General features: G+C 67.5%; 220 protein-coding genes and 1 tRNA gene (2 of these 221 running past the window's edge). 118 read left to right on the plus strand and 103 right to left on the minus strand.

The features are described from left to right. The 3 genes from RCAP_RS20060 to RCAP_RS10580 all read left to right on the plus strand — a co-directional run. Positions 1–101, plus strand: partial view of an AAA family ATPase gene (locus tag RCAP_RS20060; RefSeq protein WP_013067843.1) — the 3' end only. Its footprint begins 3,616 nt before the window's first position; the window shows 101 of its 3,717 coding nt (coding positions 3,617–3,717); its start codon lies off the left edge, out of view; the stop codon is at positions 99–101. A gap of 94 nt (positions 102–195) precedes the next feature. Continuing rightward, positions 196–1,098, plus strand: a complete 903-nt coding sequence (locus tag RCAP_RS10575; RefSeq protein WP_013067844.1) for a bifunctional 5,10-methylenetetrahydrofolate dehydrogenase/5,10-methenyltetrahydrofolate cyclohydrolase — start codon at positions 196–198, stop codon at positions 1,096–1,098. 351 nt (positions 1,099–1,449) lie between these two features. Next, positions 1,450–2,214, plus strand: a complete 765-nt coding sequence (locus tag RCAP_RS10580; protein ID WP_013067845.1) for a hypothetical protein — start codon at positions 1,450–1,452, stop codon at positions 2,212–2,214. A 10-nt stretch (positions 2,215–2,224) separates the two neighbouring features. Here RCAP_RS10580 and RCAP_RS10585 read toward each other — a convergent pair whose 3' ends face one another. From RCAP_RS10585 to RCAP_RS10605, 5 genes are all read right to left on the minus strand, one after another. Continuing rightward, a complete protein-coding gene (locus RCAP_RS10585; RefSeq protein ID WP_013067846.1) occupies positions 2,225–2,692 on the minus strand; it encodes a threonine/serine exporter family protein in 468 nt (155 codons plus the stop codon). 2 nt (positions 2,693–2,694) lie between these two features. Then, positions 2,695–3,489 (minus strand): threonine/serine exporter family protein, encoded by a 795-nt coding sequence (locus tag RCAP_RS10590; RefSeq protein WP_013067847.1) that lies wholly within the window; start codon positions 3,487–3,489, stop codon positions 2,695–2,697. Between the two features lie 76 nt (positions 3,490–3,565). Beyond that, entirely contained in the window at positions 3,566–6,373 is a 2,808-nt protein-coding gene (locus RCAP_RS19340) for a methyl-accepting chemotaxis protein (RefSeq protein ID WP_013067848.1), read from the minus strand. Between the two features lie 19 nt (positions 6,374–6,392). Continuing rightward, positions 6,393–7,595, minus strand: a complete 1,203-nt coding sequence (locus RCAP_RS10600) for an ABC transporter substrate-binding protein (protein WP_013067849.1) — start codon at positions 7,593–7,595, stop codon at positions 6,393–6,395. Positions 7,596–7,666: 71 nt separating this feature from the next. Beyond that, the gene (locus RCAP_RS10605; protein ID WP_013067850.1) at positions 7,667–8,239 is read right to left on the minus strand and encodes a hypothetical protein; all 573 of its coding nucleotides are present in this window, start codon (positions 8,237–8,239) and stop codon (positions 7,667–7,669) included. 224 nt (positions 8,240–8,463) lie between these two features. Between RCAP_RS10605 and RCAP_RS10610 the strand changes: the two genes are divergently transcribed. Beyond that, positions 8,464–8,916, plus strand: a complete 453-nt coding sequence (locus tag RCAP_RS10610; RefSeq protein ID WP_013067851.1) for an Rrf2 family transcriptional regulator — start codon at positions 8,464–8,466, stop codon at positions 8,914–8,916. Positions 8,917–9,100: 184 nt separating this feature from the next. Beyond that, complete coding sequence (locus RCAP_RS10615) at positions 9,101–9,316, plus strand: hypothetical protein (RefSeq protein WP_013067852.1); 216 nt, start codon at positions 9,101–9,103, stop codon at positions 9,314–9,316. A gap of 87 nt (positions 9,317–9,403) precedes the next feature. Here RCAP_RS10615 and RCAP_RS10620 read toward each other — a convergent pair whose 3' ends face one another. Together RCAP_RS10620 and RCAP_RS10625 are read right to left on the minus strand one after the other, a co-directional pair. Continuing rightward, complete coding sequence (locus tag RCAP_RS10620; protein ID WP_013067853.1) at positions 9,404–9,787, minus strand: cell division protein ZapA; 384 nt, start codon at positions 9,785–9,787, stop codon at positions 9,404–9,406. Further along, positions 9,780–10,361 carry a hypothetical protein gene (locus RCAP_RS10625; RefSeq protein WP_013067854.1) on the minus strand — a complete coding sequence of 194 codons (582 nt, stop codon included), beginning with the start codon at positions 10,359–10,361 and terminating at the stop codon, positions 9,780–9,782. Before RCAP_RS10625 ends, RCAP_RS10620 begins: the two co-directional genes overlap by 8 nt. 275 nt (positions 10,362–10,636) lie before the next feature. Between RCAP_RS10625 and tkt the strand changes: the two genes are divergently transcribed. From tkt to RCAP_RS10640, 3 genes are read left to right on the plus strand one after another with little or no spacing between them, the layout of a single operon-like run. Next, a complete protein-coding gene (gene tkt / locus RCAP_RS10630; protein ID WP_013067855.1) occupies positions 10,637–12,655 on the plus strand; it encodes a transketolase in 2,019 nt (672 codons plus the stop codon). Further along, a complete protein-coding gene (locus RCAP_RS10635) occupies positions 12,652–13,608 on the plus strand; it encodes a DMT family transporter (protein ID WP_013067856.1) in 957 nt (318 codons plus the stop codon). The genes tkt and RCAP_RS10635 overlap by 4 nt, the downstream gene beginning before the upstream one ends. Positions 13,609–13,613: 5 nt before the next feature. Next, a complete protein-coding gene (locus tag RCAP_RS10640; RefSeq protein ID WP_013067857.1) occupies positions 13,614–14,498 on the plus strand; it encodes a lysophospholipid acyltransferase family protein in 885 nt (294 codons plus the stop codon). 9 nt (positions 14,499–14,507) lie between these two features. Here the strand turns inward: RCAP_RS10640 and RCAP_RS10645 are convergent, their stop codons facing one another. After that, complete coding sequence (locus RCAP_RS10645; protein WP_080675565.1) at positions 14,508–15,458, minus strand: DUF1223 domain-containing protein; 951 nt, start codon at positions 15,456–15,458, stop codon at positions 14,508–14,510. Positions 15,459–15,755: 297 nt separating this feature from the next. Here RCAP_RS10645 and acnA point away from each other — a divergent pair, with 297 nt between their 5' ends. The 5 genes from acnA (at position 15,756) to RCAP_RS10670 (ending at position 21,257) form a co-directional block, all read left to right on the plus strand. Beyond that, on the plus strand, positions 15,756–18,464 hold the full coding sequence (gene acnA / locus RCAP_RS10650; RefSeq protein ID WP_013067859.1) for an aconitate hydratase AcnA: 2,709 nt from the start codon (positions 15,756–15,758) through the stop codon (positions 18,462–18,464). Between the two features lie 168 nt (positions 18,465–18,632). Next, positions 18,633–19,652, plus strand: a complete 1,020-nt coding sequence (locus RCAP_RS10655; RefSeq protein WP_013067860.1) for a methyl-accepting chemotaxis protein — start codon at positions 18,633–18,635, stop codon at positions 19,650–19,652. A gap of 125 nt (positions 19,653–19,777) precedes the next feature. Continuing rightward, positions 19,778–20,137 (plus strand): TM2 domain-containing protein, encoded by a 360-nt coding sequence (locus tag RCAP_RS10660; RefSeq protein ID WP_013067861.1) that lies wholly within the window; start codon positions 19,778–19,780, stop codon positions 20,135–20,137. Between the two features lie 169 nt (positions 20,138–20,306). Further along, entirely contained in the window at positions 20,307–20,879 is a 573-nt protein-coding gene (locus tag RCAP_RS18535) for a CAP domain-containing protein (RefSeq protein WP_013067862.1), read from the plus strand. A gap of 63 nt (positions 20,880–20,942) precedes the next feature. After that, positions 20,943–21,257, plus strand: coding sequence for a TM2 domain-containing protein (locus tag RCAP_RS10670; RefSeq protein WP_013067863.1), 315 nt, complete (start codon positions 20,943–20,945; stop codon positions 21,255–21,257). On the opposite strand, the gene mprF is transcribed toward RCAP_RS10670, so the two are convergent. Both mprF and RCAP_RS10680 read right to left on the minus strand, forming a co-directional pair. Further along, positions 21,258–23,864, minus strand: coding sequence for a bifunctional lysylphosphatidylglycerol flippase/synthetase MprF (gene mprF / locus RCAP_RS10675; RefSeq protein WP_013067864.1), 2,607 nt, complete (start codon positions 23,862–23,864; stop codon positions 21,258–21,260). A 225-nt stretch (positions 23,865–24,089) separates the two neighbouring features. Beyond that, positions 24,090–24,494, minus strand: a complete 405-nt coding sequence (locus RCAP_RS10680; protein ID WP_013067865.1) for a DUF6314 family protein — start codon at positions 24,492–24,494, stop codon at positions 24,090–24,092. An 81-nt stretch (positions 24,495–24,575) separates the two neighbouring features. Here RCAP_RS10680 and purB point away from each other — a divergent pair, with 81 nt between their 5' ends. The 5 genes from purB (at position 24,576) to RCAP_RS18960 (ending at position 28,824) form a co-directional block, all read left to right on the plus strand. Further along, positions 24,576–25,880, plus strand: a complete 1,305-nt coding sequence (gene purB / locus RCAP_RS10685) for an adenylosuccinate lyase (RefSeq protein WP_013067866.1) — start codon at positions 24,576–24,578, stop codon at positions 25,878–25,880. Positions 25,881–26,037: 157 nt separating this feature from the next. Next, positions 26,038–27,096, plus strand: coding sequence for a flagellar motor switch protein FliG (locus RCAP_RS10690; protein WP_013067867.1), 1,059 nt, complete (start codon positions 26,038–26,040; stop codon positions 27,094–27,096). A 101-nt stretch (positions 27,097–27,197) separates the two neighbouring features. After that, the gene (locus tag RCAP_RS10695) at positions 27,198–27,341 is read left to right on the plus strand and encodes a hypothetical protein (RefSeq protein WP_013067868.1); all 144 of its coding nucleotides are present in this window, start codon (positions 27,198–27,200) and stop codon (positions 27,339–27,341) included. 138 nt (positions 27,342–27,479) lie between these two features. Then, the gene (gene gap / locus RCAP_RS10700) at positions 27,480–28,481 is read left to right on the plus strand and encodes a type I glyceraldehyde-3-phosphate dehydrogenase (protein ID WP_013067869.1); all 1,002 of its coding nucleotides are present in this window, start codon (positions 27,480–27,482) and stop codon (positions 28,479–28,481) included. A 178-nt stretch (positions 28,482–28,659) separates the two neighbouring features. Then, positions 28,660–28,824 carry a DUF1127 domain-containing protein gene (locus RCAP_RS18960; RefSeq protein ID WP_013067870.1) on the plus strand — a complete coding sequence of 55 codons (165 nt, stop codon included), beginning with the start codon at positions 28,660–28,662 and terminating at the stop codon, positions 28,822–28,824. 311 nt (positions 28,825–29,135) lie between these two features. Here the strand turns inward: RCAP_RS18960 and RCAP_RS10705 are convergent, their stop codons facing one another. Both RCAP_RS10705 and RCAP_RS10710 read right to left on the minus strand, forming a co-directional pair. After that, positions 29,136–31,697 carry a penicillin-binding protein 1A gene (locus tag RCAP_RS10705; protein ID WP_013067871.1) on the minus strand — a complete coding sequence of 854 codons (2,562 nt, stop codon included), beginning with the start codon at positions 31,695–31,697 and terminating at the stop codon, positions 29,136–29,138. Between the two features lie 111 nt (positions 31,698–31,808). Beyond that, positions 31,809–32,567, minus strand: a complete 759-nt coding sequence (locus tag RCAP_RS10710) for a cytochrome c biogenesis CcdA family protein (RefSeq protein WP_013067872.1) — start codon at positions 32,565–32,567, stop codon at positions 31,809–31,811. 91 nt (positions 32,568–32,658) lie between these two features. On the opposite strand from RCAP_RS10710, the gene RCAP_RS10715 reads away from it, so the two are divergent. Then, on the plus strand, positions 32,659–32,916 hold the full coding sequence (locus tag RCAP_RS10715) for a sulfurtransferase TusA family protein (protein ID WP_013067873.1): 258 nt from the start codon (positions 32,659–32,661) through the stop codon (positions 32,914–32,916). 58 nt (positions 32,917–32,974) lie between these two features. Here RCAP_RS10715 and RCAP_RS10720 read toward each other — a convergent pair whose 3' ends face one another. From RCAP_RS10720 to purC, 6 genes are all read right to left on the minus strand, one after another. Further along, complete coding sequence (locus RCAP_RS10720) at positions 32,975–35,830, minus strand: Rne/Rng family ribonuclease (protein WP_013067874.1); 2,856 nt, start codon at positions 35,828–35,830, stop codon at positions 32,975–32,977. Positions 35,831–36,405: 575 nt separating this feature from the next. Then, complete coding sequence (locus RCAP_RS10725; RefSeq protein ID WP_013067875.1) at positions 36,406–37,731, minus strand: sigma-54-dependent transcriptional regulator; 1,326 nt, start codon at positions 37,729–37,731, stop codon at positions 36,406–36,408. A 3-nt stretch (positions 37,732–37,734) separates the two neighbouring features. Next, positions 37,735–39,534, minus strand: a complete 1,800-nt coding sequence (locus tag RCAP_RS10730; RefSeq protein ID WP_013067876.1) for a sensor histidine kinase — start codon at positions 39,532–39,534, stop codon at positions 37,735–37,737. Positions 39,535–39,579: 45 nt separating this feature from the next. Continuing rightward, complete coding sequence (gene purQ / locus RCAP_RS10735; RefSeq protein ID WP_013067877.1) at positions 39,580–40,248, minus strand: phosphoribosylformylglycinamidine synthase subunit PurQ; 669 nt, start codon at positions 40,246–40,248, stop codon at positions 39,580–39,582. 69 nt (positions 40,249–40,317) lie between these two features. Further along, a complete protein-coding gene (gene purS, locus RCAP_RS10740; protein WP_013067878.1) occupies positions 40,318–40,557 on the minus strand; it encodes a phosphoribosylformylglycinamidine synthase subunit PurS in 240 nt (79 codons plus the stop codon). 181 nt (positions 40,558–40,738) lie between these two features. Further along, complete coding sequence (gene purC / locus RCAP_RS10745) at positions 40,739–41,500, minus strand: phosphoribosylaminoimidazolesuccinocarboxamide synthase (RefSeq protein ID WP_013067879.1); 762 nt, start codon at positions 41,498–41,500, stop codon at positions 40,739–40,741. A 229-nt stretch (positions 41,501–41,729) separates the two neighbouring features. Between purC and RCAP_RS10750 the strand changes: the two genes are divergently transcribed. From RCAP_RS10750 to bmt, 3 genes are all read left to right on the plus strand, one after another. After that, positions 41,730–42,044, plus strand: a complete 315-nt coding sequence (locus RCAP_RS10750) for a DUF1476 domain-containing protein (RefSeq protein WP_013067880.1) — start codon at positions 41,730–41,732, stop codon at positions 42,042–42,044. Between the two features lie 217 nt (positions 42,045–42,261). After that, entirely contained in the window at positions 42,262–44,280 is a 2,019-nt protein-coding gene (locus RCAP_RS10755) for a phosphatidylglycerol lysyltransferase domain-containing protein (RefSeq protein WP_013067881.1), read from the plus strand. Positions 44,281–44,349: 69 nt separating this feature from the next. After that, positions 44,350–45,366, plus strand: a complete 1,017-nt coding sequence (gene bmt, locus RCAP_RS10760) for a betaine--homocysteine S-methyltransferase (protein ID WP_013067882.1) — start codon at positions 44,350–44,352, stop codon at positions 45,364–45,366. Positions 45,367–45,463: 97 nt separating this feature from the next. Here the strand turns inward: bmt and RCAP_RS10765 are convergent, their stop codons facing one another. Next, positions 45,464–46,570 (minus strand): PA0069 family radical SAM protein, encoded by a 1,107-nt coding sequence (locus tag RCAP_RS10765; RefSeq protein ID WP_013067883.1) that lies wholly within the window; start codon positions 46,568–46,570, stop codon positions 45,464–45,466. 166 nt (positions 46,571–46,736) lie between these two features. Here RCAP_RS10765 and RCAP_RS10770 point away from each other — a divergent pair, with 166 nt between their 5' ends. The 3 genes from RCAP_RS10770 (at position 46,737) to RCAP_RS10775 (ending at position 48,342) form a co-directional block, all read left to right on the plus strand. Further along, positions 46,737–47,435: a corrinoid protein gene (locus RCAP_RS10770; protein WP_013067884.1), complete on the plus strand. Its 699-nt coding sequence runs from the start codon at positions 46,737–46,739 to the stop codon at positions 47,433–47,435. Between the two features lie 113 nt (positions 47,436–47,548). Then, positions 47,549–47,716: a hypothetical protein gene (locus RCAP_RS19625; protein WP_013067885.1), complete on the plus strand. Its 168-nt coding sequence runs from the start codon at positions 47,549–47,551 to the stop codon at positions 47,714–47,716. Further along, positions 47,713–48,342, plus strand: a complete 630-nt coding sequence (locus RCAP_RS10775; protein WP_013067886.1) for a DUF1638 domain-containing protein — start codon at positions 47,713–47,715, stop codon at positions 48,340–48,342. Before RCAP_RS19625 ends, RCAP_RS10775 begins: the two co-directional genes overlap by 4 nt. Before the next feature lie 233 nt (positions 48,343–48,575). Here the strand turns inward: RCAP_RS10775 and RCAP_RS10780 are convergent, their stop codons facing one another. Further along, positions 48,576–49,466, minus strand: coding sequence for a bestrophin family protein (locus tag RCAP_RS10780; RefSeq protein WP_013067887.1), 891 nt, complete (start codon positions 49,464–49,466; stop codon positions 48,576–48,578). Positions 49,467–49,665: 199 nt separating this feature from the next. Between RCAP_RS10780 and RCAP_RS10785 the strand changes: the two genes are divergently transcribed. From RCAP_RS10785 to RCAP_RS10795, 3 genes are all read left to right on the plus strand, one after another. Beyond that, the gene (locus tag RCAP_RS10785) at positions 49,666–50,358 is read left to right on the plus strand and encodes an AzlC family ABC transporter permease (RefSeq protein WP_013067888.1); all 693 of its coding nucleotides are present in this window, start codon (positions 49,666–49,668) and stop codon (positions 50,356–50,358) included. Further along, positions 50,355–50,693 (plus strand): AzlD domain-containing protein, encoded by a 339-nt coding sequence (locus RCAP_RS10790; RefSeq protein ID WP_013067889.1) that lies wholly within the window; start codon positions 50,355–50,357, stop codon positions 50,691–50,693. Before RCAP_RS10785 ends, RCAP_RS10790 begins: the two co-directional genes overlap by 4 nt. A 62-nt stretch (positions 50,694–50,755) precedes the next feature. Continuing rightward, entirely contained in the window at positions 50,756–51,418 is a 663-nt protein-coding gene (locus tag RCAP_RS10795) for a GntR family transcriptional regulator (RefSeq protein WP_013067890.1), read from the plus strand. Between the two features lie 24 nt (positions 51,419–51,442). Here RCAP_RS10795 and RCAP_RS10800 read toward each other — a convergent pair whose 3' ends face one another. Beyond that, positions 51,443–52,834 (minus strand): aspartate aminotransferase family protein, encoded by a 1,392-nt coding sequence (locus RCAP_RS10800; RefSeq protein WP_013067891.1) that lies wholly within the window; start codon positions 52,832–52,834, stop codon positions 51,443–51,445. Between the two features lie 326 nt (positions 52,835–53,160). Between RCAP_RS10800 and RCAP_RS10805 the strand changes: the two genes are divergently transcribed. The 6 genes from RCAP_RS10805 (at position 53,161) to RCAP_RS18540 (ending at position 61,355) form a co-directional block, all read left to right on the plus strand. Beyond that, positions 53,161–54,222: an ABC transporter ATP-binding protein gene (locus RCAP_RS10805; RefSeq protein WP_013067892.1), complete on the plus strand. Its 1,062-nt coding sequence runs from the start codon at positions 53,161–53,163 to the stop codon at positions 54,220–54,222. A gap of 1 nt (position 54,223) precedes the next feature. Beyond that, positions 54,224–55,132 carry an ABC transporter permease gene (locus RCAP_RS10810; protein WP_013067893.1) on the plus strand — a complete coding sequence of 303 codons (909 nt, stop codon included), beginning with the start codon at positions 54,224–54,226 and terminating at the stop codon, positions 55,130–55,132. Further along, positions 55,125–55,931, plus strand: a complete 807-nt coding sequence (locus RCAP_RS10815; protein ID WP_013067894.1) for an ABC transporter permease — start codon at positions 55,125–55,127, stop codon at positions 55,929–55,931. Before RCAP_RS10810 ends, RCAP_RS10815 begins: the two co-directional genes overlap by 8 nt. A 31-nt stretch (positions 55,932–55,962) precedes the next feature. Then, positions 55,963–56,988 (plus strand): extracellular solute-binding protein, encoded by a 1,026-nt coding sequence (locus RCAP_RS10820; protein WP_013067895.1) that lies wholly within the window; start codon positions 55,963–55,965, stop codon positions 56,986–56,988. 72 nt (positions 56,989–57,060) lie between these two features. Then, a complete protein-coding gene (locus tag RCAP_RS10825; protein ID WP_115503970.1) occupies positions 57,061–58,734 on the plus strand; it encodes an amidohydrolase in 1,674 nt (557 codons plus the stop codon). Positions 58,735–58,859: 125 nt separating this feature from the next. Further along, positions 58,860–61,355 (plus strand): putative bifunctional diguanylate cyclase/phosphodiesterase, encoded by a 2,496-nt coding sequence (locus RCAP_RS18540; RefSeq protein ID WP_013067897.1) that lies wholly within the window; start codon positions 58,860–58,862, stop codon positions 61,353–61,355. A gap of 6 nt (positions 61,356–61,361) precedes the next feature. Here RCAP_RS18540 and RCAP_RS10835 read toward each other — a convergent pair whose 3' ends face one another. Further along, positions 61,362–62,123 carry an NYN domain-containing protein gene (locus RCAP_RS10835; protein WP_238530194.1) on the minus strand — a complete coding sequence of 254 codons (762 nt, stop codon included), beginning with the start codon at positions 62,121–62,123 and terminating at the stop codon, positions 61,362–61,364. 72 nt (positions 62,124–62,195) lie between these two features. Then, positions 62,196–64,472, minus strand: coding sequence for a heavy metal translocating P-type ATPase (locus RCAP_RS10840; protein WP_238530195.1), 2,277 nt, complete (start codon positions 64,470–64,472; stop codon positions 62,196–62,198). 75 nt (positions 64,473–64,547) lie between these two features. Here RCAP_RS10840 and RCAP_RS10845 point away from each other — a divergent pair, with 75 nt between their 5' ends. Then, the gene (locus RCAP_RS10845; RefSeq protein WP_013067900.1) at positions 64,548–64,994 is read left to right on the plus strand and encodes a MerR family transcriptional regulator; all 447 of its coding nucleotides are present in this window, start codon (positions 64,548–64,550) and stop codon (positions 64,992–64,994) included. A gap of 5 nt (positions 64,995–64,999) precedes the next feature. Here the strand turns inward: RCAP_RS10845 and RCAP_RS10850 are convergent, their stop codons facing one another. Then, entirely contained in the window at positions 65,000–66,217 is a 1,218-nt protein-coding gene (locus RCAP_RS10850) for an MFS transporter (protein ID WP_013067901.1), read from the minus strand. 81 nt (positions 66,218–66,298) lie between these two features. Between RCAP_RS10850 and RCAP_RS10855 the strand changes: the two genes are divergently transcribed. The 4 genes from RCAP_RS10855 to RCAP_RS18545 all read left to right on the plus strand — a co-directional run bounded on the left by RCAP_RS10855 (position 66,299) and on the right by RCAP_RS18545 (position 70,647). After that, positions 66,299–66,931 (plus strand): DNA-3-methyladenine glycosylase family protein, encoded by a 633-nt coding sequence (locus tag RCAP_RS10855; RefSeq protein ID WP_013067902.1) that lies wholly within the window; start codon positions 66,299–66,301, stop codon positions 66,929–66,931. Continuing rightward, complete coding sequence (locus RCAP_RS10860; RefSeq protein WP_013067903.1) at positions 66,928–67,590, plus strand: alpha/beta hydrolase; 663 nt, start codon at positions 66,928–66,930, stop codon at positions 67,588–67,590. Before RCAP_RS10855 ends, RCAP_RS10860 begins: the two co-directional genes overlap by 4 nt. 402 nt (positions 67,591–67,992) lie before the next feature. Continuing rightward, entirely contained in the window at positions 67,993–68,559 is a 567-nt protein-coding gene (locus tag RCAP_RS10865) for an HNH endonuclease (protein ID WP_013067904.1), read from the plus strand. 165 nt (positions 68,560–68,724) lie between these two features. Next, positions 68,725–70,647 (plus strand): FkbM family methyltransferase, encoded by a 1,923-nt coding sequence (locus RCAP_RS18545; protein ID WP_080514612.1) that lies wholly within the window; start codon positions 68,725–68,727, stop codon positions 70,645–70,647. 50 nt (positions 70,648–70,697) lie between these two features. Here the strand turns inward: RCAP_RS18545 and RCAP_RS10875 are convergent, their stop codons facing one another. From RCAP_RS10875 to RCAP_RS10950, 16 genes are all read right to left on the minus strand, one after another. After that, a complete protein-coding gene (locus tag RCAP_RS10875) occupies positions 70,698–71,750 on the minus strand; it encodes a response regulator (RefSeq protein WP_013067906.1) in 1,053 nt (350 codons plus the stop codon). A gap of 8 nt (positions 71,751–71,758) precedes the next feature. After that, positions 71,759–73,099 carry a sensor histidine kinase gene (locus RCAP_RS10880; RefSeq protein WP_013067907.1) on the minus strand — a complete coding sequence of 447 codons (1,341 nt, stop codon included), beginning with the start codon at positions 73,097–73,099 and terminating at the stop codon, positions 71,759–71,761. 270 nt (positions 73,100–73,369) lie between these two features. Further along, positions 73,370–74,287: a glycyl-radical enzyme activating protein gene (locus tag RCAP_RS10885; RefSeq protein ID WP_013067908.1), complete on the minus strand. Its 918-nt coding sequence runs from the start codon at positions 74,285–74,287 to the stop codon at positions 73,370–73,372. A gap of 44 nt (positions 74,288–74,331) precedes the next feature. Further along, the gene (locus RCAP_RS10890; protein WP_013067909.1) at positions 74,332–74,631 is read right to left on the minus strand and encodes a BMC domain-containing protein; all 300 of its coding nucleotides are present in this window, start codon (positions 74,629–74,631) and stop codon (positions 74,332–74,334) included. A gap of 21 nt (positions 74,632–74,652) precedes the next feature. Further along, positions 74,653–76,254, minus strand: a complete 1,602-nt coding sequence (locus RCAP_RS10895; protein WP_013067910.1) for an aldehyde dehydrogenase family protein — start codon at positions 76,252–76,254, stop codon at positions 74,653–74,655. After that, on the minus strand, positions 76,251–76,724 hold the full coding sequence (locus RCAP_RS10900; protein WP_013067911.1) for a GlcG/HbpS family heme-binding protein: 474 nt from the start codon (positions 76,722–76,724) through the stop codon (positions 76,251–76,253). The genes RCAP_RS10895 and RCAP_RS10900 overlap by 4 nt, the downstream gene beginning before the upstream one ends. Before the next feature lie 3 nt (positions 76,725–76,727). After that, positions 76,728–77,009, minus strand: a complete 282-nt coding sequence (locus RCAP_RS10905) for a EutN/CcmL family microcompartment protein (RefSeq protein ID WP_013067912.1) — start codon at positions 77,007–77,009, stop codon at positions 76,728–76,730. A gap of 8 nt (positions 77,010–77,017) precedes the next feature. After that, positions 77,018–77,716 (minus strand): hypothetical protein, encoded by a 699-nt coding sequence (locus tag RCAP_RS10910; protein ID WP_013067913.1) that lies wholly within the window; start codon positions 77,714–77,716, stop codon positions 77,018–77,020. After that, positions 77,716–78,552: an ethanolamine utilization protein EutJ gene (gene eutJ / locus RCAP_RS10915; protein WP_013067914.1), complete on the minus strand. Its 837-nt coding sequence runs from the start codon at positions 78,550–78,552 to the stop codon at positions 77,716–77,718. The genes RCAP_RS10910 and eutJ overlap by 1 nt, the downstream gene beginning before the upstream one ends. 9 nt (positions 78,553–78,561) lie before the next feature. Next, positions 78,562–79,209, minus strand: a complete 648-nt coding sequence (locus tag RCAP_RS10920; protein ID WP_013067915.1) for a phosphate propanoyltransferase — start codon at positions 79,207–79,209, stop codon at positions 78,562–78,564. Positions 79,210–79,227: 18 nt separating this feature from the next. Next, entirely contained in the window at positions 79,228–79,785 is a 558-nt protein-coding gene (locus RCAP_RS20065) for a BMC domain-containing protein (RefSeq protein WP_013067916.1), read from the minus strand. A 20-nt stretch (positions 79,786–79,805) separates the two neighbouring features. Further along, positions 79,806–80,615: a propanediol utilization microcompartment protein PduB gene (gene pduB / locus RCAP_RS10930; RefSeq protein ID WP_013067917.1), complete on the minus strand. Its 810-nt coding sequence runs from the start codon at positions 80,613–80,615 to the stop codon at positions 79,806–79,808. A 22-nt stretch (positions 80,616–80,637) separates the two neighbouring features. Then, positions 80,638–80,922: a propanediol utilization microcompartment protein PduA gene (gene pduA, locus RCAP_RS10935; RefSeq protein ID WP_013067918.1), complete on the minus strand. Its 285-nt coding sequence runs from the start codon at positions 80,920–80,922 to the stop codon at positions 80,638–80,640. 89 nt (positions 80,923–81,011) lie between these two features. Next, positions 81,012–82,151 (minus strand): 1-propanol dehydrogenase PduQ, encoded by a 1,140-nt coding sequence (locus RCAP_RS10940; protein WP_013067919.1) that lies wholly within the window; start codon positions 82,149–82,151, stop codon positions 81,012–81,014. A gap of 112 nt (positions 82,152–82,263) precedes the next feature. Next, complete coding sequence (locus RCAP_RS10945; RefSeq protein WP_013067920.1) at positions 82,264–84,786, minus strand: glycyl radical protein; 2,523 nt, start codon at positions 84,784–84,786, stop codon at positions 82,264–82,266. A 58-nt stretch (positions 84,787–84,844) separates the two neighbouring features. Continuing rightward, entirely contained in the window at positions 84,845–85,435 is a 591-nt protein-coding gene (locus tag RCAP_RS10950) for a DJ-1/PfpI family protein (RefSeq protein ID WP_013067921.1), read from the minus strand. A gap of 641 nt (positions 85,436–86,076) precedes the next feature. On the opposite strand from RCAP_RS10950, the gene RCAP_RS10955 reads away from it, so the two are divergent. The 3 genes from RCAP_RS10955 (at position 86,077) to RCAP_RS10965 (ending at position 89,401) form a co-directional block, all read left to right on the plus strand. Continuing rightward, positions 86,077–86,988: a hypothetical protein gene (locus RCAP_RS10955; RefSeq protein ID WP_013067922.1), complete on the plus strand. Its 912-nt coding sequence runs from the start codon at positions 86,077–86,079 to the stop codon at positions 86,986–86,988. Positions 86,989–87,102: 114 nt separating this feature from the next. Next, complete coding sequence (locus RCAP_RS10960) at positions 87,103–88,347, plus strand: acetate/propionate family kinase (RefSeq protein ID WP_013067923.1); 1,245 nt, start codon at positions 87,103–87,105, stop codon at positions 88,345–88,347. A 232-nt stretch (positions 88,348–88,579) separates the two neighbouring features. After that, the gene (locus tag RCAP_RS10965; protein WP_198525884.1) at positions 88,580–89,401 is read left to right on the plus strand and encodes a sulfotransferase domain-containing protein; all 822 of its coding nucleotides are present in this window, start codon (positions 88,580–88,582) and stop codon (positions 89,399–89,401) included. Here RCAP_RS10965 and RCAP_RS10970 read toward each other — a convergent pair. The 4 genes from RCAP_RS10970 to modA form a co-directional block, all read right to left on the minus strand. Then, complete coding sequence (locus tag RCAP_RS10970; RefSeq protein WP_013067925.1) at positions 89,356–90,198, minus strand: hypothetical protein; 843 nt, start codon at positions 90,196–90,198, stop codon at positions 89,356–89,358. The genes RCAP_RS10965 and RCAP_RS10970 overlap by 46 nt on opposite strands. Positions 90,199–90,235: 37 nt before the next feature. Continuing rightward, positions 90,236–91,153, minus strand: a complete 918-nt coding sequence (locus tag RCAP_RS10975; RefSeq protein ID WP_013067926.1) for a glycosyltransferase family 4 protein — start codon at positions 91,151–91,153, stop codon at positions 90,236–90,238. A gap of 82 nt (positions 91,154–91,235) precedes the next feature. Beyond that, positions 91,236–91,919 carry a molybdate ABC transporter permease subunit gene (modB, locus tag RCAP_RS10980; RefSeq protein ID WP_013067927.1) on the minus strand — a complete coding sequence of 228 codons (684 nt, stop codon included), beginning with the start codon at positions 91,917–91,919 and terminating at the stop codon, positions 91,236–91,238. 3 nt (positions 91,920–91,922) lie between these two features. Next, positions 91,923–92,630, minus strand: a complete 708-nt coding sequence (gene modA, locus RCAP_RS10985) for a molybdate ABC transporter substrate-binding protein (RefSeq protein WP_013067928.1) — start codon at positions 92,628–92,630, stop codon at positions 91,923–91,925. Positions 92,631–92,738: 108 nt separating this feature from the next. Here modA and RCAP_RS10990 point away from each other — a divergent pair, with 108 nt between their 5' ends. The 6 genes from RCAP_RS10990 (at position 92,739) to RCAP_RS11015 (ending at position 98,548) form a co-directional block, all read left to right on the plus strand. Continuing rightward, a complete protein-coding gene (locus RCAP_RS10990; protein ID WP_013067929.1) occupies positions 92,739–93,446 on the plus strand; it encodes a sulfate/molybdate ABC transporter ATP-binding protein in 708 nt (235 codons plus the stop codon). Between the two features lie 15 nt (positions 93,447–93,461). Beyond that, positions 93,462–94,178 carry a type 1 glutamine amidotransferase gene (locus tag RCAP_RS10995; protein ID WP_013067930.1) on the plus strand — a complete coding sequence of 239 codons (717 nt, stop codon included), beginning with the start codon at positions 93,462–93,464 and terminating at the stop codon, positions 94,176–94,178. Between the two features lie 303 nt (positions 94,179–94,481). After that, positions 94,482–95,852 carry an LLM class flavin-dependent oxidoreductase gene (locus tag RCAP_RS11000; RefSeq protein WP_013067931.1) on the plus strand — a complete coding sequence of 457 codons (1,371 nt, stop codon included), beginning with the start codon at positions 94,482–94,484 and terminating at the stop codon, positions 95,850–95,852. Then, on the plus strand, positions 95,853–96,704 hold the full coding sequence (locus tag RCAP_RS11005) for an ABC transporter permease (RefSeq protein ID WP_013067932.1): 852 nt from the start codon (positions 95,853–95,855) through the stop codon (positions 96,702–96,704). Between the two features lie 43 nt (positions 96,705–96,747). Then, a complete protein-coding gene (locus RCAP_RS11010) occupies positions 96,748–97,728 on the plus strand; it encodes an ABC transporter substrate-binding protein (protein ID WP_013067933.1) in 981 nt (326 codons plus the stop codon). A gap of 7 nt (positions 97,729–97,735) precedes the next feature. Then, complete coding sequence (locus RCAP_RS11015; protein ID WP_013067934.1) at positions 97,736–98,548, plus strand: ABC transporter ATP-binding protein; 813 nt, start codon at positions 97,736–97,738, stop codon at positions 98,546–98,548. 48 nt (positions 98,549–98,596) lie between these two features. On the opposite strand, the gene RCAP_RS11020 is transcribed toward RCAP_RS11015, so the two are convergent. The 3 genes from RCAP_RS11020 to RCAP_RS11030 form a co-directional block, all read right to left on the minus strand. Beyond that, on the minus strand, positions 98,597–98,902 hold the full coding sequence (locus RCAP_RS11020; protein ID WP_148214851.1) for a hypothetical protein: 306 nt from the start codon (positions 98,900–98,902) through the stop codon (positions 98,597–98,599). A 114-nt stretch (positions 98,903–99,016) separates the two neighbouring features. Next, a complete protein-coding gene (locus RCAP_RS11025; protein ID WP_013067936.1) occupies positions 99,017–99,205 on the minus strand; it encodes a hypothetical protein in 189 nt (62 codons plus the stop codon). Continuing rightward, a complete protein-coding gene (locus RCAP_RS11030; RefSeq protein ID WP_013067937.1) occupies positions 99,202–99,456 on the minus strand; it encodes a hypothetical protein in 255 nt (84 codons plus the stop codon). The genes RCAP_RS11025 and RCAP_RS11030 overlap by 4 nt, the downstream gene beginning before the upstream one ends. A 376-nt stretch (positions 99,457–99,832) precedes the next feature. On the opposite strand from RCAP_RS11030, the gene RCAP_RS11035 reads away from it, so the two are divergent. The 3 genes from RCAP_RS11035 to RCAP_RS18550 all read left to right on the plus strand — a co-directional run bounded on the left by RCAP_RS11035 (position 99,833) and on the right by RCAP_RS18550 (position 102,804). Continuing rightward, complete coding sequence (locus RCAP_RS11035) at positions 99,833–100,381, plus strand: RBBP9/YdeN family alpha/beta hydrolase (protein WP_013067938.1); 549 nt, start codon at positions 99,833–99,835, stop codon at positions 100,379–100,381. Between the two features lie 230 nt (positions 100,382–100,611). Then, on the plus strand, positions 100,612–101,949 hold the full coding sequence (locus tag RCAP_RS11040) for an FAD/NAD(P)-binding protein (protein WP_013067941.1): 1,338 nt from the start codon (positions 100,612–100,614) through the stop codon (positions 101,947–101,949). 303 nt (positions 101,950–102,252) lie between these two features. Beyond that, positions 102,253–102,804, plus strand: a complete 552-nt coding sequence (locus RCAP_RS18550) for a hypothetical protein (RefSeq protein ID WP_013067942.1) — start codon at positions 102,253–102,255, stop codon at positions 102,802–102,804. A gap of 289 nt (positions 102,805–103,093) precedes the next feature. Here the strand turns inward: RCAP_RS18550 and RCAP_RS11050 are convergent, their stop codons facing one another. From RCAP_RS11050 to RCAP_RS19345, 8 genes are all read right to left on the minus strand, one after another. Beyond that, positions 103,094–104,413, minus strand: coding sequence for a nitrogenase component 1 (locus RCAP_RS11050; RefSeq protein ID WP_013067943.1), 1,320 nt, complete (start codon positions 104,411–104,413; stop codon positions 103,094–103,096). Next, a complete protein-coding gene (locus tag RCAP_RS11055) occupies positions 104,413–105,768 on the minus strand; it encodes a nitrogenase component 1 (protein WP_013067944.1) in 1,356 nt (451 codons plus the stop codon). The genes RCAP_RS11050 and RCAP_RS11055 overlap by 1 nt, the downstream gene beginning before the upstream one ends. Before the next feature lies 1 nt (position 105,769). Further along, on the minus strand, positions 105,770–106,642 hold the full coding sequence (locus tag RCAP_RS11060; RefSeq protein ID WP_013067945.1) for a nucleotide-binding protein: 873 nt from the start codon (positions 106,640–106,642) through the stop codon (positions 105,770–105,772). Between the two features lie 49 nt (positions 106,643–106,691). After that, complete coding sequence (locus RCAP_RS11065) at positions 106,692–107,918, minus strand: radical SAM protein (RefSeq protein WP_013067946.1); 1,227 nt, start codon at positions 107,916–107,918, stop codon at positions 106,692–106,694. 242 nt (positions 107,919–108,160) lie between these two features. Beyond that, entirely contained in the window at positions 108,161–109,933 is a 1,773-nt protein-coding gene (gene xsc / locus RCAP_RS11070) for a sulfoacetaldehyde acetyltransferase (RefSeq protein WP_013067947.1), read from the minus strand. A gap of 84 nt (positions 109,934–110,017) precedes the next feature. Then, positions 110,018–111,472: a MocR-like taurine utilization transcriptional activator TauR gene (gene tauR / locus RCAP_RS11075; RefSeq protein ID WP_013067948.1), complete on the minus strand. Its 1,455-nt coding sequence runs from the start codon at positions 111,470–111,472 to the stop codon at positions 110,018–110,020. Between the two features lie 51 nt (positions 111,473–111,523). Continuing rightward, positions 111,524–112,903: an aminotransferase family protein gene (locus RCAP_RS11080; RefSeq protein ID WP_013067949.1), complete on the minus strand. Its 1,380-nt coding sequence runs from the start codon at positions 112,901–112,903 to the stop codon at positions 111,524–111,526. 57 nt (positions 112,904–112,960) lie between these two features. Then, on the minus strand, positions 112,961–113,203 hold the full coding sequence (locus RCAP_RS19345) for a hypothetical protein (protein WP_148214852.1): 243 nt from the start codon (positions 113,201–113,203) through the stop codon (positions 112,961–112,963). Between the two features lie 25 nt (positions 113,204–113,228). On the opposite strand from RCAP_RS19345, the gene RCAP_RS11085 reads away from it, so the two are divergent. The 3 genes from RCAP_RS11085 (at position 113,229) to RCAP_RS11095 (ending at position 116,375) form a co-directional block, all read left to right on the plus strand. After that, positions 113,229–114,224 carry a taurine ABC transporter substrate-binding protein gene (locus tag RCAP_RS11085; protein WP_013067950.1) on the plus strand — a complete coding sequence of 332 codons (996 nt, stop codon included), beginning with the start codon at positions 113,229–113,231 and terminating at the stop codon, positions 114,222–114,224. 85 nt (positions 114,225–114,309) lie between these two features. Next, positions 114,310–115,125 (plus strand): ATP-binding cassette domain-containing protein, encoded by an 816-nt coding sequence (locus tag RCAP_RS11090; RefSeq protein WP_013067951.1) that lies wholly within the window; start codon positions 114,310–114,312, stop codon positions 115,123–115,125. Beyond that, positions 115,122–116,375, plus strand: coding sequence for an ABC transporter permease subunit (locus tag RCAP_RS11095; RefSeq protein ID WP_013067952.1), 1,254 nt, complete (start codon positions 115,122–115,124; stop codon positions 116,373–116,375). The genes RCAP_RS11090 and RCAP_RS11095 overlap by 4 nt, the downstream gene beginning before the upstream one ends. A 58-nt stretch (positions 116,376–116,433) precedes the next feature. On the opposite strand, the gene RCAP_RS11100 is transcribed toward RCAP_RS11095, so the two are convergent. From RCAP_RS11100 to RCAP_RS11120, 5 genes are all read right to left on the minus strand, one after another. Continuing rightward, entirely contained in the window at positions 116,434–118,212 is a 1,779-nt protein-coding gene (locus RCAP_RS11100; RefSeq protein ID WP_013067953.1) for a family 2A encapsulin nanocompartment cargo protein cysteine desulfurase, read from the minus strand. Next, on the minus strand, positions 118,187–119,005 hold the full coding sequence (locus tag RCAP_RS11105) for a family 2A encapsulin nanocompartment shell protein (RefSeq protein WP_013067954.1): 819 nt from the start codon (positions 119,003–119,005) through the stop codon (positions 118,187–118,189). Before RCAP_RS11105 ends, RCAP_RS11100 begins: the two co-directional genes overlap by 26 nt. 191 nt (positions 119,006–119,196) lie before the next feature. Continuing rightward, positions 119,197–120,156, minus strand: coding sequence for a serine O-acetyltransferase EpsC (epsC, locus tag RCAP_RS11110; RefSeq protein WP_013067955.1), 960 nt, complete (start codon positions 120,154–120,156; stop codon positions 119,197–119,199). An 81-nt stretch (positions 120,157–120,237) separates the two neighbouring features. Then, entirely contained in the window at positions 120,238–120,705 is a 468-nt protein-coding gene (locus RCAP_RS11115) for a rhodanese-like domain-containing protein (protein WP_013067956.1), read from the minus strand. A gap of 307 nt (positions 120,706–121,012) precedes the next feature. Beyond that, positions 121,013–122,047 carry an aldo/keto reductase gene (locus RCAP_RS11120; RefSeq protein WP_013067957.1) on the minus strand — a complete coding sequence of 345 codons (1,035 nt, stop codon included), beginning with the start codon at positions 122,045–122,047 and terminating at the stop codon, positions 121,013–121,015. Positions 122,048–122,217: 170 nt separating this feature from the next. On the opposite strand from RCAP_RS11120, the gene RCAP_RS11125 reads away from it, so the two are divergent. After that, complete coding sequence (locus RCAP_RS11125) at positions 122,218–123,114, plus strand: AraC family transcriptional regulator (protein ID WP_013067958.1); 897 nt, start codon at positions 122,218–122,220, stop codon at positions 123,112–123,114. Between the two features lie 12 nt (positions 123,115–123,126). Here the strand turns inward: RCAP_RS11125 and RCAP_RS11130 are convergent, their stop codons facing one another. After that, positions 123,127–123,474: a YigZ family protein gene (locus tag RCAP_RS11130; RefSeq protein ID WP_013067959.1), complete on the minus strand. Its 348-nt coding sequence runs from the start codon at positions 123,472–123,474 to the stop codon at positions 123,127–123,129. A 260-nt stretch (positions 123,475–123,734) separates the two neighbouring features. On the opposite strand from RCAP_RS11130, the gene RCAP_RS20195 reads away from it, so the two are divergent. Genes RCAP_RS20195 through RCAP_RS11155 form a run of 6 tightly spaced genes read left to right on the plus strand, consistent with a single transcriptional unit; the run spans position 123,735 to position 131,574 of the window. Then, the gene (locus tag RCAP_RS20195; RefSeq protein ID WP_013067960.1) at positions 123,735–123,821 is read left to right on the plus strand and encodes a potassium-transporting ATPase subunit F; all 87 of its coding nucleotides are present in this window, start codon (positions 123,735–123,737) and stop codon (positions 123,819–123,821) included. 18 nt (positions 123,822–123,839) lie between these two features. Next, the gene (kdpA, locus tag RCAP_RS11135) at positions 123,840–125,549 is read left to right on the plus strand and encodes a potassium-transporting ATPase subunit KdpA (RefSeq protein ID WP_013067961.1); all 1,710 of its coding nucleotides are present in this window, start codon (positions 123,840–123,842) and stop codon (positions 125,547–125,549) included. A gap of 10 nt (positions 125,550–125,559) precedes the next feature. Next, on the plus strand, positions 125,560–127,608 hold the full coding sequence (kdpB, locus tag RCAP_RS11140) for a potassium-transporting ATPase subunit KdpB (RefSeq protein WP_013067962.1): 2,049 nt from the start codon (positions 125,560–125,562) through the stop codon (positions 127,606–127,608). Positions 127,609–127,618: 10 nt separating this feature from the next. Continuing rightward, positions 127,619–128,179, plus strand: a complete 561-nt coding sequence (gene kdpC, locus RCAP_RS11145) for a potassium-transporting ATPase subunit KdpC (RefSeq protein WP_013067963.1) — start codon at positions 127,619–127,621, stop codon at positions 128,177–128,179. A gap of 12 nt (positions 128,180–128,191) precedes the next feature. Beyond that, entirely contained in the window at positions 128,192–130,885 is a 2,694-nt protein-coding gene (locus tag RCAP_RS11150; protein WP_013067964.1) for a sensor histidine kinase, read from the plus strand. A gap of 2 nt (positions 130,886–130,887) precedes the next feature. Continuing rightward, complete coding sequence (locus RCAP_RS11155) at positions 130,888–131,574, plus strand: response regulator (protein ID WP_013067965.1); 687 nt, start codon at positions 130,888–130,890, stop codon at positions 131,572–131,574. A gap of 23 nt (positions 131,575–131,597) precedes the next feature. Here the strand turns inward: RCAP_RS11155 and RCAP_RS11160 are convergent, their stop codons facing one another. Then, entirely contained in the window at positions 131,598–132,644 is a 1,047-nt protein-coding gene (locus tag RCAP_RS11160; RefSeq protein WP_238530196.1) for a DegT/DnrJ/EryC1/StrS family aminotransferase, read from the minus strand. A gap of 108 nt (positions 132,645–132,752) precedes the next feature. On the opposite strand from RCAP_RS11160, the gene RCAP_RS19930 reads away from it, so the two are divergent. Genes RCAP_RS19930 through RCAP_RS11195 form a run of 7 tightly spaced genes read left to right on the plus strand, consistent with a single transcriptional unit; the run spans position 132,753 to position 138,563 of the window. Then, positions 132,753–133,421, plus strand: coding sequence for an acetyltransferase (locus RCAP_RS19930; RefSeq protein ID WP_013067967.1), 669 nt, complete (start codon positions 132,753–132,755; stop codon positions 133,419–133,421). A gap of 18 nt (positions 133,422–133,439) precedes the next feature. Then, complete coding sequence (locus tag RCAP_RS11170; protein WP_013067968.1) at positions 133,440–134,090, plus strand: WbqC family protein; 651 nt, start codon at positions 133,440–133,442, stop codon at positions 134,088–134,090. Between the two features lie 53 nt (positions 134,091–134,143). Beyond that, complete coding sequence (locus RCAP_RS18555; protein ID WP_013067969.1) at positions 134,144–135,061, plus strand: class I SAM-dependent methyltransferase; 918 nt, start codon at positions 134,144–134,146, stop codon at positions 135,059–135,061. Continuing rightward, positions 135,058–135,717, plus strand: coding sequence for a sulfotransferase family protein (locus tag RCAP_RS11180; protein WP_013067970.1), 660 nt, complete (start codon positions 135,058–135,060; stop codon positions 135,715–135,717). The genes RCAP_RS18555 and RCAP_RS11180 overlap by 4 nt, the downstream gene beginning before the upstream one ends. Positions 135,718–135,721: 4 nt before the next feature. Beyond that, positions 135,722–136,702 (plus strand): hypothetical protein, encoded by a 981-nt coding sequence (locus RCAP_RS11185; protein WP_013067971.1) that lies wholly within the window; start codon positions 135,722–135,724, stop codon positions 136,700–136,702. Beyond that, complete coding sequence (locus RCAP_RS11190) at positions 136,699–137,607, plus strand: glycosyltransferase family 2 protein (RefSeq protein ID WP_013067972.1); 909 nt, start codon at positions 136,699–136,701, stop codon at positions 137,605–137,607. Before RCAP_RS11185 ends, RCAP_RS11190 begins: the two co-directional genes overlap by 4 nt. A gap of 11 nt (positions 137,608–137,618) precedes the next feature. Further along, a complete protein-coding gene (locus RCAP_RS11195) occupies positions 137,619–138,563 on the plus strand; it encodes a glycoside hydrolase family protein (protein WP_013067973.1) in 945 nt (314 codons plus the stop codon). Between the two features lie 21 nt (positions 138,564–138,584). On the opposite strand, the gene RCAP_RS11200 is transcribed toward RCAP_RS11195, so the two are convergent. The 5 genes from RCAP_RS11200 to RCAP_RS11220 are packed head-to-tail and all read right to left on the minus strand — an operon-like array spanning position 138,585 to position 143,348. Then, positions 138,585–139,349: an SDR family NAD(P)-dependent oxidoreductase gene (locus RCAP_RS11200; RefSeq protein ID WP_013067974.1), complete on the minus strand. Its 765-nt coding sequence runs from the start codon at positions 139,347–139,349 to the stop codon at positions 138,585–138,587. A gap of 10 nt (positions 139,350–139,359) precedes the next feature. Continuing rightward, positions 139,360–140,166 (minus strand): ABC transporter permease, encoded by an 807-nt coding sequence (locus tag RCAP_RS11205; RefSeq protein WP_013067975.1) that lies wholly within the window; start codon positions 140,164–140,166, stop codon positions 139,360–139,362. Between the two features lie 7 nt (positions 140,167–140,173). Beyond that, a complete protein-coding gene (locus RCAP_RS11210; RefSeq protein ID WP_013067976.1) occupies positions 140,174–141,031 on the minus strand; it encodes an ABC transporter permease in 858 nt (285 codons plus the stop codon). A gap of 10 nt (positions 141,032–141,041) precedes the next feature. Beyond that, on the minus strand, positions 141,042–142,196 hold the full coding sequence (locus RCAP_RS11215) for an ABC transporter substrate-binding protein (RefSeq protein WP_013067977.1): 1,155 nt from the start codon (positions 142,194–142,196) through the stop codon (positions 141,042–141,044). Positions 142,197–142,220: 24 nt separating this feature from the next. Continuing rightward, positions 142,221–143,348, minus strand: coding sequence for an ABC transporter ATP-binding protein (locus RCAP_RS11220; protein WP_013067978.1), 1,128 nt, complete (start codon positions 143,346–143,348; stop codon positions 142,221–142,223). Positions 143,349–143,470: 122 nt separating this feature from the next. Here RCAP_RS11220 and RCAP_RS11225 point away from each other — a divergent pair, with 122 nt between their 5' ends. Next, complete coding sequence (locus tag RCAP_RS11225) at positions 143,471–144,262, plus strand: helix-turn-helix transcriptional regulator (RefSeq protein WP_013067979.1); 792 nt, start codon at positions 143,471–143,473, stop codon at positions 144,260–144,262. Positions 144,263–144,396: 134 nt separating this feature from the next. Next, positions 144,397–145,362 (plus strand): agmatinase, encoded by a 966-nt coding sequence (locus RCAP_RS11230; RefSeq protein WP_013067980.1) that lies wholly within the window; start codon positions 144,397–144,399, stop codon positions 145,360–145,362. 57 nt (positions 145,363–145,419) lie between these two features. Here the strand turns inward: RCAP_RS11230 and RCAP_RS11235 are convergent, their stop codons facing one another. Beyond that, the gene (locus tag RCAP_RS11235; RefSeq protein ID WP_013067981.1) at positions 145,420–146,286 is read right to left on the minus strand and encodes a LysR family transcriptional regulator; all 867 of its coding nucleotides are present in this window, start codon (positions 146,284–146,286) and stop codon (positions 145,420–145,422) included. 98 nt (positions 146,287–146,384) lie between these two features. Here RCAP_RS11235 and RCAP_RS11240 point away from each other — a divergent pair, with 98 nt between their 5' ends. From RCAP_RS11240 to RCAP_RS11265, 6 genes are read left to right on the plus strand one after another with little or no spacing between them, the layout of a single operon-like run. Further along, positions 146,385–147,308: a serine hydrolase gene (locus RCAP_RS11240; protein WP_013067982.1), complete on the plus strand. Its 924-nt coding sequence runs from the start codon at positions 146,385–146,387 to the stop codon at positions 147,306–147,308. After that, positions 147,305–148,324, plus strand: coding sequence for a prolyl aminopeptidase (gene pip / locus RCAP_RS11245; protein ID WP_013067983.1), 1,020 nt, complete (start codon positions 147,305–147,307; stop codon positions 148,322–148,324). Before RCAP_RS11240 ends, pip begins: the two co-directional genes overlap by 4 nt. After that, positions 148,321–149,904 (plus strand): peptide ABC transporter substrate-binding protein, encoded by a 1,584-nt coding sequence (locus RCAP_RS11250; RefSeq protein ID WP_013067984.1) that lies wholly within the window; start codon positions 148,321–148,323, stop codon positions 149,902–149,904. Before pip ends, RCAP_RS11250 begins: the two co-directional genes overlap by 4 nt. Before the next feature lie 57 nt (positions 149,905–149,961). Next, positions 149,962–150,885: an ABC transporter permease gene (locus RCAP_RS11255; protein WP_013067985.1), complete on the plus strand. Its 924-nt coding sequence runs from the start codon at positions 149,962–149,964 to the stop codon at positions 150,883–150,885. Continuing rightward, a complete protein-coding gene (locus tag RCAP_RS11260; protein ID WP_013067986.1) occupies positions 150,878–151,987 on the plus strand; it encodes an ABC transporter permease subunit in 1,110 nt (369 codons plus the stop codon). Before RCAP_RS11255 ends, RCAP_RS11260 begins: the two co-directional genes overlap by 8 nt. A 1-nt stretch (position 151,988) precedes the next feature. Beyond that, a complete protein-coding gene (locus RCAP_RS11265; RefSeq protein ID WP_013067987.1) occupies positions 151,989–153,581 on the plus strand; it encodes an ABC transporter ATP-binding protein in 1,593 nt (530 codons plus the stop codon). 75 nt (positions 153,582–153,656) lie between these two features. Here RCAP_RS11265 and RCAP_RS11270 read toward each other — a convergent pair whose 3' ends face one another. The 7 genes from RCAP_RS11270 to RCAP_RS11300 all read right to left on the minus strand — a co-directional run bounded on the left by RCAP_RS11270 (position 153,657) and on the right by RCAP_RS11300 (position 160,765). After that, complete coding sequence (locus RCAP_RS11270) at positions 153,657–154,547, minus strand: dimethyl sulfoxide reductase anchor subunit family protein (protein ID WP_013067988.1); 891 nt, start codon at positions 154,545–154,547, stop codon at positions 153,657–153,659. Continuing rightward, complete coding sequence (locus tag RCAP_RS11275) at positions 154,547–155,263, minus strand: 4Fe-4S dicluster domain-containing protein (protein WP_013067989.1); 717 nt, start codon at positions 155,261–155,263, stop codon at positions 154,547–154,549. The genes RCAP_RS11270 and RCAP_RS11275 overlap by 1 nt, the downstream gene beginning before the upstream one ends. Next, the gene (locus tag RCAP_RS11280; RefSeq protein WP_013067990.1) at positions 155,260–158,022 is read right to left on the minus strand and encodes a molybdopterin-dependent oxidoreductase; all 2,763 of its coding nucleotides are present in this window, start codon (positions 158,020–158,022) and stop codon (positions 155,260–155,262) included. The genes RCAP_RS11275 and RCAP_RS11280 overlap by 4 nt, the downstream gene beginning before the upstream one ends. Positions 158,023–158,186: 164 nt before the next feature. Further along, complete coding sequence (locus RCAP_RS11285) at positions 158,187–159,233, minus strand: AI-2E family transporter (protein ID WP_013067991.1); 1,047 nt, start codon at positions 159,231–159,233, stop codon at positions 158,187–158,189. Between the two features lie 9 nt (positions 159,234–159,242). Then, positions 159,243–160,154: a hypothetical protein gene (locus RCAP_RS11290; protein ID WP_013067992.1), complete on the minus strand. Its 912-nt coding sequence runs from the start codon at positions 160,152–160,154 to the stop codon at positions 159,243–159,245. A gap of 80 nt (positions 160,155–160,234) precedes the next feature. Beyond that, on the minus strand, positions 160,235–160,564 hold the full coding sequence (locus tag RCAP_RS11295; protein WP_013067993.1) for a hypothetical protein: 330 nt from the start codon (positions 160,562–160,564) through the stop codon (positions 160,235–160,237). Positions 160,565–160,567: 3 nt separating this feature from the next. After that, positions 160,568–160,765, minus strand: coding sequence for a PLDc N-terminal domain-containing protein (locus tag RCAP_RS11300; protein WP_013067994.1), 198 nt, complete (start codon positions 160,763–160,765; stop codon positions 160,568–160,570). A gap of 177 nt (positions 160,766–160,942) precedes the next feature. Between RCAP_RS11300 and RCAP_RS11305 the strand changes: the two genes are divergently transcribed. After that, positions 160,943–162,724 (plus strand): SLC13 family permease, encoded by a 1,782-nt coding sequence (locus tag RCAP_RS11305; RefSeq protein ID WP_013067995.1) that lies wholly within the window; start codon positions 160,943–160,945, stop codon positions 162,722–162,724. Between the two features lie 117 nt (positions 162,725–162,841). Then, entirely contained in the window at positions 162,842–163,402 is a 561-nt protein-coding gene (locus tag RCAP_RS11310; protein WP_013067996.1) for an NADPH-dependent FMN reductase, read from the plus strand. Between the two features lie 89 nt (positions 163,403–163,491). Here the strand turns inward: RCAP_RS11310 and RCAP_RS11315 are convergent, their stop codons facing one another. Both RCAP_RS11315 and RCAP_RS11320 read right to left on the minus strand, forming a co-directional pair. Beyond that, positions 163,492–164,043 (minus strand): hypothetical protein, encoded by a 552-nt coding sequence (locus RCAP_RS11315; RefSeq protein WP_013067997.1) that lies wholly within the window; start codon positions 164,041–164,043, stop codon positions 163,492–163,494. A gap of 86 nt (positions 164,044–164,129) precedes the next feature. Beyond that, complete coding sequence (locus tag RCAP_RS11320) at positions 164,130–164,939, minus strand: response regulator (protein WP_013067998.1); 810 nt, start codon at positions 164,937–164,939, stop codon at positions 164,130–164,132. A 67-nt stretch (positions 164,940–165,006) separates the two neighbouring features. Between RCAP_RS11320 and RCAP_RS11325 the strand changes: the two genes are divergently transcribed. From RCAP_RS11325 to RCAP_RS18975, 4 genes are all read left to right on the plus strand, one after another. Beyond that, positions 165,007–165,213, plus strand: a complete 207-nt coding sequence (locus RCAP_RS11325) for a NepR family anti-sigma factor (protein ID WP_337999035.1) — start codon at positions 165,007–165,009, stop codon at positions 165,211–165,213. Beyond that, positions 165,210–165,779, plus strand: a complete 570-nt coding sequence (locus RCAP_RS11330; RefSeq protein WP_013068000.1) for an RNA polymerase sigma factor — start codon at positions 165,210–165,212, stop codon at positions 165,777–165,779. The genes RCAP_RS11325 and RCAP_RS11330 overlap by 4 nt, the downstream gene beginning before the upstream one ends. Then, positions 165,776–167,539, plus strand: coding sequence for a sensor histidine kinase (locus RCAP_RS11335; protein WP_013068001.1), 1,764 nt, complete (start codon positions 165,776–165,778; stop codon positions 167,537–167,539). Before RCAP_RS11330 ends, RCAP_RS11335 begins: the two co-directional genes overlap by 4 nt. A gap of 91 nt (positions 167,540–167,630) precedes the next feature. After that, on the plus strand, positions 167,631–167,804 hold the full coding sequence (locus RCAP_RS18975; protein WP_013068002.1) for a DUF1328 domain-containing protein: 174 nt from the start codon (positions 167,631–167,633) through the stop codon (positions 167,802–167,804). Between the two features lie 54 nt (positions 167,805–167,858). Here the strand turns inward: RCAP_RS18975 and RCAP_RS11345 are convergent, their stop codons facing one another. The 12 genes from RCAP_RS11345 to RCAP_RS11400 all read right to left on the minus strand — a co-directional run bounded on the left by RCAP_RS11345 (position 167,859) and on the right by RCAP_RS11400 (position 180,824). After that, the gene (locus RCAP_RS11345; RefSeq protein WP_013068003.1) at positions 167,859–168,866 is read right to left on the minus strand and encodes a sensor histidine kinase; all 1,008 of its coding nucleotides are present in this window, start codon (positions 168,864–168,866) and stop codon (positions 167,859–167,861) included. Between the two features lie 216 nt (positions 168,867–169,082). Continuing rightward, complete coding sequence (gene proB, locus RCAP_RS11350) at positions 169,083–170,192, minus strand: glutamate 5-kinase (protein WP_013068004.1); 1,110 nt, start codon at positions 170,190–170,192, stop codon at positions 169,083–169,085. Next, positions 170,189–171,214, minus strand: coding sequence for a GTPase ObgE (gene obgE, locus RCAP_RS11355; protein WP_013068005.1), 1,026 nt, complete (start codon positions 171,212–171,214; stop codon positions 170,189–170,191). The genes proB and obgE overlap by 4 nt, the downstream gene beginning before the upstream one ends. 182 nt (positions 171,215–171,396) lie before the next feature. Next, complete coding sequence (locus RCAP_RS11360) at positions 171,397–171,909, minus strand: GNAT family N-acetyltransferase (RefSeq protein ID WP_013068006.1); 513 nt, start codon at positions 171,907–171,909, stop codon at positions 171,397–171,399. Next, on the minus strand, positions 171,906–172,445 hold the full coding sequence (locus RCAP_RS11365; RefSeq protein WP_013068007.1) for a GNAT family N-acetyltransferase: 540 nt from the start codon (positions 172,443–172,445) through the stop codon (positions 171,906–171,908). The genes RCAP_RS11360 and RCAP_RS11365 overlap by 4 nt, the downstream gene beginning before the upstream one ends. 212 nt (positions 172,446–172,657) lie before the next feature. Then, positions 172,658–172,927 (minus strand): 50S ribosomal protein L27, encoded by a 270-nt coding sequence (gene rpmA, locus RCAP_RS11370; protein WP_013068008.1) that lies wholly within the window; start codon positions 172,925–172,927, stop codon positions 172,658–172,660. Between the two features lie 6 nt (positions 172,928–172,933). Next, positions 172,934–173,380: a 50S ribosomal protein L21 gene (gene rplU / locus RCAP_RS11375; protein ID WP_013068009.1), complete on the minus strand. Its 447-nt coding sequence runs from the start codon at positions 173,378–173,380 to the stop codon at positions 172,934–172,936. Between the two features lie 381 nt (positions 173,381–173,761). After that, positions 173,762–175,261 carry a ribosome biogenesis GTPase Der gene (gene der, locus RCAP_RS11380; RefSeq protein WP_013068011.1) on the minus strand — a complete coding sequence of 500 codons (1,500 nt, stop codon included), beginning with the start codon at positions 175,259–175,261 and terminating at the stop codon, positions 173,762–173,764. Positions 175,262–175,336: 75 nt separating this feature from the next. Next, positions 175,337–176,647, minus strand: coding sequence for an outer membrane protein assembly factor BamB family protein (locus tag RCAP_RS11385; RefSeq protein WP_013068012.1), 1,311 nt, complete (start codon positions 176,645–176,647; stop codon positions 175,337–175,339). 46 nt (positions 176,648–176,693) lie between these two features. Further along, entirely contained in the window at positions 176,694–177,338 is a 645-nt protein-coding gene (locus tag RCAP_RS11390) for a hypothetical protein (RefSeq protein WP_013068013.1), read from the minus strand. 256 nt (positions 177,339–177,594) lie between these two features. After that, positions 177,595–179,433: an ABCB family ABC transporter ATP-binding protein/permease gene (locus RCAP_RS11395; RefSeq protein WP_013068014.1), complete on the minus strand. Its 1,839-nt coding sequence runs from the start codon at positions 179,431–179,433 to the stop codon at positions 177,595–177,597. A gap of 119 nt (positions 179,434–179,552) precedes the next feature. After that, positions 179,553–180,824 carry a LysM peptidoglycan-binding domain-containing protein gene (locus RCAP_RS11400; protein ID WP_013068015.1) on the minus strand — a complete coding sequence of 424 codons (1,272 nt, stop codon included), beginning with the start codon at positions 180,822–180,824 and terminating at the stop codon, positions 179,553–179,555. Between the two features lie 127 nt (positions 180,825–180,951). Between RCAP_RS11400 and RCAP_RS11405 the strand changes: the two genes are divergently transcribed. Next, complete coding sequence (locus RCAP_RS11405) at positions 180,952–181,512, plus strand: LOG family protein (protein WP_013068016.1); 561 nt, start codon at positions 180,952–180,954, stop codon at positions 181,510–181,512. A gap of 10 nt (positions 181,513–181,522) precedes the next feature. On the opposite strand, the gene rarD is transcribed toward RCAP_RS11405, so the two are convergent. Continuing rightward, positions 181,523–182,407 carry an EamA family transporter RarD gene (gene rarD, locus RCAP_RS11410; RefSeq protein WP_013068017.1) on the minus strand — a complete coding sequence of 295 codons (885 nt, stop codon included), beginning with the start codon at positions 182,405–182,407 and terminating at the stop codon, positions 181,523–181,525. A gap of 224 nt (positions 182,408–182,631) precedes the next feature. On the opposite strand from rarD, the gene RCAP_RS11415 reads away from it, so the two are divergent. Continuing rightward, positions 182,632–183,996, plus strand: coding sequence for a tryptophanase (locus RCAP_RS11415; protein WP_013068018.1), 1,365 nt, complete (start codon positions 182,632–182,634; stop codon positions 183,994–183,996). A gap of 284 nt (positions 183,997–184,280) precedes the next feature. On the opposite strand, the gene RCAP_RS11420 is transcribed toward RCAP_RS11415, so the two are convergent. The 6 genes from RCAP_RS11420 to RCAP_RS11445 all read right to left on the minus strand — a co-directional run bounded on the left by RCAP_RS11420 (position 184,281) and on the right by RCAP_RS11445 (position 190,522). Further along, entirely contained in the window at positions 184,281–184,883 is a 603-nt protein-coding gene (locus tag RCAP_RS11420; protein WP_013068020.1) for a superoxide dismutase, read from the minus strand. 111 nt (positions 184,884–184,994) lie between these two features. Next, entirely contained in the window at positions 184,995–185,171 is a 177-nt protein-coding gene (locus RCAP_RS19630) for a hypothetical protein (RefSeq protein ID WP_013068021.1), read from the minus strand. A gap of 193 nt (positions 185,172–185,364) precedes the next feature. Next, positions 185,365–185,919: a sarcosine oxidase subunit gamma gene (locus RCAP_RS11430; protein WP_013068022.1), complete on the minus strand. Its 555-nt coding sequence runs from the start codon at positions 185,917–185,919 to the stop codon at positions 185,365–185,367. Next, complete coding sequence (locus RCAP_RS11435; protein ID WP_013068023.1) at positions 185,912–188,866, minus strand: sarcosine oxidase subunit alpha family protein; 2,955 nt, start codon at positions 188,864–188,866, stop codon at positions 185,912–185,914. Before RCAP_RS11435 ends, RCAP_RS11430 begins: the two co-directional genes overlap by 8 nt. After that, complete coding sequence (locus RCAP_RS11440; RefSeq protein ID WP_013068024.1) at positions 188,863–189,186, minus strand: sarcosine oxidase subunit delta; 324 nt, start codon at positions 189,184–189,186, stop codon at positions 188,863–188,865. The genes RCAP_RS11435 and RCAP_RS11440 overlap by 4 nt, the downstream gene beginning before the upstream one ends. Positions 189,187–189,277: 91 nt before the next feature. Next, positions 189,278–190,522, minus strand: a complete 1,245-nt coding sequence (locus tag RCAP_RS11445) for a sarcosine oxidase subunit beta family protein (protein WP_013068025.1) — start codon at positions 190,520–190,522, stop codon at positions 189,278–189,280. A gap of 234 nt (positions 190,523–190,756) precedes the next feature. Between RCAP_RS11445 and ccmI the strand changes: the two genes are divergently transcribed. The 4 genes from ccmI to RCAP_RS11465 all read left to right on the plus strand — a co-directional run bounded on the left by ccmI (position 190,757) and on the right by RCAP_RS11465 (position 193,988). Beyond that, positions 190,757–192,031, plus strand: coding sequence for a c-type cytochrome biogenesis protein CcmI (gene ccmI, locus RCAP_RS11450; protein WP_013068026.1), 1,275 nt, complete (start codon positions 190,757–190,759; stop codon positions 192,029–192,031). Beyond that, positions 192,028–192,507 carry a Holliday junction resolvase RuvX gene (gene ruvX / locus RCAP_RS11455; RefSeq protein ID WP_013068027.1) on the plus strand — a complete coding sequence of 160 codons (480 nt, stop codon included), beginning with the start codon at positions 192,028–192,030 and terminating at the stop codon, positions 192,505–192,507. The genes ccmI and ruvX overlap by 4 nt, the downstream gene beginning before the upstream one ends. Then, complete coding sequence (locus tag RCAP_RS11460) at positions 192,500–192,751, plus strand: DUF1289 domain-containing protein (RefSeq protein ID WP_013068028.1); 252 nt, start codon at positions 192,500–192,502, stop codon at positions 192,749–192,751. Before ruvX ends, RCAP_RS11460 begins: the two co-directional genes overlap by 8 nt. 241 nt (positions 192,752–192,992) lie before the next feature. After that, positions 192,993–193,988, plus strand: coding sequence for a Hint domain-containing protein (locus tag RCAP_RS11465; protein ID WP_013068029.1), 996 nt, complete (start codon positions 192,993–192,995; stop codon positions 193,986–193,988). A gap of 1 nt (position 193,989) precedes the next feature. Here RCAP_RS11465 and RCAP_RS11470 read toward each other — a convergent pair whose 3' ends face one another. Then, positions 193,990–194,202, minus strand: coding sequence for a hypothetical protein (locus RCAP_RS11470; protein WP_013068030.1), 213 nt, complete (start codon positions 194,200–194,202; stop codon positions 193,990–193,992). 203 nt (positions 194,203–194,405) lie between these two features. On the opposite strand from RCAP_RS11470, the gene RCAP_RS11475 reads away from it, so the two are divergent. Next, positions 194,406–196,001, plus strand: coding sequence for a peptide chain release factor 3 (locus RCAP_RS11475; protein WP_013068031.1), 1,596 nt, complete (start codon positions 194,406–194,408; stop codon positions 195,999–196,001). A 93-nt stretch (positions 196,002–196,094) separates the two neighbouring features. Next, positions 196,095–196,259 carry a hypothetical protein gene (locus RCAP_RS19635; RefSeq protein WP_013068032.1) on the plus strand — a complete coding sequence of 55 codons (165 nt, stop codon included), beginning with the start codon at positions 196,095–196,097 and terminating at the stop codon, positions 196,257–196,259. A 119-nt stretch (positions 196,260–196,378) separates the two neighbouring features. Here the strand turns inward: RCAP_RS19635 and RCAP_RS11480 are convergent, their stop codons facing one another. Continuing rightward, positions 196,379–197,527: a deoxyguanosinetriphosphate triphosphohydrolase gene (locus RCAP_RS11480; protein WP_013068033.1), complete on the minus strand. Its 1,149-nt coding sequence runs from the start codon at positions 197,525–197,527 to the stop codon at positions 196,379–196,381. A gap of 73 nt (positions 197,528–197,600) precedes the next feature. Here RCAP_RS11480 and RCAP_RS11485 point away from each other — a divergent pair, with 73 nt between their 5' ends. The 14 genes from RCAP_RS11485 to RCAP_RS11545 all read left to right on the plus strand — a co-directional run bounded on the left by RCAP_RS11485 (position 197,601) and on the right by RCAP_RS11545 (position 207,531). Beyond that, on the plus strand, positions 197,601–197,930 hold the full coding sequence (locus tag RCAP_RS11485) for a HesB/IscA family protein (RefSeq protein ID WP_013068034.1): 330 nt from the start codon (positions 197,601–197,603) through the stop codon (positions 197,928–197,930). A gap of 140 nt (positions 197,931–198,070) precedes the next feature. Further along, entirely contained in the window at positions 198,071–199,879 is a 1,809-nt protein-coding gene (locus tag RCAP_RS11490) for a site-specific integrase (protein ID WP_013068035.1), read from the plus strand. Positions 199,880–199,956: 77 nt separating this feature from the next. After that, positions 199,957–201,162, plus strand: coding sequence for a phage portal protein (locus RCAP_RS11495; protein WP_013068036.1), 1,206 nt, complete (start codon positions 199,957–199,959; stop codon positions 201,160–201,162). Beyond that, complete coding sequence (locus RCAP_RS11500; protein ID WP_013068037.1) at positions 201,155–201,475, plus strand: gene transfer agent family protein; 321 nt, start codon at positions 201,155–201,157, stop codon at positions 201,473–201,475. Before RCAP_RS11495 ends, RCAP_RS11500 begins: the two co-directional genes overlap by 8 nt. Then, complete coding sequence (locus RCAP_RS11505) at positions 201,472–202,983, plus strand: phage major capsid protein (protein WP_013068038.1); 1,512 nt, start codon at positions 201,472–201,474, stop codon at positions 202,981–202,983. Before RCAP_RS11500 ends, RCAP_RS11505 begins: the two co-directional genes overlap by 4 nt. Positions 202,984–202,986: 3 nt before the next feature. After that, positions 202,987–203,625, plus strand: coding sequence for a phage tail assembly chaperone (locus tag RCAP_RS11510; protein ID WP_013068039.1), 639 nt, complete (start codon positions 202,987–202,989; stop codon positions 203,623–203,625). A gap of 2 nt (positions 203,626–203,627) precedes the next feature. Beyond that, positions 203,628–203,972 carry an HNH endonuclease gene (locus tag RCAP_RS11515; protein WP_013068040.1) on the plus strand — a complete coding sequence of 115 codons (345 nt, stop codon included), beginning with the start codon at positions 203,628–203,630 and terminating at the stop codon, positions 203,970–203,972. Then, positions 203,965–204,231 carry a hypothetical protein gene (locus tag RCAP_RS11520; protein WP_013068041.1) on the plus strand — a complete coding sequence of 89 codons (267 nt, stop codon included), beginning with the start codon at positions 203,965–203,967 and terminating at the stop codon, positions 204,229–204,231. The genes RCAP_RS11515 and RCAP_RS11520 overlap by 8 nt, the downstream gene beginning before the upstream one ends. A gap of 490 nt (positions 204,232–204,721) precedes the next feature. After that, positions 204,722–205,207, plus strand: coding sequence for a hypothetical protein (locus RCAP_RS19350; protein WP_131618310.1), 486 nt, complete (start codon positions 204,722–204,724; stop codon positions 205,205–205,207). 191 nt (positions 205,208–205,398) lie between these two features. Continuing rightward, positions 205,399–205,683: a head-tail connector protein gene (locus RCAP_RS11525; RefSeq protein ID WP_013068043.1), complete on the plus strand. Its 285-nt coding sequence runs from the start codon at positions 205,399–205,401 to the stop codon at positions 205,681–205,683. A 1-nt stretch (position 205,684) separates the two neighbouring features. Then, a complete protein-coding gene (locus RCAP_RS11530; RefSeq protein ID WP_013068044.1) occupies positions 205,685–206,164 on the plus strand; it encodes an HK97 gp10 family phage protein in 480 nt (159 codons plus the stop codon). Beyond that, positions 206,157–206,579 carry a DUF3168 domain-containing protein gene (locus RCAP_RS11535; protein WP_013068045.1) on the plus strand — a complete coding sequence of 141 codons (423 nt, stop codon included), beginning with the start codon at positions 206,157–206,159 and terminating at the stop codon, positions 206,577–206,579. Before RCAP_RS11530 ends, RCAP_RS11535 begins: the two co-directional genes overlap by 8 nt. A gap of 2 nt (positions 206,580–206,581) precedes the next feature. Beyond that, positions 206,582–206,893 (plus strand): phage head closure protein, encoded by a 312-nt coding sequence (locus tag RCAP_RS11540; protein ID WP_013068046.1) that lies wholly within the window; start codon positions 206,582–206,584, stop codon positions 206,891–206,893. Next, positions 206,890–207,531, plus strand: a complete 642-nt coding sequence (locus RCAP_RS11545; RefSeq protein WP_013068047.1) for a hypothetical protein — start codon at positions 206,890–206,892, stop codon at positions 207,529–207,531. The genes RCAP_RS11540 and RCAP_RS11545 overlap by 4 nt, the downstream gene beginning before the upstream one ends. A 5-nt stretch (positions 207,532–207,536) precedes the next feature. Here RCAP_RS11545 and RCAP_RS11550 read toward each other — a convergent pair whose 3' ends face one another. After that, positions 207,537–207,941 (minus strand): hypothetical protein, encoded by a 405-nt coding sequence (locus tag RCAP_RS11550; protein ID WP_013068048.1) that lies wholly within the window; start codon positions 207,939–207,941, stop codon positions 207,537–207,539. A gap of 62 nt (positions 207,942–208,003) precedes the next feature. Here RCAP_RS11550 and RCAP_RS11555 point away from each other — a divergent pair, with 62 nt between their 5' ends. The 8 genes from RCAP_RS11555 (at position 208,004) to RCAP_RS11585 (ending at position 215,437) form a co-directional block, all read left to right on the plus strand. Beyond that, positions 208,004–208,399: a phage terminase small subunit P27 family gene (locus RCAP_RS11555; RefSeq protein WP_013068049.1), complete on the plus strand. Its 396-nt coding sequence runs from the start codon at positions 208,004–208,006 to the stop codon at positions 208,397–208,399. A 3-nt stretch (positions 208,400–208,402) separates the two neighbouring features. Then, positions 208,403–210,016 (plus strand): terminase large subunit, encoded by a 1,614-nt coding sequence (locus RCAP_RS11560; protein WP_013068050.1) that lies wholly within the window; start codon positions 208,403–208,405, stop codon positions 210,014–210,016. A 13-nt stretch (positions 210,017–210,029) separates the two neighbouring features. After that, positions 210,030–212,396: a hypothetical protein gene (locus RCAP_RS18560; RefSeq protein WP_013068051.1), complete on the plus strand. Its 2,367-nt coding sequence runs from the start codon at positions 210,030–210,032 to the stop codon at positions 212,394–212,396. A 494-nt stretch (positions 212,397–212,890) separates the two neighbouring features. Then, the gene (locus RCAP_RS11570) at positions 212,891–213,337 is read left to right on the plus strand and encodes a hypothetical protein (protein WP_013068052.1); all 447 of its coding nucleotides are present in this window, start codon (positions 212,891–212,893) and stop codon (positions 213,335–213,337) included. A 102-nt stretch (positions 213,338–213,439) separates the two neighbouring features. Beyond that, positions 213,440–214,084: a hypothetical protein gene (locus RCAP_RS11575; RefSeq protein WP_131618312.1), complete on the plus strand. Its 645-nt coding sequence runs from the start codon at positions 213,440–213,442 to the stop codon at positions 214,082–214,084. A 100-nt stretch (positions 214,085–214,184) separates the two neighbouring features. After that, on the plus strand, positions 214,185–214,346 hold the full coding sequence (locus tag RCAP_RS19640; protein WP_023911644.1) for a hypothetical protein: 162 nt from the start codon (positions 214,185–214,187) through the stop codon (positions 214,344–214,346). Between the two features lie 76 nt (positions 214,347–214,422). Next, positions 214,423–214,935, plus strand: a complete 513-nt coding sequence (locus RCAP_RS11580) for a hypothetical protein (protein WP_013068054.1) — start codon at positions 214,423–214,425, stop codon at positions 214,933–214,935. A 109-nt stretch (positions 214,936–215,044) separates the two neighbouring features. Continuing rightward, a complete protein-coding gene (locus tag RCAP_RS11585) occupies positions 215,045–215,437 on the plus strand; it encodes a hypothetical protein (protein ID WP_013068055.1) in 393 nt (130 codons plus the stop codon). Positions 215,438–215,617: 180 nt separating this feature from the next. On the opposite strand, the gene RCAP_RS11590 is transcribed toward RCAP_RS11585, so the two are convergent. The 4 genes from RCAP_RS11590 to pdxH form a co-directional block, all read right to left on the minus strand. After that, positions 215,618–215,694, minus strand: a tRNA-Pro gene (locus RCAP_RS11590). A gap of 47 nt (positions 215,695–215,741) precedes the next feature. Then, positions 215,742–216,290, minus strand: a complete 549-nt coding sequence (locus RCAP_RS11595) for a DUF192 domain-containing protein (RefSeq protein ID WP_080514615.1) — start codon at positions 216,288–216,290, stop codon at positions 215,742–215,744. Then, entirely contained in the window at positions 216,209–216,742 is a 534-nt protein-coding gene (locus RCAP_RS11600; RefSeq protein WP_013068057.1) for a cold-shock protein, read from the minus strand. Before RCAP_RS11600 ends, RCAP_RS11595 begins: the two co-directional genes overlap by 82 nt. A 184-nt stretch (positions 216,743–216,926) precedes the next feature. Next, on the minus strand, positions 216,927–217,550 hold the full coding sequence (gene pdxH / locus RCAP_RS11605) for a pyridoxamine 5'-phosphate oxidase (RefSeq protein WP_013068058.1): 624 nt from the start codon (positions 217,548–217,550) through the stop codon (positions 216,927–216,929). 125 nt (positions 217,551–217,675) lie between these two features. Between pdxH and fabI the strand changes: the two genes are divergently transcribed. From fabI to trpE, 6 genes are all read left to right on the plus strand, one after another. Beyond that, positions 217,676–218,497 carry an enoyl-ACP reductase FabI gene (gene fabI / locus RCAP_RS11610; RefSeq protein ID WP_013068059.1) on the plus strand — a complete coding sequence of 274 codons (822 nt, stop codon included), beginning with the start codon at positions 217,676–217,678 and terminating at the stop codon, positions 218,495–218,497. A 1-nt stretch (position 218,498) separates the two neighbouring features. Further along, positions 218,499–219,116: a LysE family translocator gene (locus RCAP_RS11615; protein WP_013068060.1), complete on the plus strand. Its 618-nt coding sequence runs from the start codon at positions 218,499–218,501 to the stop codon at positions 219,114–219,116. Between the two features lie 10 nt (positions 219,117–219,126). Continuing rightward, complete coding sequence (gene gpt, locus RCAP_RS11620) at positions 219,127–219,633, plus strand: xanthine phosphoribosyltransferase (RefSeq protein ID WP_013068061.1); 507 nt, start codon at positions 219,127–219,129, stop codon at positions 219,631–219,633. Between the two features lie 148 nt (positions 219,634–219,781). Then, positions 219,782–220,960: an aminotransferase gene (locus tag RCAP_RS11625; RefSeq protein ID WP_013068062.1), complete on the plus strand. Its 1,179-nt coding sequence runs from the start codon at positions 219,782–219,784 to the stop codon at positions 220,958–220,960. 64 nt (positions 220,961–221,024) lie between these two features. After that, entirely contained in the window at positions 221,025–222,863 is a 1,839-nt protein-coding gene (locus RCAP_RS11630; RefSeq protein ID WP_080514616.1) for a SurA N-terminal domain-containing protein, read from the plus strand. 11 nt (positions 222,864–222,874) lie between these two features. Continuing rightward, positions 222,875–224,083, plus strand: partial view of an anthranilate synthase component I gene (gene trpE, locus RCAP_RS11635; RefSeq protein WP_013068064.1) — the 5' portion only. The gene runs 300 nt beyond the window's last position; only the first 1,209 of its 1,509 coding nucleotides appear in the window; its start codon is at positions 222,875–222,877; its stop codon lies beyond the right edge, outside the window.

Consider the following 224,083-nt stretch of genomic DNA (forward strand, 5'->3'; position numbering starts at 1 on the left):
GCCATGTCGAGGCGATGCAGGCCCGCATCGCCACCCGCATCGCCGTGCGCAAGGAGGGCGGCGGCCGGTCGAGCCTGCGCGTCGAAGGGCCCGGGGTCTGACGCTTTTTTCCGCCGATGCGTCGGCGCCGAAACGCGGGCGGCGGCGGCGGCATGCAAGGATCGGCCAAGCCGCGCAGCAAGGAAGGAACCCGCCATGGCCGACAGACGCGATCACCGGATCATCGACGGCAAGGCGGTGCAGCAGCGCCTTTTGGCCGGGATCCGCGCCGAGCTGGAGGCGGCGGCAGAGACCCATCCGGTCGGGCGGCTGGTGTCGATCTCGATCGGCCCCTCGCCCGAGATCGAGGTCTATGTCCGCAATCAGGCCCGCGCCGCCGCGACCGCCGGTCTGCCCTTCGAACAGGTGGTCTGGGAGGCCTCGGCGACGCAGGAGGCCTGCAAGCGCAAGATCGCGGCGCTGAACGATGACCCCTCGGTGCTGGGGATCATCCTGCAACGCCCGGTGCCCGCGCATATCCATGTCCGCTCGCTGCAATCGGCGATCCATCCGCTGAAGGATGTCGAGGGGATGAACCCCGCTTCGATAGGCAATATCGTTTACAATGACATCGCGCTCGCGCCCTGCACCGCGGCGGCGGCGGTGGAGATGGTGCGCGCGACCGGGCTGCCCTTGCCGGGGCTTGAAGTGGTGATGATCGGGCATTCGGAAATCGTCGGCAAGCCCGTCGCCTTCCTGCTGATGGCCGAGGGGGCGACGGTGACGGTGTGCCACCACATGACGCGCTCGGTCGCGATGCATTCGCGGCGTGCCGATGTGGTGATCGTGGCCGTCGGCAAGGCGCATCTGATCGGGCCGGAGATGATCAAGCCCGGCGCGGCGGTGATCGACATCGGGATCAATCAGGTCACCGATGCGGCGGGCAAGGTGCGGATTCTGGGCGATGTGGACACCGAGGCCGTGCGCGAGGTGGCGGGCTGGATCACCCCGGTTCCGGGCGGCGTCGGGCCGGTGACGGTGGCGATGCTGATGCGCAACGCGCTGACCGCGCATCGCCGTCAGGTGGCGGCGGGCTGGCTGGAAGCCGCCAAGGCCTGACCGGGCCGGAGCTGGAACGGAGGCGGAACGGCGGGTGCCGATCACGGGAAAGTGGTCTGACCCCGGTCCATTGCGACGCTTTTCAGCCGCAAGGCGTCGCATTTGGGCCACCTTTCCGCGCGACACAACGTTAGCGAGAGTTGATTTTTCCGTCAATCAAGATACCCGAAGGGAGAGTGCCCTCACGCCCCCCCTTCACCCGGCGGTGCGCGCCCCGAAGGGACGTGCGCGCACCGCCGCAAACCCGGATCGGTCGAAAGCTCAAATGCGCCGGAAATTCGGCGCGATCTTAGCGCCGTCTTCACCTTCGCCCGCGATGGTGCCCCCGATGTGGCCGGTCAGGATCCTGCAGTGACGTGGTTTTGCCCTTCCCCTGGCGTCCTTGGCTGGACCGGCCCCGCTCTGGCGGCGCTGGTCGGGCTGGGCTGTGCCACGGCGGCTTTCGCGGCCGAACCGGGCACTGCGACCGATTACCAGGGCGCCTGCAGCCTGACCGCGGCCGGGGGCGAGACGCTTTTTGCGGGCGATTGCGCCATCAGCCGCCGCCCCGCCCCCCCCGCCTCGGCCGAGGATCGCTGCGCCTATCAGCGCTATGAGGTGCTCTTTCCCGGCATCGGCCTGGCGGTGGTGGAACGCGGCAACGACCCGGACTGCCCGCCGCGGTTTCAGGACCGCCCGGCCGCCTTTCTTGCGCGCGACCGGCAGGGTCAGCTGGTTCTGGCCACGGCCGAGGGGGCGCTTTTGCGCTTTTCCCCCGGTCCGGCCGATCCGCCCGCGCCGGTGCCGGTTCTGGACGATCTGTTCCGCGGCTTCGAAACCTGCCGCCCCGGGCCGGAATATCAGGCCTTTGCCCGGCAGCTGCGCAAAGTGCTGGCCTCCGGAGAGGACGGGCCGGGCGCGATCGCCTGGCCCGCCGGAAACCCGCCGCCGGGCCAGAAGCTGCGCAGCCGCCAAAGCGGATCCTGGCAGCAGATCGACGTTCCGCTGCGCGGGCGCTATCTGGGTCTTGCCCTGGCCGGGCTGCGGCTGGAAACCGGGATCGGCACCGGGCAGCGGCGCGACACCCTGATCTTCGCAGGCCCGCCCGGACCGCTGGTCTGTCCGGGGCTAGACTGAGCGCCCGGGCTCAGAAATCCTGATTTCGCAACAGCTGCGCCGGGATCGCCAGACCCGCGCCGATCGCCGCCAGGGTGAAGATGACGCGGATGATATGCTCGGCCGCCGAGACGAAGATCTCGACCGCATTGCCGGGATGGGGCGCGGTCAGGGCAAAGAACCCGAGCAGCGCCTCGCCGAAAAAGGCGCCCGGCACCATCGGGATGCAGCCCGCCAGCGCCACCGCGTTGCAGGCCGGGCCCAGCTGGCCGCGCAGCGCGGAGACCGTGCAGGAGGTGACGATGGCGGCGGCAAAGGTCGCCCCCTCGAGGCTCCAGGCGAGATCGAGCCCGCCGGTGCGGACCATCAGCGCCAGCGCCCCGGCCGCGGCGCACCAGGGCAGCGCCCGCAGCCCGAAGTTGAACAAGACGCCGAAACCGGCGGCGGCGGCGGCGCCAAACAGCGCCTGATGCAGCAGATGCGGCAGGAAATCCCACATGATCAACTCCTCATCCCCAGAAGTTCCTCGGCAAACCAGATCCCGGTCGCGGCGAAAAGCATGATCATCAGCACCCAGACCGCGCGGGCGCTGCCCATCGTCGGATAGCCGTCCATGATGTCGGTCTGCGCATTGGTCGAGGGCACGCCCGGCACCAGAAGCAGGATCGAAGCCATCATCGCCAGCTGCACCGTGCCGCTTTGCAGCGCGATCGCGCCCAGCCCGCCCAGCGTCGCCGACAGGAAGGCGATCGCCCCGGCGACGATGAAGATGTTCACGCCGCGATGCAGCAGGTGGTGGCGGATGTATTGCCCGATCGCCCCCGCCAGCCAGACCGGCCCGAAGGCCAGCCAGTCGACGCCCAGAAGCCGCCCGAAGGAGGCGCAGGCCAGCCCCACCGCCAGCGCGGTGAACCAGGCCGCATGCCGCGGCGTCTCGCGCACCAGACGCGCCAGTTCCGCCTCGACCTCCTCGACGCTCATGCCGCCCCTTTCGGCGCGCGAACAAAGCTCGCGCACCGCCAGATCCAGCCGGTGGTTCACCCCCAGCCGCCCGACCTGCAGCATCCGCGTGATCGTCTGATCGGCGACATGCACCGTCATCGCGATCGAAGTATAGCCCGAGCGCAGCCCGATCGTCTCGACGCCGAAGCCGCGCGCGATCATCGTGATGCCGCGGTGCACGACGCTGACCGAGGCGCCGCTTTCCATCATGATCCTGCCCGCCTTGAGCGCCGCATTGGCGTAACGCTCCAGCTCGCGGTGGCGGATGACCACCGGATCGTCCCGGCTCTCCATGAGCTTCCCCTTCTTGCAACCGGCCCCCCGTAGCAGCCCGGGCAAGGCGGGGCAACCATCGAAACGGCCCTGCATATCAGCTATGCCCGCCCTCCCGGCGGACAAGGGCAAGATCCTGATAATCTTGCGCAAAACTCGGCCGGATCCGGCCTGTCAGCCGGCCTGCCGCAACGGCGGCGCCGGTGGCGCCCTGCATGCGAAGACCGCGTACGCTCCCGCAGGTCTGCGCCTCGCCCAGCAGCGCCTGCGTCGCGGCCGCGTTTTCCTCGAACATCGCCGCATTGTGCTGGGTGACCTGATCAAGCTGGTTCACCGCCGCGGTGATTTCCGAAATCCCCGCCGATTGCTCGCCCGCGCCGGTCTCGATCGCGGCCAGCAAAGCATCGAGCCGCGACACCAGATCCTCGATCCGGCCAAGCGCCGCATCCGAGCCGCTGGCCAGTTCCACCCCCTCGCCGACCTGCCGCACCGAGGTCGCGATCAGCCCGGCGATCTCGCGCGCGGCCTCGGAAGACCGCTGCGCCAGCCCCCGCACCTCTGACGCGACGACGGCAAAACCGCGCCCGGCCTCGCCCGCCCGCGCAGCTTCCACGCCCGCATTCAGCGCCAGAAGATTGGTCTGGAAGGCGATGTCGTCGATGACACTGGTGATGCGGGAAATCTGCTCCGAGCTTTGCGCGATGTCGGTCATCGCCTGCAGCGTGCGGCGCACCACCTCGCGCCCGGCGGCGGTGGTCTCGCGGGTCTGGCCGACCGCCCGCGCCGCCTCGCGCGCGCCCTGCAACGCCTGCGCGACCGAGGCCGCCATCTGGTTCATCGCCGCCGCGGTTTCCTCCAGCGAGGCCGCCTGCGTCTCGGTCCGCCGCCCCAGCTCGCCCGAGGCCGCGCCGAGCTGATGCGCCTCCGATTGCACCGAACCGCTGGCCCGGACGATCTCGCTCAACAGCTCGGCCATCCGCGTCACCGCCTGGTTGAAATCGCTGCGCAGCCCCTCGTAAGCCGCGGGGAAAGCGGTCTCGATCCGCGCCGTCAGATCGCCCGCCGACATCGCCCGCAGCGCCTCGGCCAGCCGCGACACCACCAGCTGCTGCTCCTGCAGCTGCGCCGCGCGCTCGGCCTCGGCCGCGTCGCGCAGCCGCCGCCGCTCCTGCCGCTCGGCTTCCTGCCGGGCCTGCTCCTGCCGGTCGCGGTCGCGCTCGGCCTCGGCCGCCGCCAGCGCCGCCTGTTGCGCCGCCCGCTCGGCCGCCGCCGCCGCCTCGGCCCGGTCCATGTCCTCGCGCATGCGCCGGGTGCGGTCGTTCAGCGCGTCGCGAAACACCGTCAGCGCCCCGGCCAGCGCGCCGATTTCGCCCGCCCCCGGCCGCAGCCCGTCCACCGCGCCGGTGTCGCCCGCCGCCAGCCGCGCCGTCGCCTGCGTCACCCGCTGCAGCGGCCGCACGATGCCAAGCCAGGCCAGAAGCGGTGCCAGAAGCCCGAAGATCGCGCTCAGCCCCGCCAGCGCCAGCAGCGTGCCGATCGCCCCGGAGGTGCGGTCATGCACCGCGCCGCTGGTGCCGTCGATCCGACCGAGCACCGTTTCCGCCGCCGCCGCCGCCCCGGTGGTGATCGTGTCCATCGCCGCATTGGCGGCGTCAAAGGCGGTCTCGGCGGCGGCCCGCGCCTTGATCGCGCGCAGATGCGCCTGCGCCAGCCCCCTGGCCGGATCGGTCCGGTCCAGAAGATCGCGCAGCAAGGGCCGCAGATCCGGCGGCAGCTGCGCCATCTGCCCCGCCACCACCGCCCGCGCGGCCTCCAGCGCGGCGCTTTCGCGGTCATAGCTTTCCAGACTGCGGCTCAGCGCCAGCCGCAGCGCCGAGGCGACCAGATCGCGCGCCCGCGCCTCGATCCGCGCCGCCTCGATCATCGGCGCCACGTCGCGGGTCAGAAGCGTGTCGATCGTCGTCGCATTGGCCTTGCCCGCCTCGATCGCATTCAGCGTCAGCGCGAAGGCCAGATCATCGACGGCAGAGCCGAGCCCCAGATCGACCTTTGTCGCAAGGCTTTGAATCTGCTGACGCAATTGCGGATCATCGCGGCTGCCGGGCCGCGCCAGATCGCGGGCCAGACCGGCCAGACGGGCCAGATCGGCGCGCAGCGGCGCCAGCGGGCCCGTCGGCTCGATGGCGACGATCTTGTCCTGCATCCGGCTTTCGCCGGCGGCCACGCTGTCGCGCACGATCGCCTGACCGGCGACATCGAGCCCCGGCACCATCGCCAACGCCGCGCCGCGCAGCACGTTCACCTCGACCCGCAAGGCCAGCGCATCGCTGAGCCGGGCGAAATCGCGGTCGACCAGATCTTCCAGCGTGGTCTTCACCCGGCCCGAGGCCGCCTCGCCGCCCATCACCATGTTGAAATAGGCATCGTCGCCGATCTCGACCAGCCGTTCGGAAATGCGGGTGTTCACCTCGAAGATGCCCGCCACCGCCGCATCCGTCTCGGCCAGCGCGGCAAAGCCCTGCTGCCGGGCATCGACCAGATCGCCCGCCCGCGCGCCGATCGTGCCGACCGCCTCGCGCAGCCCCGCGGGGGCGTCGCGCAGCGCGGCGTCAAGCCCGGCCAGCGTCCGCTGCAGGTGCTGTCGCGCCGCCTGCAGATCCCCGGGCGTTCCGGCCGAAAGAATGTCGACCATCGCCTGCGCCAGATCCCCGGTCGCGCCCGAAAGCGCCATGGTCTGGCGCAGCTCCGGCACCTCCTGCTCGGTCAGATCGCGGACGACGGTGTCGGTGTCGCGAAAGACATCGAGGCTGATGCCGACCGCCAGCGCGGTCAGCGTCAAAAGCGCCAGAACGATGCCGACGATCTTCGCGCCGACGCTGGCGAAAAGGCGGGTAAGACGGGTCATGCGCATTCCCCCGGGCCGCTCAGCCGCCGGTCCCGGGCGCGGGCACGGGGGTCGCCGCGGGCGTGAGTTCGGCAATCGTCCCCGCCGGAGAGATCTCTGTCAGGAACACCTGATCCAGACCCTGATTGTCGCCCGGACCGAACTGCAACTGCAGCCCGTCCAGATCGACGTCGCGCAGATCTTGCAGCGCCGTCAGATAGCTGGAACGGGTCGGGTTCGGCCCCGCCGCGGCCAGCGCCGCCAGCGCCAGACGGCCGGTCAGATAGCCCTCGAAGGAGACGAAGCCGCCGTTCGCCGCCGGATCCAGCGCCGCGAGCGCCGCCTGATAGCGCGCCACCACCGGAATGTCGGTGTCGAACGGATAGGGCACGACCTGCGAAATCACCACCCCCGCGCCCTCGGCGCCGAGTTCGGCCAGAAGCGCATCGGTGCCGACAAAGGAGATGTTGACCATCTCGGGGCGATAGCCGATGCGATGGGCGACGCGGGCGAATTCGGCCACCGGCTTGTAGGCGCCGACGAGCACCACCGCCTCCACCCCGGCGCGGCGCAGGCCCAGAAGCGCGGTCTTCACCGCCAGGGTGTTGCGCACATAGGCACCGCGCGCCGTCAGCTGCAGCCCGCGTTTCGCAAGCGCCGCCTCCAGCGCCGCAAGCCCGGCCCGGCCGAAACTGTCGTCCTGATAAAGGAATGCCGATCTTCTGCTTGCCCGGGTCTCGACCAGATGTTGCACCCAGGCCTCGGCCTCGGCGCCATAGGAGGGGCGCAGGTTGAAAACATTGCGCAATTTCGGATCGCGCAGGAAGGCCGCGCCGGTAAAGGGGCCGATGAAGGGCAGCCCCGCCGCCTCGGCCAAGGGCTGCGTCGCCTGCGAGGTCGGCGTGCCCACCGCCCCGATCAGCGCCAGATGGGCATTGCCCGCAATCACCGCCCGGGTGCGCTCGGCCGAGGTTTCGGGCTCGTAGCCGTCGTCAAAGGCCTCCAGCCGCAGCTTCCGCCCCAGCACGCCGCCCGCCCGGTTCGCCTCTTCGAAAGCGGCGCGGATCCCGAGGTTCATGCCGGTGCCAAGCGCCGCCGCGGGCCCGGCCAGCGGCGCCACCTGCGCGAAGGCCAGATCGCCCCCGCCCGGGGCCTGCTGCGCCGCGACCGGCGCGGTCCCAAGGCCCGAAACCAGCGCGCAAAGCGTCAGCAGGCGCGCGGCAAGAACAAGCGGCTTTGGCATCCCGGTCTCCTGTGTCAGTCGGGGTTCAGGACTAAAGGCGAAGGCTTTCCATGCGATTAACGGCCCCCGGATCAGCCGCGCAGCGCCCCCAGAAGCAGCGACACCGAGACCAGCGCCAGCCAGCCCGAAGCGATCCGGCGCAGCCCGCCCGCCCGCGCCTCACCCGCCCGAGCATGCGACAGCGCGCCGAACCCGCCCCAGAGCAGCGCCACCGCGACGACCAGCGCGCAAAAGACAAGAAGCCGCGCCGCGATCTCGGCCGGGCTCGGCGCGGGCAGCAGCACAAGGCCGAAGATCAGCGCCTTGGGGTTGAGTGCCGTGGTGACGAAGATCCGCCCGGCGCCGATCGCGAAGCCCTCGGCCCCCGCCGCCGCCGAGCACCACAGCCGCACCGCCAGCACCATCACCCAAAGCGCCGCCGCCAGCTTCAGCAGCAGCGCCGCCCCGGGCGCCCGGGCCATCAGCCCCGCCCCCGCCAGCGCCAGCGGCACAACCGTGAGCAGATAGCCCGCCAGCTCCGCCGGAACCAGCCGCAGGACCCGGGCCAAGCCATGACTGGCGCCCGCGACCGCCATCAGCGTGTTCGTCGGCCCCGGCGCCAGCAGCAGCGCCAGCACCGCAAGGGAAAAAGCCGCAAGGGTCATGGGGACGATCCGCATCTTTGGTGGCGCGACCGGGCTACGCCGGAACCGCGGCCCCGGCAACAGCAAAAGCGTCGAAACGTCGCAGCTTCGGAGGGCAGTGTCGGGGGGCAGCCCCGGCCGCAACCGGACCGGGCCGCCACGGGGCCCCGATTTCGGGTCGAAATGCCCGAAACCCCGACAAGATCGACATTGATAAACGCCCCGCGCCCCCGTAAGGCTGGGACATGATCACGCAGAAGATGAAATACGCGCTCAAGGCGCTTCTGGAGCTGGCCGACGAGGCCCGGCGCGACAGCCCGCAGGCGCTGACGATCGAGGAGATCGCCACCCGGTCCGGCACGCCGAAGCGGTTTCTGGAGCATATCCTGCTGGATCTGCGCAAGGCCGGGGTCGTGGCCTCGATCCGCGGCCGGTCGGGCGGCTACAGCCTGCTGAAGGCGCCGCGCGACGTGTCGATTTCGGAACTCGTGCGCCGCATCGACGGGCCGATCGCGCCCTTGCCCTGCCTGTCGCGCAGCGCCTATCAGCCCTGCGACGATTGCCACGACGAGGCCGCCTGCCGCATCCGCAAGGTCTTTGCCGAGGTGTTCTGGTCCTATCTGGTGCTGATCGACTCGCTGACGCTGGAAGACATGCTGGCGGCGGGCAATCCCGCGGCGAAGCTGCTCGAAGACTGATTACCCCATATCGTCAATGCCTTGCGGGTCGATCTTCGGGTCGGCCCCTGGTTTTGCGCGGCGCGGCGCAGAAGATTCCCGCTTAATCACGATGAAATAGAGCGTGATTATTCCCTTGATATACACGACTTATGCGGTAGATTTTAGGGAAGATCTTCCCGTGCCCCAAGGAAAGGAGCCCGCCATGAGTACCGCCCTTGCCTTCGCCCCGCTGCCGCGTGCCGCCCTGCCGCCTCATCCGGCCGCGATGCCCGCCGAGCCGCCCATCGCGCTGAGCCTTGCGCCGTCGCTGCGCCGGGCCTGGGCGGCGGTGCTGCGCAGCGCGCCGCCCTCGCATCTGCTGACCACGGCGATTCTGGCGCTGCTCTGGTCGGGCGTGTTCCTGTGGCGCTTCGCCTGACCTGACGGACCCGAAGGACGGGCCTGAAACGAAAAGGGGTGTGACGGGACCGCCGTCACACCCCTTTTTCCGGGGCGAGGCACCGGCTCAGCCGGCCGCGGCCTCTTCGACCCGGTCGGCCAGCGCCTCGGCGCGGGCGGCGATCTCGGCCAGGGTTTCGGTCACCGCCGCGGGCACCACCGGCACCTCGATGCGGACCGGATGCGCCTTTGCCGCCGCCAGCTGCGATTCGAGCGCCTCGACCCGGGCGCTCAGCACCCGGACATTGTCCTCGGCCCCGGCGGCCTTGTCGGCCAGCATCAGCCCCGCCATCAGCAGCATCCGCGCCTCGGGAATCCGGCCCAGCTGCTGCGAGAGCGACTGCGCCTCATTGTCGAGCATCGCCGCCGCGGCGCGCAGATATTGTTCCTCGCCCTCCTGACAGGCCACGTCGAAATCGCGCCCGCCGATGGTGATGCGCAACTCAGCCATTGTCCGATCCCCCCGCCGGTTGTCCCTTCACATGCGCCGCCACGATCGGGGCCAGCCCGGTGACGATATCCGACAGCTCCGAGGCCTCCCAGGCCCGGGCCGCCCGCAGCGCCTCCAGCTCGGCCTGCATCGACAGGTTGACCAGGGCGGGATCGATCCGCCCTGCCCCGTCGATCAGCTGCCGGTTCACCTCGATCAGGTCGTTGTTCGCCCGCTTCAGCCGGTTCGCCTCGACCTGCACCGCCTCGAGCGCCCGCGTCGCCTGGCTGAGCCGCTTTTCCAGCGCGGCCAGCATGGTTTCCTGCTTTTCGCGGATCGCCAGAACCCGTTCGGTCAGCTGCGCGCTGGCCGCCCGTTCGGCCTCCAGTTCCGCCTGCAGCGCCAGCACCTCGGCCGAAGGCCCGGTGTCGACGGGCGCCAGATCGACCGGCGCCACGGGATCGGGTTCCGGCGCAGGCGCCGCCGCCTGCGCGGCCAGAGCCGCCGCGCGCAGATCGCCCAGCGTCTCGACGCCGCGCCCGATGCGTTCCAGCGCAAAGGCGATGCGGCGCTCATATTCGGCCAGTTCGGTCATGCCATCCTCGCTAACTGCCCTTGGTCTTCGTTCTTGTCGTTCGTCTCGTTCATCCGGTCGCCACCGTCAACACTCCGGCCCGGCCCGGGGCGCCCGCGCGGTGCGAAAAGGCGCCGCGGCGAATCGCATCCGCCCGGTGTCCCGCCCCATTCTAGCCGCTGCGTCGCGCTCCTCCCACCTTTTTGCATCAAGCACTTGGGAGCCAAGCTTGAATCTGCCCCGATCCCTGTTATCACCGTCACCGAAGATTTCGGCGCAACAAAGGACGCACCCTCATGGATCTCGCCGCTCTGCGGGCCAAGACCCCCGATCACTGGAAGCTTGCCACCGCGATCCGCGTGCTGGCGATCGATGCCGTGCAGGCGGCCAATTCGGGCCACCCCGGCATGCCGATGGGCATGGCCGATGTCGCCACGGTTCTGTTCCGCAACCACCTGAAATTCGACGCGAAAGCGCCGAACTGGGCGGATCGTGACCGGTTCGTGCTGTCGGCGGGCCATGGCTCGATGCTGCTTTATGCGCTGTTGCACCTGACCGGCTATGAACAGGCGACGCTCGACGAGGTGAAGAACTTCCGCCAATGGGGCGCGCGGATGGCGGGGCACCCGGAATATGGCCATCTGGAGGGGGTCGAGACCACCACCGGCCCGCTGGGTCAGGGGATCTCGACCGCCGTCGGCATGGCGATTGCGGAAAAATCCATGGCGGCGCGGTTCGGCAAGAAGCTGGTCGATCACAAGATCTGGGTCATCGCGGGCGACGGCTGTCTGATGGAGGGCATCAGCCAGGAGGCCATCGGTCTGGCGGGCAAGCAGGAGCTTGATAACCTGATCGTGCTTTGGGACAACAACAACATCACCATCGACGGCCGGGTGACGGTCTCCGACGTGACCGACCAGAAGGCGCGCTTTGCCGCCTCGGGCTGGGATGTGCTGTCCTGCGACGGCCATGACGCCGAAGACATCGACCGCGCGCTGACGGCGGCGAAAAAGGCCAAGCGTCCGGTGCTGGTCGATTGCAAGACGCTGATCGGTTTCGGCAGCCCGAACAAGGCCGACAGCTATGCGGTGCACGGCGCGCCGCTGGGCGATGCCGAAATCAAGCTGACCCGCGAGGCTTACGGCTGGGAGCATGGTCCCTTCGTGATCCCGGCCGAGATCAAGGCGGAATGGGAAGCGATCGGCGCCAAGGGCGCCGCGGAACGCGCCGAATGGGAGGCCCGTCTGGCCGCCCTGCCCGCGGGCAAGCGCGCCGAATTCGAACGCCAGATGGCCCGCGGTGTCGCGCCGAAACTGGCGGGCGCCATTCGCGCCTTCAAGAAGGCGCAATCGGAAGCCGCGCCGAAGGTTGCCACCCGCAAGGCCAGCGAAATGGTGCTGGCCGCGGTCAACCCGGTGGTGCCCGAAACCATCGGCGGCTCGGCCGACCTGACCGGCTCGAACCTGACGAAAACCTCGGATATCGAGGATTTCATGCCCGGCAACCACAAGGGCCGCTACATGCGCTACGGCATTCGCGAACATGCGATGGCGGCGGCGATGAACGGCATGTGGCTGCATGGCGGCGTGCGGCCCTATGGCGGCACCTTCTTCTGCTTCACCGATTATGCGCGCGGCGCGATGCGGCTCTCGTCGCTGATGGGCGTGCCCACCGTTTACGTCATGACCCATGACAGCATCGGTCTGGGCGAGGACGGCCCGACGCACCAGCCGGTCGAGCATCTGGCGATCTGCCGGGCGACGCCGAACACCTGGACCTTCCGCCCCGCCGATGTGATCGAGACCGCCGAAGCCTGGGAACTGGCGCTGTCGTCGGAACGCACGCCCTCGGTGCTGGCGCTGTCGCGGCAGAACCTGCCCACGCTGCGCACCAAGCACGAGGCGAAGAACCTGACCGCCAAGGGCGCCTATGTCATCGCCGAGGCCGAGGGCAAGCGCCAGGCGATCCTGATGGCGACCGGCTCCGAGGTCGAGATCGCGCTGAAGGCCCGTGCGCTGTTGCAGGCCGAAGCGATCGGCACCCGGGTCGTCTCGATGCCCTGCATGGAGCTTTTCGCGGCCCAGGACGAGGCTTACCGCAAGCGCATCCTGCCCGCGGGCGGCGTGCGCGTCGCGGTCGAGGCGGCGATCCGGCAGCCCTGGGACCGCTGGCTTCTGGGCGAGCGCGGGATGGAGCGCAAGGCGGGCTTCGTCGGCATGGAGGGCTTTGGCGCCTCGGCCCCGGCGGAACGGCTTTACGCCGAATTCGGGATCACCCCCGAGGCGATCGCCGCCAAGGTCAAGAGCCTGCTGTGAGCGATCTGCGCGACACGGCGACGGGACAAGCGGGGGGGCCGGAGACGGCCCCCTCCTCCGTTCGGCTGGCGGCCGAGGCGAAGGCCAAGGCCACGGCGCAGGGCATCGGGCTTTTCCTGCTGGCGCTGATGCTTTTCGGGCTGATGGATGTGGCGGCGAAGAAACTGGCGCAGGATTACCCGCCTGCGATGGTGGTCTGGGCGCGGTTCGCGGTCAATCTGGCGCTGGTGACGCTGCTCTTTCGCGGCAAGCTGGCGACGCTCGTGCGCTCGCAGCAGCCGGGGCTGCAATTCCTGCGCGGCTGTTTCCAGATGGGCACGGTGGCGCTCTTCTTCATCGCGATCCGTTATATCGGGCTGGCCGATGCGGCGGCGCTGGGGGCGCTCTCGCCGGTGCTGATCACGCTGGGCGCCGCGCTGTTTCTGGGCGAGAAACTGGGCGCGGGGCGGATCATCGGCATCGTCGCGGCCTTCACCGGCGCGCTGATCGTGCTGCGCCCGGGCGCGGGCGTGATGCATCCGGCGGCGATCCTGGCGCTTCTGGCCTGTTTCACCTATGCGGGCGGCGCGCTGTTGACGCGGGTGGTGCGGTTCGATTCCACCGCCACCTCGGTCCTGTGGTCGGCGATGGTCGGCACCGGGCTGTCCTCGCTGGCGCTGCCCTTCTTCTGGCAGGAGGTGGCGCCCATTGACCTGCCGCTGTTTTTGGCCGTCGGCGCGCTGGGCGCCGTGGGGCAAGCCGCGCTGATCGTTGCCTTTCGCAAGGCCGAGGCCGGCTCGATCGCGCCTTTCGGCTATTCCGATCTGATCTTCTCGGGGCTCTGGGGCTGGGCGTTCTTCGCGCAACTCCCGGATTTCTATACGGTTATCGGCGCCCTTGTGATCGCGGCGGCGGGTGTCTATGTCTGGTCGCGCGAGCGGGCAGAGGCCCGCGCCCCCGCAAGCAACGAGTGACGAAGATGTCCGAAGACGACGGCTTTCCCCGGCAACGGCTGCGCGATCTGCTTTCGGCGCAGGCCTTTGGCGCGACGGTCCGGGTGCTGGGGCTTCTGCCCTATCGGCCGCGCGTCGCGCTCTCGGGGCGGTTCTTTGCCGAGGTGGTGGCGCCCTTGGCGGGCTGGCGCAAGCGCATCCGCGCCAATCTGGCCATCGCCCTGCCCGATCTGCCCGCAGCCGAGGTCGAGCGTCTGGTCCGCGCCGTGCCCGACAATGTCGGCCGGACGCTGGCCGAGATCTTTTCGGGGCCGGACTTCGTCGCGCGCTGCCGCGATCTGCCGCTCACCGGCCCCGGCGCGGCGCTGTTGGAACAGCGCAACGCCGAGGGCAAGGGCGTCGTCCTCGTCTCGGGGCATTTCGGCAATTACGATGTCTTTCGCGGCGGGCTGGTCGGGCGCGGCTACCGGATGGGCGCGCTTTACCGGCCGATGGACAACCGCGCCTTCAACACCCGCTACATCGCCGCGATCGAGCGCATCGCCAAGCCGCTGTTCCCGCGCAACCGCCGCGGCATGGCGCAGATGATGCGCTTTTTGCAAGACGGCGGGATGATCGGCCTGGCGATCGATCAATATCTGAGTTCCGGCGCCGATCTGACCTTTTTCGGCCGCAAGGCCCGCACCGCGCTTTCCGCGGCGGATATCGCGCTGCGTTACGACGTGCCGCTGATCCCGATCTTCGCCACCCGTCAGCCCGACGGCTTCAGCTTCGTGATCGAGGTCGAAGACCCGATCCCGCCCGCCACGCCCGAGGCGATGTGTCAGGAGTTCAACGACCGGCTGGAGGCGCGGGTGCGCGCCCATCCCGGGCAATGGTTCTGGATTCACCGGCGCTGGAAGAACCTGTAGGGCGGCCGCTCAGCGCAGCCAGCCCGCCGCCAGAATCGCGCCCGGCAGCGGCACGGTCTTGCCCGGCAACGCGGTCTGCACGATCACCACCGCCGGATCCTCGCCCTCGATCTTCGCATTCAGCCGCACCGGGGTCTTGCCGTCCCAATCGGCGACCGCATGCCAGGCCGTCACCACATTGGCGAAATCCAGCACCTGACCGGCGTTTTCGCCGCGCAGGATCTCGACCCGGGCCTGCGGCACGTAGCGCACGATCTGCACCACGGATTTCTGCTTGAGCGGACGGGGCGCCGACAGATCGATGGCGAACTGCCCCGGCTCGGCACCGCGGCTGACCGTCATCGCGACGACCGGCGGCACGGCGGCGGCCGTGGCGATGGCGGCGTCCAGCTCGGGATCGGCGGGCGAGACCAGCGATTGCGTGCCCGCTACGATCACCTGCGGCGTGTAAAGCGTGCGCAGACCGGCGGCACGGGCATAGGCCTTTTGCCGCGCGGTGAAGGCGGGCTGGGCAAAGGGATCTTCCCAGCCCAGATAATCCCAGTAATCGACATGCAGCGACAGGGCGAGCACATCGGGCCGCGCCGCCACCTTGGCCAGCGCCGCATCGGCGGGCGGACAGGCCGAACAGCCCTGCGAGGTGAAAAGCTCGACCACCACCGGCGAGGGCGCGGGCGCCGCCGCGGGCGCGATCAGCGCATTCGTCTGCGGTTTTGCCCCCGTCTGCCCGATCGCGCGTTCCAGCGCCCGGTTCAGCGTCTCGACCAGCGAGGCCCCCGGCAGCGATCCGGGCGCGGGGGCCGAAAGCTCGGCCTGGACCAGACGGCCATCGCCCGCCTGCGCGGGCGGCAAGGGCGCCGGGCCGGAGCCGCCGAGAAAGGCACCGCCATAGGGGCTTGCGGCCCCGGCCGGGCCTGCGCCAAAGCCCCCCGTCGGTCCTGCCTGCCCCCATGCCACCATGGGAGCAACGGCAAGAAAGCCCGACAGGATCATGCCTTCAATCCCGGCGCTGAAGGGTCGCGCGTGCCATGATGCCTCGCTCTTACTGCAGCCCCCCTCCTAAACCGGCGCCGCGCGCAGGGCCAATCAAGGTTTTGCGATGATGCCTGCCGGTTGCAGTGCGACGCAGCGTCGCGGCGGCTGCGGCAAAATCGGTGTGCAATGGTATACAAAAATGCAGAGCCCCCCTTGAACGACTCCGCCGCATCGGGCAAACACGCGATAACGCATTCTTTCAGCCATGGGAGGCCCACCCAGATGACCGTCGTCACCGGCAAGGATACCGCCAAGACCCGTCGCCAGCTTCAGGTCGGCGCACAGAGCTACGCCTATTATTCGATCCCGGCCGCCGAGGCCGCGGGTCTGGGCGATTTCTCGCGCCTGCCCGCCGCGCTCAAGGTGGTGCTGGAAAACCTGCTGCGCTTTGAAGACGGCGGCTTTTCGGTCTCGGTAGAGGATATCAAGGCCTTTGGCGACTGGGCGAAACTGGGCGGCAAGAACCCGCGCGAAATCGCCTATCGCCCGGCGCGCGTGCTGATGCAGGATTTCACCGGCGTTCCGGCGGTCGTTGACCTGGCCGCGATGCGCGACGGCATCAAGGCGCTGGGTGGCGACGCGAAAAAGATCAACCCGCTCGTCCCGGTCGATCTGGTCATCGACCATTCGGTGATGATCGACGAATTCGGCACGCCGCGGGCGTTCCAGCGCAACGTGGAGCTGGAATATGAACGCAACATGGAGCGCTACCAGTTCCTGAAATGGGGTCAGGGCGCGTTCGAGAACTTCCGCGTCGTGCCGCCCGGAACCGGCATCTGCCATCAGGTGAACGTGGAATATCTGGCGCAGACGGTCTGGACCGACACCGACCAGAACGGCGATCTGGTGGCTTACCCCGATACGCTGGTGGGCACCGACAGCCACACGACGATGGTCAACGGCATGGCCGTGCTGGGCTGGGGCGTCGGCGGGATCGAGGCGGAAGCCGCGATGCTGGGTCAGCCCGTCTCGATGCTGATCCCCGAGGTCGTCGGCTTCAAGCTGACCGGCGCGCTGCGCGAGGGCTGCACCGGCACCGACCTGGTGCTGAAAGTCGTGCAGATGCTGCGCAAGCACGGCGTTGTGGGCAAATTCGTCGAATTCTGGGGCGAAGGCCTTGACAAGCTGCCGCTGGCGCAGCGTTCGACCATCGCCAACATGGCCCCGGAATATGGCGCCACCTGCGGCTTCTTCCCGATCGACGACGAAACCCTGCGCTACCTGCGCCAGACCGGCCGGTCCGAGGACCGCATCGCGCTGGTCGAGGCCTATGCGAAAGAAAACGGCTTCTGGCGCGGGGCGGATTACGCGCCGATCTATTCCTCGACGCTGGAACTGGACATGTCCAGCATCGTTCCGGCGATCTCGGGGCCGAAACGGCCGCAGGATTATCTGCCGCTGACCGATGCGAAATCGACCTTCGCCAAGGTCGTCGCCGATTACCGCACCGCCAAGGGCGCGGCGGAGACGGCGGTCAAGACCGTGTCGGTCGATGGCAAGGACTATACCGTCGGCGATGGCTCGGTGGTGATCGCCTCGATCACGTCCTGCACCAACACCTCGAACCCCTATGTGCTGATCGGCGCGGGGCTTGTCGCCCGCAAGGCCCGGGCGCTGGGGCTGAAGGCGAAACCGTGGGTCAAGACCTCGCTCGCCCCCGGGTCGCAAGTGGTTGAGGAATATCTGAAAGCCGCCAACCTGCAGGAAGACCTCGACGCGCTTGGCTTCAACATCGTGGGCTTTGGCTGCACCACCTGCATCGGCAACTCGGGCCCCTTGGGCACGCCGGAAATCTCGAAAGCCATCAACGAGAACGACCTTGTCGCCGCGGCCGTCCTTTCGGGCAACCGCAACTTCGAAGGCCGGATCAGCCCGGATGTGCGGGCGAACTTCCTCGCCTCGCCGCCCTTGGTCGTGGCCTATGCGATCGCGGGCGACATGAACATCGACCTGACCACCGAAGCCATCGCCACCACGCCCGAGGGCAAGCCGGTGTTCCTGAAAGACATCTGGCCGTCGGACGCCGAAATCGCCGAACTGGTGGAAAAATGCGTGACGCGCGAGGCGTTCCTGGCGAAATACGCCGATGTCTTCAAGGGCGACGCGAACTGGCAGGGCGTGAAGACCACGACGGGCGAGACCTATGACTGGCCCGCCGCCTCGACCTATATCCAGAACCCGCCCTATTTCCGCGGCATGGCCAAGGAACCGGGCGTGATCTCGAACGTCGTCGGCGCGCATGTGCTGGCGGTTCTGGGCGACATGATCACCACCGACCACATCAGCCCGGCGGGCTCGTTCAAGCCCTCGACGCCCGCAGGCAAATACCTGACCGAGCGCGGCGTCGCCCCGCAGGATTTCAACAGCTACGGTTCGCGCCGCGGCAACCACGAAGTGATGATGCGTGGCACCTTTGCCAATATCCGCATCAAGAACGAGATGCTCGCGGGCGTCGAAGGCGGCTACACCAAGGGGCCGGACGGGGTGCAAACCTCGATCTATGACGCCTCGATGGCCTATCAGGCGGCGAATATCCCGCTGGTGATCTTTGGCGGCATCGAATACGGCGCGGGGTCAAGCCGCGACTGGGCGGCCAAGGGCACCAACCTGCTGGGCGTCAAGGCGGTGATCGCGGAAAGCTTCGAGCGCATCCACCGCTCGAACCTGATCGGCATGGGCGTCATTCCCTTCGAATTCACCGAGGGTCAAAACCGCAAGTCGCTGGGCCTGACCGGCGACGAGGTGGTGACGATCGAGGGCCTTGAAGGCGAGATCAAGCCGCTCTCGCTCGTGCCCTGCACGATCCTGCGCAAGGACGGCACGCTGACCAAGATCATGATCAAGAGCCGGATCGATACCGAGGTCGAGATCGAATATCTGAAGAACGGCGGCGTGCTGCATTACGTGCTGCGCAATCTGGCCAAGGCCTGATCTTCCTCTGCCCGTTTCGCAGGCAAGATGCCCAGACAGGCGGCCCCCCGGGTCGCCTGTTTCGATTCTGCGACATTTTGGCAGCGCCGTTCCGCGGCCGGACAGGATTCACCCGGGATTAAGGATGCGGCGCCTAACTGCAGCGAACCACAACATCTTCGAGGAACCATGACCACTGCCCCAACCCTTGCCTCGATCGCTTCGGAAACGCGGGATGCTTCCGAGATCACCGGCGTCACGGTGGACCGGATCGCGCAGATCACCCGGCAGATGAACGTGCTGGGCCTGAACGCCCGGATCGAGGCGGCGCGGGTGGGCCAGCAGGGTGCGGGCTTCGCGCTGGTGGCCGAGGAGGTGCGCAAGGTCTCGGGGCAGATCGGCGAGATCGCGAACCAGCTGGGCGAGACGCTGAAGGCGCGGCTCTCGGGGCTGGAACAGATGGTGTCGCAGCTCTCGATCGCGGCGACCGGCACGCGGCTTGTCGATTGCGCGTTCAACGCCGTCGATCTGATCGACCGCAATCTTTATGAACGCTCCTGCGACGTGCGCTGGTGGGCGACCGATGCCGATCTGGTCGCCGCCGCGCAGGATCAGGACCGCGAGCGGCTGCGCCGCGCCGGGCAGCGGCTGGGCGTGATCCTTGATGCCTATACGGTCTATTCCGATATCTGGCTGGTGGCGCCCGACGGCCGGGTTCTGGCCAACGGGCGGCCCGGCCGCTTTCCGGTGACGGGGGCGCAAGTCTCTGGGGCGCATTGGTTTTCCCCCGCGATGGCATTGCGCGACGGGGACGGGTTCGTGGCGGGCGATGTCGAGATTTCGGCGCATCTGGGCGGACGGGCGACGATGGCCTGGGCCACGCCCGTCCGCGCCGGAGGGGCGCGGACCGGGGCGGTGATCGGGCTTCTGGTGACCCAGTTCGACTGGGCGCCGCAGGCCGAAGCGGTGCTGAAAAGCCTGCGGTTTTGCGCCGATGACGGCGAGATGCGCGGCTATCTGGTCGATGCGGCGGGAAGGGTTCTGGCCGCCCGCGGCCCGGGGTCCGAACGGGTGACGCAGATCGCCCTGCCCGCGGGTCAGGCCAAGGGCTGGTCCGCCCCGGGCGGCGGCCTGATGGGATTTCACCGCACCGAGGGCTTCGAGACCTGGACCGGCAAGGGCTGGTTCGGCGTGGTCGAACGGTCGTGACGCCCCGCACCGGCCGGACCGGGGCCCACCATGACGGGAACTTCAAAATTCCGTGACAGTTTTTTCTTGTGTTTCGGAAAGACGCTGCTCCACTGGCAGCGTTGATTCACTTTTTGAGGCCCAAAATGACTCTTACGACCGAACAGCTGATGCTCGTCGAGCAACGCCTGGCGAATGACAAGAAATCGACCCTCGTGGCCTATCTGCTCTGGTTCTTTCTGGGCGGCTTCGGGGTGCACCGCTTTTACCTTGGAAAATCCGGCTCCGGCGCGATCATGCTGGTGCTGATGATCCTCGGCTGGCTGACCGCGATCTTCTACGTCGGCTTTGCCTTCCTGCTTGTCGTCGCGATCTGGATGATCGTCGATGCCTTCCTGATCCCCGGCATGATCACCGACAACACCGCGCAGCAGCGGCTGCGGCTGCAGCTGGAAATGAACGCGGGCATGCCGGCCGCCGCCGTGCCGCCGGTGCCGGCGGGCTGAGTGGGACGCCGCGGGCAAGAGCCCCGGCGGGGCCTTGCCCTTTTGCGGAGCCCGCAGGCATGATCCCGCGCAGTGACGCAGTTTTGCGTCTTATTGCGCGCAGTTCGGCGTTTGATCCCCCGGGCGCGTGGCTTAGGATGGCCCTCTGTTCAGTCCGACGGAGATCGCCATGCTTGCCCGCCCCGCCGCAGTCCTTGCCCTGCTGTGCCTTGCCGCCTGCGCCGCCGCCCCCACCGCGCCGCCGCCCGCGCCGGGCGCTGCCGCCGGGCCGCGCCTGCCGGGCCGGGTGGTCTGGACCGACGGGCATGGCGATGTCGCCGTGGCCGCCGCCGGGCGGGCCAGCTGCCCCGCCACCAGCGCGGCGATGGCCGCGACCGGGCTTGCCGTCACCAATGCGACCCGCGCGCAGGCGGGCCTTGCGCCGATGCGCTCTGATCCGGTGCTGGACCGCGTCGCCGCCGCCCATGCCTGCGACATGGCCAACCGGGGCACGATGACCCATGCGGGCAGCGCCACCACCGGGCCGATGGCGCGCGCCCGGCAGATGGGCTACCGGCCGCAAACCATTGCCGAAAACATCGCCGCCGGGCGGTTCGAGCTGAACGGCACGCTGGAACAGTGGAGCGCCTCGCCGAAGCACCGCGCCAATATCACGATCCCGTCCCTGCGCGATTTCGGCATCGGCACCGCCACCGCCGCCGACGGCAAGACCACCTTCTGGACCGCCGTTTACGCCCGCTGAGCCGCGGCGGTCTTGATTGCGAACCGGGCCTTCCCATATGTGACCCATGTGAAGGAGGTTCACATGAACGACACCCGTGCGCTTTACATCGAACAACGCGTCGCCAACGAGAGCCGCTCGGCCCTTGTCGCCTATCTCTTGTGGTTTTTCCTTGGCTTCTTCGGCGTGCACCGGTTCTATCTGGGGCGCTGGGTCTCGGGGCTTTTGATGCTGGTGCTGTTCGGCATCGGCTCGGCGCTGACGGTGCTGCTGGTGGGCTATCTGCCGCTGGCCTTCGTCGCGCTGTGGTGGGCGCTGGATGCGCTGTTGATCCCGGGCATGATCGCCTCGGACAATGCCTGGTTGCGGCTGCGGCTGATGCAGGGCTATGACGCCTGATCAGCCCGGGTTGCGCCGCAAGAGCCCGCGCCGACCGGCCGCGATCAGCCCCGCCACATCGGCCATCGCCACCATCGGCGAGACGCCGACCGGCAGGGCGATGTAGCGCGGCCGCCATTCCGGGCCGAACTGCGCCTTGTAGGCGCGCAGATCGTCGAAGCTGCGGAAGGCACCGCCGTGGCGGAACATCAGCGGCCCGAACCGGTCCCAAAGCCGCGCCGTGCGCCGCGCGCCCAGACCCGAGAGCGGCGCAAGCCCGAGGCTGAGCTCGCTCGCCCCCGCGGTCTTGTAGTGATCGATCAGCGCGAAGAACATGAAGCCGATCAGCGCGGGCGCATCTTCGGGCCGGTAGCGCATCACGTCGATGGCGACGCGCTTGCCCGCCCCGGGTGCCAGCAGCGCGGCAAAGGCCACGGGTTCGCCCCCGCGCCACATCACCGCCAGCGGAAACCGGTTCAGATAGGCCGCATCGAACCGCCCGACCGAGAAGCGTTTTTCCTGTCCGATCCGATGCTTGAGGAAGCTTTCCGAGATCGGCTTCAAGGCTGCGATCAGTTCCGGCGCATGCGGCGGGGCAAGCACCTTGAAGCGCAGCCCCTCGCGCCGGGCCTGTTCGTAAGCCGTGCGCAGCCCCGCAAGCCGCGTGCCCGACAGCGAGGCCTTGGTCAGGTTCACCACCGCTTCCTCGCCCATCCGATGCGCGGCCAGACCCATTTCGATCATGAAGGGCACGTGCCGTTCGGAGAGCTCGTAAAAGACCGGACGGCAATTGGCCTGCTGCGCCGCCTCGACGAAACCCCAGCCGAGATCGTCAAAATAGCGCGCATCGCCGACCGGATCGCCCATGCAGACCCAGGATTTGCGGCGGCGGGCAAACATCAGAAAGGCGGTGCCGCTGTCGGCAAAGCGGAATTCCTTGTCGCCCGAAAGCGCCAGACAGGCCTGCGGGTCGGATTGGCTGGCGACGATCTCGCCCGCCAGCCGCAGCGCCTGCGCCATCGTCTGCGGACGCCGTTTCGACGAGGGTTTCAGCGCGAGGAAGATGGTGAAGATCACCAGCACCGCCGAGCCGGTGACGCCTGCGCGCAGCGACCGCGGCGCGCTGGCGTCCTGGGCGAAGTCGAACCAGAACATGTGCGAATAGGGCGTCGCGGCATGGATGAAGACGAAGAACAGCGCCACCGAGGCGATGACGATGGTGACCAGCGCGATCCAGGCCGGGCCAAGAACGCCCTCGGTGATCTTGGCCTGACGGTAGAACTCGCCCCGAAACGGCCAGAGCGCAAGCGCGCCAAGGGTCAGAAGCGCCGCGCTTTCGATGTCGAAGCTGCGCAGCATCACCGCGGCGATGCCGCCCCCCAGCGTCAGAAGCGTCAGCCAGAAGGCGCCGGTGACGCGGCGGATCAGCCCGTGCGACAGGATCACCAGCACGACGCCGGTCACGGCCGAAACCAGCGAGCCGCCCTCGAGCAGGATCAGCCCCACCAGGTCGTCGGGATCATGCAGGGGCCGCACCGTGGGCAGGATCGAGACCGCCATCAGATAGGCGCCAAAGCCGAAGGCCCAGGCGCCGGAAAGCCAGGGCACCATCCCCGCGATGGCCTTGAAGGCGGGCCGCATCGGTTCCGAGATGTCGCCAAAAAGCCTGCGCGCCCAACCGCCTGCAAGGCGGGCCTCGTTCAGCGACACGATCACGAAGGCCAGCGCGAAGGGCAGCAGGTAATAGATCATGCGGAACATCAACAGCGCCGCGGCGACCTCTCCGACCGGGGTGCCCTTGGGCATGGCGGCGATGACGACGGTCTCGAAGACGCCGACGCCGCCGGGAACATGGGTGATCACGCCGATCATCGTCGCGGTGGCATAGATGGCGAGGAAGGTGACGAAATCCGGGGCGCCCGCGGGCAAAAGCACGTAAAGCGTCAGCGCCGCCATCGAGCTGTCGAAAAGCGCGATGATCATCTGCCCGGTCAGGATGCGCGGGCGCGGCATGGCGATGTCGAAGCGGCCGATGCGCAGCACCCGGCCGGAAATCCCCAGCGCGTAAAGCAGGCCCAGCGTGCCAAGGCCCCCGGTCAGCGCCAGCAGCCGGATCGTGGTTTCCGAAAGCGGCAAAAGCCCGCTGAGCGCCGAAGGATGCGCGGCGAGCGCAAAGACCCCCACCAGCGACAGCCCGGTGCCCATGGCCAGCGCGATGTAAGAGGCCAGCGCCGCCACTTCGAAGGCGTTCAGCCCGAAGGCGGAATAGATCCGGTAGCGCACGGCCCCGCCCGAGAGGACCGAAATTCCGATCGTGTTGCCAAAGGCATAGCCCAGAAAGCCGCCAAGCGCCACGACCCGCAGCGGCAGTTTCTTTTCCAGATATTGCAGCGCCCAGAAATCATAGCCGATCAGCGCCCCATAGCCGAGCGCGGTGGCGCCAAGGGCAATGGCGAGCGTCTCGATCGGGGTGGCGCGCATCTGCGCGATCACATCGGCGAAATCGACCGGCTTGAGCAGATGATGAAGCGCAAACAGCCCCAGTCCAAGGAGCGAAAAGCCGATGATCAGCGGCCCCAGATGACGCAGCCGCCCCGGGCCTGGCCCCGCGGCCTCACGCTTCGTCATGGCGCCTCCCTCGCATTCCGTCCCCCGCTATTTCTGTCCCTGATTTGCAGGTTTTCAAGACGGTTACAAGCTTTGCAACGCGCGATTTGGCTGCAGGCCGGGGGATTTCGCGCCGCACCTCCCCCCGGAGGCCGGATCCCGAAGCCGGAGAAGACGCAAACCCCGTCAGCTTCGGGCCGGAGCATTCCGGGGGGACTTCGCCGGGCGGCAAAGGAGGGTCGCCCCTCAGCCCCGAGTGTAGCGCGAGATCATTACGTAATCCTTGCGCGGCCCCGTGACCCGCCATTCCGAAGACCAGTCCGGCCAGCGCGCGAAATCATAGCGGACGCGGTAATCATCCGGGTCGCACCAATGCGCGGCCTCGGCCAGGCGGGGGTCGAAGCGGTGAAAGTCGCGGCCATCTTCGAACCGCACGACGATCTGCCCGCCCTCGGCCTGCCAAAGATAGTCGCGTTCGGCCCGCATCGCCGCCTCGCCCGCGAGCACGAGCTGCCCCGCCTCGTGATAGCGCAGCCCGGCGCCCTCGGGGGTGAAGACCGCCTGGCCGGTGAACCGCCCCTCGGGGCCGTTTGCCTGCAGGATCTGGCGCGAAAGCGTCCAGTGGCCGGTGAAATCGTTCAATTGCGGCATCCTGACCCGCCCTTTGCCTTGCCCCAAACAGGGTCTCAGTCTATGCACCCGGCAACCCCGTCACAAGCAGGAGGCCTGCCCATGATCCCGCGCTATGCCCGCAAAGAGATGGTCGACATCTGGGAACCCGCCACGAAATTCAAGATCTGGTACGAGATCGAGGCCCATGCCTGCGACGCGCAGGCCGCCCTTGGCGTGATCCCCAAGGCCAATGCCGAGGCGGTCTGGCGTGCGAAAGACGTCGAATTCGACGTCGCCCGCATCGACGAGATCGAGGCGGTGACGAAACATGACGTGATCGCGTTTCTGACCCATCTGGCCGAGCATATCGGCTCGGATGATGCGCGGTTCGTCCATCAGGGCATGACCTCGTCGGACGTTCTGGATACCACGCTGAACATCCAGCTGGTGCGGGCGGCCGACATTCTTCTGAAGGACATGGACCGGGTTCTGGCGGCGCTGAAAAAGCGCGCCTATGAGCACAAGGACACCGTCCGCATCGGGCGGAGCCACGGCATCCACGCCGAACCCACCACGATGGGGCTGACCTTCGCGCGGTTTTACGCCGAGATGGACCGCAACCGGGCGCGTCTGGTCAACGCCCGCGCCGAAGTGGCGACGGGGGCGATTTCGGGCGCCGTCGGCACCTTTGCCAATATCGATCCGCGGGTCGAGGAACATGTCTGTGCGCAGTTGGGCCTGATCCCGGAACCGATCTCGACCCAGGTCATTCCGCGCGACCGCCATGCGATGTTCTTTGCGACGCTGGGCGTCATCGCCTCCTCGATCGAGAATTGCGCCATTGAAATCCGCCACATGCAGCGCACCGAAGTGCTTGAAGCGGAAGAGTTTTTCTCCAAGGGGCAAAAGGGCTCCTCGGCGATGCCGCACAAGCGCAACCCGGTTCTGACGGAAAACCTGACCGGGCTGGCGCGTCTGGTGCGGATGTGCGTCGTGCCGGCGATGGAGAATGTGGCGCTTTGGCATGAGCGCGACATCTCGCATTCCTCGGTCGAACGCGGCATCGGCCCGGATGCGACGATCACGCTCGATTTCGCGCTGAACCGGCTGGCGGGCGTGATCGAGAACCTCGTGATCTATCCCGAGAACATGCTCAAGAACATGAACAAGTTCAAAGGTCTGGTGATGAGCCAGCGGGTGCTTCTGGCGCTGACGCAGGCCGGTGTCTCGCGCGAGGACAGCTACCGGCTGGTGCAGCGGAACGCGATGAAGGTCTGGGAACAGGGCGCGGATTTCAAGACCGAGCTTCTGGCCGACCCGGAAGTGACCGCCGCGCTCAGCCCCGCCGAGATCGAGGAGAAATTCGATCTGGGCTATCACACCAAGCACGTCGACACGATTTTTGCCCGCGTTTTCGGCGCGTAAGCGACAAAGCGCAAACCGCAAAAGGTCCGTTTTCGGCGCGGAAGCGACGGCACGGAACAAATGCCCGGGCGGGTTTTTCGTCCCCGCCCGGGCGTTGCTAACCGCGGTTTAACCGCTTGCTGCGAAGCTCTCCGGACAAGACGGATCGGAGACGCTCGTGAACGCCATCACCCCCAGATCGCCGCTCGGGCAGCTGGCCATGCCCGGTCAGCCGCCCCGACCGACCCTGACGCGGCGGCAAAAGGCTGCGATCATCGTGCGGCTCTTGTCGTCGGAGGGGCAGAAGCTGCCCTTGATGGAGCTGTCGGACGACCAGCAGACGCAGCTGGCCGAATCGATCGCGCAGATGCGGCTGATCGATCGCGACACGCTGCATCAGGTGGTGCAGGAATTCTGCACCGAACTGGAAGCCGTCGGCCTGGCCTTCCCCGGCGGGCTGGATGGCGCCCTGAAGCTGCTCGACGGTCAGCTCTCGGCCTCGGCCGCGACGCGGATCCGGCGCATGGCCACGGGCACTTCGCGCGCCGATCCCTGGGAACGGGTGACGGGGCTTTCGGCCGATGTGCTGCTGCCGGTGCTTCTGGAAGAAAGCATCGAGGTGGGGGCGGTGATGCTCTCGAAACTCTCGGTGTCGAAATCGGCGGAACTCTTGGGCAAGATGCCCGCGGACCGGGCGCGGCGGCTGACCTATGCCGTCTCGCTGACCGGCAATGTCGCGCCCGAAACCGTGCAGCGCATCGGCGCGGCGCTCGCCGATCAGCTGGATGCCGCCCCGGTCAAGGCCTTTGAAACCGGCCCGGTCGAACGCGTCGGCGCCATCCTCAACTTCTCGCCCGCCGTCACCCGCGATTCCGTGCTCAAGGGCCTCGAGGAAGACGACAAGGAATTTGCCGAACAGGTGCGCAAGGCGATCTTCACCTTCACCAACATCCATGCCCGGATCGAGCCGCGCGACATCCCGAAAATCCTGCGCGCCGTCGATCAGGCCAAGCTTATTCTGGCGCTGGCGGGGGCCAAGGGCGACGCGGCGAAATCGGCCGAATTCATCCTGGCGAACATGTCGCAACGGATGGCGCAGAACCTGCGCGACGAGATGGCAAACCTTGGCAAGGTCAAGGAAAAGGACGTCGAGGAGGCGATGAACGAAATCGTCAACGCGATCCGCGACCTCGAGTCAAAGGGCGAGATCTTCCTCGTCGCCGAGGATTCGGAGTAACCCGGCCCGCCCGCGCCCGGTCGGGCTTCACCCCGGCCGCGGCCTCCTCTATCCTGCGCGCGGCGGGGCAGCGGCCCCCGTCCTGACAGCGGGGGCGGCAGATGACCAATACCATCGCGATCCGGCTGGGGCTGGTTCTGGCTCTGGCTTTCCTGGCCGATGCGGTTTTCGCGCAAGGCGCGGGATTTCTGTTCCTGGCCCGCAAGACCTTTCTGCTGATCGACTGGATCGCCTTCTGGCGTTAGCGCTGGCGCGAGCGCGAACGGCGCCGCAAGCGCGGTTTCCCCGGTCGAAATTGTGTCGGAACTGGTTTCTGCTGTTGACCTTTCCTGCATCTTGACCAAGGTAGCGGCGACTTGAGGACCGAGCCAAAGGAGGCTGAGATGGCGGTGAAGGTGGCGATCAACGGATTCGGACGCATCGGGCGCAACGTGCTGCGCGCGATCATCGAATCGGGGCGGACCGATATTGAAGTCGTGGCGATCAACGATCTCGGCCCGGTGGAAACCAACGCCCACCTGCTGCGGTTCGACAGCGTTCACGGCCGTTTCCCGGCCACGGTGACGACCGGCGAAGACTGGATCGACGTCGGCCGCGGCCCGATCAAGGTCACCGCGATCCGCAACCCGGCCGAACTGCCCTGGGGCAATGTCGATGTGGCGATGGAATGCACCGGCATCTTCACCTCCAAGGAAAAATGCGCCGCCCACCTGCAAAACGGCTCGAAACGCGTGCTGATCTCGGCGCCGGGCGACAATGCCGACAAGACCATCGTCTTCGGCGTCAACCACGACACGCTGACGAAAGATGACATCATCGTTTCGAACGCGTCCTGCACCACGAACTGCCTCTCGCCGGTGGCCAAGGTCCTCAACGATGCGATCGGCATCGAAAAGGGCTTCATGACGACGATCCACAGCTACACCGGCGACCAGCCGACGCTCGACACGATGCACAAGGATCTCTACCGCGCCCGCGCCGCCGCGCTGAGCATGATCCCGACCTCGACCGGCGCCGCCAAGGCCGTCGGCCTCGTGCTGCCGGAACTCAAGGGCAAGCTTGACGGCGTCGCCATCCGCGTGCCGACGCCGAATGTCTCGGTCGTCGATCTCGTGTTCGAAGCCAAGCGCGCCACCACCGTCGCCGAGGTGAATGACGCGATCCGCGCCGCCGCCAATGGCCCGCTCAAAGGCGTGCTCGGCTTCACCGACCAGCCGAATGTCTCGTCGGACTTCAACCACGACCCGCATTCCTCGGTCTTCCACATGGATCAGACCAAGGTGATGGACGGCACGATGGTGCGCATCCTGACCTGGTACGACAACGAATGGGGCTTCTCGAACCGCATGTCGGATACCGCCGTGGCGATGGGCAAGCTGATCTGATCGCAAGATCCGGACCGTTTCAGGGGGCAGCCGCAGGGCTGCCCCTTTTGCATGGCGGGGGTGCGGCGCAGACAACCGTTGCAGGTGCCGCATCGCGGCATTGCCGGAACGTCGGTTGCGGGAGATGCCCGAAAAGCGCATCTTCCGGTCAAGAAAACTGACCACCTGGACCTGAAAGATGAAACGCCTCCTCTCCCGCCTGATCGCTTCTGCCGAACGTCACGCCCGCTATCGCCGCACCCGCGACGAGATCGCCCGGCTGAGCCCGCGGCTGAGCCGCGATCTGGGGATTTCGCCGCAAGATGCCGAAGACCTCGCGCATCGCGCGGTCTATGGTCACTGACCTCCCTTCGCATCGTCGCGAAACCTGGGGCCCTGCGGGGCCCCTTTTTCGGCTTGGCCTCCGCCAAGGGCGGCAACGGCGCGCAGAGCGCCGCACGGATCGGCCGATGGCGGAGAGGAATTTCGCCGCGCAGGCGCGGCGACCCGGGCGCGGCCCCGCACCCCCGGCGTATTTGCGCCAAGAAAAAGCCGGGGCGCGCATGCGGGGCCCCGGATCACCGGCGGCCCGGGCGGCTTTCACCTGGGGCCAAAGATCCCGGGGGTCCCGGGGGCCCCCGGCGGGTCGCCGAGGCATCGCCTCGGCGAAATCCCTTAGTAAAGACCGCCCGCGGACAGGGATCCGAAGGTCGCCTTCTTCGGGATCACCCGCTGTTCCCCGGTCGAGGTCGTCACCGCCGTCGTGTCGGTGTCGGTCTCGCCCTGCGCGAACAGCGGCAGGTTCTCGCCCATCGCAAAGCCGCCATCGACGATCTGCCCAAGCGAGCGCATCTCCTGGCCCTCGCGCAGATATTCCGCCTGCACGAAATCGCCGGTGGCGTCATCGGGCAGCTTCTCGCCGGTGAAGCGGTTGTATTTCTGCCAATAGCCCCCCGGCGGCACCTTGAAGGCCGCGCCGCCGTAATCCTTCACCGCTTCCTGCATGAACTCGTTGAACACCGGCACGCAAAGCGTGCCGCCGTAAGCCCCCGGCCCCAACGTGCGCGGCTGGTCATAGCCCATGTAGCACGAGGCCACGATGTTCGAGGTGAAGCCGGTGAACCACACGTCTTTCGCGTCATTCGTCGTCCCGGTCTTGCCCGCCACCGGCACCGGCAGGTTGACCCCGGTCCCGGTGCCGCGCTTCACCGCGCCTTCCATCAGCGAGATCATCTGATAGGCGGTGATCGCATTGATCACCTGTTCCCGGTCCGAGCGCACCCGCGGCCCCAGCCCCGCGGACAGGTCGGGATTGCCGCAATCCGGGCAGGTCGTCGTCGCGTCATGGCGATAGATCGTCCGCCCCCAGCGGTCCTGCACCCGGTCGACCAGCGTCGGCTCCACCCGCTGCCCGCCATTGGCGAACATCGCATAGGCCGAGATCAGCTTGTACATCGTGGTTTCCTGCGAGCCGAGCGAATTGGCCAGGAACTGCCCCATCGGATCATAGACCCCGAAGCGTTCGGCATAGCCCGCCACCACATCCATGCCGACTTCCTGCGCGATCCGCACCGTCATCAGGTTCCGGCTCTGCTCAAGCCCCGTGCGCAACGGCGTCGGCCCGTAATATTTGTTCGAGGCGTTCTTCGGCCGCCACAGGCCCTGCGGCGTGTCCACCTCGATCGGCGCATCGACGACGATCGTTTCCGGGCTGAAGCCGCTGTCGAGCGCCGCCGCATAGACGAAGGGCTTGAAGTTCGAGCCGGGCTGCCGCATCGCCTGCGTCGCGCGGTTGAAGACCGAGGCCTGATAGGAAAAGCCGCCCTGCATCGCCAGCACGCGCCCGGTATGCACGTCCATCGCGACAAAGGCCCCGCCGACCACCGGCACCTGCCGCAGCGACCAGCGCAGGAAACTGCCGTCCTCGTCCTTCGTCACCGCCCGCACCAGCACGACATCGCCGACATCGACCAGATCCGAGGCCCGTTTCGCCCGCGGCCCCAGCTTGCCATCCGCCAGCCGCTTGCGCGCCCAGGTCACGTCATTGGCCGGGATCCAGTGGCCGTCCGCGTCTTCGTCCACCCCCTCGATGCCGATGCGGGCCTCCTTGTCGGTCAGCTCCAGCACCACCGCCACATGCCAGCCTTCAACATCGCGCGGCGCCTTGTCGGTCGGCACCGCGGCCAGCGCCGCGCGCCAGCCCGCCGCGTCGCCCAGCTTGTCGGCGGCAATCCGCACCCCGGTGCCGCGCCAGACGCCCTGACCGCGGTCGTATTTCTCCAAAGCCTCCTGCAGCGCCTTTGCCGCCTGCCGCTGCAGCTTCGGGTCCACCGTCGCCCGGATCGTCAGACCGCCGCCGAAGAATTCATCCTGTCCGAAGCTTTTCGACAGCTGCCGACGGATCTCGTCGGTGAAATAGTCGCGCGGCGGCAGCGCCTGACGGAAGGTCTCGTAATCGCCGCGCTGCACGGACCGCAGCTCGGTCGCCTGTTCGGCCTCCATCTGCGCTTTCGTGATGTGACCGTCCTCGAACAACCGCCGCAGCACGTAGTTGCGCCGCAGCCGCGCCTCTTCGTAGTTGCGCACCGGATGCAGCTCGGCCGGTTTCTTAGGCAGCGCCGCCAGATAGGCGGCCTCGGAAATGGTCAGCGCGGTCAGCGGCTTGTTGAAATAGGTCTGGGCCGCGGCGGCGACGCCATAGGAATTCTGCCCGAGGAAGATCTCGTTCAGATAAAGCTCAAGGATCCGATCCTTGGACAAGGCCTGTTCGACGCGCGAGGCGAGGATCAGCTCCTTGATCTTGCGCTCGGCCGAGCGCGAGCCGTCGAGCAGGAAGTTCTTCATCACCTGCTGCGTGATCGTCGAGGCCCCGCGCATGTCGCGCCCGCCCGATTTCACCGCGGCGTAAAGCGCGGCCACCATGCCCTGCGCGTCATAGCCCTTGTGGATGTAGAAGTTCTGATCCTCGGCCGAGACGAAGGCTTCCTTGACGATGTCGGGAATGTCCTGGATCGGCACGAAAATCCGGCGTTCCTGGGCGAATTCGTCGATCAATCGGCCCTCGCCCGAATAGATCCGGCTGATCGTCTTCGGCGTGTATTGCGCCAGCTGCTCATGGCTCGGCAGGTTGCGCGAATACATGTAGAAGATGCCGCCGATGGTCAGCGCGACAAAGAACAGCGCGGTGACGATCCAGGAGAAGACCCCCCCGAGCGAAGACAGGATGAAGCGGATCAAGGAGCACCCCCAAAGGCCATCTGGCCCGTTGCCGCCCCTATAGCGCGGGGCGCAGATCGGGTCAAAGCAAGTTCCTGTATACCACGAAACGCCCGCGGGAACCCGCCGGGATCAGCCCAGCTCCGCCAGCGCCGGGAAGGTGTCAAGCAGCCAGAACGACAGATCCGAGAGCTGCCCGGTCAGCATCATCAGCCCGATCGTCCAGAGCAGCAGGCCCGAGATCTTCTCGATCCGGCCCATGTTGCGGCGCATGAAGGCCAACGCCCCGCCGAGGCTGGGAAAGAAGGCGGCCACGATCAGGAAGGGCAGGCCCAGCCCGGCGGCATAGGCGGACAAAAGGCCCATGCCGCGGCCGATCGTGCCCTCGGCCATCGCCATCGAGGCGATCGTGCCCAGAACCGGGCCAAGGCAGGGCGTCCAGCCGAAGGCGAAGGCCAGGCCCAGCAGATAGGCGCCAAGCGCCGAGCCGCCCTGATCGCCGGTGTCAAAGCGCATCTCGCGGTCGAGAAAGCCGATTCGATAGACGCCGATGAAATGCGCGCCGAAGATCATCACCACAAGGCCCGAGACCTTGGCGAGAGTGTCCTTCCACGCGCCCAAAGCCTGCCCCAGCGCCGAGGCCCCCAGCCCCATCATCAGGAACACGGTCGACAGGCCAAGCACGAAGAACAGCGCCGCCAGCAGCACCGGCCCGCGCGCGGCGGGGCGGCCCGCGCCCATGTCGCTGACCGTCACCCCGCCCATATAGGCCAGATAGGGCGGCACGATCGGCAGCACGCAGGGGCTGAGAAACGACAGCACTCCGGCCAGAAAGGCGGTGGCGGCGGCGGTCAGGAAGCCCGCGTCGAAGAGAAGGTCAGTCGGCGTCATGCGCCTTTCTAGCAGGGCTGCGGCCCGGCGTCACCGGGGCACGGCTCACATTGCCGTGGACAGGGCCGCGCCCGGGCGTTACGCCCGCCCCATGACGACAGCCCCTGCCCTTTCGCTCGATCTGCGCGGCCTTTTGTGCCCGCTGCCGGTGTTGCGGCTGGCCAAGGCCCTGCGCGGCCTGCCCGAAGGCGCCGTGGTCGAGATGCAGGCGACCGACCGCGCCAGCTGGATCGACGTGCCGCATTTCTGCGCCCAATCCGGCCATTCCCTTGTCGCGGCCCGGGAGGTCGCGGGCGTGCTGATCTACACCGTCGCGCGCGGCCCGGACCGGCCCGATCCCGAAAGCTGAGCGACACAGCAAAACGCCGGGCCAGGGCCCGGCGTTTCGGTTTTCCGGTCTGCGGGGCTCAGCCCAGCGACCACCAGCCGCGTTTCTTCGGCTTCGGATCCTCGGGCGTGCCCGGATCCGTCTCGGCTTCGGGTTCAGACCCAGCCTCGGGTTCGGCCTCGGGTTCGGGCGCAGCCTCGGGGGCCACATCCGCCACCGGCGCGGGCGCAGTTTCGACGACCGGCTCGGGCGCGGCCTCGACACCCGGCGCGGCTTCGACCACCGCCTCGACCGGGGCCGGGGCTTCGGCAGCCTCGGCTTCGGCAACCGGCGCGGGCGCAGCCTCGGCAACGGGGGCTTCCGCTTCCGCTGCGGCCGCAGCCGCCGCCGCGGCGGCCGCCTCGGCTTCCTTCTTCGCCTTCGAGGTCGTGCGGGTCCGGGTCTTCTTCACCGGCGCTTCCGCGCCCTCGACAACCTCGGCCTCCTTCTTCGCCTTGCTGGTGCGCGACCGCGACCGGCTCGCCTTCGGCGCCGGCGCTTCGGGCGCGGCTTCCGCTTCGGCAACCGCCTCGGCCACGGGCGCCGACGCTTCGGCGTCCAGAATCGGCAGGCTCACCTCGGCCAGCTCGGCCGCCGCCGCGGCGCGGGCGGCGTCTTCGGCGGCATCCTCGTCCGAGGCATCGTCGCCCTCGTCCTCGCCGTCGTCCTCGCCCTCATCTCCCTCGTCGCCCTCGGCCGCCAGATCGGTCCCGCCCGGAGCGCCGTTTTTCTTCCGCCGCCGCCGACGCCGTTTCTTCTTCTTCGGCGCGCCTTCGCCGGGTTCGCCCGTCGCGGCCGCAGCCACCGCGGGCGCGGCCTCTTCGACCTCGTCCTCTTCCTCCTCGACGATCTCTTCCTCGTCGATCTCGGCCATCAGCTCGGCGCTGGCATGCACGACGGCGCTATGCACCTCGGGCACGATCCGGGTCGCGGTCTTGAACTTCTCGATGCTGAAATCGGGGCTGACCAGCGTCGGATCAGCCTCGATCCGCACCGCCATGCCATAGCGCGCCTCGATCGAAGCGATATGTTCGCGCTTGGCGTTCATCAGATAGTTGGCGACGGCGACCGGGCATTTCACCAGCACCTCGCGGCTCCGTTTCCGGGTGCCCTCTTCCTCGATCGCGCGCAGAACCTGCAGCGCCAGACTGTCATCGGACCGGATCAGCCCGGTGCCATGGCAATGCGGGCAGGGCTGCGTGGTCGATTCCAGCATCCCCGGACGCAGCCGCTGACGCGACATCTCCATCAGGCCGAAGCCCGAGATCCGCCCCACCTGAATCCGCGCGCGGTCGGTTTTCAGCTTCTCTTTCAGACGCTTCTCGACGGCGGCGTTGTTCTTCCGCTCTTCCATGTCGATGAAGTCGATGACGATCAGACCGGCCAGATCGCGCAACCGCAGCTGACGGCTGATCTCCTCGGCGGCCTCAAGGTTGGTCTTGAGCGCGGTCTCCTCGATCGAGCCTTCCTTGGTGGCCCGGCCCGAGTTGACGTCGATGGCGACCAGCGCCTCGGTCACGCCGATGACGATATAGCCGCCCGATTTCAGCTGCACCACCGGGTTGAACATCGAGGCCAGATAGCTTTCGACCTGGAAGCGCGCGAACAGCGGCAGCTGCTCGTTGTAATGCTTCACGTTCTTCGCGTGGGACGGCATGATCATCTTCATGAAGTCCTTGGCGACGCGATAGCCGCGCTCGCCCTCGACCAGAACCTCGTCGATGTCCTTCGAATACAGATCGCGGATCGAGCGCTTGATCAGATCGCCTTCCTCGTAAATCGGCGCCGGGGCGATCGATTTGAGGGTCAGCTCGCGGATCTGTTCCCACAGCCGCATCAGATATTCATAGTCGCGGCGGATCTCGGTGCGGGTGCGCTGGCTGCCCGCGGTGCGGATGATCAGCCCGGCGCCCTGCGGCACCTCCATTTCCGAGGCGATTTCCTTCAGCTTCTTGCGGTCGGCCGCATTGGTGATCTTGCGCGAAATGCCACCGCCCCGCGCCGTGTTCGGCATCAGAACGCAGTAGCGACCGGCAAGCGACAGGTAAGTGGTCAGCGCCGCGCCCTTGTTGCCGCGTTCTTCCTTGACCACCTGCACCAGCATGATCTGCCGGACCTTGATCACTTCCTGAATCTTGTAGCGCCGCGCGCGCGGGCGACGGGGCGCATGGATTTCCTCGGCCACGTCCTCCTCGGCCACCGATTCGATCTCGTCATCGACGGGATGGACATGGTGATCGTGGTCATGCTCATGGTCGTGGTCGTGCTCTTCCTCGACCTCGTGCGGGGCCTCGGCCTCTTCGGCCTCGCCCGCCTCGACGATCTCGGCCTCCGCCTCGGCCACGCCCTCTTCGGGGGCAACAGCCGGTTCCGGCACCGCATCGAAGCTTCCGGCCTCGGCGATCACGGGTTCAAGCGCCCCGGCCTCTTCGCCCGGCGCCGCCTCGTCGATCACCGCCATGCCCGGAATGTCTTCCGAGCGCACGACGGCATCATGGCCCGCCGTCTTCTCGGCCCGGGCCTGCTGCCCGCCCGAGCGCGAGGACCCGGAGCGCGACCGCGACCGGCGCGAGCGCGAGCGGTTTTCCTCGGCCTCTTCGGCCTCCGCGGCCAGACGTTCCTCTTCCAGAAGCGCCTGACGGTCGGCCACCGGGATCTGGTAGTAATCCGGGTGGATCTCGGCGAAGGCGAGGAAGCCGTGGCGGTTGCCGCCGTAATCGACAAAAGCGGCCTGGAGCGAAGGCTCCACCCGCGTCACTTTCGCCAGATAGATATTCCCGGCCAGCTGCCGCTTGTTTACTGTTTCAAAGTCGAACTCGTCGACCTTGTTGCCGTCCACCACCACGACGCGGGTTTCTTCCGCGTGGGTGGCATCGATAAGCATCTTCTTTGCCATAAATCCTGTTTCCCCACGCCGCGTCGCACCTTGGCCTTGCGGGCAAGGCGGGCGGGGCATGGTTTGTCGTTGAGGCTCGGGCGCCCATACGGATATCGGCGGCGGCGGCCGAAAGCGGCCCGCCCGTCATCACCCATCCCGTTGCCGTGCAACCCATCGCGGTTCGTCCCAAGCGCCGGGCTTGTCGCCCCGCGCCGATTTGCAACCCCCCTGACAACGAAGCCCCGGGGGCAAGAGTGCGGTCTTGCGACCAATCGGATGATCCAAGGTCCGCCCCGCGCTCGCGAAGGCTCAGACCCGGAAATCAGCGAATTCCGTGAACAGGAGGAGAGTCCTGCCGACACTGCGACAATATCAACGCAAATGACACAAACACAATCGGTTTTTCGTCAAGAAGTGGTTAACGCTGATTTCAGCCCGGACGCATGCCGCAGCCGACGGGGGGCTGTCTGCCCCCCGCACCCCCCGAGGATATTTGCACCAAGGTGAAAGCAAACCCCGGGATGGCTTTCACCTTGGCGAAAATATCCCGGGGGTGAGGCCGCAGGCCGAGGGGGCAGCGCCCCCTCTCCGCCTCAGGTGTAATCGCCGCGGCTCAGGCCGTATTTCGCCATCTTCTCGTTCAGCGTCCGGCGCGGCAGGCACAATTCCTCCATCACCGCGGAAATCGAGCCTTTGTGACGGCGCATCGTGTTGTCGATCAGCATCTTTTCGAAGCTTTCGACATATTCCTTGAGCGGCTTGCCCTCGGTCGTCATCGCCGTGCCGGCCTCGTCGGTCTCGGCCATCAGCAGCGACGCAATCGAGCCAGAGCCGCGCCGCGCCTGCAGAACTGCGCGTTCGGCGACATTGATCAGCTGGCGCACATTGCCCGGCCAGGGCGCCTGCAGCAGCTGCGCGGCTTCCTGCGCGCTGACCTCGGGCGGCTCGCAGCCGTAATCATCGGCGAAAGCTTCGGTCATCCGGGTGAAAAGCGTCAGTACATCCTCGCCGCGCGCGCGCAGGGGCGGCAGGGTCAGCTTGTGCGCCGCAAGGCGGAAGAACAGATCCGGGCGCAGCACGTCTTCCAGCGTGCGCCCCTCGCCATGGGCGTTGCAGATCGCCACCACCCGGGTTTCGGCGGGCGTGCCCTGTTCGTTCAGCACGGTCAAAAGCCGCGCCTGCAACCCGGTCGAGAGCGCCTCGATATCCTCCAGCACCAGCGTGCCGCCGCGGGCCTCCTCGACCAGCGGCAGCCCCTCGGCCACCGGACCGAAAAGCTTCTCGGCCAAGGCTTCCTCGGTATAGGCGGCACAGCTGATGGTGACGAATTTCTTCCCCGCCCGCGTGCCCGCCGCATGCAGCGCATGCGCCACCAGCGTCTTGCCAGTGCCGGTCTCGCCATCGATCAGCACGTGCCCGTCCGATTGCGCGATATCAAGAACATCCTCGCGCAGCCGCTCCATCGAGGGCGAAACCCCGATCAGCTTGCCCACCACCGCCGACCCCTCGGCCAGATCGCGGCGCAAAGCGCGGGCATCGAGCGTCATCCGCCGCATCTGCGTCGCGCGCTTGGCCAGTTCCGTCATCCGGTCCGGGTTGAAGGGTTTTTCCATGAAATCCATGGCGCCCAGCCGCATCGCCTCGACCGCCATCGGCACATCGCCATGCCCGGTGATCATGATCACGGGCAGCCCGCTGTCGAGCCCCATCAGCCGCTTCAGAAACGTCATCCCGTCCATCCCCGGCATGCGGATATCGGAGATCACCACCCCGGGCCAATCGGTCCCGATCACCTTCAAGGCCTCTTCGGCACTGCAAAAGGTCTCGGTGTCGAAGCCCGAAAGCGCCAGCCATTGCCCGATCGACTGACGGATGTCTTCCTCGTCATCGACGATCGCCACTTTCATCATCCGTGCCATGATCTACTCCGTCCCCCTGCGCCCTGTTGCGGGCGTCTGTCTGCTTGCCATCAGCCGCGGCAGCCGCATCTCGAAGACGGCGCCGCCGCCCTCGCCATTGCGCGCCGTCAGCCGGCCGCCGAAATCGGCCACGATCGAGGAGGAAATCGCCAGGCCCAGCCCCGTCCCCTCGCCCGGTTTCTTCGTCGTCCAGAACGGCTCGAAGAGCTTTTCCAGATCGGTCAGCCCCGGCCCGTTGTCGGCCAGCGTCAGCACCGCCACCTCCTCCTCCGAGACCAGCGTGATCTCGATGCGCGGCGCGCGCAAGCCCTTGGTCGCATCGAGCGCGTTGCGAAAGAGATTGATGATCACCTGTTCCAGCCGGATCCGGTCGGCCTGCACCATCACCGCGCCGCGCGGCAGGTTGCGCACGATCTTCACCGTGCGCGCCTTCAGCTGCGGCTCCATCATCGCCAGCGCCGAAGACAGCGCCGCGCGCAGATCGACCGGCTCGATCGCATCGCCGCCCTTCCTCGCATAGGATTTCAGCTGCCGGGTGATCGCCCCCATCCGCTCGATCAGATCGTCGATGCGCTGAAAGGACGACAGCGCCTCGGGCACGCGTTCGCGCTGCAAGAGCAGCTTCGCCCCGGCCAGATAGGTCTTCATCGCGGCCAGCGGCTGGTTCAGCTCATGGCTGACCGCCGCCGACATCTCGCCCAGAACGGCCAGTTTCGAGCTTTGCTCCAGCGTCTGTTCGGCCAAGGACAGGTCCTTCTGCACCCGCTCGCGCTCGGCAATCTCGCGCGAGAGCCGCGCGTTCAGCGCCCGCAGCTCGGCCGACTCGCGCCGGTAAACCGCCGATTGCACCTTGGCGCGGCGCGAAATCAGATAAAACCCGAGCGCCAGAAGGATGGCGAAGCCCATGATTTCCAAGGCAATCACCGCATTCACCCGGTCGCGGACGGACGAATAGGGCGTAAAGGCCACCATCCGCCAGCCGCGAAACGGCACCCGCGCCTCGGTGCGCATCACCGCCTGCCCCAGCACCCAGGCATCGGGCGGATCATTGGCCCAATCGGCCGTCGCCTGCAGCGCGCGCTCGATCGCCGAGGGGGCAGACCGCGCCACCAAAGCCTCTTCCATCGTCAGGCCCCGCCAGCGCGGCTCGGTCGCCAGCACGATCTTGCCCGCGCTGTCCATCACCGCGACGGCATCGGAAATCCCCGCCCAGGCGCGTTCATAGCGCGCCAGATCGGCGCCGACGACGATCACGCCGACCAGCTTGCCATCGGCCAGAACGGCGCGGGAATAGACGAATTCGCTTGCCCCCGTCACCCCCTCGACCGCCGAGAACACGGTCTCGCGGGTGCGCTGCGCATCGACGAAAAACGGCGCGTCGTTGAAGACGGTGCCCAGCACGTTGCGGTCGGTCGCCCCCATCACCCGGCCCTGCAGGTCCAAAAGCCGGATCGAGGCCACGCCCACCTCTTCGCGCGCCGCGATCAAAAGCCCCGAGGTGGTGGAAAAATCCCCCGATCCCAGCGCCTTGGTCAGTTCAGGGTCGCGCGCAAGCAACAGCGGCACGACCGAGGTGCGCTGCAGTTCCGACAGGATGTTGCCGGAATAAAGCGCCAGCCGCAGCTCGGTGCGCATGCGGGTGGTTTCGGTGAAACGCTCGGTCAGCCAGGTGTTGGTGAACCAGACGCCGACGACGGTGGCCAGCAGCATCAGCCCGGCAAGCGCCCGATAGGCCATGCGGCGCAGGCGGCGGCGGGCCTCGGAGGCGGCAAGCAGATCGGGGCGCGGGGCAAGGGCGGTCATGGCCCGACTTTAGGCGAAGCCGCCGCCCCCAACAAGGCGCGGCGGTCACACCGCCGCGAGCATCCCCGCAAGCGCGCGGAAAAGCGCCGCCCCGTCGGTGCCGCCCTGCGCCTCTTCCACCACCCGCTCGGGATGCGGCATCAGCCCCAGCACGCGGCGGTTTTCGCTCAGCACCCCGGCAATATCGGCGGTAGAGCCGTTCGGATTGTCGATATAGCGGAAGGCAACGCGGTCTTCGCCTTCAAGCCGCGCCAGCCCCTCGGCATCCAGGACGTAATTGCCGTCGTGATGGGCGATCGGATAGGTCACCTCGGCGCCTGCCGCATAGCCGCGGGTAAAGGGGCTGTCCGTGGTCGCCACGCGCAGCCGCTGCGCCCGGCAGCGGAACTTCAGCCCGGCATTGCGCATCAGCGCCCCCGGCAGCAGACCCATTTCGGTCAGCACCTGAAAGCCGTTGCAGATCCCGATCACATGGCCGCCGCGGCCCGCGAAATCGACCACCGCCTGCCCGATCGGGCTGCGCGAGGCGATGGCGCCGCAGCGCAGATAATCACCAAAGGAAAAGCCCCCCGGCACGCCGATCACATCGGTTCCCGCAGGAATTTCGGTGTCCTTGTGCCAGACCCGCACCACCTCGGCGCCCGCTTTCGCGAAGGCATCGGCAAGGTCACGGTCGCAGTTCGACCCCGGAAAGGTGATGACGGCGGCTTTCATCGCGAAAGGGCTCCTGCTTTTTCTTGGCTCAAATACGCCGGGGGTCCGGGGGCAGCGCCCCCGGCGCCCTCAGCAGATCTCGACGGTGTATTTCTCGATCACGGTATTGGCGAGAAGTTTCTCGCACATCGCCTTGACTTCGGTTTCCGCCGCAGCCCGGTCGGTCGCGGTCAGATCCAGCTCGATCACCTTGCCCTGACGCACCGCCTCGACGCCGGTGAAGCCCAGATGGCCAAGCGCATGCCGCACCGCCTCGCCTTGCGGGTCCAGCACCCCATCCTTCAGCATCACATGCACACGGGCTTTCATCCGGGATCTCCTCGCTTGGGGCTGGCGTCTCGACAGGTGGCCGCACCCGTCCGTTTCGGCCCTGATAGCCCAAGCCCCCGGCCTCGGGCAAGCGCGATGGCGCATGGCGCGGGCGCAGATTGGCGGGCCAAACGAAAAGGGCGGCCCCGCGGGACCGCCCCTTCGCTCCTGCAACCGCGGATCAGTTGATCAGCGTCGGCTTCATCGGCGTCGCATTGGCGGGCATCACGCCCAGCCGCCGCGCCACTTCGGTATAGGCGTCGGTGAGCGAGCCCAGATCGCGCCGGAACACGTCCTTGTCGAGCTTCTGCCCCGTCTTCACATCCCACAGACGGCAGCTGTCGGGGCTGATTTCATCGGCCACGATCAGCCGCATGAAATCGCCATCCCAGATCCGGCCGATCTCGATCTTGAAATCGATCAGCTTGATGCCGACGCCAAAGAACACGCCCGACAGGAAATCGTTCACCCGCAGCGCCAGGCTGACGATATCGTCCAGATCCTGCTGGTTCGCCCAGCCGAAGGCGATGATGTATTCTTCGGGCACCAGCGGATCGCCAAGCGCATCATTCTTGTAGCTGTATTCGACGATCGGCCGCGGCAGCGCCGTGCCTTCCTCGATGCCCAGCCGCTTCGAGATCGACCCGGCGGCGAAATTGCGCACGATGACCTCAAGCGGCACGACCTCGACCTGACGGATCAGCTGCTCGCGCATGTTCAGACGGCGGATGAAGTGGTTCGGAATGCCCACATTCGTCAGCCCGGTCATGAAGAATTCCGACAGCCGGTTGTTGAGCACGCCCTTGCCCTCGATCGTCGCTTTCTTCTGCGCGTTGAAGGCGGTCGCGTCGTCCTTGAAATACTGCACCAGCGTTCCCGGCTCCGGGCCTTCGTAAAGGATCTTCGCCTTGCCTTCGTAGATTTTCTTGCGACGCGGTGCCATGGGCTCTCCAATATCGAACGGGTGGCCGTGCGGGGCACACGGTCACTGCCTTCGCGCCCATTAGCGCAAGAGCGCCCTTCCCGCAAGGCAAAGCCGGTCGCGCCCCCGCATCCGCGCCATTTGGCGCGCGTCACGCGCGCGCAACCGCGTCGCGAGGGGCGGAATCAGCCTTGCAGCCGCGCGCCGTTGAACCCATATCTGCCGCGAGAGACTGACCTAGGGGGGAACCATGACCACTTTCGACGATCGCGAACATGCCTACGAAGCGAAATTCGCGCATGATGCCGATCTGCGCTTCAAGGCCGAGGCCCGGTCGGTGAAGATTCTGGCGCAATGGGCGGCGGGGCTTCTGGGCAAGACCGAGGCCGCGCTGGACGCCTATGTGGGCGAAGTTCTGGCCGCCGATTTCGAAGAGGCGGGCAAGGATGATGTCGTGCGCAAGCTTGTCGCCGATCTGGCGGGCAAGGCCGACGAGGCGACGATCCGGGCCGAGCTGCAGAAATCGATGGCCGAGGCGATGAAACAGCTCGCCAGCGCGGGCTGAAACCCGGACCGCCGCGGGCGCCGCAAGGCGCCCCGGATCCTTCGCACCGCCCTTCCCCGCGAAGGCGCGGTGTTTTCGTTTTCGGTGTTTTCGTTTTCGGCGCCCCGCCCCGGATGGTTAAGCGCCGGCAACCAAATCTGCGGGAAAGCTGCGACTTTTCACCGCTTGCTAACCCTTGGCGCGCATCCTTCCGGTTGCGCATCTTCGGGGAGGCAGCATGTCCAAAGACACGGAAACGGCCTTTGCGGCCGCGCTTGCGGCACGGGGCCTGGTTTTGCCCGAGGGCATGCGGATCGGCGCGGCGGCGCGCAAGCAGGCGCTGGGCCTCGGGCTGGTCGCGGTGTTCCTGTGGGTGCTGCGCGACAAGCTGGCCAGCTTTGACGGGGCGGCGATTCTGGCGGCGCTGACGCGGGTCGATGCGCTGTCCTGGGGTCTGGCGCTGGCGGCGACCGTCGCATCCTTTGCGGCGCTGGCGCAATATGACGCGCTGATCCACCGCGCGCTGGGCACCGGCACCGCGCCCGGCCCGGCCCGTCGCGGCGGCTGGACCGCGATCGCGCTGTCGCAGACGATCGGATTCGGGCTGGTCTCGGGGGCGCTGGTGCGCTGGCGGATGCTGCCCGACACCTCTCTCGCCCAGGCCAGCAAGATCACCGCCACCGTCGCCGCGACCTTTCTGGCGGGCTGGTCGGTGCTGACCGCGGCGGTGCTGCTGGTCGCGCCGGTCGATCACCAGCATCTGCCGGTGCTGGCGGTGCAGGGGCTGGCGGTTCTGGGCCTCGTGCTGGGCGGCGGGCTGGCGCTGGCGACGCTCGTTCTGCCCGAGGGGCTGCGGCTCGGCCGCTTCACCCTGCGGCTGCCGCCGCTGGCGGTGATGGGGCGGATCCTGGCCCTTGCGACGCTTGACACCGCCTTTGCCGCCGCGGCGCTCTGGGCGCTTTTGCCCGGCACCGAGCCGCTTTCCTTCCTGACGCTTTATCCCGCCTTCCTGCTGGCGCAGGGCGCGGGGCTGGTGTCGAACACCCCGGGCGGCGTCGGCCCGTTCGAGATCACGCTGATCACCCTTCTGCCCGGCACCGCCCAGCCCGAGCTGATCGCGGCGATTCTGGCCTGGCGGATCGTCTATTACGGCCTGCCCGCGCTGGCGGCGATCACGCTGGTGGCGCTGCGTCCGGCGCATGTGCTGCGCAAAAGCACGGTGCTGCTGCCCGCCGAGGCGCCAAAGCCGCTGCTGCGCCGTGCGCTTGCGGGGCCGCAGGCGGAACTTGGCCTGCTGCGGCAGGGCGAACACGGGCTTTTGCCCGGCGATTGCGGCACCGGCGGCTGGATGGTCGGGCGCGGCGCCCGCACCCTGACCGGGCTTCTCGACCCGTTCGGCGCGACCCCGGTGCCGGTGCTGCTCGAACGGCTGCGCAGCTCGGCCCGGGCCGAAGGGCGCGTGGCCTGCCTTTACAAGATTTCCCCCCGCGTCGCGGCGCGGGCCCGGGCGGCGGGCTGGGTCATCGCCCCGGTCGCGACCGAGGTCTGGCTTGATCCCGCCCGCTTCGATCTGAACACCCCCGCCCGCGCCGGGCTGCGGCGCAAGCTGCGCAAGGCCGAGAAATCCGGCCTGCGCGTCACCCGCGCCCTCGGCCTGCTGCCGCTTGACGAAATGGCCGGGCTTGCCCGCGCCTGGGCGGTGGCGCATGGCGGCGAACGCGGCTTTTCGATGGGCCGTTTCGCCGCGGATTACGTCTCGGCGCAGCAGGTTCTGCTGGCTCGCGACGGCACGGGGCGTCTGGTCGGCTTTGCCAGTTTCCATGTCACCGCGGCGGAATGGGGGCTCGATCTGATGCGCCCGGCCGCGGATGCCCCCGATGGCACGATGCAGGCGCTGATCGCCACCGCGATCACCGAGGCGGCCCGGGCCGGGGCCCGGCGGCTCTCGCTCGCCGCCCTGCCGCCGCGCGCCGAGGACACGGCGGGACCGGCGGCGCTGCTGTGGCGGCGGGCCGAAAAGGGCAAGGGCGCCGCCGGTCTGCGCCAGTTCAAGATGGGATTCGCGCCGCAGCTGTCGCCCCGCTACATCGCCGCGCCCTCGCCCGCGGCGCTGATGCTGGCCGCCGCCGACATCGCCCGCGCCATCCACCGCCCGGCCCCCCTGCCCGGCTGCGCCGCCGCGGCCGAGACCGAAATCGAGCTCGACACCGGCCCCGCGCTTGCCACCGATCCGGTGTTCGTTTCACGCGCGTCCTGAGCGAAAGGAAATTGCACTTTTCCCCGCCCCGTGGCAGGGAAAGGCCGACCTTGGTTCAGGAGAAACCCGATGACCAACACGCTTTCCCGCCTGCTGAAATCCCGCGACTGGCTCTTGGCCGACGGGGCGACCGGAACCAACCTCTTCAACATGGGGCTGAGCTCGGGCGAGCCGCCGGAACTTTGGAACGTCGAGCACCCCGACCGGATCGCGAAACTTTACGGCTTCGCGGTCGAGGCGGGATCGGACCTGTTTCTGACCAACAGCTTCGGCGGCAATTCGGCGCGGCTGAAGCTGCACAATGCGCAGGGCCGGGTGCGGGAGCTGAACCGCATCGCCGCGGAAATCGGCCGCAATGTCGCCGACAAGGCCGGCCGTCCGGTCGCCGTCTGCGGCTCGGTCGGGCCGACGGGCGAGATCTTCGCGCCGATGGGCACGCTGACGCATGAGCTGGCGGTCGAGATCTTCCACGAACAGGCCGAGGGCCTGAAAGAGGGCGGCGCCGACGTGCTCTGGGTGGAAACCATCTCGGCGCCCGAGGAATACAAGGCCGCCGCCGAAGCTGCCCGCCTTGCGGGCATGGACTGGTGCGGCACGATGAGCTTCGACACTGCCGGGCGCACGATGATGGGCGTCACTTCGGCGCAGCTGGCGGCGCTGGTGGAAAAACTGCCGAACCCGCCGCTGGCCTTCGGCGCCAATTGCGGCGTCGGCGCGGCGGATCTGCTGCGCACGCTGATGGGCTTTGTCGCCACCGGCACGGAACGCCCGCTGATCGCCAAGGGCAATGCGGGGATCCCGAAATACCACGACGGCCACATCCATTACGACGGCACGCCCGAACTGATGGGCGATTACGCCTGCCTCGCCCGCGATGCGGGGGCCACGATCATCGGCGGCTGCTGCGGCACGATGCCGGTGCATCTGCAGGCGATGCACGAGGCCCTGTCCACCCGCCCGCGCGGGCCGCGCCCGAGCCTCGAGGAAATCGCTGCGAAACTGGGCGCCTTCTCCTCGGCCTCGGATGGCACCGGCGATGATGACGGCGGCCCCGCCCGCGAGCGCCGCGGTCGCCGTCGCGGCTGATCCGACCCGTTGAAAAGAGCGTATTTTGACCAAGAAAAAGCCGATGGGTTTTTTCTTGGCTCAAATACGCATCCTTGGCCCGCAGGAGGCGCAGGTGTCAGAACAGTTCGAGCTGCTCGCCCGCGCGGGGGGGCACGGCAAAGCGCGTGCGGTCGAGCGGCGGCAGCGCGGCGGCCAGGCTGAGACGGCGGCAGGAGACCTCGAAGCGGCGGGCCAGAAGCTCGGCCTCGGTGCCCTCGCCCTCCATCCGCGTGGTGAAGCGCGGGTCGTTCAGCTTGCCACCGCGAAAGGCCGCGATCGCGTTCAGCACCTTTTCCGCCCGCAAGGGGTAATGCCGCGCCAGCCAGTCGGCGAAAAGGGGCGCGACCTCGTTGGGCAGGCGCAGCGGGATCATCTCGGCGGCGCGGGCGCCCGCGCGCCGCGCCTCGGTCAGGATCGCTTCAAGCGCGGCATCGGTCAGGCCGGGAATGATCGGCGCGGCCATGACCCGCACCGGAATGCCCGCCCGCGCGGCCTCGCGGATGATCCGCAGCCGGGTCTGGGGGCTGGGCGCGCGCGGTTCAAGCTTGCGCGCCAGATCCTCGTCAAGCGTCGTCAGCGACACCGCCAGATGCACGAGATTGCGTTTCGCCAGCGAGGCGAGCAGGTCAAGATCGCGCAGCACCCCGGCGCCGCGGGTGGTGAGCAGCAGCGGATGGTTGAAATCGCTGAGCACCTGCAGAAGGCCGCGGGTCAGGCCCCAGTCCGCCTCGATCGGCTGATAGGGGTCGGTGGCGGTGCCCAGAGCGATCGGCGCGGGCACATAGCCGCGTTTCGACAGCTCGCGCGCCAGAAGATCGGGCGCCTCGGGTTTCGCGATCAGCCGGGTTTCGAAATCAAGCCCCGCCGAGAGGCCCAGAAAGCCATGCGTCGGCCGCGCGAAGCAATAGATGCAGCCATGTTCGCAGCCGCGATAGGGGTTCACCGCGCGGTCGAAGGGCACGTCGGGGCTCTGGTTCCGGGTGATCACCGATTTCGGCCGTTCCACGCTGACCTCGGTGCGCAGAAGCTTCGCGTCCTCGACCAGATCCCAGCCGTCGGGCTCGACGATCCGCGCATAGGGTTCGAACCGGCCGACCGGATTCGCAGCCGCCCCCCGCGCGCGCAGGCGGTGGCGCGGATCGGCAGGCGGCAGGTCGAGCGGCAGGGGCAGAGCGTGCATCATGGCCGAAAATTAGAACGAAATGGGAACATTTCGCAAGAGATTCGCCCGGGGTCCGTTCTGCGGACAGCGACGCCGCGTCGGGGACGGACCGGCGCATGTCGCAAAACGGCAAGTAATCGAAGCCTTTTTTCCGCATCACAAAAGCAAGCACCCGCAGGAGACAGCCATGGCCGATGAAGACGACATCATCCTTTCGGAACTCGACGATGAAGAGCTTGTGCAGCAGATGCACGACGACCTCTACGACGGCCTCAAGGAAGAGATCGAAGAAGCGGTCAACATCCTGATCGACCGCGGCTGGACGCCCTATGACGTCCTGACCAAGGCGCTGGTGGCGGGCATGACGGTCGTCGGCAACGACTTCCGCGACGGCATCCTCTTCGTGCCGGAAGTGCTCTTGGCCGCGAATGCGATGAAGGGCGGCATGGCGATCCTGAAGCCGCTGCTGGCGGAAACCGGGGCCCCGCGCATGGGCAAGATGGTGATCGGCACGGTCAAGGGCGACATCCACGACATCGGCAAGAACCTTGTGGCGATGATGATGGAGGGCGCGGGCTTCGAGGTCGTCGATATCGGCATCAACAACCCGGTCGAGAATTATCTCGATGCGCTCGACCGCGAACAGGCCGATATCCTTGGCATGTCGGCGCTGCTGACCACCACCATGCCCTACATGAAGGTCGTGATCGACACGATGAAGGAAAAGGGCATCCGCGACGATTACATCGTTCTGGTCGGCGGTGCGCCCCTGAACGAGGAATTCGGGCGGGCGATCGGCGCCGATGCCTATTGCCGCGACGCCGCCGTGACGGTGGAAATGGCCAAGGCGATGGTGGCGCGCAAGCATAACCAGATGAACGCCTGAGGCTGGCAGATCGGCGCCGGAGCCTTTCCGACAGCGGACGACAGGCCCCGACCCGGTTCGGGGCCTTTTCTTTTGCGCCCGCGCCCCCATATGAGAGGAATGGAGAATGACCGATGCAGCCGATGCCCCTTCCCCATTTTCTGATGATGCTCCTTGCGGTGATCGCGGCCGCGGGGCTGACGATCTTTCTGGCGGTGCAGTCCGGGCTGTCGCTGGCGGTGCTGGGTCTGGGCGCGCTGATCGGCGCGGGCCTGATCCGGATGCTGGCGCGGGTGGAATGATCTCTGACCGCGGGCTGACCGAGGCCGGGCTGCCCCCCGAGGGACGCGGCCGCGTGCTTCTGATCGCCTGCGGGGCGCTGGCGCATGAGATCCTTGCGCTGAAAACGGTGAATGGCTGGGATCATCTGGATCTGACCTGCCTGCCCGCGAACCTGCATCTGTGGCCCGAAAGGATCACCGCGGCGGTGGTGGCGGCGGTCGAAAAGCACCGCGCCGCCTATCAGGCCATCCATGTCGTCTATGCCGATTGCGGCACCGGCGGACAGCTGGCCGAGGCCTGCGCCCGGCTTGGCGTCGCGCTGATCCCCGGGCCGCATTGCTATGCGTTCTTCGAGGGCAACGACCGCTTTGCCGCCCATGCGGACAGCGAAATCACCGCCTTTTACCTGACCGATTTTCTGGTCCGGCAGTTTGACGCCTTTGTCTGGCGGCCGATGGGCTTCGACCGGCACCCAAGCCTCATTCCGATGATGTTCGGCAATTACGAAAAGCTGGTCTATCTGGCGCAGACCGAGGATGCGGCGCTGGAGGCCAAGGCCGCGGATTGTGCGGCCAAGCTGGGCCTTGCCTTTGAGCGGCGCTTCACCGGCTATGGCGATCTGGCGGCGGAGCTGGCGCGGATTTGACCGCCCCGGTTTCGGGCGGATCAGGAAAGGCACTGCCTTTCCCCGCCCGACCGCGCGCCGCGTGCCGCCGGGCCGTCATCCCCAAGCGCACCAGAGGCCGGCGCCCGTCCCGGCGGGCGAGAAGCGCCCGCCATGGGCGGGGCGGGCGCTGGCCGGCGGCCTTTGGGCCGCGGCCGGACAGGGGGAGATGTCGCGCAGGGCCTCGGCGATGGCCTCGGCCGGAACAGGTCCCCTCAGCTCAGCAGATACTCCACCGGCGCCAGCGGCTCGGGCGCCGCTTCGCCCAGATGCGGGGCCAGGCTGATCTCCATCGCGCGGCAGATCGCATCCAGCGGCAGCGCATTCGGCGCCGTCCCGAACGGATGCGACATTTCCTCGGACACTTCGGCCAGCCCCAGAAACACATAGGCGACGATCGCCACGATCACCGGCGTCAGCCAGCCCGCCGCCGCAAACAGCGCGACCGGCAGCAGCAGGCAATAAATGTAGATCGTGCGATAGATCAGCAGCGAATAGACAAAGGGCAAGGGCGTGCCCGCGATGCGTTCGTTCCCCGCCTGCGCCAGCGTGATCGCGGCCAGCCGCTGCGACAGCGCCCGCGCCCCGAAGCCGTCGAGGCCGTCGTCGCGATGCGCCGCCGCCAGCCGCGCCGTCAGCCGGTCCAGCGCCGCACAGGGCGGATTGGGCGTGCCCGCCAGATCGGGCGCATGGCGCAGCGCCTCGGGGTCGGCCGCGATCTCGCGCAGCCGCGCCCGGTGCAGATGCGCAAAGGCCAGCGCATCGCGCAGCACCGCGGCGCGCAGGACGGGATCGGCGATGAACAGCTCGGCCTCGCGCGCCAGCATCCGCAGATCGGCGAGCAATCCCCCCCAGAGCTTGCGCGCCTCCCACCAGCGTTCGTAAGCGGCGTTGTTGCGAAAGCCCAGAAACAGCGACAGGGCAAGACCAAAGACCGTCACCGCCACCGGATCGACCACCGGCAGCACCTCGAAGCGCAGCCCAAGCCCGGTCAGCAGCGTCGCCGCCACCGCGACGACCGCCACCGGCCGCACCACCGCGGGCACGATCGAGCCCTTGAGCGCGAAGGCAAGATCAAGGGGGCTGGGCTTGTCGCGCAGGATCATCGGCTGTCCTTTCAAGGCTTTGCCCTTCTTGGGCCGCATCGCCCCCGCGGCGCAAGACCACGCCCCGTCACGGCGCCGCACGAATGCGCGAGCCCGCGCCTTTGCCCAAATCCTGAGCAGAGGCGATTGATTTGCCGCCCGTCGTTCCTTATACCGCGGGCGTCCGGCCGGACCGGCGCCGCCACGACGCGAGGAACGCATGACCGACACCCCCCGTTTCCGCGACGGTGCCCTGGCCGCCATCCCCTTGATCCTGGGGTATTTTCCCATCGCCTTTTCCTTCGGCGTCGCGGCCATCCGCGCAGGCCTCAGCCCGGCCGAGGCGGTGATGTTCTCGGGGGTGATCTTCGCGGGGGCGGCGCAGTTTCTGGCGCTGGCGCTGGTCAGCAGCGGCGCGCCCCTCCTCGTTTCGGCCGCCACCCTGGCCGCGATGAACCTGCGCCACGTGATGTATGGCCCGGCACTTCTGGAAAAGGCGGGCCCCGCCGCCAGCACGCGGTTTTCCTGGGCCTGGGGCTGGTGCCTGACCGACGAGGTCTTCGGCGCAAGCCTTGGCGCGCTTGCCCGCGGGCAGCGCTTTTCCGAGGGCTTCATCGGCGGGCTTGGCCTTGGCGCCTATCTGTCGTGGATCGCGGGCACGGCGGTCGGCGCCGCCACCGGGGGCGAGGCGCTGAAGGCCTTCCCGGCGCTGGATGCGGGGCTCGGTTTCATGCTGCCCGCCTTGTTTCTGGCGCTGCTGCTCTCGATCCTCGAGCGGCGCCAGCTTGGCCCCGTCGCCGTGGCGATCGGCGCGACGGTTCTGGGCAGCCTGACGCTCAGCCCGACGCTGGGCATTCTGGCGGGCATCGCCGCGGGCGCCGCCACCGGAACCCTGCAGAAAGGCCGCGCATGAGACCCGAACTTCTCGCCCTTGCCGCGCTGACCGGCCTTGCCACCTGGGCCTTTCGCGTCGTGCCGACGAAACTGCCGCTGACCAAGGGCGCCGCCGACGGCCCGCTGCGGCGCTTCTTTGCCGCCACCGGCCCGGCGGCGATCGCGACGCTTTTTACCGCCTCGGTGCTGCCGATGCTGCAAAGCCCGGGCACCGCCCCCCTGCCGCTTCTTCTGGGCACGGCCGCGGTGCTGGCCGTCTGGTTTGCCCGCCGCTCGGTCGTGCTGGCGACGCTTGCGGGCGCGGCGGCCTGCGGGCTTGCCACCTTCGCCGGGCTGGGCACCCCGGGAATTTGATCATCTTTCGCGGGGGGCAAAAACCCGCTATCCTGCCCCGGCCCGCCGCCGAAAGGATCCCCGTGGACAGTCATGCCCCGAAACAACCCGCGCATCTGAGCGTCTATCGCGGCATCCGCGATCTGATCCTGTCGGGCGATCTGGCGCCGGGCCATCCGGTCACCATTCAGGGGCTGGTCTCGCGGCTGGATGCGGGCGTGACCCCGGTGCGCGAGGCGATCCGGCGGCTGACCTCGGAAGGGGCGTTGCAGTTTCACGACAACCGCCGCGTCACCGTGCCGGTGCTGCGCGTGGCGCAGGTCGACGAGCTGATCTTTGCCCGCAATGCGCTGGAGCCCGAGCTGGCGCGGCGGGGCGCCGAACGCGCCACGGCGCAAGACATCGAGACGCTGGCGGCGATCGACGCCGCCCATACCGCCGCCATCGCCACGGGCAACACGCATCACTACATGGTGCAGAACCACCGCTTTCACATGACGCTTTACGCGCTGGCGGGCACCGAGGTGATCCTGCCCGTGGTCGAGGCGCTTTGGCTGCGCTCTGCCCCGGCGCTGCGGGTGATGTGCGGGCGCTTTGGCACCTCGAACCTGCCCGACATGCATCAGGCGGCGCTTGCGGCGATGCGGGCGCATGATCCCGCGGGCGTGGCCGAGGCGATAAGGCTTGACATCCTGCAGGGGATGGAAAACGTCCGCGAGCTGCTGATCGAGGCGCAGCCCGGCTGAGGTGCCGGGCTGCACAAGATCGCCTCAGGCGCTTTGGTTCAGCCCCTCGGCATTGATCCGCACCAGCGTTTCATCCAGCGATTTCAACGCCCGCGCGATCAGGATGTCGATTTCGGCGGGGGTGATGACCAGAGGCGGCGAAATGATCATCCGGTCGCCGACATGGCGCATGACGAGGTTGTTGGCAAAGCAGCGCTCGCGGCAGATATAGCCGACCGTGCCGGATTTCGACGCGAATTTGGCCCGGGTTTCCTTGTTCGGCGTCAGCGCGATCGAGCCCATCATGCCGACGATCTTCGCCTCGCCCACCAAGGGATGCGCCGCCAGACCTTCCCATTTCGCCTTGAGGTAAGGCGCGGTTTCCGCCGCCACGCGGGCGACGATGCCGTCCTCGTCCAGCAGGCGCAGGTTCTCCAGCGCGACGGCGGCCGCGACCGGATGGCCCGAATAGGTGTAGCCATGCGCGAATTCATCCGAGCCGTTGATCACCGCCGCGACCCTGTCCGAGACGATCGAGGCGCCCATCGGGATGTAGCCCGAGGTCAGACCCTTGGCCACCGTCATGATGTCCGGCGTGATCCCGAAGGTCTGGCAGCCGAACCAGTTGCCGGTCCGGCCAAAGCCGGTGATGACCTCGTCGGCGATCAGCAGGATGTCGTATTGGCGGCAGATGCGCTGGATTTCCGGCCAGTAGGTCGCGGGCGGAACGATCACGCCGCCCGCCCCCTGCACCGGCTCGCCGATGAAGGCCGCGACGTTTTCGGCGCCGATCTCCAGGATCTTTTCCTCAAGCTGACGGGCGCGGGCCAGACCGAACGCCTCGGGGGTCAGATCGCCGCCCTCCGACCACCAGTCGGGCTGGTCGATATGCACGACGCCCGGGATCGGCAGCCCGCCCTGCGCATGCATGCCCTTCATCCCGCCGAGGCTGGCCGCCCCCATGGTCGAGCCGTGATAGCCGTTCCAGCGCGAAATGATCACATTCTTTTCGGGCTTTTCCAGCGCCTGCCAGTAGCGCCGCACCATGCGGATGTTGGTGTCGTTCGAATCCGAGCCCGAGCCGTTGAAGAAGACATGGTTCAGATCGCCCGGGGCAAGCTCTGCCAGACGCTTCGCCAGCTGGATCGCCGGGATATGCGAGGTCTGGAAGAAGGTGTTGTAAAACGGCAGCTGGCGCATCTGCCGCGCCGCCGCCTCGACCAGCTCTTCGCGGCCATAACCGACGTTGACGCACCAGAGCCCGGCCATTCCGTCAAGGATTTCCGCGCCTTCGCTGTCGGTCACCCAGACGCCTTTCGCCTTGGTGATGATCCGCGCGCCTTTCTTCGCCAGACCGTCGCCATCGGTGAACGGGTGCATGTGATGGGCGGCGTCCAGCGCCTGCAATTCCGCGGTGGGAAGGTGATTTTCGAACATCCTCTGTCCTTTCCGGTCTGGGTGCCGCCCTTGCGGCAGATCACGCCGGGGTGGCGCAGCCGGGCCCTCCGGCCCCTTTCGAAAATATGATCAAATTTCAGGGCAAGGTCAATCCGCTCTCTGCGCCCCCCCCGCCCGGAGCATCGATTCGAGAAAAACCCCGGTCCGCAACCACGGCGCGAGTGGCCCGCCGCGTCGCGCAGCAGCAGATGATGAAAATATGTGCGTTCGATCAAGGATTTCGCGGCGCCCGCAAGAAACCCTTGCCAGCACGGCGGATCGCCACAACACTCGACCCAATATGATCAAATCCGAAAGGATCCGGCGTGGCAGCTCCCATCATCTCGGCGCGCAATCTGGTGAAGGCTTTCGGCACGGGCGACTTTGCGGTGCGGGCGCTTGACACGGTTTCGATCGACATCCGGCCGGGCGAATTCTTCACGCTTCTGGGCCCCTCGGGCTGCGGCAAGACGACTTTGCTGCGGCTCTTTGCGGGGTTTGAAATGCCCAGCGCCGGGACGATCCTGCTCGATGGCGAGGATGTCACCGTGCTGCCGCCGAACCGGCGCCCGATCAACACGGTGTTTCAAAGCTATGCGCTGTTTCCGCATCTGAGTGTCGCGGAAAACGTCGGTTTCGCGCTGAAGATGCAGGGCAAGCCGCGCGCCGAGATTGCCGAGACGGTGGCGAAGATGCTGGCGCTGGTGCGGCTTGAGGCGATGGCCGGGCGCAAGATCACCCAGCTCTCGGGCGGCCAGCAACAGCGGGTCGCGCTGGCGCGGGCGCTGGCCCCGCATCCCAAGGTGCTGCTGCTCGACGAGCCGCTGTCGGCGCTCGATCTCAAGCTGCGCAAGGAAATGCAGATCGAACTCAAGCGGTTGCAGCATGAAACCGGGATCACCTTCATCTTCGTCACGCATGATCAGGAAGAGGCGCTGACGATGTCCGACCGCATCGCGGTGATGAGCGCGGGCAAGGTGCAGCAGATCGGCACGCCGAAGGAGATTTACACCCATCCGGTCAACCGCTTCGTCGCCGCCTTCATCGGCGAGACGAATTTTCTGGATGCGGTGGGGGAAACCGGCGGCGCGCGGCTGACGACGGGCGATCTGATCGCGGTCGAGGGCGTGCTGCACGGCCCCGTCACCGTGGCGATCCGGCCCGAGCAATTGCGGCTGGTCGCGCCCGAGACCGCGGGGGCGCTGGCCGCCACGGTGCGTGATCTGGTCTATTTCGGCACCGACACGCATTGCCACATGGCGCTGTCGGATGGCACGGCGCTGACGGCGCGGCTGCAAAGCCCGGCGAGCGGCGATATCGGTCTGTCCGTCGGCGACCGGGTCGGCGTCGTGCCGATGCCCGGCGCCGCGCAGATGCTGAGGACATGAGATGAGCGCCGCCGAAACCGCCCAGCGCGCCCGCACCACCCGCAACGCCTGGGCGCTGGTCACCCCGGCGCTGATCGTTCTGGCCGCCGCCGCCATCGCGCCGCTGGTGCTGGTCTTGATCTATTCCTTCCTGACGCCGGGCGATTACGGCAATGTCGTCTGGACCTTTTCGCTGGAGGGCTGGCAAAAGGTGGTGGTCGAGCGCGACATCTTTGATGACAGCCTGCATCTGGCCGAGGCGCATCTGACGATCTTCTGGCGCTCGGTCAGCCTGTCCCTTGTCACCACGGTTCTGTCCTTCTTTGCCGGCTTTCCGACCGCCTGGTTCATCGCCACAAGGCCCGCGAACCAGCGCGCCGCCTGGCTGTTCCTGATCACCCTGCCGTTCTGGACGAACCTGCTGATCCGCACCTTCGCGATCAACCAGATCATCCGCAACGAGGGGCTTTTGAACACCATCCTTTTGAATCTGGGCGTGATTTCAACGCCCTTGCAGATGACCTATACCGAGGGGGCGCTGCTCATCGGCATGGTCTATGTCTATCTGCCGCTGATGGTGCTGCCGCTTTACGCGGCGCTGGAACGCTTCGATCTGCGGCTGCTCGAGGCCGCTTACGATCTTTACGCCTCGCGCTGGCAGGTGCTGACGCGCGTCGTGCTGCCGATTGCGCGGCCGGGCATCGTCGCGGGCTCGATCCTGGTTTTCGTGCCCTGTCTGGGCGCCTATGTGACGCCGCGCATCCTGGGCGGGGGCAAGCTGATGATGCTGGGCAATTTCATCGAGCTGCAATTCGGTCAGGGCCGGAACTGGCCCTTGGGCGCGGCGCTGTCGATCGTGCTGCTGGTGATCGTGATGGCGGCGCTGCTGATCTATGTCCGCGCGATCAACGGAGAGAAACGCCATGGCTGAGCCCAAGCCCTTCCATGTCGCCGATCTGCCGGGCGTCGGCCCGACCGCGCTTCTGGTCTTTGCCGGGCTTTATGCGCCGATCCTGACGCTGGTCGTCTATTCCTTCAACGTCTCCCCCTCGGTCGCAACCTGGGAGGGGTTCACCTTCGAGTGGTATCTGAAGGCCTGGAGCAATGCCGCGGTGATGAATGCGGCGGCCAATTCGCTGATCGTCGCGACGCTGGCGGCGGTGCTCTCAACGGCGCTGGCGACGCTTGCAGCCCTTGGCACCACGCGGCGCCCGGCCTTTTTCGGCATCACCGCCGTTTATGCCGCGATCAACCAGCCGCTGATGGTGCCCGAGATCGTCACCGCCGTCGCCCTGCTGATCGTCGTCGCCGCGATCAAGGCCGCCACGGGTTACGCGGGGCTGGGCTATCTGGTGATCGCCCATACCGCCTTTTGCATCCCCTTCGCCTATCTGCCGATCCGCGCGCGGCTTGAGGGGATGGACCTGACCTTGGAAACCGCCGCCGCCGATCTTTACGCCAGCCCCTGGCAGGCCTTTCGCTTCGTCACCCTGCCCCAGCTCGCACCGGGCATTCTGGCGGGGGGCATGCTGGCCTTTGTCACCTCGCTTGATGATGTGGTGATCACCGAATTCATCAAATCGCCCGGGCAGGACACCCTGCCCACTTACATGCTCGGCCAGCTGCGCCGCGCCATGACCCCCGACATCAACGCGCTCTCGGCCGCCCTTTTGGGGCTGACGCTGGTGCTTCTGTCGGGATTTTTCCTGCTCAGCCGCCGCAAGAGCTGAGATGAAACGACGCACCAACCGGGAGAGACCCATGAAAAGACTGATCGGCGCCACCGCCCTCCTGCTGTCCAGCGCGACGCTTGCCGCCGCCGAAGGAGAGCTGTTCCTTTACAACTGGGGCAATTACACCAGCCCCGAAATGATCAAGAAGTTCGAGGACACCTACAAGGTCAAGGTCACGATCACCGATTTCGACAGCAACGACACGGCCTTGGCCAAGGTCGAGGCCGGGGCCTCGGGCTTTGATCTGGTCGTGCCCTCGGCCGGGTTCGTCGGCATCTATGCCGAAAAGGGGCTGATCGAGAAACTGGACCTGTCGCGCCTGCCCAACCACAAGAACATCGCGCCGCAGTGGAGGGATGTCGAGTGGGACAAGGGCCGGGAATGGTCGATCCCGTGGCAATGGGGCTCGACCGGGGTGTCGGTCAACACCAAGGTTTATACGGGCGACATCAACACCTCGGCCATCTTCATGGACCCGCCGCCGGAGCTGGAGGGCAAGATCAACGTCATTCCCGAGATGGGCGACGTGATGGCGATTGCCACGATGTATGCGGGCGGCAAGGTCTGTTCGGATGATCCCGCCGTGATGAAGAAGGTCCGTGACACGCTTTTGGCGGCAAAGCCGAAGTGGCTCTCGATGGATTATTCGACCGTCGAGAAGATGACGAACAATGACTATGCCGCGACCGTCGACTGGAACGGCTCGGCGATGCGGGCGCGGCTCGGCAATCCGGACGTGGCTTACGGCTATCCGAAGGAGGGCTACGGCCTCTGGATGGACAATGTCGTGCTGCTCAAGGACGCGAAGAACGTCGACAATGCCTATCTGTTCCTGAACTTCATCATGGAACCGGAAAATGCCGCGATGCTCTCGGCCTTTGCGCGCTATGCGAACGGGATCGCGGGGTCCGAGGCCTTCCTGCCCGAGGACATGAAGACCGCGCCCGAGCTGACGCCGCCCGCGGAATTTGCCGACAAGGGGCAGTTCGTGACGATCTGCACCGGCAAGGCGCTCGATTACCAGAACGCGATCTGGACCGAGCTGCAGAAGTAAGCCTCTGCCACCGCCAGCCCGACCACGCCCCGACGCCCGGGGCGTGGCCCCTTTCCCATGAAAGCGCCCTTCATGCCGACCGCCGATCTGATCGTGACCAACGCCCGCATCCTGACGATGGATGACGCGCGCCCCACCGCCGAAGCCATCGCGCTTTCGGGCGAAACCATCCTGGCCCTGGGCGCAGCGCCCGAGATTCTGGCGCTGGCCGGCCCCGCAACACGCGTCATCGACGCCGCGGGCCGCACCGTCCTGCCCGGCTTTTTCGAGGGCCATGTGCATCTGGGCCTTGGCGGGGCGGAGCTCGCGCATCTGCACATCGACCATCTGCACGGGGCCGAGGAGATCGCGCAGGCCTTTCGCGCCTTTGCCGCCACCCATCCCGAGCGGCCGATCCTGATCGCGCAGGGCGCCGATTACGGCATGCTGGGCCATCCGATCAGCCGCCATGATCTGGATGCGATGATCTCCGACCGCCCGATCGCGATGATGTCGCATGACCACCACACGGTCTGGGCCAATACCGCCGCGCTTGAAGCCACCGGGCTGATGCAGGGCGCCCCCATGCCGCATGGGCACGAGGTGGTGCTGGATGAAGACGGTCTGGCGACGGGCGAGCTGCGCGAATTCGAAGCCTTCGGCCCGATCATCGCGCTGGCGGGCGAGGCGCGGATCAATCTGGGCATCGCGACGGGCGAGGAACCCGCAACGCCCCCCACGGCCGAGGAACGCGCCGCCGACAAGGCGATGATCCTGGCCGGGATGCGGCATTGCGCAAGACACGGGGTCACCAGCCTCGTCAACATGGATGGCAACCGCTACACGCTTGAATTGCTGTCCGAAATGCAGGCCGAGGGCACGCTTTTGCTGCGCGTCAAGGTGCCCTTCCATTTCAAGCCGCATATGGATCTGAGCGCGCTTGACCGCGCCTCTGACATGATGCGGGATTTCGATGACGCCTGGATCAGCTCGGGCTTCGTCAAGATGTTCATGGATGGCGTCGTCGACAGCCGCACCGCCTATATGCTGAACGATTATGCCGATGCCCCCGGGCACCGGTCCGAGCCGCTGTTCGCGCCCGAGACCTTCAAGGCCATCGCCACCGAGATCGACCGGCGCGGGTTGCAGATCGCCGTGCATGCGATCGGCGACGGGGCGGTGCGGGTGACGATCGACGGGATCGAAGCCGCACGGGCCGCGAACGGCCCCCGCGACGCCCGCCACCGCATCGAACATATCGAGCTGATCGACCCCGCCGACATTCCGCGCCTTGGCGCGCTGGGGATCACCGCCAGCCTGCAGCCGCCGCACTCGCCCGGGGCGATGGAATTTCCGCTGGAACCGACGCTAACCCGGATCGGCCGCGCGCGCTGGCCCGACGCCTATCTGTGGAAGACGCTGGCAACCCGCGGCGGCGCGCCCATCGCCTATTCCAGCGACTGGCCGGTGACCGATGTCTCGGTGCTGCGCGGCATCCATGCCGGGGTGACGCGGACCCCGTTCGAGGGCTGCACCGACGAATGCCTGAGCCTGATGGAAACGCTGCGCGCCTATACCGCGGGCGGCGCCCGGGCGGCGCATCGCGACCACGTCACCGGCACGCTCCGGCCCGGTCTTGCGGCCGATCTGGTGATGCTCGGCGGCGATATCGAGAGCTGCGCGCCCGACGCAATCCCGGATCTCGGCATCGCGCTGACCGTCTGCGGCGGGCGCATCCTTTGGGAAGATCCCGCCCGCATGCCGTAAACCGCGGTTCCGGGCGATCTTGCCCGGGACGAACAGCCGCTTTTTATTTTCCGAAATCCCTGTATCCTTCCGGGATCGCCCCCCCTCGGGGCGGTCCCTGCCCTGCATCGCGCGTCGGAGACCCCATGTCCGCTCCGCCCCCCCCGTTTTCGGCCGATACCGCGGACAACCGGACCGCGGTGCAAAAGGCCCTTTACGGGGTGTCGCGCCGTGCGATGGCCTGGCGCGACCGGGCCTCGGCGCGGGCGCAGTTTCTGGCCGGTCTGGGGATGATCGCGTTTGGAACCGGGCTGCGCGAGGTGCTGCATGCGCTTGGCGCCGAGCTGAACTACCTGCCGCTTCTGCCCACGGTGACGCTGGCCGCCGCCTTCCTGCGCGCCGAGATCGGGCTTTGCGTGATCGTGCTGAGCGCGCTGCAGATCCATTTCCTCTTCGTGCCCGAAGCCGGGCCGGGCCATGACATCGCCCAGCTGATCTATCTTGCCGCGGCGGGGTTCACCGTCGTTCTGGCAGAGCTTTTCGTGCGCGCGCAAAAGGTTGCCCTGCTTGAAAGCCGCCGCGCCGACCGCGTCGGGCGGCTGCATGCGGCGGTGATCGAATATTCGAATGACGCGATCCTGACCCATACGCTGGATGGCATCGTCACCACCTGGAACCCGGCGGCGACGGTGATGCTGGGCTATCTCGCCCATGAAAGGATCGGCCGGCCGGTGAACGATCTGTGCGGCGCCGAGGTCGACCAGAGCGCCGAGATCTTCGCCCGGGTCCGCGCGGGCGAGGCGGTCGAGCATTTCGAAACCCGGATGCGCACCCGCGATGGCCGGGTGATCGATGTCTCGATCACGCTGTCGCCGATCCGCGATCCTTCGGGCGCGATCGTCGGCATCTCGACGATCCTGCGCGACATCACCGAAACCATGCAGATCTTCGACGCGCTGCGCCAAAGCGAGGAAAAGCTGCGCTTCGCGCTGGAGGCGGCGCGGGCAGGATGGTGGCAATGGCACTGCCTTGAAGATCGGGTGATCTGTTCCGAACGCTTCCTGCAGCAGCACGGGCTGGACCCCGCGGCCGGTCCGGTCACGCTGGCGGGCTGGCTCGCGCGCCTGCATCCCGAAGACCGCTCCGGCGTGCGGGCGCTGGTGCTGGGCGCGCTCGAATCGGGCGGGCGCGATCAGGCGCTGCAATATCGCGTCGCGCTGCCGGACGGGCGCGGGCCGCGCTGGATCGAGGCTTTCGGGCGGATCGAGCGCGACGCCGCGGGGCGGGCGCAGCGGGTCAACGGCATTTCCTTTGACGTCACCGACCGTTTCGAGGCGGTCGAGCGCATCGCCTATCTGGCGCATCACGACGGGCTGACCGGGCTGCCGAACCGGGCGCTGTTCCTTGACCGGCTCGAGGCGGCCCTGGGGCGGGTGCGGCATGCCCGGGGCTGCGCGGTGCTGCTGATCGATCTCGACCGTTTCAAGGAGGTGAACGAGACGCTCGGCCATGCGGCGGGGGACAGGCTCTTGTGCGCGGTGGCGGCGCGGCTGCGTGCCGAGGTCAGCGCGGCCGACACGCTGGCGCGGCTGGGCGGCGACGAATTCGCCGTGCTTCTGACCGAGACCGAGGCGCCGCAGACCGTGAGCGCGCTGGCCGAGCGGCTGATCGCGGCGATCGAGGCAGAATTCGATCTGGACGGGCGGCGCATCGGCATCGGCGCCAGCCTTGGCATTGCGATGGCGCCCTCGGACGGGCTCAGCCCGAAGGCGCTGGTCAAGGCGGCCGATGTGGCGCTGTGCCGGGCCAAGGCCGACGGCTCGGGCTGCCTGCGGTTTTTCGCGCCCGAAAGCGACAGCCGGATGCAGCAGCGCCGGGCGCTGGAAAGCGATCTGCGCCGGGCCTGGGCCGCGCGCGATTTCCAGCTCTTCTTCCAGCCGATCGTCGAGATGAAGACGCGCCGGGTCTCCTGTCTCGAGGCGCTGTTGCGCTGGCACCACCCCGAACGCGGCTGGGTCTCGCCCGAGACCTTCATTCCGCTGGCCGAGGAGATGGGGCTGATCGTGCCGATCGGCGAATGGGTGCTGACCGAGGCCTGCGCGGCGGCGGCACGCTGGCCGGGCAGCCTGCGGGTGGCGGTCAATCTCTCGCCGGTGCAGCTGGCGCATATCGGCCTGGCCGAGGCGATCGCCGCGGCGTTGCGGCGCACCGGGCTGGCGGCGAACCGGCTGGAGCTGGAGATCACCGAGACGGTGATGATGAAGGAGACCCCGGCGACGCTGGCGACGCTGGAGCGGCTCAAGGGGATCGGACTGCGCATCGCCATGGATGATTTCGGCGCGGGCTATTCCTCGTTGCGCAACCTGCAGCGGTTTCCCTTTGACAAGGTCAAGATCGACCGCGCCTTCACCGCCGGTCTGGGCACGTCGCAGCAAAGCGCGGCGATCGTGCGGGCGGTGACGGGGATGTGCCAGAGCCTCGGCATGGTCTCGACCGCCGAGGGGGTAGAGACCGAGACGCAGCTGGCCGCGCTGGCGCGCGAGGGCTGCAGCGAGGTGCAGGGCTATCTGTTCAGCAAGCCCGTTCCGGCGGCGCAGGTGGGCGCGCTGCTGGCGCGGCTCGACGGGCTCAAGGTCGGCTGAACGGGCTCAGACGGCCTTGAGCCGCGCGGGCGCGGAACCTTGAAGGGCGCGCACCCGCGCCTCCGGACCGCGGGGGTCAAGATCGTAAAGCTTCGGCCGTGCTGTCAGATAGGCCCGCCAGTTGCCTTCGGGCTCGTCGCTGATCTTCACCTTGTGGACAGTTGAGACCAGTTCGTTCAGCCTCACGATCCCCAGACCAAGCCCGGGCTCCTGATACTCGGCGATGATCTCCATGATTTTCAGATCAAGCTCGGGAATCGGTCCGGCGGCCGCTTTTGGCGCGGGCGGCGGGGCGGCTTTCTGCACCGGCTGTTGCACCGGCTTCGGGGGCGGTTGTGGCGCGTCTTTCGGCGCGGGGGGCAGCGGCAGCGTCAGGAAGGTCTCGCAGGCGTCGCGAAAGATCTGCGGCGTCTTCGTCTCGCCGATCCCGGTCACCTGCCGCCCGTATTCGCGCAGGCGCAGCGCCAGATGGCTGAAATCGCGGTCCGAACTGGCGATCACGAAGCGCTTCACCCCCTCGCGCAGCGCCAGCTCCATCGCATCAAGCGCCAATAGCAGGTCCGAGGCATTCTTGCCCTTGCCCGCATGCATCAGCCGGAACCCCTGCGGACCGCCCTGCCAATCCGTGGCCTTTTGCGCATCCAGATAGACCCGCCGCACCGTCACCGTGCCAAAGGCCCGCGCCCGCAGCGCGATCTGCCCGGCATATCTGGCCGAAAGATTGTCGCCATCGACCAGAACCGCCACCGTTTCCATAGCCCTCGTCACCTCTGCACCGCGTTCAACCGCAGGCTGCGCAGAAAATGCGACAAAATTCAGGCGCTTCGGCGCGGCGTTGCGTCACGTCGCGCGGCGCGGATCATAGCGCAGCAGCCGCAGCGCATTCGCCGTCACCAGCACCGTCGCCCCGGTATCGGCCAGAACCGCGATCCAGAGCCCGGTGATCCCGAAAACCGAGGTGACCAGAAACACCGCCTTCAGCCCCAGCGCGATGGCGACATTCTGGCGGATGTTGCCCAGGGTCTGCCGCGACAGCCGGATCAGCGCGGGCAGATCGGTCAGGTCGTTGCGCATCAGCACCGCATCGGCGGTCTCGATCGCCACATCGGTCCCCGCCCCGATCGCCACGCCGACATCGGCCGCCCGCAGCGCCGGGGCGTCGTTGATGCCGTCGCCCAGCATCAGCACGCCCCCCTGCGCCGAAAGCCGCGTCACCTCGGCGCATTTGTCCTCGGGCAGAAGCCCCGCCTTGACCGCAAGCCCCAAGGGCGCCGCCAGCGCCCGCGCCGGGGCCTCGGCATCGCCGGTCAGCATCACGCTGTCCAGCCCAAGCGCCCGCAGCGCCGCCAGCGCCGCGCCCGCCTCGGGCCGGGGCTCGTCGCGCAGGGCAATCAGCCCCTGCGGAACGCCGTCGCGGCAAAGTTCGACCACCGTCTTCGCCTCGGCCTGCAGCGCCGCCGCCTGCGGGTTGCCCGCGGCAGGCGCCGCAATGCGCCACAGCGCCCCGGCGATCTGCGCCTCGGCCCCCACCCCCGGGATCACCCGGGCGGCCGTGGCGGCGGGGGCCGTCACCCCCTCGGCTGCGGCGCGTGCCAGGATCGCCCGCGCCAGGGGATGCGAGGACCCCGCCTCGACCGCCGCCGCATGGGCCAGCAGATCGGCGACCGCAACCCCGGCGGCGGGCCGAAGATCGGTCACAAGCGGGCGGCCCGGCGTCAGCGTGCCGGTCTTGTCGAGCGCCACAAGCCGCAGCCGCGCCAGCGCCTCGATCACCGCGCCGCCCTTGACCAGAAGCCCGCGCCGCGCCCCGGTCGAGAGCGCCGCCGCCATCGCCGCGGGCACCGAAATCACCAGCGCGCAGGGGCAGCCGATCAGCAACAGCGCCAGCGCGCGATAGATCCAGACGCCCCAATCCGCCCCGGTCAAGAGCGGCGGCAGCACCGCCACCAGCGCCGCCAGACCGACGATCAGCGGCATGTACCAGCGGCTGAAGCGGTCGATGAAGCGTTCGACCGGGGCCTTGGCCGCCTCGGCCTCGGCCACCATCCGCGCGATCCGCGCCAGCGTGCTGTCCGCCGCCGCGCGCGTCACCCGCAGCCGCAACAGCGCCTCGGTGTTGATCGAGCCCGCCAGAACCCGGTCGCCCGGGCCGCGCGTCACCGGCACGCTTTCCCCGGTCACCGCGCTTTCATCGAGGCCCGAGACCCCCTCGACGATCTCGGCATCGACCGGGGCGCGGTCGCCCGGGCGCAGCCGCAGGATCTGCCCCGGCTGCAGGGTCGCCGCCGCCACCTCGCGCGTCTGTCCGTCCCGCTCCAGAAGCGCGGTTTCCGGCATCTGCCGGGCCAGCGCCCGCAGCCCGTCGCGCGCGCGGGCGGCGGCAATCGATTCCAAAAGCTCGCCCAGAGCAAAGAGCACCACCACCATCGCCGCCTCGGCCGCGGCGCCGATCATCAGCGCGCCGATGGCCGCCACCGTCATCAGCATCTCGATGCTGAAGGGCTGCCCGACCCGTGCCAGCGCCAGGGCCTGCCGCGCCACCGGGAACAGCGCGCCCAGACAGGCCAGCGCGAAGGCAGGCGCCGCCAGCGCGGGCAGCATCAGCGCGACGCCCCAGGCGAGGGCGAGCCCGCCCGCCGACCAGAACAGCCGCGCCGCCTTCGGCCCGCGCAGCCAGGGCGCGGCGGGCGGCAGGGGCGCGGCGGTCACTTCGGCGGTCACTTCGGGGGCCGGCGCGGGCGCGGGGGCCGCCGCACCGCAGCCGCAACCGCCACAGCCGCAGGCCGGGGCGCCGCCGTGGTCGTGCCCGTCATGCCCGTGGTCATGCCCGTGATCGTGGCGGGGTTTCAGCAGCGGCAGCGGCGGCGCGGCGCCGATGCGGGTGATCGTGTAACCCAGCCGCGTCACCGTGCGTTCCAGCTCGCCCGGGCTGGTCGCGCCCGGGGTCAGCCGCGCCCGCAGCCGCTCGCTCATCAGCGCGATCTCCACCGCCTCGACGCCCGGCAGCCGCTCCACCGCGCTGCGGACCTTGCCCGCACAGGCGGCGCAATCCATGCCGCCGACCTGCCACTCGCACGATTCCATTTTCGAAACCTCTGCCATATCAACCTCTTGCATCACGATCTTCAGGCACTTGCCGCGATCTTGCCAAAACCCTAATCTCTCTAGCGACTAGAGCTGCAAGGGGGGATCATGCTCAGCATCGGGCGTTTGTCGCAGGAAACCGGGGTCAAGGTGCCGACGATCCGTTATTACGAGCAGATCGGCCTGATGCCCGCGGCCGAGCGCAGCAGCGGCAATCAGCGGCTTTACGGCGCGGCGGCGCGGCGGCGGCTGTCCTTCATCCGCCATGCCCGCGATCTGGGCTTTCCGCTGGAGGCGATCCGCGATCTGCTGGGCCTGACCGATCAGCCCGACCAGCCCTGCACCGCCGTCGATGCGATCGCGCGGGCGCAGCTGACGACGATCCGCTCGCGCATCGCGCGGCTGCAGGCGCTGGAGGACGAGCTGGTGCGGATGATCGGGCACTGCACCCATGGCCGGATCGCCGAGTGCCGGGTGATCGAGGTTCTGGGCGATCACGGCCTGTGCGCGCATGACCACCACGGCACGCCCGAGGAGGAGGGGCCGGGGCGGTAGCGCCCTCAGCGGGTGTCCTTCGGCCGCAGCACCAGCCAGATCAGCGCCGCCCCCGCCAGCGTCAGGAAGGGCAGCATGGCGAGGTTCACCGCCTGCCAGCCCGCCACCGCATCGGCCGAGGCGCAGGTCATCAGCCCGCCCGAGGAGAGCGAGGCCAGAAACACCCCGCCGAAGACGACGAAATCGTTCATCCCCTGCACCGTGCCGCGTTCCTCGGGGGCATGGGCGGCGGCCAGCATCGCGGTCGAGCCGATGAAACCGAAGTTCCAGCCCAGCCCGAGCAGCATCAGCGCCAGGAAGAATTGTTCGAGATCGACCCCGGTCAGGGCCACGGCCCCCGCCACGGCCAGAATGAAAAGACCAATGCCGACAATGGTTTCGCGGCCAAAGCGGGCAATCAGATGGCCGGTGAAGAAAGAGGGCAGATACATCGCCAGCACATGCGCCGAAACGATGTCGGCGGCATTCGTCGTGGTGTGGCCGCAGCCCACCACCGCCAGCGGAGTCGAGGTCATCACCAGGTTCATCAGCGCATAGGAAACCATGCCGCAGATCATCGCCACCAGGATCACCGGATCGCGCAAAAGTTCCCCGCGCGTCCGCCCCCCCGCTTGCCCCTTCACCCGGCGGCCGGGCGCGGGGATGCGCAGGAAGGCAAAGATCAGCGGCCCGGCCAGGTTGATCGCGATGATCGCAAGGTAAGTCGCCTGAAACGGCACCACCAGCGCCTGCGCCGTCAGCTTGACCAGCTGCGGCCCCAGCACCGCCGCCGCCAGGCCCCCGGCCAGCACCCAGGAAATCGCCTTGCTCTGGTGCTCGGGCGCGATGCCATCGGTCGCGGCGAAGCGGTAAAAGCCCTGCGCCGACATGTAGATACCGGCCAGAAGCGAGCCGAGGCAGAACAGCGGGAAAGAGCCGATGGCCAGCGCATGGGCGGAAATCGCCGCGCCGATGCCGCCCGCGGCCGTGGCCAGGATGAAGCCCGCACGGCGGCCGTAAACCGCCATGAAGGACGACATCGGCTGCGCCGTCAGCACCGATCCCAGCACGATCAGCGAAAGCGGCAGCGTCGCCAGACAGGGGTTCGTCGCCAGCGACTGGCCCGCCAGCCCGCCGACGGTGAAGATCATCGACATCTGCGCGCCCAGAAACGCCTGTGCCGCGACCAGCACGATCAGGTTGCGAAGCGGCAGCGGCGGGGCAGAGGCGGCAGTCTGTGTCATGCCCAAGGCCTAGCGCGCGCCGTGCGGGCTGGCAAGCTTTCGGGTCTGGCGCCGGGCGCGAAAACCGGGCAGGCTGGGCGCATGGTCGGACGCATCATCACCACCGAAGACGACGTGGCCGAGGGCGCGGCCTGGCTGGCCGCGACCGAGCCGCGCTTTGCCCGCGTGCTGGACCGGACCGGCCCCTGGCCGCTCCGGCGCCGCGAGGACGGGTTCGACGCGCTGCGCGATGCGATTCTGGGTCAGCAGGTGTCGACCGCCGCGGCGCGCGCGATCCGCGGCAGGCTGATTGACGCGGGCTTCGGCGCCGCCCCCGCTTTGGCCGAAGCCTCCGAAGAGGATCTGCGCGGCTGCGGCCTGTCGCGACAAAAGGTGCGCTATCTGCAGGCGCTGGCGCGGTCCGGCATCGATTTCGACGCGCTGCGCCGCCTGCCCGATGCGCAGGTGATCGAGACGCTCTTGCCCCTGCCCGGCATCGGCCGCTGGACGGTCGAGATGTATCTGATCTTCGCGCTCGGCCGTGCCGATGTCTTCGCCGTTGACGATCTGGCGCTCGCCGAGGCGGCACGGATGCTGTTCGACCTGCCCGAACGGCCGAAGCCGCGGGCCTTTGGCACGCTCTCTGCGGCCTGGTCGCCCTGGCGGGCGGTTGCCGCGCGCGGGCTTTGGGCCTATTACGCGGCGATGAAGGATCGTGAAGGAGTGGCGCCATGACGCGGATCAACAAGGTGGGACGGGTCGAGGCCCGCTCGGGCAAGGCGACCTCGGCGGTGATCTTCCTGCATGGCTATGGCGCGGATGGCGACGACCTGCTGGGTCTGGCCGAGCCGCTCGCCCCGCATCTGCCGAACACGCTGTTCCTCGCCCCCGACGCGCCCGAGGAGTGCGTGACCAATCCCTTTGGGCGGCAATGGTTTCCGATCCCGTGGCTCGATGGCTCTGCCCCCGAAGAGGCCGCCGCGGGGCTGACACGCTCCTCGGAAGATCTGAACGCCTTCCTGGATCAGGTGATGGCGGCCGAGGGGCTGGCGGCGGCGCAGATCGCGCTTCTGGGCTTTTCGCAGGGCACGATGATGGCGCTGCAGGTGGCGCCGCGGCGCGCGCAGGCGCTGGCGGGCGTCGTCGGCTTTTCCGGGCGGCTTCTGCGCGCCGATGCGCTGGCCGCCGAGACGGTGACGAAGCCGCCGATGCTGCTGCTTCATGGCGATGTCGATCAGATCGTGCCCTTCGGCGATCTGAAACAGGCCGCCGATGCGCTGAGCGCGGCCGGGTTCGATCTGCGCACCCATGTGATGCGCGGCACCGGGCATGGCATCTCGCCCGACGGGCTGGGTCAGGCGCTGGCCTTCCTGCGGGCGCATCTGCCCGCCTGAGTCGCGCGCCATCTGCCCGATTTCCGGGCAGCCCGTCATATCGCCGTTGCAAAGGCATGCAATGCCAAGGCCCACGGGCAGGTTGCGCAGATCGCGGGCCTTGTCCTGCGGGTGACGCGAGATATAGTAGAGCTGTGGCAGAGGCGGGGGCTTCTCCGCCGCGCTGCCCGCTCAGAACAGGCGGGGATGAAGGATGTGCGGATCGGATCAAGGGGGCGAAAGGCTGCGACCGGGCGGTGACCGGCGCAACCGGGTGTCTGCCGACGGCGGCTTTGCCTGCCCGCCGCATCCGGGCAGTCTGTGCCCCGTGACGACGATCTTCTCCTGTCGGCCCTTGCGAAAGCGCGTGTATCCCACGCGCTTTTTTCTTTGCCTGCAGGGCCTTGCCGAAAGGGGGCGGGGATGAATGCGGCGATCGGAAATCTGCGCACGCTGGTGTTGAACGCCGACATGCAGCCCTTGTCCTGGGCGCCGCTGTCGGCCTGGAGCTGGCAACAGGGGCTGGTCGCGGTGCTGCAGGAACGCGTCATCCAGGTGAAGACCTACGAGGGGCTGCGGGTGTCCTCGGCCAACCAGAGCTTTGAAATCCCGGCGGTGGTGGCGCTCAAGACCTATCGACGGCGCAAGAAGGTGCCCTACACGCGGTTCAACGTGTTCTTGCGCGACGAATTCCGCTGCCAGTATTGCGGCAAGCGGTTTCCCGCCTCGGAGCTGACCTTCGACCATGTGATCCCGCGGGCGCGTTCGGGCGGCAGCCGCTGGACCAACATCGTCACCGCCTGCGGCCCGGACAATCTGCGCAAGGGCTGCCGGACGCCGAAAGAGGCCGGGATGCGGCTTCTGCGCACGCCCTTCGAGCCCAGCCCGCGCCAGCTTGACGACATCGCGCGGCGGCTGCCGATGGCCAAGGAGGGGCTGCATCAGACCTGGCTCGACTTCCTTTACTGGGACAGCGAACTGGAGGAATGACCCCGGCCCGGGCAAGGGGCGCGGGCAGGCCGCCCCTGCCCCCGCTTTTGCGGCGGAACCGGCGCCGCACCGCCGCCGGATCGGTGTTTTCGCTTGATCACCGGCCCGGAACGCAGGAGTGTCGCCGGACATCTTCGCATCGCATAACCCGGACATTCCTCTTTCATGACGACAGCACGTGATTTCACAGCCGCCCCCGGGCGGGCGGGCCCTCTGGCGGTGATCGCCTGTCAGCGCAACGAGGCGATGTGGCTGCTCGAATGGGTGGCGTTCCAGCATGCGGCGGGGTTCGACCGGGTCTTTGTCGTCTCGAACGATTGCAGCGACGGCTCGGACCGGATGCTGGACCGGCTGGCCGAGATGGGCGAGGTCGTGCATCTGCGCCAGGACGCGCAGCCCGGCGAAGCCCCGCAGGTGAGCGGCTGCGCGCTGGCTCTGGCGCATCCGCAGATGGCCGATGTCGCCTGGGCGTTTCACTGCGACATCGACGAATTTCTCAATGTGAGCTGCGGCGAGGGCCGGGTTGCCGATCTGATCGCGGCGGTCCTGCGTGCCGGTCCCACCGATTGCATCACCGTCAACTGGCGCATGTTCGGCTCGGGCGGGCGGCGCAGCTGGGACGGCGGCGCGGTCCTGCCAAGCTTCACCCTGACCGAGGCGCAGCTGCGCAAGGGCCGCGCGATGCAGAAATGCCTGTTCCGCCCCGAGGTTTTCGCGGCGGTGCATTGCCACATGCCCAAGCATCCGCGCAAGGCGGACCCGGTTCTGCGCAGCAGCGCCGGTGTGGAAATGCCCAATGCGCCGCTGTTCGCGCCGCAGCAGATGCGGCATCAGACCGCCACCCATGCGATGGTCAGCTGGGAGAATGCGGCGCTCAATCACTATGCGATCCGGTCGCAGGATGTGTTCCTGCTGAAGAACCTGCGCGGCGACGGCATGGCTCTGACGCATCAGAAATACCGTCTGGGCTCGCCGTTCTGGGCCTTTGCCGAACGGACCGAGATCGAGGACCGCACGATCTTGCGGCATTGGCCCGCGGTGGCGGCGCGGCTTGAGCGCTATCGCGCCGACCCCGAGATCCGCGCGCTCGAGGCCGAGGCGCTCGCCGGGCATGCGCGGCTGCGCGCAGAGATCCTCGACCGGCAGGGCCGGTTCGGCTGGCACGATCCCGCCCCGAAACAGCCGCTGCAGGAGGTGCCCAAGGCGCATCTGCCCGACACGGCCGGGGCGGTGCGCTTCTTGCTGTCGCAGCTGCCGCGCGAGCGCCGCACCGTGGTGCTTGATGTCGGCGCCAATCCGATCACCCCGACGCCCTACAAGACGCTTCTGGCGCTGCAAAGCTGCGAGGTGATCGGCTTCGAGCCGCAGCCCGAGGCCTTTGCCGCGCTGCAATCGGCGCGCTCGCCGCGGGAGCGGTATTTCCCCCATGCGGTGGGCGACGGGACGGTGCAGGAGCTGAAGATCTTCCGGTTCAGCGGCATGACATCGGTGTTCGAACCCTGTCTGCCCTCGATCGCGCTCTTGGGCAAGCCGCGGATGGGCCGGGTGATCGAGCGGGTCGCGCTGCCGACGGTGGCGCTGGACACCCTGCCCGAAATCGGCCGGATCGATCTGCTCAAGATCGACATTCAGGGCGGCGAGCTGGCGGTGTTTCAGGGCGCGCGCCAGACGCTTGCGCAGGCGGTCGCGGTGATCGTCGAGCTGCGTCACCTGCGGCTTTACGAGGGCGAGCCGATGGCGGCCGGGGTCGATCAGGAGCTGCGCGCGCAGGGCTTCGCGCTGCACAAGTTCCTGTTCAACAAGTCGATGCCGATCGCCAATTCGCAGCTGGCCCGGCTTTCGCGCGAGGCCAACAGCGATCAGCTGGTCGATGGCGACGCGGTCTATCTGCGCGACCTGACGAGGCTTGACGCGATCGACGACGAGGGGCTGGTGCAGCTTGCCATCCTGGCCGCATCGACCTTTGACAGCCATACCGTCGCGCTGGCCTGTCTGGATGCGCTGGCCGCAAGGGGGCGGATCCCGGCAAGCCTGGCGCGCGACTATGTCGACGCCCTGCCCGCCCGGCTGCGCAGCGATCCGGCCTAGGCCCCCCGGTCTCAGGGCCCGGTCTCAAGGCCCGGTTTCTGGGCCCGGCCTCAGGGGCGGCTGGCGCGGCGGAATTCCGAGGGCGAGACGCCGACCTCTTTCTTGAACGCCTTGCAGAAATAATTCGCGTCCTGATAGGCCAGATCCAGCGCCACGTTCAGGATCGGCAGGCTCGATCCCGCCAGCAGATCCTTGGCCCGGGACATCCGGCGTTCCTTCACATAGGCGATGAAGGTCATGTCCATCTGCCGGTGAAACAGCCGGCTCAGATAGCAGGCGCTGACATGGGCCTGTTCGGCCGCCTCCTCCAGCGTCACCGTCTTGTGCAGGTTGCGCTCGATATAGTTGCGCACCGTCTCGATCCGGGCCGCCGCCCCCGCGCCGGTCTCCTCGCCCGGATCGAAAAGCAGGTCGGTGATGTCGCCGAAGAGTTCCTGCAGCTTGTAGCTGTCGCGCGGATCAAGCCGCTGCGTCGCCAGCGCCTCGATCCGGCGGGCAAGCGGCGCGGGCAGGCTGCGGCCGCTGCGCGCGATCAGATCGGTCAGCAGCTGCGCCAGATCCAGCACCGCCTGCCGGGCGGGCCGGTCGCGCTGGCCGTGCAGCGTCTCGATCTGCCGCCGCACCAGCGCCAGACCGTCGCGATAGGCATGGGCGGCGACCATCCGGCCCAGCTCGGTGCGCAGATCGGGGGCGGCTTCGGGCAACGGAGGCTGTGGCACGGCCGCGACGGGCGCCGCGCTGCGCAGGCAATCGGTGACGGATTTCAGCAGCGCCTCGGTCCGCACCGGCTTGAGCAGAAAGCCGTCCGCGCGCAGCTGGATCGCCGCCTGCATGATCTCGAAATGATCATAGGCGGTGATGATCAGCACCTTGGTCGCCGCCGCGCGGTTGCGCAGAAACTCCAGGATTTCCAGCCCGTCCGGCCGCGGGATCCGGATGTCGAGCAGCATCAGGTCGATCTTGCGGCTTTCGATCAGACGCAAAGCCTCGGCGCCGTTCTTCGCCTCTCCGACCACGCTCACCTCGGGCAGGTTGCGCTCCAGGATCGTGCGCAGCGCCCGGCGTTCCAGTTCTTCATCCTCGACGATGGCAATATCGAACATCGGCGGCCTCAGAACGCGCAGGGGTCGAAATCGATCGGCAGCCGCAGCCGGACAAGGGTGCCGCGGCCCTGCCGGAACGGGCTGACGATCTCCAGCCCGTGGCTGTCGCCGAAATATTGCCGCATCCGGCTGTGGATGTTGTGCAGCCCGATGCTTTTGCGCCCGCCATGATCGGCCTCGCCGCGCAGCACGTCGTGACGGCGTTCGGCATTGATCCCGGGGCCGTTGTCGAGCACGTCGATGATCACGTCGCCCCCGTCGCGATAGAGCGAAATCTCGATCAGCCCGCCGCTTTCCATCGGCTCGATCGCATAGTTGATGCAGTTTTCCACTAGCGGATGCAGCACCATGAAGGGGCACAGGACGCGGTCGAATTCCTCGGGCGCGTCAAGCGTGAAATCGAAGCGATCCCCCATCCGCAGCTTGAGCAGGTAAAGATAGTTGCGCACGTGATCGATCTCGGTGCGCAGCGGCACGGATTGCGAGCCCGAGCGCTTGAGCAGATAGCGCATCATGTCGGCAAAGGCATGCACCGTGGTTTCCGTCTCGGGCGCGCCCTCGACCAGCGCCAGACGGCCGATGGTGTTGAGCACGTTGAACAGGAAATGCGGATTGACCTGATAGGAGAGCGCCTGCAGTTCCGCTTCGCGCAACAGCCGTTCCAGTTCGGCGCGGCGCTGCGATTCCTCGGCCAGACGCAGGTTTTTCGCGTAAAGCTCCTGCGTCACGCCCTGCGAATAGCTTTCCTCGACGATATGCGAGGCGATGGTGAAAAGCGAAAACGCCGCCGAGCGCAGCCGGTCGAAGCTGATCTCGCCGATCTGCGCATGCAGCGCCAAAAGCGCGGGATCCTCGCTCCACGACCCCTCGGCGGGGAAGATGTTCGACAGATCGACGATGCGCGGATGCCCGCCCGGGGCGAGCTTCACCTGACCGCAGATCACCGCGCCCAGATATTCGCCGCGCAGATTGATCGGGGCGGCGAAATCGACCAGCTGGCAGTGACATTTGTAGATCGCGGGTTCCCCGGTGGAAAGCGCCGTGCGCCCGCCCACCGCATCGCAGTGAAAGCAGCGCTCGCGCCAGTCGGGGCGCGAGCGCACCGCCTGACAGAAGGGCGAGAACCCCGAGGGTTTCGTCACCGGCGCCCCCTCGGGATCGACGATGACCATCGCAACGCCGACGGCGGCGCTGAAATTGTCCTGCACCTTCTGCAGCATCTCGGTGCTCATCAGATCGACAAGCTTGCGCCGCCGCGCGGCCTTGAATTCCGTCGTCTCCGGCAGCGGACGAAAGCCCGGACCGGCCAGAACCTCCACGGACTGCCCGAAAGGCGTATTACTTCCCATGCCAACCCCTCTGCATCGCGTGCGACGAAGACGGGCGGCCCTCCCCCGCGCCAATGAGAGCCCAGCCCGACGCTGGTCTCTGCCCGGGGGCCTTGGCGGAAATTGCCAAAGCCCCCGGCGGGCGGGGAAATGCCGACTCGCTCGTCGTTGCTGCCGAGCCTTAACGCAGTCGGGCGGGGGAAAACCTGATCTGGCGCAAATCCCCCCGCCCTTCCCGGCATCGTGACAAGTTACCGCACCACAAGGATTTTTTCGCCTTTCGGTTGCATCTCAGCCACCGATCACGCAGCGCAGCCCCTCGGCTTCGACCAGCGTTTTCAAGGGCATCACCGCCTCGGGTTTCAGATCGGGCAGCGCCCCCATCGGACAGGTCCGGCCCAGCAGGCGATACTTGTTCTCGCCAAAGCTGTGATAGGGCAGCAGATGCACCGTATCGACGCCCGGCATCAGCTTGGCAAAGCGGGCAATCGCGGTGATCGCGGCGGGGCTGTCGTTCACCCCGGGCACCACCGGCACCCGCACCACCGCATGCGTCAGCGACGCCGCAATCAGCGCATTTTCCAGGATCAGCCGGTTGTCGACGCCGGTGTTTTGCTGATGCACCGCCGGGTCGATCGACTTCAGATCCATCAGCAGGTGATCGACATGCGGGATCACCTCGCGGATCACTTCGCGCGGGGCACAGCCCGTGGTTTCCATCGCGGTGTTCCAGCCCTGTTCGTGGCAGGCCATCAGCAGCTGTTTCGCAAAGGCCGCCTGCAACAGCGGCTCGCCGCCCGACAGCGTCACCCCCCCGCCCGAGCGGCGGTAGTGGATCGCATCCTTGCGCAGCTCCTGCATCACCTCGGCCACGCTCATCCTGCGGCCCGCGCGCTTGAGCGCCTCGGTCGGGCAAACCTTGGTGCAGTCGCCGCAGCGGATGCATTTTGCCCGGTCGACAAAGCCCGGATTGTCACGCGACAGCGCCCCCACCGGGCAGACCGGAATGCATTTGCCGCAGCCGATGCAGGCCGAGGCGCGGAAGAACAGATCCGGTTCGGTCGATTGCGATTCCGGGTTCGAACACCAGCGGCACGCCAGCGGGCAGCCCTTGAGGAAGACGATGGTCCGCACCCCCGGCCCGTCATGGATCGAATAACGCTGGATGTCGAAGACCGTGCCTTCGGCGGTGAAATCGAGCTCGGACATGAGGGTATTCCTTTCGTGGCTCTGGCCGGGGCCGGGGCTGCGGCTCAGAAGGCGGGGGCCTGCGCGGCAATCGCATCCATCGCGGCGCGGACCGAGGCGGTCTCGCCCAGCACGGCCAGCGTCGTCGTCGTTTGCGGGCAGGTGCCGGACAGCTCGACCGTCAGCACATGGGCGGATTTGCCGGCGATATCGGCGAAATAGAACAGGTCGGGGACACTTGCCTGCACGAAGCCGATCGCCGAGACCCGGTTTTCCTCGATCCATTTGCGCACCCCCGGCGCGACGCGGCGGGCGAGCATCTCCAGAAGATCGGGGGCGGGGGCGTTGATGATGCGGATTTGCATGGCAAGTGTCCTTTTCGGGTCTCAGCGCACGTTCAGCGCTTCGACCATCACGCATTTGCGGCGGCGGGCGAAGGAGCGGGCAGAGGTCAGCCCCTCGCCTGTCGGCCCGGCGATGGTGAAGGTGGCATAGCCCTCGCCGCCGACGCCAAGCCCGGCATAAGAGGGGCCGTTCTTCACGAAGATCGTGGTCTGGATGAGCTTCGCCATCTTCGTCAGCTTGCGCACATTGGTCGAATGCATGATCGCGGTATGGCGGTTGCCGTGTTCAAGAACGACCGCCAGATCAATGGCTTCGTCGACGCATGCCACGCGCACCAAAGGCAGGATCGGCATCATCAGCTCTTCGACGACAAAGGGGTGATCCTTGCCCGTCTCGATCAGGATGATCCGGGTTTCGGGCGCGGCTTTGACACCGATCTTGTCGAGCAACCAAACCGCCGATTTGCCGACGCAGCCCGTCTGCGGCCCGCCCTTTTCGGTCAGCACCAGTTTTTCCAGCGCGGCGATCTGCGCCGGATCGGTCAGCCGATGCGCGCCGTTGCGGACCAGCTCCGCGGTCAGGAAATCGGCGATTTCCGCCACCGCGATCAGCTCCTTTTCCGCCACGCAGGGCATGTTGTTGTCGAACGAACAGCCGTTGACGATATCCAGCGCCGCTTTCGGAATGTCGGCGGTTTCGTCAACCACCACCGGCGGATTGCCCGCCCCTGCCCCGATCGCCTTCTTGCCCGAGGACAGCACCGTCTTCACGATCGCCGGGCCGCCCGTCGCCACCAGCATCCGCACCTTGGGATGCGCCATCATCGCATTCGTGTTCTCGATCGAGGGCGCCTGCACGGTGACGACAAGGTTCGCCGGTGCCCCCAGCGCCGCCAGCTTGCGGTTGATCAGCTTGATCGCCAGCAGGCTGACGCCGCGCGCGCGCGGATGGGGGCTGAAGACCACCGCATTGCCCGCGGCCAACATCCCGATCGCGTTGCAGATGATGGTTTCGGTCGGGTTCGTCGTCGGCGTGATCGCCCCGATGACGCCATAGGCGGACAGCTCGACCAGCGTCAGCCCGTCATCGCCGCTTTGCGCTTCGGTGGTCAGGTCTTCGATGCCCGGGGTCTTTTCCGCCGCCAGCCGGTTCTTGATGATCTTGTGCGCGACATTGCCCATGCCGGTCTGTTCGACCGCCAGCCGCGAGATCCGCTCCAGCAGCGCGGGGTTCAGAAAGACCTCGCGGAGGCCGTCGATGAAGCGCTTGCGCGCCGACATCGAACAGAACAGATATTGCCGCTGCGCCTCGGCGGCGGCCTCCACGGCCGCATCCATCGTGGCAAAGATGCCGTCGCCCACGGTTTCGGCCTGATCGTCGGGGATCGACAGGCAATTTGCGGGCGCGGTGCAGCTGCCCGCCTTGCAGCAGGAACAGTTCTTCTCGCCCAACTCGCGCGTCAGGATGCCGCCGATGATGTCATCGATCGGATCGGCGGGCTTCGGGGCTTCCCGGACACAGCCCTGCGTGCCGGGTTTTGCCAGATCCGTCAGGGCCTTGGTCACCGTCGCCTCAAGGCTTTTCGGGGCGGTGTAGCCGCTCAAGACCCGGGCCACGGCGTCTTCGATATCGCTGTCTTTCATTGTCCTTGTCCTTCGCTCGGGGTCGCGCCCCAATGTGCCGCAATCGCCTTTCGCGCGATCTGCATGTCTTCTTCGACCGTGCCGCCGCTGATGCCGATGGCGCCCAGCACCGCCGCCCCCGCCCGGATCGGCAGCCCGCCGCCAAAGGGGACGACCGGCCCGCCCGCGGGGCCAAGCCCCGCCAGCATGCCGCCCGCGGCGGTCAGGGCCCCCAGCGCATCGGTGCCCATCCGGTAGGCCGCCGCCGTCCAGGCCTTGGAGGGCGCGAGCGTGACCGAAGCGGGCAGCGCCCCCTCCATCCGGTGAAACAGCAGCGCCGTGCCCGCCGCGTCACAAAAGGCGATGCAGACCGGAACGCCCAGCCGCCGCGCCTCAAGCTCGGCCACGGCCGCCATCCGGGTGACGTCGCACAGCCGCAGCGGGCGGCGGGCGGCCAATTCGGTCCAAAGGATCGTGTCGATCAGCGCCATGGCTCAGCCCTCCGTCCGGTCGTGGCATTCGACGGTATCGACGATGCCGACGATACCGGCATCGACCACCGACTGGCCCAGCATTCCCGCCAGCCGTCCGGCGCTGCCGGTGGTGACGATGACGGTCTCGCCATCGCCCGCGCTGACGGTATCGACGGCGATCTGCGTCTCGCCTTCGGCATTCAGCCGGGCGTCAAGGCGGATGACGATCAGCAGTTTCGCCCCCGACAGGCTTTGGTCCTTGGTGGTGGCGACGACGCGGCCGATGACTTTTGCCAGATACATGATCGCTCCTAACCTCTTGAAATCGCGATGCCGCGGGCGGCAAGGATGTCCTGCGCAGCGGGCGTCAGCAGGACGGCCCGGCCCAGATGGACCGAAGGGCCGGGGATGGCGCGGGCTTGCTGGGCACCGAAGAGGCCACTTTCCTGCATCGGGGCCGCGGCCGCCCCTGCGCCCTCGACCATCCGCGCCAGCGTCGCGGCCCAGCCCAGTTCCACCCCCTGCGCCGCCAGCGCCTGCAGATGCTCGCGCATCAGCGCGCGCCGCGCCTCGGTCGCGGGCACAAGGCCGCGGGCCAGACGGTCGCGCGCCGCGGGGCAGACGCCATCGCGGGCGGCGACGATGCGGCGACCACGATCAAGCGCCTCGGTCAAGATCTGCGAGAGCGGATCATCGGCAATCCCCAGCGCCAGTTTCGCGGCGAGCGAGAGGCTGAGCGCAGGCACCAGCACCAGCGCCGCGCGGGAGAGGGTCACCGGCGCCGCCGCCTCGGGCCAGTCAAGCCGCGCGGCCAGGTCCTCGCGCAGCGCGGCCTCGGCGGTCCATTCGAAACGCCAGCCCGCCCGGGCCAGGGTGGCAAGGCTCGCCAGCGCCGCGTCAAGCCCCAGATCGGTCGCGGCAAAGACCAAAAGCCCGCGGCGGCGCCGCGCCGCCAGCTCGGCCACGATCCGGTCGGACAGCAGGTCGATCAGGATGCGGTCAAGGTCCATCACAGGCCCCGTTCGGGATAAAGCGCGATGCCAAGCGGCGTCACCAGAAGCGGCTCGGCCGGTTTCAGCACCCGCCGCCCCAGATGCGCGGCAAAGACCGGGGCGAAATCGGCAAAGGAACAGGCGCCGCCGACGACATGCACGGTGGCCACCTCGGGGAAGCGGGTCAGCACCCCCGCGACGATGGACGCCATCTTGTCCACCACCGGGCGGACCAGCGAAAACACCTCGCGCGCCTGCGCGGGATCCAGCTTCATCGCCTCGGCATCGGCCAGCGAGAGCCGCAGCGCCCCGGCCAGAACCAGCGTCATGTGGGTGCCCCCCGTCGCCTCATCGACCGAGGCCAGCACCTTGCCGCCTTTGAGCACCGAAATCCCGGTGGTGCCGCCGCCGACATCGACCACGGCGCCCTCGGTCACGCGCAGCAGCCGCGCGGCGGCCAGCGGTTCGTCGAGGATCTCGACCAGCTCGAACTCGGCCGCCTCGATCACATTGCCGATGGCTTTCGCATTGCCGGGCAGGATGCCGGGGGGGATGGCCGTCGCGGCCCGGGTCAGGCGCTGGCCCAGCCGCGCCTCAAGTTCGGCCTTCATCGCCCGCACGCTGCGCACCGTCGCCGGGTAATCGACCACGATGCCGTCGCGGATCCCGCCCGAGCGTTGCGACATCCCCGCCACCGGACGGCCCGCCGCATCGACGACGGCCAGCACCAAATTCGCCGTGCCCAGATCGACACCGACGCGCAGCGGGCCCTGTGCCCGTGCCTCGGGCGGCAGGCAATCGCCTTGCCGCACCAGGGCGGCGAAGTCGTGCAGGATGGCGTCGATGCCGGACATGATAACCCCTCAGACCTTCCGCACCCGCACAAGCGCGTCGTTTTGCAGCCCGAAGGCATTCGCCTCTTCGACGTCGATGTGCATTTCCGTGGCCGACACCTCGTCCGAGCGGATCGTGACATTGTGCATGACCCCGCCGCGCGGGCCGGAGACGACAACATCGACGCTGTCGCCGGTCTTCACCCCCAGCCGCACCGCATCTTCGGGGCGCATGTGGATGTGGCGCAGCGCGACGATCACGCCCGCCTCCTTCGTCACCGATCCGGCGGGGCCGATGACGGTCAGGCCGGCCGAGCCGTCAAGCTTGCCCGACATCCGCATCGGCGGCTTGATGCCCAAAGTGAAACCGTCGGCGACCGAGATCTCGATCTGCGTTTCCTTGCGCAAGGGCCCCAGCACCCGGACCTTGCCGATATCGCCTTTCGGGCCGCGCAGGGTGACGGTTTCGGCGGCGGCATATTGGCCGGGCTGTTTCATCGCCTTCATCCGGGTCAGGCTTGCGCCGGGGCCGAACAGCGCGTCCATGTCGGGCCGCGACAGGTGAACATGCCGGTTCGAGACGCCGACGGGGACAAGCGCGGGGTCGGTGTCGGTTGCGGCGACGTCTTGCGCCAGAAGCTCGGCGAGGATGCGATCGATCAGCGATTGCGGGAACATGGTCGGGGTCTTTCGCTCTTAGCGGCCCTTCGGCCCTTTGGGACGGGTCAGCCGATAGGGCACGGGCGGCGGTTCGGGGGTGGGATCGGGCTCCGGCCCGGGCTCCGGCTCGGCGGCGGGCGCCGGTTCGGGCGCCGCTTCCGGCACGGTCTCGGGCGTCGCTTCGGGGGCCGGTTCGGCGCCGGACGCCTCGGAGGGTGAGGCATCCGGCGGGGTCGGCACCGGCTTCGCCGGGGCCTCCTCCTGTGGCGGCACGGGGACGGGACCCTGTGCCCCGGTCCGTCCGCAGCCGACGGTCTCGGCGCTGTCGATCAGCCGGGTCAGTCCGGCGGCGGGACGTGCGATGACCCGGGTCGCAACGACCCGTCCGACGCGCCCCGCCGCCATCTCCGCGGCGGCAACGGCGGCCTTGACGGCCCCCACGTCGCCGCGAAGCTTGACCACCGTCATGCCGTCGCCCTTGGCAAATTCGTAGCCCACCAGCGTGACATTGGCCGATTTCACCGCGGCATCCGCGGCCGTGACCGCCGCCGCCAGACCGAGCGTCTCGATCAGCCCAAGGCTTTGTTCCGACATGACGATGTGTCCTTTTCGTCTCAGATGTAGGGTTTCGTGGAGGAGACGATTTCCGCGCCATCCAGCGTCGAAAGCACCTGTTTGCCGACCTCGCGCGCCGCGATGATCGCCTGCCGCACCGCCCCCGAGTCGCCGGTGAACATGAAGATCACCTCGTTCGAGTGGCTGGTGCCGCCATTGCCGGGCGAGGCATAGCCCACCGGCACCACGGTCGCGGCCTTGGCGGCGGTATCGGCCATCAGGACGCCGATGGCGGCGGGCGCCCCCACGGTGATCCCGAAGGCCTGGCCCAGCGGCGCCCCGAAGGCCTTGTGCAAAGCATGGCTGGCGCGGGCGGTGTATTGGAACTCGAGATGCCCCGCGGGCGTGCCATAGACATCGCCGAAGGTGCGGTTGAGTTCCGACAGCGTCACTTCCACCGCGCGGCGGGCGTCGGACACGTCCTCGGCCCCGAACAGGATCAGCGAGCCATGCCCGCCACCGCCCTCGGTGTCGCGCGGCAGTTCGATCAGCACCACTTCGCTGTTCGTCGCCTTCACCGCCTCGTCGGCCGCGAAGATATGCGGACCGGCCCCGGTGCGGGCGCCGACGATGCCGATCGAGCGGTATTTCCGGTCGATGTTCATCTTTTCATGCAGCAGCGGATCGACATTCGCGATGACAAGACCCACCGTGTGGCCGATCGCCGTGCCGACGAATTCGGTCAGGTTGCAGGCCTTCGGCGCGGCTTTCGCAGCGGGCTTTTCGGCGGCGGCGGCGGCGGGGGCCTCGGTCGAGCCCATCTTCCGCATCACCTCGTCCATCAGTTTTTCGACAAGATCGTCTTTCATCGTCTGGTCTCCTTCCTAAGGCTCAGACGGCTTTCGGCGTCGGCAGGATTTTTTCGACTTCGGTGTGCGGGCGCGGGATCACATGGACCGAGACGACCGAGCCGACCTTTTCGGCGGCCACGGCCCCGGCATCGGTGGCGGCCTTGACCGCGCCGACGTCGCCGCGCACCATCACGGTCACGAGGCCCGAGCCGATTTTTTCATAGCCGACCATCGCGACATTGGCCGATTTGACCATCGCATCCGCAGCTTCGATCGCGGCGACCAGACCCTTGGTCTCGACCATTCCGAGAGCTTCCTGTTGCATGACTTTCTCCTTGCCTTCCGGCGTTCAAGATGTTGGTTCGATTGAGGAAACGGGTATCTTCGTGCTGATCTGCCAGTGTGCCCCCCTCCTCATCCCCCGGCCCGATCGAGCAGCATTTCAAGATCTGCCAGCGCGGGACGGCGCGGATTGCCCGCGGTGCAGGCATCCGCAAAGGCGGCTGCCGCAAGGTCGGGGATCGCCCGACGATACTCCTCGATCGCGACGCCAAGGCCGCGCAGCGAGGAAGGGATGCCGAAGCGCGCATTCAGCGCCTCGATCGCCCGGATCAGCGCAACGACACCCGCCCGCGTGCCCGGCACGTCAAGCCCCACCCGGGCGGCGATGCGGGCGTAGCGGCTGGCGGTCTCGCGGCAGCCGGGCGCGTCGTCCGACAGACCGGCGTTCCAGGCGATGACATGGGGCAAGAGCACCGCGTTGATGCGGCCATGCACCAGATGCAGCCGGCCGCCGATCGCATGGGCCAGCCCGTGGTTGAGGCCCAGCCCCGCCTCGGTAAAGGCCATGCCCGCCAGGCACGAGGCCTGATGCATCGCATCGCGGGCGGCCAGATCGTTGCCGTTGTCGTAAGCCCGGGGCAGCGCCGCAAAGGCCAGTTCCAGCGCCTTTTCGGCAAAAGCGTCGGTGAAGTTCGAGGCGCCGCGCGCCACCACCGCCTCGATCGCATGGGTGATCACATCCATGCCGGTATCGGCGGTGACCCTGGGCGGTGCGGTGCGCACGAATTCCGGGTCAAGGATCGCCACATCGGGGATCAGGTCGTTGGAAATCAGCGGGAATTTCCGGTTGTTGGCAGGGTCCGAGATCACCGCGAAGGCGGTGACCTCGGAGCCGGTGCCGCTGGTCGTCGGGATCGCAACCAGACGGATCGGATGGCTGGGGTCGATGCCGCGCACCACCGCCAGGATGGCTTTCGCCGCATCGATGGGCGAGCCGCCGCCCAGCGCCAGCACCACATCGGGGCGGAAGTCGGCGAACAGGCGGGCGCCTGCGGAAACGGTGGCGAGCGGCGGCTCGGGGATGGCTTCGGCGAAGATCTTGACGGTGCAGCCGTCCAGATGCGCCAGAACGCGATCAAGCGGACCCGAGCGGGCCATGAATTCATCGGTCACGATGCCGACGCGCTGGCCGCGATAGGCCTGCAAGCGTTCCAGCAGCCCTTCGCCGAAGACGATTTCGGTCCGCGGAGAGAAACTATGATAGCGGGTCATCGGAACACCTGTCCGTGAGGGGTGAAAGGGCCCGGTCGGGCTGACGCGAGGCGGGAGGAGACGGCCCGCCCGACCGGGAGGCTGGCCCCGCGTTGCCGCGGGACCGGCGGTGTCAGAAGGCCTGTTCGGTCCGGCTGATGATGTCGTCCTGCACCTCTTTCGCGAGGACGACGAACTGCGCCGAATAGCCCGCCACCCGCACCACGAGGTCACGATAGTCCTCGGGGTTTTTCTGTGCTTTCAGAAGGGTTTCGCGGTCGATCACGTTGAACTGCACATGCATGCCCTTGTGATCGAAGTAAGACCGCACCAGCGCGGCGAAGTTCTGCAACCCGGCGTCCCCTGCCAGAGCGGAGGGCAGGAATTTCTGGTTGTAGAGCGTGCCGTTCGAGGCGATGAAGTGGTCGAGTTTCGCCACCGAATTCGCCGCGGCGGTCGGGCCGAGCCGGTCCTTGCCCTGCCGCGGCGAGACGCCATCGGCCAGCGGCAGTTTCGCCGGGCGGCCGTCGGGCAGCGCGCCCACGTCCTTGCCGAAAAGCACGTTCGCCGAGACCGGATAGATCCCTGCCTGGAACTGGCCCCCGCGCGGGTTGGTGTATTTCTCCACTTCCTTGCAGTAGATCTGCGCGCATTTCCGGGCGATCAGGTCGACGTCGTCATTGTCGTTCCCGAAGGCTTCGGCGCTGTCGAGCAGGCGGCGGATGCCGTCATATTTCGACGAGGCGGCAGGCGCGGAGCCGGTCGAAAGCGTGCGATAGACCTCGTCCTTGAGCGCGGCGACATCCAGGCTGGCATTCGAGGCCAGCACTTTCTTGACCGCTTCGTAGATCTGGCTTTCGCTCATCTCGGCGGGCGCATTCGCCCCGGTGACCATCCCGAAGTTCGCGTCGAGCGCTTCCTTCAGTTCGGCCATCGTCAGCTTCTTGTCGTCCCAGACGAATTTCTTCATCGCATAGACCGAGTCGCCGGTGTCGGCGACGCCGAAGGCCTGCGGGCCGGTGAAGTTGTAGATCGCGCCCCCTTCCTGCACCGACTTGCCGCGGCCCATGCAGTCATCGACCATCGCCGAGAGGAACGGCAGCGGCGCCCGTTCGGCATGGGCGATGTCGACACAATTGTCGGCCTCGGCCAGGTATTTGACGAAGAACGACATCTGCCCGGTGAAGGCGGCGTAGAAATCCTCAAGCGAGGTCCAGTCCTTGGCATCGCCGGTGACCGGGCCAAGCTGGGTATCGCCGACCTTGCCGTTGTTGAGCGTGATTTCCAGCACCTTCGCCACGTTGAAGAAGGCCGCGTCGTGCCAGCCCTCGGTGCGGTGGATCGCCTGCGGTTCGACGCAGCCGACGATGCCGTAATCGCGGGCATCGGCCAGCGAAACACCGCGGTTTTGCAGCGAGGGGATGATCACCTCGTCGTTGTAGACGGCCGGAACCCCCAGCCCCAGACGCACGACCTCGGCGGCACGGTGCAGGAATTCATCCGGCGTGCCCTGCCAGACCCGGATCGAGAAGGACGGCGCGGGCAGACGCACATGGGCCACGGCTTCCATGCACATGTAGGACACGTCGTTCGTCGCATCGAGCCCGTCTTCGGTCTGACCGCCGACGCAGAGGTTCTGGAACACCGCATAGCCGGCAAAGGCTTGCGCCGAGACCTCGTCGCGGGTCTTGTTGACGTCGTTCAGCTTGATCCAGATGCAGTCGATCAGTTCCTGGGCAAATTCGCGGCTGATCGCGGTATCGGCTTTCAGGAACGGATACATGTATTGGTCGAAGCGGCCGGGCGAGATCGAATGGCCCGAGGATTCGATCTGCAGCATGCATTGTACGAACCACATCGTCTGGCAGGCTTCCCAGAAGGTCGTGGCGCCATGTTCGGGCACGCGGCGGCAGTTCTTGGCGATCTGCTCGAGTTCCGCCTTGCGGGTCGGGTTGGGGCAGGCCCGCGCCAGCTCCTCGGCCTTGTCGGCATAGCGGTTGGCAAAGCCGATCGCGGCGGTATAGGCGATGATGACGGCGGTGTAGAACTGCTGTTTCTTGATCGTGTCGGGGTCGCGTTCATCCAGCACTTCGCGGCGCTTGATCGCCTCGATGATGACACCGCGGAAGCCGGTTTTCAGGATCTTGCCATAGTCGACGCAGACATGGCCGACGCCGCCATAGAAATAGTTGCCCACCGTGAAGACGCCGTTGGCGATGCAATCCTTCGCCTTTTTCGACATGTAGGAGGCGGCAAGATCGGCGGTGGTGCGGCCGGGCCAGTATTTGAACGCCTCATGCAGGGCGGCGGCGGTTTCCTTGGGGATTTCGAACGGGTCGGCGACGCGGGTCGCCATGGTGTCGAATTCCTTTTCCACCCAGTCGAAGCTGAATTCGGGGCAGATCTCGGTCGAGCGCGGGTTGACGGTGATCGAGCCGACCACAAGTTCATCGTCGCGGATGGTGACCGGCAGTTCGGCGAAGATCTTTTCCACCACCCTGGCGCGGCGCAGGATCGGCGACAGGCCCTCGGTCACCTTGTAGGCCTCGGTGGCCAGCACGGCGCGCTCGGCCTCGACATGGGGCCGGGCATTCAGGATCTGGTTCTTCAGCCGCGTGATGCGGTCGGTCGGTTTGGTGAAGCCCTTCTCAATCATTCTATCCTCCAGGCGGTGGAGGCGTCCCGGCGGGGTCTGGTCCCGCCGGAAAGCCATGTCAGTTCAGGATGTCGGGGTCGATGAGCGAAACGAACGCGCGCATCAGTGTCGGATGCCCGGGCCAGGCCGGTGCGGTCGCAAGATTGCCGTCGATCACGGTTTGCTCCGGCGCGGTTGCGACGAAGTGGGCCCCTGCCGCCGTCACTTCCGGTTCGACGGCCGGATAGGCCGTCAACCGACGTCCGCGCACCACGTCGGCGGCGGTCAGGAGCTGCGCGCCATGGCAGATCGCGGCCACAGGCCGGTTCTCCGTCATGAAGGCCCGCACGATGGCCAGGACCTGCGCATCCAGTCGCAGGTATTCGCAGGCACGGCCACCGGCGAGATAGAGACCGGCATGATCCTCGGGGCTGACACTGGCAAAGCTTGCCGTCAGACCGAACAGATGGCCGGGTTTTTCCGAATAGGTCTGATCGCCCTCGAAATCATGGATCGCGGTGCGGATCGTTTCGCCCTTGCGCTTGCCCGGGCAGACGGTCTCGACGGTGAAACCCAGCATGCTCAGCGCCTGAAACGGCACCATCACTTCATAATCTTCAGAGTAATCTCCAACGATCATCAGGATTTTGTTTTGGCGGGGGCGTTTCATCTGATTTTCCTGGGCTGCCGTTTTCGGCGTCTGGCAAAGGAATAGTCCCGGAAAGCCAAAAGGGTCAACGCGAGCCCCTTGACCACAAAGGGGAATATCTTGCCCTGCGCTTTTGCGCCGTGGTTTTTCCCTGAAAATACGGGGATTTTGCCGATCCGGCCGGATCTTGCAAAGCGGACCCGGGACAAGAAAAGACAGATGCCGGGTGTTTTCTTGTCCTTGCCCGGACAAGTCCCGACTGCCGCCCGCGCGGCCCTGACAGGCGGAAACCGCGCAAAAGTGCCGTCCCGGCCCGCAGGCAAATCATTTTTCCATTTTAATACAGACACTTGCACAGGAAAGCGACTCGGCCGCACGGCGCATCGCAAGAAACTACCCGCGAAGGCCAAGCCGCTCGCGTTGACCCGAAAGCCCCCGCAGCGGTAATTTCAGCACCAATCGACCGCCCGCGTCGGAAGGAAACCCGCGCCACTCCAAAGGGAATTCGCGCATCGGAAAGGGATTTTCCGATGCCCTGTTTTCGCACGCGCCTTTTCCGCGCCCGGTCGTTTTCGCGGTCCTCCGGCCGCGCCCTTTCAAACCGCATCAAGACCCCGGACATACTCCAGTCGGATCCGCCCGGAATATACAAGGAGACCAGAATGACACTGCTTGGTTTGCTCGTCGCTTTTGGCGGCGGAATATTCGGGGCCGCGATCGGCGCGCTGCCCGCCTTCGCCTTTGTCGGCTTCCTGACGATGATCGGCGTCGCGATCCAGCTTGCGCTTGGCGCGGGCACGACCGATTTCTTCGGCATCCCCTTTGGCGCCTTTGGCCCGCATGCGGGCGGCTTTGCGGCGGGGGTCGCCGCGGCGGCCTATGCGGCGAAAAAGGGCAAGCTTGACTCGGGGCGCAACATCGTCACCGCGGGCATGGGGCTGAACGCGCCCGACGTGCTTTTGGTGGGCGGCATCTTCGGGCTGATCGGCTATCTGATCTTCTGGGCGCTGCAGCTGGTGCCGTCCTTCGGCCCGGGCCTGGCCTTTTCCGACCTGCCCGCCGTCGGCGTGGTGATCTCGGCCTTCCTCGCACGCTTCCTGTGGGGCACCTGCGGCTTTTGCGGCAAGGCCGATCCGGGCCGCGGCTTCTTTCACCCGACCGATGCGACGAAATGGCTGGTGTTCCAGTCAAGCCCGGCGCAGATCGCGGTGATCGGTCTGGGCGGCGGCTTGCTTGGCGCCTGGCTGGGCGTGACCCATGGCGTGCCGGGCGCGCTGCTGGCCTTCGGCATCGCGGCCTCCTCGCTCTTCTTCCTGACGCTGGGCGTGCTGATCCCGGTCACCCACCACATCATGCTGCCGGCCGCGCTGGCCGGTGTGGCTTCGGGCTCGGTGATCTGGGGCGCGGTGGTCGGCATCCTCTCGGCCTTCCTCGGCGAGTTCTTTGCCCGCGCCTTCCTGTGCCACGGCGACACCCATGTCGATCCGCCCGCCTGCGCCATCGCCGTGATGACCTTTGCCATCAACCTTCTGACCGCGGTGGGCTTCTGGACACTCGCTCCTCTGCCGGTCTGATCCGGGGGCGGCCCCTTTCCCCTCCCCCGCAGCGGCGGTGCGACATCCCCCCGTCGCACCGCCGATTTCCCGGCAGCCCCCCGGGGCTGCCCTTGCATCCAAGGACAACCGACCATGATCCTGACCATCAATTGCGGCAGCTCCAGCCTGAAATATCAACTCCATGCCCCCGATCTGAGCCATGTGATCGCCTCGGGCCTGATCGCCCGCATCGGCGAGCCCGAGGGCACGACCGATCACTGGGTCGGCCACCGCGGCGAGCATCACCGCCGCGCCATCCCCGATCACCGCGCCGCCTTCGCGCTGATGATGGAGAACCTGACGAACCCCGAATATGACGTGATCGAATGCCCGGGCGCGATCACCGCCATCGGACACCGCGCGGTGCATGGCGGGGCGATCTTCTTCGGCTCGGTGCTGGTCGATGACGCGGTGATGGCGGCGCTGCGCGCCTGCGCGACCTTTGCGCCGCTGCACAATCCCTGCAACATCATCGGCATCGAGGAAGCGCAGCGGATGTTCCCCGGCGTGCCGAATGTCGTCGTCTTCGACACCGCCTTTCACCAGACCATTCCCGAACGCGCCCATGCCTATGCCCTGCCCTATGAGCTGACGCAGAAACACGGCATCCGCCGCTACGGTTTTCACGGCACCTCCTGCCGCTATGTCTCGCGCAGCGCGGCCGAGCTGCTGAACCGCCCGCTGGACAGCCTGTCGATGGTGGTCTGCCATCTGGGCAACGGCGTCACGCTCGACGCGGTCAAGGGCGGGCAGTCGATCGACACCTCGATCGGGTTCGGCACTTTTGGCGGCGTGCCGATGGGCACCCGCAGCGGCGATTTCGACCCGGCGATCATCTTCCATCTGGTGCGCGAGGCCGGGCTGAGCCTGACCGAGATCGAGGATATCTGCTACACCAAAAGCGGCCTGCTGGGCCTGTCGGGGCTGTCGAACGACATGCGCGAAGTGATGGCGGCGGCCGATGCGGGCAATGACCGCTGCCAGCTGGCGATTGACGTCTTCGTCTATCAGATCCGCAAGACGATCGGCGCCTATGCGGCGGCGATGGGCGGGATCGACGCGCTCGTCTTCACCGCGGGCATCGGCGAGAACAGCGCCCGGGTGCGCGCGATGATCTGCGAGGATCTGGGCTTTCTGGGCATCTCGATCGACGCGCGGGCGAATGCGATCGCGCGCGGCGGCCATCCGAACATCAGCGCGGCGGGCGCAAGGGTGGCGACGCTTGTGGTGCCGACGGACGAGGAACGGATGATCGCGATCGACACCGCGGCTTTGACGGCCGCCGCCTCGGCGAGGCAGCCGGGGCAAGACCTGGCCTTCGCGCTGGCCGCCCAATGAGACCGGGCAAGGGGGGCCGCGCAGCGCGCCCCTCTTGCCCGCCGATGCGACGCCGGGGCCCGGAGCGCGGAACTTTCGGGCCATCGGGCCGATCACGGGATCTTTCGCCCTGCGGAAACATTCGCGGGGTTGAAGTTTGCGGCGGGCTTTGCCACGCTCGGGCGGCCGACTGATACGGCATCCCCGACATGCGGCGGCCTGGGGCCGACCGATCCGGAAAGGCGCATCTGGATTGACTGACCCGAAAGATCCGCAAGATCGCAGGCCGATGCCGCCCGGGGACACGCCGCGCGTCGATTTCTTCATCGCGGGCGTGCAGAAGGGCGGCACGACGGCGCTTGACGCCATGCTGCGGCGTCATCCCTCCGTGCAGATGGCCAGCCGCAAGGAAGCGCATTTCTTCGACGACGAAAGCCTTGACTGGACCCGGCCGGATCCTGCGGGCCTGCATGATCTGTTCGACTGGTCGGCCGACACGGTCCTGCGCGGCGAGGCGACGCCGGTCTACATCTTCTGGCCGAATGCGATCGAGCGGCTGGCCGCCTACAATCCGCGCGCCCGGCTGGTGATCTGCCTGCGCCATCCGGTCTTTCGCGCCCATTCGCACTGGCGGATGGAGATCGCGCAGAACTACGACACCCTGCCCTTTTCCCGGGCGATCCGCGAGGGCCGCGACCGGATCGCCCCGGCGCCGCACCACAGCCTGCGGATTTTTTCCTATGTCGAACGCGGCTTCTATGCGGCGCAGATCGCCCGGCTGCTGAGGCATTTCCCGCGCGCGCAGCTGCTGTTCTTGCGCACCGACCGGCTTTGGTCGCAGCCCGAGACCGAACTGGCGCGGCTGCTTGATTTCCTGCAGCTGCCCCCGGCGCAGATCGCGCTGAGGGATTACATCCTCCCCGTCGTCCCGACCGAAACCGCGCCGATGACGGCCGAGGATCACGCCCATCTGTGCCGTCTTTACGAAAGCGACATCCGGCAGACCGGCCAGATCACCGGTCTTGACCTTCAGGACTGGCTGGACGCCGGGTATTGCGAACCGATGGGCGGCTGATCCGCAGTCAGCAGCGCCTCGACTTCGGCGCGGTCATAAAATGACCAGCAGGGCGAGTCGCGCTCCAGCAGCCGCGCGGCAATGTCGCGCGCGGCGGGATCGGCGCGCAGGCCCAGCAGGTTGCGCGACTGCAGCGGCTCGGAGAGCTGCGCCGCCGCGGGCGCCAGCACCGAAAGCGCCGCGCCGCCGGTGCGGATGATCTCCTCGTAACGGATCGTCCGCCCGGGCAGGAAGCGGCGATACTGCCCAAAGCAGAAGTCAAGCAGCAGGAACTGCCGCTGCAGAAGGTCCGGCTCGGCCGCGATCGCCGCCGCAAGCCCCGCATCGACCCATTCGGCGGCGGGCAGGCGCCCCTCGGTCACCGGCATCTGCGCCGTGCGCCAGGACAGCAGAACCGCCAGCGGATTGCGCAGGATGCCAAAGCAGCGAAACGACGGCGTCAGCATCGGCAAGGCGGCGGTGAAAAAGGCGTTCTGCTTGACGAACAGGCGGAAATCGGCGCGATCGACATTCCGGACGATGAGTTCCATGCCGTTCAGCACGCGCTTGCGGCGGCCCTGCGCATCGGCATCGGCCATCGGATTGCTGGGCACCGCCCCGTGCCAGGCCTTGCTGGTCGCGGTGCCGCGGGTCAGGACCAGGTCGCGCTGCGCGGCGCAGAACTGCCGCAGCGCCGCCCCCAGCGCCTCGGGCGGCAACCCGGCCAGCGTCGCCGGGTCGATCGGCTCGTGCAGCGCGACGCAATTCGCCAGCTTGTTCAGCAGATGGCAGGTCAGCGTCGTGCCCGAGCGCGGCACCCGGTGATCAGGATATCTTGTGCGGCATCAGTCGTCATCAGGGTCCGATATGTCGAAGAAGGTCGAGAAAGGCCGCCCGTTCGGAGCGGATATCATGCATCTTGCTGATCTCTTTTGCGCTCTGGCGCAGGGCTTGCGCAAGCCCCGGATTGCGGCTGGCCTCTGCCACCGCCTGCGCCAGCGGCGCAACCGCGGCAGGCGGCATCAGCGCCGTCACCCCGTCGATGCAGAACGACCGGTTGCCGCCGCAATCGGGGCAGATCACCACCCGGCCCAGCGCCATGGCTTCAAGCGCAGGCAGATAGAACCCCTCCTCGGCACAGGGCAGCAGCACCGCGATCGGCGCCCCGGCCATCCGCGCCAGATAGTCCTGTCGCGGCAGCGGGTCGATCTGCAGATCGACCCGGTAGCCCTCGGCCTGCAGCCGCGCCGCCAGCGCCCGGGCCAGCGGCGGCTGTTTCGCACCGCCCAGGAAGACATCGGCACCGGTGGCCGCGCCGCCCCCGGGCAGCAGGTCGAAATCGATGCCGTTCGGAATGACATGGATCGGACCGTTGCAGATCCCGGTCGCCCGCAGCGCCTCGGCCACGGCGGGGCTGACGCAAATCCGCGTGGCCCGGCGCGACAGAAAGCCGAACAGCGGCGTTTCCGGCCGGGCATGGCGCAGCCCCTGTACCAGATTGACCACCGGGATCCGCTCTTCGATGCCCGGATGCCCGGCCAGCGCCGTCCAGTCGGTCCCGGCCAGAAACAGGATATCCGCGCGCTCGGGATCGTAGCGATCAACAAGGCCCGGATCGCCCTGCCAGGGCGAGGCGGGGGCCGAAGCCGGGTCCAGACATATCTCGGCGCGATGGCGATCCGAGGATCGGACGTGCTGGAAATAGTCCCAAACCTTCAGATGCCCCCCAGAGAAGGCCTTGTAATTGCGATAGAAAAGCACACGCAGCGGCATGAGGACAACCTGGGCGGGGGAACGGTTTCCGGGGGTCCTGCTGTCGTCGCATGGACGGCGGGCCGCGTCAATCGCGCCCGGGTCACGGCGCGGGGGCGCGGCGGCGCAGCACGATCAGCACCAGCGTCGAAAACAGCCCCAGCGCCGCCGACAGCACCAGCGCACGGCGAAACTCTCCCACCGTCACCGCATTGTAGATCTCGAGCGAGATCGTGTTGGTGCGGCCCAGGATGTTGCCGCCCAGCATCAGCGTCACGCCGACCTCGCCCAGCGACCGCGCCGTCGCCATCAAGAGCCCCGCGCCAAGCGCCCCCGCGACATTGGGCAGGATCACCCGCGCGAAGATCGGGATCTCGCCATGGCCAAGGGTGCGCGCCGCCTCGGCCAGATTGGCGGGCAAGGCGGCAATCGCCGCCTCGACCGGCTTGACGACCAGCGGCAGCCCGACAAGGACCGAGGCAAGCAGCACCCCGGCCTCGGAAAAGATCAGCCCCGCGCCGAAGCCGGTCTCGATCCAGCCGCCAAGGCCGTGGCGGCCCAGAAGCATCAGCAGCCCGAAGCCCAGCACGATCGGCGGAAACACCATCGGCAGCGTCACCGCGATATCCAGCAGGCTGCGCCCGGGCCAGCGCCGTTTCGACAGCGCCCAGCCCAAAGCCACCCCCAGCGTCGCATGCAGGCAAAGCGTCGCCACCGCAATCCGCAGGCTCAGCCGCAGCGGAAAGGCCAGCGCCGGATCGCCCAGAACCGCGGCCAGCGCCTCCACCCGTCACAGCCCGTAATGCTGCAGGATCTTTTGCGCCGCGGGCGTGGTCAGGAAGGCGGCAAAACCCTCGGCCGAGGCGTCGAGCACCCCGCAGCTGATCTCGATCGGCGGATAAAGGCCCGGATCGACCGCGACCCAGCCGCCCAGATCGGCCCCGGCGCCGATCGCATCGGTGATGTTGAGAAACCCCGCATCGACATCGCCCGAGATCAGATAGGCCGTCACCTGCGGCACCGTCGCCACAGTCACCAGCTTCGGATCGACCTTGGCCGCGAGCCCGGACCGGTCCAGATACTGCCGCCCCGCCTTGCCGTAAATCGCCGATTTCGCGTCGGGAATCCCGACTTTCGCGATCCGCTCCGCGGCCAGCTCGGCGGGATCTTGCAGGCTTTCCCCCTTGCGGAAGGCCACGACCAGCTTGCCCGTGCCCAGCGGCAGGAAACGGTCGAACCGCAACCCCTCGGCCTTGGCCAGCACCGCCCTGTCGCCGCAGACCATCGCCATCTTGCCGCTTTCGCGCGCCTGCCCCAGCACCTGCCCCATGTTTCCATAGACCTCGCCGACGCTGTCGCCGCTTTGCGCCTTCCAGGCCGCCACCGCCTCGGCCATCGGGCGGCGATAGCCCGCCCCGGCGCCGATCACCAGATCCTCGGCCAGGCCGGCAGAGGCGGAAAGGAGAAGAACGGAAAGGATGGCAAGGCTTTTGCGCATGGGAAACTCCTGTCGGTTTTGCGGGCTGGACAAGCGCCGCCTGTCGCTATGTAGTCCAACCTTATAGCGAACAGGTCAACTCCCCCCGGCCGATGCAGGACAAACACCGTGCCAACCGCCGCCCCCCTTGATGTCACGCTTGAAACCCGGCTTTCGGGGCCCGAGGGTCCGTTCACGCTCGATGTCGGGCTGAAGGCGATGGCGGGGGAATTTCTGGTGCTGACGGGGCCTTCGGGGGCGGGCAAGACGACGCTGTTGCGGCTGATCGCGGGGCTGGCGCGGCCCGGACGCGGGCGGGTTGCGATGGCCGGGCAGGTCTGGTGCGACACGGCGCGCGGGATCGACCTGCCGGTCCGGGCGCGGTCGCTGGGCTTTGTCTTTCAGGACTATGCGCTGTTTCCGAACATGACGGCGGCGGGGCAGATCGGCTTTGCGCTGCACGATCTGCCCCGCCGCGCGCGGCGCGACCGGGTGGCCGAGCTTCTGGATCTGGCGGGGCTTTCGGGCCTTGCGACGGCCTTTCCGGCGCAGCTTTCGGGCGGGCAGAGGCAACGCCTGGCGCTGGTGCGGGCGCTGGCGCGGCAGCCGAAACTGCTGCTGCTTGACGAGCCGCTTTCGGCGCTTGATCCCGACACCCGGGCCCGGCTGCAAGATCAGCTGCGCCGCCTGCACGATCTCTTTGGCGCCACGACGCTGATGACAAGCCACGAGACCGCCGAGGCGCGGCGCCTGGCCGACCGCGTGCTGCGGCTGGAGGCCGGGCGGCTGGGCGCCGCGCCGCCGCCGCCGCCATCCCTGCGCCTCGTGCGTGTCTGACCCCCCGGAGACCCGATGAACATCCTTGTTTTCCAGCATCTTGCCGTTGAACACCCCGGAACCCTGCGCGATCTTTGGGCGGCGGCGGGGCACCGTCTGACCACCGTCGAGCTGGACGCCGGGGCGCCGATCCCGCCGCTGGACGGCTTCGATCTGATGGTGGCGATGGGCGGGCCGCAGGATCTGTGGCAAAAGGACGAGTTGCCCTGGATGCGCGCCGAGCTGGCGGCGATCCGGGCCTGGGTGGCCGATCTGGGGCGGCCCTATCTGGGGATCTGTCTGGGCCATCAGCTGCTGGCCGAGGCTCTGGGCGGCCGGGTCGGGCCGATGGCCGCGCCCGAGGTCGGCCTGTGCGAGGTCCGCCGCAGCGCGGCCGGGGCGGCGGATCCGATCTTTGGCGCCTTGCCCGAACGGCTGCAGACCTTTCAATGGCACGGCGCCGAGATCACGACCCTGCCCGAGGGGGCGGTGGTGCTGGCGGAAAATGCGGCCTGCGGCGCGCAGGCGATCCGCTGGGGGCGTCACGCCTGGGGGATGCAGTTCCACATCGAGATCACCGAAACGACGGTCGCCGACTGGCAGGAGATCCCGGCCTATGCCGAAAGCCTGCGCCGCGCCCTGGGCGAGGCCCGCGCGGCGGGGCTTGCCGCCGAGGTCGCGCCGCATCTGGACGCCTTCCGCGCCACCGCCACGCGGATGAACGCGGCCCTTGCGCGCGCGATGGCGGGCTGAGGCCGCGCCGCTTCGGGCGCCGTCAGGAAGGAACTTCCGCCCCGACGCCCTGACAAAGAAAGCCGCAATCGTCGTGGCCCAAATATTTGGAATGGCTCCAAAACAGCGGAGATGCCAGATTACACGACAAGACATATCGTGTTTTGGAGCCCCCATGCCCGCGCCTCTTTCCCCCGCGCTTCCCCGTTGGCCCTGTCGCTGCGGCGCTGACCGCCGCGCCTGACCCCCCTTCCCGTTCCGACGCTTCCCCCCCTCGTCGCCGCAAGCGACGGGCCCCCGTCTTGCCCCCTCAGGAGACCCCCCGTGACCACATCCCTCAGCCCGACCCGCAAGCTGCGCCTTGGCGCCTTCCTGCCCGGCGGCGGCCAGCACATCGCCGCCTGGCGCCAGCCCGACCAGCCCTCGGATGGCGCGACCAGTCTCGCCTTTCACATCCAGCTCGCCAAGGAGGCCGAGCGCGGCCTTTTCGACGCCTATTTCCTCGCCGACGGCCTCTCGGTCAGCTTTGGCGGCGGCATCGAGGGCGGCAATGCCAAGGTCGCGGGCTTCGAGCCGGTGACGCTGTTCGCCGCGCTCTCGCAGCACACGAAAACCCTCGGCTTCATCGCCACCGCCTCGACCACCTACGAGGAACCCTATAATCTTGCACGCAAATTCGCCTCGCTTGATCTGATCACCGCGGGCCGCAGCGGCTGGAACGTCGTCACCACCACGGGGGACGCCGCCGCGCAGAATTTCAACCGCGACAGCCAGCCGCCGCATGCCGCCCGCTATGCCCGGGCGCATGAACATGTCGCGGTGGTGAAGGCGCTTTGGGACAGTTTCGAGGAGGACGCCTTTGTCCGCGACAAGGCGACGGGGCAGTTCTTCGACGCGGGCAAGCTGCATGCGGCCAACCACAAGGGCGCGCATTTTCAGGTCAAGGGGCCGCTCAATGTCTCGCGCAGCCCGCAGGGCCATCCGGTGATCGTGCAGGCGGGCCAGTCCGAGGACGGCCGCGGCTTTGCCGCCGCCCATGCCGAGGTCATCTTCACCGCGCATCAACACCTTGAAACGGCGCAGGAATTTTATCGCGACATCAAATCCCGCGCGCGCGGCCTGGGGCGCAACCCGGACCATCTGCTGATCATGCCGGGCGTTTCGCCCTTTGTCGGGCGCACGCTTGACGAGGCGCAGGAGAAATACAACCGGCTGACCGCGCTGATCCTGCCCGAAGACGGCGTCGCGCTGCTCAACGGGCTCACCGGCGGCACGCTCGATCTGAGCGGCCACGATCTCGACGGGCCGCTGCCGCCCGCGCCGCCGACCGAGGGGATGAAATCGCGCCAGGCCCTGATCCGCGCCATCGCCGATGAACATGGCTTCACCATCCGGCAGCTTTATCAATGGGTTGCCTCGGCGCGCGGGCATCTGACGCTGGTCGGCACGCCCCAAGGCATCGCCGACACGCTGCAGGCGTGGTTCGAGACCGGGGGCGCCGACGGCTTCAACATCCTGCCGCCCTGGTTGCCGAAGGGACTGACAGATTTCGTCGATCTGGTGATCCCCGAATTGCAGCGCCGCGGCCTTTTCCGCACCGCATACGAGGGCCGCACCCTGCGCGAGAACCTGGGCCTGCCCTTCCCCGAAACCCGCTGGGCGCTGGCCCGGCGCAGCACACAGGCGGCAGAATAGATGGCTTTTCAAGGACTTGAAATCTCGGTTCCGCCGATTGAAACCCCGGCACGGCCGCTGCCGCCGCTTTCTGGCGCCAATCTGCGCCGGGGGGTCGAGGCGGGCGCGCGGGTCTTGTCCCGCTACGGGCTGCTGCTGGGCTTTCTGGCGCTCTGGCAGATCGCGGCAAGCGCGGGGTGGCTGAACCCCTCGGTCTTCCCGCCGCTTGACCGGATCGCGGCGACGCTGTGGCAGGGGATCGTCTCGGGGGCGCTGCTCGATGACATCGCGATCAGCCTGCAGCGGGCGGGGATCGCCTTTGCCGCCTCGGTCGCGGTGGGGGTGCCGCTTGGCCTTGCGATGGGGCAGATGCCCGTGGTCGAGCGCGCGCTGGACCCGATCCTGCAGCTCTTTCGCCAGACCTCGGCGCTGGCGCTTTATCCGGTCTTCATCCTGCTGCTGGGGCTGGGCGAGACTTCGAAGATCTTCGTGATCTTCTGGGCAAGCCTGTTTCCGATCCTGCTTGCCACCATTGGCGGGGTCCAGCAGGTCGATGGCAAACTGCTTGAAATGGCCCGCAGTTTCGGCGCCGGGCGGTTGACGCTGTTTGCCCGGGTGATCCTGCCCGCCGCGGTGCCCGCGATCTTTGTCGGGCTCAGGCTCTCGGGCACCACCGCGCTTTTGCTCTTGATCGCGGCCGAGATGATCGGCGCGAACAAGGGGCTCGGCTTTCAGGTGATGAACGCGCAGTTCAACTTTCGCACCGATCTGATGTTCGCCGCGATCTTCCTTCTGGCCTTCCTGGGCCTTGCGCTGAACGCCGCCCTTGTCGCCGCCCAGGCCCGGTTCTGCCGCTGGTCCGAGCCGCGCTGACCCCCTTCCCTCTCAATCGCCCTCGCAATCGAAAGACAGACCCATGACCCTTCTTCGCTCTCTCGCCCTTGCCGCGCTGCTTTCGGGCACCGCGCTTTCGGCCGCGGCCGATCCGGTGACGCTGCGCTATCTGCCCAATCACGGCGGGCTTGCCGCCTTCGAGCTGGCCGCCGAACTGGGCTATTACGACGCCGCCGGGATCACGCTGGAAAACCTCGGCTATGCCACGGGCGGGCCGGAAACGCTGATCGCGCTGGCGGGGGGCAGTGCCGATATCGGCTCGGCCGCGACGCCCGCGGTGCTGAACGCGATCGCGGGCGGCAATGATTTCGTCGCGGTCTTTCCGACGAACGGCATCAACGACAGCGCGCAATCGATCTTTTACGTGCGCGACGACAGCCCGATCCGGACCATCGCCGATCTGCCCGGCCATACGATCGCGGTGAACACGCTGGGCGCGCATCTGGATTATGTCGTGCGCGAGGCCTTGCACCAAAAGGGCCTGCCCGAGGATGCCGCAAACCTGGTCGTCGTGCCCGGGCCGCAGCTGGACCAGGTGCTGCGCGCGGGGCAGGTCGATGTCTCGGCCTTCGGCTACTGGCAGACCACCTTCGAGGGCGCGGCGCGGCAAAAGGGCGGGCTGCGCGCGGTCTTTGACGATACCGACGTGCTGGGCGAGATCGCGGGCGGCTTTGCCGTGCTGCGCCGCGACTGGATCGACGCCCATCCGGCCGAGGCCCGCGCCTTTGTCGATGGCGCGACGAAGGCGCTCGATTACGCGCGCAGCCACCCCGCGGAGACGAAGGCGATCTTTGCCCGGGTGCTGCAGGAGCGCGGCGAAAATCCCGAGGTGGCGCAGTATTTTGCGGGCTATGGCGTGCGCGAGGGCGGCCTTGCCACGACCCGCGACGTGCAGTTCTGGATCGACATCCTGACGCGCGAGGGCAAGATCGCCCCGGGCAAGATCGCCGCCGCCGACATCCTTTATCAATCGGCCGAAGCCCCGGCCCCGGCCACGAACTGAGGCGCAGATGGCCCCGATCGCGCCGCCCTCCTCCCCTGCGGGGACCGATCTGCCCCCGACCCTCGCCGCATCGCGCGGCGAGGTTTCGGTGCAGGAGCTTTACAAATCCTTCACCCTCAACCGCGCGGCGCTGGCGGTGCTGCGCGGGCTGAGCCTGACCGTCGCGGGCGGCGAGAGCCTTGCCATCGTCGGCCCCTCGGGCTGCGGCAAGACCACGCTTCTGCGGGTGCTGGCGGGGCTTGAAACCCCCGATCGCGGCCGCGTGCTGATCGACGGCCACCCGGTCGCGGGCGTCGGGCGCGAGCGCGCGATCATCTATCAGGAACCGCGACTGCTGCCCTGGGCCAGCGTGCTTGACAACGTCGCCTTCGGGCTTGAGGTCCGGGGCACCCCCCGCGCCGAAGCCCGCGACCGGGCCCGGCATTATCTGCGCCTTGTCGGTCTGCAGGCCTTCGAGACCGCGCTGCCGCGGCAGCTGTCGGGCGGCATGGCGCAGCGCGTGGGCATTGCCCGGGCGCTGACCGTGCAACCGGAAATCCTGCTTCTGGATGAACCGCTTGCGGCGCTTGACGCGATGACGAAACTGACCGTGCAGGAAGAGCTTGCCCGGATCTGGGCCGAGGAACGGATGACGATGATCCTGGTCACCCATGATCTGGAAGAGGCGATCTATCTGGCCGACCGGGTGCTGGTGCTCTCGCGCGAGACCGAGACGCCGCCGCGGCTGCTCGAGGTGCCCCTGCCGCGGCCGCGGGATCGGAACGCCCCCGGTTTCGTGGCGCTGCGGCGCGATCTGATGCGCAGCTTCGGGCTGCAATAAGCGTGATACCCCCGCGGGCAAAACCTGCGGGGGAATGGGAACGGAAGGTCAGATCGTGGCCGGGGTCCGATGCCGCAGACGCTGGGCGACCAGCGTGCGCCATTGCCACCCCGCGCGCAGCGGCGGCAGGCCGTGGTTCGCCCAACGCGCATCGGCCCAGCCGCCCTGCCCCGGATCGGGCAGGACCAGAACGCTGCTTTCATGCGGCACCCGCCATTCCCGGGTCCAGACCAGATCCCAGCGCGGCCCGGCAAAGCGGACGCGCCAGCCCTGGCGGGCAAGATCGGCGGCAAGGATGTCCAGACCGGTCTCGGTCAGTTCCCAATATCTTGGGCGGCGGGTTGTCAGATACAACAGCAGCTTGGCAATCATGGGCTCCCCCGGAAGGATCAACGGGATGTCGCAGGCGCTGCCCCGCGCCGGAACCGAGGCGGGAACGGATCCCCGAACGGGCGTCCCCGCGCCGGATCAGCCTTGCGGGGGCAGCGATTTCACTACGATCCGCCACAGCCGCGGATCGCGGTTTTGCAGGAAATGGCGGCGGGCTTCCTCGGGATCATGGGTGAACCGGGTCTGCACCCGACCGCCGACGCGATGCGGCTGATCGGTGCGGGTGTCCACCATGGTCACGACGTAAAGCGGGGCGGCGGCCGTCATGCGAGGCCCCACAGCGCCAGACCGCCCCCGGCAAGGATCACGCCCGCCGCCGCCAGCCGCCACGCAAGCGGATCAGACCGGCCGGGCGCCCTTGTCAGTTCCCGCTCCGACCGCGCCGCCCGGCAATGCATCGCGGCCTCCTCGAACGGGTCGATACCCCAGGATTCGGCGGTGCGCAGCGGCGCGGCGAACTGCATCGGCAGCAGCCTGACCGGCTGGCGACGGGAGGGGATCGGCAGGGCATGTGTCATGACGGATCCTTTCGGGTGCAGGCGTCGGAACAGGATAAATACTCTATCGGAACGGTCGTCTTTACAAGGGAATAATCTCGTCCAATTCAGTCGTTATTTAGCAGATTGTTCCCCGACCGCACCGGAACGGCCCGCCAGGACAGGCGAAGATCTGCGTGCAAGCTATTGTTTTTAAATCACGATCAGAGATCGCATTGCACGGCCCCGCGATCCGCGACGGGCGGGCCGGGCGGCGGCATCGGCGCCACCGGGAACAGCTTCCTGCCCCGGCGCCGCAAAAGGGCAGGATCTTCTCTTTCCGCGCCGGTCTTTGGAACCACCAATCACGACAGATGTGATAGACATTAATCAACGCAACCCGACCGCAGAGGTTCCCATGATCAAGACGCTGCTCGTTCCGGGCCTTGACGGCTCGCCCGCACCGCATTGGCAGGACTGGTGGGCCGCCACCGACCCGACCGCGCTGATGGTCGACCTGCCCTGCCCCGACCGGCCGATGCCCGATCTGTGGGAGGCGGAACTGGCGGGCATGGTGCTGCAACACCCGAATGCGGTGCTGGTCGGCCACAGCCTGGGCGCGGTTCTGGTGGCGCGTCTGTTGTCGAAATGGCCGCAGATCGAGGTCCGGGCGGCGATGTTCGTCGCCCCCGCCGACACCCGCGGCGCCCGCCGGATCGGCCATTTCGGCTCGCCCTCGCGCCGGGCGCTGCCGGTGCCCAGCCTGCTCGTCGCCTCGCGCAACGACCCCTGGATGAGCTTTGCCCGCGCCAGCGAACTGGCCACGGCCTGGGGCTCGGAACTGGTCGATCTGGGCGCGGCCGGTCACATCAATGTCGCCGCCGGTTTCGGCCCCTGGCCCGCGGGCAAGGCGCTGCGCGACCGGCTGCTTGGCCGCCTGACCCGCCCGGTGGAGAAAAGCGCATGAGACAGCTGTTCTGGCGCCCGCCCACCCTGCGCGACCGGCTGCTGCTTGGCCTGCTTCTGGCGGGCTGGGCGGGGCTGATCGTCGCCATCTTCCTGCAGTGACCCGAAGGAGACCGACATGCTCGACGGACGCCTCGACCCCGACCTGATCCGTCTTCTGGCCCCGCGCGCCGGGGACTTCCGCCCGCTGCCGCGCTGGCTGGCCCGGCTGCTGACCGGCCGGGGGCGGGCATGACCGCCGCGCCCCCGCTTCGTCGGCATGTGCTGGTCATCGGCGGCGGCGCCTCGGGCGTGCTGATGGCCTGTCACCTGCTGCGCGCCGCCCCCGAAACCCGCGTCACCCTGATCGAGCGCGGCCCCCGCATCGGCCTTGGACTGGCCTATGCGACCGAGGACCCGGATCATCTGCTGAACACAAGGGTGCTCAACATGAGCGCCCTGCCCGAGGATCCCGAACATTTCCTGCGCTGGCTCTGGCAGGCGAACCGGTCCGTCTCGGGGGCCTCCTTCGTGTCGCGCGCGACCTATGGGCGCTATCTGGAAAGCCTGCTGGCGCCCTGGGCGGCCGGGCCGCGGCTGCGGCTGGTGCAGGCCGAGGCGGTGCGGCTGACCGAGGCGCCGCCGGGCCGGGTGACGCTGAGGCTGGACGATGGCCAGACGCTGATCGCCGATCACGCGATCCTGGCCACCGGCCATCCCCGCCCCGAGGCGGTGCGGGGGCTGCAGGCCGATGTGAGGCTGCTGGATCTGGAACCCGGCGTGCCGGTGGCGATCCTTGGCACCGGGCTGAGCATGGTGGATCAGGTGACGACGCTGCTGAAATCCGGCCATCGCGGCCCGATCTTCGCGCTGTCGCGCCGGGGCTTGCTGCCGCGCGTGCATGGGCCGGGAACGCCGCTGGCCACTTCGCTGGGCGAGGTGCCGCTGGGCGCCCCCGCCTCGGTGCTGCTGCACTGGCTGCGTCGGCAGGTGCGCCGCGCCGAGATCGCGGGCGGCACCTGGCGCGATGCGATCGACGGGCTGCGGCCGCATGTGCAGGGGATCTGGAGCGCCCTGCCCGAGCCCGAACGCGCCCGTGCCCTGCGCCACGCCGCCGCCTGGTGGGAGGTGCACCGCCACCGCATGCCGCCCGAAACCGCCCGCCACATCGCCAGCGCCCGGCAAAGCGGTCAGCTGCAGATCCTGCGCGGCGCCTTTGACCGGGTCACGCCGCATCCCTGCGGGGTCTGGCTGCAGTACCGCCCCTATCGGGAAACCGGCACCACCGCGCTGAACCTGGCCGCCGTGATCGATTGCCGCGGCGTGCGGCGCGATCCCGAAATCGGCGCGGGCCCGCTTCTGCGGCATCTGCTTGACGACGGGCTGGCGCAGATCGACCCGCTGCGGCTCGGCCTGGTCACCGACCGCAGCGGCCGGATTGTCAGCCGCGCGGGCACCACCAGCCGCGTCCTGCAGGCGATCGGTCCCGCCGCGCGCGCCGCCCTGTGGGAAATCACCGCCATCCCCGACATCCGCAGCCAGACCGCCCGGATCGCCGCCGAACTGTCGCACAGCCCCGCCCGCAGCTGAGCTGGCCAAAGCCGACTTGGAAAAGCCGAAACGGCGGGCCAGCACCACGCCCCCGCGACCCCCGCCGTCCGGTTTGCGCCGCCCCGATCCCTCCGGGGCGGCGGTTTCATCTGGCCCGGATCGCCGAGTCCCGATCGACGGGACAAGATCGACGGGCGAAACCCTCTTCTCCGGCCCGGCCGCAAAAGGGAATTTTCCGCCCCTCCGGCGCCTTAAAAAACACGCTCGAATTTATCGTCTTTTTGCCGTCCCTCTGCCATTCTGGCCTGACACCGTGCAACCTGCGTTCAGGAAAGGTCCGTCATGTCCCGTCAGGAAATCCTGCCCCCCGAGCTGCATCTGCCCGAGCTGCGCAGTGACGCGCCGCCCGCGCTGTCGAAACTGGAACGGCGCATGGTGCTGGCCTTCGTAGAGCGGCTGCTGAGCGCCGAGGGCCAGCCCGCCCCCTTCTTCACCCTGCTGCGCCAGACCGATGCCGCGCTGGCCGCGCTGATCGGCGCCGAGGCGGCCTCGGCGGCGCGGCCCGGTCCCTATGGCCGCTTCCCGCCGGGACCGCTGCGCGCCGAGGATCTGGACGGTCCGCCCTGGCGGATCCCGCCCGCGCTTTGCGCGCGGGTGGGCGAGCGGCTCTCGGTGGCGCTTGAATTCGCCTATCTGCTGGTGATGCATCCGGGCGATCTGCGCCGCGAAAGCCTGCTGGCGCTGAGCACCGGCGGCTGGAGCCCCGAAGGGATCGGCGCCCTGGCCGAGCAGATCGGCGCCGTCGCCAGCCAGACCCGGACCCTGGCAGAGCTGCACACCGCCGCCAGATCCGTCAGCACCCGACATGCCCCGGGCCGGACCCGGCTGCACTGACCCATCCCCCCGAGACGCTGGCCCAGCATGTCGGCTGGCGCGCCGATGCCGCCACCGGCGGCGGCGCTGTTTTCGCGCTCCGAGCTGGGCACATCTCCCCCCGGATCATGAAACCGACGACGGATGTGCCGGAAAGGCGGGTCGCGGGCTTGAAAACTCAACGACATCCGGACCGATCCGGATCAGGCGCTGACGGCGCAGTAAGCCGCCGCACCGCAAAAACCCCCCTTCCGCGACCGGAAGGGGGGGGCATTTTTCGTCAAGCATTTGCGGGAGGTTGCCGCGGGGCCTATTCGGCCACGCGCGCAAAAACCGGCGGCACCGGGGCCCGGCTTCGCAGGGCAAGGGCCGCCTGCGGCGCGGGCGCAAGCGCCAAAAGCAGCGCCGCAAGGACCCGCTCCGCCCCCGCCCGCCCGCTCAGACCGGCCCCCAGCACCTCGAGCCCCGGGGCCGCGCCCAGAACGACGGGGCAAAGCCCCCGCGCCGCCGCGATCGCCGCCGCGGAGGCACCCCCGAGCACCAGATCGGCGCCGCTCTCGTCCAGAAGCCGCGCCAGATCCGCCCTGTCCGCGGCGCAGGTCAGGCCGGTATCGGCCAGGGGCGCCCGGACCCCCTCGGGCGGGCTGTCGGTCAGGATCGCGCGCACCGGCCAGCCCAGCGTCCCGGCCAGAAACCGCGCCAGCGCCCCGGCGCGCAGGCTGCCATCGGCCACCACGACCCGGCGCGGCGCCAGCACCGCCAGCCGCTCCAGCACCGCATCGAAACGCCAGCCCTGCTGCGCCCGTTCGCGCGCCAGACTGCCCTCGGCGCCCGCGTCAAGCGGATGACCGAGGCGGTCGGAAAGCCTCCGCACCAGAGCCTCCGCCGCCTCGGCCCCCACCGGCAGCCCGTCCGCCACGAGCACCGGGATCCCATGCCGCGCCGCCAGCACCTCGGCGGGCGCCGTGCCCCAGGGCGAGAGCACAAGGCTCAGCGCCGCCCCCGCCGCCGCTTCGAGCGACGCCAGACCGCCCTCGGGGCCGAAGATCGGATTGGCCGCAAGGCCGACCCCCTCCAGCAGCCGCGACAGCGTCTCGATCTCGGCCAGCCAGCCCGGATCCAGCCCGGGGGCGATGCCGAACAGGTTCACCAGCGGCCGGTCGGCACGGGTCGGCGCGGGCGCGAGCTGGGCCAGAAGACCGGCCAGCAGCCGGGCATGGCCCTCATGCGCGGGGCCGTGAAACCCGGCCGTCGGCACCGCCACCACTCGCTCGCCCTGCGCCGTCAGCTCCTTCACCATGGCGCCGACATCATCGCCGATCATCTCGGCCGGGCAGCCGGTCAGCACCGCCAGCATCCCGCCCTCGAGCACCGCAAGGGCGTTCTTCATCTCCTCGCGCAGCCGCGAGGTGCCGCCAAAGACCACATGCTTGTCGGCCATGTTGGTCGCGGCGATGCGCGGCAATCCGGGCGGCGCACCATAGCGCCCGCCGCCGGCCGAAAGCCCCGCCCGCAGCGCGCAGCCGGGGGTGGAATGGACGACGACCGTGACCCCGGGGATCGCCGCCGCCGTGTGAAGCGCGCCGTGCAAGGCGCAGCCACCAAAGGGAAAAATCGCCGGGCGACCCATCAGCGCACCTCCTGCTTGATATGCCAGTCTGGGCTGCGTTTCAGCCAGCCCGGGGTATAGCCCGGCCGCGCGTTTTGCACCGCGCTGCGGACCAGGGCCCAGCGGGCAAGGGCGATGTCGACCGCCTCTGTCAGCACCTCCGGGGCCGCCGCGCCGATCAGCCGCGCCGGGTCCAGCACCGCGGCGGGCAGACCCTGCCGCAGCGCCACCACCACCGCATCGCCCGCGCCCAGCAGCAGATCGGGCGCAGTGCGGCGCAGCAGGCCCGCCAGTTCAAAACCCTGCCCCTCGCCGACATGGATCTGCAGATCCGGCCAGCGCTCGGCCAGGCTGCCCAGCGCCGCGGCATGGCTGCGATCGAGATGCGGCACCGAGAGCACCGCCACCGTCCCGCCCAGATCGCCGATCAGCTCTGCCGCGGCCAGCCCCCAGGCCGTGGGCAAGGCCAGCGCGAAGCGCCGCCCCGCAAGCGGTTCGGACAAGGGGCGCGGCGGTGCAGGCGGAACCGCCACCCCCCCCAGCGCCGCGACCCGGCGCAGCACCGCCACCGTCGCCTGCGCCCCCAGGGGCAGCGCGACATCAAGCCGGGTCACGCCAAAGCGCGTCTCCAGCCCCTCGGCGAAAAGACCAAGCAGATCGGGCGCCAGAACGAGGCTTGCCTCGGCCCGGCCCGCAAGGGCGATCTCGGCGACGCGCGCCCCCGCGGGCAGGATGTTCACCCGCCAGCCCAGCCCTTCGATCTGGCCCGCCAGCGCCGCAAGCTCCGGGCTGCGGGTGCTGGTGAGCAGGTTCAAAAGCCCCGGTTCGCGCGGGCCGTTCTGCGTCTCGACCAGCTGCAAAAGCGCCTCTGCCGCCGCATCGCCCCCGGTCGCGGGCACGGCCGAGCGGACCCCCTCGGTGCGGACCCAGACCACCGGCTTGCCCAGCTCCGGGCCAAGCGCCGCCACGGTGGCGCGGATGTCGTCGGAATTGATCGCGACGACCGGGCTGCCCAAGACCGCGATCGCCGCCACCGGGCAGGCGGCATCCAGCGCGCGGAGGGTTTCCGCCAGCACCTCGCCCGAGCCGAGCACGGTGTCGCGCTGATCAAGATCGGTCACCGCCAGCGGCGCGGGCCCGGGGGCACGGACGCCACAGCCGCGCGGCCCGTGCACGACAAGACCCAGATCGGGGATTTCCGACAGGATCGCCAGCGCCGGGCGCAGATCGTCGGGGGCGGCTTCGCTGAAGCTGCGGATCCGCCGCGGCGGCGTGCCCGCGGCGAATTCGGCCGCCAGATCGGCGGCGCGGCCAAGAAAGGCCTGGGTCGCCTCGGCCCGGGTCTCGCGCGGCTCCAGTCTGGGACGACGGGCCATCTTACGCGCTCCGCGCCGCGGCGGCGCGTTCGGCGCCAAAGATCCGGTCGCCCCAGTCCCGCGCCCAATCCTTCAGATCGGGACCGTTGAGGGGCTTCGGCAGCCGGGTTTCCAGATCCCCCGTCACGCGCCGCGCCAGTTTGCGGTAGATCTCGGCCTGATCGGAATAGGGCGCGGCCTCGATCACCGTCTGGCCGTAAAGCTCGGCCTGCGCGACGTCGACGGACCGGGGCACATAGCCCACCACCTCGGTGCCGGTGCGATGGGCGAAATCGTCGATCAGCCCGCGGGCATGATCCAGCTGCAGGCTGTTGGCGATGATGCCGCCCAGCCGCGCCCCGCCCGAGGGCGCATATTTGTCGATCGCCTTGAAGAGATTGTTGGCGGCAAAGATCGCCATGAAATCGGAACTGGTGACGACAAAGGCGCGGTCCGCGATGCCGTCGCGGATGGGCACGGCAAAGCCGCCGCAGACGACATCGCCCAGCACGTCATAAAGCACATAATCGGGGGCGAAGGTCTCGAAGACGCGCAGCTCTTCGAGCAGATCGACCGCGGCCGAGATGCCGCGCCCGGCGCAGCCCACCCCCGGCACCGGCCCGCCCGCCTCGATGCACAGAACGCCCCAGAAACCGACGGCGGAAATGTCTTCCAGCTTCGGTTTGCGGGCACGGTCGCGCAGGCTGTCCAGCACGGTGGGCAGTTCTGCCCCGCCGCGCAGGATGGTGGTGGAATCCGATTTCGGATCGCAACCCACCTGAATGACGCGGTGGCCCGCTTCGGCCAAGGCGGCGGCGATGTTCGAGGTGGTGGTGGATTTGCCGATGCCACCCTTGCCGTAAATGGCGATGTGGCGGGGGGTCTGGATGCTCACGGGGCTGTCCTTTCAGGGGCGGAAAGGGGGCGGCGCACCGCCCCCGCAATCACTGGGCGGCGACGGCGGTTTCGGCGAAGACCGGCAGGGTTTCCGCCTCGATCCGCCAGATGTCATGCTGCAGGCTCGTCACATCGGCGTTGCTGTCGTAAAGGTTCGCCCAGCTGAACCCGGCCTTTTGCCAGATCGCCGCGATCTTGTGGCCAAGGTCGAGATACCAGCCCGGTTCCGGCGCGCGATGGCCCTCAAGGTCGGAGCCCGGATTGGGGCACCAGATCGAGGCGGTGCCGACCGCGCCCTTGTCGGCAAGGTATTGAATCCCCGCCAGAAGGCTTTTCTTCGGCTCGATGCCGCCGACGAAATTCGAGCGCACATTGCCATGCCCGAAGACGCCCACCGAATATTCGATCGCCTTCAGCCAATGGTCCCAGCCGCCCGAGTCCCGCGCCTTGCCGGGGCAGATCGCGTTATAGATGCCCTTGTCCCAGAATTCGAGATTGAGCCCGACGGTGCGGTAGCCCGCTTCCTTGAAACGGTCGAGATTGCGCAGATCGATGGGGGCGGCGACGACGGCGGTGCCGTTGAAATCCTCGACCCCCGCATATTTGCGCAGCGCATCGGCGACATCGAGGTAATATTCCAGCTCGCGCCGTTCCGGGATCACGCCGCCGGTGATGTTGACGTGATCGACCAGCCCCGCCCGATGCGCCTCGGCATAGGTTTCGCCGATCTGACGCGCGGTCTTCCAGAAGATCCCGGTCTTTTCGCCATAGGTGTCCTTGGTGAAATTGATGTTGCAAAACAGGCAGTCCTCGCCCTTCGCCTTGTAGGAGCACTCGTTCGAATAGGCGACGAAGAACTGCCGTTCGGAGCCCAGCGTGGCGATGGTGGACATCGCCACCCCGTCCGAGGTGCGCTTGCCGTAGAAGGCGGGCCGGTCGGGGAAGAAGGCCTCGGCCAGTTCCTCGTCGCCGCGCACGACGATGGTGCGGTTGCCGTCCAGCTCGATCCGGTCGCGCGCCTCGGGGTTCAGCCGGAACGGCACGACAAGGCCGTGATCAAGGCGGAAATAGCTCGGCTGCTCCTCGTCATGGGTGACAAAATCCATCTCGAAGAGCGTGTGGACCTGTTCTTGCGTCCTGATGCCCGGGGCGATGTGGGCCAGCGCCTCGGGGCTGATCGACACGCCATCGGTGTAAAGCCGCGCCTTCAGCGCGAGTTCGGCCCAAAGCCGATCCTTGAGGCCAAGCGGACGGGGGGGAAGGGAAGCATGCATCGGGTCATCCTTGGGAAAGCGTTGCAAAGGCTGCGCAGGGTCGGCCTGCGCGCGCTTCGGTCTGGGCTGTGCTGGGCGCCGATAGACGGCAAATTCCATCGATATTTAGATGGCACGAACCCCAGTCCGGTTCCATTCCAAGTTGCCGGCCCCGCGGGGAAGGATCGCCCTGCGCGAAACCGGCCTTGAAGCAAGGATTTTCCGCGGCCCCCCCCGGGCCGCCCGCGACGGCGCAGGCCCGCTCAGCGCGGCTGCGGCCGCATGTCGGCCGGATCGATCCCCGCGACCACGACGGGTTTCGTCATCGCATCGCGGCGGAACGGCTCGCCCAGTTCCTGATTGATCAGCGCCTCGATCAGCGTGGTCTTGCCCGCCGCCTGATCGGCCAGCGCCTTGCGCAGCGCCTCGGTCAGCTCCTCCATCGTGCGCGCGACGACGCCCTGCAAGCCGCAGGCCTGCGCGATCCCCGCGTAGCTGACCTGCAGATCCAGCTCTGTTCCGACGAAATTGTCGTCATACCAAAGGGTTGAGTTGCGCTTTTCGGCGCCCCACTGGTAGTTGCGAAAGACGACCATGGTGATTGCGGGCCAGTCGGCACGGCCGATCGCGGTCAGTTCGGTGACCGAAATCCCGAAGGCGCCATCGCCCGCAAAGCCGACCACGGGGGTCTCGGGACAGGCGATCTTCGCGCCGATGATCGCGGGCAGGCCGTAGCCGCAGGGGCCGAACAGCCCCGGCGCCAGATATTTCCGCCCCGCCGCGAAACTGGGATAGGCATTGCCGATGGCGCAGTTGTTGCCGATATCCGAGGAGAGGATCGCCTCGGGCGGCAGGGCGGCGGTGATCGCGCGCCAGGCCATGCGCGGGCTCATCCAACCGGGTTTCGCGGCGCGGGCGCGTTCGTTCCAGCTCGTGCCCGGATCGTCCTCCTCGTGATCCATCGAGGCGAGTTCCTGCGCCCAGCGGCTTTTCGTGGTGGCAATCCGCGCCGCCCGCTCGGCCCGGTCTTGATCGCCGGCCTGCGCGCCCAGCCGCGCCAGGATCCCCCGCGCCACCGCCCCGGCATCGGCCGCAATCCCCAAAGTGACCGGCCGCGTCAGACCGATCCGGTCGGGGTTGATGTCCACCTGGATCACCGCCGCGGCTTTCGGCCAATAATCGATGCCATAGCCCGGCAGGGTCGAAAACGGATTGAGCCGCGTGCCCAGGCACAGCACCACATCGGCCTGTGACATCAACTGCATGGCGGCTTTCGAACCGTTGTAGCCCAAGGGCCCCGCGAAAAGCGGATGGCTGCCCGGAAAGGCGTCGTTGTGCTGATATCCGGTGCAGACCGGGGCCTCGAGCCGCTCGGCCAGCGCCACGGTGTCGGGGATCGCTTCGGCCAGCACCACCCCGGCGCCGTTCAGGATCACCGGAAACCGCGCGCTTGACAGCAGCGCCGCCGCCCGGTCCAGCGCCTGCGCATCGGGCGCGGGCCGGGGCAGATCGACGCCCTGCGGCAGCTCGATGTCGATGATCTTGGTGAACATGTCCCGCGGCAGGTTGATCTGCGCGGGCGCCGAGGCGCGGCGGGCCTTGCGGATCACCCGGTCCAGCACCTCGGCGATCCGGGCCGGGTCGCGCAGCTCTTCCTGCCAGCAGACCATGTCGCGAAACAGCGCCATCTGCTCGACTTCCTGAAAACCGCCCTGCCCGATCGTCCGGTTCGCCGCCTGCGGCGTCACCACCAGCATCGGCGTGTGATTCCAGTAGGCGGTCTTCACGGCGGTGACGAAATTCGTCACCCCGGGGCCGTTTTGCGCGATGATCATCGCCATCCGCCCCGAGGCGCGGGTGAAGCCGTCGGCCATCATCCCGCCCGAGCCCTCATGCGCGCAGTCGAAAAACCGGATGCCCGCACGCGGGAACAGATCCGAGATCGGCATGAAGGCCGAACCGATGATGCCAAAGGCGGTGTCGATCCCGTGGCGCTGCAATACCTTGACGAAGGCTTCTTCCGTGGTCATCCGCATCGGTCTCTCCTGAGATTTTCGGCCAATCAACCCCGGAGCGGCGCGAAATCTTAGGTCCAGAGCACGAAATCGGATGGGGCCAGATCAACGCAGGGCGCGGGCGATGCGGGCGATGCCCTCGGGGATCGCGGCGGGGCCGATCGAGGAATAGGCGAGGCGATAGAAATTGCGCCGCTCGCGCGCCGGATCAAAGAACACCCGGCCGGGTTCGATCAGCACCCCCTCGGCGCGCAGGCGCAGCGCCAGGTCTTCGGTATCGACCGCCCCGGGCGCCTGCATCCAGAACGACGAGCCCCCGAAACCGCCCTGCCCCGCGATCTGCAACCCGTTGTCTTCGATGGCTTTTGTCATCACCTCGCGGCGCAGGCGATAGGCCGCCTTCATCCGCGCCACCAGCGCATCGTAATGGCCAAGCGACAGGAACAGCGCCAGCGTGCGTTGCAGCTGCCCCGGCGGATGGCGCAGCACGGTGGCCCGCAGCGCCCGCACCGCCGCAACGAAAGGCGCGGGGGCGACGAGATAGCCCAGCCGCAGCCCCGGAAACAGCGATTTCGAGAACGAGCCCACATGCACGACGCGCCCGCCCGCATCGAGCGATTTCAGCGAGGGCGCGGCCGATTGCAGGAAGGACATTTCGAATTCGTAATCATCCTCGAGGATCAGGAAATCCCCGGCTTCCGCCGCCGCCAGAAGTGCCAGCCGACGCTCCACCGGCAGGGTGGCATTCGTCGGGCAATGATGGCTGGCGGTGGTGACCACCAGCTTGAGCCGCGCGGGCAGCTGCGCGGGCACCAGCCCCCGGTCATCGACATCGACCGAAAGCACCTCGGCGCCGGTCGTGCCCAGAACCGCGCGCGTGCCCGGATAGCCCGGATTTTCCATCGCCGCCCGTTCCCCCGGACCCAGCAGAACCTGCGCCGCCAGCCAGAGCCCGTTCTGCGCCCCCATGGTGATCAGCACCTCGGAGGGCACGGCCGCAATGCCGCGACGGGGCAGGATGTGGCGCAGGATATATTCGACGAGCAGCGGATCGTCTTCGTCGTAGCAATCCGCCGAAAGCCTGTGAAACTCGCGCCGGCCAAGGGCTTGCAGCGCACAGGCCCGCCAGTTCTGATGGTCGAAAAGTTCGGGATCGGCCTGCCCGTAGATGAAGGGATAGCGATAGAGCGACCAGTCGCGCGGCCGGTCGGGGCGCGGCAGGCCCTGCGCGCGGGGGTGCAAAAGCCGGGCCCAGTCCGTCCGGGCACCGTCCCGGGGCAAGGGCCGGGCCTTGCGCGCATCGGGGGCGGCGGCGGAAACGAACGTGCCCGACCGCCCGCGCGCCAGCAGGTAATCCGAGGCCACCAGATCGGCATAGGCGAGCGTCACGGTGATGCGGGCGACGCCCAGATGCGCCGCCAGCGCCCGGGTCGAGGGCATCCGGTCGCCCGGGCGAAACCGGCCCGAAAGGATCCCCTCGGTCACCATCTGGCGCAGGCGGTGCTGCAGCGATCCCTGCCCGCCGGGCGCCAGAAAGAAGCTTTCGACCGGAATGGCCATCTTGACCTCGCAGCTTCGCTGGACCCATGAAGGATAGGTCCAGCGCGGCTGTCAAGCGGCCAGGCGGCGCAGGGCGGCGTCGATCGTCTCGGTGATGCGGTCGATCTCGGCTTCCGAGGCGATCAGCGCCGGGGCAAGGCAGAGCGTGGTATTGAGCCCGGGGATCGAGCGGTTGGTGGCGCCGATCAGCACGCCCTGCGCGGCGCAATCGGCCACGACCGCCTGCACCTTCGCCTCGGCCAGCGGCTCTTTCGTGCGCCGGTCGGCCACCAGTTCCGCGCCGCAAAACAGGCCCTTGCCGCGCACGTCGCCAATCACCGCATGCCGTTCGGCCAGATCCCGAAGGTTCGCCAGCAGCCGTTCCCCCATCTGCGCGGTGTTCTGCAAAAGCCCCTCCTCCTCGATGATCCGCAGGGTTTCGAGCGCCGCCGCAGGCCCCGCCGTGCAGCCGCCAAAGGTGGAGATGTCGCGGAAATGGCACAGCGGATCGCTGGGCGCATCCTTGAACAGCTCAAAGACCGCCTCGGTCGTCACGGTGCAGGAAATCGCCGCATAGCCCGCGGCCACGCCCTTCGCCATGGTGACGAAATCGGGCTGAATGCCATAGTGCTGATAGCCGAACCAGGCGCCGGTGCGGCCGAGCCCGCAGACGACCTCGTCCAGATGCAGCAAGATGTTGTATTTGCGGCAGATGTGGCTCACCTTTTCCCAATAGCCCGCGGGCGGCACGATCACGCCCCCGCCCGCGGTGATCGGTTCCAGCACGAGGCAGCCGATGCTGTCGGGCCCCTCGCGCAGGATCACCTCTTCGATCGCATCGGCGGCGCGCTCGCCGTAATTGGCGCAGTCCCATTGCGCCCGGTATTCGAGGCAATGCGGCACGCTCACGAAGCCGTCGGGGAAAGGCCCGTAGTGCTCGGCCCGCTGCGCCTGCCCCGAGGTGGCCAGCGCGGCAATGGTGGTGCCGTGGTAATCCCTTTCCCGGAAAAGGATTTTCCCCTTGCGGCCACCGTGATGGCGGTGCGAGATCTGCCGCACCATCTTGTAGACCTTCTCGTTCGCCTCGGAGCCCGAGTTGGAATAATAGACCCGCGACAGCCCCGGCATCTTCGCGATCAGCGCCTCGGCATAGCGCGCCCCGGGCACGGTGCCCGCCGCGCCCGCATAATAGGGCAGCGCCAGAAGCTGCGCCGCGACGGCCTCGACAACATCCTTGCGGCCATAGCCGAGGTTCACCGTCCAGACCCCGCCCGAGGTCGCATCCAGAAATTCGCGCCCGGTCGCATCCCAAAGCCGCATCCCCCGGCCCTCGACGAAGACCCGCGGATCGCTGGTTTCATAGGGCTTGTGCTGGCTCAGGTGGTGCCAGACATGGGCGCGGTCAGCGGCGATGATCGGGGCGGCATCTTGCGGAATCGGGGCGGCGTGCATGGGGGCCTCTGGTTGAGCGTGGGATGGCGCGACCATGACAGCGGCCCCCCGCTTCGATTAGGTCCAGTTTCCCCGAAGCCTTAAGTCCAGAGCGCCGTTTTTTCCACCCTGACGGGATTTTTCTTCCCCCGCCGGACCGGCAAGGCGCGCTGCCGCGCCTTGTTTTGCGGGCCCGAAGAAGAATTCCCCTTCGCCCCCGCCCCGCGAGAGATTTTTCCTGCCGTTCGGCCCGCGCCTTTGGAATGGCATCCGGGCCGCGGATCGGCTCATTTCACAAATGACGATGGATTTAATGAACATTCCGCCACCTCTGAAAGGACCGACCATGACCAAAGCCCTGAAACGTGCCGCGCTTTCGGCGCTTGCGCTGCTGGCCGCAAGCAGCGCCGCCACCGCGGCCCCCGACGAGATCACCGTGGCCTGGTTCCTTGAATGGCCGCTGCCGTTCGAGCAGGCCAAGGTCGATGGCACCTTCGAGAAGGAACTGGGCGTCAAGGTGAACTGGCGCGCGTTCGACACCGGCGTGGCGATGTCGGCCGCCGCCGCCGCGGGCGATGTGCAATTCCTGATTTCGCAAGGGGTGCCGCCCTTCGTCACCGCGACCTCGGCCGGGCAGGATCTGAAGGCCATCGCCATCGCGGTGAGCTACTCGGAAAACGACAATTGCGTCGTGCGCAAAGACCTTGAAATCACGAAGGAAAATGCGAAAGATCTGATCGGCAGGAAGGTCGGCGTACCGCTGGGCACCGCGGCGCATTACGGCTTTCTCAAGCAGCTCGAACATTTCGGGCTGGAGGCGAGCCAGCTGCAGGTGGTCGATCTGACGCCCCCCGATGCGGCGGCGGCGATTGCGCAGGGCAATATCGACGTCTTCTGCGGCTGGGGTGGCGCGCTGGCCCGTGCCAAGGATTACGGCAACGTGCTGCTGACCGGCGCCGAAAAGGAAGAGGCGGGCATTCGCGTCTTTGACGTGATCTCGACGCCCGGCGCCTTTGCGGCGGAAAACCCCGATCTGGTGACGCGGTTCCTCAAGGTGGTGAACGACGAAAACGCCGCCTATCTGGCCGATCCCGACAGGTTCATCCCGGTGCTGGCGAAGGACTCGGGTCTGGACGAGGCGGGCACCAGGGCGCAGCTGGCGGGCTTTGCCCTGCCCACGATCGAAGAAAAGCTCTCGGACAAATGGCTGGGCGGCGGGTTGCAGGCCTATCTGAAATCGGTCGCCGATTTCTTCGTCACGACGCAGAACATCCCCGCGGCGCTGGAAAGCTATGAGGGCGCGGTGGACGCAAGCTATCTCGAGGCCGCCTCGAAACTCTGACGCTTCCGTCCCGGACCTTCGGCGGCGCGGGGCCCTCCCCGCGCCTTTCCCCGTTCCGCCCCCCGTTCAGACACCCGGTGTTCCCATGTCCGACCTTTTCATCGACCGCCTGTCGATGCGGTTTGCGCAAGCCGCAAGCCCCCCCACCGAAGCCCTGCGCGATGTCTCGCTGACGATCCGCAAGGGCGAACTTGTCTCGATCCTCGGCCCCTCGGGCTGCGGCAAGACCACGCTTTTGAACATCCTTGCCGGATTTCTGGCGCCCACCGGCGGCACGGTCCGGCTGGGCGACGCGCCGATCACCGGCCCCGGCCCCGAACGCGGCATGGTGTTTCAGCAGGGCGCGCTGTTCGAATGGATGAGCGTGCGGCACAACATCGATTTCGGACCGCGGATGCGCGGCGTGGCGCGGGCCGAGCGCGCCCGCCTGACCGATCATCTGCTTGAAAGCGTGGGGCTGCAGGGCTTTGGCGACAAGCCGGTCTATGCGCTCTCGGGGGGCATGCAGCAGCGGGTGGCGCTGGCGCGCTGCCTGGCCAATGACCCGGAGCTGATCCTGATGGACGAGCCCTTGGGCGCGCTGGATGCGCTGACGCGCGAAAAGATGCAGGGCCTGATCCTGAAGCTGTGGCGGGACACCGACAAGACGGTGATCCTGATCACCCATTCGGTCGAGGAGGCGCTGCTTCTGGGGCAGCGGCTGATCGTGATGGCGCCGCGCCCGGGGCGGATCCTGCGCGACTATGCGCTGCCCTTTGCCGGGGCCGCCGTCGGCGCCGATCTGCGCGAGATCCGCCGCCGCCCGGATTTCATTCAGACCCGCGACGAGATCCTGTCGCTGATCTGGGGGATGGAGGACGAAATCATGGGCCGCTTCGAACTGGCGGAGGCGGCGCAATGATCCTGGCCCTTGCCTATCTGGCGATTTTCCTGGGCGCGGGGCTGAGCCTGCGCCTGATCCGCCGCGGCCGCATCGACACCGCGCGCCGCACCGTCTCCTTTGGCGACGCAAGCGCGGTGCGGCCCGACCGCGTCGCCTCGGTGCTCTCGGTGGCGACGATCTTTCTGATCTGGGGGGCCTTCACCGGCTCGAAACTGGTGCCGGTGCATGTGCCGGGCCCCTTCACCGGCGAGACGGCGTTTTCCTACACCGTCACCGCGCCCGATGGCGCCAGCGATACCGCGACGGTGCGGGTGACGGTGCTGGCCCCCGCCGACACCACCCCGCAAAAGCCGCCCTTGCCCGCCCCCCGCACCGGCCTTGCGCAAGATGACGCCGCCTCGGTCGCGGCCTGGCGCTATGCGCTGGTGCGTCCGACCGCGAATGACGCGCCGGGGGTGAGCCTGACCGCGATCGACGGGCAGCCGGTGACAGTGGGCCAGCCGCTGCGCGTCGCGCATGGGCAGGTGACGCTGACGCCGAAAGGCTCGCTCTCGTTTGCGCCCGACAAGGGCTGGCAGATGGAGCCGATCTGGCTGCCCGCGCCCGAAAGCGTCGCCGCCCGGTTCTGGCAAATCGCGCGGGAGGGCTATCAGAACAAGCCGCTGTGGGAACACCTGGGCTTTTCGCTTTTTCGGGTGCTGGCCGGGTTCTTTTTCGGCGCGCTGATCGGGATTCCGCTTGGCTATGCGATGGGGCTTTCGGGTTGGGTGCGCGGCTGGTTCGACCCGATCGTCGAATTCATGCGCCCGGTGCCGCCGCTTGCGCTCATTCCGCTGATCATCATCTGGTGGGGGATCTGGGAAACCGGCAAGATCGTTTTGCTGTTTCTGGCCGCGCTTTGGATCATGGTGATCGCGGCGCGCTCGGGGGTGGCGGGGGTGCGGCTTTCCAAAGTCCATGCCGCCTACAGCCTTGGCGCTTCGAAATGGCAGGTGCTGACCCATGTGATCATCCCGAATTCGCTGCCCGATCTCTTCATCGGCGCGCGGGTGGCGATGGGGGTGTGCTGGGGCACCGTCGTCGCGGCGGAACTGGTCGCGGCGGAAAAGGGCGCAGGCATGATGATCCTTGTCGCCTCGAAATTCCAGCTGACCGACATCGTGGTGATGGGGATCCTGCTGATCGGCCTGATCGGTTACGGCATCGATGTCGCCCTGCGCGCGGCCGAGCGCCATTTCGTGCCCTGGCGCGGCAGGACCGGCGGCTGATCGCGCGGCACAGGAAAAGGCCCCGGATCGCTCCGGGGCCTTTGGTTTTGGGGCTTTCTCAGCGCCGGCGACTGGCCAGCCGTGCCACCGCCGCGACGAACAGATCGACCTCGTCCCTTGTGTTGTAAAAGGCAAGCGAAGGCCGCACCGTCGCCTCCAGCCCGAAGCGGCGCAGGATCGGCTGCGCGCAGTGATGCCCCGCCCGCACCGCGATCCCCTCGCGGTCCAGCGCCCGGCCGACCTCGAGCGGCTCGAACCCCTCCAGCACGAAGGAGAGGACCGAGGCCTTGTGCGCCGCCGTGCCGATCAGCCGCACGCCGCGCACCTGCGCCAGTTGCGCGGTCGCATAGTCCAGAAGCGCGTGTTCATAGGCGCCGATCGCGTCAAGCCCGATCCGTTGCACATAGGCCAGCGCCGCCGCCAGCCCGGCGGCATCGGCGATATTGCCGGTGCCCGCCTCGAACCGCGCGGGCGGCGGCTGGTAGAGCGTGCGCTCGAAACTGACATCGGCGATCATGTTGCCCCCGCCCTGCCAGGGCGGCAGCGTCTCGGCCAGGGCGCGGCGGATGTAGACCGCGCCGATGCCGGTGGGCCCAAACACCTTGTGGCCGGAAAAGACAAAGAAATCGGCGCCGATCTCCTGCACGTTCACCGGCATGTGGCTGACCGATTGCGCGCCATCGACAAGCGCCACCGCGCCGACCCCATGCGCCGCCGCCACGATCTCGCGCACCGGAACCACCGTGCCCAAAGCGTTCGAGACCTGCGTCACCGCCACGATCTTCGTGCGCGGGCAAAGCAGCTTGAGATAGTCCTCCAGCCGCACCTGCCCGGTGTCATCGACCGGAATGACCCGGATCCGCGCCCCCTTTTCCGCCGCAAGCTGTTGCCAGGGCACGATATTGGCATGGTGTTCCAGATGCGAGACGATGATCTCGTCGCCCGCGCGGATGTTCGCCACGCCCCAGGTGCGGGCGACAAGGTTGATCCCCTCGGTCGCGCCGCGCACGAAGGTGATTTCCTCCGACGCGGCCGCACCGAGAAAATCCCGCACCGCATCGCGGGCGTGCTCATAGGCATCCGTCGCCCGCGCCGCCAAAGTATGCGCGGCGCGGTGGATGTTCGAATTCTCGTGGCGATAGAACTCGGACAGCCGGTCGATGACGCAGGCGGGTTTCTGCGTCGTCGCGGCATTGTCGAACCAGACCAGCTGCCGCCCGTTCACCCGCTCGGACAGGATCGGGAAATCGCGGCGCACGGCCTGGACGTCAAAGGCAGGCGCCGCGGCAGGCGTCGCCGGAGGGGGCTCTGCCGCCTCGGGCAGGAAGTAGAACCGCCCGGGCGGGGCCGCTTGCGGCGTGGCGAAGGGCGGCGCCCCGATCCGCGGCGACGCCGGGGCGGGCGCCAGTCGGGCATGGGCCGGGGGCGTCTGCAAGGCCGCGGGCGCGGTGTCCTGCGGCGCCAGCCTCGGCGCCCCGGAGCGATCCGGCGCCTGGGCCGCGGATTTGCCGGTCAGCAGGCCAAAGGCCTGCCGCGCCAGGCTGTCGAGACTGTCGGCATGACCGGCGCCAAGCGGCGCCGTGCCCAGCGCGCCGGGCGCAAGCCCCGCCCCGGGCGCCAGATCGGCGGCAGGGCCGCTGGCGCCGGGATGGCCCCCCGTCGCGCGCCGCGCAAGCGCGCCCGCCGTCCCCGCATCCGGCTCGGCCAGATAAGAGGGGCTTTCGCCCCCCTCTCCCGGCAATGCGGTGAAGAAATCCCGCGCCAGCGCCGTCAGTTGCGCGATGTCGGGCAGGCCCGCGGGGGCCGCGCTCTCAGCGGTAAGTGTCGGGGTAGTCATGGTATTTTCCCACCTCCACATCGGTCAGCACGGCCAGCGCATCGGGCGATTGCACGACGAGCGAGCAGTAAAGCGAGATCAGATAGGACGCGATCGCATTGCGGTCGATCCCCATGAACCGCACCGAGAGGCCCGGGCTCTGCTCGCCCTCCAGCCCCGGTTGAAAGAGGCCCACGACGCCCTGCCGCTTCTCGCCCACCCGCAGAAGCAGGATCGAGGTCTTGCCGCCGGTGACGGGGATCTTGTCGGACGGAATGATCGGCAGGCCGCGCCAGGTGAGGAACTGCGCCCCGAACAGGCTGACCGTCGCGGGCGGGACCCCGCGGCGCGTGCATTCGCGGCCAAAGGCGGCGATGGCGCGCGGATGGGCCAGGAAGAAGGCGGGTTCCTTCCAGACCTTGGTGATCAGCTCGTCCAGATCGTCGGGCGTCGGCGCCCCGGTCAGCGTCGGGATGATCTGGCTCTCGGCGGCATTGGCCAGAAGCCCGTAATCGGGGTTGTTGATCAGCTCGCTTTCCTGCCGCTCCTTCACCGTCTCGACGGTCAGGCGCAGCTGTTCCTTGACCTGATCGAAGGGCGAGGAATATAGGTCGGACACCCGCGTATGGACATCGAGCACGGTCCAGACGGCATTGAGGAAATATTCCCGCGGCCGGTCGTCGTAATCGACGAAGGTCGCGGGCAGCACGGCCTCGTCGCGCTGGGTGCAGGCGACGCGCACGGCATCGGCGTTCTTCACCGTGTTGAGCCGGTAGATCCCCGCCTCGACCGGAAGCCATTGCAGGAAATGCACCAGCCAGCGCGGCAGTGATCGTGGGCCAGGATACGGCGCCCGTCTTCGTGGCATTGGCAAAGCTGGCGGGCGGCACTGTCGCCCAGCGCCAGTTTGACACCGGTTCGGTCATTCACGTTCTCCTTCTTGGGGTGCAGAAAACCATCCCGCGGACGCGCCGCGGGATTGGCAGGTTGAAAATGTGTTCTGTGTCAGTCTGTTCCGGGGCCCGGCCGGGGGCCCCGGGTCAGCCCGGCCTGGGTCACATGCGCCCCCGGCGGCACGCTTTCGGTCAGCCAGACATTGCCGCCGATGACGGCGCCCTTGCCCAGCGTGACCCGGCCCAGCACGGTGGCGCCGGCATAGATCACCACGTCATCCTCGACGATCGGATGGCGCGGATGGCCCTTGAGCGCACGGCCCAGCGCATCGGTGGGAAAGCTTTTCGCCCCCAGCGTGACCGCCTGAAACAGCCGCACGCCATCGCCGATCACCGTGGTTTCGCCGATCACCACGCCGGTGCCGTGATCGATGAAGAACCCCGCGCCGATCGTCGCGCCGGGGTGGATGTCGATCCCCGTCGCGCGATGCGCCGCCTCCGAGATCATCCGCGCGATCAGCGGTGCGCCAAGACGGTAAAGCCGGTGGGCGATGCGATGGTGGATCATCGCGGCCAGACCCGGGTAGCACAGCAGCACCTCGTCGACGCTGCGCGCCGCCGGATCGGCGCCATGGGCCGCCAGGACATCCTGGTCAAGCTGGGTGCGGATCGTCGGCAGATATTGCGCGAAGTCGCGCACAAGCGCATGCGCCCGCCCCCGGATTTCCGCCCGCTGCGCCGGATCGGCGTCGTTCGGACGGCCGCCCAGTTCCAGAACCACCTGTTCCACCAGATCGCGCAGCACGACATCGAGCGTGTGGCCGACATAAAGCTGTTCGCTTTCCTGCCGCAGGTCCGAAGGCCCGAGCCGCATCGGAAACAGCGCCCCGCGCAGCCCGGCGACGATCCGTTCCACCGTCTCGGGCGCGGGCAATTCGCGCCCGCCCGGCGTGGTGGCGCGATGATGCGCCGCCCGCCAGTCGGCGCGCGCCCGGGTCAGCGCCGCCAGCACCGGAACCAGGGAAAACCCGTTGTCCGCGTCGTGATCCGTCCGTTGCGTGTCAAGCGTCATGCTGCCTCCTTGGCTGAAATTCCTGCCTTCAATCCGTCGCCCCGGTGCCGCGGCCCCAGTCCGTCGTCCCCGGTGCCGCGCTCAGTCCTGCCGCCAGGGCAGATCGCGCCAGCGCCAGCCCGACACCCGGCCGCGGTGGCCCGCCGCGTCCAGATCGCCCTCGAACCCCTCAAGCACGTTGAACACCTGGGTGAAGCCCGCCGCCGTCGCCGCCTGCGCCGCCTGAACCGAGCGCTGCCCGGACCGGCACAAGAGCAAGATCACCGCCTCGCGCGGGGCGACCGTTTCCAGCCCGCGCAGAAACCGCGGGTTGCGCGTCAGCTCGAGCCCGCTGGCCCAGGGCAGGTGCAGCGCCCCCGGCACATGGCCGACGAAGCGGATCTCCTCGGGCGAGCGGATGTCGATCAGCAGCCCCTGCCCCGCCTCGGCCAGCGCCTGCGCCAGATCGGGCGGCACATCGCCCGCATAGCTCAGACCGGCCGCGCGCGCCGTGGCGCGGATCTGGGCCAGCGCATCGGCCGGGGCAAGCGGGGCGGAAACGGCGGTCATGGCAACTCCCTGTGGCAAGCGGACATCGCGGGGCGGGACGGCGCGGCGGGGATGCCCCGCCCGCCTCTTCCGGCTGGGAGAACCGGAACACGAGAATTCACGATTGAGAAGATAGATATTAATCGTCTTCTGTTTCGGCGCCGTTTTTGGAGGAAATCCGCAGCGGGGCGGCTTTCGGACAGAAGGTTTCTTCTGCGCCCCGGCAGCCCCTGCGCGGCCCGGGCGACTCAGCCGCGCCGGATTGCCCTGCGGCGCGGCCCGCGCCCGCCCGAAACCGGGCGGACGAAGACAGCTGGACGGGGGCGGCTCAGCCCTTTTGCGCGGCAAAGGGGGCGCGGTATTGCGCCTGACGTTCCAGCATCCAGCCCGGATATTCCGGGGCAAGCTTTGTCACCGCATCAAGCGCCGCCAGATCCCCGGGCGACAGGCTGACCCCGGTCGCGCCGATGTTGTCGGCCAGCTGATCGACCCGTTTCGCCCCCACGATCACCGAGGTCACCACCGGCTGATGCAAAAGCCAGGCCAGCGCCACCTGTGCGACAGAGCACCCCCTCTCCGTGGCGATCTCGCGCAGCACCGCCACCGCGGCATCGCCCCGCGCCAGATCGACGGGCGGGAAGTTGAAGCTGGCCCGCCGCCCCCCGGCTGCCGTGCCGCCGCTGTATTTGCCCGACAGGAACCCGCCCGCCAGCGGGCTCCAGACCAGCAGTCCGATCCCCTCGCTTTGCAGCATCGGCACGATGTCGCGTTCCAGATCGCGACCGACCAGCGTGTAATAGGCCTGCAGCGACAGGATCGGCGCCAGCTTGCGGGCCTCGGCGATACCCACCGCCTTGACGATCTGCCAGGCCGCCCAGTTCGACAGGCCGATGTAGCGCACATGCCCCTGCCGCACGAGCGTATCCAGCGCCTCGAGCGTCTCCGTGATCGGCGTCACCGGGTCGAAGCCATGGATCTGGTACAGGTCGATGTGATCCATCTGCAGCCGCGTCAGGCTGGCCTTGGCCTGTGCCAGCACATGCGCGCGCGACGCGCCAGCGGCATTCGGCCCCGCGCCCATCGGCCCCAGAACCTTGGTCGCGATCACCACATCGTCGCGGGCAAGGCCAAGATTGCGGATCGACTGACCCAGAATCCGCTCGCTCTCGCCGCCCGCATAGACATTGGCGGTGTCGATGAAGTTGATCCCGGCCTCGATCGCGGTCTGCACCAGCGCATCGGCCTCTTCCTGACGCAACTGGCCGATCTGGCCCCAGATCCCCTCCGAGCCGCCAAAGGTCATCGTGCCGAGGCAGAGTTCGGAAACCAGAAGGCCGCTTGGGCCAAGCGTGCGATAGCGCATGATCTGTCCTTTCGTGAGACAAGGCCGGGGCGATGGCCGCCCGGTTGCCACGAAGATAGGCCCGCGACGCCCCGGGCCGCGACGCCGATCCTCGCGCATTCTTGCACGATCCTCTCATTTGGCACGATTGCGGGCTGCGCTGCCGGGCAAGGGCGGTTAGCGTGCCAGCCATGGACAATGACCCCCTTGCCCCCCTGAGAGACGCGATCACCCGCCTGTGGCAGGCGCATGGCCGCGAAACGCCCCTTCACGGGCTGTATCTGACCTCGGTTTCGGCCCCGGCCGGGCCGATCCATGCGGTTTACCGCCCCTCGCTCTGCGTCGTGGTGCAGGGCGCCAAGATCTCCATGCTGGGCGACCGGGCCTATCGCTATGACGCGGGAAAATGCCTGATCGCCGCGCTGGAGGTGCCGATCCGCGCCGAGATCACCGATGCCACGCCGGACCGGCCCTATCTTGCCTTCAGCCTGGCGCTGGATCCGGCGACGATTGCCGATCTGCTGCTCGACCCGGCCGAGGCCGTCGCCATCCCGCCCGGCCCGGCGCTGGCGGTGCACAGCCTGAGCGCGGAGCTGCTCGATCCGCTGCACCGGCTGCTGCGCCTGTGCGAGCGGCCGCGCGACCTTGCGATCCTGGCGCCGCTGGTCCGGCGCGAGATCACCTGGCTGTTGCTGAACGGTCCGATGGGGCCCGCGCTGCGCCAGATCGGGCTGGCGGGCAGTCCCGCGGCGCGGATCGGGCGGGCCATCGCGCAGATCCGCGACAGCTTCGCCGAGCAGCTGAACATCGCGCGGCTGGCCGAGGTCGCGGCCATGAGCCCCGCCACCTTTCATCGCCATTTCAAGGCGGTGACGGCGATGACGCCGGTGCAGTATCAAAAGCAGCTGCGCCTGCAGGAGGCGCGGCGGCTGCTGTTGTCCGACGCGGCCGATGTCGCCCGGGTCGGCTATGCGATCGGCTACGAAAGCCCCTCGCAGTTCAGCCGCGAATATCGCCGCATGTTCGGCGCCCCCCCCGGCCGGGATGGCGTCGCGATCCGCAAGGTCCTGGCCCCGCCGACGGCCTGAGACCGCCCCGCCTCAGCGCGCCTCGAGATAGATCCGCACCGCCTCCTGCACATGGCGGAAGCGGTCGCCGCCCAGATGCTTGCCGCCAAACCACCGCGTCACGACGATGATGTGATCGTGCAGGGCCGCGCGTTCAAGCATGCGCAGGATCACCAGACCCGCCCCCGCCTCGCCATCGTCATGCTTCAGCGCGCCCCCCGCGGTCAGGACCGCCCAGCTGTTATGCGTCGCCCGGGCGAAAGTCTTGTCGCGGCACAGCGCCTTGACGAAGGCTTTCGCCTCCGCCTCGGTCGCGCAGGGCCCGCCCGACACCGCATATTTCGAGCCGCGGTCGCGGATGATGTTGTCAAGGATGCGCATGAAACAGGCATAGGGCGCAACGCCCCCGGCGGCAAGGCACGGGCCGCGGCGCCACCGCAACGCCCCCCGGTTTCCTTGCATCTTCCTTATGCCGCGCGGCCGTCTTCGGTATCGATCCCTGATGCGCTTCGGCGCGATCCTCGGGCAGTTTTCGATGTACCAGGGAGACCCTCGATGTCCGATATCCTCTTTGCCGGTCTTGGCCTCGGGCTGATCGCGCTTTTGGCGCTTTACGCCCTCGTGCTGGCGCGGGCCTGATCATGGCCGAAGCCATCATCGGCCTGACCGTGGCGCTTGCCGTGGGCGCCTATCTGATCCTCACCCTGATCGCGCCCGAGAAATTCTGAGCGGGCCGGGAGATCCCCATGACAGTTTTCGGATGGCTGCAGATCGCGGCCGTATTGCTTTTCACGCTGGCGACGGCGGTGCCGCTTGGCCGCTACATGGCCCGTCTTTTCAGCGGCGAGCGCACCTTCCTGCATCCGCTCCTGCACCCGGTCGAGCGCGGCTTTTACCGGCTCGCAGGCGTCACGCCCGAACGCGAACAGGGCTGGCTGGGCTATGCGCTGGCGATGCTCGCCTTCAGCGCGGCGGGGTTTGCCGCGCTTTACCTGATCTTGCGGGCGCAGGGGCTGATGCCCTTCAACCCGGGCCAGCTGCCCGGCCTGCCCGCCGATCTGGCCTTCAACACCGCCGTCAGCTTCCTGACCAACACCAACTGGCAGGCCTATGCGGGCGAAACCACGATGAGCCCCTTCAGCCAGATGGCCGGGCTTGCGGTGCAGAATTTCCTCTCGGCGGCGACCGGGATCGCGCTGGCCATGGCGGTGACGCGGGCCTTCGCGCGGGCGGGCACCGATCGGCTGGGCAATTTCTGGGCCGACATGACCCGGGCGACGCTTTATGTGCTTTTGCCGCTGTCGATCCTTGTGGCGCTGGCGCTGGTGGCGCTTGGCGTGCCGCAGACGCTGACCGGCTCGGTCGCGGCGGTGACGCTCGAAGGCGCGCAACAGACGATCGCGCTGGGGCCGGTTGCCAGCCAGGAGGCGATCAAGCAGCTGGGCACCAATGGCGGCGGGTTCTTCAACGCCAATTCGGCGCATCCGCTGGAAAACCCCTCGGCTTTGTCGAACGGGCTGGTGATCTGGGCGATGCTGGCGATTTCGGCGGCGCTGCCGATCACCTTTGGCCGGATGACCGGATCGGAGCGGCAGGGCTGGGCGATCCTGGCCGCAATGGGGCTGTTGCTGATCGCGGCGACCACCACCGTCTATTGGGCCGAAACCGCGGGCACCCCGCATCTGGCCGCGCTGGGGCTTGATCCGCTCGCGGGCAACATGGAGGGCAAGGAGGTCCGGTTCGGGCAGGCGATGTCGGCCCTCTTCGTCGCGGTGACCACGGGGCTGTCCTGCGGTGCGGTGAATGCGATGCATGACAGCCTGACACCGATGGGCGGTCTGGTGCCGATGCTGCTGATGCAGTTGGGCGAGGTGCTGCCGGGCGGCGTCGGCTCCGGGCTTTACGGCATGGTGGTGTTTTGCGTGCTTTCGGTCTTTGTCGCCGGTCTGATGGTCGGGCGCAGCCCCGCGTTTCTGGGCAAGAAGATCGAGGCGCGGGAAATCCGGCTGGCGGTTCTGGCGGTGCTGATCCTGCCGCTGGTGATCCTGGGCTTCACCTCGGCCGCGGCGCTGCTGCCTTCGGCGCTGGCCAGCCTGAACAACGCCGGGCCGCATGGGCTGAGCGAGCTGCTTTACGCCTATTCCTCGGCGGCGGGCAACAACGGCTCGGCCTTCGCGGGCCTCAATGCCAACACGCCCTGGTTCAACACCACCCTTGGCATCGCGATGATGCTGGGCCGCTTCGCCTATGTGCTGCCGGTCCTGGCGATGGCCGGGGCGCTGGCGGCGAAACCGCGCCTCGCGGCCTCGGCAGGCACCTTTCCCACCACCTCGCCCCTCTTCGTCGGGCTCTTGGTGGGGGTGATCGTGATCCTTGGCGGGCTGCAATTCTTCCCCGCGCTCGCGCTTGGCCCGATCGTCGAGCAGGTGCTGATGCGCGATCTCGTGACCTTCTGAGAGGCTTATCATGGTGCATTCCTCCAAACCTGCCGCCTTTGACCGCGCGGCCCTTGCCGAGGCCCTGATCGAGGCGTTCCGCAAGCTTGATCCGCGCCAGCTGATGCGCAACCCGGTGATTTTCGTCACCGAAATCGGGGCCGCTCTGGTCACCGGCCTGTGGCTGCGCGATCTTTGGCAAGGCACCGGGCAGCCGTGGTTTTCCGGCCAGATCACCGCCTGGCTCTGGTTCACCGTGCTCTTCGCCACCTTCGCCGAGGCGCTGGCCGAGGGGCGCGGCAAGGCGCAGGCGGCAAGCCTGCGGCAATCCCGCTGCGATGTCCGCGCCCACCGTCTGGTGCTGCCCGACAGCCCGGACCCGATCTGGGAAAACGTCTCGGCGCTCGATCTCGAACCGGGCGATGTCGTGCTGGTGGCGGCGGGCGAGATCATCCCGCTCGATGGCGAGATCGTGGCCGGGGTGGCCGCGATCAACGAGGCGGCGATCACCGGCGAAAGCGCCCCGGTGATCCGCGAGGCGGGCGGCGACCGCTCTGCCGTCACCGGGGGCACGACGGTGCTGTCCGATGAAATCCGCATCAGCATCACCGCCGCCCCGGGCGAGACCTTCATCGACCGGATGATCGCGCTGGTCGAGGGGGCAAAGCGGCAACGCACGCCGAACGAACTGGCGCTGTCGGTGCTGCTCTCGGGCATGACGCTGATCTTCCTGATAGCGGTGGTGACGCTTTGGGGGCTGGCGGGCTATTCGGGCACGGCGGTTTCGGTGGTGGTGCTGGTGGCGCTTCTGGTGACGCTGATCCCGACGACGATCGGCGGGCTTCTGTCGGCCATCGGCATCGCCGGGATGGATCGGCTGATCCGCTTCAACGTCCTTGCCACCTCGGGCCGCGCGGTCGAGGCGGCGGGCGATGTCGACACGCTGTTGCTCGACAAGACCGGCACGATCACCTTTGGCAACCGGATGGCGTCGGAATTCGTGCCGATGCCGGGGGTGTCCGAACGCAGGCTGGCCGAGGCGGCGCTGCTTTCCAGCCGCGGTGACGAGACGCCCGAGGGCCGCTCGGTGGTGGCGCTGGCGCGGGCCGATTTCGGGCTGAGCGAACCCGACCTGCCCGACGCCGCGGTTCTGGTGCCTTTTGCGGCGCAGACCCGGCTTTCGGGGCTCGATCTGGGGGCGCGGCGGCTGCGCAAGGGCGCGGTCGATGCGGTGTTGCGCCATCTGGGCCGCGCGCCCGAGACCGCACCCGCCGAATTCCGCGCCGCGGTGGACCGCATCGCGCGCTCGGGCGGCACGCCGCTTGCCGTCGCCGATGACGGCCAGCTTCTGGGGGTGATCCACCTCAAGGACGTGATCAAGCCCGGCATAAGGGCGCGGTTCGCGGAATTGCGCGCCATGGGCATCCGCACGGTGATGGTGACGGGCGACAACCCGGTGACCGCCGCCGCCATCGCCTCCGAGGCCGGGGTGGATGATTTCCTTGCCGAGGCCACGCCCGAGGACAAGCTGGCCTATATCCGCCGCGAACAGGCGGGCGGGCGGCTCATCGCGATGTGCGGCGACGGCACGAACGACGCGCCCGCGCTGGCGCAGGCCGATGTCGGCGTGGCGATGCAGACCGGCACCCAGGCCGCGCGCGAGGCGGGCAACATGGTCGATCTGGACAGCAACCCGACGAAGCTGATCGAGATCGTCGGCATCGGCAAACAGCTTTTGATGACGCGCGGCGCGCTGACGACCTTTTCGATCTCGAACGACGTGGCGAAATATTTCGCCATCCTGCCCGCGCTGTTCGTGGCCACCTATCCGCAGATGGGGGCGCTGAACCTGATGCAGCTTGGCTCGCCGCAATCGGCGATCCTTTCGGCGGTGATCTTCAACGCGCTGATCATCGTCGCGCTGATCCCGCTCGCCCTGCGCGGCGTGCGTTATCGCCCGGTCGCGGCGGCGGGGCTGTTGCGGCGCAATCTGGCGATCTACGGGCTTGGCGGGCTGGTGATGCCGTTCGCTTGCATCAAGCTGATCGACCTTGCCCTGACCCATCTGAACCTTGCCTGAGGAGGCCTGCATGCTCTCTCATCTTCGCCCGGCGCTTGTCTTCGTCGGCGGTTTCACCCTCTTGCTCGGGCTGGCCTATCCGCTGTCGCTGACGGCCATTGCCACCACGCTTTTGCCGCATCAGGCGCAGGGCAGCCTGATCCGGCAGGGCGAGCGCATTCTGGGCTCGGCGCTTCTGGGCCAGAATTTCACCGCGCCCGGGTATTTCCACCCCCGCCCCTCGGCCACGGCTGCGCCCTATGATGCCATGGCCTCGGGCGGTTCGAACCTTGGTCCGCTGTCGCAAAGGCTGATCGACCGGATCCGGGCCGATGTCACGGCCGCAGAGCTGGCGGCGCCGGTGCCCGCCGATGCGGTGACCGCCTCGGCCTCGGGGCTTGATCCCGACATCTCGCCGCAAAATGCGCAGGCACAGGTGGCGCGGGTGGCGGCGGCGCGGGGCATCCCCCCCGCGCGGGTGGCGGCGCTGGTCACGGATCAGACCCGGCAGCCGCTCCTTGGCGTCTTTGGCGCGCCGCGGGTGAATGTGCTTGCGCTGAACCGTGCGCTGGACACACTGGCGGCGCAATGACCCGAGGATGCGATGCCCGCCGGTGATCCGGAAAAACGCCCCGATCCCGATGCGTTGCTGGCGCTCAGCCAGCGCGAGAGGCCCGGCCGTCTGAAGATCTTCCTCGGCGCGGCGCCGGGGGTGGGCAAGACCTGCGCCATGCTGCAGGAGGCCCACCGGCTGCGCGCCGAGGGGGTCGATGTGGTGCTCGGCCTGATCGAGACGCATGGCCGGGCCGAAACCGAGGCGCTGGCGGCGGGGCTGGAAACCCTGCCGCGGCGGCACATCGACCATCGCGGCCAGCCGCTCGAGGAATTCGACATCGACGCCGCGCTGGCCCGGCGTCCGGCGCTGCTGGTGGTGGACGAACTCGCCCACACCAACGCGCCGCAAAGCCGACATCCGAAACGCTGGCAGGACATCCGCGAACTGCTCGATGCCGGGATCGATGTCTGGACGGCGCTGAACATCCAGCATCTGGAAAGCCTGGCCGATGTGGTGGCGCGGATCACCGGCGCCCCCATGCGCGAGACCGTGCCCGATGTCCTGCTGCAAGAGGCGCAGGATGTGGTGCTCGTCGATATCCCGCCCGACGAGCTGATCGCGCGGCTCAAGGCGGGCAAGGTCTATCTGCCGCAGACCGCGCGCCGGGCGGTGGAGAAATTCTTCACCCCCGGCAATCTGACGGCGCTGCGCGAACTGGCTTTGCGCCGCACCGCCGAGCGGGTCGACGACCAGATGACCGAGATCCTGCGGCAAAAGGCGATCGAGGGGCCCTGGGCCGCGGCCGAGCGGCTGCTGGTCTGCCTGGTCGCCGATGGTAGCAGCGATGCGCTGATCCGGCAGACGGCACGGCTGGCCTCGGCGCTGAATGCGGACTGGATCGCGCTCCTGCTGGCGCCGCCCGGCGATCCGGCGCAACCGGACCGGCGCGCGAGCGAGGCGCTGCGGCTGGTCGAGACGCTGGGGGGCACGGCGCAGCGGCGGACCAGCGCCGATTTTGCCGCGGATATCCTGCGCGTGGCGCGGCGCGAACATGTCACGCAGATCCTGCTCGGGCATCGGCCGCGCGGCCCGCTGGCGCGGCTGCTGCGCCAAAGCCTGGCCGAGGCGCTGGCCGCCCGCGCCGAGGGGATCGCGGTGCATCTGCTGCCCCTGCCCGGCCCGGCGCCCGCGGCGGCGCGCCGACGCCTTGACGCCCTGCGCCGGGGCCTGACGCGGCCGGGCCTGCCCGCCGATCTGGCGCTTGCGGGGCTGGCCACGACCGGGGTGATCGCGATCGGCCATGCTTTGGCCGCGGTGATGGAACTGCCGAACCTGTCGATGATCTTTCTGGCGGGCGTGCTGATCTGCGGCACGTTGCGCGGCACCCGGGCGGCGGTTCTGGCGGCGCTTCTGTCCTGTCTGGGCTACAATTTCTTCTTCATCGAGCCGCTGCACACCTTCAGCATCGCGCGGCCGCATGAATTCCTGGCGCTGCTGATCTTTCTGGTCGTCGCCAGCCTGACCGGGTCCTGGACCGGGCGGATCCGCGCGCAGGCCCGCGCGGCGCTGGCGCAGACCCGGGGCGTCGAGGCGCAGGCGGCGTTTTCGCGCCAGCTCTCGGCGGCGTCTTCGGCCGAGGATGTCGCCTGGGCGATGGTGACGCAGGTGCAGGGCGGGCTGGGCGGCAAGGCGATCCTGCTTCTGGTCGAGGGCAGCGAGCTGGTGCCCTGCGCCGCCTGGCCGCCCGAGGAAATCGCCGATCCGGTCGAGATGACCGCGGCGCGCTGGGCGTTTGAAAAAGGCGAGGTGGCGGGCTGGCGCACGGCGACGCTGCCGAACCTGCGGCTGCGCTTTCACCCGCTGGCGACGCCGCGCCATGTGGTGGCGGTGCTGGGCTACGAGCCGCCCGACCGCGACCAGCCGCTCTCGGTCGCCGACGAGGCGAAGCTGGCCGTGGCGGTGGAACAGGCGGCGGTGGCGCTGGACCGCGCGCTTTTGGTGCGCGAGGCGGTGAAGGCGGCGGCGATGCAGGAAAACGAGAACATCCGCGATGCGCTTTTGGCCTCGCTCGGCCATGATCTGCGCACGCCTCTGGCCGCGATCACCGGCGCGGTGACGACGCTGCAACGGGGCGAAACCGACCTGCGCCCCGATCAGCGCACCGAGCTGCTGGACACCATCGGGCAGGAAGCCGCGCGGCTGAACCGCTTCGTGGGCAACCTTTTGGAGATGAGCCGGATCGATCAGGGCGTGGTCAAGGTCCGCCGCGACTGGGTCGATGTCGGCGATGCGATCCGGCTGGCGGCCGAGCGGGCGCGCAAGACCCATCCGGGGCGGCAGACCCGGGTCAGCCTGGCCCCCGATCTGGGCTTCGTGCGCGGCGATCAGGATCTGCTGTCGCAGGTGATCTTCAACCTGCTCGACAACGCACATAAATACGGCGAAAGCGAGGTCAGCGTGCATGCGCGCAATGAAGGGGATCAGGTGGCGATCAGCGTGACCGACGACGGCCCCGGGGTGAAACCGGCCGATCTGGAGCGGATCTTCGAGAAATTCTTCCGCGCGGGCGGCACCGACCGGCGCAAGCCCGGCACCGGGCTGGGGCTGTCGATCTGCCGCGGCCTCGTGCGGGCGATGGGCGGCACGATCAAGGCCGAAAGCCCCGCCATCCGCCGCCGCGGCACCCGGCTGATCGTGCGGCTGCCGCTGGCGGAACTGCCGCAGGACGAGGAGGCGAGATAGGAATGCGCCGTTTGCTTGTCGTCGATGACGACGACCAGATCCAGACCATGCTGCGGATCGCGCTGGAAACGGCGGGCTACGAGATCGTCGCCGCGACGACCGGGCAGGAGGCGATCCGGCTGGCGGCCAGCATCGCGCCCGAGGCGATCCTGCTCGATCTGGGCCTGCCCGACCGCGACGGCAAGGAAGTGCTCAAAGCCGTGCGGGCCTTCAGCGCGGTGCCGGTGATCGTGCTTTCGGCCCGCGACCGCGAGGCGGAAAAGGTCGAGGCGCTGGATCTGGGCGCCGATGACTATCTGGAAAAACCCTTCGGCATCAGCGAGTTGCAGGCCCGTTTGCGCGCCGCCGCCCGCCATGCGACGCGGGCAAAGGGGGAAACGACGCGGCTGGTGCTGGGCGCGCTGAGTGTCGATCTGGAGAAGCGGCTGGTGCAAAAGGACGGCCAGCCGGTGCGGCTGACGCCAAAGGAATTCGCGCTGCTCTCGGTTCTGGTGCGCAATCCGGGCCGGGTGGTGACGCATCGGCAGATCCTGACCGCGGTCTGGGGCCCCGCCCATCACGACGACACGCAATATCTGCGCGTCTTCATCGGCCAGCTGCGCGCCAAGATCGAACCCGATCCGGCCGCGCCGGTGCTGATCGTGACCGAACCGGGCGTCGGCTACCGGCTGGCGGAGGGGCCGCTCTAGCGGCCACGCCCCGACCCGGCGGCTCAGGCGGCCAGAGCGGCCAGGACGCGGGCGATGTCGGCCTCTGCCAGATCGGTGAAACAGGGCAGCCCGAGCAGCCGCGCCGCCACATCGGCGCTGACCGGCAGCGGATCGCACGAAAGCCCGGCATAGGCCGGATGCGCCGAAAGACCGCCGCCATACCAGGCGCGAAAGTCGATCCCCGCCGCATGCAGCCGCCCCGCCATCGCCGCCGCCTGCCCGGCATCACGCGCCTCGACCAGCGCATAACAGGCCGAAATCTCGGGCGCGGTCCAAAGCCCTATCCCCGCCGCCGCCCCCGCCCGCGCATAGGCGGCGGCGACCCTGTCCCACTGCGCGCGCTTTTGCGCAAAACCGTCCAGCTCGGCCAGCGCCACCGCCGCCGCATATTCGCTCATCTTGCCATTCAGCCCGGCAACCTGCGCCTCGCGCGACAGATAAAAGCCGTTGTTGAGACCCTTGTAGGCCTCCTGCAGCAAAAGGGTGTCGCGCGACAGCACCAGCCCGCCCTCGCCGCAGCCGAAGGCTTTGGTGGCATGCAGGCTCACCGCCAGCGGGATCGAGCGCGGCAGATCCCCCCCCGACGCCATCAGCCCGTCCAGACAGGCCGCCGCATCGATCACCACCGCGATCCCGGTCTCGTCGTGGAAATCCTGCCAGCCCTGCAGGTCGATCGCGCGGCCATAGGGCGCCACCGGCAGCACCAGCCCGACCTCGGCCAGCCGCGGATGCCGACGCAGCGCCGCGGGCTCCATCGCCCAGCTGGCGGGGTCGATATCGACCAGATGGCAATCATAGCCGCAAGACAGCGCCGCCCCCGCCGTCGCGACGAACGTATAGGCGGGCAACAGGCACAGGCGCCCGCGCGCGCGCGACAGGCCGCGCGCCGCGCGGATCGCGGCGACCAGCGCCATCGTGCCGGTGCTGCAGGAAATCACCCCGGTCCCGCCCAGCCCCAGCCGCGCCGCCATCCGCGCTTCGAGCTGCGCCACCAGCGGGCCGTGATTGGAATAAATTCTGCTCTCGTCGATCTGGCGCAGATATGGCACAAGGGTTTCTGTCCGCGGCAAGGCAGGCCGGGCAACCGGAAGCCGCGGCCTGCCTTCGGGCGGCGGCGGGCCGGGCGGTGTCGGGGTCAGCATGAGGGGAGCTCTAGATTGGACATCATTCTGTTCGGTGTCGGCCAGATCGCCGAGGTCATGGCACATTACGTTCAGCAAGATCCGCATCTCAATCTGGTGGGCTTCACCGTTGACCGCGCCTATCTGCCGCCCTCGGGAGAGTTCAAGGGCCTGCCCGTCGCCGCATGGGACGAAGCCGACACCCTTTTCCCCCCCGGGAAGATTCGCATCCTCGGGCCTGTCAGCTATCGTGGCAACAACACGTTTCGCCGGGACCGTCATTTCGAGGCGAAAGAACGGGGCTACAGCTTCGCCAGCTACATCCACCCCTCCTCGCATGTGAGCGGCGCCGAGATCGGCGAGAATTCGGTGATCCTCGAGGACTGCACCGTGCAGCCCTATGCGAAGCTTGGCACAGGATCGATCCTGTGGAGCAAGGTCCATATCGGCCATCATGCGCAGATCGGGGATTTCTGTTTCTTTGCCTCTTTTTGCGGCATCGCGGGCAATGCGCGGGTGGGCGATTGCACCTTTTTCGGCGGCCAGACCGGATTGGCCGACAATCTCAGCGTCGGATCGGGCTGCATCATCGGCGCGGGCACGCCGGTGACCGAGAACATCCCCGATGGCGCGCTGGCGATCTCGCGCGGGGTGCGCGTCCTGCCCAACGGGGCGCGGCGGTTCGCGCGAAGGCTGCTGGGCTAGCGGCCGGGGCGATCGGGCATGACGACCGTCGCGGTGATGCAGCCCTATTTCTTTCCCTATGGCGGCTATTACCGGCTGCTGGCGGCGGCGGATGTCTTTGTCATCCTTGACTGCGTGCAGTTTCCCCGCCGCGGCCGGGTGCATCGCTCTTCCCTGCCCGGCGCGGGCCGCTGGATCACCCTGCCGCTCGAGCCCGCCCCGCGCGACAGCCTGATCAGCGCGATGCGCCTTGCCCCCGATGCCGCCGGACGGCTCTGGCCGCAATGCCGCAAGCTGCCCGGGCCGATGCCCGCCGACACCCCCCTGCGCCGCGCGGTGCTGGATCTGCTGCAGACCCCCGAGGGTGCGCTGGTGCCCTATCTCGAACGCTCGCTGCGGATCGTGGCCGAGGCGCTCGGTTTCGATGGCCGGATCTGCCGCGGCAGCGACCTTGAGCTGCCCGCGGGGCTGACTGCGCAAGAGCGCATCCTCGAGATCGTGCGCAGGCAGGGCGGAACCCGCTACATCAACGCGCCGGGCGGCACCGCGCTTTACGATCGCGCGGTGTTTTCGCGCGCGGGCATTGATCTGAATTTCCTGCCCCCCTATACAGGAAAACATACATGTTTTCTGCCCGCCCTGTTCGAACGGACCGTGGCGGAGTTGCGTGCAGACATCTTGGAAGGCTGACCCTTCCGATCCGTGTGCCCCCCCCCCGAAAATCCCCGAGCGGAGAAGCGTCCATGGCCCCAAGCGACCCCGGTGACACCGTGATGCCGCCCGCCTTCGTCGATCCGCTCGGCCATGCGCCGCTGCTGCCCGGCGCCGACGGCCTTTCGCTGATCGCGCCCGGCAGCGGCACCGTCTGGCCGGTCAGCGCGGGGATCGCCGATCTGGTGCATCCGCGGCCGCAGCCGACTGACCCGGCGCCGCCGCAATTCGACCGGCCCCTGCCCGCGGTCGAGGAAGCCTTTCTGCGCTGGACCTTCCGCGCCTTCGGCGGCGACGAGGACACGCTGCGCCGCAAGGTCATCGACAAGCTCGATCTGGCGCCGGATGCGGTGGTGCTTGACAATGCCTGTGGCGGCGGGGCGAACACGCGCCTGCTGCAGGAACGGCTGCCGCGCGGGGTCTTGTGCAGCACCGACATTTCGCTGGAACTGCTGGCGCATGGCGCGGGCCGGTTTGCCACGGACACCGGCTGCCGCACGATCTGGTGCGGGGCGAATGCGCTTTATCTGCCCTTTCCGGATCAAAGCTTCGATGCGGTGCTGAGCACCGGCGGCTTCAACCAGTTCGGCGATCCGGTGCGGGCGATCGCCGAGATGACCCGCGTGACCCGCCCCGGCGGCCGCATCGTCATCGCCGACGAGGGCTATGCGCCCTGGCTGCAACAGACGCTGACCGGGCAGATGGTGCTGAACGACAATCCGCTGATGGCCTGCGCGCCGCCGCTGCAGGCGCTGCCCGCCGTGGCGCAGGAGGTCCGGCTCGAATGGCATCTGGGCAACGCCTATTACTGTCTCGACTTCCGGGTCGGGGCGGCGCCGCCCGCGGTCGATCTTGACCTGCCGCACGAGGGGCTGCGCGGCGGCACGATCCGCAGCCGCTTCGAGGCGATGCGGCAACGGCACGAAACGGAAACCGGGGCCGACCGATGAGCGACGAGACCACCGGCCGCGGCAAGGTGTTCTGCATCGGCTTTCCGAAGACCGGCACCACCTCGCTGGAAACCGCGCTGCACCGGCTGGGCTACAAGGTCTGCCGCGGCGCTTCGAGCAACAATCACAGCAACTTCCTGATGGCGCTGCAGGTGCTGGGCGACACCGACGAGATCGCCCGGGTGATCCGCCATTTCGACGCTTTCGCCGACATGCCCTTTGGCGGCACCGATCTTTATCTGTGGCTCTCGCGCCGCTATCCCGAGGCGCGGTTCGTACATACCCTGCGCGCGCCCGAGGCCTGGTATCAGTCGCTGCTGAACCAGCTGGCGAAGGTGGGGGCCAGCTCTGACGCCCCGCTCGAGGCGCTGCATGCGGCGGGGGGATATGGCGCGGCGATGATCGTGCGCCGGGTCTGGGGCATCACCGACCCGCTGAGCCAGAAAGACCGCCTGCTGCGCCACTATCACGATCTGAACGCCGCCATCCTGGCGCATTTCGAGGGCTGCGCGAATTTTCACGCCTTCAACCTGACCGAGGAACGGGACTGGACCTCGCTGTGCCGGTTTCTGGACAAGCCGGTGCCGGATCTGCCGTTCCCGCATGACAACCCCGGCCAGGGCAAGGCTGCGCGCGCCGTGCCGCAGAGCGGATGACGCGATGACCCCGAACGACACGGCCCGCACGCGGCCCCCCGGCCCCCCCGCCTGGTTCATCGTGACCAGCCACGGCTGGAGCGCAAGCCACTGGCTCGCCCACAACCTGACCCGGCATCCGCAGATCGCCTGCCTGCATTCCAGCGCCGCCCTGCCTGCCGATCAGCCCGAGCCCTATGACATCGCGGAGCTGATGGCGCGGCAGGATTATGCCCGCCTCTTCGCGCTGATCGCGCAGTTCCGCGCGGGCTATGGCACGCGCGCGACCACCCCGCCCGCCGATCTTTACCGCCCGCTGGAGGCGCGGACCGACGCGCGGCTGATCGGTTCCGTCCACAGTTTCCGGCTGCGCGACCTGCCGGCGCTGGCCCCCGATCTGACCCCGCCGGACCGCGGGCTGCGGATCGTCAACCTGATCCGGCACCCGGTCAATCTGGTCAATTCGGGGGCGGGCCAGTTCGAGCTGACCTTCCGGCTTGATCTGAACGAATTGCAATGGATCACCCGGCGCATCGTCGAGACCGGGCTGGACAGCTTCGAGCGGATCGCGGCGCGGCACCGGATCTGCCCGGGCGATCCCGAGGTTCTGGCCTTTTTCGGCGCCTGCGTCACGCTCCGGGGCCTTGCCGCGGATTTTGCCGCCCGCGACCGGCTGCGGGAGCTGGGGCTGAGCGGCTATGCGGGATCGGTCCGGCAAGAGGATGTCACCCGCGATCCGGCGGTCTTTCGCGATCTGCTGACGCGGCTCGGCCCCGGCGCCGTCGATTGCCCGCAGGCCTATCTGGATCAGGTCTTCGCCGACCCCCGCCGCAATGTGCACAATGCCCGGCCCCGTCCGACCGACCCGGCCGCGCTGTTCGCCGACTGGGCCCCCTGGCAGCAGGAGGCCTTTGCCTTCTGCCTTGATGCCTTCGGGCTGCGCGCGCCCTATCAGGCCGAGGGCTATGCGCTCGAGATGGTGCCGCCGGGAAAGGATCTCGCATGACGCTTGTCGCCAATATCCAGGTCGGCAACGAAGTCGAGCTGATCGAACAGCACATCGCCTATCATCTGGCGCTGGGCGTGGACGGGTTCGTGATCGCGGACATGGCCTCGGTCGATGGCACCTCCGAGATCCTGGACCGCTACCGCGGCGACCGCCGCTTCGTCCTGCGCAAGTTCGAGACCGAGGCGCTGATCAATGCCGAGGGCGTGCATACGGCCGCGGTCGGGCGCTGGATGCTGCAGGCCACCCGCGACCACTTTGCCCCGGACTGGGTGATCCGGATGGATGCCGACGAGTTTCTCTATCCGGCGGGCGATCTTGGCGCCTGCCTTGCGGCGCTCGGCCCCGGGGCCGCCTTTCAGATCGCGCGGCGCAACGTGATCTTCGCCGAGGGGCAGCCGATCCCGGCGATCCCGCAGACGCAAGATGCCCTTGCCGCCTTCGAGATCGTGGCGCAGCCGGTCAGGACCTCCCGGCGGGACTATGCCGGCGACGACAGCCTGCCGCTGATCCTGACCGAGGTCGGCCCGAAGGTGATCGCCCGCGCCGATCAGGTTGCGGCCTATGCGACGGGCGGGCATGGCACGCTGGACCGCGCGGGCGAACGGATCGAGGCGCCCGCGGCCAGGGGGCTGCTGCTGGTGCATTTCTGGTTCACCACGCCGGGCCGCTTTCTGCGCAAGGCGCGGTTCACCGCCGAGACCGAGGCGCTTTTGCGCCACCATCCGCAGGCGCCGAAGGGCTGGCAATGGTCGCGCTGGGCGGGGCTGGCGCAGCCCGGCGACGCCGAAAGCGCGGCGGCGGTCATGCGCGAATATCAGCGCCAGTTTCCCGACGCCGCCCGTCTTGACGCGCTGCGCGGCGCCGGGGTCGTCTGCGCTGTCGCATCGCATGGTGCCCTATGATGGCGCGGCGGATGTCTTCGCTCTGGCGGCGTCAGGGCCGCATTCTTGCCCCGGCGGATCTTGACGGGATCCGGCTTGTGCAATGCCCGACCGGCTGGCAGCTGCCGAACGGGCTTTTGCGCATCGCCGCCGCCTGCCGCAACGCTTCGAATGTCTCGATCCTGCAGGTGATGGATTGCGACCCGGCGCAGGGCATGAAGATCGTGCGGCCGCCGCGGATCGAGCCCGTCGCGCTGGAGGCGATCGCGCGGGGCGGTCTGGCGGGCATCGGCCCCTGCGACGCGCTTTGGGACGGCGCGGAGCTGCTGCTCGCGACCTCCTCGATCACGCTGCGCGGGCGCCTTTACGATGCCGGGATCGAGGTGATGACCAGCCGCGATGGCGGCACCACCTTCACGCCGCCGCGCGGGCTGCTCGGCCCGGCCGAGAACGGCGGCTTTCCGGTCTCGATGCCCTGCCTGCGGCGGCTGGCCGGGGGCGACTGGCGGATGTGGTTCACCGCCTTCACCGAATGGCGCCCCGAGGTGCAGCCGACCCCGGACGCGCGCTATTGCATCCGCTCGGCGCGCTCGGCGGACGGGATCACCTGGACGGTGGACCCGGCCCCGGCGATCGCGCGCGGTCCGGGCGAGGCGGGGCTGGCGCGGCCGACCGTTCTGGAAGGGCCCGAGGGGCTGGAGATGTGGTTCAGCGCCCGCGGCCCCTATGCGCCGGAGGATCCGAGCCTGCGGCGGTACCGGCTCTGCCATGCCCGATCTGACGACGGCACGCAGTGGCAGCGCGCCGACGACCGGCACGGCTTTTGCAACCCGCCCGCGCCCGACGACTGGGACGGGCAGATGCAATGCTACCCCACCGTGCTGCGGCTGGCGGATGGACGGCAGGTGATGCTTTATTGCGGCAACGGCTACGGCGCGGCGGGCTTCGGCTGGGCAAGCCGCGAAACGCAGGACTGAGGGCGGGCGGCTGCCCGCGCCTCACAGGATCTCGCCGCCGTCGATCACCAGCGCCAGCCCGGTCACGAAGGAAGAGCGGTCGGAGGCAAGATAGACGATGCCCTCGGCAACCTCGGCCGTGCTGGCCCAGCGCCCCATCGGGATCGTTTCGGCCACATAGGCTTCAAGCGCCGCGCGCCCGCCCATCTGGGTTTCGAACCCGGCATTGAAAGGCGTGTCGACAAAGCCCGGGCAAAGCGCGTTGAAGCGGATGTTTTCGCGCGCATAATCGGCCGCCATCTGGCGCACCATCGCCACCGCGGCATGTTTCGTCGTGGCATAGGAAATCATGCCGCGATCATATTGGCAGCCGGAATTCGAGGCGGTGACGATCACCGATCCGCCGCCTTGCGCCCGCATCGGCGCCACCACCGCCTGCGCCAGCACGAAATGCGCCCGCACGTTCAGCGCCCAGGCCAGATCCATCTGCGCCGCGCTGACCTCTTCGAGCTTGCCGGGGATCTGGATCCCGGCGTGGGAATGCAGCACGTCCAGCCGCCCGTGCCGCGCCAGCACCCCCGCCACCACCGCCGCGATCGCCGCATCGTCGCGCACATCGAGCGCGGCACTTTCCGCCTGACCGCCCGCCGCACGGATTTCCCCGGCGGTGGCGGCGGCCAGACCCGCGTCGAGATCGGTGACGACCAGCCGCGCCCCCTCGTCCGCCATCGCAATGGCGCCCGCGCGGCCAATTCCCGACCCTGCGGCGGTCACCAGCGCGACCCGCCCGTCCAAGCATCCGGTCATTTCCTGTCTCCTATTGAGGGTTGGGCTTCTCGCCGCGGCGCAGGGTGATCTGCGCGATCACCAGCATCAGCAGCGACACCGCCATCACCATCGTGCCGATGGCATTGATTTCGGGCGTCACCCCGCGCCGGATCGACGAGAAGATGTAGATCGGCAGCGTCGTTTCCGACCCCGCGACGAAAAAGGCGATGATGAAATCATCGAAACTGAAGGTGAAGCTGAGCAGGAACCCCGCCAGGATCGCCGGGGCCAGAAGCGGCAGCGTCACCTGCCGGAAGGTGGCCAGGGGCCCTGCCCCCAGATCGGCAGAGGCCTCCAGCAGCGCGCGGTCCATCCCCTCGATCCGCGCCCGGACCAGGATGATGACCAGCGACATGGTGAAAAGCCCATGCGCCGCGATCAGCGAGCCCGCCCCCATCGACAGCCGCCAGCCCGTCGCGCCCTCAAGCCAGGGGTTGACCGCATCAAAGACGGTGACAAGGGCGATCAGCGTGGCAATGCCGATCACGATGCCCGGGATCATCACCGCGATATAGATCAGCGCATCGAAGAGCGTGCGCAAACGTCCCTTCATCCCGCTCAGCGCCAGCGCGGCCAGCGTGCCGACGATGCTGGCCAGCACCGCCGAGGAGAGCGCGATCAGCGCCGAGGTCTGCAGCGCATCGAGCACGAAAGGGTTCGACAGCGCCCGGCCATACCACTGGGTCGAAAATCCCTGCATCTGGCTGGCATTGCGACCGGCGGAAAAGCTGAACAGCGCGATGATGCCGATCGGCAGATACAGGAAGGCATAGACGACGAAAGCGTAAAGTCTCATGGCGCCCTCACATCAGACCGACATCGTCGCGCGCCGCGCCGATGCGTTTGAGAAACCGCATGTAAAGCGTCACCGTGACCAGCATGATTGCCACCAGCGTCACGGCAAGCGCCGAGCCGAAGGCCCAGTTGCGCGATTGCAGGAAGAGATCGACAAGCGCATTGCCGACGAAGAAGACCTTGCCGCCGCCCAGCATCTGCGGGATCAGATATTCCCCCATCAAGAGGATGAAGACGAGCATCGATCCGGTCGCCACCCCGGGCAGCGACAAAGGCAGGGTGATCTGCACAAAGCTGCGCCAGGGCGGCGCCCCCAGATCCCCGGCCGCCTCCAGCAGCCGCCGGTCAAGCTTTTCCAGGCTGACATAGATCGGAAACACCATCAGCGGCAGATAGCCATAGACGATGCCCACGAGAACCGCGAAAGGCGTGTTGATCAGCCGCAGATCGCCCAGCCCCAGATCGGACAGAAGCTGCGGAATGCCGCGCCCGCCCAGAAGAAAGATCCACGCATAGCTGCGGATCAGGATCGAGGTCCAGAACGGCACGATCACCAGCACCAGAAGCGTCGTGCGCCAGCGCGCCGTGACCCGCAGGGCCAGGAAATAGGCCAGCGGATAGGCGATCAGAAGCGCCGCCAGCGTTCCCGCAGGCGCCAAAAGCAGCGTGTTTTGCAACGCCGTCCAGCGCGCGCCAAGATTGGCATATTGCGCCAGGGTGAAGGCCGGGGCGTAGCCGCCCGCAGCCCCCCTTTCGCCAAAGGAATAGACCAGAACGACGATCAGCGGCAGCACCAGCAGCACCGCATACCAAAGCCCCGCCGGGGCCAGCAGGATCGCGCGCGCCATTCGTTGCGAGATCGCCATCTTGCCCCCCTCAGGCCGATTTGAACCGCGCCATCAGCTCGGCACGGTTCGGGTCGGTCAAGGTCGCCGCGGCGCCGAATTCGAGCGCGTTCAGCAGCTCGGCCGCCGGATGCAGGATCGGATCGTTCAGCAGCTCGGCGGGGAGCTGCGCATTGACCCGGGCATCGGCCACCGGGAAACCATGCGCCAGCGCCTCGCGCGCATTGACCTGCGGATCGATCAGGAAATTCAAAAGCGCATAGGCGGCGTCGCGATGGGGCGCATTCTTCGGGATCGCATAGTAATCCGACCAGATCTCGCCGCCCTCCTTGCCCAGCGCGAACTGGATTTCGGGCAGGTCGCGGTTAAGCTGCTTGCCCTCGCCGGTCCAGCACATCGTCAGCCAGGCATCGCCATTGCGCATCGGCGGCTGATAATCCGAGGTGATCGCGAAGAGATGCGGTTTCACCTCGATCAGCAGCTTCTCGGCCTCGGCCAATTCGGCCGGATCGACCGAGTTGAAGGAATAGCCGAAATATTTCAACGCACTGCCGATCGTCGTCAGTTGATAGTCATGCACGATCGTGCGGCCCGAAAAATCAGTTCGGGTGACATCGAAGAACTCTTTCCAGCTGGTGAAGGGCGCCTTTGCCTTGCCCGAATCCCAGGCCATGCCGGTCGTGCCCCAGTTCTTCGGCACGGCATAAAGCTTGCCGCCGACGGTCCCCGCCTCGGCAAAGCGCGCCTCGAAGGCGGCGGCGTCGTAATTGGGCAGTTTCGACAGATCGAGCGGTTCGATCAGATCGGCCTCGACATAGGTGGTGATGGTGTAATTCGTCGGCACGAACAGATCCCAGCCCGAGCCGCCCGCCTGCAGCTTGGCCAGCATCTCCTCGTTCGAGCCGAAGACATTGACCTGCACCGCGGCGCCGGTCTGATCGCGGAAGAGGTCGAAATTCGCCGCGTCGTGATAATTCGGCCAGGTGGCCAGGATGACGCGGTCGCCGATGTCGCCCGCCAGCGCGGGGCCCGGGCGCAGCATCGGCAGCGTGCCGCCCAGAACCGCCATCGCCGTGCCCAGCCCGGTCACGCCCAGAAAGTGGCGCCGGGTCACCGATCCCTTGCGGTAGCGGTGCAATTCTTCCATGAACTTCTGCCGGGTGATCGGCGTGTCATCGGTTTTCATCTGTCGGATCCCTTGTTGGAGAGGTCAGTCCTGGCCCAGGATCAGGCCCGCGCCCGCATCCCAGAGAACGTGGAGCATCACGCCCACGTCTGCGCCCGGCAGTGCTCTTTCGGCCTGTCTGGGCAGCATGACCTGCAACGCCCCGAGAACCGGATGCGCCAGCAGATATTCGATATGTTCGCCATAAAAGGTCATGTGGGTGACCCTCGCCGCGATCGCGGGCACGCCCGGTTCGGGCGCCAGCGCCAGCCGCAGCGCCTCGGGGCGGATCGCCACCTCGACCGCGGCGCCCGCGGGGGCGACAAAGGGCGCGGTGACCTCGACGCGCAGCCCGTCCGCCAGCTCGACCTCGGCCCGTCCCCCGGTCGTCGCGCGGACACGGGCGGGCAGGATATTGGCGCGGCCGACGAAATCGGCAACGTAACGGTTGGCGGGCGTGTCATAAAGCTCGCGCGGGGTGCCGATCTGCATGATCCGGCCCTTGCCCATGATGCAGATCCGGTCCGACATCGAGAGCGCCTCCTGCTGGTCATGGGTGACCAGAATGAAGGTGATGCCAAGGCTGCGCTGCAGGCTGAGCAGTTCCATCTGCATCTCGGCGCGCAGCTTGGCATCCAGCGCCGCCATCGGCTCGTCCAGCAGCAGGATCTTCGGCTCGTTGACAATGGCCCGGGCCAGCGCCACGCGCTGCTGCTGCCCGCCCGACATCTGCCAGATCCGCCGCGGCCCGAAATCGCCCAGCCGCACCGTGTCCAGCGCCTTCGCCACCCGCCCCGCAATCTCGGCCCTGGGCAGTTTCGGGCGGCGCTGGCGCAGCCCGTAGGCGACATTTTCGGCCACCGTCATGTGCGGAAACAGCGCGTAATGCTGAAACACCATGTTGACCGGGCGGCGATAGGCGGGCTCGGAGGCCAGTTCCCGCCCGTCGATCAGGATCGTGCCCTCGGTCGGGGTCTCGAAGCCCGCCAGCATCCGCAGCGCCGTCGTCTTGCCGCAGCCCGAGGGGCCGAGGAAGGAGAGAAATTCCCCCTTCCGGATCCGGAGGTTCAAGCTGTCAGCTGCCAGAACCGCGCCGAAGCGCTTGCTCGTATTGACGAATTCCGCAATGGATTCGCTGGCGCCGACGGTGTGGTGCCCCGTCGCTTCTGTCATGTGATCGTCTTTCCCTGTCGGTCAACCCTTTGGCGGGCTATCCCTTGATTTGCAGAAAATCCTAAGCAACACTGCAGGCGTTGTATATATCACAAAAAGCATACCGGCAGAGGGAAGACGAAATGGAGCGGGAATGGATCGCCTGCAGCGCCCGCGTGGTCGAGGTGCTGGACAGCGCCGAATTCGCACCCGCGCTGGTGGCGGCGCTGCGCAGCGTGACCCCGTTCGAACACAGCGTCACCTTTGCCTATTACCGGGATTTCCGCCCCATCGCGCTGCATGACGATTTCCCGGACTGGAAGCGGCAGGTGATGGTGGCGGATTATCAGGCCGGGCCCTATCTGCTCGATCCGTTCTATCTGCAGTCGATGGCGCCGCTGGTGCCGCGGCTGGTGCGGCTGCGCGATCTGGCGCCCGACCGCTTCTATCAAGGCGAATATTTCCGCAATTACTATGTCCGGACCGAGCTGGCCGAGGAGATCGGCTTCATGCTGGATGCGGGCGGCGGGGTCAGCGTGGTGATTTCGGCGATGCGCGAAAGCCGGGCCTTTTCCGCGAGGGAATTCAAGGCCTTGCAAGAGGTCTTTCCGTTCGTTGCGGCGGCCGCGCGGCGCAACTGGGAGGGGCTTGCAAGCCGCTTCACCGCCGGGGCCGCCCCCTCGCCCGGGCCGCAGCTGGCCGAGCTGATCGAGCGCGCCTTTCGCAATGTCGGGCGCAACCTGCTGACCCCGCGCGAGCGCGAGATCGTCGAATTCGCGCTCAAGGGCTATTCCGCCGAGGCGACAAGCCAGGCGCTTGCGATCTCGCCGGGGACGGTGCGGATCCACAAGCGCAACATCTACAGCAAGCTGCGCATCAGCTCTCAGGGCGAGCTGTTTTCGCATTTCATCGCGGCGCTGGCAGAGCTGGACTGACGGCCAAGCGCGGCCGCAGCTGCCCCGGGGACCCCGCGCAGCCGGTTTTTGCCAAAACACCGGCGGTCTTCAGAAGGATATTTCACCGCCGGGCGCATAGGCTGTCGCCACCCCGCTCAGGACAGGAGACCCCTTTGACGGACAGCTTTTTCAGCCCGGTTTCGGGCCTTGATCTGCCGCGCTTTGCCGGCGTGCCCAGCTTCATGCGCCTGCCGCATGTGCCCCTTGATCACCCCCGTTTAGCCGAGGTGCAGATCGGTCTGATCGGCGCGCCCTGGGATGGCGGCACGACGAACCGCCCCGGGCCGCGGCACGGGCCGCGCCAGCTGCGCGATGCCTCGACGATGATCCGGGCGGTGAACGGCGCAACCCGGGTGGCGCCCTTCGATCTGGCCCGCTGCGCCGATCTGGGCGATGTGGCGCCCAATCCGGGCGATCTGATGGACAGCCTTGCGCGGATCGAGGCGTTTTATGATCGCGTCGTCGCGGCGGGCATCCGGCCGCTGACGGCGGGGGGGGACCATCTGTGCACGCTGCCGATCCTGCGCGCGCTGGCAAAGGCGCGTCCGGTCGGGCTGATCCAGTTCGACAGCCACAGCGACCTGAACGACGTCTATTTCGGCACCGCCCGCTACACCCATGGCACCCCCTTCCGCCGCGCGGTGGAAGAGGGGCTGATCGATCCGAGCCGCTATTGCCTGATCGGCCTGCGCGGCACCGCTTTCGGCCACGAGGATCTGGATTTCGCCGCCGCGACCGGCATCCGCATCATTCCGGTGGCCGAGCTGCATGCCCGCGGCGCGGCCGAGGTGATGGCCGAAGCGCGGGCGATCGCGGGCAGCGGGCCGACCTATGTCACCTATGACATCGATTTCGTCGATCCGGCTTTCGCGCCCGGCACCGGCACGCCCGAAGTGGGCGGCCCGACCTCCTGGACGGCGCTGGAGGTGGCGCGGGGGCTGCGCGGGCTCGACATTATCGGCGCCGATCTGGTCGAGGTCTCGCCGCCCTTCGATCCGGCGGGCAACACCGCCTGGCTGGGCGTCAACCTGATGTTCGAAATGCTCTGCGTCCTTGCCGAGCGGATCGCCAGCGCCTGACCGGGCGGATCACCGACAGGCGAGGTCCCGCCGGGGCCCGCTATGCCGCAGCCCGGCTCAGACCTCGGCCAGCGCCCGCAACAGCTGCTGCGCGCGCGCCCGCAGCGGCGTGTCGCGGCGATAAAAGGCGCGCAGCGGCAGCGTCGGCACATGCTCGATCGGGCGGGTGACAAGCCCCGTCGTCAGCAGGCTTTCGGCGGTCATCGCGTCGATGATGCCGATGCCGCCGCAGGCGGTGATCATGTGGCAGACGGTCGAGCTGTAGGGCACCTGACAGGCCAGCCGATAGGGCAGCCCCTCGGCCCGGAACACCCGGCGGATCACGGCGCCCATGGGCGACCAGTCCGGATCGAAGCCGACCAGCGGCTGATCGCGGAAATCCCCGACCACCAGCGAGGCCCGCGCCGCCAGCGGATGATCGGGCAGCATCACCGCGACCAGAGCCACGTCGCCCAGCGTCTCCTCGGCCAGATCGGGGCGGGGCGGCACCGCCAGCTGCATGCCGATATCGGCCCGCCCCCGGCCGACGTCCTCCTCGGGCTCGCCCACCCACAGCCGCAGCGACCGCGCCCAGCCGCGATAGCCCGCCCGCGCCAGCCGCGGCGCCAGATAGCCCTCGACCACCGCGGGCGTGGCCGAGATCGTGACCGGGCGGCTCTGATCGCCGCGGATCGCCTCGATCCGGGCGCGAATGTCCTTTTGCGCGGCAAAGACGGCACCGGTCTGGGCATAAAGCTCCAGCGCCTCGGCCGAGGGTTCCAGCCGGTTGCCCCGGCGCTGAAACAGCAAAAACCCCAGACGGCTTTCCAGCCGCTTCAGCCGGTCGCTGATCGCGGGCTGCGACAGGCCCAGCACGCGGGCCGTCTCGGTCGTGGTGCCGACCCGCATCAGCGTGCCGAAAAGCTCGATTTCCGCCAGATCCATTATCAGTTTTCCGATACTACCTCGATTATTTCTCATTATCCCGATTACGCCCCAGGCTCTAGCCTGATCGCGACAGAGCCAGGACAGGAGCGGATTCGGTGTTCTTTGATCCCGACAACGATTGGTCGCAGCGCGCGGCCCGGGTGGTGGCAGAACTGCCCGCGCGGTTTGCGGCCGACGGGCTGCGGGCGGACAATCACGCCGTCGTCGCGCTCCGCGAGGAGGGCCGCGCCCGCCCCAGCGGTTACGCCCATCGTGGCGACTGGGGCTGCTACCCCTGTTCGCTGGTGAAAAGCTTTCATCTGGTGCATGCGCTCGCCGCGCTCGACGCGGGGTGGCTTGCCCCCCATCCCGAACTCGACCGGGCGCTGCGGGACATGATCCTGTGGTCCTCGAACACGGCGACGAATTACGTGATCGACCTGTTGACCGGGACCACGGGCGACACCCTTCTGGACGGCGCCGCGCTGGCCGACTGGATGGCCGCGCGCGAGGGGCTGAACCGCTGGTTCGACAGTCTGAACTGGCCCGAGATGGCGGGCTGCAACCTGACGCAAAAGCTGATGGATGACACCCGCTATGGCCGCGAGGCGCAATTTGCGGCGCAGCGGGGCGGTTATCTGAACCGGCTCACGCCGCTGGCCACGGCGCGGCTGATGGCGGCGCTCTTTGACGGTTCCCTGCCGCTTTCGCCCGCCGCAACGGCCCGGGCGCAGGCGCTTTTGGCGCGCGATCCGCAGGGGCCGGAGGCCGCCAATCCGAACTATCAGCTGTCGGAATATCTGGGCGGGCAGATGCCCGCGGGGGTGCGGATCTGGTCGAAGGCCGGGCACAATCTCTGGACCGGCGATCCCAAGGCCTCGTGGTTCAAGCATGACATGATCCGGCTGGCCGCGCCGGGGCAAAAGCCCTTGATCTTCGTTCTGATGACCCAGGGCGAGCGGCTGGCGAATGAAGTGCCCGACGCCTTCCCGCGCATCGGCCGGTTCCTGTTCGACGCCCTGAGCGGTTCGGGCGCATGACCCCATCGCTGCGGCCGCTTTTCCCCGAGATTACCCCGCGCAAGACCGGGCGGCTGCGCGTCTCGGCGCTGCACGAGATCCACTATGAAGACTGCGGCAATCCCGCGGGCCAGCCGGTCCTGATCCTGCATGGCGGTCCGGGGGCGGGCATCGCGCCGTTTTTGCGCCGCAGCCACGATCCGGCGCGCTATCGGATTGTGCTCGCCGATCAGCGCGGCGCGGGGCAATCGACGCCACCAGGCGAGCTGAGGGAAAACACCACCGCCGATCTGGTCGCCGATATCGAGGCGCTGCGGGACCATCTGGGCATCGCGCGCTGGCAGATCGTCGGCGGTTCCTGGGGCTCGACGCTGGCGCTGGCCTATGGGCTGGCCCATCCCGGGCGGATCACTGGGATGATCCTGCGCGGCATCTTCACCGGGCGGCGGGTGGAACTGGACTGGTTTTACCAGCACGGCGCCGGGATGATCCTGCCCGAGGCCTTTGCCGCCTATCGCGCCCTGATCCCGGCGGCGGAACAGGAGGCGATGATCGCCGCCTATCACCGCCGCCTGACCGGCCCCGCGGGCCCTGAACGCCTCGCCGCGGCCAAGGCCTGGGCCGATTGGGAAGAAGCCGCGCTGCGGCTGATCCCGCGCCCCGCCGCCCCCGAAGACCCGCAGGAGACCGAGGCCTTTGCCCGGATCGAATGCCATTACTTCGCGAACGGCTGCTTCTTTCCGACCGATGGCTGGCTTCTGGATCAGGTCCGCGCCTCTGCCGCCCTGCGCGCCGTTCCCTGCCACATCCTTCAGGGCCGCTACGATCTGGTCACCCCCGCCGCCACCGCGCTGGCGCTGGCAAAGGCCTGGCCCGAGGCCACCCTGACCCTTGTTCCCGATGCCGGACATTCCGGCACCGAACCCGGCATCGCCGATGCGATGGTGCGTGCCGCCACCGCCCTTGCCGATCAAGACCCGCGCCAAGACGGGTCCTCCCTGCCCTCCCCACAGTCCACAGAGGAAACCCCCGCATGACCCTTCGCTTCAAGTCCCTGCTCACCGCCGCCTCGCTGATCGCGCTCATGGCGGGTGGCGCTTTGGCCGAAACCGTGCTTGACCGCGGCAACAACGGCGACCCGGAAACGCTGGATCCGCACAAGAATTCGACCATCCCCGAGGCGAACCTGATGCGCGATCTCTTCATGGGTCTGACCATGCATGACGGCGCGGCCAATCTGATCCCCGGCGCGGCGGAAAGCTGGAGCGTGTCGGAAGATGGCAAGGTCTGGACCTTCAAGCTGCGCCCCGGGGCGCTCTGGTCGGATGGCACGCCCGTGACCGCCGCGGATTTCGTCTGGTCCTGGCAGCGCGTGGTGTCGCCCGCCACCGCGGCGGAATATGCCTATATGCTGGCGCCGGTGCTGAATGCCGAGGCGATCACCAAAGGCGAGAAACCGGCAGCCGATCTGGGCGTGCGGGCTGTTGACGCGACGACGCTGGAGGTCACGCTGAAAGCGCCGACCCCCTATTTTCTGGAAATGCTGACGCATCAGGCGACCTATCCGCTGCAGCGCGCGGACGTCGAGAAATTCGGCGCCGATTTCACCAAGCCCGGCAATCTGGTGTCGAACGGCGCCTATGTGCTCGACAGTTTCGTGCCGAATGATCACATCTCGCTGGTGAAGAACCCGACGTTTTACGACGCCGAACATGTCGCCTTTGACCGGGTGAATTTCTACCCGACCGAGGATGCCACCGCCGCCGTGCGCCGCTTCGAGGCGGGCGAGCTTGACATGATGCTTGATTTCCCGGCCGAGCAGACCGCGGCGCTGAAGCAGACGCTCGGCGAGCGGGTCAAGATCGGCCCGACGCTCGCCACCTATTACTACGGCTTCAAGCTCGACAAGGCGCCGTGGTCGGAGCTGGAGATCCGCAAGGCGGTCTCGATGGCGATCGACCGCGACTATCTGGCCGAGGAAGTCTGGCAGAACACGATGATCCCCGCCACCACGCTGGTGCCCCCGGGCATCGCGGGCTATGCCGTCACGCCCCCCGATTGGGCCGGGCTGAGCCAGATCGACCGCGAGGATCAGGCCCGCGCGATCCTGGCGCGTCACGGCTACACCGAGGCGAACCCGCTGAAGATGGAAATCCGCTTCAACACCAATGAAAACAACGCCAATACCGCCGTCGCGCTGCAGGAACTGCTCAAACCGATGGGGATCGCGGTGACGATGGTCAACCTTGATATCGCCGCCCATTACGCGCATCTCGAACAAAAGGGCGATTTCGACGCCGCCCGGGCGGCCTGGTTTGCGGACTACAAGGACCCGGAAAACTTCCTGTCGCTGTGCACGACGGGCGCGGGCAACAACTATTCGCTTTACTCCAACGCCGAATATGACGCGATGCTGCAGGCCGCCTCGGTCGAACCGGATGCGGCCAAGCGGATGGAGCTGCTGGCGAAAGCCGAAGAAAAGGGCGTGATCGAGGATCAATGCGTGATGCCCCTGATGTTCTACAGCTACCGCGGCCTGGTCTCGGACAAGCTCGCGGGCTGGCAGGCCAACAGCCTTGACGTGCATCCGAGCCGCTTCCTGTCCCCGGCCGAATGATCCCCCGTCCCGGCCGGGCTTTCGCCTGGCCGGGCTTTCCTGCACAAGGCCGGGACCATGACACGTTTCATCCTGCGACGTCTGCTGACCGCGATCCCGACGCTCTTTCTGATCGTCACGATCTCCTTTTTCCTGATGCGCGTCGCCCCCGGCGGCCCGTTCAATCAGGAAAAGGGGCTCAACCCCGCGGTGATCGAGAACCTCAAGCGCGTCTATCAGCTCGATCAGCCGCTCTGGAGCCAGTATCTGCATTACCTGTCCAATCTGCTGCACGGCGATCTGGGGCCAAGCTACACCCGGCCCGATTTCACCGTGACCGAGATGTTCGCGACCGCTTTGCCGATCTCGATCCAGATCGGCACGATGGCGCTTTTGCTGGCGCTGACGATCGGCTCGGTTCTGGGCATCATCGCGGCGCTGAACCAGAACCGCGGGCTGGATTATCTTGTCGTCGCCACCGCCACGGCGGGCAGCACCATCCCGACCTTCGTCATCGCGCCGCTTTACCAGCTGACCTTCGCGCTCTCGCTCAGCCTCGTGCCGGTCGCGGGCTGGGGCGGCGGGGCGCTGGTGAACAAGATCGGCCCGGTGCTGACCCTGATGCTGCCGCAACTGGCCGTCGTCGCCCGGCTGATGCGCGGCGCGATGATCGAGGCTTTGCGCGCCCATCACATCCGCACCTGCCGCGCCATGGGGCTTTCGGAATTTTCCGTCGTCGGGCGGCACGCGCTTCGCTCGGCGGTGATGCCGATCATCTCCTATGCCGGGCCGGCGGCGGCCTCGCTTCTGACCGGATCGGTGATCGTCGAGACCGTCTTCGGCATTCCCGGCATCGGGCGCTATTTCGTCGAGGCGGCGCTGGCGCGCGATTACACCGTCGTCATGGGCACGGTCGTCGTGCTGGCCGCTTTCACCATTCTTTTCAACCTGATCGTCGATCTGCTTTATGCCATCGTCGATCCGCGGGTGCGCCATGACTGAGACTGCCCCCCTGGCCCCCGGCCGCTCGCTCTGGTCCGACGCCTGGGCGCGGCTGCGGGCGAACCGCGCCGCCAGCCTTTCGGCGCTTTACCTGCTCTTGATGGCGCTTTGCTGCGGCATCGGGCCGTTTCTGGTGCCGAACGATTACACCACGATCCACCAAAGCTACACCAAGGTGCCGCCGCGGCTCTCCGCCTATCCGACGCCCGAGATGATCGGCCCGGCGCTCGATCAGGTGGCCAAACGCGCCCGGGTCGAGATCCGCGGCTGGCAGCAAACCGGGGCCGAGATCACCGCGACGCTGACCGCCCCGCGCGGCGTCGATGACCGCGCCGCACGCTATTTCGACCGCTCCGACCTCTTCGACGGCGCCAGGATCACCCCGGGCAGCGACACCGGCACCGCCACCCTGACCGCCACGGTGGAACGGAAATGGTTCCTTTTTGGCACCGATGCGAATGGCCGCGACCTGCTGGCCCGGACGCTGGTGGCCGGTCGCGTCTCGCTCGCCATCGGCCTCATGGCCGGGTTGGTCGCGGTGGTGATCGGGGTGCTTTACGGCGCCACCTCGGGCTTCATCGGCGGCAAGGTGGACGAGGCGATGATGCGCGTCGTCGACATCCTGTATTCGCTGCCCTTCATCTTCTTCGTGATCATGCTGGTCGTCTTTTTCGGGCGCAATTTCCTGCTGACCTTCCTCGCCGTCGGCGCGGTGATGTGGCTTGACATGGCGCGGATCGTGCGCGGGCAGACGCTGGCCCTGAAACGGCTTGAATTCGTGCAGGCGGCCGAGGCCTTGGGGGTCAGCCGCGCGGGCATCCTGCGCCGTCACATCCTGCCCAACCTTCTGGGCCCCGTCATCATCTACATGACGCTTCTGGTGCCGACCGTGATCATCATGGAAAGCTTCCTGTCCTATCTGGGCCTTGGCGTGCAAGAGCCGATGTCCTCCTGGGGGGTGCTGATCTCGCAGGGCGCGAAGAACATCCCGCATGCGAACTGGCTTCTGGCCTTTCCGGCGCTGTTCCTGATTTCCACCCTTTTCGCGCTGAACTTCATTGGCGACGGGCTGCGCGACGCCCTCGACCCGCGGGACCGCTGAGATGACCACACCCATTCTGGAGCTGCGCGACATCCATGTGCGCTTTGCCACGCTTGATGGCGCGGTCGAGGCGGTCAGGGGCGTGTCCTTTGCGATCAGGCGCGGCGAAACCGTCGCTGTGGTGGGCGAATCCGGCTCGGGCAAAAGCCAGATCATGATGGGGGTGATGGGGCTTCTGGCGCAAAACGGCCAGATCAGCGGCACGGCCGAATTTCACGGCATGAACCTGATCGGCCTGCCGCGCCGGGCGCTCAACCGCATCCGCGGCGAGCGCATCGCGATGATCTTTCAAGAACCGATGACCTCGCTCGATCCGCTTTTTCCCATCGGCGCGCAGCTGATCGAGCCGCTCTGCCGCCATCAGGGCCTGTCGCGCAAGGCCGCCCATGCCCGCGCCATCGAGCTCTTGCATCTGGTTCAGATCCCCGAGCCCGAGCGGCGGATGCGGTCCTATCCGCATGAACTTTCGGGCGGGCAGCGCCAGCGGGTGATGATCGCGATGGCGATTTCGAACAACCCGGAACTCTTGATCGCCGACGAGCCGACCACCGCGCTGGATGTCACGATCCAGGCCGAGATCCTGACGCTTTTGCGCGATCTGCAGGAGCGGCTGGGGATGGCGATCCTCTTCATCACCCATGATCTGCATGTGGTGCGCCGCATCGCCGACCGGGTGGTGGTGATGCGGCGCGGCGAAAAGGTCGAGGAAGGCCCGGTCGAAACGGTCTTTGCCGATCCGCAAAACGCCTATACCCGCGCGCTGATCGACGCCGAGCCCGAGGGGCGCAAGCCGCCCGTCGCGGCGGATGCCCCGGTGGTGCTGGAGGTGCGCGAGGCCGCCGTGACCTTTGGTCGGCGGCGGCGGCTGTTTCAGCCCGCAGAGCCCGGCTTTCGCGCGGTCAACGGCGTGTCGCTGACCCTGCGGCGCGGCGAAACCATCGGGATCGTGGGGGAATCCGGCTCGGGCAAAAGCACGCTTGCCCGCGCGATCTTGCGGCTTTTGCCCGCGACCGGGTCGATCCGGCTGCATGGCCGCGCGATCGAGGATCTCTCGCCGCGCGCCCTTCTGCCGCTGCGCCGCGACATGCAGGTGGTGATGCAGGATCCCTTCGGCAGCCTCTCGCCGCGGATGACCGCGGGGCAGATCGTGGCCGAGGGGCTTTTGGTGCATCACCCCGCGATGAGCGCTTCCGAGCGCGACCGGGCCGCCGCCGAGGCGCTGGCCGAATGTCAGTTCGATCCGGCGCTTCGCAACCGCTATCCGCATGAATTTTCCGGCGGCCAGCGCCAGCGCATCGCCATCGCCCGGGCGCTGGTGCTCAAGCCCAGCATCATCGTGCTGGATGAGCCCACCTCGGCGCTGGATCGTCAGGTGCAAAAGCAGATCGTCGATCTGCTGCGGCGGCTGCAGGCGGAACACGGGCTGAGCTATCTGTTCATCAGCCACGATCTGGCGGTGGTGCGCGCGCTTTCGGACCGGATCATGGTGCTGAAATCGGGGGATCTGGTCGAAGAGGGCCCCTGCGCCGAGGTGATCGGCACGCCGAAACAGGACTACACCCGCCGTCTGGTGCAGGCCGCGCTGCTGAGCTGAGGCGGAACCGGGGCGGCGGCCCGAAAGCGGCCGGGGAACAGGCTGCGCCCTCCGGGCCTGGCCGTGGGCCCCGGTTCAGCCGCGCCGGGGCTGCAATTCGCCGCGGTAATAAAGCGCGGCCACATGCGTCGCCTCGGTGAAGAACAGCCAGCGCGAGAGCGCGATCCCGCACAGATGCACGCCAAGCGCAAACCCGGGCGCCAGCCCCCAAAGCAGCAGACCCGCGGGGGCGACCCCGGCCAGAAGCACGGCAAGGCCGCGCCAGAGCGGCGATCCGGCCGCGCCGGAGCGATCGACCAGTTCCCGGGTGACGAAACTCGGCCCGCTGCGCGGCAACTCGAAGCTGCGCACCTCGGCCCCCCCGCCCAGCCCCCCGCCCAGCCCCCCGCCAAGCCCCGTCGCCCAGGCCCGCGTCAGGCCAAGGGCGGCGATGCGGCGATCCCCAAGCCCGAAGAAGGCGGCGAGAGCTGCGCCAAGCGCCAGACAGGCAAGCGCGGAGATCCCGGGCGGGGCGATCAGGAAACTGCCCCCCGTCGCGGCACAGGCAAGATAGAGCAGCGGCACCGACCCGTGATGCCAGCGCGGCACCGCACGCAGGCTGGCATAGATCATCGCGGTCGCGACCACCGTGGCAAGGCAGAGCAGCGCCCCCAACATGCCGAAAAGACGCAGATCCGGCCCGCCCAGCAGCGCCGACACCGCGGGCGGCGCCAGAACGACAAGCGCCGCGACCGCCCCCCAGGCCTCGCGCGAGAGCCAGCTTGTACGCCAGCGCCGGAACGCGAAACGGGCGCGCAAGGGATGCGCCAGATGGAAGGCCGAGGCGGTCAGACCGGCAAGGACCAGCCCGTAGCCCGCCAGCCAGGCGCCTGGCCCCGCGCCAAGCCCAAGGCCCGCGGCCGCCAATGTGCCGAAGCCCGCGCCCGAAAGCGTGGTGAACAGGATCACCGAGGGGGCCGCGCGCATCAGCGCCGCCCCAGAATGGCGTCAAGCCAGGCCGAAAGCCCGCCCCCCGGCACCAGGGGCGCAAGGCCGCCCCCCGCGCCCAGCTGATCCTTGGGCCGCGGCGGCAGGTAGCGGCTGCTGGGCTTCGTGCCGAATTCGGGCATCGGCGCGAAGCCGCCGCGGTCGGCGACCAACCGGCCAAGCGGGCTTTCGGCGTCGGCGGGATCGCCGAAATGCCGCGCGCCGGTGGGACAGGCCCGGACACAGGCGGGAATGCGGTCTTCCGCGGGCCTTGCGGGATCGTCGATGCGATTGGCGCAAAGGGTGCATTTGCGCATCACCCCCGCCACCGGATCAAGTTCCCGCGCGCCATAGGGGCAGGCCCAGGCGCAAAGCCCGCAGCCCAGACAGCGGCTGGCGTCGATCTGCACCAGACCATCGGCGGTCTGCTGGCTCGCCCCGGTCGGGCAGACCGGCACGCAGGGCGGATTTTCGCAATGCACGCAGGTGCGCGGATAGTGGATCAGCCGCGCCGGGGCCCCGTCCGCGATCACCTCGTAGGAATGCACGCGGTTGAGAAAGGCACCGAAGGGGGCCTTGCCATAGGCGTCGGCATCGGGCAGCCGGGTGTCCTCGTTCGCATTCTGCCAGCCCTTGCAGGCGATGGTGCAGGCGTGACAGCCGGTGCAGGCGTCAAGGTCGATGACAAGGGTGCGTTTGGGGGCGGTTCGGCTCATGCGGGCCTCCGGCGCAGGATCTTCAGGGCAAGGGCGGGGAACTGCGGCAGGGCAAAGCGGCGCGGGCCGATCCGCTCGATCCGCACCCGCAGATCGAACCAGGCGGCCTGCCCGGTCACCGGATCGGCGTTCCAGGCCCGCGCGCCGGTCGCGTCGGGCGGCATCAGATCATGCATCAGGTGATTGAGAAGAAATCCCTTTTCCGCCTCGGGCGCGGTTTTCGACAGCCCCCAGGCGCCCTGCCGCTTGCCGATCGCATTCCAGGTCCAGACGGTCTGCGGATTGAGCGCCGCCATCGGCGCGACGGGAACCTCGATCGCCCCATGCGGCGAGGTCACCCGCGCCCAGTCGCCCGCGCGAAAACCCTGTGCCCGCCAAACCGATTTCGGAATGTAAAGCACGTTATGGCCCAGGATCTGCCGCAGCCAGGCGTTCATCGAGCCCCAGGAATGATACATCGCGGGCGGGCGCTGGGTCAGCGCATGCAGCGGATAACCGGCCTCGGTGGCGGTGTTTTGCGGCGCCGTCCAGTCGGGCAGCGGATCCATCGCCGCGCGCAGCCGCGCGCGCAAATGTTCGGGCGGCTGATGGACCCCGTGCCCCTCGGCGGCCAGCTGAAAGCGGCGCAGCGGCTCGCACCAGAGGCTGAACAGATAGGGCTGCGGCTTGTCCTGCAGACCCAGGCTCACCGCCCAGTCCTGCCAGGCCCGGTTCCAGGGCTTGAAGAACTGCGCCTCGGCCGGGATCTGCATCTGAAACACGCCGCCGTTTTCGATGTAACGGTCCAGCTGCGCCGGGTTGGGCGCACCGCGGCCATGCGCAGCGCCGTCGCCGCGCCAGCCCGCCAGAGGGCCGATGCCGGGGCGGCGCTGGTGGTGGATCAGGTAATCGGCATAATCCTTGAACGCGGGCTGGCCCTCGGGCCCGACAAAGCCGGGCAGGCCCAGCCTTGCCCCCAGATCGCACAGCACCGACTGGAACGGCCGCACGTCGCGGTCGGGCTCGGTCAGCGGCCAGCGGATCGAATCCGCCAGCCGGTCGCCGCGGCCGATGGGGCGGTCGAGCAGGCTGATCGCGTCATGCCGTTCCAGATAGGTCGTGTCGGGCAGCACCAGATCGGCATAGGCCACGGTTTCGCTGGCATAGGCGTCCGACAGGATGATGTGGGGAATGACATAGGCGCCCGTCTCGTCGCGATCTGTCAGCCAGCGCGCCACCTCCTCCGGGTTCATCGAGGAATTCCACGCCATATTCGCCATGTAAAGAAAGAGCGTGTCGATCCGGTAGGGCTGCCCGGCATGGGCATTGCCGATCACGCGTTGCATCAGGCCATGGGCGGAAAAGGGATTTTCCCAGGTAAAGGCGGCATCGATCCGGGCCGGGCGGCCATCGGGCAAAAGCGCCAGATCGGCCGGAGAGCGCGGAAAGCCCAGATGCGGACCCGGCAGCGGCTGGCCCGGTTCGGCCTTGAACTGCGGCACCGGATGGGCGGCAAGCGGCTTCGGATAGGGCGGCTTGAAACGCAAGCCCCCGGGGGTCTCGATCGCGCCCAGCAGCATCTGCAACAGATGCAGCGCGCGGGCGGTCTGAAAGCCGTTCGAATGCGCCGCGATGCCGCGCATGGCGTGAAAGCCGACCGGGCGGCCGATCATCCGGTCGTGACGATGGCCGCGAAAATCGGTCCAGGGCTGGTCAAGCGTGATCGCCGCGTCAAAGGCGACCCGGGCCAGTTCGGCGGCCAGCGCCCGGATCCGCGCGGCGGGGATGCCGACGCGCTCTGCCACCGCCTGCGCCGAGTGGCGCGGATCAAGGTAGCGTTCGGCCAGGGTCTCGAAGACGGTGCGGTGCCCGGGATGCCGCCCGCCCAGATCGGGCTCGACGCCCTCGCCATCAAAGGGCGCAAGCGCCCCGCTGCGGCGGTCGATCACCAGCGCGCGCCCCGTATCGTCGCGCAGGTAAAGCCCGCTTTCCGGCCCCTGCCCCGCGATCAAGAGACAGGGCGCATCGGTGAAGCGGGCGAGATAGTCCAGATCGATCCGCCCCGCGACCAGCAACTCATGCACCAGCGCCAGGATCAGAAGCCCGTCGGTGCCCGGCGTGATCCCCAGCCAGTCATCGGCCACCGCATTGTAACCCGTCCGGATCGGATTGACCGAAACCACCCGCGCGCCGCGGGCCTTCAGCGCGCCAAGCCCGCGCTTGATCGGGTTGCTGTCGTGATCCTCGGCGACGCCGAACAGCACCAGGATCTTCGCCCGGTCCCAATCCGGCTCGCCGAATTCCCAGAACGCGCCGCCGATCGACATGATCCCCGCCGCCGCCACATTGACCGAACAAAACCCGCCATGGGCGGCAAAATTCGGCGTGCCAAAGGCCTGCGCCCACCAGCCGGTGAAGCTTTGCGACTGATCGCGGCCGGTGAAAAAGGCCAGCTTTTCAGGGGCTTCCGCGCGGATCTTCGCCAGCCAGCCGGTGGCGATCTGCAGCGCCTCCTCCCAGCTGATTTCCTCGAACGCGCCAGAGCCGCGCGGCCCCACCCGTTTCAGCGGCGCGCGCAGCCGGGCGGGGGCCGTCACCTGCATGATCCCCGCCGCGCCCTTGGCGCAGATCACGCCGCGGTTGACCGGATGATCGCGGTTGCCCTCGATGTAGCGCACCTGCCCCGAGCGCAGATGCACGTCGATGCCACAGCGGCAGGCGCACATGTAACAGGTCGTCTTGCGGATCTCGTCGGCATCGGCAGGCGGAGGTGCGGTCATGGCTCTTTATCACGACTTTATTTGTGGAGTTTTTGCACATTCCGCAGCCAAATTGAATTCCAAAGACGGGGGTTTTTCAGAAGGAAATTCTCTGCACGGGGAAAGGCTCTGCCGGATCTGCCGCATTGCCCCCGCCCCGGCCCGGCCCGCCGGGCAAGGTTGCGTCATGCCTCCCCCCGCCGCGCGGCGCCAATGGCAAGCCCGTCGCCGTTTTGCACAACCGTCGCCCAAAGCAGCAGCGGCAAGGCGACGATGCCGCCGATCGCCCCCCAGAGCCAGAGCCCGAACAGCAGCGCCACGAAGACCAGAAGCGGGTTCAACGCCATCCGTCGCCCCACCAGCGCCGGAGTGACGAACTGCCCCTCGAGCGTGATCAGCGCGCCATAGACCAGCACCGGCACGGCCGCCGCGCCGCCATCAAAGGCGGCAACCCCGGCCAGCAGCAGCGCCACGGCCACCGCAGCCGGGCCCAGATAGACGACGTAATTGAGCAGGAAGGCCACGATGCCCCAGGAAAGCGCGCCGGGCAGGCCCAGCGCCTGCAGCGCAATCGCGGTGGCGATGCCCAGAGCGGCATTGATCAGCGTGATCGTCAGGAAATAGCGCGAGACGATCCCCTCGGCCCGGCGCAGGCGCTGCGACAGCTGCCCGCGCCCGGCGGGGCTGACCAGCCTGCGCGCGGCCCAGTCATAGATCTCGCTGCGGGTGAGCAGGAAGAAGAACAGCGTGCCGACAAAGGTCAGCGCCTGCGCGGCGATCGCGGGGGCGATCATCAGCGCGCCGGTGGTGACGGCGGGCAGATCGACCATCTGTTGCGGCGCGGGCCCCGCCTCGGCGCGGGCGCCTTCCGCCACCGCGCCCGAAAGCTCGCGCGTGGCGGCCTTCAACCCGGCAAACAGGCCCCGAAACGCCTTCATCACCTCCTGACTGTCGGCCCAGACCTTGGGCGCCTGATGCACCAGCTCGGCAATCAAAGGTTGCAGCAGCAGCCCGAGCGTGCCGAAAGCCGCCAGCGTCAGCACGAGGCTGGCCGAGGCCCCCATCGCCGGGGAAAACCGCAGCCTTTCCCACAGATCCGAGAGCGGCGAGAGCACGACGCCGACGACCAGCGCCAGCGCCATCGGCGCGGCAAGGTCGCGCAGCGCCGCAAGCGCGGCCACCGAGGCGATCAGCCCCAGCGCGACAAGCGAAAGCTGCGCGGCCCGATCCATCGCCGCCCCCTAGTGCCGCGCGGCGCCATTGCGCGCGGATTTCGGCCGGGGCCCCGGCTTCGCCCCCGCCTCGGCCCTGCGCGCGGTCGCACGCGCGGCGTCCGTCTTGCGCGCCACCGCGGTCGAGACGGTTTCAAGCGTTTCCCCGGCGGCCTCGGCAACGGCCTCGGCCTTGCCGCGCAGCGTCGGACGGTCGCGCCCGAACACCCGTCCGGCCTGCACCGCAAGCCCCGCAAGCGCCAGCGGCAGCACATATTTCAGCGCCGGTCGGCTGTGCGACGACAGCGCCATCAGCCCCGCCCCCGCGGCGATGCCCGCGGCGCTTGCCGCCACCGGATGGCGCGCGGCGATGTCCTTGCCCTCCGCAAGCCCCTGCCGCGCGGCGCGGCCGCCCGCCTCCATCGCCTCCCAGACCGATTGCCGGGCGGTGACGATCAGATCCGCGGCCTCGTCGCCCAGCCCCTCGAGCCCGTGCCGGAAAGCCTCCGAGAGCTTGCGCGCCCTTTCGGCGGCGATATCGGCCTTGGCCTCGGCGCTGGCCTTGCCGGTTTCATACAGGGACAACAGCTCGTCCCGGGCGGCATCGCGGGCGGCCTCGGCGGCCGCAAGCCAGCGGTCGTCGTCCCAATCGAGCGTCTCGAAGACCGCGCCGCCCTCGTCTTCCCAGCGCGCCAGCGTCTCAGGATGCGGCGGGGTCGCGGCGGGGGCCTCCGGCTTGCGGCGCAACAGCGCGTAACCGGCCAGCGCCAGAACACCGGCCCCCAGCGCCCCGGCCCCCAGCGCCAGCGGCAGCGCCTTGGGCGCGCGCGGCGCGGCGGGTCCGCCGCCCAGGGCACCGGCAAGCGCACCCAGCTGCGAGCGCAGCGCGGTTTCCCGCGCGACAAGTTCCGCCGTCAGGCGACGTTTCGAGGAAAAGGTCATCGGAGACTCCTTGGTTGATCCGGCCCTGGTTGATCCGGTCCCTTGCGGGCCGGGGATGGCATTTGACGAAAGAAGCGGGCTCAGCGGCCCAGGGCCCCGCGCAGCGCCCGCCCGGCCAAGAGCAGGATCACCAGCGAGAGCGCCGCCGCCCCCCCCGAGGCGAGGCCAAGCGCGGCGGGCAGGCTCCAGCCCGCCTGCTGCAGCTGCACGACGCTGGCCGCGAGGCCCAGCCCGATTGCCGCCATGGCCAGCATCGTGGCCAGCAGGCTCAGCATCAGGCTGCCCAGGCCCAGACGCAGCCGCGCCTGCGCCTCGATCTGCCAGAGCCTCAGACGCAGCTGCGCCATTTCCTGCGCCGCCAGACCGATCCGCGCCAGCAGCCACAGGGTTTCACGGACACCCGCGCTCATCGCTCAGGCCGAGGCCGAGGAAGACCGCGGCCCGGCCAGCAGCCAGACGACGAAGCCAAGCACCGGCAAAAGCAGGATCAGAAGCACCCAAAGCAGCTTCTGCCCGGTGGAAACGCGCGCGCCCAGAACGGAAATCAGCGCCCAGAGATCGAGCACCAGAACCAGAATGCCGCCAAGGCCGGTGTAGGGGATGTGATCCATGTCGGTCTTCCTCGGATGGTTTCCTGTCCAACGCAGCGGATGGCCAAAGGGTTCCGCGCAGCCCGCCGAAAACCGATATTCGGTATGCATGTCTGCGGTGCGAAAAATTCGCGACCGCGTGCAACCCGAGCGCCGGTTGCGGGGTTTTCCCCGGATGTTCAGACGCAAGGAGCCGCGATGACCCAGCCGCAAATCCTGTTGTTCACGATTTTCGCCGCCGTGGTGGCGGCGATGGTTCACGGCCGGTTGCGGCCCGATCTGGTGGCCTTTGCGGGCCTGCTGGCGGGGGTGCTGGCCGGTGTCGTCCCCGCCGAGACGGCGTTTTCGGGCTTTGCCCATCCGGCGGTGATGACGGTGGCGCTGGTTCTGGTGGTCTCGGCGGGGTTGACGCGGACCGGGGCGATCAGCGCGCTGGCGCGGCTTCTGTCGAACCCGGCGCTGCCGGTCAGCCTGCATGTGGCGCGGCTGGGGGTGGTCGGCGGGGTGCTTTCGAGCGTGATGAACAATGTCACCGCGCTGGCGCTTTTGATGCCCGTCGACATCGCCACGGCGCGCAAGGCCCGGCGCGCGGCCGGGCTGACGCTGATGCCGCTCGCCTTTGCCACGGTGCTGGGCGGTCTGGTGACGCTGATCGGCACGCCGCCCAATCTGATCATCTCGGGGCTGCGCGAGGGCCATTCGGGCGCGGGCTTCGGCTTTTTCGATTTCCTGCCGGTGGGGGGGATCGTCGCGGTTGCGGGGATCCTGTTTCTGGCCCTCTTCGGCTGGCGGCTGCTTCCCCGGCGCGCCACCGGGGGGGATGCGAGCGCGCCGCCCGAGGCGCTGATGCGGGGCTATCTGGCGGAACTCGTGGTGCCGGAAAAGGCGCGGGTGCTGGGCCGGAGCCGGGCCGAATTGGCCGCGCTCTGCGAGGGCTGCGAGGCGACGCTGGTCGCCATTCAGCGGCGCGGGCGGCGCGTGCATGGGCCGGACCGCCGGGTGACGCTGGAGCTGGGCGACATCCTGCTGATCGAGGCGGTGCCGACGCGGCTGGAAGAGCTGCGGCTGGAGATGGGTCTGGCCTATCCCGACGGGCTTTCGGCCGATGCGCCGCGGATCGCGGGCACGGGCGAGGAGATGGTCGAGATGGTGGTGGGCGCGGGCAGCAGGCTGCGCGGCCGCTCTGCGCGGCAGGCGCGTCTGGCGCAGGATCATGACGCCGTGCTTCTGGGCATCTTGCGGCAGGGCCGGATGCTGCGCGCCCGCCCCCGCGACACCGCGCTGGCAACCGGGGATATCCTGCTTCTGCTTTTGCCCGAGGGGCGGGCCGAGGCGCTGGCGGCGCCCCTGCGGCTGTTGCCCCTCGACGGGCGCGAGACGGTGATGCAGGAGGGCCGCGCGGTTCTGGCGGCGGGGCTTTTCGCGGCGGCGATCCTTGCGGCAAGTCTGGGTCTGACCTCGATGCCGGTGGCCTTGGGGGTGGTCGTCGTGGGCTATCTGGTGACGGGGATCCTGAACCTCGACACGCTTTATGACAGCATCGACGGGCCGGTGATCGTGCTTCTGGCGGCGCTGACGCCGCTTGGCGCGGCGATCGACAGCACCGGCGGCTCGGCGCTGCTGGCGGGCTGGCTGGGCGCGGCGACGGCGGGGCTGCCTGCCTGGGTCGGGCTGGCGGTGCTGATGGTGGCGACGATGACCGTTTCGGATCTGCTCAACAACAATGCCACCGCGATCATCGCCGCGCCGGTGGGGCTGCGGCTGGCCGAGGCGACGCAGACCAATCCCGACGCCTATCTGATGGCGGTGGCGCTGGGGGCATCCTGCGCCTTTCTGACGCCGATCGGGCATCAGAACAACACGCTGGTGATGGGCCCCGGGGGCTATCGCTTCGGCGATTACTGGCGGATCGGCCTGCCGCTGGAGATGGTCTGCCTGGCCGTCGGCCTGCCCGCGATCCTGATCTTCTGGCCGCTCTGACGCGGCGTCTTCGGGGGAACGGCCGGGGCTTTCCGCGCGCCCGCCCGCGTCTTTTCTTGACGCGGGCGGGCGGCAGCGCATCTGATGGGCAGATCCACCGCCATCACAGGAGCCCCCATGTCGCCCCCCCATGATATCGCCGTGATCGTCGGCTCGATCCGCAAGGGCTCGCTGACCCGGCAGCTGGCCGAGGCGCTGATCGCGCTGGCGCCCGAAAGCCTGCGGCTGCGCCTTGTCGAAATCGGCGATCTGGCGCTTTTCAACCCCGATCTGGACGAGGGCACGCCGCCCGAAAGCTGGACGCATTTTCGCGCCGCGATCGCATCGGCCGACGGCATCCTGTTCGTGACGCCCGAGCACAACCGCTCGATCCCCGCGGCGCTGAAGAACGCGCTCGATATCGGCTCGCGGCCCTGGGGCAAGAACCATTGGGCGGGCAAGCCTGCGGCGGTGGTGTCGGGCTCTCCGGGGGCTTTGGGCGGCTTTGGTGCGAACCATCAGCTGCGGCAGATCCTTGTCGTGCTCGACATGCCCGCGATGGCGCAGCCCGAGGCCTATCTGGGGCATCTGGGCCAGGCCTTCGATGCCGGGGGAAACCTGACCGAGGACCGCACCCGGGCGCATCTGCAGGCGGTGATGCAGGCCTTTGCCGGCTGGGTCGCGCGTCAGGCCGCCTGATCGGGCCCCGCCCCGGTCCCCCAAGGCAAAGGGACGACAGCAAAACGGGGGGGCGATGCCCCCCCGAGATCCTTTCCGTGCCGGTCGGCTCAGTCAAGCCGCGCGGCCACCTCGTCGGCAAAGGTGTTCACCATCGCCAGGTAATAGGCCTTGGCATCGGTAAAGGCGCCCTTCTTCAGCTTGCCATCGGCGTCCAGCGCGTTCAGCGTCGTCGCATCCACCGTCAGGTCATAGCTGTCGAATTTCGAATTGTCGCTCTGGCTGGTGACATGCACCTTGCCCGCCAGCCGGGCCTGGGCGACATCGGTGATTTCCTCGAAAGTGTTGGCCATCGACAGCTCGTCGATGTCGACGGTCACCTTGGCGCCCTCGTCGGCAAGCTGGTCGGCCAGCCGTTCGGTGATCGCGGCCTTCAGGTCATAGGCCAGATGGCCCCAGTAAAGCGCGGCCTTCGGGTTCGAGATCGCGGTCAGATCGGCCTGGACGTCGATTTCCTGCACCGGGGTCGCGGCGATGGCAGCGGTGCCCAGAAAGAGGGCGGTGGTGGCGGCAAGAACCTTGCGGATCATGTTCAGTTTTCCTTTCGCATGAATGCCGATGTCTTCGGCGTCAGTAAGGAAGAAACGCATCAGCCCGGACATGGTTCCGAAATATTTCGCAACGCCTTGGACAAAAAGAAAAAACCCGCCGGGATGCGGCGGGTTTTCGGCGCGAGGACGGGGGCCGGTCAGCCTACGAGCGTCTCGGTGGAGGCAAAGAACATCGCCTGGCTGACCGCCGAGCGGACCTGTTCCTCCGAGAAGGGCTTGGTGATCAGAAAGGCCGGTTCGGGCTTTTCGCCGGTCAGCAGAAGCGTCGGGAAGGCGGTGATGAAGATCACCGGCACCGGGCCGATTTCCTTCAGGATGTCATTGACCGCATCGATGCCCGAAGAGGCATCGGCCAGCTGGATGTCGGACAGGATCAGGTCGGGGCGCTGCTTGGCGGCCAGGGTCACCGCCTCGGCGCGGGTGCGGGCGATGCCGGTGACGCGATGGCCGATGCCCGCGACGATATCGGCCAGATCCATCGCGATGATCGCCTCGTCCTCGATCACCATCACCCGGCCCGAGACCGCCGCCGCCATCTCGCGGTTCGCGGCGGCGATGAGGGAACCCACCTCCTCCGGCTCGACCTGCATGATCGCGCCGATCTCGGCGGTGTCGAACCCCTCGATCGTGTGCAGCAAAAGCGCCTCGCGCGAGTTCGGCGTCAGCCCCGCCATCAGCGCCTGCGCCCGCGCGGCAAGCCCCTCCTCCGGCACCGCCGTCGGCGCCCCGGCGCTGGCCCAGACCAGATGGAAGGCGTGAAACAGCCCGACCTTGGGCCGCGCGGCCGCCTCGATCACCCCGGGATCGACCAGCAGGCTTTCCAGCGTCGCCACCGCATAGGCATCGCCGCTGCTCTGGTTGCCGGTCAGCGCGCGGGCGTAGCGGCGCAGATAGGGCAGCTCGGCGGCAATCGCCTGCGACAGATCGAGGGGGGCGGTGCTCGTCATCGTTTTCTCCCAAAAAACGCGTTTTCCGGGGAACCAACGCGTGACAGGCGCGTTGGTTCCCTGAAGAGTGACGCAGGCGGCGAGAAAGATCATGGCAGAGGACAAGAGCAGGCAAAACCGGCGCGACGCGCGGGCCGACACACGGGCCGAAGGGCTGCGCCGCGACATCGACGAGAATTTGAAGCGCGTCTTCGAAGCCTCGCTCGACCCGGAAATTCCGGATCGGTTCAAGGACTTGCTGGCGCAGCTGAAAGCGCGCGGGGCGAGCCGATGACCGGGCCCGATCTGCGCGCGGATCCGCGGGACGAGCTGGCCACCCATATCCCGGCGCTGCGGGCCTTTGCGATTTCGCTGACCCGCAATGTCACCGAGGCCGACGATCTGGTGCAGGAAACGATCCTGAAGGCCTGGGGCAATTTCGACAAGTTCCTTCCGGGCTCGGATCTGCGGGCCTGGCTCTTCACCATCCTGCGCAACACCTTTTATTCGGCGCGGCGCAAGACCCGGCGCGAGGTGGCGGACCCCGATGGCCTGCACGCCGGCACGCTGGTCACCCATCCCGCGCATGACGGCCGCCTTGCGATGGCCGATTTCACCCGCGCCTTCGATCAGCTCTCCGCCGAACACCGCGAGGTGCTGATCCTGGTCGGCGCGAACGGCTATTCCTACGAGGAGGCAGCCGCGATGATGGGCGTGGCCACCGGCACGGCGAAAAGCCGGGCGAACCGGGCGCGGGCGCGGCTGTGCGAGCTGCTCGGTCTGGCCGAGGGGGAGACGGTGCTGATCCCGTCCTCCTCGGCCGGGGCGGCGGCACCGGGGATGGGGCCGCAGGCGGCATGATCCGGTGGCGACGCGGCACGGGCGGTCTGGGGCTGCGGCTGACGGTGATCATGGGGGCGGTGCTGACGCCGCTCGCCGTGGTCAGCTATGCGCAGACCCTGGCCACCGAACGGGCCGCCGAAAACCGTCTGCGCGCGGCGATCCTGGGCGAGACGCTGATGGCCGCCGCGCCGCAGGTCGATCTGTTGATGCAGGCGCGCGGCACGGCGATGGCGCTGGCCGCCAGCCTGCCGCAGCTTGCCACCGATCCGGCGGCCTGTTCGGCCTATCTGCGCCATGTCGCGGAAGAGGCGGGCAATGACTATTCCTTTCTCGGCTTCGTGCCGCTTGACGGGCAGATCCGCTGCGCCTCGACCGGCGCGCCCCATGACCTGAGCGCAAGCGCCTGGCTGGCCGATCTGCGCGAAAATCCGCGCCCGAAGCTGACCGTGAACCGGGACGGCCCGCTGTCGGGGACCTCGATCCTGAACCTGTCGCTGCCTGTCACCGATAATGCCGGGCGGCTGATCGGCTTTTCCTCGGTCTCGATGCCGCAATCGGAATTTCAGGCCCGCGGCCTTGCCCCCACCGGCAGCGTCGGGCAGCCGCTGGCCGTGGTCACCTTTGATCCGGCGGGGACGGTGCTGACGGCGACGAACGGGCTTGAGGCGGCGGCGCAGCTGCTTCCGGCCGGGCATGCGCTGAGCGATCTGGCGGGCGCGCGCGGCGAGAGCTTTCTGGACAGGGCCCCCGATGGCCAAAGACATGCCTTCGCCGTCGTGCCGCTCTGGCCGGGCGAGCTTTACCTGTTGTCCTCCTGGCCTGCCGATGCGCTCGACGAGCCGCGGATCTTGTCGGGCTGGCCGCCCTTTGCCTTTCCGGCGCTGATGTGGGCGGCGAGCCTGGCCGTCGCCTGGATCGCCGCGCACAGCCAGGTGCTGCGCCAGATCCGGGCGCTGCGGGCCTCGATCACCGCCTTTGCCGAGGGCGAACGCCGCCTGCCGCCGCTGCGGCTGACCGGCGCCGCCAATGAATTGCGCGACGTGGCCGAGGCTTACGAGCGGATGACCCGGGCCGTCGTGCAGGACGAGGCGGATCTGGAAAACGTCATTCATCAAAAAGAGGTGCTGCTGCGCGAGGTGCATCACCGGGTGAAGAACAACCTGCAGCTGATCGCCTCGATCCTGAACATGCAGCTGCGCCGCGCAAGGACCGACGAGGCCCGGGCGGCGATGCGCAACGTGCAGGAACGGGTGCTGAGCCTGGCCACGATCCACCGCGAACTTTACCTGACCTCGGGGCAGACCGACATCCGCGCCGATGAACTTTTGCCGCGGATCGCCGCGCATGTCCTGAAGATCGGCACGACACCCGAGCGGCAGTTTGATCTGGATCTGCGCGTGGACGAGATCCGGCTGGTCCCCGATCAGGCGGTGGCTTTGGCGCTGTTTCTGGCCGAGGGGCTGGACAAGGCGCTCAAGCACGCCTGGCGCGGGCCGCGCGGCATCGCCGCGGTGGGCGTCAGCTTCATCCGCACCGCCGAGGGCCCGGTGCTGCTGCGGGTGACGAACACGCTCGCCCCGGAGGGTGCGGTGACCGATCCCGGCCCGATGCTGCCCGCCTCGGACGGGTTCGGCGAAAAACTGCTGGCGGCCTTTGCCAGCCAGCTTGACGGCAGCTTCAGCCGCGGCCCGGAGGCGGGCCAATACGTGCTGCGGCTGAGCTTCCCCCCGGCCGCGCTGGAAGCGGGCGAGGAACGCCACCGCCGCGCCGAACCCTGATCGGGAACCCGAAGGCCGTTCGTGCGTTCACTTCCCACGGGCGTCAGGGCACGGCGCCCCGGCAAAACCACCACATCACGGGAGAGATATCATGCTGGGTTGGGCCGTGACATTCATGGTGCTGGCGCTGATCGCCGGTGCGCTTGGCTTTGGCGGGATCGCGGGGGCCTCGGCCTCGATCGCGCAACTCCTCTTCGTGCTGTTCCTGATCCTGTTCGTCGTGGCGCTGATCGCGCGTGCCCTGCGCGGCCAGCCGCCGGTCTGAACCGGCAAGGAGCATTGCGAAGAGCGCCCCCCCCGGCCCCCCGGGGGGGCGTTTTCATCCGGCGACGCCCAGCGGAAAGCGCAGCGCCACCCGGGTTCCGCCGCCCTCGCGGCGCGAAAATTCAAGCGTGCCGTTCAGTTGCGCGCTGAACTGCTGCGCCAGCCGCAGCCCGAGACTGCTGGCCGTCGTCGCATCGAACCCCTCGGGCAAGCCGCGTCCGTCGTCCAGAATGTCAAGCTCTGCCATGCCCCCCGCCACCCGCGTGCGCAAGGTGACGGTGAGCCGCCCGCACGCGGGCAGGGCATGTTCCAGCGCATTCGACACCATCTCGACCGCGATCAGCGCCACCGGGCTGGCCTGATCGGCGGGAACCGGCAGCGGCTCCAGATCGAACTCGAGCCTGACCCGGTCCTGCAGTGTTGCCCCCGCCACGATCTCGGGCAGGGTCGCGCGCATCAGCGCCCCGATCTCGGTCACCTGTCGCGCCGGGTCATGCAACTGCCGCTGCACGGCGGCGATCACCCCCAGCCGCGAGGCCGCCGCCCGCAGCGCCTGCCGCCCCTCGGGGTCGCGCATCTTGCGCTCCTCCATCCGCAAGATCGCGCCGATCACCTGCAGGTTGTTCGACACCCGGTGCTGAAGTTCGTGGAACATCAGCCGGTTCTGCTCGGCCATCTGCGCCGAGGCCGCCCGTTCAAGATCCAGCTTGCGCAGCGCCACGCGCATCAGATGGATCAGCAGCAATCCCGTCGCGACGATGAAGCCGTAAAAGGTCATCGCCACCAGATCGGGGCCGGACGGCGCCCGCAGGCCGCCGGGGGTGACGAAAAACGCATAGGCCACCCCGCCCGACACCAGCGCGGTCAGAATGCCCGCGCGGGTCGACAGGAAAAACCCGACAAGGAAGACAAGCGGAAAGAAGGTCAGGAACGGGTAGCCGGGGGGCAGGCTGCCCTCGAGCGCGAAGCGCAGCGCAAAGGCAAGGGAAAAGGCAAGGGCGCTGCCCCCCCATTCGACAGTCGGGCCGCGCGGTCGGTTGGTCAGGGCACGCAGGAGTTTCATTTCACCAATCGAAAGATGTTTCCGCAATGCTTATTCAGCTTCGCGGGAAAGTAAATGCATTGCGTGCCGCCGGGTCATCGGAGGGCCTGGCTTCGGCGCGGGGACGTTGATGACGCGCGGGCGCCAAAGGAACGCGCCCGGATCAACGCCGCCCGCGCGCAAACCCGGGTGTTGATGAAACCAAAGGGGGGGGCCCTGCCCCCCTCTGCCCCGGCCTCAGCCGATCACCATGTCGTCGCGATGCACAAGCGCGGCGCGGCCCGGATAGCCCAGCAGCGCCTCGATCTCGCCCGAGCGGTGCCCGGCGATGATGCGGGCCTCCTCGGCGGTGTAGCGCACCAGACCCTTGCCGAGCGCGGCGCCATCCGGCCCGGCGATCGTCACCGGCTCGCCGCGGCCGAACCCGCCGGCGACCCTGATCACCCCCGCAGGCAGAAGCGAGCTGCCCTGCGACAGCGCCCCCACGGCCCCGGCATCGACGATCACCTCGCCGCGCGGCTTCATCGCCGCGATCCAGCGCTTGCGCGCCGCCTGCGGATCGCCCTCGGGCAGGAACCAGGTGCAATTCGCGCCCTCGGCCAAAGCGGTCAGCGGCCGCAGCGCCGAGCCCTCCATGATCGCCATGGCGCAGCCGCCCGCCACCGCAGTCTTCGCCGCCAGAAGCTTCGTCTTCATCCCGCCCTTGGACAGGCCGGAAATCGGATCGCCCGCCATCGCCTCGATCTCGGGGGTGATATGCTCGACCAGCTCGAAGCGCACCGCGCTCGGGTCTTCCTTCGGGTTCGCGGAATAGAAGCCGTCGACATCGGACAGCAGGATCAGCTGATCGGCGCCCACGGTGACGGCGATCTGCGCCGCCAGCCGGTCGTTGTCACCAAAGCGGATTTCATCCGTGGCGACGGTGTCATTCTCGTTCACGATCGGCACGACGCCGAGCGAGAGCAGCGTCTCCATCGTCGCGCGGGAATTCAGATAGCGGCGGCGGTCGTCGGTGTCTTCGAGCGTGACAAGAACCTGCGCCGTGGTCACGCCATGCGGCGCCAGGATCTCTTCATAGGCGCGGGCGAGACGGATCTGCCCCACCGCCGCCGCGGCCTGCGATTGTTCCAGCGCCAAGGGGCCAAGCGGGAGCCCCAGCACCCGCCGCCCCAGCGCGATCGAGCCCGAGGACACCAGCACCACATCGGCGCCGCGTTTCTTCGCCGCCACCACATCCAGTGCCAGCGCCGTCAGCCAGTCCGTCTTCAGCCCCCCGGCCCCGACAAGCAGCGCCGAGCCGATCTTCACCACCAGCCGTTTTGCGGCCGAAACCTGCGGGGTCTTCACGGCTGCCACGGCGCCACCTCTTCCTCGCCCTTGCGGTCTTCCTCGATCTCGGCCCAAAGCGCGCGCAGCACCTCGGTCACGCCCTTTTTCGACACGCCCGACATCACCAGAACCGGCCCTTCGGAGGCCTTTTCCAAGGCGCGCTTGCGGCTTGAAAGGGTCTTGCTGTCAAGCGCATCGGCCTTGTTCAGAACCGTGATCCGCGGCTTCTCGAACAGCTCCTCGGAATAGGCCTCCAGCTCGGCGATGATGGTGCGGTAATCCTTGGTGATCGTGGAGGACGTGCCATCGACCAGATGCAGCAGCACCGAACAGCGCTCGACATGGCCGAGGAACTGATCGCCCAGACCGCGCCCCTCGGACGCGCCCTCGATCAGGCCCGGAATGTCGGCCATGACGAATTCCTTGCCGTCGATCCCGACGACGCCCAGGTTCGGCACCAGCGTGGTGAAGGGGTAATCGGCGATCTTCGGGCGCGCATTCGACACCGCGGCCAGGAAGGTCGACTTGCCCGCATTCGGCAGCCCCAGAAGCCCGGCATCCGCAATCAGCTTGAGCCGAAGCCAGAGCGTGCGCTCGACCCCTTCCTGCCCGGGGTTGGCATGGGCGGGGGCACGGTTCGTTGCCGTCTTGAAGCGCTGGTTGCCCCAGCCGCCATTGCCGCCCTTGGCCAGAAGCACGCGTTGTCCCGGCACGGTCAGATCGGCGATCACCGTTTCCTCGTCCTCGTCGATGATCTCGGTGCCGACGGGAACCTTGAGGACGATGTCCTCGCCATCCTTGCCCGTGCATTGGCTGCCCATGCCGTGCTGGCCGGACTGGGCAAAGAAATGCTGCTGATAGCGGAAATCGATCAGCGTGTTCAGCCCCTCGACCGCCTCGGCATAGACCGAGCCGCCCTTGCCGCCATCGCCGCCATCTGGGCCACCGAATTCGACGAATTTCTCGCGCCGGAAGCTGACGCAGCCGCCGCCGCCGCCGCCCGAGCGGATATAGACTTTCGCTAGGTCGAGAAATTTCATCGCAGTCGCCCCTTTCGCAATGCGCCTGATTACGCGCGCGCGCGCCAATCTGCAAGCGAAGCATGGGGGCTCTGCCCCCAAACCCCCGGGATATTTGCAGCAAGATGAAGGGCCGTGCTTTCATCTTGCCTCAAATATCCCGGGTGGGGTTCGGGGGAAGGGCAGCGCCCTCCCCGCCCTTGTCAGCCTGCGCAGGCGGCGTCAAAGGCGGCGCGGCTCAGTTTCAGTTCCACATGCGGCAGGATCGCATCGAGCGCGAGCGACGGGACACGAGAGCGGCCGATCTCGCGAAAACCGAGCTTCGCCAGCACGCGGGCCGAACGGGCATTGCCCTCGAAATAGCCCGCGCGCACCGGCTCGGCGGCGGCAGAACGGAAATGCGCCGCCAGAACCGCCCGGGCGGCCTCGCTGGCAAAGCCCTGCCCCCAGGCCGGACGCGCCAGCCAATAGCCGAACTGGCCCTGCAGCCCGATCATGCCAAGAAACGCATCGTCGCGGCAGATCACCCAGCGCGCCGCGGGCACGGGATCGGCCAGAAAGGCGCGGAAATCCCCGGCCCCATAGGGCCAGGGCACGGGGGCAAGCCAGCGCACCACTTCGAAATCCGAGAGCGCCGCGACACAGGCGGCCTCATCCTCGGCCGCAAGCGGGCGCAGCGCCAGCCGGTCAGTTGCCAGATGCGCGGGCAGGCTCACCCGAGTTTCTTGACATAGGTCCAGGTCGGCACGCGCGCATTGCGCGCCAGCGACCAGGCCTCGGCATCGCCCAGATAGGCAAAGCCGTTATGGGTCAGGACCCGGGCCGAGCCGGGGCTGTCCTGGAAAACCTCGGCGATCAGCGTGCGGGCGCGATGCGGATTGGCCGCGATCAGCGCCGCCACCGCCTCCGAGGCGAAGCCGGTGTTCCAGAACCCCGGGCCGACCCAGAAGCCGACCTCGGATTGCGCGCCCTCGTGACGGGTGAGCGAGACAAGCCCGAGCACCTCGGCCAGACCATGCGCCGAGCCGTCCAGAGCCCAGACGTCTTCGCTGCGGGTCTCGGCCATGGCGCGGGCGATGAAATTCTCGGTCGTGCCCGGCGGAAGCGGATGCGGAATCGCGCGGGTGCCCTCGGCCAGCCGCTTGTCGGCGGTATACATGGAAATCAACCCGGCATCGGAACGACGCAACGGGCGCAGGATGAACCGCTCGGCCTCGATCACCGGCTGGTTGGATATGGTCGTCTGAAACATCGCGTTCTCCTCAAACGCCGGCCTTTTGGCCCTTTAACCTTGAAAATCGACAGCCGTATGACGGGACTTGGGCATCCCCCCGGCTGATGTCAACTGCGACCGCTTGGCCCACCGCCCTCCCCGCGACGGCCCGACGGACGCGACACTCGGAACGAAAAGGGGGACCGGCCTGTGGCCGATCCCCCCCAAACTGATCCGGGTTCCGGTTCGGCTTACTCGGCGGCCTCCGCGACCGGGAGAACCGAAACGAAAGTGCGGCCCTTGAGGCCCTTCTTGTAGGTCACCTTGCCTTCGACGACGGCAAAGAGCGTGTGGTCCCGGCCCATCATGACGCCTTCGCCCGGCCACCAGGTGGTGCCGCGCTGACGGATGATGATGTTGCCCGGAATGGCCGCCTGGCCACCGTAGAGTTTCACGCCAAGGCGACGACCGGCAGAGTCGCGGCCGTTACGGGAAGAACCGCCAGCTTTCTTGTGTGCCATGGGGGATTACTCCTGAGCTTCAGCGGCTTTTTTCGCACGCTTCGGTTTCGCGGGGGCTTCGGCCGGGGCGGCCGCGCCATGGGCGGCACGACGGGCTTCGGCGGTGCCCACGGCTTCCTTCACGCCCGAGGTTTCGGCGCCCGAGGCGAGAACCTCGGTCACGCGCAGCAGCGTCAGTTGCTGACGGTGCCCACGGGTGCGCTGCGACGAATGTTTCCGGCGGCGCTTGTGGAAGGTGATGACCTTGTCGGCCTTGATGGTGTCGATGACTTCGGCGACCACGGCGGCACCGGCCACGGTGGGGGCGCCGACGGTCACGGCCTCGCCGCCGACCATCAGGATCTCGTTGAACTGGACTTTTTCACCAGCCACGGCGGCAATCAGTTCCACGCGCAGCACGTCGCCCGCCTGAACCTTGTATTGCTTGCCGCCAGTCTTGAGGACCGCAAACATGCGTTCTTCCCTTTTTCAGCCGCGTCCTGTGGCCTCCGGAGCCATCGGCCCCTTGCGGAGTTTGTGGTTTCCCGCCTCGGACAGCGCACCCCATCGGGTGTTGTTGCAAATGAGACCCGGGCGGAGAGCAGACTCACCGCCGGGCCTCGCGCTTATGCGGACGGAACGCCGGGCTGTCAAGGAATTTCGGGGTTTCCCGGACCCGATCCGCGGCGCGGGGGAATTTCGCCTCGCTCCCCCGGGATATTTCCCCCAAGGTGACAGGAAACCGCGGCCCCCCCCACCCGAACGGCCCGGCTTTTCCTTGGCCAAATACGCAAGGCGGGGGGTGCGGGGGGGCGCAGCCCCCCGCGGGTCGCCTCGGGCTTGCCCGAGGCGACATCAGCCCTTCGGTTTCGAGGGCAGGCCCTTGTCCTTGCGTGCGGCGTGTTTCTTCGCCTCGACGTGCTTCGTCAGCCGCGAGGGGATCGACTTCTTGCGTTCCTTGTAGGGGTTGGTGCTGCCCTGATCGCGGAAATAAAGCCGAATCGGCGTGCCCGGCATGTCGAAATCGGCGCGCAGCCCGTTCACCAGATAGCGGCTGTAGCTTTCCGGGATCTGGTCGGTATGGGTCGCCTTGATCACGAATCCCGGCGGCCGGGTCTTTGCCTGGGTGATGTAGCGCAGCTTGATCCGGCGCCCGCCCGGCGCGGGCGGCGGGTGCGCCTCGGTCATCGCGCCCAGCCAGTTGTTCAGCTTCGCCGTCGAAATCCGCCGGTTCCAGACCTCATAGGCCTTCAGGATCGCATTGTGCAGCCGGTCAAGCCCCTTGCCGGTCTTGGCCGAGACCGTCACCAGCGGCGCCCCGCGCAGCTGCGGCAGAAGCCGCTCGAAATTCTCGCGCAGCTCCTTCAGCTTTTCGGTCTTCTCTTCTTCCAGATCCCATTTGTTCGCCGCCACGACGACCGCCCGCCCCTCGGTTTCGGCAAAATCGGCAATCCGCAGATCCTGCACCTCGAAGGGGATGTTCACATCCAAAAGCACGACGACGACCTCGGCAAAGCGCACCGCGCGCAGACCGTCGGCGACCGAGAGCTTTTCCAGCTTGTCCGAGACCCGCGCCTTCTTGCGCATCCCCGCCGTGTCCCAGATCCGCATCGGCGTGCCCATGAAGGTCTTCGTCACCGAAATCGCATCGCGGGTGATGCCCGCTTCGGGGCCGGTCAGCAGCCGATCCTCGCCCAGGATCTTGTTGATCAGCGTCGATTTCCCGGCATTCGGACGGCCGATCACCGCCAGTTGCAAGGGCCGCGCCTCGGTCGGCATGCGGATGGGCGCGTCCTCGTCCAGATCCTCGGGCAGATCGACATCCACCTCGGGCATCTGCGCGACGTTCCGCGCCGCAAAGCCATCGGCCAGCGGCTGCAGGATGTCATAAAGATCATCAAGCCCCTGCCCGTGTTCGGCCGAAAGCGCGATCGGCTCACCGAGGCCCAGCGACCAGGCCTCCAGCGCCCCCGCCGCCCCCGCATTGCCCTCGGCCTTGTTGGCCGCCAGGATCACATGGGCGTTCTTCTTGCGCAGGATATCGGCGAAAATCTCGTCGGCGGGGGTCACGCCCACGCGCGCGTCGATCAGGAACAGACAGACATCCGCCTCCTCGACCGCGCGTTCGGTCAGACGGCGCATCCGGCCCTGCAGGCTGTCATCCTCGGCCAGTTCAAGCCCGGCCGAATCGATCACCACGAAGCGCAGATCGCCCAGACGGGCATCGCCCTCGCGCAGGTCGCGGGTGACGCCGGGCGTGTCGTCCACCAAGGCCAGCCGCTTGCCGACGAGCCGGTTGAACAGCGTCGATTTGCCCACATTCGGGCGGCCCACGATGGCAAGGGTGAAACTCATGGCATGCTCCTGTGGCGGCCGAAAGCCCGCCGCGAAACCGCCCCCTTACACCGCTTTTCCCGCGACGGAAAGCCCTCACCGGAAGGCGAGCAGCTGCCCCTTGCGCGAGACGACATAAAGCGTCTGCCCGGCGACGATCGCATCGGTGGCCGCCCCGCCCGGCAGATCGGCCTGCCCCAGCAGCGCCCCCGAGGCCGGATCGAAGCTGCGCACCAGCCCGTCCGAGGACACCACGAACAGCCGGTTGCCCGCCAGAACGGGGCCAAGGTTGACGTGGATCTCCTGCTGCTTCTTGATCTTGTCCTTGACGTAATAGGGCAGATCCTGCTTCCAGACCGTCGCCCCCGTGGCCGCATCCAGCCGCACCAGCTGCGCCTGATCGGAAATCAGGAAGACGGCATTGCCCGCCACCTGCACCGGGCTGACGGCGCCCTCATCGGCGGTCCAGCGGGTCTCGCCCGTCAGCGCGTCAAAGGCACCAAGCTTGCCCGCCGAGGATCCGGCATAGACCGTGTCCCCCATCACCACCGGATCGCCGGTCAGATCCGAGACGATCGCATAGCCGCGCCCGGGGCGCCCGCCCGCCACCTGCGCGCGCCAGACGGGAAGGCCGGTCGCCCGCTCCACCGCCAGCATCTGCCCGGTCGCAAAGGGGAAAATCACGAATTTTCCGGCAATCGCCGGGGCCGAAACGCCCGAGACCCCCGCCGCCGCCGGCGTGCCCGCGACCTGCCAGATCACCTTGCCATCCTGCGCATCGATCGCCCAGGCCGAGCCGTCGCGCGCCAGCGCATAGACGACGCCCTCGGCCACGACGGGGGCGCCGCCGACGCCCGCGTCGAAATCCTGCCGCCAGATCACCTTGCCCGTGGCCGCCTCGAGCGCCACAAGCTCGGCAAAGCCGGTGGTGACGAAGACCCGTCCGCCCTCGACCGCAAGCCCCGCGCCGGTGGCATCGTCGTCGCGATCGCCCGGACGCACGACATCGGTCGCCCAAAGCGTCGCGCCATTGGTGCCGGTCGCGGTCAGCCGGGCGCGGCTGTCCAGCGTGAAGATGCGCCCGCCCGCCGCCACCGGGGCGGCGGCGATTCGATAGCGCTGCGATTGCCCCTGCCCGACCGGCGCCGACCAGACCAGCGTCTGCGCAGGGCCCAAAGCGGCATTGACCAGATCATGCCGCGCGCTGCCCGCGCGCTGCGGCCAGTCGGCATTGCCCTGCAGGCGCGGCAGGCTGACCGGACGGCTTTCGTTCACCGCCGGGGCAGAGGGCGCAGCCCCCTCCAGCACGGCCCGCGGATCCAGCCGCTCGCCTTCCAGATGCACTTCCTTTTCGCAGGCAGCCAGCACCATGGCGACGCCCAGAACGGCAATCGACGACCTCAGCATCACCGCAAACCCCCTGCCTTCATGTCTTTTCCGCGGCACCGGCGCATCATTTCGCAGCCGGATCGCCCTCCAGCGCCACAATCAACTCTGTCGCGCGCTGTTGCAAGCCCGAGGTCACGCCATCCTCGGCCATGATCTCGCGCGCCTTCGCGATGGCGCCATCCTTGTCGCCCGCGTCCAGCGCCGCCAGCGCCTGCTGCTCCATCGCCATCAGCCGGAACGGCGCCCCGGGTGCGGCCAGCGCCGCCAGCTCGGCCGCGCGCGCCTCCGCGCCCATCGCCGCGCCCGCGACCAGAACCGCCTTGAGCCGGGCCAGCTGACGCAGGCTGTCGGGCAGCGTCGCATCGCCCGCCACCGCGCGCAGATCCGCCAGCGCCAGATCGACCTTGCCATCCTCGGCCGCCTGCGCCGCGGTCAGAAGCTTGCGCATCCCGCCCTGCGGCCCCGCGACCGGCAGCGCCGCCAGCGCCTCGGACGGGTTTTCCGCCTCGAGCGCGCTCAGGATGCCATCGCCAAAGGCCTCGGCCCGGGCCGCGCGCTGCGTCTTGCTCCATTCGACATAGGCCGAGCCGCCAACGAGACCGAGGATCGCCACGACACCGATCCAGCCATATTTGCGAAACGCCGCAAACAGCCGGTCACGGCGGACTTCCTCGGTGACTTCGTCAATGAAACTGTCGGTATGATCCACGCCGGGCTCCTCGTCTTTGGCCTATCTATACGCAAGCCCGCGCCATTGCCAAGGCCGGGAAACCGCTGCCCCGGTCACGAAGGGGGGGGCGCTGCCCCCGTCCGCAAGCGGACGCCCCCCGGGATATTTGCACCAAGGTGAAAGCAGCGCCCCGGTTTCATTTCACCTTGGCCGAAATATCCCGGGGGGTGAATGGCCGAAAGGCCAGAGGGGGGCAGCGCCCCTTGCTTTCCTGCTTCCTTGCTTTCCCGCATCCTTACTCGGCCGCCTCTGCGGCTTCCTCGGCCGATTGCGCCGCCCACATCGCGGCATAGCGGCCCGCGCGCGCCAAAAGCGCCTCATGCGTGCCTTCCTCGACGATCTCGCCCGCTTCCAGAACCACGATCCGGTCGGCATCGGCAATCGTGGAAAGCCGGTGCGCGATCACGATCACCGTGCGCCCCCGCCCCATCGCATCGAGGCTTTCCTGAATGTCGCGTTCGGTCTGGGTATCGAGCGCCGAGGTCGCCTCGTCCAGAAGCAGGATCGGCGGGTTCTTCAACAGCGTGCGCGCAATGCCCACCCGCTGCTTTTCCCCGCCCGACAGTTTCAGGCCGCGCTCGCCCACCTGGGTGTCGTAGCCCTCGGGCAGGGACATCACGAAATCATGGATCTTCGCCGCCCGCGCCGCCGCCTCGATGTCCTCTTGCGTCGCCTCGGCCCGGCCATAGGCGATGTTGTAGCGGATCGTGTCGTTGAAAAGCACCGTATCTTGCGGCACGACGCCGATGGCGGCATGCAGGCTTTCCTGCGTCACGTCGCGCACATCCTGCCCGTCGATGCTGATCGCCCCGCCGGTCACCTCATAGAACCGGAACAGAAGCCGCCCGATCGTCGACTTGCCCGACCCGGACGGCCCCACCAGCGCCACCTTCTGCCCCGCCGCCACCGCCAGATCGATCCCCTTCAGGATCGGCCGTTCCGGGGAATAGGCGAAATCGACGCCCTTGAAGGCAATGGCCCCGCCCGAAACCGCCAGCGGCTTCGCCCCGGGCGCATCGGTGATCTCGGCCGGTTGATGCAGCAGGTCGAACATCTCGCCCATGTCGACGAGCGCCTGCCGGATCTCGCGGTAGACCGTGCCAAGGAAGCTCAAGGGCATGGTGATCTGGATCATGTAGGCCTGCACCATGACGAAATCGCCCACCGTCAGCGTGCCCGCCTGCACCTCCATCGCCGCCATCACCATCACGGCCACCAGCCCCGCGGTGATGATCAGCGTCTGCCCCGCGTTCAGCGCGGCCAGGCTTTGCCCGGTCTTCACCGCCGCGCCCTCGTAACGCTCCATCGAGGCGTCATACCGCGCCGCCTCGCGCTTTTCGGCGCTGAAATATTTCACCGTCTCGAAGTTCAAAAGGCTGTCGATCGCCTTCTGGTTCGCCGCCGTGTCGGCGTCGTTCATCTTCTTGCGGATCGCCACCCGCCATTCGGTGACGCGGAAGGTGTAGGTGACATAGGTCCAGATCGTGCCGACGACGACCAGCGCATAGCGCCAGTCGAACAGGAAGGCGAAGATCAGCGTCACCAGCGTCAGTTCCAGGATCAGCGGCCCGACCGAAAACAGCATGAAGCGCAGAAGAAAATCGACGCCCTTCACGCCGCGCTCGACGATGCGGGACAGCCCCCCGGTCTTGCGGGTGATGTGATAGCGCAGCGAAAGCGCATGGATGTGCTGGAACGTCTCCAGCGCCAAGGCCCGCAGCGCGCGCTGCGCCACGCGCACGAAAACCGCGTCGCGCAATTCGCCAAAGCCCACCGACATCAGCCGCGCCAGCCCGTAGGCCACGGTCAGCGCGATGGCGCCAAAGCCCAGAAGCCAGGTCTCGTCGCGGGCCTGGCCCGCCAGACTGTCGACCGCCGCCTTGTAAAGAAAGGGCGTCAGCACCGCGATCACCTTGGCGGCGACAAGGAAGGCCATCGCCAGCACGACGCGCTGTTTCACCCAGCCGTGCCCCTCGGGCCACAGATAGGGCGCGACCGCCTTCATCGTGCGCCAGCCCCGCGCCCGTTCCGAGGCGTCAAGCTTGCCTGCCTGCGTGATCTGAGAGGGCGCCATCTGCCCGTCCTTCCAAGTCTCGAGTGTCCGGGAAGCCGGGCGGATGCCACGGCCGTGCGGGCAACCTAGGGGGTGGGGCGCGATTGTCCAGCCCCCGCGCGCATTTGCCCCGAAAGGGCTTACTCGGGCAGGGTGAAGACCTGCCCCGGATAGATCCGGTCGGGGTCACGGATCTGCGCGCGGTTCGCCTCGAAGATCTGCACGTAAAGATAGGGATCGCCATAGGTGTCCCGCGCGATCGCCCAAAGCGTGTTGCCGCTGGAAATGGTGACGATGCGGCTGCGGGCGGGGGCGGCGGTCTCGGCAACCGCGGCGGCGGCGGGCGGCGGCGGCGGGGCGACGCCCTCGAAGCCCTGCTCGGCGCGGGCCAGCACCCGGCCCGCGGCATCGAGCCCATCAAGGCGCATCGCATGCGGCCCGGGCGTCTCCGCGGGCAGCCGCAGCGTGAAACCGCCGTCCCCGCCCGCCTGCACCAACCCCACCTCGGCATTGTCGACATAGGCGCGCAGGAGCGCCCCCTTGGGCGCGCCGCGGCCCGAAATCGTGATCTTGCCATCGGGCGCGAAAGACAGCGTGTCGATCACCAGCGTCTCGGAAACGCCCGCCAGGAGCCGCGGCGTGCCGCTGGCATCGGTGAGCAGCGGCGTGTCGGCCAGAACCTGCGCCGCCTCGACCTGGGCGGCGACGGCGGCGGGGGCGGCGCCCTCGGCGGTGGCGGCCTCGGCCAGAGCGCGCGGACTGGGCGCGACGGTCAGGCTTTCCTCGGACATCTTCGCCACGCCATCGGCGCCGGTGACCCGCAGCTGCAGGGACCGCGGCGCGGCCGAGGGCTCGGCCGAGGTGACGGCGGCAAAGGCGCCCTGCGCATTGGCGGTGACGGTGTCGATGACCTCGCCATCCAGCAGCAGCTCCACCTTGGCGCCCGGGGCGACATCGCCCGCCAGCGTCAGCGCCCCGGCGGGGGTGACGCGCAGGGTGTCGAAGCGGGCGACCGGCTGCGGCGGGGATTGCGGCGGAACGGCAGCTTTTGCGGCAGGCGCCGGTTGCGCAGGCGGGGCCTGCCCGATCGGCGCGGCCGGATCCGGGGCCGGCGTCGCAGGCGCAGCCGCGACGGGAGGCGAAACGGGTGCGGCAGGAACCGGCGCGGCGACCGGGGCGGGCGGCGCAGCCGGGGTCCCCTCTGGCTCCGGCACGGGCACGGACGGGGGCACGGGCGCGGCTTGCGGGATCGGTTCCGGCGCAGAGGGCACGGCCGCCGGTTCGGGCGCGGAAGAGGCGGGTTCAGGAACGTCCTGCCCCAGCGACCAGAGGGCTGCGGCAGCGGCCACCATCGCCACGGCCGCCCCGCCGCCCAGCAGAATTCCCGCCGCCGTCCTGTTGCCTTCGGCCATGCTGTCTGTCCCTCCGTGCGGCGCTGCGGCCCCGGCGTTTCGCGCCGCTTGCTTGCGACCATCTGACCCGGTATCCCTGCCGAAAGCAACACCTGCCGCAGCGATTTCCAGCACGAAAGCCCAGCTCATGTCCGCCAAATCCGCCCCCTCGGTCTGCGTCTTCTGCGGCGCGCGCCCCGGCGCCCGCCCCGCCTATGCCCGGGACGCCCGGGCCACCGGCCAGATGCTTGCCGCGCGCGGCTGGCGGCTGGTTTACGGCGCGGGCGACGTGGGGCTGATGGGCGAGGTGGCGCGGGCGGCACAGGCGGCGGGCGCAGCCACCTTCGGGGTGATCCCCGAGCATCTTTTCAAGCTCGAAGTCGGCAAGCGCGACCTGACCACCTTCGTCGTCACCGAGAACATGCATGAGCGCAAAAAGGTGATGTTCATGAATTCGGATGCGGTCGTCGTGCTGCCGGGCGGCGCGGGCAGTCTTGACGAATTCTACGAGGTGCTGACCTGGCGCCAGCTCGGCCTGCACACGAAACCGATCCTGCTTCTGAATACGGAAGGCTACTGGGACCCGCTTCTGGCGCTGAACGCCCATGTCGTGGCCGAGGGCTTTGCGGGCGAGAGCCTGCTTGACGGGGTGACGACCGTGGCGACGGTTTCGGCCCTGGAAGCCGCGCTCGAAACCGCCTTCGGCTGAGGCCCCCCCGCTACCCCCGCGCCCGCAGCGCCGCGGCCGAATAAAGCGCGAGCGCCCCCCAGATCAGCGCGAAGGCGATGGCATGGGCGCGGGTGAAAGGTTCGGCAAAGACCGCGACCGCCACGCCGAATTGCAGCGTCGGGTTGAGATATTGCACAAGGCCGATCGTCGCCATGCGCACCCGCTGCGCCGCATAGGAAAACAGCATCAGGGGCCCGCCCGTCATCAGGCCGGAAAAGGCCAGCATCAGCGAAGACCCGAAATCGCTGCCGAACCGGCCCGAGCCCGGCGCAAGGCCGAACCAGCCGAAATGCGCCGCCGCCAGCAGCAGCACGGCGAGCGGCGCCAAAAGCACCACCTCGGCCAGGACCGAGACGACCGGGGGCACGCTCAGCCCCTTTTTCAACAGCCCGTAAAGCCCGAAGGTCGTGGCCAGCATCAGCGCGATCCAGGGCGCGGCCCCCAGCGCCCAGGTCAGCCAGCCCACCGCCGCCGCGGCGATCATCACCGCAACCGCCTGCGCCCGGCCCATCCGCTCGCCGTAAAACACCATGCCCAACGCCACCGCGACCAGCGGAAAGATGTAATAGCCCAGCGAGGCCTCGACCGCGCGGCCGTTCTGCACCGACCAGATGAAGCCGAACCAGTTCAGCGAAATCACCACCGCCGCCGCGGCCAGAACCCGCAGGCTGCGCCCCCGGAGCGCCTGCGCCAGCACGGCGCGCTGTCCCTGCACCGCCACCACCGCGCCCAGAAACAGCACCGACCAGAGCGTGCGATGGGCCAGCACCTCCAGCGGCGGCACCTCGGAGAGCGCCTTGTAATAGATCCCCGAGAGGCCCCAGACGCAGCAGGCGGCCACCATCGCGAAAAAGCCCTTCGTGGTGTCCGTCATTCCTGTCTCCCCTGCGCCAAGGCGGCCACAGAACCCCGCCCCGGGGCGCCCGTCAATCCCGATCCCACCGCCTGACTTGACGGAAGCGACGCGGGATGCGAAATTCGGCCCTGCAACCCTCATGGGCGTCGAGCGCGGTCCGGGCCTCCGGGCAACCGCGACGCTGCGGCCCCATCGTGCGACGGTTGCCACGGGTATATGGGGCCATCGACAGGAGCCCCGCGATGAAAACCATCATCGAACCTTTCCGCATCAAATCGGTCGAGCCGATCCGCCTCACCTCGCGCCCCGAGCGCGAACGGCTGGCGCGCGAAGCCGGATACAACCTTTTCGGCCTGCACTCGGATGACGTCCTGATCGACCTTCTGACCGACAGCGGCACCGGCGCGATGTCGTCCTTGCAATGGGCGGCGGTGATGCAGGGCGACGAAAGCTATGCCGGTTCGCCCAGCTTCTTCCGCTTTGAAGCCGCCGTGCAAAACCTGATGCCTTTCAAGCACATCATCCCGACGCATCAGGGCCGCGCGGCGGAAGCGATCCTGTTCTCGATCTTCGGGGGCAAGGGCCGTCGCATCCCCTCGAACACCCATTTCGACACCACCCGCGGCAATATCGAGGCCTCGGGCGCCATGGGTGACGATCTGGTGATTGCCGAGGGCAAGGACCCGCAAAGCCTGCATCCATTCAAGGGCAACATGGATCTGGCGCGGCTCGAGGCCTATCTGGCCGAGCATCACGCCGAAGTGCCGCTGGTGATGATCACCATCACCAACAATGCGGGCGGCGGGCAGCCCGTCAGCCTTGCCAATATCCGCGCCGTGGCCGATCTGGCGCATCGGCATGGCAAGCCTTTCGTGATCGACGGCTGCCGCTTTGCCGAAAACGCCTGGTTCATCAAGACCCGCGAGGAGGGGCAGGCGGAGCGTTCGATCCCCGAGATCGTGCGCGATTGCTTTGCGGTGGCGGATGGCATGACGATGTCGGCGAAGAAGGACGCCTTTGGCAATATCGGCGGCTGGCTGGCGCTGAACGACGACGATCTGGCCGAGGAAGCGCGGGGCCATCTGATCCGGACCGAGGGCTTCCCGACCTATGGCGGGCTGGCGGGCCGCGACCTTGACGCGCTGGCGCAGGGTCTGGTCGAGATCGTCGACGAGGATTACCTGCGCTACCGCATCCGCACGCATCAATATATCGTCGAGCGGCTGGATGCGATGGGGGTTCCGGTGGTGAAGCCCGCGGGCGGGCATGCGGTCTTCATCGACGCGCGGGCGTGGCTGTCGCATATTCCGCCGCTGGAATATCCGGGGCAGGCCTTGGCGGTGGCTTTGTATGAACTCGCGGGCGTCCGGTCCTGCGAGATCGGCACGGCGATGTTCGGCCGCCAGCCCGACGGGTCGGAGAAACCGGCGGCGATGGATCTGGTGCGGCTCGCCTTCCCGCGCCGGACCTATACGCAAAGCCATGCCGATTACATCGTCGAGGCTTTCGAGGAGCTGGCGGCGACGAAGGACGCTCTGCGTGGCTACCGGATTGTCAAGGAACCGAAGCTGATGCGGCATTTCACCTGCCGGTTCGAAAAGCTCTGAGCCGGTTGATTGGCCGAGGCCATCGCCGAGGCCACGCGCGACATCAGCCCCATGACCGCCGAGGGCCCAAAGGCCCTCGGCCTGCGCCCGCCCCGCCCATGGCGGGCGCATTCGCGCCGCCGGGGCTGGGCGCAGGCCTCTGTCACGCTTGCGAAGGCGGTCTTGTGCCCACCCGCGCGCTGACGGGCGGGAAAAGGCGATGCCTTTTCTGATCCGCCCGAACACCGTTGGCAAAACAAAACCGGCCCCCGCGGGGGCCGGTTTCTTTCATCGCTCCGTCAGCCTCACAGACGCGAGGCGACGTTTTCCCAGTTCACCAGCTTGTCGAGGAAGTTCGTCAGATAGACCGGGCGCTTGTTGCGGAAGTCGATGTAATAGCTGTGCTCCCAGACGTCGCAGCCCAGAAGCGCGGTCTGCCCGAAGCAGAGCGGGTTCACGCCGTTTTCCGTCTTGGTGATCTTCAGCGCGCCATCGGTGTCCTTCACCAGCCAGGCCCAGCCCGACCCGAATTGCGCAGCCCCCGCGGCGGCGAAATCTTCCTTGAACTTCGCGACCGAGCCGAAAGCCTCGACCAGCGCCTTTTCCAGCTCGCCCGGCATCTTCTTGTCTTCGCCCGGCCCCATCATTTCCCAGAACTGCGCGTGGTTCCAGTGCTGCGAGGCGTTGTTGAAGATCCCCGATTGCGCCACGGCCCCGGCGCAATAGGTGCCCTTGACGATCTCCTCGACCGACTTGCCTTCCCATTCGGTGCCCGCGATCAGCTTGTTGCCGTTGTCGACATAGGCCTTGTGGTGCAGGTCGTGGTGATATTCGAGCGTCTCCTTCGACATGCCAAGCGCGGCCAGGGCATCATGGGCATAGGGAAGGGCGGGAAGTTCGAAAGCCATTTGAGCGATCCTTTTTTCGGGTTCTGTTGCGACCAATTGAAGCACTGAACGCGCCAAGGTCAAGGGTTGACGGGCGAATTTCCCGCACAGAGCCCCTGCCCGATCCGCACATCAGGGCTTTTCGGCCGCCGCCTTGCGCGCTTCGGCGGCGGCCTTCATCCGCGCGATCAGATCGTCCTTCGCCGCGCCCTTGCCATAGGGGTTCTTTGCCGAGCCCTTGGCATTGTGTTCGGAATGACGCGGATTGTTCTTGTCGGGCCGCGCGCCCCCGGATTTCGAATAGTCCATGCTGGATCTCCTTTGCCTTCGATCTGCGGCAAGCCCGGCCGCAAGGCAAGCGAAAAGGGGCGCTGCCCCTCTCTTGCCTGCCGGGCAAGTCACCCCCGGGATATTCATGGCAAGATGAAGGAGGCGTGTTTCATCTTGCCATAAATATCCCGGGGGGAGTCCGCAGGACGGGGGGCAGCGCCCCCCTGCCCGGTCAGAACAGCTCGCCCCCCGGGCGGGCCGAGACCTCGAGCAGCCCCATCACATAGGCCGCAACCGAACGGAAGCAGACAAGGCTCAGCTCCTCGGGGCCCGAGCGCCAGATCGCGGCGGCGACCTGCGCGGCGCGGGTGCGGCGCATCTCGCCCGGTTGCAGATTGGCGAAATCGACCGGGCAGAGCTTCATCAGCACCTGATCGGCCTTCGCCCCCGCAATGGTGAAACGCGCCCGGGCATCCGAGACATTGGTCACCAGCGCATGTTCGGTGTGCAGCGAATGCGCCAGCCCCGCCGCGACGGCGGGCGCATCCTCATAGGAACACATCACCAGCAGTTCATCGGGGCTCATCCAGGCGGTGAACCGGCCCTTCTCGCCCGCGACGATCTCGCGCGCGCCGGGCAGTTTCAGCCCCTGCCCGGCCAGCGCGATCCGCGTCGCCGTCGCCGACAGATCGGCGCGCAGCGTCACCATGCCCGAGAGCCCCGCCTCGGTCACGGTCGCAAACCCGGCATGGCTTTCGCCCTTGAGTGCAGACACCGCTTCAGACATCGGCTTTCTCCCCTGCCTTGTCGTAGAACACCGGATCGACGATCCGCGCCTGAATGACCTTGCCGCCATCGGCCGGGAATTCGAGCACCTCGCCCATCCGCGCCGGGCCATGCCTGACCAGCCCCATGGCGATGCCCTTCTTCAGCATCGGCGAATAATAGGTGGAGGTCACGCGGCCCTGAACCTTGCGCTGGCCGTTCTCGTTCACGCCCTCGTCGATGGCATAGACGCCATCGGGCAGAACCGAACCGTCAAGCGTTTCAAGGCCGACGAGCGTCCAGCGGTCCGGGTCGGTCATGTGCTTGCGCTCCTGCGCGCGCTTGCCCAGATAATCCGCCTTTTTCTTGCTGATCGCCCAGCCAAGGCCCAGATCCTGCGGGATCACCGTGCCGTCGGTCTCGTCGCCGATCATGATGAAGCCCTTTTCGGCCCGCATCACATGCAAAGCTTCGGTGCCGTAAGGCATGACGCCGAATTCCTCGCCCGCCTTGTGCAGCGCCTCCCAGAAGGCGAGCCCCATATTCGCGGGGACCGCGATTTCATAGGAAAGCTCGCCCGAGAAGGAGATCCGGAACACCCGCGCCGGGAAGCCGCCCAAAGTGCCTTCCTGATAGGTCATGAAGGGCAGCGCCTCTTTCGAGACATCCATGCCGCCGAGCTTTTCCAAGAGCTTGCGCGCTTTCGGCCCGACAACCGCGACCTGCGCATATTGTTCGGTCAGGTTGGCGGTATAGACTTTCCAGTCCCACCATTCGCATTGCAGCCAGTCTTCCATGTGGCCATGGATCCGGTCCGCCCCGCCCGAGGTGGTGTGGCAGAGCCAGGTATCCTCGGACAGACGCACGACCACGCCGTCATCAATCAGGAAGCCGTTGTCCGAACACATCAGCCCGTAGCGGCACTTGCCCACCGGCAGGGTCGACATGAGGTTGGTATACATCATGTCGAGGAACCGCCCCGCATCCGGCCCCTTGACCACGATCTTGCCCAGCGTCGAGGCGTCCAAGAGCCCGACATTGGTGCGGGTGTTGACGATCTCGCGGTTGACCGAGTCGCGGTGCTTCTCGCCCTTCCTCGGATAGGTATAGGGGCGCCGCCACAGGCCCACCGGCTCCCAATGCGCGCCCTTGGCTTCGTGCCAGGCATGCATCGGCGTCTTGCGCAGGGGCTGGAAGATCTCGCCCCGGGCCTCGCCCGCGATCGCGCCAAAGGAAATCGGCGTGTAGGGCGGGCGGAAGGTCGTCGTGCCGGTTTGCGGAATCTCCTGGCCCAAGGCCTCGGACAGGATCGCCAGACCGTTGATGTTGCTCAGTTTCCCCTGATCGGTGGCCATGCCGAGCGTGGTGTAGCGCTTGGTATGCTCGACCGAGGCATAGCCCTCGCGCGCGGCCAGCTGCACGTCGGACACTTTCACGTCGTTCTGATAGTCAAGGAAAGCCTTGAATTTCAACGCTTCCGAGGCCTTGGCAGGCATCACCCAGACCGGCATCAGCGGCGCTTCGGCCTCGACCTGCCCCACCATCCCGGCTTCCGCGCAGATCGCATCCAGCGTCAGATGGCCATTGGCGGCGCCCACCGCGGCGGCGATCGGTTGCCCCGCATCACCGGTCGGCGGTTTCGTGGCATCGGGGCGGAACATCACCGCCGCCTCGTCCCATTTCACCTTGCCGCCCGCATGGGAATAAAGATGCACGACCGGCGACCAGCCGCCCGACATCGCGACGCAATCGCAGTCGATCCGCTCGACCGCGCTGCCTTCGGTCGCATGGCTGGCGATCTCGACCGCCTTGACCGATTTCGCCCCCTTGACCTTGGCCACGGCCCGGCCTTCCAGCACCTTGACGCCGCGGTCCCGCACCGCATCGACCAGCGCCCCCATCGGCGCCGGGCGGGCATCGACGACGGCGGCCACCTCGAGCCCCGCATCGAGCGCAGAAAGCGCGGTGCGATAGGCGTCGTCGTTGTTCGTCACCACAAGGATGCGCTTGCCCGGCGCGACGGCCCAGTTCACGATGTAATCGCGCACCGCCGAGGCCAGCATGACCCCGGGCACGTCGTTGCCGGCAAAGGCCAGCGGCCGTTCGATGGCGCCGGTGGCGACCTGGGTGATCCCGGCGCGGGTGCGCCACAGCCGATGGCGCGGGCGGCCGTCGCCCGGGGTGTGATCGGCGACGCGTTCGTAAAGGATCGCATAGCCATGGTCATGCAGGCCAGCGACCATCGTGCGGGTCATCAGCCGGACATTCTCCATGCCTTCAAGGGCTTGCAGGGTGTCCTTGATCCAGGCCTCAGGCGTCTGGCCGTCGATCAGACCGCCATCGACCGGGGCGCGGCCGCCCCAATGCGCGGTCTGTTCGGCCAGGATCACCCGCTTGCCCGCTTTCGCGGCCTTCAGCGCGGCAGCCAGACCGGCGACGCCACCGCCCGCGACCAGCACGTCGCAATAGGCATAGGCCTGTTCGTAGCGATCCGGGTCGGGCTTTTTCGGCGCCTTGCCCAGACCCGCGGCGCGGCGGATGATCGGCTCGAAGATGCCGTGCCAGGCCTCCAGCGAATGCATGAAGGTCTTGTAGTAAAAGCCCGCGGGCATCAACTTGTAGGCGAAATCGTTCACCGCGCCGATGTCGAAGCCAAGGCTCGGCCAGTGGTTTTGCGAGGTGGCCCAGGCGCCCTCGAAGAGCTCCGTGGTGGTGGCGCGCTGGTCGGGCTCGTGGCGGTTGCCGCGGCCGAGGTTGACCAGCACGTTCGGCTCCTCGGCGCCCGAGGCGACAAGGCCGCGCGGGCGGTGATATTTGAACGAGCGCCCCAGCAGCGTGCGCCCCGAGCCCAGAAGCGCCGAGGCGAGGGTATCACCGGCAAAGCCCCGGGCTTTCGCGCGGTTGAACTTGAAGGCGAGCGGTTTGGAGCGGTCGATCAGACGGCCGCCCGAAGACAGACGATGGCTCATTTCCAGCCCTCCCAGCCCGGACGTTTCTCTTTGATTTTGGCGATCAGTTCGGCGGGCGGTTCGGAGGTCTGCGCCGGATAGGTGCCGAAAACCTCCCAGGTGACGGTGCAGCGCGCGGCGAGGAACCACTTGCCGCAGCCATAGGCATGGCGCCAGCGTTCAAAATGCACGCCCTTGGGGTTCTTGCGGGCGAACATGTAGGTTTCAAACTCGGCATCCGAGGAGCCCGGGCCGAAGCGCTTCAGATGCGCCTCGCCGCCGGGGGCCAGTTCGGTTTCCTCGACGGTGACGCCGCAGCAGGGGCAGGTCAGTGTCAGCATGTCAGCAGGCCTTTGGCTGGGCAGGCGCCGGGGGCTTCGCGCCCCCGGACCCCCGCGGGATATTTCGGGCAAGATGAAAGGGCGAAGGGCATCAATGCGCCACCCCGGCGGCGACGGATTCGTCGATGAACTGGCCTTCCTTGAAGCGGTGCAGGCCGAATTCGGCGGCCAGCGGCGAATAGCCCTTGGCCACCAGCTCCGCCATCGCAAAGCCCGAGCCCGGGATCGCCTTGAAGCCGCCGGTGCCCCAGCCGCAGTTGACGAAGATGCCGTCCACCGGGGTTTTCGACAGAATGGGCGAGCGGTCGCCGGTCATGTCGACGATGCCGCCCCATTGCCGCAGCATCTTGAGCCGCGAGATCACCGGGAAGGTCTCGATCAGGGCGCGGGTGGTTTCCTCGACATGGTGCCAGCTGCCGCGCTGCGAATAGTTGTTGAACCCGTCGGTGCCGCCGCCGATGACAAGTTCGCCCTTGTCGGATTGCGACATGTAGCCGTGCACAAGGTTCGCCATCACGACAACGTCGATGGTGGGCTTGATCGGTTCCGACACCCAGGCCTGCAGCGCCATCGATTCGATCGGCAGACGGAAGCCCGCCATGCCCGCCAGCACGCTCGAATGCCCGGCGACGACGATCGCGAGCTTGCCGCAATCGATCGACCCGCGCGAAGTGTCGACGCCGACGACGCGGCCGCCCTCGGTGCGCACGCCGGTAACCTCGGTGTTTTGCAAAAGATCCATGCCCATGTCGGAACAGGCCCGCGCATAGCCCCAGGCCACGGCGTCATGCCGCGCGGTGCCACCCTTTTCCTGCAAGAGCGCCCCCAGCACCGGATAGCGCGGCCCGGCGATGTTCAGGATCGGCACGAGCTTTTTCACTTCCTTCGGCTCGATCCAGCGGGTTTCGACATTTTGCAGATTGTTGGCGTAAACCGTGCGCTTGTAGCCGCGCATCTCGTGTTCGCTTTGCGCCAGCATCAAAAGGCCGCGCGGGCTGAACATGACGTTGTAGTTCAGGTCCTGCGACAGCCCCTCGTAAAGCGAGCGCGCCTTTTCATAGATCGCGGCGGAGGGGTCCTGCAGGTAGTTCGAGCGGATGATCGTGGTGTTGCGCCCGGTGTTGCCGCCGCCCAGCCACCCCTTTTCGATGATGGCCACATTCTTGATGCCATGCACCTTGCCCAGATAATAGGCCGTGGCTAGGCCATGCCCGCCCGCCCCCACCACGATCACGTCGTAGCGTTTCTTCGGCTCGGGCGAGGCCCAGGCCTTTTCCCAACCGCTGTGGTAGCGCAGCGCCTCGCGCGCCACGGCGAAGATCGAATAGCGTCTCATCGGCCCTCTCTCGCTTCGGGTTGGGGGTGGCACAGGCTGCATCCCCGAGTCTGGCTGTTTCACCTTAGATGAACCGCCCGGACCCCCGAAAGCCCCCCCCATGCGGCAATCGGCAGCAAAAAGCGACATCGTGCCCGACAGGCGCAACACAGAGCCGTGAGACAGCCTTTCACGCTCTTGTCTCTTTCTGCACGGCGCCAAAAGCCTTATGGGAGATGCAGGATAGGAGACCCCATGCTGTTCTGGATCATCTGCGCGACGCTGGTCGCCGCCATCGCCTTCGCCCTTGCCCTGACGCTGCTGCGCCCGCGCGGACAGGGCCTGCCCGCCGGGGCGCAGGATCTGCAGGTCTATCGCGCGCAACTGGCCGAGGTGGAGAAAGACCTTGCCCGCGGCGTGCTGAGCCCGGAAGAGGCGGCGCGGTCGCGGGTGGAAATCTCGCGCCGGCTGCTGGAGGCGGACCGGGCGCTGCAGGCGGCGGGCACGGCGGCGGCCGAGGCGCCGCGGCGCGGCACGGTGGCGGCGGCGGCGCTGGTGGTGGCGGCGCTGGCGGGGGCTTTCGCGATCTACGACCGGCTCGGCGCGGCCGGTCTGCCCGATGCGCCGCTGGCCGGGCGGCTGGCCGAGGCGGAGACGCTTTATCAGGCCCGCCCGGATCAGGCCGCGGCGGAAGCGACGGCCACGGCCGAGCGCAAGGCCGCCGAGGCGCAGGCGGCGGCGGCGGGCAACCCGGTGCCGCAGCCCGATCCGAAATTCCTCGAGCTGATGGAGCGGCTGCGTCAGGCGGTGGCGGCGCGGCCGAATGATCCGCAGGGGCTGGCGCTGCTGTCGGAAAACGAGATGGCTTTGGGCAATTTCCGCGCCGGATGGGAGGCGCAGCGGCGGCTGATCGCGCTCAAGGGCGACCGGGCCGAGGCGGCGGATTACACCCGTCTGGGCGAGCTGATGACCATTGCCGCGGGCGGGCTGGTGACGGCCGATGCCGAGGCGGCCTTTGCCAAGGCGTTGGACATGAACCCGAAAGACGGGCTGGCGCTGTTCTATGTCGGGCTGATGATGGGGCAGAACGACCGCCCCGACCGGGCCTTCCGGCTCTGGGATGCGTCCTTGCGGGCCTCGCCGCCCGAGGCGCCCTGGGTGGCCGAGATCGCGCAAGGGATCGAGACGCTGGCCTGGCTGGCGGGCGAGCAGGATTACACCCCGCCGCTGCCGGTGCCCGCGGGCCCCTCGGCCGAGCAGATGCAGGCCGCCGAGGGCATGGCCCCCGCCGACCGTCTGGCGATGATCCGCGGCATGGTCGAAAACCTGAACGCGCGGCTGGCGAACGAGGGCGGCAGCGCCGAGGATTGGACGAAGCTGATCTCCTCGCTGCGGGTGCTGGGCGAGGCGGACCGCGCCGCGGCGATCGCCACCGAGGCGCGGACGAAATTCACCGGCCGCGCCGGGGATCTGGCAAAGATCGAAGCGGCCACGCAGGTGCCGCTTGGCACGATCGGAGCCGCGCCATGATCTGCCCCGGGATGGACGACTTTGCCGCGGCGCTGCCGCGGGTGGGGGCGCTGGCCGGGCTCGATCTGGGCACGAAGACGATCGGGGTCGCGGTCTCGGACACGCTGCGGGGCATCGCGACGCCCCTGCGCACGATCCGGCGCGAGAAATTCTCCCTCGACCTGGCGGATCTGATGAAGACCGTGGCCGAGCGGCAAATCGCCGGGTTCGTCCTCGGGCTGCCGGTGAACATGGACGGCTCCGAGGGGCCGCGGGCGCAATCGACCCGGGCCTTCGCGCGCAACCTTGAAAAGCTGACGCCCTTGCCGATAACCTTCTGGGACGAGCGGCTCTCGACGGTGGCGGCCGAGCGCGCGATGCTGGAAGCCGATCTGTCGCGCAAACGCCGGGCCGAACTGGTCGATCACGTCGCGGCGGGGTTCATTCTGCAAGGCGCGCTCGACCGCCTTGCGCATCTGGGGCGCGCGCATGGCTGAGAACAGGCCGGAAAACACCGACGGGATCTGGAAACGGGCGGAAATCGACACGCCCTGCGTGAAGATCTGCCAGATCCACCCGACCGAGCGGCTTTGCATCGGCTGCCTGCGCACGCTGGACGAGATCGGCCGCTGGTCGCGGATGAGCCCCGAAGAGCGCCGCGCGGTGATGGCCGAGCTGCCCACCCGCGCGCCGCGTCTGGCCCAGCGCCGCGGCGGGCGCGCGGCACGACAGGCCGAGTAAGGGGGGGCGCTGCCCCCGTTCCGCAAGCGGACTCCCCCCGGGATATTTGCAGCAAGATGAAACCGGATGCCTTTCATCTTGCCCGAAATATCCCGGGGGGTGAATGGCGAGCAGAAGGGGGGCAAGCGCCCCCTGCCCCGGCGGTCCGTGGCGGCGCCTTGACGGGCGGGGGCGCGGGCATTAACCGAAATTGCAACAGATGCTGCGATCCTCGCCCAACCCCTCGTTCCCCGGACCCGCCATGACCGCCTCGCGTTCCCTGCCGCCTCAGGTCGTCCACGTCTATGAGGCCGATCTGATCTGGGTGACCTCGGGCGCCAATCAGGGCGACGGGCTTGATCTGGCCGCGCTGTGCCAGCCGGGCGACATCTATCAGCTGGACCGCGCCGCGCGGCCGTTGCGGCTGCTGATCGCCGCCGATCCCGAGACCGGGCAGCGCATCTGCGCGGGCTCGGAGCTGGGCGCCGAGGGCGACCGGATCGCCCTGATGGCGCGGCATGTCTTCATCACGCCCGACGGCGATACGGTCGATATCCTGTTGATCCGGCACGAGGAAACGCAGATCCTTTACGCCCTGCCGCTGTCGCCGATCGCGCCGCGGGTCGATTACACGCTGCTTGAGGCCACCGATGATCCGGGCGATGTGCGGCTCTCGGATCTGGTCTGCATCGCCTTCACCACCGGCACGCTGATCACCATGGCGGGCGGCGCGCAGCGCCCGATCGAGACGCTGGCCCCGGGCGACCGGGTGCTGACGCGCGACAGCGGACCGCAGCCGGTGCGGCTGGTGGCACGCGCGACGCTGCGCGCGCTCGGCTCTTTCGCGCCGGTGGTGATTTCGGCCGGAACGCTCGGCAATGAAAGCGATCTGGTCGTGGCGCCGCATCACCGCGTGTTCCTCTATCGGCGCGGCGAAAAGCGGCTGGGCGACACGGCGGAAATCCTTGTGCAGGCCAAGCATCTGGTCGATGGCGAACATGTCTGGCGCCGCGAGGGCGGCTATGTCGATTATTTCGCGCTGGTCTTCGACCGCCACGAGATCGTCTATGCCGAGGGCGTGCCGGTCGAAAGCCTGCAGGTGTCCGAGGCGACGCTGAACCTGATGCCCGAGGAACTGTCGGCCGAGATCAAGGCCCGTCTGCCCGATCTGACCCACACCCCCCATTTCGGCACCGAGGCCGGGCGCGAGATGCTTGACCGCGTCGGCCGCGAGGCGCTGTTTCGCAAGAAGGACTGAGCTACCCCGCCGCGCGGCCGCAGCGGTCTTCCGGGCGCGCATGCGGATCGGTGCAATCGGCGCAATCCCAAGCCCCCTCGCCCTCGGAACGGCACAGTTTCAAGTCCAGATGTCTTTCACGATCCCTGGCGCTGAACAGCGGCACCCCGCAATAGGGGCACAGAACCGTTTCGCGCACATTCAAGGACCCGGCAGCGGGATCGACCCTTGCCATGGCAGCCTCCTGTCCCGATCGGGGCCGGGCGCGTAAACGACCCCTCCGCCGAAGACAGGCTCCCCCACGAAACCCGCCCGACGAGGGTGGAAGCTTGGAACGATTCTACGCAGCGCGCCATGATCCGGATCAATTTGCCGCAGGTCGGGCGCGAAAAATCCGTCCTTCTTGCCCGCCATCCCGCCTTGCGGTAAAGGCCGCGCATGAGCAACCGTGCCCCCCTCCCGCCCGAAATCGCCCGCCGCCGGACCTTTGCGATCATCTCGCACCCCGACGCCGGGAAAACCACGCTCACGGAAAAATTCCTGCTGTTTGGCGGCGCGATCCAGATGGCCGGTCAGGTCCGGGCCAAGGGCGAGGCGCGGCGCACGCGGTCGGACTTCATGAAGCTGGAACAGGAGCGGGGCATCTCGGTTTCCGCCTCGGCGATGAGCTTTGACTTCCGGCATTACCGCTTCAATCTGGTCGACACCCCCGGCCACTCGGACTTTTCCGAGGACACCTATCGCACGCTGACCGCGGTTGACGCCGCGATCATGGTGATCGACGGGGCGAAGGGGGTGGAAAGCCAGACGCGGAAACTGTTCGAGGTCTGCCGGCTGCGCGATCTGCCGATCCTGACCTTTTGCAACAAGATGGACCGCGAAAGCCGGGATACGTTCGAGATCATCGACGAGATTCAGGAAAATCTGGCGATCGACGTCGCCCCGGCTTCCTGGCCGATCGGGATGGGGCGCGACTTCGTCGGCTGCTACGACATCTTGCACGACCGGCTGGAACTGATGGACCGCGCCGACCGCAACCGGGTGGCCGAAAGCATCAAGATCGACGGGCTTCAGGATCCGAAGCTCGCCGATCACGTCCCCCCCGATCTGCTGGCGAAGCTGCGCGAGGAAGTGGCGATGGCGCGCGAGTTGCTGCCCGCCTTCGACCGGCAAAGCTTCCTGGAAGGCCACATGACGCCCATTTGGTTCGGCTCTGCGATCAATTCCTTTGGCGTCAAGGAGTTGATGGACGGCATGGGCGAATACGGCCCCGAGCCGCAGCCGCAAAAGGCGGCCGAGCGGCAGATTGCCTCGGACGAGACCCCGGTCACCGGCTTCGTCTTCAAGGTGCAGGCGAACATGGACCCCAAGCACCGCGACCGCGTGGCTTTCGTGCGTCTGGCCTCGGGGCATTTCGAGCGCGGCATGAAGCTTTTGCATGTGCGTTCGGGCAAGCCGATGGCGGTGTCGAACCCGGTGCTGTTTCTGGCCGCCGACCGCGAACTGGCCGAGGAGGCCTGGGCGGGCGACATCATCGGCATTCCGAACCACGGCCAGCTGCGCATCGGCGATGCGCTGACCGAGGGCGAAAAGCTGCGCTTCACCGGCATTCCGTCCTTTGCGCCGGAACTGCTGCAGGCCGTGCGCTCGACCGATCCGATGAAGGGCAAGCATCTGGAAAAGGCGCTGATGCAATTCGCCGAGGAAGGGGCCGCCAAGGTCTTCAAGCCGATGATCGGCTCGGGCTTCATCGTCGGCGTCGTCGGCGCGCTGCAATTCGACGTGCTGGCCAGCCGGATCGAGGTCGAATACGGCATTCCGGTGCGGTTTGAGAGCTCGCAATTCAGCAGCGCCCGCTGGGTGCAGGGGCCGAAGGATCTGGTCGAGAAGCTGGTGAACGTGAACAAGCAGCACATTGCGACCGACCACGACGGCGACATCGTCTTCCTGACCCGGCTGCAATGGGACATCGACCGCGTCGTGCGGGATTATGAGGGCGTGAAGCTGTCGGCGACGAAGGAAATGATGCAATAAGGGCCCCCGCCGGAAGGCATGGCATGCGCGTTAAAGTTGTGTTAGGCTGAGGATGCGACAGAGGTCGCCTGTCTGAACACTTTGGAGGATGCCATGTCCGACGACGATGTGATGGACAAGAAACGTCAGAAGGCCGCCGACAAGATCATCACCCGGATGACCGAGGAGGGCGCGAGCCCCGGCGACATCAAGATCCAGAAAAAGGCGAACAAGGATGCCTTCGGTCACGAAGGCGAATGTGACGCCGAAGCTGGCTGAGACCGGTGCGCCGTCCCCTTGCCCCGGGGGACGGCGCATTTCGCCGCGCCGATGACGGCGCGCATTTCACCCAAGGAAACTCCTGCGTTTCTTCTTGGCGCAAATACGCGACTGCGCGCTCAGTCCGCGCCGAAGAGCCGCTGATGCTCCTGGATCGCGAAGCGGTCGGTCATGCCCGCGACGTAATCCAGCACCGTCCGCGCCAGTTCCGAATTCCCCTTCGCCCGCGCGCGGGCGACATCGGCCTGCCAATCCTCGGGCAAAAGCTCGGGACGTTCCAGAAACAGCGGGAAAAGCGCATTCACGATCCCCGTCACCCGCTGCCGTTCCACCACCACCGAGGGGGCGCGATACATGCGGGTGAACAGGAACCCCTTGATCGCCTTGATGTTCTGGTAAAGCGGTTTGGAAAACCGGATGATCGGCCCCTGCATCGCGCGGATCTCGTCGACATGGCGTGGCCGCAGGGACTCAAGCCGGTTCTTCGCCACGGCGATCACGTCTTCGACCATCACGCCAAAGACCCGCCGCAAGGCCTCGTGGCGGCGCCGCATCGGGTCAAGGCCGGGGTAAAGCTTGTCCACCGTGGCAAAGCACTCGCCCAGCACCGGCAATTCGCACAGGTCGGATTCGGTGAACAGCCCGGCGCGAAGGCCGTCGTGCAGATCGTGGTGGTTGTAGGCGCAGTCATCGGCGACGGCCGCCACCTGCGCCTCGGCGCTGGCGTTGGTGCCCAGTTCCAGATCCCATTGCGCATTCACCTCGGCCAGGGCGTAATTCCACGGCTGCGCCACCGGGCCGTTGTGCTTGGCGATGCCCTCCAGCGTCTCCCAGGTCAGGTTCAGCCCGTCGAAATCGGCGTAATGGCGTTCGAGCCGCGTCACGATCCGCAGCGCCTGGGCGTTGTGATCAAAACCGCCATAGGGCTCCATCAGCAGCGCCAGCGCATCCTCGCCGGTATGACCGAAGGGCGGATGGCCCAGATCATGCGCCAAGGCCACCGCCTCGGCCAGATCGGTGTTCAGCCCCAAGGCGCCCGCGATCGTGCGTGCCACCTGCGCCACCTCGATCGTATGGGTCAGCCGGGTGCGGTAATAATCGCCCTCGTGTTCGACAAAGACCTGGGTCTTGTGCTTGAGCCGCCGGAACGCCGAGGAATGGATGATCCGGTCGCGGTCGCGCTGAAACGGCGTGCGGAAGGTGGAATAGCTTTCGGCGAAACGCCGCCCCCGGCTGGCCTCGGGATTGCAGGCATAGGGTTGCAGCATTTCTCACCTCACCTTGTCGCAGGGCATGCCCCCTCCTATACTCTAAAGGGAACAACAGAACAGGTCCAACCCGATGCTTTTGCCGCCGAAAGTCACCCCCCGCGCCTTTGCGCGCCTGGCGAAACTGAATGCGCAGGAAGCGACGCCCAAGGCGCTGCGCGTTGCGGTCGAGGGCGGCGGCTGTTCGGGGTTCCAATATGACCTGAAGCTGGAGGCCGAGGCCGCCCCCGATGATCTGGTGATCGAGGCGGAAGGTCAGCGCGTGCTGATCGACCCGGTCAGCCTGCCCTTCCTGCAAGATGCGGTGATCGACTACACGCAAGAGCTGATCGGGGCGCGGTTCGTGGTGCAAAACCCGAATGCGACGGCCAGCTGCGGCTGCGGGATTTCCTTCTCGATGTGAAGGATGGTCGGGGCGGCGAGAACATAATAATGTTTTCGCCAAGCCCTTATTTTCCCCTAACAATATGCAAAACATTGACTTTTCGGCCTCAATCTGTAACACATGGATGTAACACACAACCCTTCCACTTGGTGCATTTCATGGCGCGCATTAGCCACCTCATCCGGCGCGGTTCTGCCTATTCAGCGCGAATCCGCGTCCCCCTAGATCTGGTCGAAACCCTCGGAAAGCGTGAGCTGGTGAAAGCACTTGGCACGAATGACGAGGCCGAGGCGAAGCGGCGGCTCTATCCGGTGCTGTCCAACTGGCAACGCGAGTTCGACGACCTTCGGACCCGCAAGGCCCTGGTGCCTGCCGACCGTGACCATGCCGTTTGGGACCATTACACCACCACCTTGGCCCGCGACGAAGCCGACCGGGCCGCCCTGCCCTCGCCCGCGCAGATCGAGGCAGAGAAGACGAAGCTTGTCGAAAAGGCGCAGCGCGGCGAGATCAAGGACGCCGAGCCGCTGACAATTCTGGACGCGACCCTTGATCTTCAAGTGATGCAGCGCGCCGGTGAAGTCTCGGCCCATGCGCGCGAGGCGAAGCTGAAAGACATGCGGAAGCACCTCATTGAAGGCAACACCGCTCTTATCGCGCATGAGGTGAACGCCTACCTGCACAACAATCGCCTTTTGGTCGAACCCGGAACGCCGGATTGGATCAGCCTCGCCCGGCACATGATGCGGGCAGAGATCGAAGCGCTTCAACGCACCCTTGAGCGTGACCGGGGCGATTACACCGGCCACCCGTCCGACCCGATCGTGAAGCCGCCCACCGGCGGGCGCCGTGAGTTCGCCAAGCCCGGCGAGACGATCATGGAAGTCTTCGAGACGTTTGCGAGCGAAAACCCGAACAGGGTGACGCCCGACCGGCTCAATCAGATCAGGCGCGACATCGGCATCTTTGTCGAAGTCGTGGGGGCGGGCTTTCCGGTTCATGCGATCGACAAGATGGCCGTTCGCGATTGGAAGGCCCTTCTGGTGAAGTATCCGATCCGGGCAACCGAGGTGAAGGACTTCAAGGGCATGACAATTCGGCAGATCGTGAAGGCGAACGAAAAGCTCGGGCGGCCCAAGTTGTCCGACCGCACCGTGAACCGTTACCTGTCGAGCCTTGGTGCCTTCTGCAATTGGCTTGTCGAGAATGGCTATCTGGCACAGAACCCCGTGTCGCGCATGGCCCTTAAGAAAGAGAAGAACTCAAAGACCTTCACCTTCACGTCCGATCAGTTGAACACGCTGTTCAAGTCGCCGCTCTTCACCGGGGCGCAAAGCGACAAGGAAGGCGAATGGCGCTATATCTCCCGGCCCGGCAAGGTGCTGATCCGCGACCACCGCTATTGGGTGCCCCTGATCATGCTGTTCAGCGGCGCAAGGAATGGCGAGATCGGCCAGCTTGCGACAAGTGACGTGCGCGAGCTGCACGGCCACTGGATTTTCCACATTACCACCGAGGGCGAACAGACCGAGCAAGGCAAGTCGGTCAAGACCGAAGGTTCCATGCGGGTGCTGCCCATTCACCCCGAGCTGATCCGCCTCGGCTTCCTGCAATACCACGCGGAACGGGTGAAGGCGGGCGACAAGCAACTTTTCCCCGGCGCCAAGCGCAACGAACGGGGGCAGATGATGGCCGAATTCTCGCGCGAGTTCGGCAAGTATCTGACGCGGATCGGCCTCAAGAACGGGCGCGGCCTGTCTCTCTATTCTTTCCGTCATGGCGCGACCGATGCGCTGCGCCGGGCCGGGTATCTGGACAGTCAGTTCGGTTTCATCCTTGGGCACACCGAGGCTTCGATGACCGGGCGTTATGGTCAGATGCCACAAGGGATGCTGCAACAGCGCGTGGAACTGGTGAACTCCATTGCCTACCCCGGCCTGAGTTTGGACCACCTCATTCCGCAATAATATAACATTTCCCTTGCGGCTGGATTCGGGCATGTGGTATTATTATACCCATACGAGTGCCCCTGTTTTCAGTTGCGATGTTTCAAAAGTTCCTTTCTGCATTTCAGAAAAAGGCGGTGGGCGTTTCGACGCCTGCCGCCCTTCCGCTGTTTGGGCTTGCCCCGACCCTGACCGGCAAGACCGTCACCACCGAAAGCGCCCTGCGTGTGCCTGCCGTCGCCTGTGCGGTGGCGCTGATCGCCGAGACGGTGGGCTCGCTGCCCGCGAAGCTCTTCGAGAAAGACGGGCGGGCGAGCGTCACCGATCACGCGGCCTTTTCGCTGATCCATGACGAGGCGAACCCCTGGACCTCGGCCGAGGCGCTGCGGGTGCAGCTTACCACCGATGCGCTCTTGCGCGGCCACGGCTTCGCCCTTGTCGTGCGCAATGCCACCGGCGCCCCTGTCGAGCTGCATCGGCTCGAACCGCACATGGTTCAGGTCGAAACCGACGACTTCGGCGAACCGGCCTATCTGGTGCAGCTCGCCGATGGCCGCCACCGCTACCCCTTCACCGACATTCTGCATGTGAGCGCCTTCGGAGGTGCCTCGCCGATCACGCTTGGCCGCGAAGCCATCGGTCTTGCCCTCGCCTTTGAAGAACATATCGCCAAGCTCTTTGCGAACGGCGGCAAGCCCGGCGGCATCCTGAAGACCGAAAAGACCCTCGGCGACGAAGCCAAGGCGAAGCTGGCGACAAGCTGGACGGCGGCGCATGGCGCGGGCCGTTCGGGCGGCACCGCGATTCTGGACGAGGGCATGAGCTATGAAGCGGTGACGATGACGCTCGCCGACACGCAATTCGCCGAGAACCGTCTGGAACAGATCCGCGAGATTGCCCGCGCCTTCCGCGTGCCACCGACGATGCTCTTCGAGCTGACGCGGGGCACCTGGAGCAATACCGAAGAGATGGCCCGGCAATTCCTGCAAGTGACGCTGAAGCCGTGGCTGGCGTCCTGGTCCTGGGCCTATGCGCGCTGCCTGCTTTCGCCCGAGGAACGCCGCCGCCTTTATGTCGAGTTCGTCACGGACGACCTGACCACCACCGACACCGCCGCCCGTGCCGCCGCCTATGGGCAGTATCGCAGCATGGGCGCGATGACCGCCAACGAGGTGCGCGCCGGTCTGAACCTGCCGCCGCGCGCCGATGGCGACACGCTGCAAAACCCCTACACCACCACCGGCGCCGCCCCTGCGGTTGATCCGGTGGCTGATCCTGCCCCCGAGGATGCCCCGCATGACTGACCGCATCACCCTGCGCGCTTTCTTTGGCGATGCCGAGCGCGCCTTCACCCTGACCGACCCGATGCTGACCGAGCTGGAGCGCCTGACCGGCCTTGGCACCGGCGCGCTCTATGCCCAGCTCGTCAACATGGCCTTCCCGGTGCAGGTTCTCGCGCAGGTGATCCGCCTTGGCCTGATCGGCGCAGGGATGACCCCCGAAGAGGCGAAGCACCTTTGCGCCGCCTATGCCGAGAACCGCCCGCTGGCCGAGGTCTTCCCGCTCGCCTTCGCGATCCTGGATGCGCGCTGGAGCGGTGTTGAGGTCAAGCCATGACCGACCGGCTCGAAATCAAGGCGCAGCTCGCCGTGACCGAGGCGGGCGAGATCACCGGGATTGCCTGGCCGTTCGGCTCTGCCGACCGCGTGGGCGACGTGATCGTGAAAGGCGCCTTCACCGCCCCCGCCGCGCTGCCGATGCTCTTTGCCCATGATCAGGCGCAGGTGATTGGCGTCTGGGACCGGATCGCCGAGACCGAGGCCGGTCTGACGGTGAAGGGGCGCCTTCTGATCGACGACGTGGAACGCGCCCGCGAGGTGCGCGCGATGGTCAAGGCGGGGGCCGTCTCGGGCCTGTCGATCGGCTTTGTCACCAAGGATGCCAAGCGCGAAGGCCGGGGCCGCCGGATCACCGCGCTTGAGCTGCACGAAATCAGTATTGTTGCCGTCCCGGCGCATCCGGGCGCGCAGATCACCTCTTTCAAATCAACGCATTGCAATTCGGAGTTCACACAGATGGAACAAGAAGACATCGCGGCCCAAGCGCCGCAGATCGACACCAAAGCCTTTGACGAGATCAAGGCCCGCCTCGACAAGCTTGAAGCGAAGACGAACCGGCCGAGCCTGGCCGTGACCGGCGTGCAAAGCCCGATCATGGCCGCCGACGAGGTGAAGGGCTTCGTGCATTACCTGCGCACCGGCGACAAGTCCGAGACGAAGAGCCTCGCCTATGGCGCCCCCTCGACCGGCGGCATCCTCGCCCCCGAAACCGTCTCGACCGCGATCATCGAAAAGATCGCCGAACAATCGCCCGTGCGCGGGCTTGCCTCGGTCATTTCCATGAGCGGGCCGCTGCTGCAACTGCCCCGGCTGGTCAACGAGGTGCAGCCCGCCCATGTGACCGAGACCGCCGCGCGCCCGGAATCCGAGCCGACCTTCGAACAGATCGACCTCAAGCCGCATGAGATGGCGGTGATCGTGCCGGTGACGCGGGTTCTGCTCGAAGATGCGCAGGTCGATCTGAATGGCTATCTGAGCGCCCATATCGCCCGCCGCTTCGGCCAGCTCGAAGCGCAATGGTTCGTCAAGGGCAACGGCACCACCGCGGCCGAGGGCGTGCTGACCGCGACCGAGGTGCAGGAACTCGACGCGCCGACCCTGACGGCCGACACGCTGCTGGACCTCTTCTATGCGGTGAAGACGCCCTATGCGCAGAATGGCGCGTGGATGATGAACCGCAAGACGATGGCGAGCATCCGCAAGCTGGCCGACCTCGACGGGCAACTTCTGTGGCAAAGCGGCCTTGCGGCGGGCCAACCGTCGCTGTTGCTCGGCCGCCCGGTCTATGAGGCGCCCGACATGGACGACGCGACCACCGGCAAGACGCCGATCGTCTTCGGGGACTTCGCCTCGGGTTACACGATCGCCGACCATACCGGCTTCAGCGTCATGCGCGACGATTACACCGGCGCGACGAATGGCATCGTCAAGCTGCACGCCCGCCGCCGTGTCGGTGGTCGCGTGACGCCGGGCGAGGCGCTGGTGAAGCTCAAGCTTGCCGCCTGAGCCATGACCCCGCTTGCGCGCAACGAAGAGGTGACTTTGCATCACGGGGGTTGGGCCGTGGTGCTGCGCCCCTCGCTGCGCGCGGCGATGACGCTTGAACGCCTGCACGATGGCTGGCCGGGTCTTCTCCTTGGGCTCGGGCAGTTCCGCTTGCAGACCGTTCAGGCGATCATCCGGGCTTCGGCGGTTGAACGCAACGCCGCCGAGGCCCTTCTGGCCTCTTTCGCTGCCGCCCCCATCTCGGCGGTGAAAGAGGCCGTCACCGCGCCGCTCGGCGCGCTTCTGACCCTCTTCCTTGCCCCGATGACCGAGACGGCCGAGACGGCAGAGACCGCCACCCCGGCCGCACCGAAGCCCTGGGCGGATGCCTATTCAGAGCTTTACCGCTTCGGCACGGGGTGGCTTGGCTGGAGCCCGGCCGAGACCTGGGCCGCGACACCGACCGAGATTGCGCAGGCGCTCGACGGCAAGCTCGCGCATCTGATCGCGTTGAACGGGGACGAGGGCAACGCCGGTCCCAGCGGTCCCGCCGGTCCCGGCCCCGACGCCTACACCCCCGCGCGGCTGCGCGAGATCGAAGAGCTGGGCTTCGACCCGGCCTTTGACCGCGAGGGCCTGCGCCGTCTGAAAGCGATGACCTGACCATGCCCCGCCCGCCCCATATCTGCGCCTGTGGCCGCCTTGTGCCGCATGGCGAGCGCTGCACTTGCCAGAAAGACGCCGACCGCGCCCGCAAGCGCCGCCACGATGCGAAACGCCCCTCGGCCCGTGAACGCGGTTACACGACCGATTGGGAGAAAGAGCGCGCGGCGTTCCTTGAAGCGCACCCCTGTTGCGCGATCTGCGGGGCGGTGGCGAGCGTGGTCGATCACATCACCCCGCACAAGGGGAACAAGGCGCTCTTCTGGGACCGCTACAACTGGCAAGCCCTCTGCAAGCCCTGCCATGACCGGGTGAAGCAAAGGCAAGAGCGAGCGGGCGATGTTTGAAGCGCCTTCACGCTGGAACCCTGAGCGGAACCTGTGGCTTGAGGTGCTTTATCGCACGGTGGAAGACGCGACCAAGGGGCCGCGCCATGTGCCCAAGCCCGCCGACAAAGCCCTGATCATGCGCGAGGCACGCGACTACCTGACCCGGCCGAGTCGCGACCTTGCGATGGTATGCGCCTTGGCCGGGGTGGACATGGGAGCCGTGATTGATCACATAGGCCGGAAGCTGGCCGGTGGAAGAAGTGCTGCGCCCCGGTGATCTGCGGGGCAAGTATATAAGTGTGGAAACTGCCTGACATGTCGCTGTTTGAGTAGCCAAGAGGCGCGACTGATTGTAGCCTGATCTGGCATATGATCGGGGATCCACATGGACAAGAAAATTCCGACCTACGAAGTCATTGCCAATTACTTCAATGAAAGCCCGCTTGGCCTTTTCGAGTGCCCCTGCGGGGTGCGACACAGGCACGGACTACCGAGCCAACAAGGAGAGCCGGAACACAGGGTAGCCCATTGCCATGATAGTTCGCTTCATCCTAACGGATACTATATTGTCTGGAACGGCAAGAAGGATGGGGTGCGTCGGAACAAAAAGCTAGGGTGGGTAATCCCCTAGTGTTTTCATTGATTAATCAATTTAACTCTTGGTTGCTAAGAGCCAGCGGCTATATTCAATAGGGCATGGAATGGCGATAGACCAAAAGACCACTCAAGAAAGAGTTAGCAACATAGAAAATGATTCTGAGAACCGAATGAGCCAATTTCATGCTTGGCTTGGAATTGCATCTGCGGGTGGCATTGTGTCTCTCTCCAGCTTTGCGGGAGGCTCGCCTGATCCAGATTATACGTTTGCGCAACTCGTTCCGAGTTATATCTGTTTCTTGTTTGGAATTATCGCTGCCGCCGCGGTCGTATACTCATTATCGCTATCGAGATCAAAATTTGCTGAACATATTGCATGCTCTTCAAATCGGGAAATTGCCAATGAGGCAATTCAAAGCATTCCCGTGATTATGAGTTACCCAAGAAGCATGACTGAAGGCGCAAATGGATCGAGGGATGAACTAATTTCAAAATCTCAGAGATTTCATGACCTGGCTGAACGTTCTTGGAGCGCCCACAGAAGGTGGTCGATTGTTTCCTCTATGTCTGTTGCAATATCTGCTCTTGCGTTTGTTCTTGGCTTCCTTTGGCCCATATATGTCGTGGTTTTTACGGAGAAAGGACTTATCCCTTAACCTCGCCGGTATAAAGTGTCGCCTAATTCAATAAAGCGGGTGGGGGCACCTTCCGACTTCTCCCCATTCCCCGGACCGGCGGGGGGAGGTCCGCGCAGGATGGGCGCTAAATAACTTTTTCGCAGACTCTTCAAACCGTTGACAGGATGTGTTACATTATTACACACGCCTTCTTTGACGAGTTTTCGAGTATGCCTTTCGTTACCGTGCCCGAGCTGAAAGCCCAGCTCAACCTCGACCATGACCTCGACGACGCGCTTTTGTCGCACCAGATCGACGCAGCCGAAGCCCATGTCGCAAGCTTCATCGGTGCGCCGCTGACCGACCCCCTTCCGGCCGCGATCCGGCAAGCGGTGCTGATGCTCGCCGCTTACTGGTATGAGACCCGCGAGACCGCGCAGGCCGGGGGTGCGCCCTTTGCCGTGCCGTTCGGGGTGCATGACATTTTGCAACCGCACCGGGTCTGGGTGGTCTGACATGGCCGAGCTGGACCTGAACGCCCAAGCCGCCCGGCTGGCGCGGCGCCTTGAAGCGATTCCTGCGACCGTTCTGGAAGCCCTGCGCCCCGCCGTGGTGCAGGCGGCCGAAGACCTCGCCGCCACCGCGCGCAGCCTTGCCCCCGAGGCCGAGGGTGATCTGAAAGCTTCCATCGTCGTGACCCCGCCCGGCGCCGAGACCCCGGCTTATGCCGAAGGCGGTGGCCGTCGCGTCGCGGGGGCCAATCAGGCGCTTGTCACCGTGGGCAATCCCGAACAGCGTCACGGCCACCTTGTCGAGTTCGGCACGAAGCCGCATGTGAACGCCGGGCAGTTCGCAGGGACGCAGCACCCCGGCACCGCGGCGCAGCCCTTCCTTCTGCCCGCTGCGCGTCTGACCGAGGATCGCGCCCGGCGCCGGATCGCCCGCGCCATCGGTCAAGCCGTGCGCAAGGCCGCGCAAGGGGGTGGTCATGCTTGACCCGGCTCTTGCCTTTCAAACCGCCGTGCGGGCGGCGCTGATCGACGCGCCCGAGGTGCTGGCCCATGTGCAACCCGCGAACATTCGCGCAGGCAGCATCCGCCCCGAGCGCCTGCCTTCGGTGGTGCTGGGCGATGCCCGCACCGAGTTCCTGGGCTGCGCGGCCGGGTCGCAACGTCTCGCGCGGGTGTTCCTGACGCTGCATATCTGGGCGCAGGAAGACGGTGCCGACACCGCGCGCCAGATCGGGGCGGCGATCTATGGTGCGCTGGAGTTCGGGCCGAAGGACACGGCGGAAATCAGCCTCGACGACTGGGCGCAACCTCGCATGGTCTGGTTGCGCGATCCGCAGCCCGAGCTGACGCTGACACATGGCGCGATGGCGCTTGAGGCCGTTGTCCGGTGGCGGGTGTGACGATGCAGGCCGGAAAGCTTCAAAACCGCATCGCCCTGCAACGGCTGACCGAGACGGTGGCGGCTTCGGGGGCCGTCACGACCACCTGGGCGACCTATGCGCAAGGCCGGGCCGAGCTGCGTCAGGCGGGCGTGTCCGAGTTCCTGACCGCTGCGACCGAGGCCACGACGAAGAACGCGGTGTTCCTTCTGCGCTGGCTGCCGGGCGTGTCGGTGGCCGATCGCATCCTTCACGATGGCACGGCATGGAACATCGTTGCCATTGCCGAGATCGGGCGCAGGCGCGGCCTTGAGCTGCGGGCGGTGGCCGCATGAAGCCCGCAGCGATCTTCCTTTATGAACTCTCGGGCAAGTCTGCCGAGCCCTTCGCGGCTGCGGGTTGGGATTGCTACTGCATCGACATTCAGCATCCGGGCAACCGCACCGAAGGCAATGTCCACTTCGTTCAGGCCGATGCGCGGCGCTGGAAACCGACCCGCGACATGGTGGAGCGCTGCCGGTTCTTCGCGGCCTTTCCGCCCTGCGATGATCTGGCGACCTCGGGCGCGCGCTGGTTCAAGGGCAAGGGTCTGCACGCGCTGGCCGATGCCATCGAACTTTTCGCCATCGCCGCGGAATGGGCCGAGTTCTTCGAAGTGCCCTATCTGATCGAGAACCCGCGCAGCACGATCAGCACTTATTGGCGCAAGCCCGATCACAGCTTCGACCCCTGCGACTATTCCCGGCTGGCACCCTCCGAGCATTACACCAAGAAAACATGCCTCTGGACCGGGGGCGGTTTCGTGATGCCCGCCAAAACCCCGCTGCCCGGCCCGGCGCAGGCCAATGTGATCCGTGACATGAAGGGCAAGGGCCGCGCGCGGGCGAATGCGCGCAGCGTGACCCCGACCGGCTTCATGCGCGCGGCCTTCGAGGCGAACTTCGGCGCGACGGCGCAGGCGGTGGCCGCATGAAGCGCTTAGTAGAACATCCAGCGCTCTTGGGCCGGTCCTTCAAGCGAATACATCATGCCGCTTTGCGCATCGAAGGTGCAAAGGAAGTTCCCGGTCTTCCGTCCGATTTGATCCTTCGGCACGATGACTTCGAAAACCATCTGGCCGTATTTCTTCCAAGAACGCCCAAGGTAGAATTCACCGTCGCGCTTCCCGTCCTTGGTGCCCTCTTCCCTCAGCCATTTGACGCATTCTTGCCCGTAGTTCTCGCGCTCGAAATCCGTGGTCTTCGTGGATTCCATTTCGGCGATCTTCTGTCGGGCCTCGACGAACTGCGTCCGAACCCGTTCGTATTCGTCGATCCCTTGGAACAGGGCGTATCCCGTCGCGGCATTGGTCAAAACGAGAAAGACGATAAGGCAATTTCGCATGGCTGTTCTGTCTCTTGCTTCAATGGCTGGGGGCAGTTTTCCACTTATCTTAAGGACTTGCAATGAGCGCCATTGCCCTTCGCGGGGTGAAGCCCGCACTCAAACCCGATGCCGAGGCGCTGACGAAGGTGCCGCCCGCGCCCGCCTATCTCTCGCTTCACGCGAAGGCGGAATGGAAGCGCATCTTTCCGCAACTGATCGCGCGCCGGATCGTCACCCGTGCCGATCTGGCGGGCGTCGAAGCCTATTGTTCGGCCGTGGGCATCTGTCGGCAGATCGAAGCCGATCGCACGGCGGCAGGCGGGGTGATCGACAAGACCGCCTTCGGCATCTGGAACCGCGCAGCCCAGACCGCCCGGCAACTTGCTTCGGAATATGGTCTCACGCCGACCTCGCGCGCCCGCATCGGCTCGGCCGCGCCCGAGGATGCCGAAGACGATGACCCGCTGTCGGTGTGACGCATGACGAGCCAAAGCACCTATCCGACCTGGGTCTTCGACGGCTCGCCGATCGACGACCCGCAAGGCGCGGGCGAGCGGGCGGTGCAGTTCCTGCGACGGCTGCGCCATCCGGCCAGCACCGCGCCGAAGCGCGCCTTTCAGCTTGCGCCCTGGCAAGAGCGCATCGTTCGGCGCATCTATGGCCCGCGCGATGCGCAGGGCGCCCGCGTCGTGAAGATGGTCTTCCTGATGATCCCGCGCGGCAACCGCAAGACCTCGCTCGCCGCCGCGCTGGCGCTGTTGCACTTGCTTGGCCCGGAACGGGTGCCCGCCGGGCAGATCATCTTTGCCGCCTCGGATCGCGAACAGGCGGGCATCGGCTTTCGCGAAGCGGCCGAGATCATCCGGCAAGACCGGCGCCTTGAGGCCGTGACCCGGCTTTATGACGCCCATAACGCGCCGAAGGCGATCAAGAGCACCCGCGACGGCTCGGCGCTGAAGGCTGTTTCCTCGGATGGGCGCGCGCAGCACGGCACGACGCCCACCTTCGTTCTGGCGGACGAGATTCACGTCTGGCAGGGGCGCGAGCTTTGGGAAGCGCTGCAATCGGGCATGGCGAAGCGCGCGGGCGGGCTGACCGTCATTGCCACCACCGCAGGACGCGGGAACGAAGGTCTGGCCGCCGAGCTTTACGCCTATGCGCGCGGTGTGGCGCTTGGGCAGATCGTGAACCCCGAGTTCCTGCCGATCCTCTTCGAGCCCGATCCGGGCGCGGATTGGGAAGACGAAGCGCTCTGGCATCGGGTGAACCCCGGCCTGGCGCATGGCTTTCCCGACCTCGACGGGCTGCGCTCGCTGGCCCGCAAGGCGAAGGACAGTCCGGGCGAGCGTTACAGCTTCGAGCAATTCAACCTGAACCGATGGCTCGGGAACTCGCGCGACCCGCTCTTCGACTTCGACACCTATGATGCGCGGGTGTTCGACGATGACGAGGAAGACCTTGAGCAACTGCCTTGCTGGCTTGGGGTGGACCTGTCGCGCTCGGGCGATCTGACGGCCGTTGTCGCAGCCTTCCATCACCCGGACGGGCAAGTGACGCTCAAGCCCGCGTTCTTCGTGCCCGGCGAAGAGCTGAAAGCCCGCGCCGACCGCGACGGGGTGCCCTATGAGCGCTGGCGCGATGAAGGGCTGATCCGGGTTTGCCCCGGCCCGATCATCGACGAAGGCATGGTCGAAGACGAGATCCGCGACCTCTGCGGCCGTTATGACGTGCAAGAGATCGCCTTCGACCCGCATCTGGCCACCCGGATGATGCAGCGCCTTTATGATGATGGCTTGCCGGTGGTCGAAGTCCGACAAGGCCCGCTGACGATGGGCGCCGCCGGGGCCGACCTTGAGCGCATCGTGAACGGCAAGCTGGTGCGCCATGACGGCCACCCGATCTTGCGTCAGCACTTCGCAAGCGTGGTGGCGGTGCGCACCGACTCCGGGCTGGTGAAGATGCACAAGGGCCAGAAGCGCGACCGGATCGACGGCGCGATTGCAAGCGCGATGGCCGTTTACCGCCTGAGCCTCGGGCAAAGCAATGCAAGCGCCTATAACGCCCCCGCCTCAAGCGGGCTTTTCGTGTTCTGAGTGAGTATGAGTGATGAATGACCTTACCCTTCCCGGCCTGATTGTTCCCGTCGAAGCCCGGATCGACAAACTGGAAAAGGCCCTGAAACGGGCGAGCCAGGCACAGGCCCGCGCGGCGCGTCAGATGGAAGACCGCGCCCGGCAATCGGTGGACCGCATGGCAAAGAGCTATGACGGGCTCGGGGCAAAGATGGCGGGGGCGCTTGGCAATCTGCCTTTGCCGGGTCTGGGCGTGGGCATCGCGGGGCTTGCGGGGGCCGGTCTTGGCGCCGGTCTGGGCATCGCCGCCGGACAGGTGCGCGCGACCGTGCGCAGTATCGCCGAGATCGGCAACGAGGCCCGCCGGGCCGGTGTGGCCGTCGAAGCGTTTCAGCGCTGGCAGTATGTCGCCGATCAGAACCGCGTCAGCCTCGACGCGCTGACCGATGGCTTCAAGGAACTGAACTTGCGCGCCGACGAGTTCGTGACCACCGGCGCGGGCGCAGGGGCCGAAGCCTTTCAGCGCCTCGGCTTCACCGCCACCGACCTTGCCACGCGCCTCAAAGACCCCTCGGCGCTGATGCTGGAAATCATCAAGCGGCTTCAGGGCATGGACAAGGCGGCGCAAATCCGCATCGCCGATGAAGTCTTCGGCGGCACCGGCGGCGAGCGCTTTGTCGAAATGCTCGGCCGGGGCGAAGCCGGTATTGCGGCGATGATGGGGCGGGCGTCGGTGCTGACCGCCGATCAGATCGCCAAGGCCGACGACCTCGATCGGCGCTATACCGCGCTGACGGCGAGCCTGCACCGGGGCTGGCAACAGGCAGCGCTTGGCGCGGCCGACTTCGCGGCGCAGGTGTTGAACATTCAGACCGGCACCGACCGGCTGGCCGCCTCGGACCTGTTCCGCAACCGGGCACAGGCGCCGCAAATCCTCGGACCGGGCGTTGACAAGGCGCTCAAGGACAACGGGCAGGCGGTGGCTGACAATGCCAAAGCGATCGGCGATTTGTTGAGCCTTTACGAGCGCTTCGGAAGCGAAGCTGACAGGCTTGCGCCGATCCTGACGCGCTTTGGCGGCGAGCTGAACCGGATGGGCGAGACCGGGGCCGGGCAAAGCTTGCAGGACGTGGCGCTCGCGATGCAGACCCTCACCGGCAAGCTTGACTCGGGCGAGATCAGCGCGGCCGACTTCGAGCGCCAGATGGGCGATCTGATCAAGAAGGCGCAAGGGGCCTTTGCCTCGCTCGGCGAGATCGACGACGCGCGCTTCACCAAGGTCATTGAACGCCTGGGCGGGCTCTGGAGCGCGCTTGAGGCGCTGCGCACGAAGGCGGCCGAAGCACGGGCTGCCCTGCCGGGCGGGGCTGCAACGCTGGACGATACCCGCGGCGCAGCCATCGCCGAGGCCCGTTCGGGCAGCTATGAGAACAGCAGCCCCTATGTGCTGACGACCTCGCCCCGGCCGAAACAGCCGCCGCCGCTTCTGGGCGAAACCGGCCCGGTGGTCGGATCTGGCCAAGGGGCCGGTGGTGGTGGTCGCAATGCCGGTGACTTCGCACAGGCCGTCGCTGATCTGGAGCGTGAGAAAGCCGCCCTTGACGCTGAAGCCGCTGCGCTTGTCACCGCGGCCGCTGCGGGCCGGGGCTATGCCGAGGCGGTGGACTTCGCCCGCAAGCGCGCCGAGCTTCTGACGGCGGCGCAGCGCGAGGGCAAGGCGATCACCCCGGAACTGAGCGCGCAGGTCGATCAGCTCGCGCGCTCCTATGTCGAAGCGGGCACCCGCGCCGAGAAAGCCGCCGCCAAGCTGAAAAAGGTCGAAGAGGCGGGCAAGCGCGGGGCCGAGGCCCTGACCGACACCTTCCTTTCGGTGCTGAACGGCTCGAAGAGCGCCGAAGAGGCGGTGGCCGATCTGTTGCTTCAGCTCGCCGAGGTGCAGATGAAACAGGCGCTCATGGGGCTCTTTTCTGGCGCGTTTGGCGGCTTTGGCACATGGTTGGGCGGTCTCTTTGGCTTTGCCTCGGGGGGCTACACCGGCCGGGGTGGCACGTTCGAACCGGCGGGCATCGTGCATCGGGGCGAGTTCGTCATGTCGAAAGCTGCGACCGAGCGCCTGGGCGTGGGCAATCTCGAAGCCCTGCACGGGGCTGCGCTGCGCGGTTATGCGACCGGCGGCTTCGTGGGTGGCAGCACCCCGAACGCGATGCAGGCGCTTGGCGGGGCGAAGGCCGGGCCGGTGGTCACGATCAACGCGCCGGTGACGGTGAACGCGACCGGGGGCACGCAGGAACAGAACGCCGACCTTGCCTATCAGGTGGCAAAGCAGACCGAACAGATGATGCGCAACATCGTGACCGAAGAGATCATCCGTAACATGCGACCGGGCGGAATACTGCGCTAGGACTCCACAGGAAGGCCGTGGAGCGCCCTATTGTGCCGGGGGTGGGGTTGGGCCGGAACGGGGCAGGATGGGACTCAGAGGCGCCTTCCTGAGTCTCTGGCGCGTGCCGCGGTGCAGGGACCGGGAACGGGGTCACAAACCGAGGGAGGGAAGCGGGCGCAGCCCGCGACCGACCGGGGAAGGGAGGCGTGTCGACATTCCTTTCCGCGGTTTCTTATTTTAGCCCCCCTTTATTTTAAGGAGTAAACTAGAAGAGAAAGCCGCGGAAAGGATTGCTGACACCTCCGCGGTTCTAACCCTCCCTTCCTCGGTTCTAACCCTTCCTTCCTCGGTTCTGATCTTCTCTTCGCCGGTTCCAAGCAATCCTTCCCCGGTCATAAGCAATGCCGACCCGGCCTGACAAATCCGCGGACCGACCAGAATACCACTTGACGCGTATACGCGTATCGCGGTATATTGCGGGCAATGAGAACCTAGCCCCTAAAGGACACAAGATGGCTTACATGTTGAGATTGCCCGACGAACGCGGCGCGCAACTGCGTCAAATCGCGGAAAAGAAGAACACGACCGTGAGTGAGCTGATCACCGATTACATCCGTTCGGAGATCAAAGCTGGCACCATTCCGAGCAACATCCCCGGTATCAATGTCGCCAAGGCGGGCGAAAGCATCGCCATTTCCGCGCCCGGCTTCGAGGCGAGCGTTCCGGCGCATAAAGGCCAGACCCTCGCGGACCTGCTGCGCAAATCCGCGGCCCTGACCCCCTCGGCCTTCGAGCACAAGAAGGAATGGCTCGAAGGCATCGCCGCTCTGAGCGGCATCAAGTTGAAACGCATGGGCGCAGGCGTGCGCATCGTGTCGCCGATCACAGGGGCAGAATACCCGCTCGCCTCTGGTGTGGCCGAAGACCTCGCGAGCGAAATCGAACGCGCTGCCAAATAAGAACAGGGGCGAGCGCGGCAGCGCTCACCCCCTGAATGCGTCCCTCTATGACCTTCAAAAGATACCATGTGCGCTGACACTACCAAAGCCCCGACCCTGAGCTTGACCCCCTATGCTGGCCAATCTGACGAAGAGATTGCGGCGTGGTTTCGCTGGAAATACCCCAAAGGCAAGACAGACAAATCTTCCGGGGCCTATGCGGCCGCACTCTACAAATCGCGACCGGGCCGCGACGATCCGGCCGCCGAAAATGACTGGTATACCCGCCTCACCGAAGCGCAGCGTGCCATCCTGGACGACGCAAAGCGCGTGAAGGGCGCCGCAGCGGACGAAAAGAAGCGCATCGAGTTTCGGGACAAATACAAGCTGAGCGACGAGGAAAGCCGCAAATACTGGGCGCTTCGTGACCTGCCACCCGTGGGCGGCAAGAGGGTGGAATGGGACCGGGCGCGGGATATGTTGCGAAGACGCAAGAGCGCCAAGCCTCGGCAGAACGAAGACCTCTCGAAAATGACACCCGCCGAGCGGGAGAAACACCGCCGCAAACAGAAGACCGAGGCCAAGCAACGCGAGCGCGCGCGGAAGAAAGCCGAAGAGGCGGCGGCGGCCCTCGGCGCCCCAGCCACCGCCGTTGCGTCAACTCAGGTCGCGCCGAGCGACGAAATCACCGCGTTGCTTGCAGTTCTCGAAGCGGCCGAGGCCGCCGAGATCGCCGCTGAGCGTGAAGAAATGGCCCGGAATAGCTAGGTAGCCATATAGCTAAGTATTTGACAAAAAAGACTTCCTTGACGGCGAAATCCGATCGCGGCTAGATTCCGGGGGTAAACCAACCCCCGGAGCATCACCAATGCCGACTTTCATTGACGACAACGCTTACACCCGCCTTTTGTTTGATCTGCGCATGGCCGCGCGGGCCGCCGACTGGGAAACGGCCCTGACCGAAGTTCTCTGTGACGCAAACATCCTGCCCGCTACGTGCCGAGGGGAGATTGAGATCACGGCTTCGTGATCAATCCAGACAAACTTTCCTGTGGTCGCCGTTATCGTTTCCCCTTATGGAAACGATAACGGAAGCGGAGAGAGAGATGGCCAAGTCAAACGCTGAACGACTGCGCGCTTTCAAAGAGCGCAAGAAAGAGAAAGAGAAAGTCGCGAGCCTGACCCTCGACGGTGTTTTCAAAACCCCGTTCTTCGAGACGCTGCCCCCTGACTACGATACAGAGTCGCAGTTCGCGGACAGCTTCGAGTTCATCGGCCTGCCGACGCCGGTCTTCAATGACGACCTCGGGATTGAGCATCACACGCTCTACAGCGATGAATCCGCTGCCGAGCTGTTTGAACTGAACCGCCGCTCGCTCGGCCGTGCCGAGATGATGATCACAGCGCTGAACGAAGCCGCCGAAAACCTCGCGTTCTACGTCAATAAATACAAGCGCACCGAGATCAAAGCGCGCCTCGCCGAGATCGAAGCCTCCGATCTGTCAGACCCCGAAACGAAAAGAGCCGCGCTGAAAAACGCCGCGCGGCTGAACAAGATGCTCGAACAGCTTGATAAGCAGGTTCGGCTGACCTTTCCCCAGTGGAAGGTGACAGGCTGAAAGCAGCCCTGAACCGTCAACCTGCGCCCGGTTCAGTAACGACAAGAGCGGTCAATCGACCAAAACCGCCCGCTCTTGCCGTGTAGCAGACATAAAAGAGGAGACTGCTATGAAAGCTCATAGCACGAATGCCGCTCACGCGGCCAACAAAAAAGCTTCCGGCTTTCAGCTGATCGAAGTTCTTCTTTACGGTATCGCCTGCATTCAGTCGCTGCCGAAAGAGCAACAAGAGCGCGAGAAGATGCTTGAGATGTGCAAGATCGCGCGGCTTAGAGATACACCGACGCTCGCCCTTACTCTCTGGGGTATCGAAACTCTCATCGGCCGCGAGATCGACCTTTGGCCTGCTGGCGGCGGCTTCCGCTTCGACGGCGCCTACTCCGACGAAGAGCTTGATCAAGAAGCCGCCGTCCGCGCTGAGATCAAACAGCGCAAAGAGCGGTTCGAAGAGACCGGCGCCCTGATCGACGCGCCCCCCTCCGATGTGATCAGGTTCTTCTGACGCGAAGCGACCGCTGCCCCATCAAGAACGATAGAGCCGGGCGAGGTGAAAACCTCGCCCGTTTTCATGTCACAGGCGAGTCGGCCCAACCGGAAAGCCCATGTGTTACACACGCCTGACTGTAACACATGGCCGACTGAGCTGCCACCTAAGCCATTGAATATAAAGGGAAATTCGGATTGGTCGGGGCGGCGAGATTCGAACTCACGACCTTCTGTACCCAAAACAGACGCGCTACCAGGCTGCGCTACGCCCCGCTTCGCCTTCCATAGCGGCAGGCAGGGGCGCTGAAAAGGGGAAATGCCTAGTCGAGCGGCAGAACGCGCTGGCCGGGCCGCAGACCCAGCGCCGCCGCCTGCCCGCCCGCGATCTCGAGCACATAGCGCACCGGACCGGCCGACCAGATCGGCGTGTCGTCAAAGGGCCGGGCGTTTTCGTGCAAGGTCTCGATCCCGCCCCCGGCCTCGATGAACAGCATGTCCAGCGGCAGCGGCGTGTCATGCATCCAGAAGGCCACCCGCCGCGGCGTCGGATAGATGAAAATCATCCCGGTGCCGGGCGGCAGGTCCCGCCGCCCCATCAGGCCGCGTTCGCGTTCGGCCTCGGTATCGGCAATCTCGACGCTGAGCCGCACCGGCCCCTTTGCGCCCGCGATGCACAGGACCGCCGGGCCCTGTTCCTGCAGCGCCGCCGCCAGCCCCGGCCGGTCGCAGTCGGCGCCCGAAGCCGCCCCGGCCCAAAGCGCCAGCGCCGTCAGCCCGAGCCCGCGCCTCAGCGCGCGCGCAGCGCCGCTTCCCAGCTTGTGATCTGCGCCGCCATCCGGCCGCGCCGCCCCTCGATCACCCGCAGACATACCGCCTCTCCCGGCGCCAGATCGGCGAATCCCGAACGGCGCAGCACTTCGACATGGATGAACACATCTTCGGGCCTGCCGAAGACATTTGCAAAGCCAAAGCCCTTGCCCTTGTCGAACCACTTCACCCGCGCCGGTTCCAGCGGCAGCGCCGCGATCACCTCGGGGTCGGTCTCGCCCAGATCCTCGATCGGCGCCAGCCGGTTGTCGGTCTCGGGCGGCGAGATTTCCAGCACCTCGACCGCCTGCGCCCCGCGCGGCGTCGCCTGCACCAGAACCCGGATGCCCGCATTGTCGGCCACCGAGCTTTGTCCGAAATTGCGCAGCACATTGGCATGGAGAAGAATGTCCGGTCCGCCCTCGCCGTCGAGGATGAACCCGAACCCCTTGCCCGCGTCGAACCATTTCACCCGACCCGCGACTTCACGCGCCGCGCCCGCTTCGTCAACCATCCGCTGCCGTCCATTTTCTGATGCGCCGGGACTGTGGACGTCCGCCAGAGCGCTGCTGATCAGTTGTCACAGGTTCGCAACCGGATTCAAGCTGATTTGGCTTGTCTTTTTGGGCAGTCTGCAGTTGGCGAAGCGTGAAATGCGGTCAATTTGAGCGGCATTCCGGGCTGACGCTACGTCAGGATCAGGGGTTCAGCCGCAGGATCTGCCAGGCGGCCTCGGGCGTATCGCGGTGCCAGCGGAAGCGATCATGCAGCCGAAACGCCCCGTCAGCCCAGAATTCGATCTCGAGCGGCACGATCCGGAAGCCGCCCCAGAACGGCGGGCGCGTCGGCGCGGTGCCATGCGCGGCCGTCACCTTGGCCACCTCGGCCATCAGCGCCGTGCGGGAAACAAGCGGTTCACTTTGCCGTGACGCCCAGGCGCCAAGCCGCGATTTCAGCGACCGCGAGGCATAATAGGCATCCGCCTGCGCCCCCTCCTCGCGCGTGACCAGCCCGCGCACGCGGATCTGCCGACGCAGGCTTTTCCAGTGCAGCACGAAGGCGGCCTTGCCCGCGGCCGCGATCTCGGCCGACTTTGCAGAGCCGTAATTGGTGTAGAACAGGAACGCCCCGCCCGAGGGCGCATCCCGCCCCTCGATCTCTTTCAAAAGCACCATGCGCACATTGGGCAGCCCCGCGGCATCGACGGTGGCCAGCGCGATCGCATTGGGGTCGTTCGGCTCGGTCTTTTCGGCCTCGGCCAGCCAGGATTGCGCCAGGGCAAAGGGATCCTCGCCCGCAAAGATGCCGGTTCTGTCGCTCATGTCCTGCCCTTTCCTTGAAGGATGCGACGCCAAGGCGCCGCTGCCCCGACGTCAACCCGCCTTGCTGACTTTGCAATCTTCGCCTAAGGAAGGCGCACTTTCCAGAGGCAAGCAGGAGAATCCAGATGACGGCAGGCTTGATGGCGGGAAAACGGGGCCTGATCATGGGGCTCGCCAATGACAAGTCGATCGCCTGGGGCATCGCCAAGGCGTTGGGCGATGCGGGCGCCGAACTGGCCTTCTCCTATCAGGGAGAGGCGCTGAAAAAGCGCGTCGAACCTCTGGCCGCAAGCCTTGGCACGCCGCTTCTGTTCGAATGCGACGTCGCGAACGAAGACAGCATGGATGCGCTCTTCGCGGGCCTCAAGGACGCCTGGGGGACGCTGGATTTCGTCGTCCATGCGATCGGGTTTTCGGACAAGAACGAGCTGCGCGGCCGTTATGTCGACACCTCGCGCGGCAACTTCACCATGACGATGGACATTTCGGTCTATTCCTTCACCGCCGTCTGCGCCCGCGCCGCCGCGATGATGCCGAACGGCGGTTCGTTGCTGACGCTGACCTATTACGGCGCCGAACAGGTGATGCCGCATTACAACGTGATGGGCGTGGCGAAAGCGGCGCTGGAAGCTTCGGTGAAATACATCGCCGAGGATCTGGGCAAGCTTGGCATCCGCTGCAACGCGATCTCGGCCGGGCCGATCAAGACGCTGGCCGCTTCGGGCATCGGCGATTTCCGCTACATCATGAAGTGGAACGAGCTGAACAGCCCGCTGCGCCGCAACGTGACCCAGGAAGAGGTCGGCAAGGCCGCGCTTTACCTGCTCTCGGATCTGGGCTCGGGCACCACGGGCGAGAACCTGCATGTCGATGCGGGCTATCATGTTGTCGGCATGAAGGCGGTGGATGCGCCCGATATCGACGTGGTGACGGGGCGCAAGGACTGAGATGAGCTTCGCCGCCTTCTTCGGCATCTACATGATTTCGCTTGCGGCGGCGATCTCTCCGGGGCCTGCGGTGCTGCTCGCGGCCCGCACCTCGCTGCGCGAGGGCTTTGCCCGCGGCGCCTGGCTGGCCGTGGGCATCGGCCTTGGCGCCTGCATCTGGGCCGTGGCGGCGATGTTCGGGCTGGCGATCCTGTTCAGGATCGCCCCCACCCTGCTTGTCGCGCTGAAAGTCGCGGGGGCGGGCTATCTGCTTTATCTGGCCTGGAAGATGTGGCGCCATTCGGCCGAGCCGATGTCGATGGATCTGCCCGAGGATGACGCGAAGCGCAGCGCGCTTGGCCAGGTCTGGCGCGGCATCGCGGCGCAGCTGGCGAATCCGAAACCGGCCGTCTTCTTCGGCACGGTCTTCCTGACCTTCCTGCCGCCGGTGGTGCCCTTCTGGGCTTACGGCGTCATCTTGGGCATCATCTTCTTCAACGACACGGTCTGGAACGTGCTTGTCGCGCGGATCTTTTCGCTCGACCGGACGCGGGCCGCCTATCTGGGCTTGAAGACGCTGATCGACCGCATTTTCGGCGGGCTTCTGGGGCTGATGGGCCTGAAGCTTGCCCTGACCTGAGGAGTCCTCCATGGCCGAGCGTTTGCCGCATGAAAAAGGCTTTCACGTCAGCTGGGACCAGCTGCACCGCGATGCGCGGGCGCTGGCCTGGCGGCTCGATGGCAAGGGGCCGGACAATGGCGCCTGGAAAGCGATCGTCGGCATCACCCGCGGCGGCATGGTCCCCGCGGCGATCATCGCGCGCGAGCTGAACATCCGCATCATCGACACGATCTCGGTCAAGGGCTACAACCACCAGACCCAATCGGACCCGGTGGTGATCAAGGCGCCGCAGGACGATCTGATGGGCGCCGATGGCGAGGGCATCCTGGTGATCGACGATCTGGTCGACTCGGGCCGGACGCTGGAACTGGTGCGCCGCCTTTACCCCAAGGCGCATTTCGCCACCGTCTATGCCAAGCCCAAGGGCCGCGAACAGGTCGATACCTTCATCACCGAAGTGTCGCAGGATACTTGGATCTTCTTTCCCTGGGACATGGCGCTGCAATACGTCCAGCCCTATCGCGGCACCGACTGAGCCCCGCCCCGCCCGCGAAAGGGCGTATTTGGACCAAGAAAAAGCAGCCGGTTTTTTCTTGGCGCAAATACGCGCCCGCCGCAGGCGCCTCCCCTTGCCAAGGGCGCGGGCGAATGGAAGGGTGGCGCGACACTGACCGGAGGCCGCCATGATCCACCCGCTGAACCCCGCGCTTGGCAACACCTTTGCCCCCCCGGTGATGGAGGCGCGGCGCTGGATCGAGGGTGTCACCTTCCCGCCCGAGCGGCCCTTGATCAACGTCAGCCAAGCCGCGCCGGTCGATCCGCCGCCGCGCGCGCTGCGGCAGGCGATCGCCGAGGCCGCGCTCGACACCCCCTCTGCGCATCTTTACGGGCCCGTCCTTGGAAATGGCGATCTGCGCGCCGAAGTGGCGGCGCAATGGTCGGTGGCCTATGGCGGCACGATCCGCCCGGCGCAGGTCGCGATCACCCAGGGCTGCAATCAAGCCTTCTGCGCGGCGATTGCCACGCTGGCGGGCGCAGGCGATGAAGTTCTTCTGCCAACGCCCTGGTATTTCAACCATAAAATGTGGCTCGACATGGCGGGGGTGCGCACCGTGCCGCTGCCGACCGGGCCGGGGCTTTTGCCCGACCCGGATCATGCGGCGGCGCGGATCACGCCTGCCACCCGCGCCATCGTGCTGGTCACGCCCAACAACCCGGGCGGCGTCGAATATCCGGCCGATCTTGTGCGCGCCTTTGCCGATCTGGCCCGCCGTCACGGGATCGCGCTGATCCTGGACGAGACCTACCGCGATTTCGACGCCCGCAACGGCGCCCCGCATGACCTTTTCACCGATCCCGACTGGGACGAGGGGCTGATCCAGCTTTATTCCTTTTCCAAGGCCTACCGGCTGACCGGCCACCGCGTCGGCGCCATCGTCGCCAGCCCCGCGCGGCTGGCCGAGGTGGAGAAATTCCTTGATACCGTCGCGATCTGCCCGGGCCAGCTGGGCCAGATCGCGGCGCTTTGGGGGATGCGCAACCTGCGCGACTGGGTCGCGGGCGAGCGCGCCGAGATCCTGTCGCGCCGCGCCGCGATGACGGCGGGGCTGGCCGCCCTGCCCGGCTGGGAAACGCTCGGCTGTGGCGCCTATTTCGCCTATGTCGCGCATCCCTCGCCCCTGCCCGCGCCCGACTTTGCAAAACGCCTTGTCGCCGAGGCCTCGGTGCTGGCCCTGCCCGGCACGATGTTCATGCCCGCGACCGATCCGGCAGGCGCGCGCCAGCTGCGCTTCGCCTTTGCCAATATCGACACCGCGGGGATCGCGGAATTGATGAGACGGCTTGCCGCCCTGACCCCGTGACGCTTGCGGCCCCGCGCCCAAAGCCCTAAACACCGCAAAAGACCAGAAAACCCCGGGAGGTCCGATGTCGACGATGCTGCGCAGCTCTGGCAAGAGCGTGACGGTCTGGGTGCTTCTGGCCATGATCGTTCTGGGACTTGGCGGCTATCAGGTCGGCAATTTCTCGAACCGCGGCCAAAGCATCGGCGCGGTGGGCGAAAGCGAGATCACCGCGCGCGACTATGCCGACGCGCTGCGTCAGGAAATCAACGCCGTCGCGGCGCAGATCGGCCATCCGCCCAGCATGTCCGAGGTCCGGGCGATGGGGCTGGATCAGGTCGTGCAGGCGCAGCTTTTCAACACCGCGGCTTTGAGCGAACAGGCGCGCAGGCTGGAGCTCTCGGTCGGCGATGCCGAGGTGAGCCGGCAGATCCGCTCTGCCCGGCCGTTTCAGGGCGCCACCGGCAGCTTTGACCGCGAGACCTACCGCGAGGTGCTGCGCCGCGAGGGCCTGACCGAGACGGAATTCGAAACCCGGCTGCGCGCCGATATCGCGCGCTCGATCCTGCAGGGCGCGGTGGCGGGCGGCGTGCCGGCCCCGGCGGCGCTGCTGGATGGCTATGTCGGCTATCTGGGCGAGACCCGCGACGTCGCCTTTGCCGAGATCCCGGCGACCGGGATCAGCCTGCCCGCCCCCGACGCGGCGGCGCTGAAAGCCTATTACGACGCGCATCTTGCCGAATTCACCCGGCCCGAAACCCGCGAGATTTCCTATGTCTGGCTGACGCCGGACATGCTGAAGGACGAGATCGCCATCGACGAGGCGCAGCTGCGCGCCACCTATGACGAGCGCAAGGCCGAATATGTCCAGCCCGAGCGGCGCAAGCTGGCGAAGCTGGTCTTCCCGACCCAGGCCGAGGCCGAGGCGGGCATGGCGAAGATCGCCGCGGGCACGGCCAGCCTGGCCGATCTGGCCGAGGCGCGCGGGCTGAGCGCGGCGGACATCGACCTTGGCGATGTCTCGCAAGACGAGATCGGCGGCGCGGCGGGCGAAGCGGTCTTTGCCCGGACCACGCCGGGGGTGATCGGCCCCTACGAGACCGACCTTGGCCCGGCGCTGTTCGATTTTCAGGCGGTGACGCCCAGCGAGACCACCACGTTCGAGGAAGCCCGCGGCGACATCGCGGCGGAGCTGGCGATGGAAAAGGCGCGCCGGATGATCGCCGACATGACCACGGATCTGGAGGACCGTCTGGCCTCGGGCGCGACGCTCGAGGACATGGTCAAGGAAACGAAGATGCAGCCGGGCAAGATCTCGATGGCGGCCGACACCCGCGACGGCATCGCCGCCTATGACGCCTTCCGCGAGGCCGCCGCCAAGGTCACCACCGAGGATTTCCCGGAACTGGCGGTGCTGGAAGACGGCGGCGTCTTCGCGCTGCGGCTGGACGGGGTGACGGCGGCGGCGCCGATCCCCTTTGATCAGCTGCGCGACAAGGTCGAAGCCAGCTGGCGCACGGCCGAGATGGTGAAGGCGAAACAGGCGAAGGCCGAGGCGGCAGGCGCGGCCGGGCAGACCCTGGCGGCACAGGGGCTGGCGGAAAAGACCGCCCCCGATCTGCAGCGCGGCGGCTTTGTCGAAGGCGCGCCGCAGGGGCTGGCGCAGACGGCTTTCGCGACGGCTGCGGGCAAATCCGCGACGCTGACCGAGGGCGACAAGGTCTTTGTCGTCACCGTGCGCGCGGTGAAACCGGCCGATCCGGCCGATCCCGAGCTGGTGCAGCTGCGCAAGACCTTTGACACCCGGCTGATCCAGATGCTCGGCGCCGATCTGGCGGCCTTCTACGCCCGTGCCGCGCAGGCCGAGGCCGGGATCACCCTCGACAGCGCGATGATCGCTGCCGTGCAAGCGCAGTTTCAGTGACGGAGGCCCCGATGGTCGCGCTTTTCCCCGGATATGACGCTTTCGAGACCGCCTGGGCCGCGGGGCGCAACCAGCTTGTCTATGCGCGGCTGGCGGCCGATCTGGACACGCCGGTGTCCTTGATGCTGAAGCTCGCCGATGCGCAGAAGAACAGCTTCATGCTGGAATCGGTGACCGGCGGCGAGGTGCGGGGCCGCTATTCGATCATCGGCATGAAACCCGACGTGATCTGGGAATGTCGCGGCACGCAGGCGCGGATCAACCGGCAGGCGCGGTTCGAGGACGGCTTCGAGGATCTGCCCGGCCATCCGTTCGACTCCTTGCGCGCGCTGATCGCCGAAAGCCGCATCGACATGCCCGAGGGCCTGCCCGCGGCGGCGGCGGGGCTGTTCGGCTATCTCGGCTATGACACGATCCGGCTGGTGGAACATCTGCCCAATGTGAACCCAGATCCGCTGGGCGTGCCCGATGCGGTCCTGATGCGGCCCTCGGTCGTCGCGGTTCTGGACGGGGTCAAGGGCGATGTGATCCTCTGTGCGCCCGCCTTTCAGGGCTCGGGGCTCTCGGCGCGGGCGGCCTATGCGCAGGCGGCCGAACGGGTGATGGATGCGCTGCGCGATCTGGACCGCGCCCCGGCGCAGGGCCGCGAGATGGGCGAGGCGGCGCAGGTCGGGCCGCTGAAATCCAACTTCACCCCCGAGGGTTACAAGGCCGCGGTGGAAAAGGCGAAGGACTACATCCGCGCGGGCGACATCTTTCAGGTCGTGCCCGCACAGCGCTGGTCGGCGGATTTCCCGCTGCCGCCCTTTGCGCTCTACCGGAGCTTGCGGCGCACCAACCCCTCGCCCTTCATGTTCTTTCTCAATTTCGGCGGCTTCCAGATCGTCGGCGCCTCGCCCGAGATCCTGGTGCGGCTGCGCGACGGCGAGGTGACGATCCGCCCGATCGCGGGCACCCGCCCCCGCGGCGCGACGCCCGAGGAAGACAAGGCGCTGGAAGCCGATCTTCTGGCCGACAAGAAGGAGCTGGCCGAACATCTGATGCTGCTCGATCTGGGCCGCAACGATGTGGGCCGGGTGGCAAAGATCGGCACGGTGCGGCCGACCGAGAAATTCGTGATCGAGCGTTATTCCCACGTCATGCATATCGTCTCGAACGTGGTCGGCGAACTGGCGGAGGGCGAGGATGCGCTTTCCGCGCTTCTGGCCGGTCTGCCCGCG

The organism is Rhodobacter capsulatus SB 1003, from assembly GCF_000021865.1.
In the GTDB taxonomy this organism is placed as follows: Bacteria; Pseudomonadota; Alphaproteobacteria; order Rhodobacterales; family Rhodobacteraceae; genus Rhodobacter; species Rhodobacter capsulatus_B.

Bases quoted from the DNA above. Each gene is read 5' to 3' on its own strand.
- RCAP_RS10575 (WP_013067844.1), top strand. From the start codon at position 196: ATGGCCGACAGACGCGATCACCGGATCATCGACGGCAAGGCGGTGCAG.
- RCAP_RS10585 (WP_013067846.1), bottom strand. From the start codon at position 2,692: ATGTGGGATTTCCTGCCGCATCTGCTGCATCAGGCGCTGTTTGGCGCC.
- RCAP_RS10590 (WP_013067847.1), bottom strand. From the start codon at position 3,489: ATGGAGAGCCGGGACGATCCGGTGGTCATCCGCCACCGCGAGCTGGAG.
- RCAP_RS19340 (WP_013067848.1), bottom strand. From the start codon at position 6,373: ATGACCCGTCTTACCCGCCTTTTCGCCAGCGTCGGCGCGAAGATCGTC.
- RCAP_RS10600 (WP_013067849.1), bottom strand. From the start codon at position 7,595: ATGCCAAAGCCGCTTGTTCTTGCCGCGCGCCTGCTGACGCTTTGCGCG.
- RCAP_RS10605 (WP_013067850.1), bottom strand. From the start codon at position 8,239: ATGACCCTTGCGGCTTTTTCCCTTGCGGTGCTGGCGCTGCTGCTGGCG.
- RCAP_RS10610 (WP_013067851.1), top strand. From the start codon at position 8,464: ATGATCACGCAGAAGATGAAATACGCGCTCAAGGCGCTTCTGGAGCTG.
- RCAP_RS10615 (WP_013067852.1), top strand. From the start codon at position 9,101: ATGAGTACCGCCCTTGCCTTCGCCCCGCTGCCGCGTGCCGCCCTGCCG.
- RCAP_RS10620 (WP_013067853.1), bottom strand. From the start codon at position 9,787: ATGGCTGAGTTGCGCATCACCATCGGCGGGCGCGATTTCGACGTGGCC.
- RCAP_RS10625 (WP_013067854.1), bottom strand. From the start codon at position 10,361: ATGACCGAACTGGCCGAATATGAGCGCCGCATCGCCTTTGCGCTGGAA.
- tkt (WP_013067855.1), top strand. From the start codon at position 10,637: ATGGATCTCGCCGCTCTGCGGGCCAAGACCCCCGATCACTGGAAGCTT.
- RCAP_RS10640 (WP_013067857.1), top strand. From the start codon at position 13,614: ATGTCCGAAGACGACGGCTTTCCCCGGCAACGGCTGCGCGATCTGCTT.
- RCAP_RS10645 (WP_080675565.1), bottom strand. From the start codon at position 15,458: ATGGTGGCATGGGGGCAGGCAGGACCGACGGGGGGCTTTGGCGCAGGC.
- acnA (WP_013067859.1), top strand. From the start codon at position 15,756: ATGACCGTCGTCACCGGCAAGGATACCGCCAAGACCCGTCGCCAGCTT.
- RCAP_RS10655 (WP_013067860.1), top strand. From the start codon at position 18,633: ATGACCACTGCCCCAACCCTTGCCTCGATCGCTTCGGAAACGCGGGAT.
- RCAP_RS10660 (WP_013067861.1), top strand. From the start codon at position 19,778: ATGACTCTTACGACCGAACAGCTGATGCTCGTCGAGCAACGCCTGGCG.
- RCAP_RS18535 (WP_013067862.1), top strand. From the start codon at position 20,307: ATGCTTGCCCGCCCCGCCGCAGTCCTTGCCCTGCTGTGCCTTGCCGCC.
- RCAP_RS10670 (WP_013067863.1), top strand. From the start codon at position 20,943: ATGAACGACACCCGTGCGCTTTACATCGAACAACGCGTCGCCAACGAG.
- mprF (WP_013067864.1), bottom strand. From the start codon at position 23,864: ATGACGAAGCGTGAGGCCGCGGGGCCAGGCCCGGGGCGGCTGCGTCAT.
- RCAP_RS10680 (WP_013067865.1), bottom strand. From the start codon at position 24,494: ATGCCGCAATTGAACGATTTCACCGGCCACTGGACGCTTTCGCGCCAG.
- purB (WP_013067866.1), top strand. From the start codon at position 24,576: ATGATCCCGCGCTATGCCCGCAAAGAGATGGTCGACATCTGGGAACCC.
- RCAP_RS10695 (WP_013067868.1), top strand. From the start codon at position 27,198: ATGACCAATACCATCGCGATCCGGCTGGGGCTGGTTCTGGCTCTGGCT.
- gap (WP_013067869.1), top strand. From the start codon at position 27,480: ATGGCGGTGAAGGTGGCGATCAACGGATTCGGACGCATCGGGCGCAAC.
- RCAP_RS18960 (WP_013067870.1), top strand. From the start codon at position 28,660: ATGAAACGCCTCCTCTCCCGCCTGATCGCTTCTGCCGAACGTCACGCC.
- RCAP_RS10710 (WP_013067872.1), bottom strand. From the start codon at position 32,567: ATGACGCCGACTGACCTTCTCTTCGACGCGGGCTTCCTGACCGCCGCC.
- RCAP_RS10715 (WP_013067873.1), top strand. From the start codon at position 32,659: ATGACGACAGCCCCTGCCCTTTCGCTCGATCTGCGCGGCCTTTTGTGC.
- RCAP_RS10720 (WP_013067874.1), bottom strand. From the start codon at position 35,830: ATGGCAAAGAAGATGCTTATCGATGCCACCCACGCGGAAGAAACCCGC.
- RCAP_RS10725 (WP_013067875.1), bottom strand. From the start codon at position 37,731: ATGGCACGGATGATGAAAGTGGCGATCGTCGATGACGAGGAAGACATC.
- RCAP_RS10730 (WP_013067876.1), bottom strand. From the start codon at position 39,534: ATGACCGCCCTTGCCCCGCGCCCCGATCTGCTTGCCGCCTCCGAGGCC.
- purQ (WP_013067877.1), bottom strand. From the start codon at position 40,248: ATGAAAGCCGCCGTCATCACCTTTCCGGGGTCGAACTGCGACCGTGAC.
- purS (WP_013067878.1), bottom strand. From the start codon at position 40,557: ATGAAAGCCCGTGTGCATGTGATGCTGAAGGATGGGGTGCTGGACCCG.
- purC (WP_013067879.1), bottom strand. From the start codon at position 41,500: ATGGCACCGCGTCGCAAGAAAATCTACGAAGGCAAGGCGAAGATCCTT.
- RCAP_RS10750 (WP_013067880.1), top strand. From the start codon at position 41,730: ATGACCACTTTCGACGATCGCGAACATGCCTACGAAGCGAAATTCGCG.
- RCAP_RS10755 (WP_013067881.1), top strand. From the start codon at position 42,262: ATGTCCAAAGACACGGAAACGGCCTTTGCGGCCGCGCTTGCGGCACGG.
- bmt (WP_013067882.1), top strand. From the start codon at position 44,350: ATGACCAACACGCTTTCCCGCCTGCTGAAATCCCGCGACTGGCTCTTG.
- RCAP_RS10765 (WP_013067883.1), bottom strand. From the start codon at position 46,570: ATGATGCACGCTCTGCCCCTGCCGCTCGACCTGCCGCCTGCCGATCCG.
- RCAP_RS10770 (WP_013067884.1), top strand. From the start codon at position 46,737: ATGGCCGATGAAGACGACATCATCCTTTCGGAACTCGACGATGAAGAG.
- RCAP_RS19625 (WP_013067885.1), top strand. From the start codon at position 47,549: ATGCAGCCGATGCCCCTTCCCCATTTTCTGATGATGCTCCTTGCGGTG.
- RCAP_RS10775 (WP_013067886.1), top strand. From the start codon at position 47,713: ATGATCTCTGACCGCGGGCTGACCGAGGCCGGGCTGCCCCCCGAGGGA.
- RCAP_RS10780 (WP_013067887.1), bottom strand. From the start codon at position 49,466: ATGATCCTGCGCGACAAGCCCAGCCCCCTTGATCTTGCCTTCGCGCTC.
- RCAP_RS10785 (WP_013067888.1), top strand. From the start codon at position 49,666: ATGACCGACACCCCCCGTTTCCGCGACGGTGCCCTGGCCGCCATCCCC.
- RCAP_RS10790 (WP_013067889.1), top strand. From the start codon at position 50,355: ATGAGACCCGAACTTCTCGCCCTTGCCGCGCTGACCGGCCTTGCCACC.
- RCAP_RS10800 (WP_013067891.1), bottom strand. From the start codon at position 52,834: ATGTTCGAAAATCACCTTCCCACCGCGGAATTGCAGGCGCTGGACGCC.
- RCAP_RS10810 (WP_013067893.1), top strand. From the start codon at position 54,224: ATGAGCGCCGCCGAAACCGCCCAGCGCGCCCGCACCACCCGCAACGCC.
- RCAP_RS10815 (WP_013067894.1), top strand. From the start codon at position 55,125: ATGGCTGAGCCCAAGCCCTTCCATGTCGCCGATCTGCCGGGCGTCGGC.
- RCAP_RS10820 (WP_013067895.1), top strand. From the start codon at position 55,963: ATGAAAAGACTGATCGGCGCCACCGCCCTCCTGCTGTCCAGCGCGACG.
- RCAP_RS10825 (WP_115503970.1), top strand. From the start codon at position 57,061: ATGCCGACCGCCGATCTGATCGTGACCAACGCCCGCATCCTGACGATG.
- RCAP_RS18540 (WP_013067897.1), top strand. From the start codon at position 58,860: ATGTCCGCTCCGCCCCCCCCGTTTTCGGCCGATACCGCGGACAACCGG.
- RCAP_RS10840 (WP_238530195.1), bottom strand. From the start codon at position 64,472: ATGCAAGAGGTTGATATGGCAGAGGTTTCGAAAATGGAATCGTGCGAG.
- RCAP_RS10845 (WP_013067900.1), top strand. From the start codon at position 64,548: ATGCTCAGCATCGGGCGTTTGTCGCAGGAAACCGGGGTCAAGGTGCCG.
- RCAP_RS10850 (WP_013067901.1), bottom strand. From the start codon at position 66,217: ATGACACAGACTGCCGCCTCTGCCCCGCCGCTGCCGCTTCGCAACCTG.
- RCAP_RS10855 (WP_013067902.1), top strand. From the start codon at position 66,299: ATGGTCGGACGCATCATCACCACCGAAGACGACGTGGCCGAGGGCGCG.
- RCAP_RS10860 (WP_013067903.1), top strand. From the start codon at position 66,928: ATGACGCGGATCAACAAGGTGGGACGGGTCGAGGCCCGCTCGGGCAAG.
- RCAP_RS10865 (WP_013067904.1), top strand. From the start codon at position 67,993: ATGAATGCGGCGATCGGAAATCTGCGCACGCTGGTGTTGAACGCCGAC.
- RCAP_RS18545 (WP_080514612.1), top strand. From the start codon at position 68,725: ATGACGACAGCACGTGATTTCACAGCCGCCCCCGGGCGGGCGGGCCCT.
- RCAP_RS10875 (WP_013067906.1), bottom strand. From the start codon at position 71,750: ATGTTCGATATTGCCATCGTCGAGGATGAAGAACTGGAACGCCGGGCG.
- RCAP_RS10880 (WP_013067907.1), bottom strand. From the start codon at position 73,099: ATGGGAAGTAATACGCCTTTCGGGCAGTCCGTGGAGGTTCTGGCCGGT.
- RCAP_RS10885 (WP_013067908.1), bottom strand. From the start codon at position 74,287: ATGTCCGAGCTCGATTTCACCGCCGAAGGCACGGTCTTCGACATCCAG.
- RCAP_RS10890 (WP_013067909.1), bottom strand. From the start codon at position 74,631: ATGCAAATCCGCATCATCAACGCCCCCGCCCCCGATCTTCTGGAGATG.
- RCAP_RS10895 (WP_013067910.1), bottom strand. From the start codon at position 76,254: ATGAAAGACAGCGATATCGAAGACGCCGTGGCCCGGGTCTTGAGCGGC.
- RCAP_RS10900 (WP_013067911.1), bottom strand. From the start codon at position 76,724: ATGGCGCTGATCGACACGATCCTTTGGACCGAATTGGCCGCCCGCCGC.
- RCAP_RS10905 (WP_013067912.1), bottom strand. From the start codon at position 77,009: ATGTATCTGGCAAAAGTCATCGGCCGCGTCGTCGCCACCACCAAGGAC.
- RCAP_RS10910 (WP_013067913.1), bottom strand. From the start codon at position 77,716: ATGGACCTTGACCGCATCCTGATCGACCTGCTGTCCGACCGGATCGTG.
- eutJ (WP_013067914.1), bottom strand. From the start codon at position 78,552: ATGTCCGGCATCGACGCCATCCTGCACGACTTCGCCGCCCTGGTGCGG.
- RCAP_RS10920 (WP_013067915.1), bottom strand. From the start codon at position 79,209: ATGTTCCCGCAATCGCTGATCGATCGCATCCTCGCCGAGCTTCTGGCG.
- RCAP_RS20065 (WP_013067916.1), bottom strand. From the start codon at position 79,785: ATGTCGGAACAAAGCCTTGGGCTGATCGAGACGCTCGGTCTGGCGGCG.
- pduB (WP_013067917.1), bottom strand. From the start codon at position 80,615: ATGAAAGACGATCTTGTCGAAAAACTGATGGACGAGGTGATGCGGAAG.
- pduA (WP_013067918.1), bottom strand. From the start codon at position 80,922: ATGCAACAGGAAGCTCTCGGAATGGTCGAGACCAAGGGTCTGGTCGCC.
- RCAP_RS10940 (WP_013067919.1), bottom strand. From the start codon at position 82,151: ATGACCCGCTATCATAGTTTCTCTCCGCGGACCGAAATCGTCTTCGGC.
- RCAP_RS10945 (WP_013067920.1), bottom strand. From the start codon at position 84,786: ATGATTGAGAAGGGCTTCACCAAACCGACCGACCGCATCACGCGGCTG.
- RCAP_RS10950 (WP_013067921.1), bottom strand. From the start codon at position 85,435: ATGAAACGCCCCCGCCAAAACAAAATCCTGATGATCGTTGGAGATTAC.
- RCAP_RS10955 (WP_013067922.1), top strand. From the start codon at position 86,077: ATGACACTGCTTGGTTTGCTCGTCGCTTTTGGCGGCGGAATATTCGGG.
- RCAP_RS10960 (WP_013067923.1), top strand. From the start codon at position 87,103: ATGATCCTGACCATCAATTGCGGCAGCTCCAGCCTGAAATATCAACTC.
- RCAP_RS10975 (WP_013067926.1), bottom strand. From the start codon at position 91,153: ATGCCGCTGCGTGTGCTTTTCTATCGCAATTACAAGGCCTTCTCTGGG.
- modA (WP_013067928.1), bottom strand. From the start codon at position 92,630: ATGCGCAAAAGCCTTGCCATCCTTTCCGTTCTTCTCCTTTCCGCCTCT.
- RCAP_RS10995 (WP_013067930.1), top strand. From the start codon at position 93,462: ATGAACATCCTTGTTTTCCAGCATCTTGCCGTTGAACACCCCGGAACC.
- RCAP_RS11005 (WP_013067932.1), top strand. From the start codon at position 95,853: ATGGCTTTTCAAGGACTTGAAATCTCGGTTCCGCCGATTGAAACCCCG.
- RCAP_RS11010 (WP_013067933.1), top strand. From the start codon at position 96,748: ATGACCCTTCTTCGCTCTCTCGCCCTTGCCGCGCTGCTTTCGGGCACC.
- RCAP_RS11015 (WP_013067934.1), top strand. From the start codon at position 97,736: ATGGCCCCGATCGCGCCGCCCTCCTCCCCTGCGGGGACCGATCTGCCC.
- RCAP_RS11025 (WP_013067936.1), bottom strand. From the start codon at position 99,205: ATGACGGCCGCCGCCCCGCTTTACGTCGTGACCATGGTGGACACCCGC.
- RCAP_RS11030 (WP_013067937.1), bottom strand. From the start codon at position 99,456: ATGACACATGCCCTGCCGATCCCCTCCCGTCGCCAGCCGGTCAGGCTG.
- RCAP_RS11035 (WP_013067938.1), top strand. From the start codon at position 99,833: ATGATCAAGACGCTGCTCGTTCCGGGCCTTGACGGCTCGCCCGCACCG.
- RCAP_RS11040 (WP_013067941.1), top strand. From the start codon at position 100,612: ATGACCGCCGCGCCCCCGCTTCGTCGGCATGTGCTGGTCATCGGCGGC.
- RCAP_RS18550 (WP_013067942.1), top strand. From the start codon at position 102,253: ATGTCCCGTCAGGAAATCCTGCCCCCCGAGCTGCATCTGCCCGAGCTG.
- RCAP_RS11050 (WP_013067943.1), bottom strand. From the start codon at position 104,413: ATGGGTCGCCCGGCGATTTTTCCCTTTGGTGGCTGCGCCTTGCACGGC.
- RCAP_RS11055 (WP_013067944.1), bottom strand. From the start codon at position 105,768: ATGGCCCGTCGTCCCAGACTGGAGCCGCGCGAGACCCGGGCCGAGGCG.
- RCAP_RS11065 (WP_013067946.1), bottom strand. From the start codon at position 107,918: ATGCATGCTTCCCTTCCCCCCCGTCCGCTTGGCCTCAAGGATCGGCTT.
- xsc (WP_013067947.1), bottom strand. From the start codon at position 109,933: ATGCGGATGACCACGGAAGAAGCCTTCGTCAAGGTATTGCAGCGCCAC.
- tauR (WP_013067948.1), bottom strand. From the start codon at position 111,472: ATGGCCATTCCGGTCGAAAGCTTCTTTCTGGCGCCCGGCGGGCAGGGA.
- RCAP_RS11080 (WP_013067949.1), bottom strand. From the start codon at position 112,903: ATGCACGCCGCCCCGATTCCGCAAGATGCCGCCCCGATCATCGCCGCT.
- RCAP_RS19345 (WP_148214852.1), bottom strand. From the start codon at position 113,203: ATGTTCATTAAATCCATCGTCATTTGTGAAATGAGCCGATCCGCGGCC.
- RCAP_RS11085 (WP_013067950.1), top strand. From the start codon at position 113,229: ATGACCAAAGCCCTGAAACGTGCCGCGCTTTCGGCGCTTGCGCTGCTG.
- RCAP_RS11090 (WP_013067951.1), top strand. From the start codon at position 114,310: ATGTCCGACCTTTTCATCGACCGCCTGTCGATGCGGTTTGCGCAAGCC.
- RCAP_RS11095 (WP_013067952.1), top strand. From the start codon at position 115,122: ATGATCCTGGCCCTTGCCTATCTGGCGATTTTCCTGGGCGCGGGGCTG.
- RCAP_RS11100 (WP_013067953.1), bottom strand. From the start codon at position 118,212: ATGACTACCCCGACACTTACCGCTGAGAGCGCGGCCCCCGCGGGCCTG.
- epsC (WP_013067955.1), bottom strand. From the start codon at position 120,156: ATGACGCTTGACACGCAACGGACGGATCACGACGCGGACAACGGGTTT.
- RCAP_RS11115 (WP_013067956.1), bottom strand. From the start codon at position 120,705: ATGACCGCCGTTTCCGCCCCGCTTGCCCCGGCCGATGCGCTGGCCCAG.
- RCAP_RS11120 (WP_013067957.1), bottom strand. From the start codon at position 122,047: ATGCGCTATCGCACGCTTGGCCCAAGCGGCCTTCTGGTTTCCGAACTC.
- RCAP_RS11125 (WP_013067958.1), top strand. From the start codon at position 122,218: ATGGACAATGACCCCCTTGCCCCCCTGAGAGACGCGATCACCCGCCTG.
- RCAP_RS11130 (WP_013067959.1), bottom strand. From the start codon at position 123,474: ATGCGCATCCTTGACAACATCATCCGCGACCGCGGCTCGAAATATGCG.
- RCAP_RS20195 (WP_013067960.1), top strand. From the start codon at position 123,735: ATGGCCGAAGCCATCATCGGCCTGACCGTGGCGCTTGCCGTGGGCGCC.
- kdpA (WP_013067961.1), top strand. From the start codon at position 123,840: ATGACAGTTTTCGGATGGCTGCAGATCGCGGCCGTATTGCTTTTCACG.
- kdpB (WP_013067962.1), top strand. From the start codon at position 125,560: ATGGTGCATTCCTCCAAACCTGCCGCCTTTGACCGCGCGGCCCTTGCC.
- kdpC (WP_013067963.1), top strand. From the start codon at position 127,619: ATGCTCTCTCATCTTCGCCCGGCGCTTGTCTTCGTCGGCGGTTTCACC.
- RCAP_RS11150 (WP_013067964.1), top strand. From the start codon at position 128,192: ATGCCCGCCGGTGATCCGGAAAAACGCCCCGATCCCGATGCGTTGCTG.
- RCAP_RS11155 (WP_013067965.1), top strand. From the start codon at position 130,888: ATGCGCCGTTTGCTTGTCGTCGATGACGACGACCAGATCCAGACCATG.
- RCAP_RS11170 (WP_013067968.1), top strand. From the start codon at position 133,440: ATGACGACCGTCGCGGTGATGCAGCCCTATTTCTTTCCCTATGGCGGC.
- RCAP_RS18555 (WP_013067969.1), top strand. From the start codon at position 134,144: ATGGCCCCAAGCGACCCCGGTGACACCGTGATGCCGCCCGCCTTCGTC.
- RCAP_RS11180 (WP_013067970.1), top strand. From the start codon at position 135,058: ATGAGCGACGAGACCACCGGCCGCGGCAAGGTGTTCTGCATCGGCTTT.
- RCAP_RS11185 (WP_013067971.1), top strand. From the start codon at position 135,722: ATGACCCCGAACGACACGGCCCGCACGCGGCCCCCCGGCCCCCCCGCC.
- RCAP_RS11190 (WP_013067972.1), top strand. From the start codon at position 136,699: ATGACGCTTGTCGCCAATATCCAGGTCGGCAACGAAGTCGAGCTGATC.
- RCAP_RS11195 (WP_013067973.1), top strand. From the start codon at position 137,619: ATGTCTTCGCTCTGGCGGCGTCAGGGCCGCATTCTTGCCCCGGCGGAT.
- RCAP_RS11200 (WP_013067974.1), bottom strand. From the start codon at position 139,349: ATGACCGGATGCTTGGACGGGCGGGTCGCGCTGGTGACCGCCGCAGGG.
- RCAP_RS11205 (WP_013067975.1), bottom strand. From the start codon at position 140,166: ATGAGACTTTACGCTTTCGTCGTCTATGCCTTCCTGTATCTGCCGATC.
- RCAP_RS11210 (WP_013067976.1), bottom strand. From the start codon at position 141,031: ATGGCGATCTCGCAACGAATGGCGCGCGCGATCCTGCTGGCCCCGGCG.
- RCAP_RS11215 (WP_013067977.1), bottom strand. From the start codon at position 142,196: ATGAAAACCGATGACACGCCGATCACCCGGCAGAAGTTCATGGAAGAA.
- RCAP_RS11220 (WP_013067978.1), bottom strand. From the start codon at position 143,348: ATGACAGAAGCGACGGGGCACCACACCGTCGGCGCCAGCGAATCCATT.
- RCAP_RS11225 (WP_013067979.1), top strand. From the start codon at position 143,471: ATGGAGCGGGAATGGATCGCCTGCAGCGCCCGCGTGGTCGAGGTGCTG.
- RCAP_RS11235 (WP_013067981.1), bottom strand. From the start codon at position 146,286: ATGGATCTGGCGGAAATCGAGCTTTTCGGCACGCTGATGCGGGTCGGC.
- pip (WP_013067983.1), top strand. From the start codon at position 147,305: ATGACCCCATCGCTGCGGCCGCTTTTCCCCGAGATTACCCCGCGCAAG.
- RCAP_RS11250 (WP_013067984.1), top strand. From the start codon at position 148,321: ATGACCCTTCGCTTCAAGTCCCTGCTCACCGCCGCCTCGCTGATCGCG.
- RCAP_RS11255 (WP_013067985.1), top strand. From the start codon at position 149,962: ATGACACGTTTCATCCTGCGACGTCTGCTGACCGCGATCCCGACGCTC.
- RCAP_RS11260 (WP_013067986.1), top strand. From the start codon at position 150,878: ATGACTGAGACTGCCCCCCTGGCCCCCGGCCGCTCGCTCTGGTCCGAC.
- RCAP_RS11265 (WP_013067987.1), top strand. From the start codon at position 151,989: ATGACCACACCCATTCTGGAGCTGCGCGACATCCATGTGCGCTTTGCC.
- RCAP_RS11270 (WP_013067988.1), bottom strand. From the start codon at position 154,547: ATGCGCGCGGCCCCCTCGGTGATCCTGTTCACCACGCTTTCGGGCGCG.
- RCAP_RS11275 (WP_013067989.1), bottom strand. From the start codon at position 155,263: ATGAGCCGAACCGCCCCCAAACGCACCCTTGTCATCGACCTTGACGCC.
- RCAP_RS11280 (WP_013067990.1), bottom strand. From the start codon at position 158,022: ATGACCGCACCTCCGCCTGCCGATGCCGACGAGATCCGCAAGACGACC.
- RCAP_RS11285 (WP_013067991.1), bottom strand. From the start codon at position 159,233: ATGGATCGGGCCGCGCAGCTTTCGCTTGTCGCGCTGGGGCTGATCGCC.
- RCAP_RS11290 (WP_013067992.1), bottom strand. From the start codon at position 160,154: ATGACCTTTTCCTCGAAACGTCGCCTGACGGCGGAACTTGTCGCGCGG.
- RCAP_RS11295 (WP_013067993.1), bottom strand. From the start codon at position 160,564: ATGAGCGCGGGTGTCCGTGAAACCCTGTGGCTGCTGGCGCGGATCGGT.
- RCAP_RS11300 (WP_013067994.1), bottom strand. From the start codon at position 160,765: ATGGATCACATCCCCTACACCGGCCTTGGCGGCATTCTGGTTCTGGTG.
- RCAP_RS11305 (WP_013067995.1), top strand. From the start codon at position 160,943: ATGACCCAGCCGCAAATCCTGTTGTTCACGATTTTCGCCGCCGTGGTG.
- RCAP_RS11310 (WP_013067996.1), top strand. From the start codon at position 162,842: ATGTCGCCCCCCCATGATATCGCCGTGATCGTCGGCTCGATCCGCAAG.
- RCAP_RS11315 (WP_013067997.1), bottom strand. From the start codon at position 164,043: ATGTCCGGGCTGATGCGTTTCTTCCTTACTGACGCCGAAGACATCGGC.
- RCAP_RS11320 (WP_013067998.1), bottom strand. From the start codon at position 164,939: ATGACGAGCACCGCCCCCCTCGATCTGTCGCAGGCGATTGCCGCCGAG.
- RCAP_RS11330 (WP_013068000.1), top strand. From the start codon at position 165,210: ATGACCGGGCCCGATCTGCGCGCGGATCCGCGGGACGAGCTGGCCACC.
- RCAP_RS11335 (WP_013068001.1), top strand. From the start codon at position 165,776: ATGATCCGGTGGCGACGCGGCACGGGCGGTCTGGGGCTGCGGCTGACG.
- RCAP_RS18975 (WP_013068002.1), top strand. From the start codon at position 167,631: ATGCTGGGTTGGGCCGTGACATTCATGGTGCTGGCGCTGATCGCCGGT.
- RCAP_RS11345 (WP_013068003.1), bottom strand. From the start codon at position 168,866: ATGAAACTCCTGCGTGCCCTGACCAACCGACCGCGCGGCCCGACTGTC.
- obgE (WP_013068005.1), bottom strand. From the start codon at position 171,214: ATGAAATTTCTCGACCTAGCGAAAGTCTATATCCGCTCGGGCGGCGGC.
- RCAP_RS11365 (WP_013068007.1), bottom strand. From the start codon at position 172,445: ATGTTTCAGACGACCATATCCAACCAGCCGGTGATCGAGGCCGAGCGG.
- rpmA (WP_013068008.1), bottom strand. From the start codon at position 172,927: ATGGCACACAAGAAAGCTGGCGGTTCTTCCCGTAACGGCCGCGACTCT.
- rplU (WP_013068009.1), bottom strand. From the start codon at position 173,380: ATGTTTGCGGTCCTCAAGACTGGCGGCAAGCAATACAAGGTTCAGGCG.
- der (WP_013068011.1), bottom strand. From the start codon at position 175,261: ATGAGTTTCACCCTTGCCATCGTGGGCCGCCCGAATGTGGGCAAATCG.
- RCAP_RS11385 (WP_013068012.1), bottom strand. From the start codon at position 176,647: ATGCTGAGGTCGTCGATTGCCGTTCTGGGCGTCGCCATGGTGCTGGCT.
- RCAP_RS11395 (WP_013068014.1), bottom strand. From the start codon at position 179,433: ATGGCGCCCTCTCAGATCACGCAGGCAGGCAAGCTTGACGCCTCGGAA.
- RCAP_RS11400 (WP_013068015.1), bottom strand. From the start codon at position 180,824: ATGGCCGAAGGCAACAGGACGGCGGCGGGAATTCTGCTGGGCGGCGGG.
- RCAP_RS11405 (WP_013068016.1), top strand. From the start codon at position 180,952: ATGTCCGCCAAATCCGCCCCCTCGGTCTGCGTCTTCTGCGGCGCGCGC.
- rarD (WP_013068017.1), bottom strand. From the start codon at position 182,407: ATGACGGACACCACGAAGGGCTTTTTCGCGATGGTGGCCGCCTGCTGC.
- RCAP_RS11415 (WP_013068018.1), top strand. From the start codon at position 182,632: ATGAAAACCATCATCGAACCTTTCCGCATCAAATCGGTCGAGCCGATC.
- RCAP_RS11420 (WP_013068020.1), bottom strand. From the start codon at position 184,883: ATGGCTTTCGAACTTCCCGCCCTTCCCTATGCCCATGATGCCCTGGCC.
- RCAP_RS19630 (WP_013068021.1), bottom strand. From the start codon at position 185,171: ATGGACTATTCGAAATCCGGGGGCGCGCGGCCCGACAAGAACAATCCG.
- RCAP_RS11430 (WP_013068022.1), bottom strand. From the start codon at position 185,919: ATGTCTGAAGCGGTGTCTGCACTCAAGGGCGAAAGCCATGCCGGGTTT.
- RCAP_RS11435 (WP_013068023.1), bottom strand. From the start codon at position 188,866: ATGAGCCATCGTCTGTCTTCGGGCGGCCGTCTGATCGACCGCTCCAAA.
- RCAP_RS11440 (WP_013068024.1), bottom strand. From the start codon at position 189,186: ATGCTGACACTGACCTGCCCCTGCTGCGGCGTCACCGTCGAGGAAACC.
- RCAP_RS11445 (WP_013068025.1), bottom strand. From the start codon at position 190,522: ATGAGACGCTATTCGATCTTCGCCGTGGCGCGCGAGGCGCTGCGCTAC.
- ccmI (WP_013068026.1), top strand. From the start codon at position 190,757: ATGCTGTTCTGGATCATCTGCGCGACGCTGGTCGCCGCCATCGCCTTC.
- ruvX (WP_013068027.1), top strand. From the start codon at position 192,028: ATGATCTGCCCCGGGATGGACGACTTTGCCGCGGCGCTGCCGCGGGTG.
- RCAP_RS11460 (WP_013068028.1), top strand. From the start codon at position 192,500: ATGGCTGAGAACAGGCCGGAAAACACCGACGGGATCTGGAAACGGGCG.
- RCAP_RS11465 (WP_013068029.1), top strand. From the start codon at position 192,993: ATGACCGCCTCGCGTTCCCTGCCGCCTCAGGTCGTCCACGTCTATGAG.
- RCAP_RS11470 (WP_013068030.1), bottom strand. From the start codon at position 194,202: ATGGCAAGGGTCGATCCCGCTGCCGGGTCCTTGAATGTGCGCGAAACG.
- RCAP_RS11475 (WP_013068031.1), top strand. From the start codon at position 194,406: ATGAGCAACCGTGCCCCCCTCCCGCCCGAAATCGCCCGCCGCCGGACC.
- RCAP_RS19635 (WP_013068032.1), top strand. From the start codon at position 196,095: ATGTCCGACGACGATGTGATGGACAAGAAACGTCAGAAGGCCGCCGAC.
- RCAP_RS11480 (WP_013068033.1), bottom strand. From the start codon at position 197,527: ATGCTGCAACCCTATGCCTGCAATCCCGAGGCCAGCCGGGGGCGGCGT.
- RCAP_RS11485 (WP_013068034.1), top strand. From the start codon at position 197,601: ATGCTTTTGCCGCCGAAAGTCACCCCCCGCGCCTTTGCGCGCCTGGCG.
- RCAP_RS11490 (WP_013068035.1), top strand. From the start codon at position 198,071: ATGGCGCGCATTAGCCACCTCATCCGGCGCGGTTCTGCCTATTCAGCG.
- RCAP_RS11495 (WP_013068036.1), top strand. From the start codon at position 199,957: ATGTTTCAAAAGTTCCTTTCTGCATTTCAGAAAAAGGCGGTGGGCGTT.
- RCAP_RS11500 (WP_013068037.1), top strand. From the start codon at position 201,155: ATGACTGACCGCATCACCCTGCGCGCTTTCTTTGGCGATGCCGAGCGC.
- RCAP_RS11505 (WP_013068038.1), top strand. From the start codon at position 201,472: ATGACCGACCGGCTCGAAATCAAGGCGCAGCTCGCCGTGACCGAGGCG.
- RCAP_RS11510 (WP_013068039.1), top strand. From the start codon at position 202,987: ATGACCCCGCTTGCGCGCAACGAAGAGGTGACTTTGCATCACGGGGGT.
- RCAP_RS11515 (WP_013068040.1), top strand. From the start codon at position 203,628: ATGCCCCGCCCGCCCCATATCTGCGCCTGTGGCCGCCTTGTGCCGCAT.
- RCAP_RS11520 (WP_013068041.1), top strand. From the start codon at position 203,965: ATGTTTGAAGCGCCTTCACGCTGGAACCCTGAGCGGAACCTGTGGCTT.
- RCAP_RS19350 (WP_131618310.1), top strand. From the start codon at position 204,722: ATGAGCCAATTTCATGCTTGGCTTGGAATTGCATCTGCGGGTGGCATT.
- RCAP_RS11525 (WP_013068043.1), top strand. From the start codon at position 205,399: ATGCCTTTCGTTACCGTGCCCGAGCTGAAAGCCCAGCTCAACCTCGAC.
- RCAP_RS11530 (WP_013068044.1), top strand. From the start codon at position 205,685: ATGGCCGAGCTGGACCTGAACGCCCAAGCCGCCCGGCTGGCGCGGCGC.
- RCAP_RS11535 (WP_013068045.1), top strand. From the start codon at position 206,157: ATGCTTGACCCGGCTCTTGCCTTTCAAACCGCCGTGCGGGCGGCGCTG.
- RCAP_RS11540 (WP_013068046.1), top strand. From the start codon at position 206,582: ATGCAGGCCGGAAAGCTTCAAAACCGCATCGCCCTGCAACGGCTGACC.
- RCAP_RS11545 (WP_013068047.1), top strand. From the start codon at position 206,890: ATGAAGCCCGCAGCGATCTTCCTTTATGAACTCTCGGGCAAGTCTGCC.
- RCAP_RS11550 (WP_013068048.1), bottom strand. From the start codon at position 207,941: ATGCGAAATTGCCTTATCGTCTTTCTCGTTTTGACCAATGCCGCGACG.
- RCAP_RS11555 (WP_013068049.1), top strand. From the start codon at position 208,004: ATGAGCGCCATTGCCCTTCGCGGGGTGAAGCCCGCACTCAAACCCGAT.
- RCAP_RS11560 (WP_013068050.1), top strand. From the start codon at position 208,403: ATGACGAGCCAAAGCACCTATCCGACCTGGGTCTTCGACGGCTCGCCG.
- RCAP_RS18560 (WP_013068051.1), top strand. From the start codon at position 210,030: ATGAATGACCTTACCCTTCCCGGCCTGATTGTTCCCGTCGAAGCCCGG.
- RCAP_RS11570 (WP_013068052.1), top strand. From the start codon at position 212,891: ATGGCTTACATGTTGAGATTGCCCGACGAACGCGGCGCGCAACTGCGT.
- RCAP_RS19640 (WP_023911644.1), top strand. From the start codon at position 214,185: ATGCCGACTTTCATTGACGACAACGCTTACACCCGCCTTTTGTTTGAT.
- RCAP_RS11580 (WP_013068054.1), top strand. From the start codon at position 214,423: ATGGCCAAGTCAAACGCTGAACGACTGCGCGCTTTCAAAGAGCGCAAG.
- RCAP_RS11585 (WP_013068055.1), top strand. From the start codon at position 215,045: ATGAAAGCTCATAGCACGAATGCCGCTCACGCGGCCAACAAAAAAGCT.
- RCAP_RS11595 (WP_080514615.1), bottom strand. From the start codon at position 216,290: ATGTCTGCGGGTGATCGAGGGGCGGCGCGGCCGGATGGCGGCGCAGAT.
- RCAP_RS11600 (WP_013068057.1), bottom strand. From the start codon at position 216,742: ATGGTTGACGAAGCGGGCGCGGCGCGTGAAGTCGCGGGTCGGGTGAAA.
- pdxH (WP_013068058.1), bottom strand. From the start codon at position 217,550: ATGAGCGACAGAACCGGCATCTTTGCGGGCGAGGATCCCTTTGCCCTG.
- fabI (WP_013068059.1), top strand. From the start codon at position 217,676: ATGACGGCAGGCTTGATGGCGGGAAAACGGGGCCTGATCATGGGGCTC.
- RCAP_RS11615 (WP_013068060.1), top strand. From the start codon at position 218,499: ATGAGCTTCGCCGCCTTCTTCGGCATCTACATGATTTCGCTTGCGGCG.
- gpt (WP_013068061.1), top strand. From the start codon at position 219,127: ATGGCCGAGCGTTTGCCGCATGAAAAAGGCTTTCACGTCAGCTGGGAC.
- RCAP_RS11625 (WP_013068062.1), top strand. From the start codon at position 219,782: ATGATCCACCCGCTGAACCCCGCGCTTGGCAACACCTTTGCCCCCCCG.
- RCAP_RS11630 (WP_080514616.1), top strand. From the start codon at position 221,025: ATGTCGACGATGCTGCGCAGCTCTGGCAAGAGCGTGACGGTCTGGGTG.